This window comes from Sulfurospirillum sp. 1307 (genome assembly GCF_054408545.1).
In genome coordinates, this window is sequence record NZ_CP176011.1 from 172,226 (window position 1) to 402,911 (window position 230,686).

The following is a 230,686-nucleotide window of genomic DNA, read 5'->3' on the forward strand; positions in this document are numbered from 1 at the left end:
AATGTTATTGTATTTACATTTAGTTACAGCTTGGCACGTTTCCACTATCACTAGCAAATGAGCTGAAAAAATGATATAAGTTTTTTTGTTTCTTTTTTGAAGATATGTTTGGTGCTTTTGGACATATTCTTTGAATTTCTTCTGCTAGTTTACCACTTCTATAGATATTTCTCCATTCTCTTTTTGTGTGATATTTACCCATAACGTCACCTTTAAATCCACAAGGTTTTTTTAGAAGCTGGATGTAATATCTTTTTCCTTTAACAACGCTAGCGTTTGCTTGTTGTGTAAATGCAACTAAAGTAAGTAGTACAATTAGAGATGAAAATATCTTTTTCATTTTATTTCTATCCTTATTTTTTTAGGTTTGATATGTAATTTGCGAGTTCTTCTATCTGTTTATCATTTAGTACTTTAATTTTTTTAGCCATTACTTTTGTCACGCCTCTGCCTTCAAATTTTGAATCTTTAAAAAAATTCATACTATCTATCAAATCTTCAACGCTTTGACCTGCTATGGCATCACTCATCCCAAAAGCCTTGTTTTTCCCATCTTTACCATGACATTTTGCACATCCTTTGAAAATTTCTTTGGCTTCTTTAAAATCATTTATTGAGTTTGCTTGCAATAAAGAAAATGAAAATAAAACTGATAAAATTAATCTAAAAAAATTCATAATGACAACCTTCATGGCAAAATTTCAATATTATAGCACTATTTTGTTAAAATGTTAAATAAAATTTACTAAAAAGTTCAAAGTAGAGTTGATTTATATTAAATTATGAAATATTTTCGATATATGGTAGAATACGCGTTTTTATAATAAGGATATAAAATTTGATAAAAAGTAAGATAAAAGAGTTTGGAGCTGATTTTTCACTTTTACTTGTAGCAATTGCTTGGGGAGGAACATTTTTTATTGTTCAAGATGCCATAGAAGATACTCCAGTTTATGTTTTTTTATTTTGGCGTTTTTTTATGGCTGCAATTTTTATGGCTGTTATTTCATATAAAGAGTTTTTACATGTAGATAAAAAAACTATAAAAGCAGGATTCCTTCTTGGTTTATTTATGTTTTTAGGATTTGCTTTTCAAACTTTTGGTTTAACTTATACTTACTCTTCAACAGTTGCGTTTATAACAGGCTTAAATGTTGTAATTGTGCCTTTGTTGGTTTATCTACTTTTTAAGAAAAAAGTTTCTACTTACTCATTGATGGGAGCAATTTTAGCTACAATTGGACTGTATTTTTTAACAAACAATGAGATAGGATTTGCAAGAGGTGAATTTTATACTTTTATTTGTGCAATTATGTTTGCTCTTCATATAGTCTTCACAGGAAATTACTCGAAACAATATAGTCCATTTTTATTAGTTACAATCCAATTTAGTGTTGTGGCTTTGTTTAGTTTAATAGGAGCTATGGTTTTAGATGGTAAGATTATGCCTAAGAGTTTTGATGGAATATTTTTACAAGCATTAATAATAACGGTACTTTTCGCAACAGTTTTTGCTTTTTTTGTTCAAACTGTTATGCAAAAATTTACAACTCCGGCAAAGACTGCTATTATATTTACAATGGAACCAGTGAGTGCAGGATTTTTTGGATACTATTTTGCAAATGAGAGTTTGTTAGCTACTCAGCTTTTTGGAGCAGGATTGATTTTGGTAGGAACATTAAGTGCAGAGCTTGGAACTTACTATAAAAACAAAAGAAGCTCTAGTGATTAGATTTTTTGTAGTTGTATCACTCGTTTTCTTACTAGGCGGATGTTCTTTTAAAAATCCTTATATGTCATCTAAATCTTATCATGTTGTGATTAAAAATAAGCAGATTGCTTTGAGTGATACTGGTTTTATAAAAAAAGATAGTAAAAGATTTAATTTGCAACTTTTTTCAGCAGGGACTCCTGTTTTGGATTTGCTTATAAAAGATGATGTATGTTTAGATTATGTGTGTGTGAGTAAAGAAAAGTTCAATAGCGATTTTTTTGGATACTCTCATTACAAAACTTTTGTGGATGATTTGTTTAATTTTAAGCCAATCTACAACGGAAAGAGTTTAAAAAAGTTAAAAAATGGATTTAATCAAAGTTTAAAAACAAAACACTATGATGTATTTTACGAAATTAAAGAAGATAGTTTATATTTTAAAGATAAACAAAATAGAGTTTTAATAAAACTTAAGGAAATAAGATGAAGTATATTGGTGCTCATGTAAGTGCTAGTGGAGGAGTATTTAATGCTCCTATTAATGCAAAAAAGATAAATGCAAAAGCCTTTGCACTTTTTGTGAAAAATCAAAGACAGTGGAATGCAAAACCACTTGATGATAAAATTATAAAAAAATTCAAAGATGAATTAGAAAAAAGTGAGATATTACCTAAACATGTTTTACCTCATGATAGCTATCTTATAAATCTAGGACATCCTGAGCTTGAAAAAAGAGAAAAATCTTTAAATGCTTTTATTGATGAGCTTCAAAGGTGTGAACTTTTAGGACTTGATAGATTAAATTTTCACCCAGGAAGTTATTTAAAACTTATTAGTGAAGAAGAGTGTTTAGAAAATATAAGCAAATCTATGAATAAAGCTTTAGAGGTAACAAAAGATGTAAAGCTTGTGATAGAAAATACAGCAGGTCAAGGTAGTAATCTTGGCTATAAGTTTGAACATCTTGCATATTTGATTGAAAATAGTATAGATAAGAGTAGAGTAGGTGTTTGTATCGATACTTGTCACATGTTTGTAGCAGGTTATGATATACGAACTAAAGAGGCATATGAAAAAACTATGCAAAATTTTGATACAATTGTCGGTTTTGAATATCTTATGGGAATGCACATAAATGATTCAAAACCTGAGCTTGGCAGCAAAAAAGATAGGCACGAGTCTATTGGTAAGGGCAAAATCGGTCTTGATGCATTTAGATTTATTATGAATGATGAAAGGATTGATGATATACCAATGGTGCTTGAGACCATAGATGAGACTATATGGGATCAAGAAATCGAACTTTTATATAGTCTTATTGAAAATTAATTATTTAGGAGAACATATGAATACATATACAAAGGCATTAGTACTACTAGGGGTTGGTGCATTGAGCTTAAATGCATCAGGATATAGAATCCCTGAGCAATCATCAAACAGTGTGGCTTTAGGAGCTGCTTATGTAGCAAATGCAAATGGTGCAGATGCTAGTTATTATAACCCTGCAAATATGGTTTGGAATGATAATGCTAGTGAGATGGAATTAGCATTTACTTATATAAATCTTCCAAAAGTTAAATATACAGATAATAGAACGTCAACTTACAATGGTGATTCTAAACAAGAGAACTTTTATGTACCTACATTTCACTATGTATCACCTGAAGTAAACAACTGGAGATTTGGTCTTTCTTTTGTAGCTCCTGGTGGACTTTCAAAAAGATGGGATGAGGCTTTTTCTAAAACTTTTTCTGAAGAATTTACACTAAAAATATTAGAATTAAACCCAACTGCAGCATATAAAGTAAATGATAAATTTTCTATAGGTTTTGGTTTAAGAGGTGTTTATACAGATGGTATAGTTAAGAGTGATGGAGCAGCACCAGCTGATTTAAATTTAGATGGTACCAATGAGTCTTATGTTAATGTAAAAAGAGATATGACAGGAGATTCAATTGATTTTGGTTATAACTTAGCGCTAAGTTACAAACCAATAGAAAATTTAACTCTATCGACAACTTATCGCTCAAAAGTGGACTTGACTGTAACAGGAGATGCGAAATTGTCAAATATTGTTCTTTCAGGCTTAGCACCATATGGTACAGTTTTAGGAACATATAATGGTGGGGCAAGTGTTACTATCCCTCTTCCAGCTACATTGGCAATTGCTGCTGCTTATACATTTAATAAAACAACAGTTGAATTAGTTTTAGATAGAACATATTGGTCAGATTATAAAAATTTAGATTTTAATTATGATAGTGATTTAACAACCGGAGCGTTGGCTACTTTTGATAATGTTAAACCAAAAAATTGGAAAGATGTAAATGCATATCGTATCGGTATAACACATCAGTACAATGATAAATTAAAATTAATGGCAGGCTTTTCTATCGATAAAACTCCAGCACCAGATGCTACTTTAGGATTTGAGCTTCCAGATAGTGATGCTTACCTTTACTCAGCTGGTTTAGAGTATAAAGTAAATGACAAAATGAAACTTGGTTTTTCTTATCTCTTTAGTGATAAAGATACAAGAAGTGTAAATAATGGTACATTAGATGGAACTTTTACAGATTCAGCAGCACACTTAGTAACAGCTTCACTAAAATATAGGTTCTAATATGCAGCTAGAGTATAATTATCAAAATTTTTACGAGGCAATTGAGCATAATGCCAAAGTAAGTCCTAAAAAACCAGTTATATTTATAGATGATAGAAAGGTTGATAATTTAAGATTTAAGCAAAAGATAGATACTTTTGCTAGGTTTTTAGAGTTTAGTGGTGTAAAATCAAAAGATAGAGTTGCTATGATAGTTGGCAACTCTGAAGAGTTTATGGTTTCACTATTTGCTATTACAAAGATAGGTGCTATTGTAGTACCTATCAATAACTTTTTAAAAAGAGAAGAGTTTGAGTACATAGTAGGTGATTGTGGAGCAAAGATGCTCATAACATCTTCTAAATTTGCAAAAGAAACAAAAAATCTGCTTTTTTCTACAAATGTTGAAAAGATTGTTTGGACTGATGCTTATGATGGTCTTGATGAAAGAAATTATAGTTTTACAGAGATTGTTGGAAGTATGGAAACTCATGAGCAAATTGCAAACCCTCCAAAACTAGATGATTTAGCTTGTATTGTATATACTTCAGGCACAACTGGCAAACCAAAAGGTGCAATGCTTAGTTATCGCAATATCTTATCAAATGTAGTAAGTGGAACAAGAGCTTTTAGAATAGATGAAAAAGATAGATTTTTAGTTTTTTTACCTATGTTTCACTCTTTTACACTCTCAATCATGGTAATTTTACCTGTCATGGTAAATAGCTCAGTCATCATCGTAAAATCAGTTTTCCCATTTGCAAATGTACTAAAACAAGCACTTTTAAAAAGAGCTACTATATTCTTAGGAGTTCCAACTCTTTATAATTCACTCATAAAAGCAAAAATTCCATGGTATTTTATGTGGTTTAATAAAATAAGAATCTTTATAAGTGGTTCAGCTCCTCTTAGCGAAGCAGTTTTAAATGATTTTTCTAAAAAATTTAAAAATGCAGTTTTAACTGAAGGATATGGTTTGAGTGAATGCTCGCCAGCAGTTGCTGTAAATAGATTAGATAGACAAAAACCACTCTCTGTTGGTTTGCCTTTAGATGGATATGAAGTAAAAATTGTCAATGATGAGATGGTAGAGCTTCCAGTTGGCGAAGTAGGAGAAATCATAGTTAAGGGTGATTGTGTCATGCAAGGTTATTTAAATCGTCCTGATGCTACTGATGAAACTATCGTTAATGGTTGGCTTTTAACTGGAGATTTAGGAAAAGTTGATGAAGATGGTTTTTTATATATAGTCGATAGAAAAAAAGATTTGATTATCTCAAAAGGAATCAATATATATCCAAGAGAGATTGAAGAAATTATCGCTAAATATGAAGGTGTTGATAGTGTAGCTGTTATTGGTATGCCAACAGAAACTAAAGATGAAGAAGTTATGGCATTTATCCAGGCTAAAGATGAGGTTACATTAGATGAAATGAAACTAAAAAAATATCTAAAATCACACCTAGCCAATTTTAAATTACCTAAACATATCTACTTTGTTGAAGAACTTCCTAAGAATGCAACAGGAAAAGTTTTAAAAAGAGTTTTAAAAGATGAAGTAAAAAAAGGAAAATTTACTAAATCTTGATTTACATGTATAGTTTGAGGCAGTAATTTACTGTCTTAAACTATATCATCTGTTTGTTATGTTATGATACTAGAATAACAAATTAAGTATTTAATTTGTATAGAAAATGTTGAATTGAAAAATTTCATTAGATATCATAAGGAATATGCTTGCATTACTTGATTGACTTTTTAGAAAGTTCAAATATTAAAGATAGTAAAATTTTTGAACACTTAAAATGTACAGAAATAGAAGCTAAAATTCTTCAAGAAATTACAAAAAGCTACATAAAAGGCAGTGTTGAAGTTGTTGTATTAGATACATTGATTTCAATTTTTGGCGATAAAAACTATGCTCACATAAAAGAATTACATCACATAAAAAACTTACTTGAACAAGGATGGATTACTCATGGGGCATTTGTAAACCTAAAGCTTTCTGAGGTATCTAATCTAGAGTTATTAAATTCATCCATATCTTTGAGTAATGCATTTTTAAAATTATTAGAAGATGGCTCGCTTGACATTGAGTTGCCTGAAATTACTCCATATAATGATCATTTAGAATATTTAAAAGATCAATTTTTAAGAATTGAAATGTATCAAAAACTAAATTCAAATAAGCAAAATTTAGCAGAAAATTCTGTAAATAGTTCTAGATTAAAAACAAAGTTAGAACTATTAGAATCACGTATTCAAGCAAGACTTGAAGTAAGTGAAATCCAAATTGTAGTTGAAGAAATTTTTAATGAACACAGCTTAAATCAAAAAGAACAAATTATTTTTTTAGCACTTTTAAAAGAGGAATATGCAGGAGAGTTTGAAAGCTTAAGAGATATGAATACTCTTATTAGTCTTATTAGTTTTGATGAGTATGAAAAGATACAAAACAGAGCTTTGTTAGAAGAGGGTTCAAAACTTATTGAAGAAGATATTATAGATTATGATGAAATGCTTAATGGCTTTGGAGGAGTTAGTAGAAGCTTTTTCATAAGTGAAGAGTTACTTCAAAAGATTATGCATCCTAATAAAGATAAAAAAGTAAAAAAGATAAAATTAGATATGCTTGTTAGAGAACAAGAACTTTTTGAGTTGATTGAGCCAAAAAATACTTTAGAAGATGTTGTGCTAGATTCTCAAACAAGAGAGCTTTTAAATAATTTATTAAAACAAGTAGATAGAAAAGTTATAAGATTATTAAGAGAGTGGGGGATTAAAGAAAGAAGAAGCGGGATTGATGCAAAAGTTATATTTTATGGACCTCCAGGAACAGGAAAAACAATGAGCGCACTTTCTCTTGCTAAAAGTATGAAAAAAAGAGTACTTAGTTTTGATTGTTCTAAAATTTTATCAAAATATGTAGGTGAGAGTGAACAAAATGTAAGAAAAATTTTTGATACTTACAGAGATTTGAGCCAAAAAACAAAGAGTGAACCAGTGTTACTTTTAAATGAAGCTGACCAATTTTTAAGCACAAGAGTTAGTGAAGGAGCTTCAAGTAGTGATAAAATGCATAATCAAATGCAAAATATATTTTTAGAACAAATTGAAAATTTTAGTGGAGTTTTAATAGCTACTACAAATATGTTAGATTCTATCGATCCAGCATTTTCAAGAAGATTTGATTATAAGATAGAGTTTAAGAATCCTAATTTTAAACAAAGAGTAGAACTTTGGCAAAAACTTTTGCCAGAGAGTGCAGTTTATGAGGAAAATTTCTCTATTGAGGAGTTGGCTAAATATAAATTAAGTGGTGGACAGATTAAGCTAGTGCTTAAAAACTGTGCTTTAAGGGTAGCGCTTAAAGATGAGCCAATATTTTATATGGAAGATTTCATATTAGAAATAAATAGAGAAAAAGGTGGAATGTTTGGCGAAGAAAAGTCTATGGGTTTTGTAAATACTTGATTTATATCGTTTAAATTAAGATAAATTTATTATATCATATGGCGAAGAAATTACAAACAAAAAGTAAAAATATAAATTAAAATTAAAATTATATGAATTCAGATAAAATTTAGAGTTTATTTGACTTGATAAAAATTTTATGGCATTTAATCTAAATTATTAGCAAGACTTTTATAGTTATATTGTATAATTTGAATTAAAAGTTCATACATGTAAGGATTTCATATGACTCAAATATCGCATATGGATTTTGCTCATCCCTATTTTGGAGCATTTTTCCTATTGGTTTTTGGTGTTGGTGTATTTTATGGCATTACCATCTTGGCTAGAATAGTTTCAAGAAGAATGGCAAGGCTCGATAATGAAAAGCTAAAGCTTACTATATATGAGTGTGGGCCAGAAGTTTCCAAACAACCAAATAAAATTTCTGCACATTTCTATCTATTTGCTCTTTTATTTATTTTATTTGATGTGGAGATTATATTTATGTTTCCATGGGCAGTAAATTTCAAAATTCTTGGCTGGTTTGGATTTGCTGAAATGGTTTTATTTATTTTACTTTTAGCATTAGGTTTTGTATATGCATGGAAAAAAGGAGCGCTTGAATGGCACAGCATAAAATAAATTATTTAAGTGAAGGTGGCTTACCAGTTGCCCTTACTACTGTTGATAAACTTATACAATGGGGTAGAAGTAACTCACTATGGCCTATGACATATGGACTTGCTTGTTGTGCTATTGAAATGATGGCAACTGGTGCTAGTAGATATGATTTTGATAGGTTTGGAACAATTTTTAGAGCTAGCCCTAGACAATCTGATGTATTGATCATAGCTGGAACTCTTACAAAAAAACACTCACCTTTTATGAGAAGATTATATGATCAGATGAGTGAACCAAAATGGGTTATTAGTATGGGAAGTTGTGCAAATACAGGAGGAATGTTTAACACTTATGCAACTGTACAAGGAGCTGATAGAATAATCCCTGTTGATATTTATCTACCTGGCTGTGCACCTCGTCCTGAAACTCTTCAATATGCACTTATGCTTTTACAAAAGAAAATTAGAAAAGAGAGTGCATCTAGAAAATTGAAGCCAAAAAGGTTGATATAATGAAAAATTACAGAAGTTTACTTCGCGCAAAAGTGCGAGGAATTTTTAATGGGCTTTGCTTATTAAAAAGGAGACAGTAAGATGAAAAATTACAGAAGTTTACTTCGTGCTTTAGTGCGAGGAATTTTTAATGGGCTTTGCTCATTAAAAAGGAGACAGTAAGATGAAAAATTACAGAAGTTTACTTCGTGCTTTAGTGCGAGGAATTTTTAATGGGCTTTGCTCATTAAAAAGGAGACAGTAAGATGAGAAGATATGTAGATAAAAAAAATGTACAAAAAAAACCATATTTTACAGATAGGTTTCATAAAGTTCCACACATCCCAAAAGAAGATGTAAGTGGTGATGAAATTTTTGCAAAAGATGTAGAAAGCTTAAAAGCTAATTTCAATATAAAAGAAGCTTACATTCAAAGAGGACAACTGGTTGTTTATATTGAGCCAAAAGATATAGTTGAAGTTATGACTTATCTTAGAGATAATTTAGAATATGATTTTTTAAGCGAATTAAGTGCTCTTGATTGGTTAGCTAAAAGTGGTGAGTTTGAAATCTTTTATCAAATGCTTTCAACTAGTAAACGAAAAAGAATGAGAGTTAAATACTTTATAAAAGAAAAAGATGTAATTCCTACAGTTTCTAAAGTTTATAAGAGTGCTGATTGGGCTGAGAGAGAAATGTACGATATGTTTGGCGTAAGAATTAGCGGTCACCATTACATGAAAAGAATTATAATGCCTGATGATTGGCATGACCATCCATTAAGAAAAACTTATCCTCTAACAGGTGATGAAGAAGCGCAGTGGTATGAAGTAGATAAAATCTTTGGAAAAGAGTACAGAGATATAATCGGACCAGAAGAGAGAGATCCTGCAAGAATTGTAAAAGAAAATACACATAGATTTTCAAGAATTAGACATGAAGTTCCATTTGGCCAGAAGTATAGTGAAGAAAAAGTAGAAACTGACTACCAAGAAGAGGGTGGAATTCCAATTGTGAAAAAAATGTCTAAAAAAGATAGCAAAATACTAAAAGAGAGACCATAATCATGCAAAAAGTTAATAGACTTCAACCATTTTTTGAAAATTTAGTATTTGAAAGAGACGATAATCATATGATTATCAACTTTGGTCCTCAGCATCCAAGTTCTCACGGCCAGTTGCGTCTGATTTTAGAACTTGATGGTGAACTTGTAGCAAAAGCAACTCCAGATATCGGTTATCTTCATAGAGGTTTAGAGAAGATGGCTGAAAATATGATTTACAATGAATTTATCAGTGCTACTGATAGGATGGATTATATAGCGTCAACTTCAAATAACTATGGATTTGCATTGGCAGTAGAAGAACTACTTGATTTAGATGTGCCAAGACGCGCAAAAGTTATAAGAATGATGCTTTTAGAACTATCTCGTTTAACTTCTCACCTATTTTGGCTAGCAACCCATGCTCTTGATGTTGGTGCTATGACGATTTTCTTATATGCATTTCGTGAGCGTGAGTATGCTATGGATTTGTTTGAAGATTACTGCGGTGCAAGACTTACTCACAGTGCTATAAGGATAGGTGGAGTTCCTCTTGATTTGCCTAAAGGTTGGTTAGAGAGTTTAACAAAATTCATAGAAGAAATGCCTAAAAATATAGCTGATTATGAAGGATTGCTAGATCAAAACAGAATTTGGAAAATGAGACTTGAAGAAGTCGGAGTTATTTCTCCTGAAATGGCTAAGACTTGGGCGTGTAGTGGACCTATGCTAAGAGGAAGTGGAATTGCTTGGGATATAAGAAAAGAAGAGCCTTATGAGCTTTATGATGAAGTTGAGTTTGATGTTCCAGTTAGTGATAGATGTGATAGTTACGGAAGATATAAACTTCATATGAAAGAGATGAGAGAGTCACTTAAGATTTTAAAACAATTAATCCCAATGTACAAAGAGACAAGTCCTGAGATCATGGCTCATGCTCCAAAATATATTTCAGCTCCAAAAGAGCAAATCATGACTCAAAACTATTCACTAATGCAACACTTTGTATTAGTAACTCAAGGTATGAGACCTCCAATTGGAGAAGTTTATGTGGCAACTGAATCACCAAAGGGAGAACTTGGTTTTTATATCAATTCTCAAGGAGACCCATATCCTTATAGAGTAAAGCTAAGAGCTCCAAGTTTTTGGCATACAAGTATACTTCAAGAGTTGCTAGTTGGAACTTATCTAGCTGATGTTGTAACGATAATTGGTAATGCAAATATCGTATTTGGCGAAATAGACCGTTAAGGATATATAATGCAAAGATATGATTTAAGACATTTAAAAGATGATTTTTATGACAGAATGCTAGAGATTATAGATAGTACAAGTGAAAATGAAGTATCTATTTTTATGTTTGAGATTGGTGATTTTTCACATGTACAAAGAGTCGCAGATGTTATAAGAGATGCAGGTCATGAACTAATGAATTCTTTAAAATTTAATGAAGTTGATTGGACTATTGTTGTCAAAAAAGGCTCTAAATGATTAAAAATGATTTAGTAGTCATCATAGGTTCAAGCTTAAGTTTTGATGCACCTGAACTTTTAGAAAAGATACAAAATTCTAAAATAGCTTTAATTAGTATTTTAGAAGATTTAAATTTGATGGAAAGATTAGATTTCTTTTGTAGATATGAAGCTGGAAGCGAAGAAGGAGTAATGGCTTTAATTGCAAAAGAAATTTTAAAAGATAAAAATCTTGATGGCAAAACTAAAAGTTATTTTGACGAACTAGATTATGGGTATTTGAGTGCTGAAACAAATGTAGGAGAGGAAGAGTTAGAAGATTTACATGTAATGATTAAAGAAGCTAAAAATCCACTTTTTATATTTGGGAAAGACTTATTAACCCATAAAAGAGCTTCTAATATATCAAAATTTATAAGTCTAATTCAAAAATATACTAATTTTGATATTAAATTATTAGGGGCACTTAGTAATAGTGATGATGGATTAGAAGATGTTGAAGAGTTAGAAAGCTTTGATGGCACTATTGTTTTTGAATATTTTTCAAAAGAAGATGATGTACTTTATGGCTCAACTCAATTTAGCATAGCAGCAAAACTTAAAGATAATGACAAAATTAGTTTGTGCAACAGTGATAGAAAATTTGTGCTTGATAAAAAGTTAAAAGGAACAATTGCTTTGATGCCTAGCAAAAATAAGTGCGATGCTTATAGATACAAAGCAGTAAAAATCACAAAGAGAGATACATTATGAAACTACAGAATTTTACTTCGTGCGCTTTTAAACAGAACGATTGTTTATCAATCACTTCAATTCATAAAAGTACGAGTAATTTTTGCTGGGCTTTGCTTGGTAAAAAGGAGACAATAAAATGAGCGATGTTTTGGTAACGATAGATGGTGTTCAGTGTAAGGCAAAAGAGGGTGAGTTTATCCTGAATATTGCTAGACGCAATGATATATTTATACCTGCTCTATGTTATGTTTCTAACTGTTCTCCAACACTTGCTTGTAGATTGTGTTTGGTGGAAGTTGATGGAAAAAGAGCATACTCTTGCAATGCAAAAGCAAAAGATGGTATGAATGTTATAACTAAAAGTGAAGAGATCGAAAAAGAGCGTAGAGCTATCATGGAGATTTATGATGTAAATCATCCATTGGAGTGTGGTGTATGTGATCAAAGTGGAGAGTGTGAATTACAAAACTATACATTAGAGATGGAAGTTGACTCTCAGCACTATTGCATACCTGATACTCACAGACCTACAAAAAATTGGAACTTCATTCACTATGATGCATCTTTATGTATAGTTTGTGAAAGATGTGTGACTGTTTGTAAAGATATGATTGGAGAGAGTGCTCTAAAAACTGTCAAAAGAGGTGGAGCAGCACTTGATAAAGAGTGGAAAGAAAAAACTCCAAAAGATGCATATGCAATGTGGAACAAACTACAAAAATCTATCATAGGTACAGCAAGTGGAAAAGAAGAGTTAGATTGTACAATGTGTGGTGAATGTACGGCAGTTTGTCCTGTTGGAGCATTGGTTGGAAGCGATTTTCAATATAGTGCAAATGCTTGGGAGCTTAGAAGAATACCAGCAGCAAACCCTCATACAAGTGATTGTTCTTTAATTTATTATGAAGTTAAGCACAATAGTATTGATGATACTAATGAAAAAATTTATAGAGTAACAAATGATTATCATTTTTCTCCAATACATGCTGGTATTAGATATGGATATGATTTTGAAAATAGAGTTGAATCAAAAGATGAAGAAGCATTTGAAAAAATAGTAGATGCTATGAAAAACAAGGTAGATACTATTGAATTTAAAAGTTATATAACAAACGAAGAAGCTTTGATATTGCAAAAATTAAAAGAAAAGTTTGGTTATAAACTTTATAATCCAGATGCTTTGGCTTTTCAAAAGTTCTTATATAACTTTAGTAAAACAAGTGGACAATCTTTGTATAGTGGGGATTTGAAAAAAATTCAAGAAAGCAATTTTATAGTTTGTTTAGGAACTGCCCTTAAGAGTGATAGCCCAGTTACTGGCTATATGGTAAATAATGCCCTTACTATGAATAAAGGAGCGGGACTTTATTTTCATCCAATTGGCGATAAAGTAGTACAAGGATATTCAAAAAACTTTCTTACTTTTGAACATAAAGTTGGTTATGAAGAGGATATCTTATACTTTTTACTTGATCTTTTTGGAAAAGATTTGCCACCTGAAATTGCATATTGTCAAGAGACTTTTCATAGTGTTGAAAGAAGAGTTGTAACTAAAAAAATTCAAGAGATAAAAGATGTAATTGTAAATGAAGATGGTGAAGAAAAAGCAGTTGCTAAAGTAGTCAAAAATAAAGTTAAAGAAGTCATAGAAATAGAAAAAAATATACTTGAAGATATAATTGGTCTTGGAGATGATTTTGATGAGAAGTTAGAAAAGTTACTTGAGAAGAAAGATAAATTCACTCTAATTGCAGGTCCAGATTTGTATTTTAATACTAAAAGCGAAAACATAGCAAGGATATTGGGTCTTATACAAAAATATACAGATTTTGATGTTGTTATAATTCCTAGTAAAACAAATACATTGGGTGTATCTTTGATATGTGATTTGGATGAAGAAAAGGGTGAATATAGTATTGGTTATAACAAAAAAGCAGATATTACTTTAAGTTCTTTAGGGAAAGGCGATTTAGATATGCCAGCTCTTAATCAACAAGAAGGAACATTTACATCTATGAATAAAAGAGTGGTTCCAACAAATGCTGCACTTCCTTATAATGGATATACCTTAAATGATATTGCAAATGCTTTAGGACTAGAAGCAGAATATACGATAGATTATACACCAAAGCTTCCTTTAGATAAAGGTTTCAAGGCAATTGATTTTGATGATTTACCAAATGAATTTGCCAATGATGGTACAGAAAATAGAGGATATCTGATTGAACCAAAAGAGGTAGAATGTGATAATGAGGTAAAAAGAGCAAGTGATGTAGAAGAAATGTTATCTCCAATGTACCTTGCAAATCCTGTCCATCAGTGTAATGTTTTTACCAATGTTGCACATCAGCTAAATGAAGCTGGAGCTTTATATGCATCAAGTGATTTTTTAGAAAAGAGAAATTTAAAAGATGGTGATATGGTCAAAATAGAAAATGAGGCTGGAGCTAACTTAGTAGTCAGAGTTAAGTTAGACAACACAATAAGTGGTGATATTCCTTATCTTCCAACATTTGATACTAAAATTAATGCAGCACAATTCTTCCCTAGTGGATATAGATTCTCTAGTGTTAGCATAAAAGGTGTGTAATTATGGATGTAGCAATTATTATTGAAACAGTTATAAAGGCTATTATAGTTCTTGCAGTTGTTGCTGGTATGGCAGCATTTGCAACTTTTATAGAGCGTAAAGTTTTAGCTTTTATGCAAAGAAGACTTGGGCCTATGCATGTAGGACCTCATGGTATTTTACAGTTAGCAGCAGATGGTATAAAGCTTTTTACAAAAGAAGATATCGTACCTCAAAATGCTGTACAGCCAATATTTAAAATAGCGCCTGTAATTGCACCAGCTTGTGCATTTACAGCAATGGCAGCAGTTCCATTTTTCCCAGAATTTACTGTTTTTGGATATACAGTTACTCCAATAATTTCAGATATCAATATAGGTATTCTTTTTGTAATGGGAGTTGCAAGTGCTGGTATGTACGCACCACTATTAGCTGGTATGAGTAGTACTAATAAATGGGCATTATTAGGAGCTGCTAGAACTGTTATACAAATGCTTTCATTTGAAGTAGTATCAGGATTATCTTTATTAGCACCGATTATGATGATAGGTTCGCTTTCACTTATAGATATAAATGATTATCAAATTGGGGGAATTGGCTCATGGCTAATTTGGTCTCAACCACTTGCATTTTTACTTTTTGTGATTGCTGGATTTGCTGAGACTAATAGAACTCCATTTGATTTGATAGAATATGAAGCTGAAATTGTTTCAGGATATGCAACTGATTATAGTGGTATGAGATGGGGATTGTTTTTTGTTGGTGAGTATGCAAATATGATTACAGTGTCATTTTTAGTAAGTATTGTTTTTCTTGGCGGATATAATCCTCTTTGGATAATTCCAGGAGGAATTATGATACTTCTTAAGATATCTGCTTTTATATTTTTATTTTTATGGGTAAGAGCAGCTTGGCCTCATGTGAGACCTGATCAAATGATGTGGTTATGTTGGAAAGTTTTAATGCCTTTAGCATTACTAAACATCCTAATCACTGGCATAGCATTAATTTAGGGAGAGAGATATGGGTTTAGAAGAATTTTCAAGAAGAGATGCATTGCCTGGATATATCTTTTACAATAGTGAAGAAAAACCAAAAAATGGTTGGGAAAGTTTTAAAAGGGTAGTTAAGCGAGCTATCAAAGGGGAATTGTTTGTTGGTCTTTGGATTGTTTTTAGAGAGATGATTAAAAAGGGCAATACTCATACAGTTCAGTACCCTATGGAAAAATTAGCAATGGGTCCGAGATACAGAGCTATTCATAAGCTTTTACGTTTGATGGAAAGTGGACATGAAAGATGTATTGGATGTGGGTTATGTGAAAAGATATGTATTGCTAATTGTATTAGAATGGATACTAGAATTGATGAAAACTCTAGAAAAGAAGTAACAGAATATACAATAAACTTTGGTAGATGTATATTTTGCGGGTATTGTGCTGAAGTTTGTCCAGAACTTGCAATTGTTCATAGTGCAGATTATGAGCATGCGAGTGAGCAAAGAGCACATTTTGGATTAAAAGAGGATATGCTCACACCTTTAGATGAGTTCAAGGCAAATAAACAAAAAGAGTTTAAAGGTTTTGGTGCATTAAGCGATAATGCTGACTCTTTTGTTAAAAAAACACCATTAGCGTATTGAGGTCACTATGTTTGAATTAATAGCATTTTACACATTTGCAATACTTACAATTACTATGTTTAGTATTGTAGTATTAAGTAAAAATGCACTCTATTCGATGAGTGCATTAGCAGGAGGGATGATTTTTATATCAGGTTTCTTTTTCCTTCTCGGGGCAGAATTTTTAGGAGTTGTACAAATCATAGTTTATTCAGGTGCGGTTATGGCAATTTATGCATTTGGTATGATGTTTTTTGATACAACAAGAGATGTAAAAGAAGAGGTAAGTAACAAAAAGATTTTATATACACTATCTACTCTCTCAGCCATATTAATTGTAATAATCTTTAGTGCTCCAGTTGTATCTTCTAATATTGAAGCTCTTTATCCTTCAAATATGCAAGGAGTTGGAAATATACAAATGGTAGGGCTTGTACTGTTTACTAAATATCTGATTCCATTTGAATTAGCAGCAGTAATGCTTTTAGTTGCTATGATATCTGGTATTTTACTTGTTAGTAAGAGAATGGATGTAAACCTCACTGAAGAAGAGCATAGCGAAGTTGAAGGAGAGATTGTATGATAACTATAACACACTATTTAGTACTATCAGGAATCCTATTTGCAATCGGATTAGTTGGTGTTATGAAAAGGAAAAACTTGTTAATGCTTTTCTTTTCAACTGAAATTTTGTTAAATGCGGTCAATGTAGGATTTGCTGCAGTTTCTAAATATTATGGAGACTTAAGTGGGCAAATGTTTGCATTTTTTATAATAGCAGTTGCAGCTAGTGAAGTTGCAGTTGGGCTTGGTTTGTTAGTTCTTTGGTATAAAAAGACTGGATATACAAACTTAGATTCTTTAGAAATAATGAAGGGGTAAGTGCATGGAAAAATATTTATATATGGCACTTTTTGCACCACTTGTAGGTTCTCTTGTTGCTTTGCTTTTTGCGCAATCACCAAAAAATTATTTTACGGGAATTTTTACATCTGTTTTTATTTTTATATCATTTGTAAGTTCAATGGTATTGTTAAATTATGTAGGTGAAGATGTTGTTGTACATGTAAAGATGATGGATTGGATTAGTGCTGGAAATTTATCAATTCCATTTGGATTTATTGTTGATCAAGTTTCAGTAATAATGATGGTTACAGTTACTTTAGTTTCTACAGTAGTTCATGTCTATTCAATTGGTTATATGGAACATGACAAAAGTTTTAATAGATTTTTCTCTTGGCTATCAGCATTCGTTTTTTCTATGTTGATTTTGGTTATGAGCGACAATTTTATAGGACTATTTATAGGATGGGAAGGTGTTGGTCTTTGTTCATGGGGATTAATTGGTTTCTGGTATCATAAACATAGTGCATCTTGGGCAGCAAATGAAGCGTTTATTATGAATAGAATTGCAGACCTTGGTATGTTGATGGGTCTATTTTTGATTTATTGGAACATAGGCTCACTCCAATATGATATAGTTTTTGCAAATATTGTAAATCTAAATCCTTCAGTAGTTACTTGGATTGGAATTTTCTTATTTATTGGAGCTATGGGTAAATCAGCTCAATTTCCAATGCATACATGGCTAGCAGATGCGATGGAAGGTCCTACTCCTGTTTCAGCTTTGATTCATGCGGCTACTATGGTTACAGCTGGTGTTTATTTGGTAGTTAGAGCTAGTGAAATTTATACACTAATTCCAGATGTTGGATTTTTTATTGCAAGTCTAGGAGCTTTCGTAGCAGTTTTTGCAGCTTCAATGGCACTAGTAAATAGAGATTTAAAAAGAATTATTGCTTATTCAACTTTATCCCAACTTGGTTATATGTTTGTAGCTGGTGGATTAGGAGCTTATTGGATAGCACTGTTTCATTTAATGACTCATGCATTTTTTAAATCACTTCTTTTCTTGGGTGCTGGAAATGTAATGCATGCTATGGATGATGAATTGGATATTAAAAAAATGGGTGGTTTATATAGTGCGATGAAGCCAACAGCAATACTTATGAGTATAGCTTCGGTTGCTCTTTGTGGTATTTATCCGTTTGCCGGATATTTTAGTAAAGATAAAATTTTAGAAGTAGCGTTTGATCAAGGTGCTTACTTTCTATGGTTTGCACTATTTATTGGTGCAGGACTTACTGCATTTTATAGTTTTAGACTTATAATGCTTGTATTTTTTGGAGAAAAAGTTCATAAAAAACTTGGTTTTCACCCTCATGAAGCAAAACCTTTTGTTATTTATGCTCTAACACCTTTGGCATTACTCTCAATTGTTGCTGGTTTCTTTGAGCATTCATTTCATGAGTTTACTACAGAACTTTTAAGAAATTATGAATTTACTCTAGACCATAGTGTTGGACTTGTACTTATTTTGGCCACATCTGCAATAGCAATAAGTGGTATTTTATTTGCTATTTACAAGTACAAAATAGGGGGATTTAGTGAAAAAATTGAAAATTGGGGTATATATAAATTGTTAAAAAATCAGTATTACATACCTAAGTTTTATGAAGTTGCTATTATGATACCTTTTACAAATTTATCAAAGTTTTTATGGAAAAATTTAGACTTAAAAGTAGTAGATGCTACTGTCGATGCAATAGCAGGTATTATATATGGCACAGGTAAAAAAGCAAGAAAGGTTCACACTGGTAATCTTTCAGTTATGCTAAGATGGATGGTAGCAGGAGTTGTAGTACTTCTTCTTCTAGCAATTTTTTATAGACCAATGGTATAGGGGATTAGACATGGAACATATTTTATCATTAATTATATTTTTTCCTCTACTTGCAGGAATTTTAGGATTTTTTGTTAGCAAAGATAGCATAAGAGTTTATGGTATCACTGTTGCTGCTTTAGAGTTTTCCCTTACTATTGCTTTATGGTTGGCATTTGATCCAAATATCGCTGGATTCCAATTTGTTGAAAACATGACTTTAATATCTCATTTTGGTATGAGTTATCACTTAGGTGTTGATGGTATATCTTTGTTTTTAGTAATTTTAAGTACATTTATGACTTTGGTTGCACTTATTGGACTTAGTATAAAAAAAGATGCTAAAAATTTGATTATATCTGTTTTATATCTTGAAATGACTATGGTAGGAGTATTTTTAAGTCTAGATGTGATCTTGTTTTATCTGTTTTGGGAATTTTCACTTGTACCAATGCTATATATAATTGGTGCATGGGGAAGTGATAGAAGAATTTATGCAGCAATAAAGTTTTTCTTATATACATTTGCTGGTTCAGTTTTGATGTTAGTTGGTATCTTGTATATGGGGTATTTATATCATCAAACAACAGGAGTTTGGAGCTTTTCAATTCCAGACTGGCAGCTTTTAGTTCTTCCATTTAATTTACAGTTGTGGTTGTTTGGAGCATTTTTCCTAGCATTTGCTATTAAAGTTCCTATGTTTCCATTTCATACATGGTTACCTTATGCGCACGGACAAGCACCAACAATTGGTTCAGTTATATTAGCAGCTGTGCTTTTAAAAATGGGTACATATGGTATGATTAGATTTTTGCTACCACTTTTCCCTGATGCTACTATATACTTTTTGATGCCAGTTGCAGTTACAGCTATCATCATGGTTATTTATGCGGCAATGGTTGCTTATGCTCAAGAAGACATGAAGCAAGTCATCGCATACAGTTCAATCTCTCACATGGGTATTATCATACTTGGAACTTTTGCACTAAATGCAGAAGGAATCACTGGTTCAATCTTCTTAATGATAAGCCATGGTATTGTTAGTGGGGCGCTGTTTATGTTAGTTGGTGTGATTTATGATAGACGCCACACTAAAATGATGAGTGAATTTGGTGGATTAGCACACTCTATGCCAACTTTTGCAACAATTTATGGGATTATGTTAATGGCTTCAGTTGGTCTTCCTTTGACTATAGGATTTGTTGGAGAGTTTTTATCATTAATGGGATTTTATAGAGTAAATTGGCTCATGACAGCATTTGCAGGAACTGGTATAATCTTAGGAGCAGTTTATATGCTTACTCTTTTTAAGCGTTCATTTTTTGGAGTTATAACAAAAGAGGAGAATAAAACATTAAAAGATGTAAGAGGAAGAGAATTAGCAGCTCTTATACCATTGGTAGTTTTGGTTGTCTTACTAGGTGTGTATCCAAAACCTTTACTCAATCCAATTGATGCTAGCGTTAAAAAAATGATTGTATTGATGCAGAAAAAAGTTTTAAGCCCTGAGGCTAAAGAATTTATTATAAGAGTAAATAGCATCAAAGGAGGTGAGTAATGTTAGAACCTATTTCAATCAGTTTAGGAAGCTTAAATATAACATCATTACTTCCTATGGCAATTACAGTTTTTGGAGCTCTTAGTATCATAGTAATTGATTTGATGACTAAAAATTTATCAAGAAGTTTTTATACAATTATAACTGTAATTTTTATACTTTTATCAATAGGTGCAGTTTTAGGATTTAGTGGCCCAGATAGAGGATTTTTTGATGTTGTCTTAGTTGATGGAATTTCAATTTTAACTCAAATTATTATTTTATTAACTTCTGCGCTTTTTGTTCCGTTGGCACTTGGTGGAAAACGTTTTCAAGAATTTGCAATGGCAGAGTTTTACGCATTGTTTTTATTTATGGTAACAGGCTTTATGTTTATGGTAGCAAGTGATAATCTAATTCTTATTTTTATAGGATTAGAAACTGCTTCTCTTGCACTTTACACAATGATTGCTATGCATAACCGTGCAAAGGCTCATGAAGCTGCTATTAAGTACTTTACTATGGGAGCACTAGCAGCTGGATTTTTTGTAATGAGCTCTTTAATTTTTTATGCATTAACAGGAAGCGTAGAGATTCACCAAATTGCAACAGCACTTCAAGCAAGAGGATTTGAACCACTTGTTGGTGTATTGGCAGCAACAGTTTTTATGCTAGCAGCACTTGGTTTTAAACTATCAATTGTTCCATTTCACACTTGGACTCCTGATGTTTATGAAGGAAGTAGTGCAGCACTTGCTGGTTACATGTCAGTTGTTCCAAAAATTGCTGGTTTTATAGTAGCTATGAGATTATTTGAAATGCTAATAGATTCAGGCATTATTTGGTTAGAAAATATTTTATATATCGCTGTTATTGTAACAATGACATTTGGTAATGTAGTTGCTTTAGTTCAAGAAGATGTTAAAAGAATGTTGGCTTTTTCTTCAATCGCTCATGCAGGTTTTGTATTAGCTGCTATTCTTATAGGAACTACAGAGTCAAATTCAGCTCTATTTTTATATTGGATGTTATTTATGTTTACAAACCTCGGAGCATTTACAATGCTTTGGGCTACAAGAACTAGAAAAAATTTATGGGATGAGAGATATCAGCACCCATTTACAAAGTTTTCTGGTATGATAAAAGTAAATCCAGTAAATGCTGTAGTTATGGGAATTTTTATGTTTGCACTAGCTGGTATGCCACCTTTTTCAGTTTTTTGGGGAAAACTATATCTTATGAGTACAGCAGTAAATAGCGGATATGTTATTTTAGCTGTTATTATGGCATTAAATAGTGCGATAGCAGTTTATTACTATATGAAATTGATTGTTTATATGTTTTTAAAAGATCCAGTTAGTGATGATGGAAGTATATACTCTTCAAACGCATCACCAACTCTAAAAGTAATTATAGGATTTGCAGTTGCAGCAACTGCATTGTCTTCTATACTAGTAGAGCCACTTTTAGATATCATAACTAAATATGTTAGTATGAGTGGTTTTTAATTGATTTAAGCTATGAGAGATTTAATCTCTTATAGCTTTTCTTTTGTAATATCAAATTTTGATATAATACTCCCATGAAAAAAATATTTATATATATACTCATCATTACATCGCAATTATACTCTTTAAATGTATCTTTAAATAGTGCTTTGGAAGAGGGAACATCTTATTCTCTTTTACATGTAGAAGACAATGAACCAATTTTTTGTGAAGAAATTCCAAAAGAATTAGGAAAGTCAGTTTATCTTTGTAAATTTGATAAGATTGTAAAAACTCCATTAAAACCTAAAGTAATGAAGTTAGTTGATATAGATTTTTTAGAAAAAGAAAAAGAATTTTTTATACGCATTTCTCCTAAAGTAGAATCGAAACTTATTGCAGTCAAAGAGAAGTTATATGAAGAAAAAGAGATTGGTATAAAAAATGAAAAACCAAAATATAAACATTGGATGGTATTGCTTTATGAAAAAAGCCCATTTGTACAAAAAAAGGTAAATGATGGTATAAATTTTCCTATAATGTTTCCAAAAAATGAAAAACCATATGTTGGTGCTCTTGATTTAAATGGTGCTCCAATTTCTTATGTTCAAAGCAAAGATATACGCTTGTATATTGATTTAAAAAAAGCTTATGAAAATAATAAATATGACAATGTTATAGACGATAGTTTAGAAATTACAGAAAAATATCCCAATAGTATATTTAAAAGTGAATTACTTTTATATCGCTTAAGAGCTATTGATAAAGGTTTAGAAGAAAATAATCCTAGAGTTGCAAATAAGTATGATTACAATACAATAACACAAGAAGGAAAAGCTTGGATTAAAGCATTTCCTTCTGATAATAATATTCCAGAAGTTCTAATGCTAATTTCAAAAGCCTATCTTAATATGGGATTTAAGGCTGATGCAAACTATTTTTTAGATATTTTAGTTAGTGAACATAAAGATAGTTCTTTTACTAAAAAAGCTATATTGATTTTTGCTGATTCTTTGTACAATTCAAGACAACAAGATAAAGCGATAAAACTTTATAAAGAGGTTTTATACTCAGCAAGAGATTTAGATGTGGCAGCAAGTGCAGCTATTAGGCTTAGTGAAAAGGAATTAGACAGAAAGAAAAAACAAAGTGCTAGAGAGTATCTCATAAAAGTTTTAGATGCTAATGAAGAATATTTACTCAAAGATAGAACTGCTTCATACGAATTAGCAAAAAAATTAGCTCAAAATAGCTTGTATGATGTAGCGGCAAAAGTTGCAGATGTATTGCTAAAAGGATTAAAAAAACATGATGAAAATGCAGAAGCATTACTAAAAGATAGTGGAATTTGGCATGCAAAAGCAAACGACATTGATACAGCCTATAATCAATTACAAAAATACCTAAAAGAGTATAAAAATGGTGATTTTATTGATGTTGTACAGAGTGCACTTGATGAACTATTTTTTGAGCTAAATGAAACAAATGAGACAAAATTAGCAAAATACTATGATACATTAATCCAAAAATATAAAAATAAAATTGGAGATAGAGCAGTTGTAGAAAAAGCAAAATTACTCTTATCTCAAAAAAGATACAAAGATGTTTTAAAGATGGAAAAATCTTTAAAATATGCTCTTGATGATAAAAACAGTACAAAAACACCAAAGCTTGTACAAGATGCAGTGTATTTTTTAGTAAGAGATAATTTAAAAAATGATGAATGCATCGATGCTGTTGGTTATATAGAAAGATATAAGATAGGCTATAAAGATTTAGATAATAACAAGTTATTTGATTGTTTTATAAGAACATCAAGATATAAAAAAGCACAAGATTTAAGTCTAAGCTTTTTAAAAGAGCAGGATTTGAAAAAAAGATTGGTATGGTTAGAAAACTATGCTTTGAGTCAATTTAAGCTATCAAATTACGAAAAAGTAGTTGAAATTGGACGTGATGTTCAAAAACTAGCAACTACTCTTAAAATGAAGCCTAAAAGAGATACTTACATGTATATGTTTTTATCATTTATGAAATTAAACAAATTTGATAATGCTATAAAAATAGCAAATGAAGTAGATAAAAATTTTAAAGATAGTTTGAAAAATGCTGATATGTTTATGGAAATTGTAAAAAGAGCAAGTGATGATAGAAATGATTTGTTACTTGAGACATATGCAAAAAAAGTTTTAGCTCTACAAAATAAGTACAAAAGTTATGTTTATACTCCAATGGTAGAATTTGCTCTCATAGGATCTTTAGAGAGATTGTTAAAACTTGATGAAGCATATAAGATTGCAAGTCAATTAGTAAAAAAAGAATTAGATCAAAAGGATTTAGTAAGGGCTTTTTATATCGCCGGAGAATTAGCATTGAAAATCAAAAACAATGAAGATGCGAAGAAATTCTTTCAAGAGTGTATAGATATAAAAATTCAAAGCTCTTGGAAAGATATTTGTGAGCAGAATTTAAAACTACTTTAGTATAAAGTAATTTAATCCTGCCATTAGTTTGATTTTTTCTTCTTGTATAAAAATTTGACTTTTTAGAACAGATACTTTGGTTTTAGCGCTAGAAAGATTTGCAATTGAGCGACTTAATTCATCTGCACTTGAGAGTTGGTTATCGAATCTTCCTTGAATTAATTTGTTATATTCTTTTTGAGCTTTAAACTCCATATTTGCACTTTTTAATTTTAATTTTAGTGCTTCAAGAGTTAAAAAACTATTTTCTATTTCAGTTTTTACACGATTTTTATAATCTTCTAGTGTTGTTGTTGCTGAAAGTGTTTTATATCTAGATGCTTCATACTGCTTTTTGTCAGTATAGCCATTAAAAATATTCCAAGATATATTAGTTGTAATATAACTTTGGTCTGCATTACTAAAGCCATTGCCATTTAAAGATAAAGTATCACCTTGTTTTTTTAATTCTCCTACTAATGCTAGCTTTGGATAAAAACGACTTTTTGCTAGATTTTCATCTTCTTTGTTTACTTCTAAGGCATATTTTAATGCTCTAATGTCTTCTCTATTTTTTAAAGCAGTTGAAACTATATCATCTTTATTTAAAGCGCTAGATTTTTCATCTTTAAACTCAATATATGATATTTGTTTATTTAAAAGGTAGCTAAGTTGGTTTAAATAAGCATTTTTTTGATTTTTTGTATCAGTAATGTCAGCTTCAATTTCATACTTTTTAGCCTCTATATTGTACAAATCAGCCAGTGGAATCATGCCATTATCATAAAATCCTTTTGCTTTATTGTAAGCACTAATAATTGCTTTTTTTGCTTCTATTTTAGCATTTAAGGTTTTTTCTAGCGAATAAATTGCTCCAAAAAGTTCTGTTGCTCTTAGATACAAATTCCTTTTCAAATCAAGAACTTTTAGGGAAGTTTGCTTGTACATAAGGTTTGATTTTTTTATTTCACTGCTTATTGCATATCCTGTAAATATTGGATATGTCAGCTTTAGTGAGCCTGTAAAATTTTGTTTTGTGCCAAACGGAAATGTTGAATTCAAAAAGTTTACAGTTGGCTCATCCTTTAGCCAAGCAGCATTTAAACTCAATTCAATATCTGGAAGATTTTCTCCCTTTTTTGATTCAAAGATTAGCTTTGCAGATTTTTCAAGTTCTTTCGCACTTTTTAACTGTAAAGAGTTATCTAAGTCATTTAGAATTTCTTGATATGTTTGAGCGTAAATTAAGATTGGTAATATTAAAAAGAAAAGTTTTTTCATGATAATTCCTTAGATTTTTTTGTTTTTACAAATAATAGCATGACAAAGATTGATCCAAAAACACCCCAATATCCAGCATGCATAAATGTATTATAAAAGCCATAGTTATAACTCATAAAAGTTTCATAATTCATAAATATAGCTTTGATTTGGTCCAAACTAGTACCAAGATAATTTTTCATGCTAAATAGATAGTTTTGTATATAAGAAATATTTTGTAATTCTTCCATTCGTAAAAAATTTAAATTTTTAAAATACTCCATATTATTAGTTGCAAGTGCTGTACCAAAACTTCCACCAACAAATCTAAAGTAATCCATGAGTACAATTGCAAGTTCACTTTTATTTGATGGTGCATTTTGAAGAAGTAAAACAGTAACAGGAGCAAAAAACAATCCCATTCCAATACCAAATGGAATAGTCAAAAGCATAGCCTGATTAAGAGGTGTATAATAATTTAAAGTAGGCAAGAAAATTATGGAAGTTAGTACATAAACGATTGAAGCAATTAGTACAGTTTGTTTTGCGCCTATTTTATCTGCTAGCATTCCTGCAAGCGGTGAAAAGATACCAATAAAAACAGCAAAAGCAAAAACTGCAATTCCTGCATCTAAAGTTGGTAGCATTTTTATATGCTCATAATATATTGGTAAGAGATAAAAGTATTGATACATTGAAAAACCAAGGATAAAAAAGTATATCATTATGCCATTTGTGAATGTAAAATTTTTAAATAAAGAAAAATCAATCAGCATATATTTTGAGTATAATTCGCTTAGTATATAAACCAAAAAAGAGATTATACAAACAAATAGTAATGCACCAATAAATGAGTTATTAAACCATCCCATTTGCTGGCCACGGCTAAGCATAATTAAAAGTGAAACTGTTGCAAGGGATAGTAGAAAAAAGCTTACAAAATTAAATTTTAATTTTTCAAAAAGACTATCTTTTGGAAGATATATGATGCTTGAAATAATCAGCAAAAGACCAACTGGAACATTTATAAAAAATACCATTCTCCAGTTATAATACTCAGTTAGATATCCCCCGATCGTAGGACCTAAAGCTGGTGCAAAACTAACACCAAGACCATATATTCCCATAGCAAGTCCTTTTTTATCAGGAGGGAAATAGCTAAAAATCATAACATGGCTAGTAACCATGATAAGGGCTTCACCAAATCCTTGAATGACACGAAAGATTATAATTTCTTCAAGAGCTGATGATAAACCACAAAAAAGTGAAGCTGCAGTAAATAAGGATATCCCTAAAATAAAGATAGCTTTAGAACCAAATCTTTTGATTAAATATTCTGTGATCAAAAGAGCAATGGCAGCAGCTACCATATAGCTTGTGATTATCCACTGTACACCATACATGTCAGTTGATAGTGGACCAGTTAATTTTGGAACAATTACATCAACAACAGTTGTATCTAAAATTGCCATAAAAGCACCAGTCATTACAATGATGCTAAATATTGCTCTTTCTTTTGATGTAATATCCCAAGGATTAGACATTCTTAGTCCCTTTTAATAGCAACAGTTGCACCCATACCAGCAAGAAGACCTTTTGTGCTATCAAGTTTGATTCTAATAGCAAATCTTTGATCTAGTTTTGTAAACTCTCCACTTGCAATATCTCTTGGAACTAAACTAAAAGTTGATGCTGATGTAGGTGAAATTGATTCTACTGTTCCTTTATAAGTTTTATCTTCTATGGCATCTACTTTTATGCTAACTTCATTTCCCTTTTTTATTCCATGCATTTTCTTTTCTGAAAGCAATACTTCACAATAAAGTGAATTTGGATCAGCTAGTGCATATATAGGTGATCCTTCTTTTACTATTCTAGGAGCTGAAGTAAATTTTTTAGCAATAATTCCATCAAAAGGTGCATAAAGCTTGGTATATTCTATTTTATTGTTTATATCTTCAAGAGATTTTAGTTGTAAATTTAGATTTTCTTTTTGAGCCTGTATGCTTGCTTCTAGTTCTTTTATCTCTTTTTTATTTATCTTTGTTAATTCATATGCTTTTTTTGCTTTTTTTATGTTGTTGTCTAATTCATCTATATTTTTTTCCATAGCTTTTATTTGATTACTAAGTACTTCGTGATTTGTTTTTATATTTTCATATTTTATGGATGCTATTAGGTTTTGGCTTAGCATATTTTTGTATCTTTTAAGATCTAATGTCAATTGTTTTAATTGTACTTTTGAAGCTTTGATTTTTGAGATTAAAGATTCTTTTTTAGTTTGAATTGCATTAATATCAATTTTTGCTATTTCATTTTGCAATTCTAAGCTTTTTTCTAAACGGTCTTTTTTAAGCTCTAATGCCTCGATAGATTTTTTTAAACTGTTTATTGAAAATAGGATTTTTTCTTGTGCAATTTTTAAATCTTTTTCATCAATTTTAGCTAAGAGTTCACCTTTTTTAACTTCTTGATTTTCAAGTTTTTTCACATCGATGACTTTACCAGAAACTTTAAAGCTTAAAATCGAAATATTATCACTCTTTATAAAAGCAGCATCACTAACAGCATTAATGGCGCGGTAACTAAGATAAGAGTATCCCATATAAGAAAAAAGTATTATTAAACCTAAAATTATAAAAGTTCCTATACGCTTAGACATCTGCTTTCCTTATGAATTAAATTCACTAGAATGATATCTTATTCATTATTAAGAAATTCTGATGTAATATGTTAAATCGTTTATTTGATGTGGAGTTTTGGATGAAAGAAATTATGAAGCATAAAGTTCTTGAAACTAAAAAAAATTTAGTTCTTCAAGAAATTTCTAAAATCTTTGAAGAAGAGGGATTTTCAAGTGTAAAGATGCAAGATATTGCAAATAAATTAAGTATGTCAGTTGGAGCACTTTATAAGCTTTTTAGTTCAAAAGAGGAGCTTTATTATGAATATATAGCATATCAAATTAATCTTTTTTATGATTTGTTAGTTCAAAAAAATACAAATATATCAGATGCAAAAGAGTCACTAGAAATTTATACTAAATTAAAATTTGAAATGTTTAAAGCCAAAAGAAAAGCTATTGAAGACCCTGTGATTGCTGATCCGCTCTTTTTCTTTAAAATGAACACCAAACAAAATAATCCTGCAAAACCAATCTTTGAGTATCTTGCAAATCTTTTTGAACTGTTTGATAAAAAAGAGCCATTAAAAGAAAAAAACTATATGAAACTTGCTTATCTTTTTAATGCCTATACCATGGGCTATATTGAGTATTGGGTAAATTTTGATGAAGATTTAGAAGATGCTTCTTTGGCTATACAAAACTTTTTAGAAGGCTTTAAACTGACTTAAAATCTCCTTTAAAGTTCCTTTGAAATGTTCTTTAAATTGTGTTTGGTTGAAAGTCTTTTGTCTTTTTGCTAGTTGAGCTGTATGGATTGAAATTTGCTCTATAAGTTCTTTTTTACTAAGCTTTCCATCTAAAAAATCTAAAGTTTCTTTTATACCTATGGCTTTCATTGGGTTTGGTTGTCTTGTGTATTTTTTCTCTAAAAAAACAATTTCATCAATTAGACCATTTTGTACCATAAGCTCAGTTCTTTTGTATATCTTATCTCTTAAAATTTCTTTTGGGATATCAATTTCAAAAAGCTCTATTTCTTTTATAATAGGTTGTTTTTGATTTTTTTGAAAATAAACAGTGGGAATTTGTTGTGTTTCATAAAAAATTTCAAGCCATTTTTCTATTCTATATGAATCATTTTTATCTATTTTTTCTGCATAAACTTTATCAAATTCTTTTATGATTTCATATCCATTTTTTAAATTTTCTTTTACTTGCATTTTTGTTTTTTTTGAAATACTAGGTTTTGGACTAATACCATCTAGCATAGATTTTAGATAAAAACTAGTTCCTCCTACAATGATGAGGTTTTTGTTTTGATTTAGGCTCTCTTTTTTTGCTTTTTTGTAGAGTTCAAAAAACAAAGTTACATTAAAAGGCTCGTCCACTCTTATTTCATCTATCCCAAAATGAGGAATATTTCCTCTTTCTTCTTTGGTTGGTTTTGCTGATACTATATCGATTTCTTTATAGATACTAAGAGAATCAAGTGAGAGGATATTTGCATTTAATTGATTTGCTAAATTTATGCTAAGAGCAGTCTTACCCGATGCAGTTGGTCCTAAAATAGCAATCTCTCTCAAAATTATCCTTTGGTTTTAAGGGGTCAGGGCTAAACTTTAAACTTTTATTTAAAAAAGTTTAAAGTTTAGCCCTGACCCCTGTTTGTTTTTGCAATTATAACATCTTTAAAGCTATTTTTAGTAAAATAAAACAAAATTTACTTATAGGAATAATTTTGCAAAATTTTTTTAAAGTTTTAAAAGATATAAATGAACTTATTATGTTTAAGCATTCTGTGTTTTCATTGCCTTTTATTTTCATTGCCATGATTGTAGCTTCAGTAGAAGAAAATGGTTCAGTTTGGTTTGGCTCGAAACTTTTGTTATTAGGATTGCTAGCTGCAATTAGTGCTAGAAATTTTGCAATGGCGTTTAATAGATATGCTGATAGAGATATAGATAAATTAAATCCAAGAACAGCTTCAAGACCTAGTGTAGATGGAAGAGTTGGAAAAGATAATCTTATATTATTTATAGCAATAAATGCTTTGGTTTTTGTTATAGTTGCTTATATGATAAACTCTCTTGCTTTTTGGCTAAGTTTTCCAATTTTAGTAATCCTAGGAGGATACTCTATATTTAAAAGATTTTCGTCATATGCTCATTTGGTTCTAGGTCTTTCTTTAGGACTTGCTCCTGTTGCTGGAGTAGTTGCGATAAAAGAAGGTATAACTCTTTGGTCATTGCTACTTTCTTTAGGAGTTATGTTTTGGGTAGCTGGTTTTGATTTGCTCTATTCTTTGCAAGATATGGAGTATGATAAATCAAAAGGTCTTTACTCAATTCCTTCAGTGTATGGTAAAGAAGCAACTTTTTTTATATCTAAACTTTTTCATGCACTAACAGTTATATTTTGGTTTTTGTTTTGTATGGCTTCCAATCTAGGATTTTTTGCTTATCTCGGAGTTTTGATAAGTGCAGTCATACTGTTTTTTGAACATAAAATTGTTTTAAAGGATTTTAGCAAGATTGATAGAGCATTTTTTACATTAAATGGATATTTAGGCATAATGTTCTTTTTTATGATTTTAATCGATAGGATATCTTGATGGAAAATGTTCGCTATGTAAATGCTCCTCTTAGTTTGATTTATGATGAAAATATAAATGAAGATTATAAAAGGGAGTTTGACTCACTCTCAGGAAGTGATGATGATAGCGTAGGAGAATGGCTAAGACTTGCAAAAGCAAGAGGTGAAACAAATGAAAGTGATCAAGTTTTACTTACTTTAGTATTGGAACTTCATAGAAAAATTGATAGTTTAAATGCCTATATAAAAGGTGAAGAAAAGAAGTTGCTAAGCCTTACATGTAAAGCACAGATTGAAGCTATTGGATATGAGCATTTTATGTTAAAAGATGATGATTTAGAAATAGGAAAAAGTTATTATGGAAGGTTAGATATGCCATTTTTTCCTAAAAGAGAAGTGCCTGTTTTTTTTACAGCAATTAGTAACAAAGAAGCAAAAATTGAGCTTTTTCACGAAAGAGATGAAAAAGATTGGAATGCATATGTAGTAGCCAGAGAGAGAGTTATGATAAGAGAGATGAGGGCAAAAAAATGAGTATAGAGCTTATGGGTTTAGTTGGAGTTGTATTTTTAGTTGTTATAGTACTGATTTTTATGAGTTTAAAAGATAGTGAAACTTCTAAAAAACTTTCAAGATATGAGCAAAGTATAGAAAATTTAAGCCAGCAAAATCATAGACTAAGAAAAGAGATAATTGAACTTGGCAAACAAAGAGATAAATTTATCTCCGAGATGGATGAGATTTTAGAAGATAGAATTAAAGAAAAAGTACAGCAAAGTGTTTATCCTCTTATTGAATCTATGCGTGAGATTGAGAATGTAATGCAAAGTTTTCAAGAGGAACAAATTCAAAGGATTAATCGCATAGAAGAAAAATCAAATGAGATAGGCTACATTCCAACTTCAAAAAACTCAATATCAAATGAAAAATTAATTATATCCCAATACGCCTCAGGTAAGAGTGAAGCTGCAATAGCAAAAGATCTGAGGATTGGCATAGGCGAGGTTGATTTGGTTTTAAAATTGGCAAATTTAAAATGATACGAGTTGATGAATCTTGGCAAGATATAATTGAGTATGCCTACGATGGACTTGATAGTGAATACAGAGAATTTTTAGAAAACAATAGAGGGTATTTTCCAACTTATGAAAACTTTTTAAATGCATTTCATACTTTAAAACTAGAAAATACAAAATACATTCTTTTTGGACAAGATCCATATCCAAGAGAAAAAAGTGCTATTGGGTATGCTTTTATCGACGGAAATGTAAAAGAGATTTTTAGTAAAACTGGATTATCAAAAGAGGTAAATAGAGCAACAAGTCTTAGAAATTTTATAAAAATGCTTTTGTTGTGTGAGGGAGTTTTAAAAGAAGACAATCTTCGCCAAGAAGCGATAGCAAAACTTGATAAAACAAATTATATAAATTCTATTGATGAATTAAGGGTTAATTTTGAAAAAAATGGTGTATTATTACTAAACACTGCTTTAATATTTACAGATAAAAAAGATACAAAACTACATGTAAAGAAATTTAGAGTTTTTATCCAAAGAGTTCTTAGTAGATTAGATAGAAACAAGATTGAGCTTATTTTGTTTGGGAATATGGCAAAAGATATAAAAAAGCAGATACCGATTTCTTTGGAATTTAAAAGTTTTGAAACCCTACATCCTTACAATGTAGGGTTTATTTATGAAAGCAAAGTTCAAGAGTTTTTTAAACCTATGAGACTATTACGCACAACTCTCATCTGATTCACTCAAATCATTTAAAAGTTTAAATAGTTTATCACTAGCTTTTTCCATCTCTTTGAAACAATCAACAATTGGTTCTACCTCATGAACTCTAAATCCTCCTCCTTCTTCAACTATGTCCATAGCTTTGTGAACAGCGTTGTGAACTATTCTGTGCGGTTCATCTAGAAGAGGGTAAGATTTATGGCAGCTAAATTTTTCTTTTCCATCACCAGTATTGTACCAAACTCCAAGTCTACATTCATCTGGTGAAGAGAATTGATCAGTTACTCTTTCATTTAGTACGCTTGAATATGCTTTTGTTTTATAAACTAGATGGTCAATCTTAGCTAGAGTTAAAAATGATTTTGTCTCAACTCTAGTAGCTATTTTTGCTGTTTTATTAGCATCATCATTAAATTCTACAAGAGTAGATTCAAAACTATTTACACTCTCTTCAGAGGAATTTGCAATAGAATTAATTCTCTCAGAATTTGATTGAATTCCTGTTGTTTCCTGTTGGAGTGTTTGGATTGTAATTGCAATTTCTTGAGTTGCTTTTCCGGTTCTCTCAGCCAGTTTTTTAACTTCATCTGCAACAACTGCAAATCCTCTTCCGTGTTCCCCCGCTCTTGCAGCTTCTATAGCAGCGTTTAGGGCTAGTAGGTTTGTTTGGTCTGCAATATCTTTAATAAGTGCAACTATTGAAGATATCTCTGCAGTTCTCTCTCCTAGTGAATTAATTGCTTCGTTTGTATTGTTGATAAGCTCTACTAACTCTTTTAAATCATTAGAAACTTTTGTAACATTTTCTAAGCTTTCATTTGATTTTGTTGCAGTTTTAGAAGCAGCTTTAGTTATATCACCCATTGCTTCAATTCCATCTGTTAAATCATGTTGAATATCTGTAATGCCTTCTATACCATTTCCAAGTTCGTCAAATCTTTTAGCTAATTCTCCTTTAGCTCTTCCTTTTTGGCTGTCTATGATACCTTGAACACCTTCAGAGATATATTTTGCATTTGCTGCAAAAATTCCTCTAAATCCTTCATTGAAAATATTTCTATAAGTTTTTCCTTCGCTAGCACTCAAAATAGAAGTTTTAGTTTCTCTTTGGATTGCTTCAACTTGATCCAAAAGATCATTTACATTTTTTGCTACTTTTGATAAAGGCTTATTGTCATCTAGGTTGACAACTCTTGGCTCAAGATTACCATTTGCTGCTTCTTTTGTTACTGCTATAATTTGTTCGAACAAATCAGCATCACAAGGTATTGTTTTTTTACTACCAAAGAAAGATCCAGCAACTGCTCCTGCTAATAGAGTTGAACCACTTGTCATATCTCCTGATATGAACTGATATATACTAACACAAAAAAGAGTAAATCCTAGTAGTATTTGAGGTTTATAATCTTTGAAGATCGTTTGAAAATTGATCATAACTTACTCCTTTTTCTTTTAATAATTCGTTCATATATTTTTCAGAAGCTTCCATGCCTCCACTTTTTTCTAGTGAGAGTAGCTTTTCATAAAGTGGTATTATAACTTCAAGTGCTTTTGGATTTGGTTTTCTTCTTACCGAATAATATCCTATCGAATTTCCTCTACTATCAAGCGAAGCTGTGACATTTGCATATACCCAGTAGTATCCTCCATCAGCACTCATATTTTTAACATAAGCAAAAATTTCTTTTTGTGATTTTATATAATCCCATAAAAACTTAAAAATTATGCGAGGCATATCTGGATGTCTAACAATATTATGAGGTTTTCCTAAAAGCTCTTTTTCTTTGTATCCTGCTATTTCCATAAAAGGTGGATTACAATATGTTATGTGTCCTTTTAAATCTGTTTTTGAAACTAAAAAAGCATCAGATTTGACTGTATACTCTTTATTGTTTGGTGTAGGTTTTGCCATAATTACCTCCTTGATAAAAATCATTTTATCTAAGAGTATTTTACATTTTGTTTAAAATTGCTATAATACCTCACTAAAATAAAATAAGGGATACAAATTGTTAATAGATGGACATGGAAGAAGGGTAAATTACCTTAGAATTTCAGTAACAGAAAGGTGTAATTTTAGATGTCAATACTGTATGCCAGAAAAACCATTTTCTTGGGTTCCAAAAGAGAACCTTTTATCTTTTGAAGAACTATTTTTATTTGTAAAAGTAGGGATAGATGAGGGAATAGATAAGATTAGAATAACTGGAGGAGAACCACTTTTAAGAGCGCATTTAGATAAATTTATAAAAATGATAAATGATTATAAAAGTGGACTAGATTTGGCTCTTACTACAAATGGATTTTTACTCGCTGATGTTGCAAAAGATTTAAAAGATGCTGGTCTTAAAAGATTAAATATTTCACTTGATACTCTAAAGCCCCAAGTTGCTCATAAAATAGCAGGAAAAGATGTTTTAAAAAAAGTTTTAGAAGGTATAGATAAAGCAAGAGAAGTTGGTTTGAAAGTAAAAATCAACAATGTACCACTTAAAGGTATAAATGATAATGAACTTTTAGAAGTTTTAGAGTATTGTAAAAAAAGAGATATGCAAATTAGGTTTATAGAGTATATGGAAAATGTTCATGCAAAAGATAAACTACAAGGCTTGGGCGAAGATGAGGTTAAGGCTATAATTTCTTCAAAATATAGTTTTAAAGAGTTACCAAGAGAGGCTTCTAGTCCTTCTAAACTTTATGAACTAGAAGATGGATATAGATTTGGTATCATTAATCCTCATGCTCACGATTTTTGTGAAGATTGTAACCGCATTAGGCTAACTGCAGAGGGTATGTTGATACCTTGTTTATATTTTGAAGAGGCAATGAGTATCAAAGATGCTGTAAGTAGAGGTGATGTAAAAGGTGCAAGCGAGGTTCTAAGAGAGGTTTTAAAAAATAAGCCTGAGAAAAACAAGTGGAGCAGTGATAGTGAAAATGAAACCTCAACAAGAGCATTTTATGAAACTGGGGGCTAAAAACTAAAAAATTTTATATCATCACCTTGTTTGATTATACTTTGATTTTCAATAAGTGCGTAGCCATTACACTTTGCAAGAGTATTTAGCATTCCTGCTTTGTAAGAGCTTGCACTTTTGAAAATTTTACCATCAAAATATCCAGGTATTGCACTTGCACAATCTTCTTTTACGTCAAAATTAGTTGCATTTTTTACTAAAATCCAATCTCTTTTGTAATTTTCATTTTTTAAATGTTTTAAAAGAGGGGCACCAAGCAGTTCAAATCCTAAGAGAGAGGAAAGAGGAAGCCCAGGAAGATGTAAGATTGGAATATTATTGTACAATGTTAATGCGCTTGGTCTTGCTGGAGCAATTTGAACTTTGTGAAAAAGTACCTCAAATTTATCATTATAAATGAGTTGATTCATAGCATCCTTGTGACTCATAGCACCAGTTGTGATGATTAAATCATTTTCTAAAGATAAAGTATCTAAACACTCAAGAATATCAGCAAAAGAGTTTTTTGCTTGCCAAACTTTATTGATTTGACCTCCAAGTTCAAGTACTCTAGATGCTAGTGAAAATGCATTTGAATTATATACTTCATCATCTTTTTTCTCTTTTTGAACAGGGCAAAGGTTATTACCAATACTAAGTATGCTAACTTTTGGTCTTTTATATACTTTTATTTTTTTAAAGCCTTGAGCTGCAAGTGCTGTTATGGTATATGCATTGATAAAATCACCCTTGTCAATAAGGACTTCATCCTTTTTTATATCTTCAGCTTTTAATTTTATGTTATAAAAAAGAGGTATATTGCTTTGGTTTTGATTTTCTTCAAAAGGAATTACATATTTTACATCATCATTTAAAATATCTCCGGTTGAAACTTCTATTTTGTCTAAATATGCATAGCCATCTTTTAATGCTATGTTAGTAGCTGGTATAGAAGTTTTAGCTCTTAGCCTTTGGGCGCATATATGCTTAGTAGAGTTTAAAAGAGGAGTCATTTTTGTTAGTTTTATTGGTATGATTTTGTTTTTTATTATCTCTAAAGCTTCTTCATAAGATTTCATAGTATATTCCTGTTTTTACTGAACAAAATATAAATGCTGTTAAGCATTAGTTTGATTTAGAATGGGTATAATTATATCCAAAAAAGGAGAATTATATTGGAAGAGTTAGTAAAAAGTGCTATTTTTTATCATACGCTATCAGTTGGGTTTATGCTGATTGTAGCTTTTGTTAATCTGTTTTTTATATTTAGTAGCGATGATTTTTCAAAAAAAGTTAAAATGATAAATCCAATTTATTATATGTTTTTAGCTGCAACTGGTTTTACAGGTGTTGTTATTTTAGGAGTTAATCAACTTCATGTTTCTCATGCAGTTTGGTTAATGATAATTGTTTTTTTGGTTATTTTTATCATGAGTATGAAACTTTTTAAGGTTTATAAACATCAATCAAATAGCCAATACAGAACATTTGCCAAAAAAAAATATTCTATTGATATATTGCTTATCTTAATTACTATGAGTTTAGCTTATATGGTGAGATAGATGCAATTTGTTTATGGAGAATTTGCTGGAGAAAAAAGGGCTGAAGTTGATGTAAGAGAGTATGCTCATATCTTTAAAGTAAGAAGGATAGATAAATCTAAACCTCTTTTTTTTAGAAACTTACAAGATAATTTTATATATACATACAAGATAGATGAAATCGGTAAAAAACGAGCTAGTTTGATTTTGGAAGATAAAAAAGAGGATAAAAAGAGAGGTTCAAAGTTTTTACATGTAGGCTGGTGCGTTGTTGATCCTAAGACTGTAGAAAAAAACATATCTATGTTAAATGAGTTAGGAGTTAGCAAGATAAGTTTTGTATACTCAGAATTTTCTCAAAAAAATTTTAAAATCGATTTTGATAGGTTAAAAAGGATTTTAATTAATTCTTGCGAGCAGTGTGGAAAATCTAGTTTGATTGAGATTGAAGTTATTGATACTTTAAAAGAGTATTTAGATAGATACCAAGATAGTATAATCATCGATTTTGCAGATAAATACTTAGATGATACTTTACATGTAGAGAGCTTCTTAGTTGGGCCAGAAGGTGGATTTAGCGATAAAGAAAGAGAGCTATTTAGTGATAGAGAAGTTTTTGGTTTGAGATGTGAAAATATACTAAGAAGTGAAACAGCGGTTGTGGGAGTTTGCTCAAAACTTCTAGTTTAGCTTGAATTTTAATATAGTTTTTGATATAATCCCAATTCCCCTCCCCCTATATAGCGGTGAGCACGAAGTTGCTCCCCGCATTTTTAAGTGTTTGGGCGAATAAAAATATGAGTTTTAGGAAAGAAAAAAATGAAAAAAGATATACATCCAGAATACGTTGAATGTAAAGTTACATGTGCTTGTGGTAATAGTTTTGAAACTATGTCAAACAAGCCAGAGATTAGAATAGACATATGTAGTGAGTGTCACCCATTTTTCACAGGAAGTGAAAAGATAGTTGATGCTGCAGGTAGAGTTGAGAAATTTAAGAAGAAATATAACTTAAAATAATCTAGTGTAAAACCGTTTTGGTTTATTTTATTCCTACACCGATAGGAAATCTTGAAGATATTTCACAAAGAAGTTTAAAGCTTCTTTGTGAAGTTACTACTGTTTTTTGTGAAGATACAAGAGTTACAAAAAAACTTTTTTCCCTTTTAAAAGAAAAATATAACTTAGAGCTGAATATAAAAAATTATATTTCTATGCACTCTCACAATGAAAAAAAAGTTTTAGAGAGTTGTGATATAGATATATTTAATGAAGATGTTGCGTATGTAAGCGATGCAGGAATGCCTTGCATTAGTGATCCTGGAAGCTATTTTATCCAGTTTTGCCAGGAAAAAGATATACCATATGTCATTATACCTGGTGCAAATGCAGCACTTTTAGCATATGCTAGTAGTGGTTTTAGCAATCACAGATTCATTTTTTATGGATTCTTACCTCATAAAGGTAAAGAAAGAGCTAATGGTTTAGATGAGATAAAAAACTCTAAATATCCTGTAATTATTTATGAATCCCCTCATCGTATTGAAAAATTAATGAGCGAATTAGAAGAATTGATTCCCAATAGGCAAGTTTTTTTTATCAAAGAGGCTACAAAGAAGTTCGAGAAAAAATTTAAATGTTTTGCAAGAGATATCAAAGAATACACAAAAGATATGAATTTAAAAGGTGAATGGGCAATTGTCGTAGATGGAGTTTCCAATCAAGACGGCATTCCGATCAGTAGCGATGATTTATTGGAACTTAACATCCCTCCAAAGCAAAAAGCAAAACTTTTAGCTAAACTAACTGGAGAGAGTGTTAAGAGTTGGTATTCTAAACTAAGCCATCCATGATTTTTAATATATAAGAAGTTTTTTCTTTAATAGCTTGAATATCTTTAGAAATCTTATCTACCTCAGATGCATTTAATTTCATATCATCTGAACTTTTAGTTATATTTTCAACCATAACTTTTATGGTTGTTTGAATTTCATTTAAAGATTCTGTTGTTTTATCTGCTAAATCTCTTACGCTATCTGCAACAACTGCAAATCCTCGCCCATGCTCACCTGCTCTTGCTGCTTCAATGGCAGCATTTAGTGCAAGTAGGTTAGTTTGATCAGCAATCTCTGCAATTGTATCAAGTGCATTTTCAGCTTCTTTTGCATTTTGTGTAAGCATGATAAGATTTTCTGAGAGTGTTTGTTGGTTTGCACCAATTTCTTGCATTGATGAAGTTGTAACATGCACTATATCATCTAGCTCTTTTAAAGGTTCATCTTTTATAGTTGTAATAGACGATGATATAGCATTAGCATTTTGTTGTATGTTTAATTTTTGTATATTGTTTTCTTCAGTCATTTCTTTTAGAGAATTTCCTAAAGAATTTACGCCATCAACTAATTCTTTTAATTGGTTTGAAGTTTCTATCTCTACTTTTGTATCAAAATTACCTTTTTGGAAATTTTTCAAAGTAGTTACAGTTTTCGTTATAACTTCATCTAACTTTTTATTCATAATGTCTATTTCATAAGATAAACGATTTGTCAAATAATGAGAAGATGTGTAAGATGTTCTATCTGTAAAATCACCATTTGACATTTTAGAGCTTATTAAAAGCACTTCTCCAATACTTCTTATGTCATCTGTATGAATTTTTTTGTATTCTTCAAAAGTTTTTGTTATTAGATTTACTGTTGAGCCTATTTCATCGCTTGAATCATCTTTTATATTGTAGTCAAGCTCATTTTTTTTGTTAGTCACATACAAAGAGAAAGTTTCAATATACTTTTTAAGATTATCAAGTCTATTTCCAATAAGTTTTTTGCTTAAATATCTTGAAAGAAGTGAAAATACAATTATTATAATTGATAAAATAATAAAATTATTTATGATTTGGTCTTTTATAAGCTTATCTATAGATTTCTTTTCTTCTTGTACTAGTGCATCAATATCATCTGCATATACTCCAGTTCCTACTATCCACCCCCACTCTTTAAAAGCTTCAATATAAGAAATTTTACTTTGAGCTTCATCAAATCCAGGTTTTGCCCACATATAATTAACTACACCTTTTCCTTTTTTAGAGGCAACTTCAACCATTTCTTTAAATAGATATTTTCCTGTTGGATCTTTTACATTGGATAAATCTTTTCCATTTAAATTTGGTTTGATTGGATGCATAATCATTTTTGGAGTGAAATCATTTATCCAAAAGTAGCCTTTGCCATTGTCGTATCTTAAATTTGCTATTACATTTTTTGCTTTTTCTTGAAATTCTTTAATAATTTCACTTTTATATTTACCTGTTCCAATTACCCAATGAAACGGTTCAAATTCAAATACATAGCTTATTTTATCTTCTACTTTTTTTGTTTTTGGGTTCGCCCATTTGTATTTCACAACTCCTTCTTTTTGTTGTTTTATAACTTTAGTCATATTGACAAAAAGTTGTGTCCCATCTTTGTCTTTTAAATTTGTTAAATCTTTTCCGTCAAGTGTAGGTTTTATAGGGTGCATTATCATAACTTGGTTTAAATCATTAATCCAAAAATATCCTAAACCTTTGTCATATCTAAATGCTTTTACGAATTTTTTAATTTTCTCTTGCATTTCTTCTTGAGTATAATTGTCTTTGTTTTCCTCGTAAAATCTATTTAGTGTGTCTTTGAATTCTTGAGAGATTTTTTTTAGTTCATTTGCTATATTTTTTTCTTTTGAATTGTTATAAAATGCTGCAATTGCATTTTTAGCTATTGAGATGTTTGCTTGTAATGACTTTATTTTATTTTGTGTCATAGCTTCTTTGAATTTTTCTAATCTATCATCAGTTTTACTAATAGTTAAAGTTATAGTAGCAATTAAAGTGATTAATGCTGATAGAATCAAAGCACCAACAATCAAAATAGTTAGTTTTTTTTGAATAGATAAATTTTTCATCATCTCTCAGCCTTTCTCATTTTTTGATATAGTTTTTCATATTTTTCAATTTCTTCTCTTGAAGCCATTTTTCTAACTGAGAGATAGTGGTCTTTGCCAAATGGAAAAACGGTTGCAAATACCCAATAATAATTGCCATTTTTTGTTTTGTTTTTTACAAACCCTTCCCAAACTTTTCCACTTTTTACAGTTTCCCAAAGCTCTTTAAAAGCAGATTTTGGCATATCAGGATGTCTTACAATATTGTGAGGTTTTCCTATAAGCTCTTCTAAAGGAAATTCACTCATATCTAAAAAAAGATCATTTGCATAAATAATTTTTCCACTTTTATCAGTTTCTGAGACGAGTAAAGCTGTATCATCTAGTATTTTTTCACTTCCGGCCATAAGTTTAACCTTTTATGATGAGTTACCTTATTATAGTTGTGAAAAAGTTAGAAAATGGTTAATATTTAAAATAATTTTTAAAAAAATATACTAAGTAACAAATTAACTATTTTTTTAACAAAAAACTCCTTGATATGCTTCAATTTTAAGCCATTTTAGATACAATAATCAGATGATTATATATGGAAAACAATTATTTTTACATGTACTAAAAAACTATCCCAAAAAACTTCAAGAGGTTTATCTCTCTAAGAAGTGTGAACAATCACTTTTTAATGAAATTGCAAGGACGGGTGCAAATATATTAAGGGTAGATAATAAAAAAGCTCAAGCTTTAAGTAAGGGTGGAAATCATCAAGGATTTATTGCGAAAATTGATGATATTGAGTTTAGTGATTTTAGTAGCGTAAAAAATGGATCATTTTTAGTAGTGTTAAATGAGATAACTGATGTAGGTAACATTGGTGCTATTATTAGAAGCGCATATGCTTTTGGTGCAGATGGACTTATCATAAGTGGCATAAAAAACATCAATCTTGAATCAGTTGTGAGATCAAGTAGTGGGGCGATTTTTGAATTGCCTATAGTTTTGTATCCAAATGCACTTGATTTAGTAAATGAATTAAAGCAGGTAGGTTTTAGTACATACGGTGCAGATATGAATGGCTTTAGTGTCCATGAAACAAAGTTTGATACTAAAGTAGCACTTTTTATGGGAAGCGAAGGTAGAGGAATTAATAAAAAAGTTAAAGCAAAATTAGATAAAATAGTATCTATAAGAATGGTGAGAGATTTTGACTCTTTAAATGTGAGCGTAGCAACTGCAATTATATGTGATAGGATTGCTAATGGATGATATAAAAGTATTAAAAGATATTGGCCTTAGAAAAGTTTCAAACGAAACACACATAGAAGAGAAATATCTTAAATATATGGTTGATGGTGATTTTGATAAATTAGATTATGTTAATACTTTAGGATTTATAAAAATTTTATCAAGAGAGTATGGTCTAGATTTAAGTGGATTTCGTGAAACATTTGAAGAGTATTGGAATGAAAACCGTAAGAGTGAACAAAGTGATGGATTGTTTATAGTAGTTGAAGATAGCTCTCGTGGTAGCAAAAAATTCCTGTTTTTCCTTTTAATTATTCTTTTAATTGTCACAGTTGGAATGCTTTTTTCTATTTTTAAAGATAAAGTAGATTTTGCTTCAAATAATACTTCTATAAATAAAGATACTTTAATAGAACAAAGTGTAGTTGTAGAAGAAGCAAAAGAGTCTTTAGAAAATGCGATTAAAAATAACGAAGAAAATTTATCTATACAAGACACTAATGAAGTTTCTGATTTAAATGAAACTGATAATATTGCAATTGATACTAATGAAACTAATGTCAATGAAGAGTTACATGTAGAATCTACTGATGTAAATACTACAGCATTATCTGAAGATACAAATGCGTCAGAAAAAGAGAAAGAAGTTAGTAAAAATATTCAATATGATGCAGTTATTGCACCTAATGCTAAGTTATGGGTTGGAACTATAAATTTAGATGATAAAAAAAGAAGATCTTTCTTAGGTGAAGGTAATTTTTCCATAGATTTATCTCACGACCAAATCATAACAACAGGGCATGGAAATTTTTCTTTACATGTAAAAGATAAAACGATTGATTATAAGAGTCAAGCACCAATAAGATTTTTAGTAAAAGATGGAAATATAACAAAAATTACTTGGGAAAAATTTGTAGAGTTAAACGAGGGTAAACCTTGGTAAGAATATTTGTTTTTTTATCACTGTTTTGTATTTTTTTAAATGCAGTTACTCTTGAAGAAAAGATAGAAAGTTTTGTTGGAAATAAAAATTACAATATCCAAAAAAATTTAATAAATATAATTTTTAAAAATAAAAGTGCTTTTTTAAAAGATGATGGACTTGTTGATGACATTAAAGTCTTATCGGAACTTAAAAAAAATGGACTTTTGAAGCTTTTTTATTCTGAGCCAAGAGATTTATATTTGAGTTTTTTTAGTAAAGAAGACTCTATTATATTTATGAGAGTTATTAATGAGTCTCTTTCTTTGATGGGGTATAACTATTTTTTAACAAAAAAAGCTATTAAAAATCAAGATGGTTTTTTATGGAAGATAGTAGTTTCTACTGAGCATGTAGTTGACCCCTTGATTTTGGCCAAAAGGCTTGAAAATAGAGGCTGTTTTTTTAAAAATATTGAAAAATTAAGCGAGAATGAATGGCGTTATGAGATAGATACGAATAACATACGAGTTGATAGTTTACATGTAGAAGAAGATACAACAGTAACTTTAAAAAAAGCAATAAGACCTTATTGGATTGATGTTTATGGGATGAAAAGTATATCTATTAGAACAAAAATTGCTGATAGATGGCATCCAAGTGTTGTGTTTTTCGATGAAAAATTAAATGTTGTAAAAAGTTATAAAAAAGACAGTGTTGTAAAAAATATAAAATTAAAAGTTCCGGAAAATGCAAAGTATGTTAAAATAAATGATATATATACTTTGGATAATATAAAAAGAGGAATTTTAGTTTATGTTAAAAGTAGATAAAGGATAGTTGATGTTTGATGAGATTAGGTTCAATACGATTGAGAGATTGCCAAATTATGTTTTTGCTGAAATTAATGAGATTAAATTAAATGCAAGAAGAGCTGGTGAAGATATCATAGATTTTTCTATGGGAAATCCTGATGGAAGAACACCACAGCATATTATTGATAAACTAATTGAATCAGCCAATAAGGATAAAACCCATGGGTATAGTGCTAGCAAAGGTATATATAAACTTCGTCTAGCAATTTGTAAGTGGTATAGTAGAAAATATGGAGTTGATATAGACCCTGATCGTGAAGCAGTTGCTACATTGGGAAGTAAAGAGGGTTATGTACATTTAGTACAAGCAATTACAAATCCAGGAGATGTGGCAGTTGTTCCTGATCCTGCTTATCCGATTCATTCTCACGCTTTTATTATTGCAGGTGGTAATGTTCACAAAATCGGTTTGGAGTGGAATGAAAAGTATGAGTTAGATTATGATAACTTTTTTACAAATTTAAAAAAAGCATTTAATGAATCCGTTCCAAAGCCAAAGTTTGTAGTGGTTAATTTTCCTCACAATCCAACAACAGTTACTGTTAAAAAAGACTTTTATGAAAAATTAGTTGCTCTTGCAAAACAAGAAAGATTTTACATCATCAGTGACATTGCATATGCAGATTTGACATTTGATGGTTATAAAACTCCTTCTATACTAGAAGTTGAAGGTGCAAAAGATGTTGCAGTTGAGAGTTATACACTTTCAAAAAGTTATTCAATGGCAGGTTGGAGAGTAGGATTTATAGTTGGAAATCCAAAGCTTGTTGGGGCTTTACAAAAAATAAAATCTTGGTTTGATTATGGTATGTTTACGCCTATTCAAGTAGCTTCTACTGTTGCGCTTGATGGCCCACAAGATTGTGTTGAAGAGATTATAAAAACTTATCAAAAAAGAAGAGATGTGTTACTCGAAAGCTTTGCAAATGCTGGCTGGAAGATTGATAAACCAAGTGCTAGTATGTTTGTATGGGCAAAAATCCCAGAAGTTGCATCTCATTTAGGAAGTATGAGTTTTTCAAAACAGCTTTTAACTGAAGCGAAAATTGCCGTAAGCCCAGGGAACGGTTTTGGTGAAGGTGGTGAAGGGTATGTTAGGATTGCTCTTATAGAAAATGAAAATCGTATAAGACAAGCTGCTAGAAATTTAAAAAAATATTTAAAAAGTTTAGAAAAGAGTAAATAAATGTTAAAAGTAGGGATAATTGGAGTTGGAACTGTTGGAGCGAGTGTGGCTAGAATATTGCAAGAAAATAGCGATATAATTGAAGCTAGATGTGGCAAAAAAATAGTCCCAGTTTTAGGGGTTGTAAGAGATACAAGTAAAGAGAGAGGCATAAATCTACCTCTTAGTTCTAATGTCAATGATGTCTTAGAAAATGATGACATTGATGTTGTAATTGAACTTATGGGTGGAGTAGATGGTGCATTTGAAATAGTAAAAAAAGCTTTGGAAAATAAAAAAGCAGTAGTTACCGCTAATAAAGCTTTACTTGCTTATCACAGATATGCACTTCAAGATATTGCAAAAGATATACCAATAGGATTTGAAGCAAGTGTAGCTGGTGGTATTCCAATCATTAAAGCTTTAAGAGAAGGATTGAGTGCAAATCACATAGAATCCATAAAAGGTATCATGAATGGAACTTGCAATTATATCTTGACTAAAATGATGAATGAAAATGTAGAATTTAGAGAAGTTTTAAAAGAGGCGCAAGAACTTGGATATGCTGAGGCTGATCCAACTTTTGATGTTGGTGGTTTTGACGCGGCTCATAAACTTTTAATACTTGCAAGTATTGCTTATGGGGTTCATGCAAATCCAGAAGATATTTTAATAGAGGGCATTGAAGAGATAAACAGTGATGATATTTTCTTTGCTAAAGAGTTTGGCTATAGCATAAAACATTTGACAATTGCAAAAAAAGCAAAAAATAATAAAGTAGAATTAAGAGCACATCCAGCACTTTTAAAAGATACAAAAATGCTTTCAAAAGTAGATGGCGTAATGAATGGTGTTAGTGTTGTTGGTGATTGTGTTGGTGAGACTATGTATTATGGGGCTGGAGCTGGCGGGGATGCTACTGCTAGTGCTGTTATTGCTGATCTTATTGACATTGCAAGAGTTGGACAAAGCTCTCCAATGTTAGGATTTAAAAGAACTTTAGAATGCAATAGGTTTGAACTTTTAGATATAGATGAGATTGAAACAAAATATTATATGAGAGTCAAGGTAGTTGACAAGCTTGGAGTTTTATCTGACATTACTTCTATTCTGGGAAAAAATGGAGTTTCAATAGACAGCTTTTTGCAAAAACAAGACAAGAAAGACAGTAGTTGTGCAACATTATTGTTTTCTACTCACAAAACGATAGAAAAAGATATAAAAAAAGCAATGAATGAGATAGAAAAACTCTCTACATGTAAAGAAAAACCAATCATGATAAGGATAGAAGATTAGCAAAGAGATTGGTAATAAAGCAGAAGAAAAAGCAGCCAAGTATTTAAAACAACTTGGCTTTATAATCTTAGAGAGAAATTTTTATTCTAAATTTGGAGAAATTGATATCATAGCAGAAAGAAATGGTATTATGCATTTTTTTGAAGTGAAATATTCTAAAAATTATGACCCGATTGAGAGAGTTACTCCTTCAAAATTGAATAAAATTATAAAAACAATAAACTTTTACATGTATAAGAAAAACATGGATTTAGATTACCAAATTGACGTAATATTGGTAAATGAAAAGACGATAGAAATTTTAGAAAATATCAGCTTATAAGAGTAATATTGTCGGCTATGGAAAGTTTAAAGTTTAAAAAAGTATAATTCACCATAAATAAGAATTCAAGGAGAATGAAATGGGAAAATATTTAGAGTTGAGTGCATCTAATTTTGATGAAACAATAAAAGAAGGTATCGTACTAGTTGACTTTTGGGCTCCATGGTGCGGACCATGTAGAATGTTAGCTCCAGTTATCGAAGAGTTAGCTGAAGATTTTGATGGAAAAGCAAAAATTTGTAAAGTAAATACTGATGAAGAGCAAGATATTGCAGTAAAATATGGAATTCGCTCAATACCAACAATGCTTTTCTTTAAAGATGGAGAATTAGTTGACCAAATGGTTGGTGCATCTTCAAAGCAAGTTATCGCAGATAAACTTAATTCACTTTAATAATGAGTACAAGTAGGGGGAGAAGACAATTCTCCCTCGTTTTTGCTTCTTTTTTCGGTGCAGCGATGATTGCTGCTGCTTTTGCGTACTCTAATTGGCGCTTTTCAGAGTACAAATTTGTAGATTTTTCAAAATTAATTTTTTATACTAAAAAAGATATTTTTATTCCAAAACATGATATTTACACTGTTGTTATATATAGTTCTAAAATGCAAAATTTTAGTAATGTTTTGAATAAATTATCAAAAGATAATCCTATAATTGCAATTGATATGTTTCAAGAAAAAAGAGGTGAAGAAGGTGGAGTTATATACGTAACAAGTGGTATGAATACTATCTTGAAAATTATACAAAGGTTTAATGTATATGAACTCCCAACAGCATTTAGAATAAAGCGCTTTAAAGATAATAACTTCAAACAAGATAGCATGATTGAAGTAGTAGAATAGGAGAAATAAAAATGTTAGATTTAGCAATAATTGGTGGTGGACCTGCTGGACTTACAGCTGGGCTTTATGCAACTAGAGGTGGTTTAAAAGAAGTAGTAATGTTTGAAAAAGGAATGCCAGGTGGTCAAATTACAAGTAGTAGCGAAATAGAAAATTATCCTGGGGTTTCAAAAGAAGTTACTGGAATGGAACTTATGGAGCCATGGCCTGAGCAATGTATGAGATTTGGTATGAAACATAGTATGGACGAAGTTACTAGAGTTTCAAAAAAAGATGATGGTACTTTTGAAGTTTTTTTAGCAGGAAAAGATAGTGTAAAAGCAAAGAGTGTAATAATTGCAACAGGCAGTACACCAAGGCGTTCAGGCGTAAAAGGTGAAGATGAATTTTTTGGTAAGGGAGTTAGTACTTGTGCTACATGTGATGGATTCTTTTACAAAGATAAAGAAGTAGCTGTTTTAGGTGGTGGTGATACTGCACTAGAAGAAGCACTTTATTTAGCAAATATTTGTTCAAAAGTATATCTTATTCATAGAAGAGATACTTTTAGAGCATCTCCAGTAACCGTTGATAGAGTTATGAAAAATGACAAAATAGAGCTTATTTTAAATTCTCAAGTAGAAGAAATTCTTGGAGACAACATGGGTGTTACTGGTGTAAAAGTAGTAAATAAAAATGGAGAAAAAAGAGACTTGAATGTTCCAGGAATTTTTGTTTTTGTTGGAATGAATGTAAATAACTCTATCTTGAAACAAGAAGATGGAAGTTATCTTTGTGATATGAATGAAAATGGAAATGTTATTGTAGATTTAAAAATGCATACTTCAGTTCCTGGATTATTTGCAGCTGGAGATATCAGGATAGATGCTATGAAGCAAGTAGTATGTGCAGCAGGTGATGGAGCAGTTGCTGGTATTCAAGCTTTAGAATATGTAAATCATTAAGGAAAGTATATGTTAAATGTAGGGATTCATGGCTCAACAGGAAGAGTTGGAAAACTTTTGATTGAGAATTTGAAAAAAGAGGAAAGTGCAAAAGTACACGTGCTTCATGCAATTGAAGAGTTTGATTTTGCTATACCAAGTGATGCAATAGTAACTAGTGAGCATTCTGTACTTCTTAAAAATAGTGATGTTATAATTGATTTTACTATTGCTATAGGAACACAAACACTTTTAGAAGAGGCGATTGAAAATCCAAAACCTTTAGTTATTGGAACAACTGGATTGTCTACTCATCAGTTAAATCTTTTAAAAGAAGCAAGTACTAAAATGCCTATTCTTTACTCTACAAATATGTCTTTGGGAATTGCAGTTTTAAATAAATTAGTTGCTTTAGCTTCTAAAAGTTTGAGTGATTTTGATATTGAGATAGTAGAGCAACATCACAGATATAAAAAAGATGCACCAAGTGGTACTGCTATTACATTAGGAGAACACGCTGCAAGTGCTCGTGGCCTTGAACTTGATGATGTAAGAGTTAGTGGAAGAAATGGCCTTATTGGAGAGAGAAGTAAAGATGAAATTGCTATAATGGCTTTAAGAGGTGGAGATATAGTTGGTCGTCATACTGTCGGCTTTTATAATGATGGAGAATTTATTGAGTTAAATCATACTGCTACAAGTAGAGATACTTTTGCTAAAGGTGCTATCAAAGCTGCAAAATGGATAGTTAATCAACAAAATGGTTTATACCATATAAGTGATTGTTTAGGATTAAATTAAAATGTGTGCAATAGTCGGTGTAGTTGGAAACTCTGGAGCTTCTAGAATTGCTTATTATTCTTTATTTGCGATGCAACATCGTGGACAAGAAGCAACTGGTATTAGTGTAAGTGATGGTAAACATATAAAAAAAGTTAAAAAAAGAGGTTTGGTTACTGAAGTTTTTGACGAACCGACTCTGAGTTCTTTGGTGGGAGATATGGCAATAGGCCATAATAGGTATTCAACTGCAGGAAGTGAATCAGTTCTTGATGCACAACCTGTTTTTGCTAATTATAAGCTTGGTGAGATATCTATCGTTCACAATGGAAACTTAGTAAATAAAAATGAAGTTAGAAATGCTTTGATTGAAGAGGGTGCTATATTTCAATCATCAATGGATACTGAAAATATTATTCATCTAATAGCAAGAAGTCATAAAGAGCATTTACAAGATAGAATTGTAGAAGCTCTTAATGTTATAAAAGGCGCATATTGTCTTTGTATTCAAAGTAGAACAAAACTATTTGCGATTAGAGATAGATATGGTGTTAGACCTCTTTCTCTTGGTAAATTGCCTGATGGAGGGTATATCGTAGCTAGTGAAACTTGTGCATTTGATTTGGTAGGTGCAGAGTTTATAAGAGATGTTCGTCCTGGAGAAATGATGATTTTTGAAAGAGGAAGTGATGAGTATAAAAGTATTCAACTTTTTGAACCAGATCCTCATATTTGTGCATTTGAATATATTTATTTTGCAAGACCTGATAGTGATATAGAAGGTAAAAACGTTTATGCAATTAGACAAGAGATGGGAAGGGAATTAGCAAGAGAATCAAAAGTTGATGCTGATTTGGTTATCCCAGTTCCTGATAGTGGCGTAAGTGCAGCATTAGGATACTCTAAAGAGAGTGGGATACCTTTTGAGATGGGAATAGTAAGAAATCATTATGTAGGAAGAACTTTTATTGAACCAACTCAAGAAAGAAGAGATATGAAAGTTAAGTTAAAACTTTCTCCTATTCCTTCTTTGCTTAAAGGTAAAAAAATCGTTGTTATTGATGATAGTATAGTAAGAGGAACAACAGCAAAAAGAATCGTTAGAATTCTAAAAGAAGCTGGAGTTAGTGAAGTTCACATGCGTATAGCTTCTCCTACTATAGAACACCCTTGTAAATATGGAATTGATACGCCAAGTTATAAAGAGTTAATTAGTGCAAATAAAAGCGTTGAAGAGATAAGAGAGTATATAGGGGCTGATTCATTGAGCTTTTTGAGTATCGAAGCATTGAAAAAAAGTTTGGGAGATGATACTAACTACTCTTTAGTTAGTTTTGATGGGAATTATTTTATAAAATAAGATGGGTTTTTAACCCATCTTTTCAAATTATCTATTTAGCTGCTTTTGCTTCTTTTAACCACTTATCAAAAGTTGCTCTATTTTGAGAAATCCACATTTTTGCATGTTTTTTCATATCTGAATCTTTGTTTTGACCATTTGCTACTAGCATATTTTCGCCACTTATATCATTTACACTTAATTTCATAATAGAAAAAAGTTTAGCAATGTCTGGGTGTTTTCTCACTACACTTTTGTTTGCAACTATTCTTTGATTGTTTACATTAAATCCAAAATCCATACCATTTGGTAATTTTGTACTTTTTGTATTTGGATTTGCTGAGTGGGTTACTTGTAACCAAGTTGTATCTTTACCTGGTACTAAAACTCCACTTACCCAATAAGGAGTCCAAGTATAGTATAAAATTGGTTCTCCCTTTTTGTATCTTGCTATAGTATCAGCAATAATAGCTGAGTATTCACCTTGATTGTGAGTTACAGTTCCTCTTAGGTTATATTTGTCTAATTGATATTCGATAACTTTTTCACATCCCCAGCCAGGGTTACATCCAGCAAGATCTGCTTTTCCATCTCCATTTGCATCAAATAACTTTGCGATTTTTGGATCTTTTAAATCATTAATATATTTGATATTGTATTTATCTGCAGTTTTTTTATCTATCAAGTATCCTTGAGCACAGTTTTCTACAAATACACCTTTTCTAAAAAGTTTTTTATCTCCACCAACTTTTTGATACATTGACTCATGTAATGGATCCCAGTTAGTTGCTAAAAAATATACATCATCACTATCGCTATTTTGTGCCATAGTTTGATATGCTACTGCATAAGCAACTTCTTTTATGGGTTCTACTTGATAACCTAACTCTTTTAAAGCTTCATTTACTATATAAGTTTGAAAACTTTCTTCAGCTATTGAGCTTTTAAGTGGTATAACTTTTCCACCAGCAAATAAGCTTCCTGCTAATAACATAGGGATTAGCCCTAACATAATCTTTTTCATTTAATTCTCCTTAATTTTAAGATTAATCCAATTGGCCCTTTTTCATACCACTTTGATTTGTCATTTTTATCTTTTTTACCCATCTGTTGGGTTAATCTATCTAGAACTATTGCTAAAATCACAATTCCTAAACCACCAACGGCAGCAAGGCCAATATCTAGTCTTCCTATTCCCCTTAAAACCATTTGTCCAAGTCCTCCAACTGCAATCATAGAAGCAATTACAACCATTGAGAGTGATAACATCAGTGTTTGATTGATTCCAGCCATTATTGTAGGCATTGCTACTGGGAGTTGAACTTTTAAGAGCATTTGTGTACTACTTGCGCCAAATGATCTTGAAGCTTCTATTAAGTCTTCTGGTACTTGTCTTATCCCTAGATTTGTAAGCCTTATAAGAGGAGGAAGTGCAAAGATAATAGTTACTATAACTCCTGGAACATTTCCAATACCAAATAGCATGACAATTGGGATTAGATAAACAAATGCAGGAGTTGTTTGCATTCCATCTAAAATAGGTCGTATAATACTATCAAATTTGTCATATTTTGCACTTAGAATTCCCAAGGGCAGACCAAGCAATGTTGAAAATATAACAGAAGTTAAAACAAGTGCTAAAGTAATCATAGATTCATCCCAAGCACCAATAAAACCTATTACTAGTAGTGATAAACAAGTTCCTATTGCCATTTTTTTTGAAGATATCTGCCATGCTAGAAGAGTAAAAAATAAAATTACTACAATTGGTGAGAGATGTAATAAAAAATTTTGAATTCCTAAAAGTGTAGCTTCAATTGGCGCTTTAGAATATTGGAAAAAATTTCTAAAGTGATCAACCACCCATGAAAGAGATACATCTACCCAGTGCCCAAATGGAACTACATAATTATCAAAAGGATGAGAAAAATCAAAATGCTTAGCAACTTCTACTGTATTTGTATCCCAATTCATTGTTGAATTAGTCTCAGCAGTTACTCCCCATGGATTACTACTCATAATCTACTCCTTCATCAAATGCTTCAAGAAGTATACTTTTTGATATAGAACCCACATATTTACCATTTTCATTTACAACAGCTACAGGATATTTTGATTTTGAGACTAAGGATATGATTTCACTTATAGGAGTCGAATCAAGTATACTTTCTTGTTTAATGATAGCATCAAATATATTTCCACCTATCTTTTCTTGTTTCTTAAGTGATGCAAGAGTAATTAATCCCAAATATCTATTGCTTTTGTCTATAAAATATGCAAAATCTCTATCATAGTCACTTATATATCTTATTGCAGCTTTTAGTCCACTACCATCTTTTTTTACAATTGTTAGGTTGGTTTTTCTTGCGATATGGCAAGCGCTTAGAACATTGGTAATATTTACACCTTTAAAAAAAGATTTTACATAATCATTTGCAGGATTGCTTAAAATTTCTTCAGGGGTTCCTATTTGAGCAATGTTTGCATTTTCCATTATGGCAATTCTATCGCCTATTCTTATTGCTTCATCTAGGTCATGAGAAATAAATACAATAGTTCTTTCATGTTTTTCTTGAAGCTCTAGTAGTTCATCTTGCATTTCTGTTCTTATTAGTGGATCAAGTGCTGAAAAAGCTTCATCCATTAGTAGTATATCAGGGTCATTTGCTAAAGCTCTTGCTAATCCTACTCTTTGTTGCATACCGCCACTTAGTTCATCTGGATACATAAAAGGGTAGTTTTCTAATCCTACTTGTTTTAGTGCTTCCATTGCTTTTTCATGCCTAATTTCTTTTTTTACACCACTTAATTCTAAGCCAAATGCAACATTGTCTATAATGTTTAAATGAGGCATAAGAGCAAATGATTGAAAAACCATTGAAATTTTATTTCTTCTTATGTCTATTAACTCTTTATCGCTAAGATTAGTTACATTAGTATCATCTATATAAATTTCCCCCGAAGTTGGCTCAATCAATCTGTTTAATAATCTAACCATTGTCGATTTACCAGAACCTGAAAGTCCCATAATAACAAAAATTTCACCTTTATAAACTTCAAAACTAGCATCTTGAACTCCTATTGTCATACCAGTTTTTTTGAAAATTGAATCTTTGTTTTCTCCGCTTTTTAGAAGTTTCATTGCCAGCTTAGGATTGTTTCCGAATACTTTATAGATATTTTTGACAGTCAATTTTATCTCTTTTGAATCGATTCTTTTCTCCTTTTATCTTCTTTAGTAGCAAAAAAAATGTTTAATTAATACAATAAAAAAGTTATTTTTTTACATTTATTATGCTAATATTTTCAATTATACTGTATAAAATATAAATTAAACTTAATTTATGTTAAAATATTATAAAAGGATTATAATGGCACTTTTAGATAATGATAAAAATATATTACCATTAAGCAGTATAGCAGAACTTTTAAGAGCAAAAGTTAGAACACTTAAAATGTATGAGGAAAAGGGGCTATTGCCTACTGAGAATGCTCAAGTAAAAAAGCTATATTCTATAAATGATGTAAAACTCATAGCATTTGTACACTATTTAGCAAGTGTTAAAAAAATAAATGCAAACGGTATAAGATATATTTTAGATATGCTTAATAAAAATATGAGTGAAGATAGTAGGCAAGAGTTTATTAATATGGTTGAATTAGAGATGGAAAAAATATCAAGTAGAGATGTTAAAGATATAGAAGTTATGTAGTCTAATGACAATAAAGTTTGTAAAATAAAGATGTTTTTTCAAAATATGCTGGATATCTCATCATAACCGTGAAATTTCTAAGCTCTCCGCTTTTGAAATTTTTTGCTATAACAAACTCTTTAATTACAGTTGATGGCTTTTGATTGGTTTTTCTACCAAATAATTCGCTAAGACCACTAGTTGGTTTAAAAACATTAGAGCCTCCTAGTTGAGAATTTGTAATTGCGTTGTTTACTAATTTTACTTCTAATTTACACTGACCTATATCAAATCTTCCGATATTTCTTATTTGTCCTGTTATAGCAAAAGACTCATTCATAAGTACTCTTTTTTGAGATACATTTTCTAATCTTGCAATTTTTGTATACTTATCAAGTACAAACATTGAAAATACAGCAAGCATACTTATAACTAAAAAATTTGAAAATATCATTGAAACAAGTATTTTTTTATTTGTTTGTTTTAATGCGATTATATTAAAAATGATAAAAATGATAAAAAGAATAAGTAGAGTAATCCAATGTAAAATTGTAAAATATGTCATATTTCAGCCTTTAATAACAACTAGATTCTATAGATACATTAAAATCTTTTTCATTAAAGAAGTTTTCAAAAACGACTCTAAAATCAATAGAATCATTTATATCCAAACTCCTATCAAGTATCATCGTCCTTTTACGGATTGGTTTTAGCTTATTTACGAACTCTTGTAGCGAATTTTTTCCATTTCTCACAACATCTACGTGTAAAGAACAAATTGAAAGTTTTCTTTTGGAAAGATTTATTATGTTCCCTTGGACTATCAAGGTATTTGAAAAATTTAATTTTTTAACCAATGTTGTTTCTACTTTTGTTTGCCTTAGTGCTTTATCTAGATAATTTTTAAGTACAAAAGGACCAGCAAATAAAAGTCCTAAAGAGACAAACAAAAAGAAAAGTGAAATAATTTGAGATTTTTTACTTAGCACAGTTGCTAGTAAAATCATAATAAAAAAAAGAAGGATAAGCCATGCATAAGCAACATAATCATAAATAGTAAAATGACTTACATAATTCATAATTGAAACTTTTAAAGCTTCTATGCTCATTAATTTGCCTTATTTGTCTTTTCTAGAGTTTTTCTCTTCTATCCCACTTAATCCAAATCTTCTTTGCAATTCTTGTTTTATTAAATCAGGGTTTATATCTTTATATGCAAGTGCTACTAAAGTATGAAAAGCTAAGTCAGCAGCTTCGTAAACAATCTCTTTTTTATCATCATCTTTTATAGCAAAGCTAAATTCTCCAGCTTCTTCAACAACTTTTTTTAGGATTGTATTTTCACCTTTTTTAAATAAACTAGCAACATATGAAGTTTTTGGATCTGCTAGTTTCCTATCTTGCAACACATGATATAGTTTATCACTTATTGAATAATCTATATCTTGAAGTATTTTGCTTGGGGCTTCATCTTTATCTACTCTATTAAAAAAGCATGATTTTCGTCCCGTATGACACGCAACCCCACCTACTTGCTCTACTTTTAGCAAAATAGTATCTAAATCACAATCAAGATATATCTCTTTTACTTTTTGTAGATTTCCACTACTCTCACCCTTTTTCCAAAGCTTTTGTCTACTTCTTGAGTAATAATGAGCAAGGTTTGTTTTACAAGTTAACTCTAATGCTTCTTTATTCATATAAGCTAACATCAATACTTCATTAGTAGTTGAATCCTGCACCACCGCAGGAATCAACTCTTGTTTTGACCAGTCAATTTTTTCTATCATTTTGCTACTGAAGTTGCTTTTTGTGTATTTTTGGTATCAACCCAGATATTAGGAACAGCACCACCAGGAGTTAAGAAAATCTTAGCATCTTTATTTGTTTTAAGAGCTTCGTTGAATTTTCCTTGAACTTCGATTTGACGAAGTTTCAATAGGTTTGGAGTTATACTTTTTGCAATTTCCATATTTGCGTACGCATTTGCATCAGCTTCAATCTTAACAGCATCAGCTTGACCTTGAGCTTCAATTTTTCTAGCATTTGCTTTACCTGTTGCTAAAGCTGCCGCTTTTTTAGCTTCTTGGTTAGCACGCTCAACTTCATACTTTGTTCTCTCAGCCTCTTGTTTTGCGATTTGAACTCTTTCGATTTGATCTTTTATCTTTTGAGGTAGTATAATGTTTCTTAGTTGAACTGTAAGAAGCTCAACTGGCTGACCAGGCTGTGCATCTATATTTGTTCTTATACCTTGGTCTATCTTAGCCGCTATTTCATTTCTTTTTACAGGTAATTCTTCAGCTGTGTATTGACCTACAACATTTCTAGCTATATCTCTTACCACTGGATTTATGATTTTATCTTCCCAAGCAAGTCCCCAAGTAGCAATAGTTTGTGGAGCTGTTGAAGGAGATAGTTTGTACTGAACAGTAAGGTCAATTGAAACAGGAAGTCCTCTTGCATCCAAAACTGAAATTGCATTTTTATTTTTTATACCAGTTCCTCTTCTAGAGATTTCAATATCTTCTCCAGAAGTATAATTCATAATTCTAACTTTTGTATCAACTACAAAAATCTTTTGAAGAAAAGGTATAAACAGATGAAATCCAGGATTCATAGGAATTGGCTCAAACTTACCTGCAGTTGCTTTGATACCTACTTCACCAGAATTTATAACTACAAAAGGTTTTGCAATAACAAGCAATACTACTATACCTATTAGTACATATAAAAAACCAGCTTTTTTACTAAAATCTTTTAGGAATTGAGGAGGCTCTATATTTCTATTTGGGCCTCTATTTCCACCATCGTCTCCACCACTATTACCATTTTTTTTATTAAAATAGTCATTTAAATCTGCGGGCATTTCTTTCCTTGTTTTTTGTTTTATTCTATCGTAACTTTATAAACACAATCTAAATATAAGTCAATAAGTGCTTATATTTAGGGTTTCTTCCATAAACAACATCAAAGTATGCAGCTTGTAATTTAGCTGTTATTTCTCCTCGTTTGCCATCACCAATCACATAATTATCAATATCTCTTATTGGAGTAACTTCAGCAGCAGTTCCTGTGAAAAATGCTTCATCAGCAATGTAAACTTCATCTCTAGTTACTCTTCTTCTCTCGATTGGAATTCCAGCTTCACGAGCAAGTTCTAAAACCATTCCTTGAGTGATACTCTCTAGTGATGTATCATTTGGAGGTGAAATTAAAACTCCATTTCTTACGATAAAAAAGCACTCACCACTACCCTCAGCGATAAAACCTTCATCATCTAAAAGTAAAGCTTCTTCATATCCAGCATCCATGGCTTCATATTTTGCCATTTGAGAGTTTAAGTAATTTGCAGCTGCTTTTGCTTTTCCCATGGTTGAGCTTACAGGGTTTCTAGTAAAAGATGAGATTTTAACTCTAATTCCTTTTTCAAGCCCTTCTTCTCCAAGGTAACTTCCCCATTCCCAAGCAGCAATAGAAGTTTTAACAGGTGCATTTACATGGTAAAGTCCCATAATACCATATCCAAGATAGATAAGAGGTCTTAGATATACATTTGATTTAAAATCATTTGCTCTAAGTAGTTCAATTTGAGCATTTTCTAACTCTTCTAATGAAAAAGTTGGTTTAATTCTTGTAATTTTTGCAGAGTTTAAAAGTCTTTTTGTATGCTCTCTTAGCTTAAATATAGCCAAACCATCTTCTGTCATATATGCTCTTGTTCCTTCAAACACTCCATTACCATAATGTAAAGTATGAGTTAAAATATGTATCTTAGCTTCATCCCAAGCTACTAACTCGCCATCCATCCAGATATATTTAGCTTTTTCCATTGTGTATCTACCTTTTTATTTATAAATGAGTATAATATTAGCAAAATTTTATTTAAAATAGCTTTTTTTATAATAACTGGAGGCATATGTGAATATCATAAAGTTAAAAAACATCAATGTGGGATATGATGAAAATATCATTTTAAAAGATGTAAATCTAACTATCAAAGAGGGTGAAAACTGGGCTATATTAGGAGCAAATGGTTCTGGTAAATCTACTTTGATGAAGCTAATACAATCTGAAATACACCCACGATATGATGAAAATTCAACCAAAGAGTTATTTGGACAAAAAAGATATTCACTATTTGAATTAAGGCATAAACTAGGAGTTATAAGCAACGATTTGCACAACTATTTTCAATTTAAGTTACCATTTTTAACAGGATATGAAGTAGTACAAAGTGGTTTTTACTCTACATTTGGAATTTTTAAACATCAAGATTTTACAAGTGAACAACACAAAAAAGTAGAAGAATCTTTAGATTTTTTGGAGATTTCATATCTTAGAGATAAAAGACTTGATACTATGTCAACTGGTGAGCTTAGAAGATGTATCATAGCTAGAGCTCTTATTCATAATCCTAAAGCTTTTATGTTGGATGAGCCTACTGTTGGGCTTGATATAAAAGCACAAATTAAATTTATAAAAATTTTGCAAAAATTATCAAAACAAAGTTCAATCATTTTAGTAACTCATCATATTGAAGAGATTTTTGAAGAGATTTCAAAAGTAGCACTAGTTTATAATGGTACAATATATAAAACAGGTTTAAAAGAAGAGATATTAAATGATGAAGATTTATCTACAATTTTTCAAGCAAATTTGAAGATAAATCAAAATAATCACAGATACTATATACAGGAGGCAAGAGAATGAAAGCAAGTATTTATTTGGGCTCTACATGTAAACAATCAAATGAGTACAAAGATGTACTTAGTCCATATGATAAGAGAGTAGTTTCTAAAGTGGCAGTTTGTTCTAGTAATGATGCTCTTGATGCTCTAAAAATAGCTAGAAAAAGTTTTGAAAACTCTAAAAAAACTCCTTTACATGTAAGAGTAAATTGGCTTTTAGATGTTGCCAAAAAACTAGAGGTTAACAAAGAAGATATGGCTAAGACTATAACTGATGAGGTTGGAAAACCTATTAAGTTTTCAAGAGTGGAAGTAGATAGAGCCATCGAAACTATAAAACTTTCAGCAAATGCTATGATGAATTTGCATGGAGAGACATTTGATACCACTGCAATGCCAAGTGGTAAAGAGACTTTAGCGTTTTATAAAAGAGTACCTGTTGGAGTTGTACTTGCTATAACTCCATTTAATTTTCCTCTAAATCTAGTAGCCCACAAAATCGCTCCAGCCTTGGTAGCTGGAAATAGTGTTGTGTTAAAACCTACAAGCCAAGCTCCATTAACTGCTTTTAAATTTGCGAAACTTTTTATAGAGAGTGAATTTGCAACCCCCGATGCTTTAAGTGTAGTTTATAGTGGAGAGGGTGTAAATGATACTTTAGTAAAAAGTCAAATTCCAAGAGTTATAAGCTTTACAGGAAGTGTGCCAGTTGGAAGAGAGATAACAAGTAAAGCAGGAATTAAAAAAATTGCATTAGAGCTTGGAGGAAATGCAGGAACTTACATAGACAAACAAAGTGATATAAACCTAGCGGCTTCAAAGTGTGCTTTAGGAGCATTTATAAATTCTGGTCAAGTTTGTATTTCACTTCAAAGGATTTATGTTCATGCTGATATTTATGATGAGTTTGCTAAAGCTCTAATGGAAGAAACAAAAAAACTTAAAGTTGGAAGTCCATATGATGAAGAAACATTTATCGGGCCTATGGTAAATCAAAATGCAGTAGATAAAGCAAAAAGCTGGATACAAAATGCAAAAGACGAAGGTGCAACTATGTTTTTTGGTGGTTCATGCAAGGATTTACTTTTTTCTCCAACAATTATGACAAATGTTACTGAAAATATGAATATAGTTTGCCAAGAAGTATTTGCTCCAATAGTATCTTTGGTAAAAGTAAAAGATTATGAAGAAGCAAGAGATAAGATGAATGATTCACCTTACGGGCTTCAGCACTCAATTTTTTCAAATGACTTATCTACATGTAAACGAGCAATTGAAGAGTTAGATGCTGGAGGAGTTGTAGTAAATGACATCCCAACTTTGCGTTTTGACATACAGCCATATGGCGGATTTAAACAAAGTGGAATTGGAAAAGAGGGACCTAAATATGCTCTTGAAGAAGAGTATACTCAAATAAAATCAGTTGTTATTTGTTAAAGAGTTATATAAACTCTTTAACAAATTGTGTAAATTGTTCTTCATTCATAGCTCCACTCATCCTATGAACTTCTTTAGCATCTTTATAAACTGCTAGAGTAGGAATGCTTCTTATCTTAAATCTTGAAGCTAAAAATTGTTCATCTTGAGTATTTACTTTTATAAAAAGTGCTTTTAGTGGAAACTGTGTTGCTACTGCTCCAAAAACAGGTGCAAACATTTTACAAGGACCACACCACGGAGCCCAAAAATCAATGATAACAGGAAGTTCTGAATTATCTATAATCTTATCAATATTTGAAGCATTTGCTGTTATGATTTTATTTTCTAGTAATGAGTTTTTACAGTTACCACAATTTGCTTTTTTGTAGCTATCTTTTTTAGGTACATTATTTACTTGTAAACAATGTGGACAAACTACTTTCATAAAATTTCTCCTTAGTTTTTAGAGGTGCCCTTTAATTATACCACAAATGATATTTTTATTTTTGCTACTAAACTAGCATTGTTATTTTTGAGTTACACGAAAAGTATAAAATTTTATCATATATCTAAAAAAGGAGAAATGATGAAGAAATTACTTAAGGTAATCACAATCGGTTTATTTGGTATTAGTTACCTTTATGCGGGCGCTGCACCAAAAGAGTATCCAGAAGGTCCAGTTGGAGAGATGGTTAAATTAGGTGAGCAAATTGCTTTACATACAGATACTCATCCTCTTACAAAAGATTTTGTAGGTAACAAACTAAACTGTGCAAATTGTCACTTAAAAGGAGAAGATGGAAAACCTGGAACTGCTGATGGTCTTACTTCCTGGCTAGATACAGGTACAGCTTTTCCGGCGTGGTCAAAAAGAGAAAAATCTGTTCAAACTTTACAGGATAGATCAAATAACTGTTTTATGAGAAGTATGAATGGAAAAAGGTTGATTATAGATTCTAAAGCTTCTATTGCGATTGCGGCATATATCACTTGGTTATCAGAAGGTAAGCCTGTGAAGATGGATAGAAAAGGGCCTTGGGGACCAACAAATGCAAAGCTATGGCCAGCAGGAATAAAACATTTTAAACCAATACAAAAAAAAGCAACTCATGCAAATTATGTAAATGGTCAAAAAGTATATGCAACAAAATGTGCTATGTGTCATGGGCAAAAAGGTCAAGGTATGGGCTCATTCCCTCCACTTTGGGGTAGAAATGCAAAAGGTGAATGGTTAGCTTATAACACAGGAGCTGGTATGAGTAAACTTGATAAAGGTGCTGCTTGGGTTAAACTGAAAATGCCTTTAGGACAAGGTGGAAGTCTTAGTGATCAAGAAGCTGCAGATGTTATGCTTTTTGTAAATGCACAAGAAAGAGCTGATTTTGATCTCGCAAAAGGATTACTTCCAAAAGAGCAAATGGGTTACTATAACTCTAATGTTTTAAAAGAGAAACACTCTGTTAGAAGTAACTTTAAAGCGTTGGGATTAGATATAGATGTTATCAGAGGCGATAAAAAAATTAAATAATCTACAAAATCAAAGGGGATTTTACTCCCCTTTGGTATAATGTGTTATGAAAAAAATATATTTTTTAGCCATAGTTGCTTTTAGCACCATACTACTCATACTTTTTGTCTTTTACAATCGCTACAGAGGTGTCTTCGAAGATGAAAAAGTTGATGCTTATATATCCAAAAATATAGATATTTTAAATGACAATCTTAACTTTGAAAAGCAGTATGCACTTTCACTTTCACTTTTTATTTCTAAAAATCAAACAATCAAAAAAGCTTTACATGTAAATAACCAAAAAATGGCACTAGCTGAAATTGATAAGTTTTTAAAAGATATAAAAAATTCAACTGGTATTGACAATATAGACATACAAGTTCACACCAAAGATTTAAGAGCATTTGCAAGAAACTGGGATAAGAGTGATTATCTTGGTTTAGAGCTGAGTGGTTTTAGAAAAGGACTTGTTGAAGTTAAAAAAACAAAAAAATCTTTAGTTTCCATTGAGCTTGGAAAAAGGTTGAATATCAAGGCAATTTCTCCAATTTTAGATGAAAAGCAAAACTTTATAGGCTCAATAGAGATAATTATGGATTTTAAAAATGTAGAAAAGAGGCTTAAAAAGTTTAACTTAAAGATGTTGCCTCTGCTTGATAAAAAGTTTATAAATATAGCTGTTTATTTAAAAAACAATCAAAAGATAGATAGGTATTTTATAACTGAAAAAGAGTATTCAAAAGAGTTGTATCAAAAACTAAAAAACAATATGTACATTTTTAAAAAAGATAAATTTTACTATGAAATCGATGGTAAGATTGTCGTCTTTGTTCCTATGCTTAGCGTGGGGATTCAAGATGTTGGTTTTATAGTTCTTTGTATGGATGCCAAACAAAATGAGGCTTATACTTATCCTAGAGTTGATATAGAACATGAAAACAGTAGTTATGAGTTCAATCAAAAAAGAAGAAAAGTGGTAATAAAATGAAATATGCAGAAGTTTTACTTCGTGCTTTCTCAAAGAGAGTGATTGCTATGCAACCGCTTCACTTCACAAGAGTCGCGAGGAATTTATCAAGAATTATTTCTTGATAAAGGGGATAATTAAATGAAAATCTTACTATTGGAAGATGACTATCTATACAAAGTAACTATTCAAGATTTTTTAGAAGCAAATGGTTATGAAGTAGATGATTATGATGATGGAGCATAGGCACTTGATGCAATTTATTCTAACACTTATGCACTGTTGCTTTTAGATATAAGAGTTCCAAGCATGGATGGATATGAGATTCTCAAAGACATTAGAGCAAACGGTGTGCAAACTCCAGTGATTATGCTAACTTCTTTAACTGACATTCAAAATCTAAGTCTTGGGTATGAGCTTGGTTGTAGTGATTATCTTCGTAAACCTTTTGAGCTCAAAGAGTTAAAATATAGAGTAGATTATATCATCAAAACTCACAATTTTAAAAGTAGTGAAGATTTGATAAAAATTGATGAAGTTTATAGTTATGATATCAAAACAAAAACTCTTTTTAAATCTAATCAAACCATAGAATTAAGCACTACAGAAATAGAGTTAGTTTCGTATCTAGTTCAAAACAATGGATACTATATATCTTTAGATACTTTGCAAAATGTAGTTTGGGAGGGCAAAGACATAAGCTATGCAGATATAAGGATGTGTGTTAAAAGAGTACGTCAAAAGTGTGATAAAGACTTTATAAAAAACAAAAAGCTAGTTGGATACAAAATTGGTTGAAAAAAACTTTATAGGTATCAAGTATATCTTAGCACAAGCAGTTATATTGATTTTGATAGTATCTATTCCTCTACATTTTTATATAGAGAGTGAGCTTGAAAATAGTGCTTTTAAAGATAGTGCTGAGTTGCAACTATATGCACAAAAAGTAGCGTATAAGATTTATAGATTTTCAAATTCAAATGATAAAGAGTTTTATTTTCCTCGCTCAAACACCTTTAAAAGTGCAATTTATGATAAAAATGGAGATGAAATATTTTCGTTACTTGAAGAAAAGATTGAATTGTCAAATAAAAACTCTTTCATATTAAATTCAAAAAGATTTTTAAAGATAAAGCTAAAAGACAATGTGTTTGATGCTAGATATTTAGTAGTCTCAAAAAAAATTACTCATGCAAAAATGATTCAAAATGTATTGGCTATTTTGATAGTCATCGCTTTTTTAGTATTTTTAGCTAGTTTTTTTATCATAAAGCAAAGTTTAGAGCCATATAAAAAGTTTAATCAGTACCTAGAAAACTTTATAAAAGATGCTATGCATGAACTCAAAACCCCAATAGGCGTGATTTTACTCAATCTTGATGGATTAGATAGCATATACGAAAACAACAAGATGATAAAAAGAGCAAAATCAGCTTTGAAAAATATGGTTGTTGTTTATGAAGATTTGGAGTTTTTTGTAAGAAAAAACAGAGTTGAACATCCAAAAGAGTCTATAGATATATCAAAATTTACAAAAGAGAGAGTAGAGTTTTTTATGGATTTGTTAAACTCAAAAGAGATAAAAGTCATACAAAATATAGAAGATGATTTAGAAGTAAACTTCTCAAACCTTGAACTCTCAAGAATCATAGATAACACTATCTCAAACGCTATCAAGTACTCAAAAAACAAAACAAAAATAGAGATAACTCTACAAAAATGTGATGATAAAATCATGTTAAAAATCAAAGATGAGGGTAAAGGTATAGAAGATACAAACAAAATCTTTGATAGATACTACAGAGGAGACAAGATAAGTGGAGGCTTTGGGATTGGTCTTAGCATCGTAAAAAATATATGCGATAAAAATGGTGTACATGTAGATGTGGAATCTAGCTTATCTAAAGGTTCAGTTTTTACATTCAGTTTTATTAGTGTATTATAATAAAAATACGAGGATAAATGATGGATAGATATAATATTTTAGATATATTGTCTGATAAAAAAGTACTTTATGCGGAAGATGAAGAAGGTATTCGTAAAAATGTGGTGGAAATTTTAGAACTTTTTTTTGAAAAAGTTGTTTCTGTTAGTGATGGGAAAGAAGCATTAGAGGAGATGGTCCTGAGCAGTTATGATGTTTTGATGTTTGATATTTGTATGCCTAACATCGATGGATTAGAAGCTATTAAGAATATCAGAGAAAAAGATAAAAAAATACCAATACTTATACTTTCAGCTCATACCGAACAGGAGTATCTGTGGAGAGCGGTTGAACTTAAAATCACAAAATATCTGACAAAGCCATACGATAAAGATACACTTATAAACGCATTGGAAGATACAGCATTAGAGTTAGTGGACAATAATCTTGATATAAAGTTAAAAGATGGATGTACTTATAATCCTTGTACAAAAGTAGCTTGTTGGGGGACTAAAAATATACAACTATCAAAAAGTGAGAGTAGACTTTTGGAATACTTTATAAAAAGAGTAAATCAAACTGTGACTTTTAACGAGATATATGATTATATATGGGAGTTTGAACAACCTAGTAAAGAAGCCATAAAATCTTTAATAAAAGAGCTTAGAAGAAAGATAGGTAAAGAGTGTATTAAAAACACTTATGGCATAGGATATATGTTTGAAATATAAACAAATAAACAAACTTTTTTCTGTTAAAGCTAAGACTATTACTTTGGTTTTAGCGTTATATTTGATACTTTCCATAATCTTTTTCTTTGTTAGATATTTAGATATAAAAGATTTTGCTAAAAGTGCTCAAGATTCTGAGTTTAAAAAAGTGAAACTGGTATATAATGAAACCCTTAAAAAGGTGAAAAAGTTTTACATTGCAAGAGGATATGCTAATATCAATTCTTTTGGTATAAAAGATGGTTTTAAAAACAAAGATGCAAAATCACTTTATGAACTCAGCCGTCCTAGATGGGAAATTATAACTAAAGAAAACAAATATTTAAAATCTTTTAGTTTTTATGATGATAGAGGAAATCTTTTGACATATTTTGGTAAAAAACCAGAAAAAAAACTTCAATATTTTAAAACTTCAAAAAAATCATATGATGGTTTTTGGTTAAATAAAAATTCTTTTGATTACCATGCAATAGCAGAAGCTAGAGATGACAAATCAAACATCATAGGTTATTTAGTTTTTACGATTAATCCAAAATACTTTTTGTCAGAGATAAGAAAGTTGATGGATATATATGCATATATAATTCCTGAAAATAATAAAAAGATACTTTTTATGTTAAAAAAAGATGATTCTATAACAGATTTAGTTAAAAACCAAAATATAATAAGTCACAAAGAAGTGAAGATAAAAGATGGTATCTTTCTTCCATATATCATAAAGGGGATAGGTATAAATGAGCAAAATAATTTTAAAATAGTTTTTTTGCAAGACATCATGCACTGGAAAGCAACGATTAAAAAAGCAATACTACAGAGCTTGATTGCTCTGTTGATTTTAGCACTTGTGACGACAATCATCATAAACTATGGGTTTGATATAATTTTAAAAGAGCTGGATGAATCAAATGAGAAACTAAAATTAAGTCAAAAGAAACTTGAAAATTTAAATAAAAACTTGAAAATAGAAGTAGAAGAGCAGATAAAGTTGAAGCTAAAAAAAGAGAGAGAAGCCAATGAAAAAGAGAGAATTTTAGCACATCAAAGCAAGCTTGCTTCAATGGGCGAGATGATAGGAAACATAGCTCATCAGTGGAGACAACCACTAACTGAGTTATCGTCCATACTTATAAATCTACAACTCTATTTTGAAAGAAACAAGCTTACGAAAGAAAAATTTGAAATTAAAGCAAAAGAGGCAAATAAACAGATTGTATTTATGTCGAAAACTATCGATGACTTTAGAAACTTTTTTTCAACAGGAAAGCAAAAAGAAAAGTACAAAATTTCTGTAATCATAAATCGTGTAGATAATCTAGTAGAAGCATCTTTAAAAAACAATGATATAAAACTAGATATTGAGATAAAAGATGATTTTGAGATATTTGGCTTTCCAAATGAAATAGCTCAGGCATTTTTGAACATAGTAAGCAATGCAAAAGATGTTTTAATAGAGAAAAAAATAGAAGATGCAAAAATAGAGATAAAAACTTTTATTCAAAATGGCAAACATATCACTACTATAAGTGATAATGCAGGAGGTATAAAAGTCTTTCCTATAGATAAAGTATTTGAGCCCTATTTTAGTACTAAGCATGCAAAAAGTGGCACAGGTATCGGACTTTATATGACAAAAACGATAATAGAAAAAAACAATAATGGAAAAATCGAAGTAGTAAATTCTGACATAGGAGCGATATTTACTGTAACCTTTTAAATATTTTACATTCTCCCTAGTTTCCCCCTTTTTCTTGATACAGTTCTTAAAACAATTTACTAAAGGAGTAAATATGTCAAAAGACAATTCAAGAAGAAATTTCTTGCGAAAAGGTCTTGCATCAACAGCATTTGCGATGCTAGCAAGCTCCTGAGTTTCTCACTTCTAAAACCTTAATTTTCAATTTCCCTAAATTAAGGGGTTTATAAATGTTTATCAACCTAAATTAGGGTGTCCCAAGCTAAAAGCTGATACAATTTAACTATGTTTGTTCGTCAGAAAAAAAATAAAAGTGGTAGTATTAGTATTCAGATAATTTCTAAAAGTAAAGGTAAATATAAAGTAGTTGAAACTATAGGTTGTAGTAAAAATAATTATGAGATAGAAAAGTTATTAAAACAAGCCAATGAGAGATTATTAGAACTAGAGCCAAATCTATTTGATTTTGTTAAATATCAAGAGAAAAAACATAAGTTAACAAACAAAGATATTAGAGTTATTGGTGATGAACTTATATTTGGAAAACTTTTTTCAGATATTGGATGTAAAAATATTTCATTTATAAAAACTAAAGACTTAGAACTATTTAAAGCTTTAGTAATATCAAGATTGTTATATCCAGGAAGTAAACTCTATCTAATTGATTACTATCATATTTATAAAAAGCAAAATATAGATAAAAATAAGATCTATAGATTTATGGATACCATTTGCAAAGATGATTTAAAATTTAAAATCCAAAAGTGTATATTTGAACATACTAAGAAAATCATGAATGATACTATCACAGTTACTTTTTATGATGTTACAACACTATACTTTGAGTCTGAGAGTGAAGATGATCTTAGGCGAATAGGATTTAGTAAAGAAGGAAAACTGGCACGTCCTCAGATACAATTAGGATTGTTTACAACACTGCAAGGGTATCCATTATCCTATGAAGTGTATGAGGGTAATAAATATGAGGGGCATACGCTAATAGATATCTTACAAAACTTTCAAAAGAAATTTAATATAAAAACTAAACCAATAGTAGTAGCTGATAGAGGAATGCTAAATAATGATAATATTGCTTATTTAGAAAACAATAACTACAAATATATAATAGCAGCTAAAATTAAAAATATATCTAATGATTTAAAAGAGCAAATATCAAATTTAACTTTTTTAAATGATGGTGTCACTCATACTATTGAAATAAATCAAAAAATAAAATACAAAGATAAGAGTGATAAAAAGACTATAAATACCAAACAAAGACTTATTCTAACATATTCATCAAAAAGAGCTAAAAAGGATAAATATACAAGACAAAAAGCTCTTGAAAAGATTAAAGCCAAACTATCTAAAAATATCAATAAAAGTGATCTTAAATTATCATATTATGCAAAATACCTTGATATAGATGAAAAATGTGATATCAAATATAAACTTAATCAAGCAAAAATATCTGAGGATGAAAAACTAGATGGTGTTAAGGGATTTATTACAAATGATTTTAACCTTAAAGCAAATGAAGTTATTGAACACTATGCTAATCAATATGATGTAGAAAAAGCATTTAGAATATCTAAAACTGATCTTAAAATTAGGCCTATATATCACAGGCTAGAAACAAGAATTAAAGCTCATATCCTAATATCATTTGTTTCTTATGCAATATATAAAGAATTTGAAAGAAAAATCAAACAATCTAATATTGATATAAAATTTAAACTCACATTTGATCATATTAAAACAATGTATGGTTATAAAACTCCATATGGTATCGAACCATTACAAATGGATGAAATTCAACAAAAAATTTATGATGCTATTTATCTCAAATGAAAATTTGGGTGTCCTATGAGAAACTCAGGAAAAAAACAATAATGGAAAAATCGAAGTAGTAAATTCTGACATAGGAGCGATATTTACTGTAACCTTTTAAATATTTTACATTCTCCCTAGTTTCCCCCTTTTTCTTGATACAGTTCTTAAAACAATTTACTAAAGGAGTAAATATGTCAAAAGACAATTCAAGAAGAAATTTCTTGCGAAAAGGTCTTGCATCAACAGCATTTGCGATGCTAGCAAGCTCTCAAGCAAGTGCTTTTTCACTGAAAAATCCTGGAAGAGATGAAGAAGATTCTAGGTATATAGGGCAAAAAGGGAAACACTATGCTATGGTTATCGACTTAAGGCAATGTGTAGGGTGTCAAGCATGTACCGCATCATGTATAGTTGAAAACAATGTTCCTATTGGGCAACATAGAACATTTGTTACTGAAGCAGAACTTGGAGAATTTCCTGATGTAAGAAAAGGTTTTTTACCTCAGTTGTGTAATCATTGTAATGAACCAGCTTGTGTACCAGTGTGTCCTACAGGAGCAACTTTTAAAAGAGAAGATGGGATTGTGGTAGTTGACAATGAAGTTTGTTGGGGCTGCGGATATTGTATAAGCGCATGTCCATACGATAAAAGGTATTTTAACAAAGATACTAAAACTGCCGATAAATGTACTTTTTGTGCTCATAGAGTTGATGATGGTCTTTTACCTGCATGTGTTGAAACTTGTGTTGGTGGAGCTAGAATTTTTGGTGATTTAAATGATAAAAATTCAGATGTATATACACTAATTAATAGTTTATCAACTACTCATTTGAAACCATACGAAGGTACAAAACCACAAGTATTTTATATTGGTTTAGATTCAAGACTAACAGAAATATTAAATTCTACACAAAGTTTAGATGACTTAATTAAAGAACAAATAGGTATAGAAGAAGAGTGGAGAAAAGCAAAGCCGGAGGTAAATAATCATGGATAATATTCAACATTTAATAACAATCGTGTCTTCAGTAACAATAGAAAAGCCATGGGGCATAGACATACCAAATTATTTTTGGTTTACAGGTAGTTCAGCAGCAGCATTTATTATTTCAAGTTTTGCGCATGTTTTTGGATGGGAAAAGTATAAACCTATTGCTGGAATCTCTTTGTTGCTGGCTTTTGTTTTGCTTGTAGCTGCACCATTAAATCTTATAGATGATTTAAAACAACCAGGTAGGATTTTAAACTTTTTTATGTATGGTTGGGAAAACTTTCCAACATCTCCTATGAAATGGGGAGTTTTACTTTTAATGGCTTATCCGATACTTATATTCTTTGAGGCTCAAGCATTATATCGACCGTATTTTGTAAAAAAAGTAAAAAATGGTAGTGGTTTAGGCAAAGCATTTAATAAGCTTTTTACATTTGGAAATATGGATTTGAGCAAAGAAGCACTTGAAAAAGATCATAAAAAAGGTTTTATACTAGGAGCAATTGGTATACCTTTAGCACTTGCTGTTCATGGATATACAGGTTACATTTTAGGAGCAGTTCACGCAAATGTTATGTGGCATACTCCTTTGATGCCTATCATCTTTTTAGCTTCTGCTATGGTTTCTGGTACAGGTTTATTACTGATTTTAATACCACTTTTTCAAAGATTTTTATCACCGATGAAAAAAGTAGATAACAATATGGTAGCTACTTTAGCAAAACTATTATCATGGTTTATTATTGCTGATTTAGTTATGAGATTCTTTTGGTTAACTTTCTCACTAACATTTGCAAATGCTGAAAAATACTATTTGTATGAATTTTTTACTAATCATTTTGCAGAAACATTTTGGATTGATTATGTACTTTGTTTATTTATTCCACTTATCATAGGCTTCACTAAATTAAGATATAAGCCGTTTATTGTCTATACTGGAGCAATATTAACAGCTGTTGGTGTTTGGATATTTAGATGGAATACAGTTATTGGAGGACAAACAATTCCTAGAACTACACCAGGGTTTTTAGACTATACACCTCCTATGTTTGGACAAGATAGCATAATAGCAATATTGTCAAATTGGGGTATTTTATTTGCTCTAATTTGTGCTGTATTGGTTATATTCCCGTGGGATGATGAGATGAAAGATTGTTATGAAGGAGTTGAAAATGGAAAATAATAGAAGAAATTTTCTGATAGGTTCAGGTGCAGTTGTTGCAGCAGCATCAATCGGAGGATACAAAGATACTTTAGGCGCTGTAGCTACACTATCTAATAAAGGTGAGAAGGCAAAAGATTCTATATATGGAAATTCTTTAATTCCAGAAGCAAAAATAGCTAATGATATTTATGATAAAAATAGCTCTTTTTCAATTATGAGTAATATGTGTAATGGCTGTACAACTCATTGTGGAGTTCGCGTAAGAATAGATAATAAAACAAATAAAGTTGTAAAAGTTACAGGAGATCCATACAATCCACTGTCAACAGACCCATGGCTTCCTTATAATACACCATTAAAAGATAGCTATAAGATACTTGGTAAAGACTCAAAAGAGAACATAACTTTTCGTTCAACTGCATGCGCAAGAGGAAATACAGTATTTGATAAGATTGATGATCCTTTAAGAGTGACTAAGCCGCTTAAAAGAGTAGGTAAAAGAGGCGAAAACAGATGGGAAGAGATACCAATCGAGCAACTAATAGATGAGATTGTACAAGGAGGTAATCTTTTTGGTGAAGGTAATGTAGAAGGATTGAAATCTATCAGGGATATTAAAACTCCATTAGATCCAAAAGATCCATCTCTTGGACCAAAAGCCAACCAACTTTGTATGTTAGCAACTGGTGATGATGGTCGTAAAAAGTTTGCAATACATCGTTTTGTAAAATCTTTTGGTACTGTAAATTATCAGGGGCATACTTCAATATGTGGTTTAGCTATGCGTTCAGGAGAGGCAGCATACTTAGGAGATTTCAAGAAATATCCACATCTAAAACCTGATTTTGAAAATTGTGACTACTTATTGACTTTTGGTACAGCTCCAGCACAAGCAGGAAATCCGTTTAAAAGACAAGCTAAATTGTTATCAAAAGCGAGAACAAAAAAGAATTTAAAGTATGTTGTTGTTGCACCTATGTTAACAAATGCTGATTCTATAGCTGTTGGAAATCAAAGTCAATGGATACCAGTTAAACCAGGTGGAGATTTGGCTTTTGTAATGGGTATGCTAAGGGTGATAATTGAAGAGAAGTTATACAACCATGACTATCTATCTTTAGCATCTAAAGAAGCACAAAAAGAGGCAAATGATGCATCTTTTACAAATGCTTCTCATTTGGTAATTCAAGATGATGAAGATTTTGGAAGTATTTTGAAAGATAAAAAAGAAGCTTTAGTAATAGACTCTGAAGATGGTTTACTTAAAGTTGCATCATTGGTAAAAAAAGCTGAACTTTTTGTAGATAAAAGCGTTGAGTTCAATGGAAAATATTATCAAGTAAAAAGCTCTATGACTCTTTTGAAAGAGTCAGCAAATGAGTATAGTTTGGATGTTTATTCTAAAAATAGTGGGATAAGTAAAGAAAAAATCATAGCTACTGCAAGAGAATTTACATCTCATGGCAGAAAAGCTGCGATTGATTGCCACGGTGGAACTATGCACACAACAGGTTTTTATACAACTTATGCAATCATGATGCTAGGAGCAATGGTAGGTAATCTTAATTACCAAGGCGGAATGAGCGTTGGTGGAGGTAGATATAAAGACCTTAAAGGAAAAAAATATAATTTAATAGCTTATAAAGGAAAGGTAAAAACAAAAGGTTATCGAGTAGATAAAACAAGAAAATCCTATGAAGGGACTAAAGAGTTTAAAACAAAAGTTGCAAATGGACAAAATCCATATCCTGCTACAGATACTTGGTATCCATTCACAAATGCACTAGAAAGTGAAATTATCACAAATAGTGCAAAAGGATACCCTTATAATTTAAAAGCAATTATAAGCTGGAATGCAAATATTTTGTATGGTCAAAGCGGAACAAGATTTATAAAAGATTTACTTGCTGATCCAAAAAAATCAATTCCTTTGTTTATCTCTATAGACCCATTTATAAATGAAACATCAAAATATGCTGATTATATTGTTCCTGATTCTGTTATTTATGAGACATGGGGAGCTGCAGGAGCTTGGGCTGGATATCAAACTAAGATAAATATGATGGCTTTCCCTGCTTTTACTCCAAAACAAGCAACTTTTAAAAATGGAGAACCTATCTGTATGGATAGTTTTGTGATTGAATTGGGTAAAAAATTAGGCTTACCTGGTTTTGGAAAAGGTGCTATAAAAGGGGCTGGTGGAAAGAAGTACAATTTAGATAAACCAAGCGACTACTACTTAAGAGCTTTTGAAAATGTTGTTTTAGATGGTAAACCAGTACCTGATATAAGTGATGAAGAATTGAAGTTTGCAAATTTAGAGTCTTATGTAGACAAACTAAAGGAGATATCTGGTGATAATTGGAAAAAAGTAGCATATGCAATGGCTCGTGGAGGACGATATGCCTCAAAAGAGAGTGGATATAAAGACGGAAAACTTACTCACCCTTATACAAAGAACTGTATTCAAATATACAATCCTGTAGTTGGTAAAGAAAAACATGCAATGACCGGTGAAAGATTTAGTGGAGTACCAAGATTTTATCCTGCAAGATTAAATGGTGGAGAACTATTGGAAAAAGAATTTCCACCATCTAAATATCCATTATCTGCATTTAGTTATAAATCAAATGTTTTATCTCAATGTGATGCTTCAAGTAGCGGTATGCAAAATATAAGATTTACTACTTATATAGATATCAATCCAAAAAGTGCTGATAAACAAAACTTAAAACATGGAGATATGGTAAAAATATCTTCAGAAGGAGGAAGTATTGAAGGTATGTTGCGCTTTAGAAATGGTGTGATGCCTGATACTTTAGCCATAGAACATGGACTAGGAAGAGATGCAGAAGGGGCTGAAACTGTAGCTATAGGAGCAAAGACTTTTAAAGGAATTGTTCAGAGAAAAACAGGAGTAAATATCAATAAATTAGGTATTTTAGACCCATCAAGAAAATTGGCTACGCTAAGTGATTTTGTCGTTGGCTCAAATGCAAGGCAAGCAATTCCTGTAAGTATAACAAAAATATAGAAATCGAAATCTCCTTTATAACGGTGAAACTAGATAATGAGCTTAAAATTTAAGCTCATTATCTTTAGTCTGATATGTTTTTCTCACAAGTACTACTTTTTTATATCGTTTCTAGCAATAAAATTCAAAACAGTAGCATTTATACAAAATCTCTGTCTGCCACCTGGTGCATCGTTAAAAACATGACCTAAGTGAACACCACTGTTTTTTGCTATGACTTCTGTTCTTATCATGCCATAACTTGTATCTTTTTTCTCTATGGTTGAGCCATCAACTGCTTTAAAGAAGCTAAGCCAACCTGAGCCTGAGTTAAATCTATCTTTGGTATCAAATAGTATATCACCTGAGAGTTTATCTACAAAAACTCCATCAGGAGTGTTTTTAAAGATTTCGTACTGTTTACAGTATCTTCCATCTGTTCCTTGATTAAATGCAACATTAAAAGCTTCACTATTTGTTCCTAGTTTAAACTCTCCAAGAGCTCTATAAAAATCTTTTTTATCCATGTATCCTACATGTGAGTAGACCTCTTTGCCATCTTCTATAAAGAGTATAGTTGGTGTTGCTGTAAGTTGTGTTTTGATTTTAAAATCTTTTAGCTTATCACTATTAGCAGTTCGCAGCGGTGTATCACCTTTATATGATGAGGTTACATCTTTAGCAAACTTTTCACAATAAGGACAATAAGGTGCATCGATAACTACAACTTCTTTACCACCTAGTGGTGTTATAAAAGCAGGCTTCTTCATCTTCTTTTCAAATTTTACACCAATTCTATGATTTGGACAGTATCCAAAAGGATTTTTTTGAAGGTAATCTTGATGATAATCCTCTGCTTCATAAAACTTTGTTAGTGGTGCAATCTGTGTTGTGATTTTTCCAAAACCTGCTTTTGTAAGTAGTTTTTGGTACTCATCTTTTGTTTTAAGTGCGATGTTTTTTTGAGTTTCATTTGTATAAAATATGGCACTTCTATAATTGTTCCCTATGTCATTGCCTTGTCTGTCGCCTTGTGTAGGGTTGTGTAACTCCCAAAACTCTCTTATAAGCTTCCCAGCACTTGTTTTTTGATTATCAAATATAACTTCTACTGTTTCAGTATAGTTTATTATATTTTTGTCTGTACTATTTCTGTACTTTAAAACAGTTTTGTATGTTGGATTTATATAGTTTCCTCCAGCATATCCTGATTTTGCATCTATGACACCCTCTTGTTGTTCAAAGTATTTTTCAACTCCCCAAAAGCATCCTGCACCAAAAACTATAGTTTCTGTTTTTGCATACATTGATACGGTAAGGGCTAGTAATAGTAGTAATTTTTTCATTCTGTTTCTCCGTTTGGTTTTATGTGAAAGATGGTTCTTTCTTTGTTGCTATCATACAAATAGCATGTGTATTTATTGTTTAGGCATATGTTGTTGACTATAGAAAGCCCTAATCCAAAGCCACTCTTTTTTCTGTTTTTACTTTTTGATATAGTAAAAAATGGTTCAAAAATTTTCTCTTTAAACTCTGCTTCTATCTTTTCGCCACTGTTTTCAAAGCTTACTATTTCATCGCTGTTATCTACTTTTATATAGCCCTTATTTGTAAATTTTAAAGCATTTGTGAGTATGTTTACGCATACTTTTTTTAAGTCCATTTTGTTGAAAACTATGATAAAAGATTTATCTATATTATTGATAAAATCTATATCTTCATTTTTTGGTAAGATTGAAAATACTTCATTATCTATAAAACTATATAGGTTTATATTTTCTGTTTTTTTATGCTCTTGCATCGATGTTATAAATTTTAACATATCAATCGTAAGTTCATCTAAAAACTTTATCTCTTCTCTCATATGCTCTAAAACTAAAGGCAAATCATCTTCACTAACCATACCATCTTCTATCTCTTCAATATAGCCATTTACTATAGTGATAGGCGTTTTCACATCATGTGCCATAGAGATAAGAAGGTTTGAAAGATTTTGATTTTTTTGTTTTAAATCTTTTATGTGCTTTTTTAGTTGTGAAGATAAAAAGTTCATATTGTTGTTTATGTCTTGTATCTCTGTTATCTTGTTTTGACTATGGTCTATCTCATAATTGTGACTTCTGATATTTTCTAAGCGATGATTGATAAAGTTGAATTTTTTTGATAAATATCTTCCAAGAAAAAAGCTAATAACTCCTATGACTGGAGTTAAAAAGGCAATGACAAATATAATTTGTATAACCATAGGCATCCCAATGGGTTTTCCTATGATAATATACGTCAAAAATGAGCTTAAAATCGATATAAAAAAGCCAGCAAGTGTATAAATTATGATTAGAAAAGGTTTAATTTTCATATATTTTGTATCCTATCCCTCTTACTGTTTTAATGATATCTTTCTCATAAAATTGTTTTACTTTTTCTCGTATATGATATATATGGCTATTTATCCCCTGCTCATCAATCTCCCCAAAGTAGTTATCGTATATGATTTGTGCTAAATCAGCTCTTGAGTAGACTCTATTTTTATTATTGATTAGTGTGGTCAAGATTAGATACTCACTAGGAGTAAACTCAATCTTAAAGCCATTTACAATTATCTCTTTTGCTTCTTCATTAAGGAGTATATCAACGATAGATTGCCCATCTAAAGAGCTTAATTCCTCTTTTCTCTTTAAAAGAGATTGGATTTTTATAGCTAACTCTTTTGCAGAAAAAGGTTTAGCTATATAATCATCAATCCCAAAATTATAGCCTTTAGTTTTAAACTCTATAGTATCTAAAGCACTTATCATTATGACAAGTGTTTGTTTTGATTTTTTTCTTATTGCTTGACAAATCTCAAAACCATCTACATGAGGCAGCATGATGTCAAGTGTAACTAAATCATAAGAATTGGCAGCTATTTTTTTAAGAGCAACTTTTCCATCATAAGCGATATCTACATCATAGATATCGCTTTTTAGACGGTTTTTTATAAAGTTTACAATAGTCTCTTCATCTTCAACTATAAGTATCTTTTTTTTCATATAATACTTTCTTTTTTACTATTGTAACAAAAAAATGTTTACATATTTGGCTTAACTAAATGCCAAACACCTTTTACTCCATCACCATGCATGTCGTTTGCTTTTGTATCTTTAAAAAAGTAGTATAGTGGCTGAGACTTGTAAGTTGTTTGCATAGCTCCATTATCTCTTTTTATCATTCCAAAATCTTCTTTTTTAACATCTGCAGGAAGTTTTAAACTACTTGCATCACCTGCAAATACAGGCCATTTTGCTTCACAACCGTTGTAGCAGTTAGACTTGTCTTTTGTGTCTTTGTCAAAAGTATAAAGAGCCATACCTTTGCTATCCATCAAAAATGCTGCTTTTGAATCCATTGACATATTGTCACCGTAGTTTGAAGCACATCCTACAAAAAGTAGAGCTGAAGTTGCTATTGCCATCGCTAATTTTTTCTTCATTTTATTCTCCTCAGAATTTGTTTATGTGACATCTTAGTAACACTTTATGAAGATTCTATGAAGATAGGCAAAAAAAGGATATAATTTCATTAAAAAAAGGAATTTTATGTTAAAAATAGGAGATAAAGCACCAGAAGTCACTCTTCCAAATCAAGATGGAGTTGAGATAAGTTTAAGGGATTTAGAAGGCAAATGGGTAGTTTTATACTTTTATCCAAAAGATAATACCCCAGGATGTACAACAGAAGCTTGTGAGTTCACTGAAGCTCTACCAGATTTTGATGGACTAAATGCAGTTATCTTAGGAGTAAGTCCAGATAGCCCTAAAAAACACTCAAATTTTATAGCAAAAAAAGATTTACTCATAACTCTTTTAGCAGATGAGAGTAAAGAAGTATGTGAAAAATATGGTGTTTGGCAACTAAAGAAAAACTATGGAAAAGAGTACATGGGAGTAGTTCGCTCAACATTTCTTATCTCACCAGAAGGTAAGATAGAAGCTATTTGGGAAAAAGTAAGAGTTAAAGGTCATGTAGAAGCTGTTAAAGAAAAATTAGAAGAAATCGCTAAATAGCGATTTCTAATTCACAGCCTATCCATCTATCTCTTTTCGCTTCTTTTTCTTTTGGAGCTAGGATTTTGATTCTTTCTTTTGAGATTTTGTACTTACTGATTAATGATGACTTAACTGATTTAGCTCTTTTATTTGCAAGGTTTTCCAGCTCTTTTTGGCTTATTTTGATGTTTTTGGTGATTTTTGTTTGTACTTCATTGTTAAATGCAATGATATTGATTTGAGGTTTTTTAGTCTTTTTAGTTTTATTGTCATCTTTTTTAGGTTTTATGATAAACAATTTTTGTAAATCTTCATACTCTTTTTGCGAAAAATCTTTTACATATAAAGTTTTTAAAGCACTTCCATAAACATCATTTGTACTATTCGTATCTTTTGCTAACTCTTTGTTTATTATGATTTTAAACTTTTGTTTTTGTAGTTCATAAGTATCTAAATCTTTATTATATGCTCCTGTTATACTAAGTTTTATACCTGGTTTTTTGGAGAGAATTTTATTTAAGTTATCTAGTTTTTCATATTCGCTTGATATGATTTTGTATGAGCCAATTTCAAAATCAATCGCTTTTAAATCATCTCCTTTAATTCCAAGCATTGAGCCTAAAAATCTAAAAGGAGCTGTAACAATTCCTGTAATCATATTGCCAATAGCTCTCCAAATGATACTTCCATAACTAAATTGTGGATCATTCATATTTCCAGTTACTGGCAAATCAATATCAATTTGTCCATTTGAATCTTTCAAAATCGCAATAGCAAGTTCAAGTGGAAGCGATGGCGCGTCTTTACTTTCCACTTTTTCTCCTAGAGTTAGGGTGTCTATATTTATCTTATTATCGCCTATTAGTTTTGCTTTTTTTATATCATATTTTAAATCCATGGATAATTTTCCATTTTTTATTTTATATCCTAAAAATTTCATTGAATATGGAGTAATGGAACTTAAATCTATGTTTTTAAATAGTACATTTATCTTTGCATTTTCTTTTATGTTAAAAGGTGAGAGAACTCCATTGATATTTGTATATCCATATTTATCAATTTTACCTTTTAATTTTAGAGTTGAAGGAGTGGTTTTTTGAAAATCAAGTGTTGAAAACTCTCCATTTAAATCATGAATATACGTTTTAAAAGGAAATGGTAGTGAAAAATCACTAAAATCAGAACTTCCTTTTGTTAAAACCATCGGGCCAATTTTTAGTTTTAATGGTTCTTTTGATGTTTTTTCTTCTTTAGAGCTACTTGGTTTTGTTAAATTTGAAAAATTTGTGGAGCCATCTTTGTTTACATGAGCTCTTATGTAAGGCTCTTTAAGTTCTAAATTTTTTATGCTAATATCATCATTGTTGTATTTTATGCCATTTATTTTTAATTGATTCCATGATAAAAGTTTTTCGCCATTGTTTTGGTTTATCACAAGTTTATCTATGCTGGTATCAGCTATGAGTTTTATATCTTTTGATTTAGAAAAATCAACATCTAAATCAGCCATAATACTTAAATCTGCATTATTGATATCAAAATTTACAAACTTAGAAAGATAATTTTTATAATCGCTTATATTTAGATTTTTAAGATCAATTTTTGAAGATACTATAAGTGGTTCAGGCTTTATTTGTCCTTTTGCTTTTAGCTTTGCGTTTTTATTAATATCTGTCATCAAATCAAAGTCTATAGGACTTTGTTTATCAAGCGAAATATTCTTTACATGTAAAGTTGTTTTACTTAGTTCACTTTTGATTGGATTATCTAAGGAATTATCTTCAAAAATAACATTTGCTTCGTTTATATTAGCTTCTTTTAAAAGAAAATCCCATGGTTTGGACTCTTTTTTTGATGTTGAATTTGACTCTTTCATTTCAAAAGCTTTTAGTAAATTTAGTTGATATTTTTTATCTAAACTTGCAAATACTTTTGGGCTTTGAAGATTTAAACTATCTATTGATATTTTTTGTTCTGGCCATTTTAGATTTAAACTATTTACATCGATTTTAGCTAAATCAAAAAGAGTATTTGTTTTATCTTTCATAATTATATTTGATAGAGTTATTTTGGCATCATTTATACTAGCTTGTAAATCTTTTGATAAATCTATCTTGTAAGGAAGCTCAAAAGATATATTTCCGCTTGTTAGTTTGGCTTCTAAGTCACTTAATGCATAATCATAAAGCTTTGGTAGTTCTAGATTTGTAAGATTGATTTTGCCGTATATATTAAGAGGCTCAATCCTCATACCACCTTCCCAAAGTATCTCACCATTTTTACCAACTTTGGTTTTAAAAGCATAGCCATTTAAGTCACCTGCTTTTGTGCTTATGTCATGTGCCATAAAATCATAAGGCCCAAAGTTTAGTTCAAACTGCTTTTTATCTCTAAAATCGTTAAATTTTATATTTCCATCTTTTATGTTTAATTTCTCAAGTTTTATTATAGGAAGTTGCTGTGGCTTTTGCTCTGTTTTTACTTCTTTAGTATTGCTAGTTTTTATAATATTTTGCAGGTTGAGTTTCCCGTCTTGTAAAATCGAAGTATAAAGTTTAGGTGAGTTTATATCTAGTGTTTTAAACAAAATTGTTTTTTCAAGAAGTCCTAAAAAACTATAATCTACATGTAAAAATTTTACACCAAGTACAGGCTTTTTGTTTAAATCTTTTAAAACGATATTGTGAAGTTTTAAATCAAATTCATATGGGTTAAAACTAGCATCCGATACTTCTACATGTAGACCTATCTTATCTTTTAAAATAGTTGGAAGTTTACTGGTAACAAACCAAGGAATGAGTAAAAAACCTACTAAATTGTAAGTTAAAAACAAAAAACCAATCCAAAACCAAAAACTTTTTAAATACTTCATATTTACTACCTTAAAAGAAAAATAAGTTATAATCATTATATCATTTTACATAAAAAAAAGGTTTAAATTTGTTAGTTCATATATGCTGTTCAGTCGATAGTCACTTTTTTTTACAAAAATTAAGGTCATTTTACCCAAATGAAGAGTTGATTGGTTTTTTTTATGATCCTAACATACACCCCTTTAGTGAGTACAAACTTCGTTTAATGGATGTAAAAAGAAGTTGTGATAAATTAGGTGTAAAACTCATCGAGGGAGAGTATGATTATGAGGGTTGGATAGAAGCTGTTAGAGGATTTGAATCTGAGCCTGAAAAAGGAAAGAGATGCTCCATTTGTTTTGATAATCGTCTAGAGAGAACTGCCAAAAAAGCAGTTGAATTAGGCATAGATAAAATCACTACAACTTTGCTTACAAGTCCTAAAAAATCAATGGAGCAGTTAAGACAAAATGCTCTACATGTAGAGGAGAAATTTGATATCGAGGTAATAACTCCAGATTTTAGAAGTGGTGGAGGAACTCAGGAGCAATTTGCACTAGCTAAAAAAGATATGCTTTATCATCAAAATTATTGTGGATGTTTGTTTGCTCTTGAAGTTCAAAGAGAGCAACAAGACAGATTAAAAGATGAACTTATGAGTCCTATAACTGCTCAAGTTTTACCAAACTCTATTGAAGATAGAATTTGTTTGTATGAAGAAGTTATAAAGTGTGAAGAAAATAATGCAAAATTTAAATTAAGACGAGAAAAGTTCTTAAATTATAGGCTTTTACAAGGTTTACTTAGGAGAAAAAAAGAACCGATTGATAGTTATATTTTGTTTTACTCAACTCTAAATCGAAGCTTTACAAGAGGAAAAATTGAGTTTATTGAAGATGGAGTTGGCTATTTTAACAGAGAAGAAGTTTTGTTTGTTGAGCTTGAAAAATTTAATAAAATTGCAAAAACTAATTATAAAAACATAAAAGAGATGATGAAAAATCCGCCCTCAATTAAAACTGAACTATATGTAAGAAAAGAGCTTAGTTATAGTGATTTTACCTCGCTAAATCCAATAATCGTTATTGAAAAAGTCGAGCTTTGTAAATATGAATTGCTAATAAAATCTAAAACCTATAATGATGTTAGAGAAAATTTAGTAAAAATTAGATAAAATAGTAAAATTTTTAAAAAAGGCTTAAAATTGATTATAGATGTAGTAGAAATCCAAAAAATTTTACCTCACCGTTTCCCTTTTTTACTCATAGATAGAGTTACTGATTTAAACGAGGGAGAAAGCATAGAAGCTTTTAAAAATGTCACTATTGGTGAACATGTATTTCAAGGACACTTTCCAGACCATCCAATCTACCCTGGAGTTATGATTGTAGAAGGTATGGCTCAAGCTGGTGGTGTTTTGGCGTTTAAAAGTGCTAGTAAAGATGAGCAAGAAGCAGCAAAAGATAAAGTAGTTTATTTTATGAGTATTGATAAGTGTAAGTTTAGAACCCCTGTTAGACCTGGAGATAGATTGGTTTATAAACTAAGCGTGTTAAAACACAAAGGAAGTATTTGGGTTTTAGACGCAAAATCATATGTTGATGATAAGTTAGTTTGTGAAGCTGAATTAAAAGCAATGATTGTGGATAAATAAAAATGGCGCAAATTCATCCAAGTGCTGTTGTAGAAGATGGCGCAGTTTTAGAAGAGAGTGTCATAATCGGTCCAAATGCTTTTGTATCAAAAGACGCTGTTTTAAAAAATGGTGTTGAAATTATGCAAGGAGCTGGAGTTTATGGTGATACTTTTATAGATGAAAATACAAAAGTTTATCCATATGCGATTATTGGCATGCCTCCTCAAGATATTGGATATAAAAGTGAAGATGATGTTAAGGTAATAGTTGGCAAAAACTGCACAATTAGAGAGTTTGTTACGATAAATGCAGGTACTAAACATGGTGGTGGCATAACTAGAATTGGGGATAATTGTTTTATTATGATTTATTCTCACATTGCTCATGATTGTCAGGTTGGAAACAATGTAATTATGGCGAACAATGCTACACTAGCAGGACATGTTGAGATTGGCTCTTATACTGTAATTGGCGGTATGACACCTATTCATCAATTTGTGAAAGTTGGTGAAGGATGTATGATTGGAGGAGCTAGTGCGATTAGTCAAGATATACCTCCTTTTTGTTTAGCTGAAGGAAACCGTGCAGTTGTTAAAGGCTTAAATGCTGTTGGATTAAAAAGAAGATTTGAAAAAGATGATATAAGAGCATTACAGAGTGCTTTTAGAAAACTTTTTAGAAGTTCACTTGCTATTAAAGATGTGGCAAATGAACTTTTAAGAGAAGATACAAATGAAAAGGTACAACAACTTTGTAGTTTTATACTTGAAACTAAAAGAGGTATACCTTATGAGAGGAAAAATAATTAAAATGAATAACAAATTAGCAATACGACCGAGAGGTTGTGCTTTCTCACAGAGAGTGCAAAGCACAAGAGTCGCGAGGAATTCATCTCGGACTTTGTTTGAGTTGAAGGGGACAGTATGAAGGAATGTAGCTTTTGTGGATCAAAAGAGAGTAGTGACACAAGACTAATAGCTGGAGAGAATGTTTTCATATGTGAGCATTGTGTAGTTTCAGCGTATAAAATATTTTTTGGAGATTTAGAAGAGCAAAACCAAGAAGAAAAAGAATCTTTTAGTGGTGAGCTTTTAGCTCCTAAGCAATTAAAAGAGATGTTAGATAACTATGTAATTGGACAAGATAATGCCAAGAAAGTTTTTTCAGTTGGTGTATATAATCATTACAAAAGAATTTTTAAGCAATCAAGTATAGAAGATGATACAGAAATCTCAAAATCAAATATACTTTTAATAGGACCAACAGGAAGTGGAAAAACTTTGATGGCTCAAACAATGGCAAGATTTTTAGATGTTCCAATTGCTATAAGTGATGCTACAAGCCTAACTGAGGCTGGGTATGTTGGAGAAGATGTTGAAAATATCTTAACAAGACTTCTTCAAGCAGCTGATGGCGATGTAAAAAGAGCTGAGCAAGGCATAGTTTTTATTGATGAGGTTGATAAAGTAGCAAGGATGAGTGAAAACCGTTCAATCACAAGAGATGTAAGTGGTGAGGGAGTTCAGCAAGCTCTTTTAAAAATCATAGAAGGAAGTGTTGTAAATATTCCTCCAAAAGGTGGAAGAAAGCATCCAAATCAAGAGTTTTTACAGATTGATACTTCAAATATATTGTTTATTTGTGGTGGAGCTTTTGATGGACTTGAAGAGATTATCAAAAGAAGAAAAGGTAAAAATGTACTTGGATTTGATCAGGAAAAAAGATCAAAAAGTGATGATAGTAAGCTACTAGAAGAAGTTGAGCCAGATGATTTAGTTCATTATGGTTTGATTCCTGAGTTAATTGGTCGTTTACATGTAGTGGCAACTCTTGGTGAAATTGGTGAAGATGAGATGGTTAGAATCTTGACTGAACCAAAAAATGCTATATTAAAACAATACAAAAAACTTTTTGCGATTGATAATGTTGAGCTTAATTTTGAAGATGATGCTTTAAAAGAGATAGCAAAACTTGCAATCAAACGAAAAACTGGAGCTAGGGGTTTGAGATCAATTATGGAAGAAGTGATGGTTGATATCATGTATGAACTTCCTGAGCTCGAGGGATATGAGGTAATGATAACAAAAGATGTAATAATTAGTGGTGAAAAGCCACTTTATATCAAAAAAAATAAAAAAAGTGCTTAATAAGGTAATAAGAAATGATTCTTGATAATATAATAGGTTTTTTCTCAAGTGATATGAGTATAGATTTGGGAACAGCAAATACGCTTGTTCTTTTAAAAGGTAAGGGTATCATCATAAATGAGCCTTCAGTTGTGGCAGTTCAAAGAGATAAGTATGGAAGACAAAACATACTTGCAGTTGGACAAGAAGCTAAGAACATGGTTGGTAAAACTCCTGGAAATATAGAAGCGATTCGTCCAATGAGAGATGGGGTTATAGCTGATTTTGATATGACTGAAAAGATGATTAGATATTTCATTGAAAGAGCTCATAAAAGAAAAAGTTTTTTAAGACCTAGAATTATCATATGTGTTCCTTATGGGCTAACACAAGTTGAAAGAAAAGCAGTAAGAGAATCAGCAATGAGTGCTGGTGCTAGAGAGGTATTTTTGATAGAAGAGCCAATGGCAGCAGCTATTGGTGCAGATTTGCCGATTCGTGATCCAAAAGGAAGCTTAGTTGTTGATATTGGAGGGGGTACAACTGAGATTGGAGTTGTGTCACTTGGAGGATTAGTTATCAGTAAATCAATTAGAACTGCTGGAGATAAGATTGATTTAGCAATTGTAGATTATGTTAAAAGAAAATATAACCTTTTAATCGGTGAGAGAACTGGTGAAGAGATAAAGATAGAAATAGGAACAGCAATTCCAATGGATGAGCCACTTTCAATGATGGTAAAAGGAAGAGACCAAGTAAGTGGACTTTTAAGCAGGATTGAACTTACTAGTGAAGATGTAAGAGATGCTATAAAAGAGCCTTTAAAAGAGATTGCAGATGCTCTAAAAGATGTTTTAGAGGTAATGCCTCCTGATTTAGCTGGAGATATAGTTGAAAATGGAATTGTTTTAACTGGAGGAGGAGCACTTATTAGAGGTTTTGATAAGTATTTATCTGATATTGTTAAATTGCCAGTTTTTGTAGCAGAAGAGCCACTTTTAGCAGTTGCAAAAGGTACAGGACGTGCATTAGAAGAGATAGGATTATTGCAACAATTAGCAAATGAATAAACTTAAACTTCTTATACTCATAGGCTTAATAGCTCTTGTATCATTAAAATATGGTAATGATATTAAGAGCTACTTTGTAAAGTTTTCTGTTGGGAGTGTCTCGACATATCTTGATTATAAGGAGTTTATCCAAAACAAAATAGATGAGCATTTTTCACAAGCCAATGAGATAAAAAAGTTAAGAGAAGAAAATCAAAGGTTAAAAGCTTCAAAAGAGTTATTAGAAGCTTTTGCTTCTCACTTGAATGATGTTTTAAAACAAAAAGGAGTTGATAAGTACACTCCAAAAGTAAAATTAGTTCGTTCAGTTTCGTATGTTAATTTAAATGATTATTTTAAAGTTTGGATAGATTATAAAGATTTTAATAGCTCAAAGATATACGGACTATTGAATAATGGTGCAAGTGCGGGGATAGTTGTTTCAAATAACAATAATCCAATGGCACTTCTTTTAGGAGATCCTAAATCAACATTCTCTGTTTTTGTTGGAAAAGATAAAATTCCAGGTATTGTAATTGGTAAAAAACATGAAGTTATAGTTAAATACATACCGTTGTGGATGTATCCAAAAGTAGGAGACGAAGTTACAACTAGTGGGCTTGATGGTATTTTTTTTCCTGGAGTTAGAGTTGGAGTTGTAAAAGAGGTTATAAAAGAAGAGTTTTCAAAAAGTGCAATTATAGAGCCATACTCAAAAATTAGTGTGCCACTTTATTATCATATTATTGAAAAAAATTGAATTTAAAGCCATATTATTGGATTTGAATTGAATTTTTACATAGGATTACACATATGCCAAAAAGAGAAGACATAAAAACAATTTTACTAATAGGTTCAGGCCCTATTATCATAGGTCAAGCTTGTGAGTTTGATTATAGTGGCACTCAAGCTACAAAAACTTTAAAAGAATTAGGATATAGAGTTGTTTTAGTAAATTCAAATCCAGCAACTATTATGACTGATCCTGAATTTGCAGATAGAACATACATAGAGCCTATTAATGAAGACATTATTGCAAAAATAATAGAAAAAGAAAATGTAGATGCTATTTTGCCAACTATGGGAGGGCAAACTGCACTTAATGTTGCTATGAGCATGTATGAAAAAGGAATGCTTGAAAATGTAAAATTTTTAGGAGCAAATCCTGAAGCTATCAAAAAAGGTGAAGACAGACAAGCTTTTAAAGAAGCCATGATGAAAATTGGCATGGATTTACCAAAGAGTAAATATGCATATAATATGAGCGAAGCCATGAGCGCTGCTGAAGAGATAGGATTTCCTCTTATCATAAGAGCTTCATATACACTAGCAGGTGGAGGAAGTGGAGTTGCATATAATATAGATGAATTCAAAGAGTTAGCTTCAAGCGGCCTAGAAATTTCTCCTATTAGTGAGATTTTGATTGAAGAGTCTTTGTTGGGATGGAAAGAGTATGAGATGGAGGTTATCAGGGATAGGGAAGATAACTGTATCATTGTGTGTTCTATTGAAAACTTTGATCCTATGGGAGTTCACACAGGAGATAGTATAACAATTGCTCCAGCACTTACTTTAACAGATAAAGAGTATCAAAAGATGAGAAATGCATCTTTTGCGATATTAAGAGAAATTGGAGTTGATACTGGAGGAAGTAATGTTCAATTCTCAGTTGATCCAAAAACAGGCAGGATGACTGTAATTGAGATGAATCCTCGTGTTAGTAGAAGCTCGGCTCTTGCTAGTAAAGCAACAGGTTATCCAATCGCAAAAGTTGCGACTCTTTTAGCAGTTGGCTTTACTCTCGATGAAATCACAAATGATATAACAGGAACTGCTGCTTCATTTGAGCCAGTTATTGATTATATTGTTACAAAAATTCCTCGTTTTACATTTGAAAAATTTCCTATGGCAGATAGTACACTTGGAACTAGTATGAAAAGTGTTGGTGAAGTAATGGCAATAGGAAGAACTTTTAAAGAGTCATTTCAAAAAGCTCTTTGTTCTCTTGAGATTGGGCTTAGTGGTTTTGATGAAATAACATATGATGATGAATTGTTAAAAAAAGAGATTAGAAGACCAAATGATAAAAGAATGCTTTGTATCATGGAAGCATTAGGCAGAGGCATGAGTGTTGAAGAGATACATGAGTTAAGTAAAATTGATAAGTGGTATTTAAATCAGTTTAAAGATATTTTAGAGCTAGAAAAAAAGCTTGATATGTTTGCTTTAAATGATGAAAAGCTTTTAAGAAAAGCAAAAACTTTTGGTTTTTCTGATAAAAAGATAGCTTGGCTTATCAATAAGTATGATAATTTAGAATTGACTCAAAATGATATTTATACAGCAAGACAAAAGCTTGGAATTGAACTTGAGTATAATGAAGTAGATACTTGTGCAGCTGAGTTTAAAGCTTTAACTCCTTATCTTTATTCAACAACAAATATAACTAAGCTTCCAAAAACTAAAGCAAAAAAAGAAAATAAGAAAAAAGTTATGATAATAGGTGGTGGACCAAATAGGATTGGTCAAGGAATTGAGTTTGATTACTGTTGTGTTCATGCTTCTTATGCTCTAAAAGATATGGGCATTACAACTATAATGTATAACTGTAATCCTGAAACAGTTTCTACTGATTATGATACTAGTGATATACTTTATTTTGAACCAATTGATTTTGAGCATGTAAGAAGTGTGGTTGAAAGAGAAAATCCAGATGGAATTATCGTTCATTTTGGTGGACAAACTCCACTTAAAATTGCAAAAAGACTTACTGTTATCGGTGGAAAGATTATAGGAACAACTGCAAGAGTTATTGATGAAGCAGAAGATAGAGAAAAATTTTCAGCATTTATCAAAGAAAATGGCTTAAAACAACCACGAAATGCAACTGCAATTAGTGAAGAAGAAGCAATTAAATATGCAAAAGAGATAGGCTATCCAGTACTTGTAAGACCTTCTTATGTACTTGGTGGAAGAGCTATGAGGATAGTTTATAATGAGGATGAGTTAAAACAATATATGCAAGAAGCAGTTAGTGTTTCGCATAATTCTCCAGTATTGTTAGACCAATTTTTAGATAGAGCAATTGAACTTGATGTAGATGCTGTTTGTGATGGAGTTGATGTTTACATTGGTGGAATTATGCAACATATCGAAGAAGCTGGAATCCACAGTGGAGATAGTGCATGTTCACTTCCTACAATTTCACTAAGTGAACATTTAAGAAAAAAAGTAGAAGAACAAACTAAAAAGATTGCGCTAAATCTTGGAGTTGTAGGGCTTATGAACATACAATTTGCAATCTATAAAGATGATGTTTATATGATTGAAGTAAATCCAAGAGCAAGTCGAACTGTTCCATTTGTTAGTAAAGCTACTGGAATTCCTTTGGCAAAAGTAGCAACAAGAGTAATGTGGCAAGGAAATTTAAGAGAAGCACTTAGTTTTTATGATAAGTATAATGTTGTTTGTGAAGAAGATGGCATACTAAAGCCAAAATTAAAAGGACATGTTAGTGTTAAAGAGGCAGTATTTCCATTTAGTAAATTAAGTGGGGCTGATCTTATACTAGGTCCTGAGATGAAAAGTACAGGTGAAGTTATGGGGATTAGCGATAGTTTTGCTACTTCATTTGCAAAATCTCAAATCGCATCATTCAATATGCTTCCAAGCAAAGGAACAGTATTTATCTCTTTAACAGATATTGATAAAGCTTATGCAAAAGAGATAGGAGAAGGCTTTAGTAAACTTGGCTTTAAAATTTTAGCAACAAGTGGTACTCATAAAGCTTTATTAATGGCAGGAGTTGATGCAGAGTTTATCCATAAGATAAGTGAAGGTAGACCAAATGTCGAAGATAAGCTTAAAAATGGTGATATAGATTTAGTTATCAATACAAGTGATGCAAAATCAAGTAAAGATGATGCTAAAAAGATTAGACAATCAGTTCTAAGATTTAATATACCATATTTCACAACAATAGCAGCAGCAAGAGCAGCAGCACTTTCTATAAAAGAAGTAGAAGATGGAAGTGCACTTATCCCAAAAGCTCTGCAAGATTATTTAGAGTAAAAAATGATTCAGCAGTTAGTATATTTAGTTCAAACAGATACAACTGCTGGATTTTTATCTCAAAATCCTTTAAAACTTTCAAGCTCAAAACAAAGAGATCCAAATCAAAAATTTTTGATTTGTGTTGATTCTTTTAAAACTTTAAAAAATTTTACAAGAGTTCCAAAAAATTTAAAAAAAAGTATTAGAAGAGCAAAGAAAACAACTTATATATATCCTAATAAAAAGGCAATAAGAGTAGTAAAGGATGAAGAGCACTTAAAATTCCTAAAAAAGTTTCATTGGATGTACTCATCTTCAGCCAATAAAACAAGACAAAACTTTGATTTTAGATATGCTAATGAAAAAGCTGATATAATAGTTGAAGATGAGCGAGGTTTTTTTGAGAGTTCACCTTCAAAAATAATAAAGATTTCTAAATCGAAACAGCAAAGGATTAGGTAATGCTTTATATTGTTAATTCTTTTTTTATGGGAATTATTTTTGTTAGTATTTTAGATTTCTTATATTTTATTGGACTTAAGATAAACTATTTTGATTTTTATGGAATTAGTGAGTATTTTAATATCATATTTGTTGATAATCAAAATTTTTATATGCTTTTGCCACTATCATTTGTAGTCGGCTATCTTCTCTTGTATAGCGCCTTTTCAAAGTTTTTCTTCAAAATTTACTTAGTTGTGCTAATTGCCTCTCTTTTTACTCTATATGCTCCAGTTGGAAAAGCATTTGGAGATATGATTTTTAAACAAGAGAATCAACAGGTAAAAGTTGGCTCAACTCTTTTTGAGGCTGATGTATTATATATGGGAAGAAGTTTTGTCTACATGTATAGAAAAGATATAGACAAAACCATCAAACTCAAGGTTGATGAAGTAACTTTTTGATAGCTAAACTAGCAAGAGTTAGCCCAAAGCTTCCTGTTACCCCTACAAAGCTACCTAGTTCTTTACACTTTGCTTCTTCAGGAGAAAAAACTACATCAAACTTTTTATTGAATCCTCTTTTTTTAAGTTCATTTCTAAATTTTTTAGCAAGTCCATCGCCATATGTTTTCCATATATTAGTTACTTCAATCTTGGTTGGATCTAATTTTTTTGCTCCTCCCATAGAACTTATAAGTTTTGGATAAACTTTGATTGCTAATGCCACTTTAGCATTCATATCATCAATAGCATCAATTACTAAGTCAAATTTATCAAAATCAAATTCTTCAATCCATTTTGGAGTGATTTTTGTCTCAATTGGAGTTACTTTTGGATATAACTCTTTTAGTCTATGAACTTTAACTTCTCCAACTTTTTCACTCCCAATTTGCCTATTTTGATTGGTAACATCATAAGTATCAAAATCAACTATAGCTATATTTTGTAAACCTGTTCTATAAAGTGCATCTAGACAAAAACTACCAACACCACCTACTCCCAAAAGCAATATTTTTGCATTTTGAAGTTTTTGAAAATCATCTCCAAAAAGAAGTCTACTTCTTGAAAACTTATCTGCTTTCATGCACCCACTCACTAAGTTTATTCATATCTTCATAAGCACTCATATCCAGCTTAATTGGTGTAACTGAGACATAACCATCTTCAATCGCACTTAAATCACAGCTTTTATTTTTGCTAGGTTGCCAATCAAGTACATGTGTTCCTATCCAGTAGTACTCTTCTCCTCTAGGATTTCTATGTAGATGTGCATCATTGTTGTACATCTTATAACCTGCGTGAGTAACTTTTATGCCTTTACATTCGCTTAGTTTTATTGGAGGTATATTAATATTTAAAAATCTTCTCTCCCCTAAGGGAAAACCACCATCAAGAATTTTTTTTGAAATTTCATAGGCATATTTTTGAGCCAAATCATAACCATATTTTTTAATTGACTCTACTCCATTTTCATATACCTGAGAAATCGCAATAGCTGGAACTCCTTGTAGAACTGCTTCCATGGCTGCACTTGCAGTTCCACTATATGTTATGTCTTCTCCCATATTTGAGCCTTTGTTTATCCCACTAACAACCAAATCAGGTAGATTATCTTCTTTAAAAAGAGCGTGCAAAGATAGATAGATACAATCAGTTGGTGTTCCATCATCAAGTTTATAAAAGTCATCATCTAATTTTACAAATCGTAAAGGTCTTGTTAATGTGAGCGAGTGACCACAAGCAGACTTTTCAGTTGTAGGAGCAACAACTGTTACATGTCCTAGTGGTTTTAATGCTTCTACTAAGGCTTTTAATCCATCACTTTCAAACCCATCATCATTAGTTATTAATATTTGTTTCATATATTCTCTTTTTTTTGTTTTTATTATAGCATATAAACATTGACTACACACATATTGTGATAGAATAACAGGGTAATTCAAATTTAAGTTTTACATCAATTTTGATCTCATTCTCAAAAATGCATCCTTGCATTTTTTCCGAGGCTTCGGACTATTTGTGCATCCTTGCACAAATAAACGTCCCAAGAACCGATAAAATTTGATGTAAAACTTAAATTTGAATTACCGTAGTAGATAAGTAAAGAAAGGATATGTTATGTGTGTTATGCATGCTCCAATTAACAGGGAAGCCCCAAGAGTAAGAAAATATAAAAAGCGTGAAAAAACTACAAGAACGCCTTTTAATAAAGCTCTTTTAAAACCAGACCCAGATTTTATTGATGAAAGAAAGGTAGAGAAAAAAGAAGAAAGTAAAGGATTTTTTAGTAAACTACTAGGAATTTAATCTATAGTAGGTAAGTTATGAAATTATTAGTCTCTATTTTGGAGCCTTCAGGCAATCTTCACTTTGAGCCTATATTAAAAAAACTGGACAATTGTGAGCTTCTTGGTATATTTGATGAGAGGTTTGGAAAACCTATAGAGTCAAGTTCATCTTTTTCTATTATGGGTTTTGTAGATGCAATCCCAAAGATAAAACTAGCAAAAAAAACAATTAAAAAAATGGTAGAATTAAGCTTTGATGCTGATTTTGTACTGCTGATTGATTCTCCAGCCTTTAATTTACCACTTGCAAAAGCCATTAAAGAGCAAAATCCAAATATAAAAATAATTTATTATATACTACCTCAAGTTTGGGCATGGAAAGCTAAGAGAGTAAAAAAGGTTGAAAGGTATTGTGATGTATTGGCTTCAATCTTACCGTTTGAGCAAAAATTTTACAATAGAGCAACTTATGTGGGGCATCCACTGCTTGATGAAATTTCTACATGTAAAAAAGAGTATGAAAAAACCGGATATATCTCTTTTTTGCCAGGAAGTAGAAAAAGCGAGATTAAAAAACTTTTTCCAATTTACAAAGATGTAGCAAAACAAATAAATAAAAAAAATATTTTAGTAATTCCAAAACATTTTAGTGATGAAGAAATATCTAACATTTATGGTGATATTAGTGATTTTGAAATTTCAAGAGATGCGCATGATAGTTTTTTAAGAAGTGAGTTTGCATTTGTTTGTTCAGGAACTGCAACACTTGAAGGAGCTCTTATTGGAACGCCTTTAGTTTTAGCATATAAAGCAAAATCCTTTGATGCTTTTATTGCTAAAAGATTTGTAAAATTGAGTCATGTTGGCTTGGCTAATATCATAATGGATTTTGAAGGTTTAGAGCCTTTACATGTAGAACTCTTACAAGAAGATGTAACTAGCCAAAACCTTTTAAAAGAGTATGAATTGATGGATAGAGAAAAGTTTTTTAAAAATTCTTTGAAATTACATCAAATCTTATCTCATGGAAGTTGTGAGAGAATGATAAGCTTAATTAAGATATAATACTACTTTAATAAACAGTTAAATAATTCTAGGCGACAGCCTAAGCTTTCTTGCAAAGAGTGATTTGCAAAAGCAAACCGCTTCGCTTCACAAGAGTGCGAGGAATTTTTTGCTGGACTTCGTTCAGAAAAAAAGGAGACAGTTAAATGGAACCAATGACCCAATACGGTTATAAAAAATTAACAGATGAATTAAATGATTTAAAAAAAGTACAAAGACCAAATATTGTTCAAGAGATTGATATTGCAAGAAGTCATGGAGACTTAAAAGAAAACGCAGAGTATCATGCAGCAAAAGAAAAACAAGCATTTATTGAAAGCAGGATTGCTGAGCTTAGTTCACTAGTAGCTGATATCAAAGTGATTGATCCTTCTACTTATGAACATGATCAAGTCAGGTTTGGCTCAACTGTAAAGCTGGAAAACCTAGATACTGAAGAAGAAATTACATATACTATAGTTGGAAGGTTTGAGAGTGATCCAGATAGAGGTCTTATCTCTTTTAATACTCCTCTTGCAAAAGGGCTCATGGGAAAAGCTGAGGGCGATGAAGTAGAAATCATGCTTCCTGGTGGAAAAAGTGAATTTGAAATATTAGAAGTGAGTTATGAACCTATAGATTTTGAAGGTAAATAAGATGAAAAAAGTTGCGATTATTGGTGCTAGTGGCTACACGGGGCTTGAACTTATAAAAATTTTGATAAATCATCCAGAGTTTGAACTAAGCTATATTGGAACAAGTAAGGGTGGAGAAGATTTTATTTCAATGCATCCAAGTTTAAAAGATGTTTTTACATGTAAAGTCCAAATGAGTGATCCTAAAGAGATTGCAAAAGTTGCTGATTTGGCTTTTTTAGCACTTCCACATAAGACTGCCATGGGATTTGCAAAAGAATTACTAAAATTAGGTGTAAAAGTAGTTGATTTATCAGCTGATTATAGGTTGGAACTTGAAGCTTATGAAGAGTTTTACTGCTCCCATGAAGATAAAGATAATTTAAAAAATGCAGTTTATGGGCTTCCTGAAATCTATAAAGATGATATAAAAAAAGCAAGTCTCATAGCAAATCCAGGATGTTATCCAACAGCATCTATTTTAGGGCTTTTGCCATTTTCTAAGTATATAGATGAAAATTATCCTATTTTTATAGATGCAAAAAGCGGTGTTAGCGGAGCTGGAAAGACTCCAAGTGATGTAAAACATTTTGTAAAAGTAAATGAAAATATTTTTGCATACAATCCACTAAAACACAGACACTCTCCAGAGATAAAAGAAAAATTGAAAAAAGTTACAAATAAAGATTTCGAAGTAAACTTTGTACCTCATTTGATTCCTGTAACAAGAGGTATGTTGGTTAGTATATATCTAAAATTAAATAGCGAGATAGATGCAAAAAAAGTAGTAGAAGATTTTTATAAAGATACTAAATTTGTTAGGGTTAGGCAAACTCCAGTAGAGATTAAATCAACTGCTGGAACAAATTTTTGCGATATTTTTGTAGCTCAAAATGGCTCAAGCCTGTTTGTTTCTTCAAGCATAGATAATTTGCTAAGAGGAGCATCTTCTCAAGCAGTTGTAAATGCAAATTTGATGTGTGGCTATGAAGAAACTCTAGGGATACCAACTATTGCTTATGCACCTTAATATAAAAAATGGAGCTATTTTTATAGCTGATTCACATGAAAATAGCTCTACTTCAAATTTTTACGATTTTTTAAAAAAGATTCATGCTAAAGACATACAAACTAAACAACTCTTTTTGATGGGAGATATGTTTGATTTGTTAGTTGGTAAAGTAGATGCTACAGTTGAAATGTATGAAAAATATATAGATTTACTTGATGAAATTGCTTTACATGTAGAAACCATATATTTTGAAGGCAATCATGACTTTTCACTTTCAAATTTATTTAAAAATGTAAAAGTCATACCAATAGAGTCTCAACCTGTTATTGGTTTGTTAGAAGATGGAACGAAAGTACATTTGTCTCATGGCGATAAGTTTGAAAAGTACATACATGTAATTTATACTAAAATAATCCGCTCAAAAACTATTTTAAAACTTTTAAATATAATAGATATTTTGTGTTTTAACAAAGTTTCTAAAACGATACAATCTAATCAATTAAAAAAGGATATTTGTAGGAAAATTGAAAATTTTGAAGAAATTATTAGCGCAAAGATAGGTTACTATGGGGCCCAAAAAGGTGAATTTATTTTAGAAGGACATTATCATCAAGATTACAAATTTTCCAAAAATAAAATTAATTATATCAATTTACCCTCTTTTGCGTGTAATCAAAGTTATTTTATTGTAGAATGCTCCTTAGAAGAAAAATTTGCTCATAAAAAATAAGGGGCTATAATGTTTGATGATGATGTTTTAAAGGTAGGCTCCAATGAAATGGAGTTGGTTGACTTTCGTATTCTAAAGCAAGAAGAAGATAATGTATACGAAGGGATTTATGGTGTAAATGTAGCAAAGGTTAGAGAAATTATCAAAATTCCTAAACTAACCGAGCTTCCTGGAGTTCCAGAATACATAGAAGGTATTTTTGATTTGCGTGGAGTTGTTATCCCTGTTGTTAATTTAGCAAAGTGGATGCAAATAACCGAGCCTCCTATAGAAAATTTAAAACCTAGAGTAATCATAACAGAGTTTAGTGATATTCTAATTGGTTTTATTGTTCATGAAGCAAAAAGAATTAGAAGAATTAGCTGGAATGATATAGAACCAGCATCTTTTGTCGCGGGAATGGGAGCATTAGATAAATCTCAAATTACTGGTGTTACAAGAATTGAAAATGATGAAGTATTATTGATTCTAGATTTAGAAAGTGTTGTACAAGAGCTAGGAATTTATCAGCCAAAAATGGAAGCTGATAATAGAATTATAGACCAAATTGATGGAACAGCTTTAATTTTAGATGATAGTATAACTGCTAGAAAACTAGTTCATGATGCCTTAGTTAAAATGGGTATGAGAGTAGTTGAAGCAAAAGATGGTTTAGAAGGAATTGAAAAAATCAATGAGCTCTATGATATATATGGAAAAGATTTGAAAAAAGAGCTTAAAATAATCATTTCTGATGTTGAAATGCCAAGAATGGATGGATTCCATTTTGCAGCAAACATAAAAGATGATGATAGATTTAAAGAGATACCAATAGTATTTAATTCTTCAATAAGTGATCATTTTAGTGAGATAAGAGGAAAAGAGGCGGGCGGAGAAGCCTATTTGACAAAATTTGATGCGTCGGTTTTTTATAAAGAAATATCTAATGTTATAAAATCGCATGTAAATAGTGAAGGGTAGGGCTAGAGTGATGGATGATATTCAAGAAATTTTAGAAGATTTTTTGATCGAAGCGTTTGAATTAATTGAACAGCTTGATCAAGACTTGGTAGAGTTAGAAAACAATCCTGAAGATTTAGAACTATTAAACAGTATCTTTAGGGTTGCTCATACAGTAAAAGGCTCATCTTCATTTTTAAGCTTTGATGTCCTTACTAAACTTACTCATCACATGGAAGATGTTTTAAACAAAGCAAGAAAAGGTGAGGTTAAGCTTACTGAAGATGTTATGGATGTTGTTTTAGAATCCATTGATATGATGAAAACACTTCTTTTTTGTATTCGTGATAATGGAAATGATACTGAAATTGGAATGGATTTAACAGATATTATTGCAAGGCTTGATGCTATAAGTAATGGAGATGAGATTCCTGCTAGTTCAGATGAAACTGAAGAAGTAAAAGAAGAGGTTGAGGAAGAAACCAAAGAGCCTGAAGCAGAAGTACAAAGTGATAGTGTTGAGGATTATTCAAATTTAAGTGATGAAGAGGTAGAAGCAGAAATTGAAAGGCTTTTAAACGAAAAGAAAGCTGAGAGTAAAAAGAAAAAAGCATCTAAAAAGCAAAATACTCCAACTCCTCCATCCAATAGTACTAAACCAACAGCTAAAAAAGATACAAAGCCTTCAGGCTCAACTGCTCCTGCTAAAAAACAAGCATCAACATTAGAGCAGACAATAAGGGTTGAAGTTAATAGACTAGATCATTTAATGAATCTTATTGGTGAGCTTGTACTTGGCAAAAATAGACTTTTAAAAATTTATGATGATGTTGAAGAAAGATATGAAGGTGAGAAGTTTTTAGAAGAGTTAAATCAAGTAGTTTCAGCAATTTCTTTAGTTACAACTGATCTTCAAATTGCTGTTATGAAAACAAGAATGCTTCCAATTGCAAAAGTTTTCAATAAGTTTCCAAGAATGGTTCGTGATTTGTCTCGCGAACTTAACAAAAATATTGAGCTTAAAATTTCTGGTGAAGAGACTGAGCTTGATAAGTCTATTGTTGAAGAAATTGGAGATCCATTAGTTCATATTATTAGAAATTCATGTGATCATGGAATTGAAGATCCTGATACTAGAGAGGCTATGGGCAAAAGTAGAACGGGAGTAATTGAACTAAAAGCTTATAATGAAGGTAATTCAATAGTAATAGAAATTACAGATGATGGTAAAGGTCTTGATGCAGATATGCTTCGCTCTAGATGCATCGAAAAAGGTATTATTACTGAGAGAGAAGCAGATATAATGGGTGACAAAGAGGCATTTGCCCTTATATTTAAGCCTGGTTTTTCAACAGCTGAAAAAGTTTCCAATGTAAGTGGACGCGGTGTTGGAATGGATGTTGTAAAAACAAATATAGAAAAATTAAATGGTATTATTGATATTGATAGTGAGATTGGAAAAGGAACAATCATTAAGATGAAAATTCCTTTAACTCTAGCTATTATACAAGCATTACTTGTTGGTGCTCAAGAAGAATACTATGCAATTCCACTAGCGGCAGTATCTGAAACTGTTAGAATTTCTCTTGATGAAATTTATACAGTTGAGGGAAGAAATGTTCTTCGTTTGAGAGATGAAGTTTTATCTTTAGTAAGACTCTCAGATATATTTGGTGTTAAACAAGTTTATGAATCAGCAGAGCATACCTATGTTGTAGTTATTGGATTGGCTGAGCAAAAGCTTGGAATTATAGTAGATACTTTAGTTGGCCAAGAAGAAACAGTTATAAAATCAATGGGAGATTATCTACAAGGAATTGACGGAATTGCAGGAGCTACAATCAGGGGTGATGGTGGAGTAACATTGATTGTTGATGTAGCATCACTAATGGAGATGGCAAAGGGCTTAAAAGTAGATATCAGAGAAAAGATGCAGTCAGAACAAAAGAAAAAGACCGAACCAGGTGATTATACTGTGTTAGTTGTTGATGATAGTAAAATGGATAGAAATATCATGAAAAAAGCACTTGAGCCTATTGGAGTTAAGACAATTGAAGCAACAAATGGTCAAGAAGCTCTAAATATGCTAAAATCAGGTGAACACGATATTGATATCATTTTGATTGATATTGAGATGCCAAGAATGGATGGCTATACTTTAGCTAGTGAAATTAGAAAATATTCTAGGTATAAAAATCTACCTCTAATTGCAGTTACATCAAGAACAAGCAAGGCAGATAGATTACGAGGTGTAGAATCAGGTATGACAGAGTATATAACTAAGCCTTATTCACCAGAGTACCTAGAAAATGTGGTACGCAAAAATACGAATCTTTTAGCGGAGTAATATTATGCCAGATAAATTAAAACAGATACTTCAAAAGCAACAAAAGCAGATTGAAGAGCCACAAAAAACTGATGAAGATATTGTTCAGTTAGTAGGTTTTATAATAGGTGATGAAGAGTATGCAATACCGATTTTAAATATTGTAGAAATTATAAAGCCAATAGAATATACTAGAGTTCCTAGTGTTCCTGATTACGTATTGGGGGTTTTTAATATAAGGGGAAATGTAATACCACTAATTGATCTTAGAAGAAAATTTAATCTTCCTCCTATTAATCCAACTCCAGATACTAGATACATAGTAATGAAGGGTGAAAATAATATTGCAGGGTTTGTAATAGATAGACTTACTGAAGCAATTAGGATAAATCAAAATAGAATCGATCCCCCACCAGAGACTATTTCAACTGATGCTGGTATGATATATGGTATTGGAAAACGAGAAGATAGTATGTTAACAATTCTAAAAGTGGAGTCTCTTTTAAAAAGAGATTTCTAAAACTCTTGAGGGGCTTTGCCCCCTCATTTTCTACATGTTACAATAGGAAAATAATGAAACTTTGTGTATTTGATTTTGATTCTACTTTGATGGATGGAGAAACAATAGATTTTTTTGCATCAAAATTAGGAATAGAAGACAAGGTAGCTAGCATAACAAACAAAGCTATGAATGGAGAATTGGATTTTTTTGAAAGCTTAACAACAAGAGTTAAACTTTTAAAAGGTTTGGATGTTAGCGTTGTAGATGAAGTATGTAAAAATCTTCCATATATGAATGGAGCTAAAGAAGCTATTAGCGAACTTAAGAAAAATGGTTATAAAGTTGTTGTTTTTAGTGGTGGATTTAGAAACGCAACAGGTTATGCAAAAGATATATTAGGTTATGATGCAGATTTTTCAAATGTTTTACATGTAAAAGATGGTAAATTAAGTGGTTTAGTTGGTGGTGATATGATGTTTGATTTTAGTAAAGGCGATATGCTTTTAAGACTTCAATCACTACTAGGAGTTAGCAAAGAAAATACAATTGCTGTTGGCGATGGCGCAAATGACAGATCTATGTTTGCCCATGCTAAAACAAAAGTAGCATTTTGTGCAAAAGATGTATTGAAAAAAGAGGCAAATGCCGTAATTGAAACAAAAGATATGAGAAAATTATTGGAGTTTATTTAGATGTATAAAAATATAAATTTTTCACTTTGGTGTGATTTCGTTGAAAGAGATTTTTTAAAAAGTGAGTTTAAAGTGCTACTAGAAAAAAAGGTGTTCAATGGAGCTACAAGTAATCCTGCCATTTTTAAATCAGCTTTTTTAAATTCGCCTGCTTATAAAAGTGATAGAGAAAAATTAAAAGATTTAGATGCTAAAGAAGTTTATGAAACTCTGGCTATAGAAGATATAAAATTGGCTGCAAAAACTTTGTTGCCTTTATATGAAAAAGGAGATGATGGCTTTATCTCTATTGAGGTTGATCCTTTGTTATGCGATGATGCAGAAGGCACGATTAAAGAGGGGAAAAAGCTTTTTGAAAAGATAGGTTATCCTAATGTTATGATTAAAGTTCCAGCAACTAATGCAGGATATAAAGCAATGCAATCTTTGATGAGTGAAGGGATAAATGTAAATGCTACTTTGATTTTTTCACAAGAGCAAGCACAAAATTGTCTAAGTGCATTTAAAAAAGCAAATGAAAAGTTAGGTGTCAACCTTCCAAAAGCTGTTATTAGTGTATTTGTAAGTAGATTTGATAGTAAGCTTGATGAAAGATTGAAATCTTTAGGACTACCTGAGGCAAAAGTTGGAATTTATAATGCTATTAAGATTTATGATTTGATAGAGAGTTATGGTCTTGAAAATGTAAGAACTCTGTTTGCAAGTACTGGTGTAAAAAGAGATGATTTAAGAGCAGATTATTATATCAAAGAGTTGTTATTTAAAAACTCAATCAACACGGCACCTTTAGCGACTATTAAAGAATTTATAAAAAATGACGATGCCAATGAGATAAAATTAAAAAAAGATTATGTAGAATTTTTTGATAAATTAGAAGAAAATGGTATAGATATGCAAAAAGTATATGATGAATTGCTAGAAGAAGGTTTGCAATCTTTTAAAGATGCATTCAAACAAATTTTAAAAGAGTTATAAAATGTCAGTAGATGTAGAATCATTAACCTTTGAGATGACTAAAAAGTTAAAGTTTTATCTTAGTAAATTAGTACAATATAATGGTAGTGATTTGCATATAAAAAGTGGGACTAACATACGAGGAAGAATTAATGGAGAAATTGTTCCACTATCAAAAGAAATTTTAACTTATCAAGATGGTTTAACTTTGGCAAAAGAGCTTTTAAGAAGTAGATTTGATGATTTAGTTAAAAATAAAAATGTTGATTTTACTTTTAAATTAAATGATGAATATAGATTTCGTGTAAATCTTTTTTTTCAAGTTGATGGCGTTAGTGGTGTTTTTAGAACAATTCCAATGACAATGCCAACAGTTGAATCTTTAGGATTGCCTCCGGTTATAAATAATTTTTGTGATATTGCAAGAGGATTAGTTTTAGTTACTGGTCCTACTGGAAGTGGTAAAACAACCACACTTGCTTCAATAATAAACCGTATCAATTTAACTAAAAAGAAGCATATTATAACTATTGAAGACCCAGTAGAATTTGTCTATAAAGATGCACAAAGCATAGTAAATCAAAGAGCAATTGGACAAGATGCAATAAGTTTTGCAGATTCTCTAAGAGCAGCACTTCGTGAAGACCCAGATGTTATACTAGTAGGTGAGATGAGGGATTTAGAAACCATTGAAACTGCTATGCACGCTGCTGAAACTGGTCACTTGGTTTTATCAACTCTTCATACAGTTGATGCTAAAGAGACTATAGGAAGAATTATAGGTATGTTTCCTGGAAGTGAACAAAATCGTATTAAAATGTCATTGGCTTCAGTTCTTCAAGGCATTATTTCACAAAGACTTGTAAAAACTATAGAGGGTGGAAGATGTGCTGCAGTTGAAATTTTGGTTAAAAATACAAGAATTGAATCTTTAATATTAGATGGAAGAGATGGAGAAATTCCTGATGCTCTAAAAGAGGGCAAAGATGTTTATAAATCTCAAACTTTTGACCAAGCTCTTTTAGATTTGTATGCGATTGGCAAAATATCAAGAGAGGAAGCACTAATCAGTGCTACTAGTAGAAATGATTTATCAATGGCTCTTGATTTTTATGATGCACAAAAAGCAACGGCAAAAAAGGGAGTTGAAAAAACTTTTATAGAAGAAGACAAAGATATATTTAAACTAAAGCAATAATTTAGCATTATTTATGTATAATTTGCAGCTTAAATTTTAAAAAGGATAGAAATGTTAGAAGGTATTGTTAGAGAGAGTATCGACAAAAAGACTACTAAGGCTTTAAGAAGAGATGGTTTTCTAATTGCTAACATTTACGGAAAAGGCATTGAAAATATAAATGCTGCGTTTAAAGCAAACGAATTCGTAAAAGCAGTTAAAAATAAATCATCTTTGGCTTTCCCAGTTAAAGTTGGGGATAATGAATACAAAGTTGTTGTTCAGGAGTATCAAAAAGACCCAGTAACTTCACAGCTTTTACATGTAGATTTAAGAGTTGTTCAAGATGGTGTTGTATCAAAGTATTTGATCCCTGTAAAAACTGTTGGAACTCCAAAAGGTTTAAAAAACAAAGGTGTTTTAATCAACTCTAAAAAAAGAATTTTAGTTAAATGTGCAGGTGAAAACCTTCCTGATAACTTTACTTTAGATGTTAGTGATTTAGATGTAGGAGATACAATTTTGATTAGAGATATTGAAGTTCCTGCAAATGTACAAATCATGGATGAAGATAGAGTTTCAGTTGTTGGAGTTATAAAAGCTAAGTAATGACTCTAGTCGTTGGACTTGGTAATCCAGATTTAAAATACAAAAATAATCGGCACAATGTCGGTTTTATGCTCATCGATAAATTTATCGATGAGCTAAATACTACAGATATTTCAAAACCTCAATTTAGAGGAATTCTTTACAAATCAAAAGATATATTGCTATTAAAACCACACACTTATATGAATTTATCAGGTCAAAGTGTAAGAGCTGTTTGTGATTATTATAAGCCTGAAAAAGTCATAGTTGTTCATGATGATTTAGATTTGCCATTTGGAAATTTGAGATTTAAACTAGGTGGTGGTCATGGTGGCCACAATGGATTAAAATCAATTGATGCGAATATTGGTAAAGATTATTTTAGAGTTAGAATTGGCATAGGAAAACCACAAGATAAATCAAAGATAGCTTCATATGTACTCAGTGATTTTTCAAAAGATGAGCTTTTAAAGTTGGATGAAATTTTAGATGTTGCCATAAAAGCTGTTAAAGAACTTATAAATGAAGAGTTAAGTACAATATGCCAAAGATATACTCTAAAGAAGGCATAGATGAAAATTTTTCAAAAATACATTATTTTTAATTATTTAAAGAATTTTTTTATAATTTTTATTTCATTAGAGTTTTTTTATGTTGGTATTGATATCTTAGCAAATTATACCAAACTCCCAGAATCTGCGAACTTACAACTTTTATATGTTGTTTTTAAAAGCCTAGATGCTATAAACTATTCAGCCCCACTTTCTATAGTATTTGCAATGATTGTAACAAAATTTGCTATGATAAAATCAAACGAGTTAGTTACTTTATATTCTGTAGGAGTTAGCAAGAAAGATGTTATAAAGCCGTTATTTTCTTCTGCACTTTTTTTAGCACTAGTATATATCTTTCTTAATTTTACATCTTTTGTTTATTCACTAGAATACAGTAGAAATCTTTTAAAATATAGCACGATTTCTAAAACTTCAAACGAATTATTTTTAAAAAATAATGACCAATATATTTATTTTAAAAGCTTAGATCCTATAAAAAAATATACAAAAGGGATCAAAATCTTTACAGTAAAAGGCAATGATTTAAGCCAAATTGTAAGTGCAAAAAGTGGTTATTTTTCAAAAGGAAATTGGATATTAAAAGAGGTGATTATCGAAGATAAACCAAAGGTAAACTCTATAAAATCTAAAGGTATAAAAAAAGTTTATAAAAAAAAGTATATTACTTTAAAAGACTTTAGGCCAAAAATTATAGAAAATGTTCATAAAGGTGAATACAAAATGTCTATTATTGATGCAATTGATGCACTAAAGTTTTTTTCATCTCAGAACCTAAACTTAGATAGAGTAAAAACGATTCTTTATTCACAACTTTTATTTCCTTTATTCGCTCCTTTTATGGTAGTAATACTCTTCTATAATCTTCCAGCAAGTAGTAGGTTTTTAAACTCTGCAATTCATAGTTTTATGTTTGTTTTTATTACACTTCTTACTTGGGGAATTTTGTTTATTTTGACTAAATTATCCTCATCCTCAGTTATTATACCTGAATTAGGGGTAATAGTTCCTATTGTATTTTTAGGAGTTTTTACTCTATACAAATATTATAAAGAAAATTAATAAACTTTTAGATAAAATATATACATTTTAAACAAAAAAAGGTTTAATGTATGGATTTTAACAAATTGGCTGAAAATTACGGAACTCCACTTTATGTTTATGATTTTAATTATATTACTGATAGATTTTTAGAATTAAAAGAGGCTTTTAAAGCTAGAAAATCAATAATTTTTTATGCAGTGAAAGCAAATTCAAATCTTTCTGTTTTGAAGCACTTAAAAGATTTAGGAGCAGGTTGTGATTGTGTTTCTATTGGAGAGGTTAAAAGAGCCCTTTATGTTGGTATTGCTAAATACAAAATCATATTCTCAGGAGTTGGTAAAAGAGATGATGAGATAAGAGAAGCACTTTTAAGTGATATTTTGATGATTAATCTTGAAAGTTATGAAGAGATGCAAAGGGTTGAAGAGATTGCAAAAGAGCTTGGATTAACTGCTAGAATTAGCGTGAGAGTAAACCCAAATATAGACCCAAAAACTCATCCATACATTTCAACAGGTCTTCATGAAAATAAATTTGGAGTAGATTTGGATACAGCTAAGAGAATTTATCTTAAAGCAAAAAATTCAGAATACTTAGATCCAATTGGAATTCATTTTCATATTGGTTCTCAAATAACAGAAATTGAGCCATTTAAAGATGCTTCAAAGGTTGTTAGTGATTTAGTTAGAAATTTAAAAGCACTTAATATAGATTTGAAATTTTTTGATGTAGGTGGTGGAATTGGGATTGATTATAATGGTGAAAAGACTATAAAACCTTATGATTATGCTCAAGTGATTTTAGAAAATTTAGCAGGACTTGATGTTACTTTGACTTGTGAGCCTGGAAGATTTTTGGTTGGAAATGCAGGATATTTTTTAACAAAAGTTTTATATGAAAAAAGAAATGGCAACAAAAGATTTGTTATTGTAGATGGTGCTATGAATGATCTTTTAAGACCTGCTCTTTATGGCGCATTTCATGGTGTTGAGCTTTTAAATGCACAAAATAGAGAGGTAGATGAAACTTCTTGTGATGTAGTTGGCCCAGTTTGTGAAAGTGGGGATTTTTTTATAAAAGATATAAAATTACCTAAAACAAAGCATGATGATTTAATAGTAATTAAAAGTGCTGGGGCTTATGGATTTACAATGAGTAGTAATTATAATACAAGACCAAGAGTTGCTGAAATTGCTTATGTTGATGGCAAATACAAACTTATTCGACAAAGAGAAAGCTTTGAAGATATGATTTCAAGAGAGAGCACATTTGTACAATGAAGTATTTTATAGATGTTCAAGGTACACTAATCAGTGATAGTGATAAAAAGCCAATCGATGGAGCAATAGATTTCATTAACAATTTAAATAAAAAAGATATTCCTTACCTTGTTGTAACTAATAACACTAAAAAAAGAAGTGAAGATTTTTATAAATTTTTGATTGATTTAGGCTTTGAAATTCCAAAAGAGAATTATCTTGATCCATTTATGGTTTTACAAAAATTTCTATATGTAAAGAAAATAGCATGCTTTGGAGGAGATGATTTTAAAAGTGTTATAAAATCTTTGGGATATGAAATCGACTTTGAAAATCCTGAAGCCATTCTTGTTACAAGTTCTAAAGATTTTAGAAGTGATGATTTTGCTTTGATGATTGATTTGGTTTTAAATGGCTCAAAGCTTATTGGGATGCATGCTACTAGCATTTATGCAAAGGATGATAAAAGATATCCTGGAGTTGGAGCTATTATGAAAATGCTATCTTATGCAACTGGCAGTGATTATACGATTATAGGTAAACCAAGTAAAGCTTTTTATGAAGAGGGATTAAGTTTACTTGGAGCGAATGGATTTGATGAAATAGAAATGATTAGTGATGATGCTGTTGGGGATTTATGTGGTATAAAAGAGCTTGGAGCTAAAACTACTTTGGTATTAAGTGGAAAATGTAAAAGTGAAAAAGAAGTTCTACATGTAAAAGACAATATTGATAGAATAGTACCAAATATAGGAAAACTAAATGGATAATTTAGATATTTTAAGAAAAAATATAGATGAGATAGATAATAAAATATTAAAGCTTTTAAATGAGAGAATGAAGTTTGTTGATGCCGTTGGAAAGTATAAGCAAACAACAGGAACATCTATATATAGACCTGAGCGTGAAAAAGAGATACTTGATAGATTAAAGTCTTTAAACAATGGAAAGTTAAATGAAAAAGCAATAGATGCTATATTTCTAGAAGTATTTGCAGTAAGTAGAAATCTAGAGATGCCTGAAAAAATTGTCTATTTGGGACCTGAAGGAAGCTATACTCACCAAGTAGCAGAGAGTAGATTTGGGGCTATGGGTAATTATATAGCTTTAAATTCTATTGAAGCTGTTTTTAATGTACTAGAAAACAAAGAAGCAAAATACGGAGTTGTTCCTATAGAAAACAACACAGAAGGTGCAGTAGGAATCACACTTGATTGTCTTGGGAAATTTAACTCTTTAATTGTGGCTGAGATTTATATGGACATTCATCACTCTTTTGCAACTAAGTGTGAAAATTTAAAAGATATAAAAAAGATTTATTCTCACCCTCAAGGCTACAATCAGTGTAGAAAGTTTTTAGAAGAGCATATGCTAATGGATGTTGAGTTTATCCCTACAAAATCAACTGCAGCTTCAGCAAAATTGGCTGCAAATGAGCCAAATAGTGCTTCTATATGTTCTCACATTGCAGCAAAGTTATATAATGTTCCAATCATGTTTGAAAAAATAGAAGACAATATGGCAAACAGAACAAGATTTTTGATTTTAAGTGATTTTAAAAATAAGCCTGGTTTGCAAAACAAAACTTCAATCTTGGCTAAAACCCAAAATAGACCAGGAGGCCTTGTTAAATTTTTGCAAACCTTTGAGAACGAAAAGGTAAATATTACCAAGATTGAATCAAGACCAGTAAAAGATAGTGGATTTGAAGCTGTATTTTATCTTGATTTTGAAGGTCATATAGATGATGAAAATGTTAAAAGAGTTTTAAAGGCAAATGAAGGTGTAAATGATATCAAATGGCTAGGAAGCTATGTAAAGGCAGGAGAATAAATGAAATTTAATAAAAATTTAGATGGTTTAAAGACTTATGAAGCTGGAAAACCAATAGAACTTGTAGTAAGAGAGTTTGGTATAGAAAGTAAAGATGTTATAAAATTAGCAAGTAATGAAAATCCAAGAGGATGCAGTCCTAAAGTTTTAGAAGCTTTGAAAAATGAGGTTAATAAAGTACATTTATATCCTGATGATAGTATGTTTGAATTAAAAGAAGGCTTAGCAAAAAGATTTGAAGTAGCTAGTGAAAATATCATAATTGGAGCAGGAAGTGACCAAGTTATAGATTTTGCAATAAAAGCAAAAGCAAATGAAAATAATGCAATTTTAATGGCAAGAACAACATTTGCAATGTATGAGATATATGGAAGACAAGCAGGTACAAAAATTTTAAAAACACCTTCTCACACTCATAACTTAGATGAATTATTGAAAATGTATAAAGAAAACAGTGATGTAGCTGTTGTTTTTCTTTGTTTGCCAAATAATCCACTAGGAGAGTGTTTAGATACAAAAGATGTATATGATTTTATAAGTAAAATCGATGAAGATACATTAGTTGTAGTTGATGGTGCTTATCAGGAGTATGCAAGATACAAGGATGAAAATAAAAAAATAGATGCAAAAGATTTAATTACTAAGTTTCCAAATGTTCTTTATCTAGGAACTTTTTCTAAAGCTTATGGACTTGGAGGTCTTAGGTGTGGATATGGGATAGCAAACAGTGAAATCATAAAGGCACTTCATAAACTAAGAGCTCCATTTAATATCACAACTCTAAGTTTAAAAGCAGGAATTGAAGCACTAAAAGATGAAGAATTTGTGCAAAATTGCATAGCTGAAAATTTTGAAGAAATGAAACGCTATGAAGAGTTTGTAAAAGATAATGGTTTTGATTTTATACCAAGTTTTACAAATTTTATCACTCTTAAGTATGATGATGATAAAAATTCTTCACAAATTTCACAAAAGCTTATGAAAAAAGGTATAATTGTGAGAGATTTAAGCTCATATGGAATGAATGCCATAAGAGTAACAATTGGTACACCAGAACAAAATAGTAGATTTTTTAATGTATATAAGACTTTATAAGGGCATAAATGGATTTTAAAACTCTTTTAGATCAAATTGCAACTCTTTTTCAAAACTTTACACTTCGCCAAAAAATAGTAGCTTTAGTATCTATATTAGTAGTAGTTGGATTTATAGTATTTTTAGTTTTATTTAGAAGCAATGATTCTATATTGGCTAACGGTTATAGTATTCTTTTTGAAAAAACAAATCCAGGTGATTCAGCACTCATTATACAACAGCTAGAAAAAGATGGAGTTCCTTATAAAGTTATAAATGAAGGTACAATTGCAGTTCCATCAGATATGGTATATAAACAAAGAATCGCAATTGCAGCTCTAGGAATTCCAAAAGATAGTAAAGTTGGATTTGAGATATTTGATAAAAATGAGTTTGGTGCAACTGATTTTGAACAAAAAATAAAATATTTACGAGCATTAGAGGGTGAATTAGCAAGAACTATTGAAGGATTGATGCCAATAGAAAATGCAAGTGTGCATATAGCAATTCCTAAAGAGACTGTTTTTGCTCAAGATAAGCTTCCAGCAACTGCTTCTATAGTTATAAATATTAAACGAGGAATGAAGCTTACATTAAAACAAATTACAGGAATCAAAAACTTAGTAGCATCTTCAGTTACAAATTTATCTAGTGAAAATGTTTCAATAGTTGATCAAGATGGGATTCCATTAGGTGATGATGATACGCTAGCTTATGAAGGTGAACTGGTTAAATCACAAATAAAATATAAAAAAGATTATGAAAGAGATATTGAAGATAAAATAATCAATGTATTAGCACCTGTAATCGGTGGAGTTGATAAAGTTGTTGCAAAAGTTACAATTGATTTTGATTTTTCTAGAGAAGAAAGTACTAGTGAAGTATATGATCCAAACTCAGTGCCAAGAAGTGAACAAACTGTTGATGAAAAAAGAGAGGGTTCAAAGCCAAGTGATGTTGGAGGAGTACCAGGAGCTGTTAGTAACATTGGCCCTGTTCAAGGATTGGGTGATAATAAAACAAGTGAAAAATATGAAAAAAGTACATCAACAACAAATTATGAAATTTCAAAAAAAGTAACAAATGTAAAAGGAACTTTTGCAAAAATCAAAAGATTAACAGCAGCAGTCGTAGTTGATGGTAATTATGAGAGTGAAAAAGATGCAAATGGAAATGAAACAGGTAAGTTAAAATATGTTCCTTTAACTCAAGAACAATTAAATTCTATAAATGAAATTGTAAAAAAGACTGTTGGTTTTAATTTGGATAGAGGTGATGAGGTAACAGTAAGCAATTTTGAGTTCAAACCTTTGCAAAAAGATGGAACAAAGGCTCCAACTCAAACTATTATCGATAAGATTGCATACTATTCGGCTCCACTTATACCAATTATCAAATATTTAATAGCAGCTATTTTATTGTTTGTTTTCTACAAAAAAGTTATTGTTCCATTTAGTGTTAAAATGATTGAACATACAGAAGAAGAACTTAATGTTGATGATATACAAATGGAAGAAGATGACGATGATAGTGCAGAAGATACTTTAGAAAAATTCAAAAAAGCTCGCCAAAAAGTAGAAGAACAACTAGGTATTCATAATGATTTTAATGAAGAAGAATTAAAATATGAGGTCTTATTGGAAAAATTAAAAACAATTGCAGATGAAAAAAGTGAAGAAATGGCTGGGCTTATTCAAACTATGATAAGAAATGAAAGTGAATACGATTTTAGTTCAAAAAATACATCAAATGAAGAATAGATAAAAGGTATAGTATGAAATTAAGTGATGCACAAAAGATACAATTTGATGAATTAACAATGGCAGAAAAAGTTGCTATTCTTCTAATACAATTAGGTGAAGATACTACTACTAACCTTTTTTCACATATGGATATAGATGCAGTAACAGATATTTCAAAACATATAGCAACTGTTAAAAATATAGATAAAGCAGTTGCAAATGCAGTACTAGAAGAGTTTTATGCAATACTCCAATCAAACCAATATATAAGAAGTGGAGGTTTAGAGTATGCTAAAGAGATTTTATATAGAACTTTTGGGCCAGATGCTGCTCAAAAGATACTTGATAAACTAGCTAAAACAATGGAAAATACACAAAGTTTTGGTTATCTATCTCAAATCAAGCCTCAACAATTAGCTGATTTTATTGTAACAGAGCATCCTCAAACTGTAGCTTTGATTTTAGCTCATATGGACCCAAGTAGTGCAGCTGAAACTATATCATTTTTTCCAGATGAATTAAAAAGCGAAGTAACAATTCGTATGGCTAATTTAGGAGATATTTCACCTTCTGTTGTAAAAAGAGTTTCTGCTGTTTTAGAAAATAAATTAGAATCATTAACTTCATATAAAGTTGAAGTAGGAGGGCCAAGAGCTGTTGCAGAAATTTTAAATAGACTAGGGCAAAAAGCTTCTAAAACTACGATTTCTTACATTGAACAAACTGATGAAGAATTAGCTGCTATTATTAAAGATATGATGTTTACTTTTGAAGATATTATGAAACTTGATAATACAGGTATCAGAGAGATACTTAAAGTTGCAGATAAAAAAGATTTGATGGTTGCCCTAAAGGGTGCAGCTGAAGAGTTAAGAAATAAATTTTTGGAAAATATGTCACAGCGTGCAAGCGAAGCATTTTTAGAAGAGATGAGCTTTTTAGGAGCAGTAAGAGTTAAAGATGTTGAAGAAGCACAAAGAAAAATTGTCGAAGAAGTGCAAAAACTAGCTGAGCAAGGTGTACTACAAATCGGTGAAGCTGAAGAGATGATTGAGTAATGAAAAATATAAAAATATGTGATTCATTTCTTTTTCATTGGGAGATAATTAATTGAAAACTATTATTGAGACAAATGAAGTGAAAGAACATATGATTGAACCATATAGATTTAAAGTTCTAGGTGGAGCAAAACTGGTTGAAACATCAGAAGAAGATGTTGTAGACAACAGTAATATAGAACAAGAAGTAGTTCCAATAGAGCAAGAAGTAATCAAACAAGAAAATGATAATAAATTTGTTGAAGAGCTTCTAAAAAAAAGTGATGAGCTTTCATCAAATCTAATAAAACTTCAAATGCAAATAGAAAAACAAGAATCAGAGTTTGAAAGAAGATTGCAAAGTGAATTAGAAAGAGAGAGACAAAGCTCTTATGAAAATGGCTATAATAAAGCAAAAGAAGAATTAGAAGTTAGTATAAAAGAGATTAAAGATAAGTATTTGAACTCATTCAAAAAATTAGAAGAAGAATCAAAAAAACAAGAAAATTTTTTGAAAAAGCTTGAGGAAGAATTATCCTCAGTTGCAATTGAAGTGGCAAAAGAAGTTATAGCAAAAGAGGTAAAAGAATCAAGTGCAAGTATTGCAAAAGAGTTATCAAAAGTTTTAATGGAAGAACTTAAGGATGCTAAAAAAATAAAATTAAAAGTAAATCCAAAAGATTTTGAAGATATAAAATCTGTATACTCAGATATCGAACATATTAGCGTTAATAGTGATAGTGCTATAAGCGAAGGTGGTGTTGTTGTTTTGAGTGATGTTGGAAATTTAGATGGAAATATAAAGACAAGATTAGAAAAAGTAAAAAATTTGATAGATAATGGTTGAGATATGATAGAAGTAAAAGGTAAGTCAATAGAAGAATTAAAAGATATATGTGTAAGTTTAAGAGAGAAAATTTTAAAGACAGTAAGTAAAAATGGTGGACATTTAAGTAGTAATGTAGGTGCAGTTGAGCTTATAGTGGCTATGCATTATGTATTTGATGTAAAAAATGATCCATTTATTTTTGATGTTTCTCACCAGTCATATGCACATAAGTTATTAACTGATAGATGGGACAGATTTGATTCATTAAGAACATTTGGAGGCATTAGTGGATATACAAAACCAAGTGAGTCAAAATATGATTATTTTATAGCAGGACATAGCTCAACTTCAATTTCACTAGCACTAGGTGCAGCAAAAGCTATAAAATTAAAAAAAGAGAGTGAAAAAAGAGTGCCAGTTGCACTAATTGGAGATGGCTCTATGAGTGCGGGAATGGCTTTTGAAGCTCTTAATGAACTAGGAGACATAAAACTTCCAGTTGTTATTATTTTAAATGATAACAAAATGAGTATTGCAAAACCAATTGGTGCAATTAGTAAGTTTTTATCACATAAAATTGCTGGTGATTTGTTTCAAAAAGCTAAAAAAACAACTGAACAAATTTTACAATATTTGCCAGAAAGTGCTACTTATATGGCTAAAAAATTTGAAGAGAGCTTAAAATTAATCACTCCTGGAATGCTCTTTGAAGAGCTTGGAATTGATTATATTGGTCCTGTAGATGGACATGATGTAGAAGATTTGATAAAAGCTTTTGAACTAGCAAAAAAATTAAAAAAACCAGTAATTGTTTATGCGCAAACTATCAAAGGCAAAGGCTATGAAAAAGCTGAGGGATATGAGGAAAATTGGCATGGAGTAGGACCTTTTGATATTGATAGTGGTAAACTTTTAAAAAGTGGTGGAAAAAAGAGTGCAACCTCAGTTTTCAGTGATGCTTTATCAAAGATAGCTCATAAACATAAAAATGTTGTAGGAGTAACAGCTGCAATGCCTAGCGGAACAGGAATTTCTAGGCTTATGAAAGAATTTCCAGATAGATTTTGGGATGTTGCAATCGCTGAACAACATGCAGTAACATCAATGGCAGCTATGGCTAAAGAAGGTTTTAAACCATTTGTTACAATTTATTCTACATTTTTACAAAGAGGTTATGACCAAGTTATTCATGATGTTTGTATATCAAACTTAAATGTAGTATTTGCAATGGATAGAGCAGGAATTGTTGGAGAAGATGGAGAAACTCATCAAGGTGCATTTGATATATCTTATCTAAGTGCAATTCCAAATATGACTATTTTTGCCCCAAGAGATAATGCAAGTATGTACAGAGCCGTCGAATATGCATATGAACATCGAGGACCTTGTGCGATACGCTATCCAAGGGGAGCATTTTATGATTGTGATGGGGCAGAAGATATTCCTTTTGAGTTAGGAAAAGCTCAACTACTAAAAGAAGGAAAAGATAAAATATTAATAATTGGCTATGGTAATGGTGTAGGAAAATCATTAGAAGTTGCAAAGATTTTAGAAGAAAACAGTTTAGATGCTGGAGTTTTGGATCTTAGATTTATAAAGCCAATTGATATTGAGATGTTAAACAAATTGTCTTTAAAATATAATAGTTGGTATATTATTAGTGATAGTGCAAAAATTGGTGGCGTAGGATCAAGTATAACTTGTGTAAAAAATGATTTGAGTTTAGATAACGTTAAAGTTATAAGTTTTGAATACGAAGATAAATTTATTGAACATGGAAATACAAAATTAGTTGAAGAGAGTTTAGGTATACTACCTGAGCAAATAGCAAAAAAAATTATAGAAAGAGAAAAATGATATGAAATACATAGAAGTACTAAAATCAGCTGGATTAAAAGCAACTCCACAAAGAGTAGCAGTTTTAAAAGAGTTAGATAAAAAAACACATCCAACAATGGATGAAATGTATGAAAATATAAAAAAAGACAACCCTTCTATTTCACTAGCAACGGTTTATAAAAATGTAAATGTATTAAGAGATTCTGGTCTTGTTATTGAGATAAATATACCTAGTAAAAAAATGAGGTATGATTATCTTTCAAAGCCCCACATTCATATTGTTTGTTCAGGCTGTGGACATGTAGAAGATTTAGATTATGATAAAAATTTATTTGATTACCAAGTAAAATTAGAAAAAAGCAAGAATATTCAGTTAGATAGGTTAGATGTTATAGCTTCAACTAGTGAGTGTAGGTTTTGTAAGTAAGCCCAATATTAGGGCTTACTTAGTTATATTATAATTCTTCAGCGTGTTTTGCTAAGTATTCAGCAACTCCACTTGAATCAGGTTTCATTGCTTCATCACCTTTTTGCCATCCTGCTGGACATACTTCACCATGCTCATCAGTAAATTGCTGTGCATCGATCATTCTTAACATTTCATCAACATTTCTTCCTAGAGGTAAGTCATTGATAACTGCATGTCTTACGATTCCATTTGCATCAATTAAAAATGATCCACGAAGTGCAACAGCATCATTTAGTAGTACATCATAGTCTCTTGCGATACTTTTTGTTAAATCAGCTACAAGTGGGAAATTGATTCTTCCAATTCCACCTTGCTCTACTGGTGTTTCTCTCCATGCAAAGTGAGAAAATTGAGAGTCTACTGAAACACCTATTACATTTACTCCACGACTTTGAAATTCTTCATATCTATGTGAAAATGCAATAATTTCAGAAGGGCATACAAAAGTAAAGTCTAATGGATAGAAAAATACAACTGTACCTTTTTTTCCAAAGTTTTCACTCAACTTAAAATCTTCAACAATTTGACCGTCTGCTAAAACAGCAGTTGCAGTAAAATCTGGTGCTGGGTTTGTTACTAACATATTCGTTCCTTTTAAACAATAATTTTTATTAATAAGGAATTATAACCAATAAATGATTAGAGTAACTTTAAAGTGACGATAATTTATCACAAGTATATAGTAAGTAGCCAAGGTCATGTTACTTGGCTACATGTAGAAGTAAATCAAGTTCTAAATTGATCTAGTTTATTTTTAAGACTTTCTGTCATTTTATTCATATGCTCAGCAGCACTTGCAATTTCTTCAACACTTCTTGCATTTTGTGTTGAGTATTCATTGATTTTAGAAATTTGCTCAGTAATTTCGCTGATATTTTCTTGAGTTTCTTGATAACCTTTTGTTGTAACTTCAGAAGTTTTAGTTGCAGCAAAATTTATAACCTCTGCCATTGATTCTATATTTTCTTCAACTTCTGTTGTAGAGTTGCTTAGTTCTTCAATTTTTTTAGAATTTCTATTCATTTGATCACTTGCATCCATAATTGATTGTACTATTACATTAATGGTAGCGTTTATTTCAACTAAACTTTTTTGAGTTCTCTCGGCTAGTTTTCTAACTTCATCTGCAACAACTGCAAATCCTCTTCCATGTTCACCCGCCCTTGCTGCTTCAATTGCAGCGTTTAGTGCAAGTAAATTTGTTTGATCAGCAATATCACTAATTACAGTTAATACCTCTTTTACCTGTTCAGCATCACTACTAAGTTGTTGAATCTTACTAGCTAATTCTACTTCTGTTGAAGCACTATTTTGTATTTCATTTGTAAGTTGAATAATCTTAGAGTTTGTTTCTTTCATTTTTTCATTAACTTTTTCAAGCTCTTCTTTTGCTTTTTGAGCTTCTCTTACTGAAATATTTAATTTTTCTTGCATTTCATTTGCTGTTTCTTCTGCATTTTGAGTTGCATTTGAAGATTCTTCTACAAGTTTTCCCACCTCTAGTGATGTGCTTGAAAGCTCATGTGCTATTGAAGAGTTTTCATTTGAAAGATTTTTTGCATCTTCTATAATGGTTCTTACCTTCTCTATAAAATTATTTATTTCACTACTTGCTCTTGCAACTTCATCCTTTCCTATAACAGGTAGTTTTTTTGTTAAATCTCCATTGCCACTAGATAAATCTTTTGCTCTTTCAATCAAACCATCAAGTGGTTTTGCTATGAATTTTACTGAAACAATCCAAGTAATTAGCATAATTATTAGAGTAAATATTGCTGAAGCTATTATGAGGTTTGTTCTTAGCTTTGTATTTGCTTTTTCAAAATCACCAAGATTTGCTTCAGATACAACCAGCCAGTTCCAATCAGGATAAATATCAAATTGATAAGCTTTGTCAACTCCATTTTTTTGAACTTCTAAATAGCCTTTTTTCATCTTAATTATTTGTTTTATAGTTTCATCATCTACAGTTTTTCCAGCTTTAGTTTTGTGGATTGCATATTCTTTAGTTTTTAAATCAATTGTATAGAAAAATCCATTTTCGCCAATTTTCATTTCATATACTTTTTCGGCAAGAGATTTAAGACCTTGCGTGAAATCGTAACCTATAAATAAAATACCAATTACATTTTCATCCATATCTAGTATTGGTGAGTAAACTGTTACATAATCTTTTCCAAAAAGTTTTGCATTTCCAATATATTTTTTCTTTTCCATAATAGGTTTATAAGCAGGTGATTTTTTCCCAAGATATGTTCCCATAGCCCTTGTGCCATCTTCTTTTAGAAGTGATGTAGAAATCCTGACAAAATCATCTCCATCTCTTGCAAAAACAGTAGCCACACTTCCTGTTAAATCTTTAAATTTTTCAACTTCGCCAAATTTATTATTAAGTGGTCTTCCTCCTGTTGCTAAAAGAGGAGTTTTAACTCCATTTACATCAATTCTTTCTTCAGGGTCAATATAAAAGCTTCCAAAGCTTTCTTGGAAAATTTTAAATAGTTTTACAGCACTATCTTCAAGTGCACCGTTGTAAGTTTCTAGAGTATGAATCATACTCATTTCATTTGTTTGAAGTTTTTCTTTTGTGTCTTCTTTTATGTAATTACTTATATAATTACTATTGTATGTAATTAGACCAAGCATTGCAAGAATAACAACTATAACTTGGATATATGTTACTTTTTTTGTTATTGAATTAAACACACTAATCTCCTTTTTAATTCTAGTTATGTATAATACAATATCAATATTAAGTATTAGATAAAATAAAATAAAATTGCTTTTAAAAGAATTATAAAGTTATACCTAATAAAGATTTTTAATATTTATTTAACTAAGTTTTGATATAGTTTCTAACTCGATAACTACTTTTTGTAGTTAAAATTTCATAAGGAGAAGAAAATGGCAGTAAAAATTACTGATATTTGTATTAGCTGTGGTGCTTGTATAGATGAGTGCCCTGTTGAAGCGATTGTTGATGAAGATGATAACCCAACAGGTGAAGATACATACTATGTTTATGCAGATAAATGTGTTGAGTGTGTAGGTCACCATGATGCTCCAGCTTGTGCTGAAGCTTGTCCAACTGAAGGATGTATCGTTTGGGATGCTGTTGTAGATGGACAGCCAAGCCGTGATGAAATTGGTGCAGATATGAGAAAAGGCGACACTCCTGTTGTTGAATAAATATAGTTTATGATGAAAGGCAAGAGCCTTTCATCATCTTTTTAACTTTTTTTAAATAATTTTTTAATTTAATACTTTTTAAATCTTTTTTTTGATATACTCCCACGTCCTGACCTATCAATATAGGTTATTGTAAAATCTAGGAGTAAATTTATGGAACAAACACTATCAATAATAAAACCTGATGCTGTATCTAAAAATGTAATTGGAAAAATAGTTGACAGATTTGAGTCTAACGGACTTAGAATTGCAGCTATGAAAAAAGTACAGTTAAGTAAAGCAGATGCTGGTAACTTTTATGCAGTACATGCCAAGCGTCCGTTTTTTGGTGAATTAGTAGAGTTTATGACAAGTGGACCAGTTGTAGTAATGGTACTTGAAGGTGAAAATGCTGTTGCAAAAAACAGAGAGTTGATGGGTGCTACTAACCCAAAAGAAGCAGCTCCTGGTACAATTAGAGCAGATTTTGCAGAAAGTATTGATGCAAATGCAGTTCATGGAAGTGATTCTTTAGAAAATGCTAAAATAGAAATTGATTTCTTTTTCGCAAGAAGAGAGATTGTATAATATAAATGGTAGTAGCCTTTAATAAAATTTCAACAAGTGGAATTGATTTTAAAGCTACAATAGATGGAGTTGAATTTACTGGATTTGCAAAAAAAGATTCTAATAACTTAGTTCATTGTAATGGAAAATTAGTTGGAACATTGACTCACATTTGTGATAGATGCGGTAATGAATTTGATTTAAAAATTGATGAAAAAGTTGATTTATTTGCAAGTGATGGAGAGTATAACGGTGAAGATTATGCTCTTGATGTAATGGAATTTTTTGAAGGTTTAGTAAATTTTGATACAATATTAGAAAGTGAATTAGGTGTAGTGCTTAGTGATTATCACTATTGTTCTACATGTAAAGAAAATATATAGGAGAATAAAATGGCAGTTCCAAAGAGACGCGTAAGTAAAACAAGATCAGCAAAGAGAAGAACTCACTATAAAGTAAGTTTACCAACACCAGTTAAAGATGCTGATGGAACATGGAGAATGCCTCACCATGTAAATAAAACTACAGGCGAATATAAAAACTAAATGATAAAGATTGCTATAGATGCAATGGGTGGTGATTTTGGAAGTCGTCCAATCTGTCAAGGTACAGTTAAAGCCTTAAGAGAGAGAAAAGATTTTCAAGCTATTTTAGTTGGAAAAACTAAAGAGATAGAGTCACTCATCCCTACTTCGTTAAAAGAAAGAGTTTCGTTTGTTGAAGCAAGTGATGTACTTGCTATGAGTGATGGTGCAACTGAAGCTCTTAAAAGAAAAGAAACATCTATTTACAAAGCGGTTGATTTAGTAAGAGATGGCAAAGCCGATGCAGTAGTTTCAGTTGGTCATAGTGGAGCTACTATGAGTTTGGCAACTCTTAGAATTGGAAGATTAAAGGGTGTATTAAGACCAGCAATTGCTACTTTGATGCCAACACCTTTAAGCAAACCTACATTAGTTTTAGATGTTGGTGCAAATGTTGATTGTAAAAGTGAACACTTAGTTCAGTTTGGAATCATGGGTGAAGCATATGCAAGAGATGTTTTAAAAGTTGATTCTGTTAAAATTGGTTTGTTATCAAATGGTGAAGAAAAAAGCAAAGGGAATGATGTTACAAAAGAAGCTTATGAAAAGCTTATTACATTAGATAGTTTTGTTGGTAATATAGAAGGTAATGATATCTTTAATGGAAAGGTAAATGTAGTAGTTTGTGATGGCTTTGTTGGTAATATTCTTTTAAAAACCAGTGAAGGTGTTGCTGAATCTATTACTAAAATTATAAAAACAAACATTAGAAAATCACCACTTGCTATTGCAGGTGCACTTCTTATGAGACGAGTTTTTAGAAGTTTGAAAAAACAAGTTGATTACGCAGAATATGGTGGAGCACCACTTTTAGGGATTAATGGTTGTGCAATTATAGGACATGGTAAAAGTAATCCTAAAGCTGTAAAAAATGCAATTTTTCAAGCAATTAATTTTTCAAACTCTAATATAAACGAAGATATCCAAGAAGGATTATCTAAAATTCAAAAGTAAAGGACTCTCTTTTGTATGCTGCATTAAAATCTATTGGAAGTTATATTCCTGAAAATGTTTTAACTAATCATGATTTAGAACAAATGGTTGATACTAGTGACGAGTGGATTAGTAAAAGAACAGGTATTAAAGAGAGAAGAATAGCAAATTGCGATCAAGCTTCGAGTGATTTGGGTTATGAAGCAGCAAAAGTTGCTATAAAAAGAGCTGAGATTGATATTGAAGATATCGACATGCTCATATGTGCAACTTTGAGTCCTGATTATTTAACGATGCCTTCAACTGCAGCAATGATAGGTAAAAAACTAGGAATTTCAAATGTAATGGCATTTGATATCAGTGCAGCTTGTACTGGTTTTATATATCTTATTTCTATTGCAAAAGCTTTTATAGAATCTGGTGTTAAAAAAAATATACTAATAGTTGGCGCTGAAAAGATTAGTAGTGTAGTAGATTATACAGATAGAGGTACATGTATACTTTTTGGAGATGGTGCAGGTGCAGCTATCATTAGTGCTACTGAAGATAAAAACGAAGCAATTGTGGATGTTTTAGCCAGTGCAGATGGAACTTTTGGAGATTTACTTATAACTCCTGGTTGTGGTTCAAAAACCCCAATTAGAGAAGATAATGTTGATAAAAAGCACCAATACATGAAAATGGCAGGTAATGAGGTTTTTAAAGTAGCTGTAAAAACTCTTACAAATGATGTTATACAAATACTTGAAAAAAACAACATAAAGCCAAGCCAAGTAGATATGTTTATCCCACATCAAGCAAATTATAGGATAATAGAAGCAGTTAGAACTAAGCTTGATTTTCCACTAGAAAAAACAGCACTTACAGTTAGCAAATACGGCAATACATCATCAGCATCAATTCCAATGGCTATGAACGATATGTATGAAGAAGGTAAAATCAAATATGGAGATTTAATGCTTCTTGATGCTTTTGGCGGTGGATTTACATGGGGTAGCGCTTTGGTTAAATTTGCTGGTAAAAATTTTGGTGAATTAAAATGAATATCTTTAAAAAGTTTTTAATTTTATCTTTACTACTATTTGTATCTTCAAACTTATTGGCTAGAGACATCGGAGAAGTTAATTTACCAGATAGCATTGAAAAACCAGCTTTAGTTTTAAATGGTGCTGGAATTAGAAGCAAATTTATATTTGATCTTTATGTTGCAGGATTATACCTTCAAAAGAAAAACAATGATGCAAAAGATATAATCAATGCAAACAAGCCAATGGCAATAAAACTCCACATAATTTCTTCTTTAATAAGTAGTGAAAAAATGAAAGATGCTACAATGGAAGGCTTTGAAAATTCAACAAACAATAATATTGCACCAATAAAAGAAAAAATAGAAGCTTTTATAGATGTTTTTAAAGAAGAAATAAAAAAAGATGATATTTACACTTTTATTTATGAACCAAGTAATGGTGTAGAAATTTTTAAAAACTCTCAACTAAAAAGTACTATAAAAGGACTAGATTTTAAAAAAGCTCTTTTTGGTATATGGTTAAGTGATAAACCAGCTCAAGAAAGTCTTAAGAAAAATTTACTTAATATTTAAATTTTAATAGTATACTTTTATCCTTAATATAATACTGATAAATAATTCCAAGGATAATGTATGCATAAAAAATTACAAGATGTAAAGAGTGAAATATCAAAACTTGTAGTAGCAGGTGATGAAGTTATAGACTCTCTTTTAATAGCTTTGATTTGTGATGGGCATGTTTTGCTTGAAGGTGTTCCAGGACTTGCAAAAACTACTATAATAAACACTTTAGCAAAAACTCTTGGTTTAGAATTTGGAAGGGTTCAGTTTACTCCAGATCTTCTTCCAAGTGACATCATAGGGGCTCAGATTTATAATCCAAAAGATAGTAAATTTGAAGTTAAAAAAGGCCCTGCATTTGTAAACCTTCTTTTAGCAGATGAAATTAACAGAGCTCCTGCAAAAGTACAATCTGCACTTCTTGAAGCAATGCAAGAAAAACAAATAACAATCGCTGAAACTACTTATAAGCTACCTTATCCATTTTTTGTTTTGGCAACTCAAAACCCACTAGAGAGCGAAGGAACATACTCACTTCCTGAAGCACAACTTGATAGATTTATGATGAAATTAAACCTTGGATATGCTTCAAAAGAAGATGAGATTGAGATTATGAGAAGAGTTGCTTTTAAGAAAAATATACAAATCAATAAAGTATTAGATATCAGTGATTTGGATGAGTTTAAAAAGAAATTAGACTTGATTCACATAGACAAAGAGGTAGAAGAGTATATTGCAGATATTATATTTGCTTCAAGATATCCAAGTAGATACGAACTAGAAGATATTGAGCCACTCATAAGATTTGGTGCAAGTCCTAGAGGAAGTATAGATTTGCACAGAGCAAGTAGGGCAAATGCTCTTTTAAATGAGAGAGATTTTGTTACTCCTGTAGATGTAGTATATGTAGCAAAAGAGGTGCTAAGACATAGGATTATACTTAGCTATGAAGCTGAAGCAGAAAATTTAAATAGTGATAAAATAATAGATAAAATAATAGATAAACTACCTATGCCATGATTGATGTAAAAAAGATTGTAGCAAAGTCAAAAAAGTATATTTATGGGGATTTACTAGGAGAGCATAACTCAAAAATCATAGGTGATGGTTATGATTTTGCAAAAATTCGCCCATATGAGTTTGGTGAACACATAAGAAGAATTGATCCAATTGCAACTGCCAAGATGGGTGAGATTTATCTTAGAACTTTTTATGAAAGTAAAGAGATAAATGTTGAAGTCATTGCACTTATGAGTGGGAGTTTGTATTTTGGTTCTCGCATTTTAAAAAAAGATGCACTTGCTAGTATTGCTCGTGATATTGGCATAAATTGTGTAAAAAATTCTGATAGATTTGGTATCTCTTTGTTTAGCAATAAACTGGAAAATAGGATTGAGCCTACAAAAAAAGAAGCTGGTGTATTAAATGGTATAAAAAAAATCATTGAATTTGATGTTTTAAAAAAAGATATAGACTATGATAAGTTATTAAATTATCTGTTATATGGCATAAAAAAACGATCTTTTATATTTATTTTGGGAGATTTTTATGATATTCCAAATCTAAAAGCAGCCGCAAAAAAACACGAAATTGTAGCTGTTAAAATAAGAGATAGGTTTGAATTAAATCCTAAAGCAATAGGTGAAATTGGAGTAGTTGATCCAACTAGCTTGAAAAAAAGTTCTCTTTATTTTTCAAATACAAATTTAAAACATTACAAAAAAAGTTTATTAAAACATGATTTGAGATTAAAAGAGTATTTAAAAGAGTGTAGTATAAGGTTGATAGAGTGGAAAATATAAGAGATATAAAAGGATTAATTGAGATTAATGAGTACTCTTTGTATGTTTTTATAGCTCTTATAATTATTTTTATTGCTATTATTTGGTATTTATTTAAAGTGTTTAAAAATAGAAAAAAAGGCATAAGTAAAGAAAAAATTGCAAAAAACGAGCTTAAAAAAATAGATTTAAAAAATGCAAAGAAAAGTGCATATAAGCTATCTAAGTATATTCCAGTTTTAAATTCTGATATTGATTTGTCTTTTTTAGATAAGTACAAATATAAAAAAATTGTAGAGGATTTTAGCGAAGAAGATTTGCAAAAAATTGAAGAGATACTAAGGGGGACAAATGTTTGAATTTGAATACCCTTATGTTTTTTTGATTTTAATTTTATTTATAATTTGCAGCTTTACATGTAAACCTCAAAAGCTCTACATGTATATGCCAAAAATTTTTGATTTTAATCATAGATTGAAGATAAATTATGTAAAAGAGATTTTAAAATGGCTTACTATTTTTTTAGCACTAACAGCACTTGCAAGCCCAACTATAAAAAGTGCCATAAGCAATACAAGACCAGCTCATGCAGTAATGCAGTTAATTGATGTGAGTGATTCTATGAGCAATGGCAGAATCCCTATAAACAATGGTACTAGTGTTGCAAATAAACTCAGTGTTGCCAAAGAGATAGCTAGTACTTATGTGAAAGAGAGAAAGAGTGATCATGTAGGGATTATTGTTTTTGGTGATTTTGCATATGTAGCTTCACCTCTTAGTTTTGATTATGAGGCAACTTCATATATCTTGCATGGACTAAACAGAGGAATAGCAGGTAAAAGAACATCTTTATATGATGCTCTTTTTTTAAGTGCTAGACTTTTAAAAAAATCAAAAGCAAAACAAAAAGTTGTAATTTTACTAACTGATGGTTTTGATACGGCGAGTAAAGTGCCTTACAGCGTAGCAAAAAGAGCGATTTTAGATGAAAATATAAAAGTTTTTAGTATAGGTATTGGAAGATATGGTGAGTATGATGAAAATGTTTTAAAAGACATTGCAAAAAGTACAAATGGAGAATTTTTTAGAGCAAATAGTGCAAGTACATTAGAAAAAGTTTATAAGTATATAGATAAATTACAAAAAGATGAATTAAAAGATAGAGTACGATTTAAAAAAGAGTATCTTTACATGTACCCACTATTTTTTGCGTTTTTATCACTACTTGGATTTTTACTAATAAGAGGTGATGAATGATTTTTTTATATCCTTTTGTTCTATTTTTACTGATTATTCCTATTTTACTGGTTTATTTTAGAAAAAAAAGTAGTTTTATTTCTCTTGAAGGAGTTTTTTCAAAAGAGATTTTAGAAAAAATTTTAATCAACAAATCAAGTAGCAAAAGTAGATTTTATTTTGGAATCATTACTCTTGTTTTTATGATTTTAGCACTTGCTAGACCTGTAATGCTAGATAAAAACATAGAGAGTTTTTACAATTACGATAGCTTTAATATGGTGGTTTTACTAGATATTTCAAAATCAATGGAAGCAAATGATATCTTTCCAAATAGATTAGAATTTGCAAAAAAATCCCTTTTTGAGTTAATGGATAAATTAAAAGGGGCAAAAATTGCAAGCATTGCATTTACGCATGATGCATTTTTGGTAAATCCATTTAGTGATGATTTTGATAGTATAAAATTTTTGATAAAAAACTTAAATCCAAATTCGCTTAGCTCTAAAGGAAGTGATATAAGCTCAGCCCTCAAAGCTACAAAAAGAGCTTTTGAATCTTTAAAGGATGAGAAAAAAGTAGTTTTACTCATAAGTGATGGAGCTGATGGAAGAGGGATAAAGAAGATTTCTAAGTTTGTAAACGATGAAGATATAATCTTACATGTACTCAATGTTGGTACCAAAAAAGGCTCAGCCTTAAAAGATGAAGGAGGTGAGCTTATAAAAGATAAAAAAGGCAATATTGTAATTTCAAAAAGAGATGATAATATAGCAAAAGTTGCATCAAATTCAGGTGGGGCATTTTTAGCTCTTAGTGGAAAAATTGAAAAGCTTGATTGGTTGGCTAAAAATATAAAAAATAGTGCAAAAATTAAAAAAATCAAGAAAAAATCAACTGATAATTTTAAAGAACTGTTTTATTATCCTTTATCTTTAGCTTTAATTACTACTTTTTTACTGTTTAATTCTATTAGATTACCTTTTTTAGCTTTAGTAATTATGAGCCTACATGTAACTCCTGCAAAAGCTAGTATATTTGATTTTTGGGATAAGTATGAAGCTCAAAAAAGTTATGAAAAAGGTGATTATAAAAAGGCATATGAGCATTTTTCTAAAATCAATAAAGACGAAGCGATTTATGATAGGGCAAATGCTCTTTATAAGCAAGGAAAGTTCAAGGATGCTCTAAAAGAGTACGAAAAAATAAAAAGTTTTAAAGATGAAAATGAATTTAAAAGACTTTACAATGAGGGAAATTCTTATGCAAAATTGAACCAGATAGACAAAGCCATAAACTCTTATGAAAAAGCTTTAAAAATAAAAGATGATGAGGATGCTAGGTATAATCTGGAACTTTTGAAGAAATTAAAAAAGAAAAAAAATCAGCAAAACAAAAAGCAAAATAACAAAGAAAATAAAAACAAAAAAAAGAATAATCAAAATAAAAAAGATAAAGATAACAAAAAAAACAATCAAAACAAGAGTGATAAAAACAAGAAAAAAGATGAAAAAAAGAAAGAAAACAAAGATAATAAAAATGATAAAAACAAAAGTAAAAAAAATAAGCAAAACAGCAGCAATAAAACAAAGAAAAAAGAGAAAAAAATAAGTGAAGCAGAGGCTAAAAAATGGGAAAAGATTATGAAAAAACAAAATTTTACAACAAGACCTATGCCTCTAGTAAAAGGAGATGATAATGAAATTAGTTGGTAGGATAGCTCTTTTTTTAATTATAACTTTAAATTTATATGCAGCAACTGCGAAACTAAGTTCAAGCAGTATCGTCCAAGGTGATAGAGTTATTTTGATAATAAGTGCAAGTGGAGAAGATATAAAATTTCCTGAGATTAAAAAGATTAGTGGATTTGAAGTTTCAAGTACAGGATTGTCTCAAAGCATTACTAATATAAATGGAAAAGTGACTAAAAAAATAGAAAAACATTATGAGTTTATGCCAACAAAAAGTATAGATATCCCAGCTTTTGAAGTTAAAGTAAATGGAGAAATTGAAAAAACAAATCCTTTACATGTAGAAGTTAGCAAAGCAAATATACAAAATAGTAAATTTTTATTTGAAATGAGAGCAAATAAAAAAAATATAATGCAGTTTGAGCCTGTTAAATTGGAGTTTGTTTTTAAAAGAGATATAAATGAGGAAGTAAATGACTTAAGATTTTTGCCTCCAAAATTTGATAATTTTTGGGTAAAAGAGGGTAAAAAGAAAAAACCTTATCAAGAGGGAAGATTTGTAGTTCATACCATGACATATTTTTTATATCCTCAAAAAAGTGGAGATTTTGAGTTAAATCCAGCTAGAATAGATGTAGGACTTAGAAGTAATAGACGAGATATATTTGGTTTTTTAAATCAACAATTAGATTGGAAAAGTGTTTTTTCAAATCCGATTAGTCTACATGTAAAGCCTCTAATAGGAGCGAATTTATATGGAAAATTTGAGATAAGTGCAAGTGTTGATAAAAATAGTATAAAAGCAAATGAAGCAGTTAATTATACTCTTAAGATAAAAGGCGAAGGCAATTTTGATGATATTGATGAGTTTGATTTAAAGATTGATGGAGCTAATATCTACAAAGATAAACCGAAAATTAAAACATACGCCCTAAGTGATGCAATAACTGGCGAATTTGAGCAAAAATTTTCCATAACATCATCAAGTGATTTTACAATTCCTTCTGTAAAATTGACTTATTATGACGCATCATTAAAAAAAGTAGTAACTAAAAAAACAAACCCAATAAATATAAAAGTTGATGGCTCTAAAGTTGAAAAAACTCTTCAAGTAGCACCACAAAATATTGAAAAAAAAGAAGTTATAAAAGAGATAAAAGTAATTGATTACAAATATATAGCGTTAGCATTTATAGGAGGATTTTTTATAGCTTTTATCATATTTTATATCTTTTCAAAGAAAAAAGATATAAAACTTCCAAAATTTAAAAGTGATAAAGATTATCTAAAAGAGCTTTTAAAATACAGAGGAGAAGATGAAAAAATAAATGAGCAGATAAAACTCCTTGAAGAAAATATTTATGCAAATAAGAAAAATAGGATTGATAAAGAGGTTTTAAAAAAATTTTTAAAGCATGGTGGAGTATAGCGGGCTCGAACCGCTGGCCCCAACGCTGCTAGCGTTGTGCTCTCCCAGCTAAGCTAATACCCCACGAAAATAATATTATAACCTATAAAATCTTATGTAAAGTTGTGGCATCTCCCATCCACTGCTCTAATTTTTCATAATCATCATTTTGTATCATTTCTTTACATTTTGATAACTCTTTTTCAAAAATATCAATAGAAGTTAGTAAGTTCTCTTTGTTTTGTTTAAAAATATCAGACCACATATTTGGGCTACTTTTTGCAAGTCTGCTCATATCTTTAAAACCACCAGCTGCAAGAAGAAGGATGCTTTTAGGATCTTCTTGGCCAATTACACTGTTTGCTAATGCATAACTGATTGCATGAGGCAAATGTGAGATAAAAGATGCATGTCTATCGTGTGAGATAGGATCCATAAAAACGATTTTCATACCTATGTGAGAAAAAATTTGTATGGTTCTGTCTTTATGAAAGTCACCACTATTTTGTGTGTCACATAAAACTACAATTTTATCATGATAAAGAGTACTAAATGCTGCACTTGGTCCAAAACGCTCAGTACCAGTCATCGGGTGAGTTGCTACAAAGTTCTGTCTGATATTTGCTGGAACGCTATCTATAATATCTTTTTTAGTACTTCCTAAATCTATGACAGTTGTATTTTTATCTATATCACCTAATGATTGAAGTGCTTTTTTAATAGCTTCAACAGGAATTGCTAGAAAAACAATATCACACTTTTTTATATCTTCAAAAGAGACAATATCATCAACTAATTCTAGTTTTAAAGCATCTTCGCAATGTGTTAAGTTATGATCAAAACCTAATACTTTTGATACTAATTTTGTGTCTTTCAAAGCAAGCCCGAGTGAACCTCCCATGAGACCTAGTCCTACTATTCCTACTAGCATAAATTTTTCCTTTTAATTTTACTATTGATTAATTCTAAAAATGGTATTATATCTGCTTTAGACTTGTTGCAATATAATTATGCACCATTAATATGCTTTAAAGAGGTAAGATTGTGTAAAACTTTTTTAAGGCATAGCCAAAGCTATGTTGATAAAAAGTTTTGTGCAAGGTTGCCTCTTTAAAATGTACCCTTCGGGCTTAACACATTTGCCCATACTCTTCGTTAACACTTCTTGAAATAGCTACGGCTATTCCTGCAAAGTGTTGCCTTGATTATGAACAAATGTGTTAAGTTAATGGTATATAATTATATCGTAACAAGTCTTTTATTTAAAACTAACAATTAGGATTGCATATTATGAAAAAACTCCTTGTCTTTGTCTTTATGATAACTATGACTCTTCAAGCAGCTACAGTTAAAAACTTAAAATTTGATGGCCTTATTCATATATCTCAAGAAGTTGCTTCTGAAATGATAGGTATAAAATCAGGTGATGATGTTGATATAGAAAAAATTGATAAAGCAATTAAAACTTTGTATAAGCAAGGATATTTTGAGGATGTTTGGGTAGAAGATACAGGAGATGGTGAACTTGTTTTTCATTTCAAAGAGAAGCCTACTATCGCTCAAATTGAGTTAAGCGGAATTGGTGAAAATGATAAAGAAAAAGTAATGGGAATTTTGGGGCTTAAAAAGGGTGAAGTTTATGATTTGGAAAAAGCTACACTTGCTCAACTAAGAATAGCACAGTATTATGAAGCTCAAGGGTATTTTGATACAGTAGTAGAACATAAAAAAGAATTTATAAATAAAACTGCATTAAAATTAAATTTTTTAATAAACAGAGGTGAAGAAGTTTTTATTAAATCTGTAAAAATGTGTGGTGCAAAAGCATTAGAGTATAGTGATGTTGAACCAAGCATTGCAAATAAAGAGGCAGAATGGCTTCCTTGGATGTGGGGCTTTAATGATGGTAAATTAAGACTTTCTGATTTAGAGTATGACCCTGAGAGAATTAAAAATGTATATATGCAAAATGGTTATTTAGACGCGACTGTTAGTACGCCATTTTTAAAAGCTTATTTAGATAGTTATACTGCAACTTTAACTTATAAAATTGATGAGGGGAAACAGTATAAAATTGGTTTAGTTGATATTAAAAAACCTGAAGATTTAAATATATCAGTAGATGAATTAAAAGATGAAATGGTTTTGCAAAGTGGAGATGTTTTTGATGTTGACAGACTAAGAAAAGATGTTAAAAAAGTAGAAACTGCAGTTGCAAATCTAGGTTATGCATACGCAAGAGTAATTCCAGATATTCAAAAAAATAAAGAAAAAGCAGTGGCTGATATATATCTAAGAGTAGTTCCAGGTAACAAAGTTTACATAAATGATGTAAGAATTTCAGGTAACAGTAGAACTATAGATAGAGTTGTAAGAAGAGAAGTTTTCTTAGCAGCTGGAGATTTATATAATAAAACAGATTTGGAAGATTCAAAATCAGCTCTTAAAAGAAGTAGTTATTTTGAAGATGTCAAAATTGAAGAAAAAAGAGTAAGCAAAGATAAGATTGATTTGATTGTCAAAGTAAAAGAGGCTTCAACTGGAAGTATTGGTGGTGGAATTGGTTATGGCTCAAGTGATGGTCTTTTACTAAATGCAAGCGTATCTGATACAAACATATTTGGCTCAGGTATAACAGCAAGTGTTAATGTTGATAGAAGTGATAAAGAGCTTAGTGGAAAGATATCTTTAAATAATCCAAGAATATTTGATTCAATTTATAGTTTGGGTGGAAGTATATATAGACAAGATTATTCAAACTATAATTATAATACATTGACAACAGGATTTAGCTTAAACGTTGGAAGAAGATTTGGAAGACACTTTTCAGGTAGCATTGGTTACATTTTACAAAGCGTTAAATATTCAAACTTTCAAGATACAACAGGACTTGGAATTTACACAGATGCAAATTATCCTGACATATTAAAAAGTTCAATCATTCCAGCACTTTCATTTAATAATACAGATGATTATTATTTACCAAGAAAAGGGATGAGCTTTAAAACTTCACTAGAGTTTGCAGGACTTGGTGGGGATGCAAAATTTGCAAAAAGTATAACGAAGTTTAATTATTATTATGGATTAAGAGATAAAATAAAGTATGATTTGATTTTAAGATATAAAGCACAAGCTAAATACTTAATAGACAATGGTTATGTTCCTTTAGATGATTATTTTAAAATGGGTGGTATTAGTAGTGTTAGAGGTTATTCATCAGGCTCTTTGTACCCGACTCAAGTAGTAGATAGTAGATTGATTTATGGTGGCAATATGATGTTTGCAAATAGTGTAGAAGCTAGTTTCCCACTAATAGAGAGATTAAAAATGAGAGGCGCACTTTTTTTAGATTATGGTATGATAGGATATGATGGACTTGATATAAAAAGAGCTGGAACTGGAATTAGTTTAGAGTGGATATCTCCTATGGGACCAATATCCTTGATTTTTGCTAAACCTTTACTTGAAGAATCCGGTGATAATACATCAAGCTTTGAATTTAGTATGGGAAGACAGTTTTAACTGTTTTCTATGATTATCGCAAAAGAGGCTGGTTTTACTAGCTTCTTTATGCACTCTTTTGCTAGATATAATTTCTTTGAACTTTTTATTACAAGGGTGTGGTTTTCGTATGAAAATTCCATCTTAGTTCTACTTAAATCAGAATTCAAACACTTTGCAAGTGAAATGATAAAACTAAGCCAATTTACGATTTCTATCTCTGGTAAAAGTTTTTTATAAGCCATTACATCTTCATAGCTTGGTAGTTTTCTAGTATGATATTTAACAAGTAAAGCTATCAAAACTTTTTGTTCATGTGTGAAGTTATAATTTAGATTATTTAAAATAAAATAAAAACTATGTAAGTGCTCTTGATAAAAACTTAACTTTCTTCCTATATTGTAAAGTTTACAAGCAATTTTAAGTTCTTCCTTGTATTTTGGATCAATTTTGTGAAGATAATCAAGTGCATCAAACAGTTTAAGTGCTGTATTGCTTATGTATTGATTCTCTTTTGGATCATCAATAAACCTATCACTTAAACTTTTTACACTTACTTTAAAATTAGATGGGAATTTTTGATTTGAAGACCGCAATAAATCTTCTAAATACACTCCCTCTCTAACTCCTGCTCCATTTGTAAGGACTTTGATAGCTCCTGTTTTTTTTATTAATCTTTCAAAGATTAAACAGCCTTCTTGCATAGTATCGAGTCTGTCTTTTTTTACACCTATCTCTTTGAGTTCTGCTTTATGTGTGCAGTTTGAGATTTGGTTTAAAAGATAATTGAATTCTTCAATATTATATTCAAACCCATGCACAGTTTCTAAAGGATATTCCATCTTTTTCATAACCATATCAGAAAATGCTCTAATTGTTCCTCCAATCCCTATAATTGTTTCAGATTGAAAATGTTTAGGCAAGGATGAGAGTTTTTTTTCTATATACTCTTTTGCGCCTTCAATGTCTATCGAGTGATTAAAAAAAAGTTCTTTTAATCTAACAGTGCCTAGATCAATTGAAATAGTATCAACTATTTTTGAGTTTTCAATTTTAGCAATCTCACTTGAGCCTCCACCAATATCAACACTAATGGCATCATCAATTGGTTTTAAAAGATTTACAGCAGATAAGGCACCATAAAATGCCTCTTTTTTACCATCTATTATCTTTATGTTTATATTTAAATCTTTTTTGATTTTCTTTATAAATTCTTTTGAATTCGGAGCATCTCTAAGTGCAGAAGTAGCAACGCAAAATGTTTTTTTGCATTTTAGATTTTTTATTATTAAGGAGAACTCACTAAGTGCATTATATGCCCTGTTAAGTGGCTCAGGCTGTAATACACCACCTTTTTCGTAAGCTCCTTCTCCTATTCTTATCCTACTTTTAATCTCTTTTACAAGATGAAAAGCAAAAGAACTACTTTTTTCATACACAACCATACGGGCTGAGTTTGATCCTATGTCTATGATAGCAGTTCTTTTGGCCATATATCTTATTCTTCGTTTGCTAGTTGTTGATATTTTAGTTTTAACTCCGCAATTGTTTCTACATTGTCAGGATCTGGTATGATACAATCAACTGGACAAACTGCAATACAACTAGGCTCGTCATAATGTCCAACACACTCAGTACAAGCGTCAGGGTCTATTATGTATATTGGATCTGCTTCTTCAATTGCATAATTAGGACACTCTTCTCTACAAGCATCACATGCTATACATTCATCAGTTATCATTAGTGACATTAAATTCTTCCTTAAAAAATTTTTTCAACTTTATACACTAAAAATACTTTGAGTAAATTTAAATATCACATTTAGTAGCGTTTTTTGTGAGTTTTTTCTTTGATATTGCCATATGGAGCATTGCTATCGCTCCTTTTTTATCTTTTCGGTTTTTAATTTGTATACTAGCTCCTATGGCATCAGCAGCACCTTTTGCCAAAAATAATCCTAATCCAGCCCCTTCTTTACCTCCATATCTTTTAAATGGTGCAAAAAGGTCTTTTGTTTCATCAATTCCACTTCCAGAATCTATTACATGTATATTTATACCTTCATTATCAGGGAAGCTTTTTATCTCAATTTCCCCGCCAACAGGAGTGAACTTTATAGCATTTTGAACAAAATTTTGAAGAATATGAACTAGTAGTGTAGGCTGAATTAGTACAGGAAATGATTTTGGAGAAAAATCTGTTTTTATTGTTTTTTCTTTTTGGTGAGCCAAAATTTTGAAATTATTTGCTCTTTCTTTTAAAAAGGAGATAAGATCAATTTCTACTGGTTGTTCAAACTGAGCACTTTCTAGTCTTCCAATCTCTAAAATGTTACTTATCATTTTATTCATTTCATCAATAGTTTGATTATTACTTCGAATAGTTTCTATATATTTTTCAGTTTCTCTTTGTTTTATTAGAGTGACTTCATTTTTTGTTTTCATAACTGCTAGAGGTGTTTTTAATTCATGAGCAGTGCCAGTAAAAAGCTCTTTTTGGTATTTAACAAAAGTATGAATTCTATCTATTAGCTTATTTATTGTTATTGCTAGTGGTTGAAACTCTTCAGGAATATTTTTTGTATTAATTGATTGAAAGTAGTTTTCATCCATCAAAGATAATTTTTTAGTTAAAGATTGAATAGGAATAATAAGCATTCTAGAGAGCAAAAGTGCATAAAATATAACTAAAAAGATAGTTATAAAATTTATTGCAACTATACTTTTTAAAATTTTATCCATCAATTTATCAGTATTTGATATATTTTTAGTTATTGCTATAAAAGTAGATTTCTTTTTGTTGTATGGATAGAATATTGTCAAATAGCTTTGTGAGTTTTTTGTAAATTGTTCAAAACTTATATTATGTTTTTTATCAGGTTTAATTACTATATTGATTTTAGAGTCAATCTCAAGTTTTGGAAGGGTATATTTTATAGTATTGATTCCTGAAAAATTCATTGAATTAGAATAAAGTGCAGCTACTCGAGTTGCTTCTTTAGTTAATTCTTTAGTAAGGTCCTCATATATGGAAATTTTAATATAATTGTATAATATGGCAGAGAAGATAACAATTAGTGTAGCAGATGCTAACACTAATTGTATTGCGAATTTACTTCTTATACTTTTTTTGGAAAACAAAATCTATAACCTCTTCGTCTTACCGTCTCTATTGTAGAGATTTCTAATGGTTTATCCATTTTTTGACGAATTTGGTTAATAGCAACTTCAATTACATTAGGAGTTACAAGTTCTGGCTCTTCCCAGATAGCATCTAATAATTGCTCTTTTGAAACAATTTGATCGCTGTGACGAGCTAAGTGAGTAAGTACTTCAAAAGGTTTCCCTTTTAGCTCTATCTCAACACCTTTGTATATAATTTTTTCTTCATCAGGGTCTATTGTTAAATCATCGATTTTGATTACATTAGTTCCACCAAATCTAAGTCTAGCTTCAATTCTTGCTACTAAGATATCAAAATCAAATGGTTTTTTTATGTAATCATCTGCACCAGCTTTTAAAGCTTTTATTTCACTCTCTTTATCATCTTTTGCAGACAATACAACACAAGCAGTTCTTGGAGATTTTTGTTTTACTATACTGATAAGATCAACACCATCACCATCTGGAAGCATCCAATCAGTGAGTATTAAATCATAGTTTCTAATGCCAACATAATATTCTGCATCTTTAAAATTTTCTGAACTATCAGTTTGATAACCAAACTCTTGTAAGCCTTCTGCTATTGTTTTGTTTAGAGTAACTTCATCTTCTACTATTAAGATTCTCATTTCTTTCCTTCTTGGGTTCGTAATTAAAACGGAAGTATAGCATAATTTTAGCTAGATTTAAAGTTTTTTTAATAAATTTTTAATATTTTTTATATTTTTCTACGCAAACATCGCATTTATCGAGTATTTGAGGCTTTGAAATTTTTAGCTTTATTGAAGTAATATTTTTAAAATTTGATTTGATTTTTTTTAAAATTGACAAAATTGCATCTTCGATAAGAAGAAATTTCTCTTCTTTTATAGTCTCTTCAATCAAATTTGCAATTTCAACATAGTTTATAAATTTATTATTTTTATATTTGTATTTAATCTTACAATTTACGACAACTTTTTGAGGAACTTCTCTTTCTTCAGGTAAAATTCCAATGATTGTATCAAAAGTTAAATTCTCTATGTATATTGTCATATTATTTTTGATTCTTTTCCGCTTATGAGTCTTGTTATATTAGGAATATGTTTGTAAATCACTAAAAATGCAATTATTAAAATTGGTGCGTGAGTTTTAATAACATCAATTTCAGGATGAATGACAAAAGATGAAATAATTAGTGAAAAAAGTGCAACTAAAGATGAAACAGATGAAATTTTTATAGTTTTTCCAGCTACAAACCAAGCAATTAATGCAATAACAGTTTCAATTGGTAGCATAAAAATCATTACCCCAAGACCAGTAGCAACGCCTTTGCCTCCTTCAAATTTCAAATAAGGACTATAGCAATGTCCAACAACAGCAAGTATTGCTATCATCCACTTCGTTTCTTCTGAAAGATTTAACAAAGTTGCAATTACTAAAACAAACATTCCTTTTAGTGCATCTAGTATAAGTGTTGTCGCTGAGAGTTTTTTAGCTAAGCTAGGATTTGTTTCTTTTAAAACTCTTAATACATTTGTAGCGCCTATGCTCCCACTTCCTTGTTCTCTTGGATCTATTGAAGTGAATTTTTTAGTTAATATAAGTCCAAATGGAATACCTCCAACTAAATAAGCTAATATATAAAATTGTATATTTATATTTGAAAAAATTTCTAACATGTATGTCCTCTTGATTTTAATATTATTCAAATTTAATATAAAACTTAAATTTGAATTAGCATTTTTTAATGTAGCTATTATTATACATAATTTGATATAATGCTAAGCTTTATAAACTATAATATGCTAATTCAAGTTTAAGTTTTATATCAATTTTTATCTCATTCTTAAAAATGCATTCTGCATTTTTTGCGAGGCTTCGGACGACTTGTTCCTGATTGCACAAATGAGCGTCCTAAGAGCTGATAAAATTCAATATAAAACTTAAATTTTAATTAGCGTAGAACTATAAGGAATTTAAATTGAGTAATGAAGTACTAAAAGAAGAGATTTTAAAATTAAAAAAAGAATTAGATGTAACTATAGTGGCTCATTTTTACCAAAAAGATGAAGTTTTTGAGATGGCTGATTTTACAGGTGATTCACTTGAGCTTGCAAAGTTTGCAGCTCGTGATGAAAATCCAAATCTCATTTTTTGTGGTGTTGGTTTTATGGGACAAAGTGTAAAAATATTATCACCAAATAAAAGAGTTTTGATGCCAAAAATTGCATGTTGTGCGATGGCAAAAATGATTGATGTTGATTATTATAAACAAAATGTAGATATCTTAGAAGAATCTGGAATAAAAAAAGAAGATATTATGCCTGTGACTTATATCAATTCATCTGCTGAAGTAAAAGCTGAAGTTGGAAAAATGGGAGGCTATGTTTGTACAAGCTCAAATGCTAAAGTTATAATAACAAAAGCACTCGAGAGTGGAAAGAAAATTTTATTTGTTCCAGATAAATGCCTTGGACAAAATATTGCATTAGATATGAATTTGAAATCATGTGTGATTGGTGATGGAAGTGATCCAAAAGATGCTGATATTATTTGTTACAATGGATTTTGTTCTGTTCATCAACTTTTCGAAGTAGAAGATATAGAGTTTTATAGAGAAAAATATCCTGATATTTTAGTAGCTACTCATCCAGAATGTAAACCCGAAGTTTGTCAAGCATCTGATTTTGTTGGTTCTACTTCACAACTTATTAGATATATAAAAGAGCTACCATTAGAGCAAAAAGTAGTTGTAGGAACAGAATATAATATGGTAAATAGATTAAGAGAAAAAAATACGTATGTATTGTCTGCTACAAAACCAGAGTGCCCAACTATGAATGAAACTAGATTGGAAGATTTGAAAAATACACTTTTATCTATAAAAAATGGAAATTTTGATAATGAAATAACAATCAGTGAAGAAACTGGCAAGTATGCTTATTTGGCTTTAAGTAGGATGCTTGAATTATGATAAAAAGATTTGTAAAAAAAGCGCTACAAGAAGATGTTGGAAGAGGTGATCTTTTTTATTTGGTTGGAAGCAATACAAAAGCAACTGCAAAAATTATAGCAAAAGATGATGGGATATTAGCAGGAGTAACTTATGCTAAGGCTTTGTGTAAAGTAGAAAAACTTGATTATAAATTTTATAAAAAAGATGGTGAAGAGTTAAAATATGGAGATGTAATTGCTACTATAAAAGGTAAGTCAAAAAAGTTGTTAATGTGTGAGAGAACACTTCTTAATTTACTTCAGCATGCTTCTGGAATTGCTACTAATGTAAACTCATATGTAAAAGAGATGAATAACGATAAAGTAAAACTTTTAGATACAAGAAAAACCAGACCACTTTTGCGAATTTTTGAGAAGTATGCAATTAGATGTGGTGGTGGATATAATCACAGAATGGGACTTGATGATTGTTTGATGATTAAAGATACTCACTTGCAAACGATAGGAAATTTAAAAGAATTTATTCAAAAAGCTAGAAAAAAACTGCCTTATACTACAAAAATAGAAGTTGAATGTGAAAGTGTAGAGTTTGCTAAAACTGCATTAATAAGTGGAGTTGATATGTTGATGTGTGATAACATGAGTGTAGAAGAGATTAAAGAAGTTGTTACATGTAGAGATGAAATTGCTTCTCATGTGCTTTTAGAAGCTAGTGGAAATATAAACAAAAAAAATATCAAAGATTATGCTAATAGCGGGGTTGATGCTATTAGTAGTGGTAGTTTAATTCATCAGGCAGTTTGGCTTGATTTCTCAATGAAAATAGAGCAAAAGGTATTATAAGTAGGAACCTAAATGGCTGACGATCAAGAAAAAACGGAAGAGCCCACCTCCAAAAAGATTGAAGATGCCAGAAAAGAAGGTAATGTTCCAAAGAGCCAAGATACAAGCAGTTTTGTAACACTTGTTGTTGCAATTGCTGCGTTTTTTGCATTATTTCCATTTATTAGACAAAGAATGTTTTATCTATACAAATATGTCAATTCATTTATGGGTATTGATTTAGATAAAAATGATGTTTATATTCTAATGATTACTATTTTTAGAGAAGTGTTTTTGATGGTTATACCATTGGCTTTGGTTGTTGCAATCGCAGGTGTTTTAGCTTCTGTTTTACAGTTTGGATTTTTATTTACAACTAAGCCTTTGATTCCAGATATAAAAAAAATAGATCCAATTAAGGGTATCAAAAACCTATTTTCTATGAAAAAATTTGTAGAAAGTATAAAAACTATAGTTAAAGTTTTTTTAGTTTTATCTATTGCTTATTTTTATCTTCTTGATTTTACAAATGAATTGCCATCTACTATCTTTTTACCATTAATAAAACAAATGGTTTGGCTAAGAGATAAGGCACTTATACTGATTGCTGTTATGTTGTTGCTTTTTTTGGTATTGGCACTTTTTGATCTTTTTTTTACAAGGTACAACTATACAAAAGATCTAAGAATGAGTAAGCAAGAGATAAAAGATGAATATAAACAAATGGAAGGTGATCCTCAAGTAAAAGCAAGAATTAGAAAAGTGCAAATGGAAATGATTAAAAAAAGAATGATGGCAGATGTTCCTAGTGCAGATGTTGTCATAACTAACCCTACTCATTTTGCTGTTGCTATAAGATATGATCAAGAAAAAGAGCATGCACCAAAAGTTGTTGCAAAAGGAGTTGATCACTTAGCACTTAAGATAAGAGAAATAGCAAGGCAGCATAATGTGCAAATTGTAGAAAACCCTCCACTTGCAAGAGAATTATATAAAAAATGTGAAATAGATGAACTGATTCCAGAGAGTCTTTATAAAGCGGTTGCAGAAGTTCTTGCTTTTGTTTATAAAAGTTCAAGAAAATCTAGAAATTAACCAATTGTTTAGACTAAATTTGTAAAATAACATGAATTTTAGGTATTTTTAAATATAATAATTACTTTTTAAAAAAAGATTGGTAAATGTACAAAATAGTATGGAATAAAATTTTAGAAGCAAAACATATAGTTTTACTATCACATATTCATCCTGATGGTGATACTCTTGGTGCAAATTTAGGTTTGTATTCAGTTTTAAAAAGTATGCAAAAAAAAGTAACTCTGTTTAATGCAACACCAAAAGAGTTACCAAGAGAATTTGCTTTTTTAGATGGATTTTCTAAAATCACTGATAATTTACCAAAATCATTTGACTTACTTGTAAGTTGTGATTGTAGTAGTTTTGATAGATTAGGTATACAAAAAGGTGATTTTGAGATATTAAATATAGATCATCACCAAAGCAATACAAATTTTGCAGATATCAATTTAGTAGAGCCAAATTTTTCAAGTGCAGGATTGGTTGTTTTTAAGTTATTGGAAGAAAATAAAGTTTTGATTCCTAAAAGTGGCGCTAAAGCTCTTTATACTTCAATAGTTGAAGATACAGGCTTTTTTAGGTACGGAGGAATTGGAGCATACACTTTTAAAGCAGTTGCAAAGCTAGTAGAACTTGGGGCTAATCCAGAGGAAATTGCAAAAAATATAAAAAGCAATGAGGCTCTTTGTAAAGTAAGATTAAGAGCTTACATGTTAAATAATTTTGAATTGATAAATGATGCAAGTATTGCTTCTATTATCTTTACTAAAGATGTATTAGAAAAAACTGGTGCAACTAGGGTTCATACTAAAAATATAGTTAATGAACTTTTAGCTATTGCAAATGTAAAAGTTGCATTGATGGTTTTAGAAGTTGATGATTATTGTAAAGTATCATTAAGATCAGATGGTAGCAAAGATGTCTCTAAAATCTCTTCTTTGTATGGTGGAGGAGGGCATAAGGGAGCTGCTGGATTTGAAATTTATGGTAAAGATTGTGAAGAAGTAAAAAAAGAGATTGTAAAAAGGATAAAAGATTTATGAGAAAAAAAAGAAATTCATCAGGTATAATTATATTGTTAATTTTAATTGTAATTTTAGCGGCACTTGGTTACTTGTATAATTCTTCAATGTTTGAAAGAGATAAACCAAAGATTGATTTAGCAAAAGAAATTAATTGGAATTTGAAAAAACCAATTAGAGTAAATATTAGTGATAATAGTGGAGTTAAATTTTATAGAGTGACTTTAAGTGATGGTAAAAACAGTGTATTATTAGAAAAAAAGATATTAGCTCCTAGTCAAAAAGAAGTTGTATTAGATATCAAATTTCCAAGAACAGGATTTGTTACAAATAAAGATGTGTTTAAATTACAAATAGAAGCAACAGATGCTAGCAAGTGGAATTTTTTCTCAGGCAATAGTGCGGTAGCTAATTCGATTATACATGTAGATACAAAAAGGCCAGAACTTTATACTATCAATAACTCATATAAAATTATAAAAGGTGGAGTTGCAACTGTAATCTTTAAAGCAAGTGATAAAAACTTGAAAGATTTGTATATTGAAACGAATTTTGACAAAAAGTTTTATCCTACACCATTTTATAAAGATGGATACTATATTTCACTTTTGGCTTGGCCAAGTAATGAAAAAAAATTTAAAGCTACGATTATAGCGACTGATAAAGCTGGTAATGTTTCAAAAAGTAGAGTACGATTTTTTCTAAAAAACAAAAGATATAAAGTTTCTCACCTAAAATTAAATGATAGATTTTTAAATGGAAAGATTGTAGATTTAGCTGAAGAAAATATACCTGAATCATCATCAATGAATAAATTAGAAAAATTTAAATATGTAAATGAAACATTAAGAAATCAAAATGAAAATATTATTGAAAATATAACATTAAAAGTTCCAAAAGAAAAAATAGATAATTTTTATATAAAACCTTTTTATCCATTAAAAAATGGTGCAGCAGTTGCTAGTTTTGGGGATCATAGATTTTATAGTTATAATGGTGAACCTGTTAGTGAATCATATCATTTAGGTTTAGATTTGGCTAGTACTTCAGAAGCAAATATAGTAAGTTCTAATAATGGAAAAGTTGTATTTGCAAAAAATAATGGAATTTATGGAGAAAACCTAATTATTTCACATGGTTTAGGAGTTTATTCCTTGTATGGTCACTGCTCTTCATTTATGGTGGATGAAGGTGAAAATGTAAAAGCAAATCAAATCATCGCAAAAACTGGTATGACAGGTCTTGCGTTGGGTGATCATTTACATTTTGGAGTATTAGTTCAAGGAGTTGAAGTAAGACCAGAAGAGTGGATGGATAAAAACTGGATGAAAGATAATGTATTTGACATTATAAAATCAGCAAAAAAGATAATAGATAGAAAATAGGGTTGTAAATGTTAGCTAAGCAAAAAAATTTAAGAGTCTTTCACATACAAATTGAAACAAAAGAAAAGTTTATTGAATATTTTGAAAAAAACAAAATTTTGTTAAAGGAATTCTTTTTGCTTATTGAAGGAGACATTGATGAAGAAATACAAAATATTTTAAATGCATCAAATGTTTGTTTTAAAGATATTTCTAGTTGTAATTTAAAATTTTCTAATGTAAAAAAGATTGAACAAACTATTGAAGAAAAAAAAGTTACAACAAAAGAGGAAAAAAGTTTAATACCTGAGCAAAAATTGATTATTTATGACAGACCAATTCGCTCAGGTGAAGAGTTAAGCGAAGAGTTACCAATAGTAGTTTTTGGAAGAATAAATAGTGGGGCAAAGTTATTTTGTTCGCAAAGTGTCACAATTTATGGCATAATAGACGGTTTAGTTCAGTGTGATGGCGACTATGTAGTTTTAAATGGTATAGGAAAGAGTGGTAATTTGATTTTTAATGGTGAAATTATAGAAAAAGATAAACTAAAGATTGATTGTTTGCAAAAAATTGCTATTAAAGATCAAAAAGTAGTTATAAAGGAAATTTAGATAAGTGAAACAAACTACTATAAATAAAAAAGTTGAAAGTGTTGGTATAGGTCTTCATAAGGGTGAACCTATAAAAATTACACTCGAGCCTTTGGAAGCAAATAACGGAATAGTTTTTTATAGAAGTGATGTAGGATTAAGTGTAAAAGCAGAGCCTTCAAATGTTGTAAATACTCAAATGGCAACAGTCATAGGTGATGGAAATAATTATATATCTACGATTGAGCATCTACTTTCAGCTATATACTCTTATGGTATTGATAATATTTTAATAACTCTTGATAATGTAGAAGTTCCAATCATGGATGGAAGTGGAACAAGTTTTTGTATGATGCTTGATGAAGCAGGTATTAGAAAATTAGATGTAAATAAATCAATTTTTATCATAAAAAGAGAAGTAGAAGTAACTGATGGTAATAAATATGCCAAAGTAATGCCTTCTTCAAAGCCTATATATAACTTTACTATCAATTTTCCTCATCCAGCAATCCAAATGCAGCAATATTCATTTGAATTTTCAAAAAGAGCTTATATTGATCAAATTTCAAGGGCAAGAACATTTGGCTTTTTAAAAGATGTTCAATACCTAAGAAGTAAAGGTTTAGCACTTGGCGGAAGCTTAGAAAATGCTATAGTTTTAGATGATAAAAAAATACTTAATCCAGAAGGATTAAGATTTGAAAATGAATTTGTAAAACATAAGATTTTAGATGCAATTGGAGATTTAGCACTATTAGGAGCTCCGATTTTGGGCTCGTATGAGTCTTTCGCAGGAAGTCATAATTTAAACCACATACTTACTAAAGAGATACTAAAAGACCCTAAAAATTATGAAATAAAAGATTTTAGTTTAACTGAAGAAGAGTTAAATTTAAGTGAGGTGTTTGCATAAAAGCTTTAGTTGATATAGTAGTTATCTCCTTGTCTTCTCCTTTGAAAGTTGGAATATACAAAGACAATGAACTCATAAAAGAATATTCTAGTGAAAAACAAACAAGCGAAGTTTTACCACAAATTTTCAAACAAATTTTAGAAGAGTATGAATGTAAAAGATTGTTCTTTGCAAGGGGACCTGGTAGTTTTATGGCAATAAAAGTTTCTTTTATATTTTTAAGAACTATTAGCATAAGCAAAAATATAGAACTTTTTGCAACAGATGGTTTTTATTTTAATAATAATATGCCAATTAAAGCAATGAGAAAATTATTTTTTGTAAAAAATAATGATAAAATTGAAACCCAAGTTTTAAATGATGCAAAAGAGTGTGAATTTCATCTGCCAAAAGTTTTACATATAGAAGATTTTAGTAAAGAAATAGAACCTCTTTACATATTACCTGCAGTTTAGAGGAAAATTAAATGAAATTTGATAATTTTAAAAGCTTCATTTCTTACCTTATAAAAATTATCGAAGTAAGAAATACGACCGAAAGGTTGTGCTTCAGTGAGAGGAATTTAGCTTGGGCTTTGCTTAAGCTAAAGGAGACAGTAAAATGAAATTGAGAGTACCAGCAACAAGTGCAAATTTAGGTCCGGGTTTTGATAGTCTAGGACTTGCTGTTAGTTTATACAATTATGTAACTATAAATCCATATACAACACAATGTGTTTCTATAAAAGGCGAGGGAGAAGAGCATCCAAGGTTAAAAGTCAATAATATCTTTGTATCTATTTTTCATGAAATCTATCAAGAGCTAGTTGGCAAAAAAGACAATTTTAGATTTGAATTTGTTAATCATATCCCATTTTCAAGAGGGCTAGGTAGTAGCTCAGCTGTTATTGTTAGTGCAATTGCAAGTGCGTATCACATGGCTGAGGTAAAGGTATCAAAAGAGATTATTTTAAACAAAGCTTTAGTATATGAAAATCACCCAGATAATATTGCTCCAGCAGTACTAGGAGGTTTTACTAGTTCTATTGTTGAAGATGGTAAAGTATTTAGCTTAAAAAAGAACTTACCAGAACATATAAAAGCAGTAGTTGTAATCCCTAATAGACCTATGAGTACAGCTCAATCAAGAACACAATTACCCAAAATGTTTAGCATGGAAGATTTAGTATATAATAGTTCAAGAGTTGGAGTTTTAAGTAGTGCTTTTTTTAGTGAAAATTGGGATCTTTTAAAAGTTGCAAGTAAAGATAGAGTGCATGAAAAAAGAAGAATGAAAAAATTAAAAGAACTTTTTGAAGTAAGAGAAATTGCACTGAAAAATGGAGCTCTTATGAGTACACTCTCAGGGAGTGGTTCTACTTTTTTTAATTTAGTTTATGAAAAAGATGCAAAAGCAGTATTTGAAGCTCTAAAAAGTAGGTTTGAAAATTTTAGAGTTGAAGTATTGGATTTTGATAATACCGGATTTAAAATCCTTAAAAGTTAAAAAACAGTTTATTTTTGGTATAATCATGAGCGAATTAAAAAAACCTATACGAATGTGCATCATCTGTCGAGGAAGATTTGAGCAAAAAAACCTTACACGCTTTCAAATAGATAATGGAAAGTTAATACAATTTTCAAAACAAGGACGAAGTTTTTATATTTGTTTGAAATGCAAAGAATTGGATGAAATGCAATTGGTAAAGGCGTTAAATAGTAAATTAAAATTAAAATACAAAAAAATAGAAGAGTTTGGGGAGTTTTTCTCAAACGAAGTGCGAAAGCACAATTAAGGAGACAGTACTATATGGATAAGGTGCGAATAAAAGAGATTGCTGAAGAGCTTGGCATAAAAAGTAAGGAAGTTGTTGAAAAAGCAACAGCTATGGGACTAGAAGTAAAGGCTGCTAATAGTTCTGTTACTCCTGAAGAAGCAGAAAAAATAATGAATTTTGTTTTAACTGGAAATGTGGGTGATGAGCCTAAAAAAGCAGAAAAAAAAGCAAAAGAAAAGCCAAAAGCTAAAGCTAAAAAAGAAGAGAAGCCTTCACCTAAAAAAGAGACAGTAACAGCTCCGAAAAAAGAAGAGAAGCCAAAAGCAAAAGTTGAAACAAAAAAAGTAGAAAAAGAAAAAGCTCAAGAAAAGCCAAAAGTTGAAGTAAAAAAAGATTCTAAAAAAGAAGAAGAACCAAAAAAAGAAACTTTAGCTCAAGCTAGTGTCAAAAAAAGAAGAGGGCTTGTTATTGTTAAGAAAAAGCGCCCTGAAAAGCCTAAAGAGAGTGCTAAAGATTTTCCATCGGCTTATGGTAGTACGAAAAAAACAACTGCACCATTAGAATCGGTTTTTGGAAATGAAGGTGCAAAGAAAAAGAAAAAAGTTAAAAAAGCACCAGTAGCTAAGAAAACAAATGCTGAGAAAATTGATATTGCTTTTAGTGAAATGGCTGATATAAAACTAGATTTAGAAGAAAATGTAGTTGTTTTGCCAGATTTTAGTGTAAAAGAAGAACCAAAGGTTGAACAAAAAACTAAAAGAGTATCAGACCCTAGCCAAATAAGAACAACTAAAAAAGTTAGTTTTATGCAACCTCAGGGGATTAAAAGAAAGAGCAAAAAGAAAAAACCTAAAAAAACCAATGACGATAGTAAGTCAGTTGTAACATCAGTTGAAATTCCTGAAGAAATTAGAGTTTATGAGTTTGCAGAAAAGATAGGTAGACCAGCAAGCGATGTTATAAAAGAACTCTTTTTACTTGGTATGATGGTTACTAAAAATGACTTTTTAGATAAAGACTCTATAGAGATTTTAGCTGAAACTTTTGAATTGGAAGTAAACATAGTAAATACTTTAGAAGAGTTAGACTATGTAAAAGCTTATGAAGTAGAATCAAGCGAAGAAGACTTAGTAGAAAGAGCTCCAATCATAACAATTATGGGACATGTTGACCATGGTAAAACATCTCTTTTAGATTATATTAGAAATTCTAAAATTGCTAGTGGCGAAGCAGGTGGAATTACTCAACATGTTGGTGCTTATATGGTTGAAAAAGATGGTAAGAAAATTACATTTATAGACACTCCAGGTCACGAAGCATTTACAGAGATGAGAAGTCGTGGTGCACAAGTAACTGACATCGTAGTAGTAGTTGTTGCAGCAGATGATGGAGTAAAACCTCAAACAAAAGAAGCAATAGAACATGCTAAAGCTGCTAATGTTCCTTTTATAATTGCAATGAATAAGATGGATTTACCTGCTGCTAACCCTGATATGGCAAAAGCTGGATTAGCAGAGCTTGGAGTTACACCAATTGATTGGGGTGGAGAGCATGAGTTTGTCGAAGTTAGTGCAAAAACAGGAATGGGTGTAGATGATTTATTAGAAGTAATTTTACTTCAAGCAGATGTCATGGAGCTTCGTGCAAATCCAAGTATTCCAGCAAAAGCAACAGTAATTGAGAGTTCTCTTGAAAAAGGAAGAGGTCCAGTTGCTACAGTTGTTGTAAATGAAGGAACACTAAAAGTAGGAGATACTATAGTAGCTGGAATTGGACATGGAAAAGTAAGAGCACTGCTTGATGATATGGGAAAAGCTATAAAAAAAGCAGAGCCAGGAGAGCCAGCAGTTGTTTTAGGACTTAGTGAAGTACCAAGTTCGGGAGAGCATTTAGTAGCTGTTAAAAATGATAAAGAAGCAAGAGAGTTTGCTAAAAAAAGAGCTGAATATTTACGCCAAAAAGAGCTTTCAAAATCTACAAAAGTTACATTGGATGAGTTAAGCTCTAAAATTGCAGAAGGCTCTTTAAAAACACTTCCTGTTATATTAAAAGCTGATGTTCAAGGCTCACTCGAAGCAATTAAGGGATCACTAGAGAAAATAAAAAATGATGAAGTAAAAATCAATATCATAAGTGCTGGAATTGGTGGAATTACTGAGAGTGATGTAGCTTTAGCTGAAGCTAGTGAAAATAGTGTAATTTTAGGATTTAATGTAAGACCAACAGGAAGCGTAAAAGAAAAAGCTAAAGCAAGTGGCGTTGAAATTAAAACATATAATATAATTTATGATTTGATAGATGATGTAACTAACTTGGTTGCTGGATTACTTTCGCCAGTTATTAGAGAAGAAAACCTTGGTCAAGCTGAAGTTAGAGAAGTATTTAGTGTACCAAAACTAGGTTCAGTTGCAGGTTGTATTGTAACTGATGGAGTTATTAATAGAGGTGTAAAAGTAAGACTTATTAGAGATGGTGTAATTGTTTATGAAAGTACTATTAGCTCACTCAAGCGTTTTAAAGATGATGTAAATGAAGTCAAAAAAGGTTATGAGTGTGGAATAGGAATTGATGGCTTTAATGATATTAAAGTTGGCGATTACATAGAAAGTTTCAAAGAAGTAGAAGAGAGAGCAACACTATAATATGTCCCCAAAAAGTATCAAATTACAAAGAACAGAAAGTATATTAAGAGAGCTTGTTCCTGAAGCTCTCTCAACTTTAAATGATGAAATGTTAAATGGACTTTGTGTCATAGATGTTGATTGTACTCGGGGTAAATATGACGCAACTGTTTATCTTGATAGAATGATGTTTGATGAAAGCGAACAAAAAGAGATAATCAACAAATTAAAAAAAGTAAATTCTCATATAAAAAATTATTGTATGCAAAGTGAAGGTTGGTTTAGGTGTCCAAACTTTAGGTTTAAGTTTGATGATAAACTTGAAAAACAAAATCAAATGGATGCACTTTTTGAAAAAGTTGCGCAAGAGTTAAAGAAGAGTAAAAATGAGCATTAACGATACAATAAAAAATATAATTAAAGATTGTGGTGTAGAACTTTATGATACTGAAATAGTTAGTGAGAATGATCAAAAAATTTTTAGAATCTACATAACTAGTGCTGATGGAATTAATCTTGATAAATGTGCAGAAGTTACTAGGATTTTATCTCCTATTTTTGATGTTGAACCTCCAGTTAGCGGAGCGTACACTTTAGAAGTCAGTTCTCCTGGAATTGAGCGACCTCTTAAAAAGCTAGAGCACTACAAAAGCTCTATTGGTGAGTTAGTTAAAGTAAAGTTAATAAATACAGATAAAATCATTGGAACATTAAAAAGTGTTGAAGATGGTAAAATCACTTTAGTTGAAGATGATGGTGAGGTAAGTGTAATATCTATTGATGAGATAGATAAAGCTAGAACTTACTATCCATGGTAGAAAACAATTTTTTACAATTTGCACTTGATAAGGCTTGGTCTTATCAAGGCCTCACTTATCCAAACCCTCCTGTTGGCTCAGTAATCACAGATGAAAAAAACAGTCTTATATCTTATGGTGTGCATAAAAAGGCTGGAACTCCTCATGCAGAAGTAAATGCTATTAAAAATGCATATTTGAAGCTAACAAATGATAAAAAAATATTAGATTTTAAAAATTCAGATGAAATTCATGAGTATCTATATAAAAATCACGATGGCATTTTTAAAGATAAATTCATATATGTAACACTAGAGCCTTGTAATCATTATGGAAAGACTCCTCCTTGCTCACGCCTCATAAGTGAATTAGGTTTTAAAAAAGTTATAGTTGGCACTCTTGATACAAATAAAAAAGCAAGTGGTGGGATAGAATTTTTAAAAGAAAAAAATATACATGTAGAGCTTATCAACTCTCTTACATGTAAAGAACTTCTTGAGCCTTTTGAGCTTTGGCAAAAAGATAAGTTTGTTTTTTTTAAACTTGCTATGAGTAACAATGGCGTGATTGATGGTGGAACTATTACATGTAAAGCTTCAAGAGAGTTGGTGCATAAATTAAGGCATAGGTGTGATTTACTTGTGATTGGTGGAAATACAGTTAGAATTGATAGACCAACACTTGATGCTAGAATGATAAATGGAAAAGCTCCTGATGTATTGATATATTCAAAAAGTAAAGAATTTGATAAAACAATACCTCTTTTTAATGTAGAAAATAGAGTTGTTCATATAGAAGATAATTTTGAAAAATTAAAAAATTATAAATTTATAATGATTGAAGGTGGAGAAGGTATGCTTGAGGCCACTAAAGATTTAGTAAGTCATTATATGATTTTTCACTCTCCTTATTTTAAAAAGGGAAAATCCCCGCAAGTTGAGCTAAATTTAAAAGAGCTATTTAGTGATAAAATTGGCAAAGACAGATACACTTGGTATAAAAAGATAAATGCTTGAATATAGTATATTTTTTATTTCTGCTTTGTTTCACGGAGTTTTAGGTTTTGGATTTCCGCTTATTGCTACTCCACTCTTGAGTATATTTTTAAGTGTAAAAGAAGCAGTTTTACTAACACTTTTTCCAACTCTTGCATCAAATGCAAAAACAATACATAGTGGAGAAAATTTTGCACAAATTTTCTTAGAATATAAGTTGCTAATATTTCCTATCATACTAGGTAGTTTTTTAGGAACATTTTTTTTAGTTACTTATGATGTAGTTTATTATAGATATCTTCTTGCATTTGTAATTCTTCTTTATCTAAATAAGCATTTGATAAACTTAGAAATTAACCAAGTCATAAACAAAAATCCTAAAAAAATGATGTTGGTTTTTGGCATAATAAGTGGTATAGTCAGTGGCCTTGTAAATATAATGATTCCAGTTTTGATAATTTATATACTAGAAGCTAAGATAGAAAAAGAAAAATCTGTTGTACTAATGAATTTATGTTTTTTGTCTAGCAAATTAACTCAAATTATATTTTTTGGAAGTAGTGGATTTTTTGATTTTAACTTTTTAATATTTATTTTATTTGGACTAGTTTTCACTTTAGTTGGTTTATTTATAGGACAAAAACTAAGAGATAAAATTGATGAAGTACTTTATAAAAAAATATTGACAATCGTTCTTTGGATATTTGCAGTTTACTTGCTTATTTCATAATGGCTTTTTCTTTTTCAAAGAGTAATTTTTTTGCTTCATTATAAAAATTAGTATGTTTAGAATTAATAGAATCTATAAGAGGAAGGTATTTTAAAAATGTACTCCAAACTCTTTTAGCTCCTTCATCTTTTCCTTTAACTTTTAAAGCTAAGGCGGTTGAGCCATTGATTAAACCTTTTAGTATGTAGCTTTCTTCTTTTAATTCTTCTATTTTTTTATATTCATTCCATCTATCTTCTAAAACTTCGTGTCCTTCTACAAAGTCATTTTCTTTAACTACTTCTAAAAACCTTTTAAAATCTTCCAAATTAATCCTTTTTCGATATAATATATGATATTAAGTATGATACATTATATCTAAAAAACTTTTGTTAAAAGGTAGTAAATTGAAAAAAACTGTATCTTTAGTTTTAGGTAGTGGTGGAGCTAGGGGATATGCTCACATCGGCGTAATTGAAGAAATATTGAAAAATGGATATGAGATAAAATCTATTTCGGGCTCATCAATGGGGGCATTAATTGGTGGGTTTTATGCATGTGGAAAGCTTGATTTGTATAAGGATTGGGTTTTAGGGCTTAGTTTTTTGGATATTGCTGCACTTTTGGATGTTACTTTTACAAAAAGTGGATTAATAGAGGGAGATAAAGTATTTAAAAAAATGGAGGATATGATAGGCGAAGTATTGATAGAAGATTTACCCATCTCTTTTACGGCAGTTGCAACTGATTTGAGTAAAAAAAAGGAGGTATGGTTTCAAAAAGGAAGTTTGATTGAAGCTATAAGAGCATCTTCAGCAATCCCTACTGTATTAACACCAAAAAAAATTGAAAATAGATACTTTATAGATGGAGGAGTTATCAATCCTTTGCCAATAGCACCTACAATTTCTGATAATACTGATTTTACGATTGCAGTTAGCCTAAATGCTAGTAGTCAAAAAGAGTATAAGTTAAAGATTCCTAAAAAACAAGAAGATAGAAAACATAAGCTAAAAAGTATGTTTTTAGATATAAAGAAAAAGTCAAACTTATGGTTTAAAACTCACGAAAAAGATACTTTTGATAAGATGGGTATATTTGAAATTATGGGTAAAAGCATAGATATAATGCAAAATACAATACTTGAATCAAAAATGGCTGGTTATAAACCAGACTTGCTTATTGGAATCCCGACGGACATTTGTGGTTTTTATGAGTTTAATAGAGCATATGAAATGATTGAACTTGGACGAACGATAGCAAATGAAAAACTAAAGAATTTGCAAAAGAGGGTAAATGAGTAAATTTTATCTTTCATATAAGGATTATATGATTAAAAAATATAAAAAACCTCTTTATTCAATTCCTGTTGATTTAGATCTTGGTTGTCCAAATAGAAAGAGTGATGGGAGTGGAGGATGCAGTTTTTGCCCAGAAAATGGAGCAAGAGCAATCCAGAGCTTAAATGCAAAAAGCGTTGAAGAACAGATTAAAGTAGGAATTGCATTTGCAAAAAAGAGATACAATGCAACAAATTTTATGCTATACCTTCAAGCTTATACTTCAACTTTTACAAGCTTAAAAAGGCAAAAAGAGACATATTCAAATCTTTTAAAATTTTATAAATTTGATGCAATAAGTATTGGAACTAGACCAGATTGTTTAAGCGATAGTACTTTGGAGTACTTAAAAGAGTTAAACAAACAAATTGATGTTTATATTGACCTAGGAGTGCAAAGCCTAAATGATAGGACTTTGCTTCAAATAAACAGAGAACATGACGCAAAGTGTTCGATTGATGCTATTGAAAAAATTAAGAAATATGGTTTAAAAATTAATGCTCATGTTATAGTTGGGTTTAAAGGTGAAAGTAGAGATGATTGGTCATATACTGTTAGGGAGCTTATAAAACTAGGAGTAGATGGCCTTAAAATTCATAATCTTCATGTTATTAAAAATACTCCACTTTATGAAGAGTATAAAAAAGAGCCATTCAAAACATTAAATGAGTATGAATATGCAGAAGAATTAATTCATCTTTTAAGACTTATACCAAAAGATATCTATATCTTAAGATTCAACACAGATACTCCAAAAGATGAGTTAATAGCTCCGATTTGGCATATGCAAAAGGGCGAATTTAAAGAGTTTGTAGATGAGAGTTTAGAGTATCTATATGGTAAAAGTGAGCTTGAAAGTTACAATTTACCAGATGGTAGCATAACTTTATGGGATGAAAAATTTAAAGATTATTACCACCCCAAAAGTGGTGCTATCAATCAAGCGCAAAAAGTTTTCATCGACAAATCAGATTTGAAAAATCGATTGGAAAAAGGTGAAGTAAATCTTTTGGATATTGGTTTTGGCATGGGTTATAACTCTCTTGAGGCTTTAAAGCTTGAAAAAGAAAACTCTTTACATGTAAAGGCTTTAGATAAAAACAGAGCGATACTAAAGCAAAGTGCAACTCTTTTAAATAGTGAAATTTTAGAGAGATTATATTTTGATGGATACTATAAAAATGATAAAAATGAGATAAGATTTTTGGCTGGAGATGCTAGGTATACTACTTCAAAAATAAAAGAAAAATTTGATATTATTTTTTTAAATCCATTTTACAGAGATAAAAGCCCATCACTTTTGAGTTATGAGTTTTTTATAGTCCTTTTTAGTTTATTAAAGGATGATGGAGTGTTGATAATTTCGACTTATTTAAATGCAATTAGAGTTGCTCTTAGCAAGGCAGGATTTAAAAGTGAAATTCTACATGTAAATGAACTAAGAGCTATAAGAGCTACAAAAGGAAATGAAAAAATTGAGGGTAATTTTTACAGTGATCCATACCTAGTTTATAGAGATAAAAAAATTTCGGTATAATACAAAAAAATTATTAGAGGATAGATAATGGCAGCATATGTTTTTGGACACATAAATCCAGATAGTGATTCAATTGTAGGAGCAATTTCACTATCTTATTTAAAAAATCAATTAGGTGAGGAGTGCATCCCTACAAAGCAGGGAGAAATTTCCCCTGAGACTAGATTTATACTTGAAAAATTTGATTTAGAAGAGCCTGAGTTAAAAACAAGTGTAGCAGGAGAAGATGTTTATATTGTTGATTATTCTGATTTAGCTCAAGCTCCAAAAGATGTTTTAGAAGCAAATATCAAAGGTATAGTTGATCATCACAAATTAGGAGACATTACTACAAATGCTCCTTTAGAGTGCTGGATAAGACCAGTTGGATGTTCAAATACTATCATCAAAGAAATGTATGATTATCATGGAGTTGAAATTCCAAAAAATATTGCAGGTGCAATGATGTGTGCAATTTTGAGCGATACTGTTATATTTAAATCTCCAACATGCACAAAAGTTGATACAAAAGCAGTTAAAGAGTTAGCAAAAATAGCTGGTATTGAGGATTATAAAGCACTTGGAATGGAAATGTTTTTAGTAAAATCAGCAGTTGAAGGAGCTAGTGCAAGAGAGCTTACAACTAGAGATTATAAAGATTTTAATATGAGTGGTAAAAAAGTTGGAATCGGACAACTTGAGGTTGTTGATTTAAGTGTCTTTGATGATAAAAAAGATATGCTATTTGAAGACTTAAAAGCACTAAAAAAAGAGGGTGATAGACATACTGTGATGCTTCTTTTAACTGATATTATGACTGAGGGTTCACAACTTTTAGTTGTAAGTGATGATGAAAGCTTAGTTGAAAAAGCATTTGATGTTAAACTTGAAAATCATCAAGTTTGGTTACCAAAGGTACTTAGTAGAAAAAAACAAGTTGTGCCTTTTTTAGAAAAAGCTTTTGCATAAGGTTTGAGATGATAAAAAGAGAGTTTTTGGCAAATGATGAAATCATAAAGTATCTGAACAAAAACTCTCTTTATAAAAAACTATACAAATACAAAAACAAAAACTCTTACATGTACAAATTTGACAACTTTGAAGCTATCTTAGAAGAGTATAAACCTCCATTTGAATGGTTAAAAAAAGTTGTAGTTGTATCTGGTGATGAAATCAAAGATAAAAATATATTGGCACTTGAAGATATAAGTAAAGATAAGAGATATAAAAAAGAGTTTTTAAAAGCTTTTGGAAATCCAAAACATTATGAGTTTGATATAAAAAAAGTTTTTAAAAGACTAGATAAAGTTGGCTTAGATAAGATAACTCTAAATCTACATGAAGCTATGATGACTCATATGGCTTTTAAGATAGCTCTTTATAGGTATCATCAGATTTTTTTACTTTCATATCATAAGTACTTAATACAAAAAATAAAATATAACAAATTACAAAAATCTCATAAAAAATTTTTAAAGATATTAAAACTTTCTAAAAAAGTTTTTGATAAACAAATAATAAAAACTCTAGTAAATGATTTTAAAGATTTTTCTTTTTTATTAGATGATAAAAAAGTTTTCGATAGGTTTGAGTTAAACTTTCAAACTTTTATAGATGAAGATAGTTTTTATGTGAAAAGTGAAATTCCACTTTATTATTTCAAGAAAAAAGAAAAATTTTTAAAATTTATACAAACTAATTAAAAGGTATTAATTTGGACGATCAAAACAAACAGAAAAAAATTGTAGAAATGTTTAACAATATTGCTCCAACATATGACAAAGCAAATAGGGTTTTGAGCATGGGAGTGGATATTCAGTGGAGAAAAAAAGCTTGTGATGAAACATTTAAGAGATACAATAATGAAGTAAGCCTTATAGTCGATGTTGCTTGTGGTACAGGTGACATGATGGGATACTGGCAAAAACAAGCTAATAAAAGAGGCAAGCAGATTGGGAAGCTTTTAGGAGTTGATCCAAGTGAAGGAATGGTTGAAGTTGGAAGAAAAAAGTTTCCAAATTTTGAGTTTGTCATAAGTGAAGCTACAAGACTTCCAATTGACACAAATAGTACAGATATATTAAGTATATCTTATGGGATAAGAAATGTTGTTGAGAGACAAAAGGCTTTTGAAGAGTTTGCAAGAGTTGTCAAACGTGGTGGTTATGTAGTCATCTTAGAGTTTACAAAAGATGAAAAAAAGAGTGGTTTGTTGTATAGCATAAAAGATTTTTATATGAATAAAATCTTACCTAAACTTGGTGGATATATATCTAAAAACCAAGAAGCTTACGAGTATCTGCCAAATTCTATAGAGGGTTTTTTAACATCTTCAATGTTAGTAGAAGAGCTTAAAATTGCTGGATTTAAAGCTGAATTTGTCAAAAGTTTTTCAATGGATATTTCAACTTTAATAATTGCAAAGAAATTATGACTCTAAGTGTAAGTGCATTAAACAATCAAATAAAATCGATTTTAGAAACTACTTTTTTATCTATTTGTGTTGAAGGAGAAGTTTCTAGGATTACTTATCACAATTCTGGGCATCTTTATTTTACGCTCAAAGATGAAAATTCATCAATCTCTTGTGTAATGTTTAGAGGAAATAACGCCAAAATGAAATTTCGCTTAGAAGAGGGCATGGCAGTTGTTGTTCATGGTGGAATTTCGCTTTATGTTCCAAGAGGAAGTTATCAGATAAATGTTACAAAGATTGAGCCTGCTGGAGAGGGAGCTTTAGCTTTAGCGTACGAACAGCTAAAGAAAAAATTGCAACAAAAGGGTTACTTTAACAATAAAAAGCCAATTCCTAAAATTATAAATCATATAGCAGTAGTTACTAGTGCAACTGGAGCTGCTCTTCAAGATATGTTAAGGGTTGCAAATAACCGTTGGCCTTTAGTTAAGATAACTGTGATTGATACCATCGTTCAAGGTGAAAATTCTGCTTCAATGATAGCTAAAAATATACAAAAAGCTGATAGTTTAAATGCAGATGTAATTGTTATAGGAAGAGGTGGTGGAAGCTTAGAGGATTTGTGGGGATTTAATGAAGAAATAGTAGCCGATGCTATATATAGAGCAAGAACTCCTTTAGTTAGTGCTGTAGGACATGAGATAGATTTTGTTATAAGTGATTTTGTAGCAGATTTAAGAGCTCCAACTCCAAGTGCAAGCATGGAGATGATACTTCCTGATAAAACTGAAATGCTTATGCGAATTGATGAAATGCAAGAGAGATTAGAAAAATATTTACAAAGATTAATTTATACTAAAGAAGAGAGTTTGAATAATTTAAAAAATATGTTTAAAACTCACTCATATGAAGCTAAAATTGAAATAAATCAAAAAGAGATAGAGCTAGTAAAAAGAAGATTTAATCAAATTATTGAATCAAAATTGCAAAATTATGAATCTATGATCGAAATGATAAAGGGTGATTTGTCTTTTAATATGAAAAAATTTTTACATGTAAAGGAAAATTATATTTTACAAATAATTTCAAACTTTCAAGCACAAGATCCTTCAAAAGGATTAAAAGATGGCTATGCTCAAATAGTTAAAGATGGTTCAATTACACCGCTAGAATCTTTACATGTAGAAGATGTTTTTGAACTTCAAAATCCAAAGAAAATAATAACTGCAAAGGTAGTAAAATAAATTTTAATTTACTTTTTAAATAAATATTTATATTTATCATAGTATAATCCAATAAAGTAAAATATATTTTACAAAGGCTATATTATGAAGTTAGATATTGATATTTTGAATAAAATAAGTATTTTATGTGTTGAAGATGAACCTCAAACACTTGAGCAATTAACTTTGTCATTAGAAAGCTTTTGTAAAGAGTTTTATAGTGCTACAAATGGCGAAGAGGCTATTAAAATTTTAAAAAACAAAAGTATTGATGTAGTAATTACAGATATAAAAATGCCAAAAATTGATGGACTAGAGCTTTTAGAGTTTACTAAAAATAATTTTAAAGAAACTAAAGTAATCCTAGTTAGTGCTTATTCTGAAACAGAGTTTCTTTTAAAAACAATAAAACTAAAAGCAGATGGTTGTATACTAAAACCAATAAATCTACAAGAACTTTTTTCAATAATTACAAAAAATGTTATAGATAAGGTAATAGAAAAAGAGGCTGATAATAAAGATAATTTAGTAAAGTTTTTAAGAATAATTGGCGGTAAAAGAGTTCAAATTTTAGAATATATTTTAGAGCACAAAAATGAAAATGATGAATTTATAGGTACCTATGATGAAATAACCAAAGAGTTAAATTCATCAAAACCTACAGTGGTTAATACTTTTAAATCCCTCATTGAAGAGGGAATATTAGATCGAATTAAAAATGGACACTATAAAATAAAGAATTTATTTTAAGTACCCACTAAAACTCTCAATAATTAATGATTTTGTTGTAGTTTTTATCTCTTTTAAAAGCAAATCTAACTCACTTGGTTTTCTCCAAATAGGTATGTCAACATAGCTTATCTCTTCAAGCTCTTTTTTAGCAATAGCTAAAGAGCCAATTTCATCAATAAGTTTGTGAGCTTTTGCCTTTTTTGCTATAAAAACCCTTGCATTTGCAAAGTCTTTAGCTTTTTCTTTTTGGAGTCCCCTTGCAGTTGATACATCTTCTACAAACATATCATATGCATCATTTATAAGCTCTTTTAAGGCAGATTTTTCCTTTTCATTCCAAGCTCTTGTAAATGTCCCTATTTGCTTGTATTCACCTGCTGTTATAACTTGCTCTTTTATCCCTATCTTATCAGCAAGTGGCTTTATGTTTGGAGCTTGAAAAAGAACACCAATTGAGCCAATAAAAGCGCCTGGATTTGCTATGATTTTTCTAGTCCAAATAGAAGCATAATAACTCCCACTAGCCATAGTTCCAAGAGCATAAGCAATAACTGGTTTTTTTTCATTTAACCTTTTGATAGCCATACTAAGCTCAACTGAAGGAGCAAGTGCGCCACCTGGGGAATTGACTAGCAATAATACCCCTTTTATATTTTCATCATTATTTGCCTCATCAATTTCATTTAATATTTTTTCAATATTTAAAATCTCTCCTTCAAGCCTTATTGTCATAAGATTTGGTTTTGTTATAACTTCTTGGTTAAATGGGCTAAATAAAACAAATAACAAAAGAATAAAAAGCATAGCTTTAAAATGGTTGTTAATATAACTAATAACTTTTCCAATCCATCTAAATATAATCATATCTCATCTCCCGCTATGTAAACTTGTTTAGCAAATTTTGTATAAAGTATAAGATTTAATGCCAAATTTTCTTCACTCGGTACTTCACATACTATAAAATCAGCTAGTTTTCCCTTTTGTATAATTCCAGCATTTAAGCTTAAAGCATTTGCAGCATTACATGTAGACATTTTTAAAAGCAGACTTGCTAGCTTATTTAAATCACCTTTAAAATGCATCATAAGAGCCATTCGCATCTCATCCCATAAACTAAGTGAGTTATTGGAGCTTAAACCATCAGTTCCTAAAGTTAGCATATCTTGTGGTATATCTTCAATCTCTAATCTATCACTTCCTAATAGTCTGTTTGATACAGGACAATGAGTTATATATCCATTAAGCTCTTTTATCTTTTCAATCTCTTCTTTATTTGCAAAGACACAATGAGTAAATAGTGTTTTTATATCTTTAAACTGTTCAATGTACTTTATTGGGTTTATCATAGGCTTTGCATTTTTATCAAAATTGTCAAAAAATTCTCTAAATTCACCATTTGCACTATCTATCCAATCTCTCTCAGCTTTGCTTTCCATAAAATGAGTTGAAACAATATAACCTCTCTTTTTTGCTATATCAAGAGCATTTTTTGCTAAAATTGGATGGGTTGAGTAAGGAGAATGAATTGAAATTGCTGGGATTAATCTATCATCTTCATTATCTTCACAAACTCTGAGCCTATGTTTAAAGTCTTCAAAAAGTATATCTACACTATCTGGTCTGCTTCCTAAAATTTCATTGAAGAAAAAAACTCTTTGAGAGGAGTTTTTACAAGCATTAAAATCTTTACCAAAACTACTAATCGCACCAATCGTAGTTGTACCAGTTTTTAGCATTAATTTTAATTGCTTATTTATAACTTCATCATTACATATAGAGAGTAAATTCTCTCTTTTTTGAATGACAGAATTTAACCAGCCAATAAAACTTCCAAAGTTTAAAATACCTTTGTTTGAGCTAAACTCTAAATGCACATGAGGATTTATGAGTCCTGGCATAATTAGATGATTTTTGGGTAAATTTATAACTTCAGCTTCGGGGTATTTTTCTTCTAAAATTTCTCTTTTATCTATATCCAAGATTATTTCATCAAAACAAATTGCTTTATTTTTTAGTATTTCAAATTTATCATTACATGTAAGAATATAATCTGCACTAATTATCTTCAAAGAAATTCCTTTTATACCAAATCCAATATACCAAGTATACGCTAAACGAGTATATGTCATTATAGTGCAAGGCAAAACTATGCAGGAGCTACTGGTAGCTTCAAATAGTTTTAACGAAGCAATATGATGTCATATACTCGCCCTAAGGGTAATAAATACGCCATCATCTGCCTGCGTTAAATCTTTTTGAATTAACTGGGTTAGTCCTCCAAAGATTTGCCTTGCAGCTAATAGCGTATTTATTATTTATCGTATGCTTGGTCTATTGGATTTGGTATTATTTTTTTATGATTATACTAAAATTATGTTAAGTATTGGTATAATGATAAAAATTTTTAAAGTAAAGGTGATACATGAAAATTGTAGTAATTCAAGGACCAAATCTTAATCTTTTAGGACACCGTGAACAAAATATTTACGGACCAATGAAGCTAGAAGAAATCCATACACAAATGGAAAATATAGCAAAACAAAATGGATTAGAGATAGAGTTTTTTCAATCAAATTTAGAAGGTGAAATTGTAGATAGGATTCAAGAGTGTATTGGTGATGCAGATGGAATTATCATAAATCCAGCAGCATATTCTCATACTTCAATAGCAATAAGAGATGCAATAGCTGCGTCTAATATGCCAGTTGTTGAAGTTCACATTAGCAACATTCACAGAAGAGAAGAGTTTAGACACACTTCAATAACTGCTCCAGTTTGTACAGGACAAATTGTAGGTTTTGGACCATTTGGTTACCATTTAGCTATGATTTCTATGACTCAAATTTTAGGAGAAATTGAAGCTGTAAGAAAAGCTCAAGAACAACAAAAGGATAGCTAATGAACTTCATGCTAAGGGATGAAAATGCTATCTATTATGAGTGTGGATTTTCTTGCGATAATGTAGTTTTTTTAAAATTTGGAAGTGAAGCTTTTTTCATAACTGATAGTAGGTATGAAACTGAAGCTTTAGAGTACATAAAAAATGCAAAAGTAGTTATCGCTGAGCGAAGAAACATGTATCCAACTGTTGTTGAGCATATAAAAAATGCAAAAATTAAAGAGATAGTGTTTAATCCTTTTGAGTGGAGTGTTGCTTCTTTTAATGCAATTGCCAAAGATTTAAGTGATATTGAGTTTAAAGAAGAGCCAAATTTTTCACAAAAAAGACGAATAATTAAGAGTGAAGAAGAGCTTGATATACTAAGAGATGCTTCTAGTTTTGGCTCTCGTGCATTTGATAGATTTGCCAAGTTTTTAAATGAATCTGGATTGGGACTTAGTGAGCAAAGACTTCATTATGAGGCTGAGAGAATTTTAAAAGATGAAGGTAAATTTGGTCTTAGTTTCTCTCCAATTTTAGCTTTTGGTGCAAATGCAGCAAAGTGCCATGCTTTACCACTAGAGAAAACTTTAGAGATAAATGAGTTAGTGTTATTTGATGCAGGGGTAACTTACAAAAGATACTGTTCAGATAGAACAAGAACTGCTGAATTTAGCGGAAACCTAAATTTTAGCAAAACTCAAAGCTTTAGTGATGCTACTCGTCAAAAAGTTTATGATACAGTCTTAAGAGCACAAGAAGCTGGTATAAAAACTGCAAAAGCTGGTATAAAAGCTTGTGAAGTTGATAAAGCTTGTAGAGATGTTATAGAAGAGGCTGGATATGGTGAGTATTTTATACACTCAACTGGACATGGAGTTGGTTTGGATATCCATGAGCTTCCTGTAATCTCAGCTCAAAGTGAAACAATTCTTGAAGAGGGTATGGTTTTTACAATTGAGCCAGGAATTTATCTGCCAGGTGAGCTTGGTGTTAGAATTGAAGATACTGTTATAATAGATTCAAATGGATGTGAGGTTATTGGTAAGTGACATTTTTTTATGATAGGTTTTTTCCTATTTGTAAGTCAAAAACCAATAGATTTAAAAATAAGGTGGTAGTAGGAATTGGTGGAAATGAAGGAGATGTGAAAAAAAGATTTAAGCATCTTTATCTTTATTTTCAAAGAAACTCTTTAGTATATGTTGAAGAGACTTCACCAATTTTAAAAAATCCACCTTTTGGTTACTTGGATCAAGATGATTTTTATAATGCCATTATGGTTATAAAAACTTCTCTTGCTCCAAGAGCATTTTTAAAATTTCTTTTACATGTAGAAAAAATTTTTAAAAGAAAAAGAAGTTTTAAAAATGCTCCTAGGACCTTGGATTTAGATATAATATTTTTTAACAATATTAAGTTAAATACAAGAGAGTTGCAAATACCTCATAAATATTGGTATAAAAGAGACTCAGTGGTTTTACCACTGCTAAAATTAAAAAGGAAGATATAGGTGAAATTTCTAACCTTTAGTGCTGAGACTCCAGCTGCAGCTTTAAAGCAGGCTCAAATTGAATGTGGCGAAGACGCATTGGTGGTAAGTACAAAACAGATTAAGAAAAAAACTCTAAATACTCCTTCGTTATACGAAGTAGTAGTTGCCGTTGAGGATTCAAAAGTACCAGAAAAACCAAAAAAGAAACCAACTAGGCAAAGTAGTGAAGATGTTCTAATCAATATAAGTGAAGCTGCAAAGCAAATTTCAAAAATTGCAAAAGTTACAGAAAACTCTATACCTTCACAAGAAAATAAAGTAAAAAGTAAAATAAAAATAGAAGAAAAAAGGAAAAAACTTGAAGATGTGGATGTTGGGGATATAAAAGAAGAGATAACAAAACTTGCAGATAAGATAAAATTGATTCAAGAAATGTTTTGGGAAGAAAAAGCTCCGGCTAGAAATAATCTTGCAATTCCACCTGAGTTTTCTGAGATTTATAAGCTAGCAAGAACTAGTGGTATGGGACCTGACCATCTTGATAACATAATGAAATTAACACTAGAGCATATGCCTCAAAAAATGAGACATAGTAGTGAGTCTATTAAAAGGTATTTTCAAGTACTTCTTAGAAAAATGGTTCCAGTAAGACATGAAAGTGAAGTCCCAAGAGGAAGCAAAAGACTAATGATGTTTGTAGGGCCTACTGGTGTTGGAAAGACTACAACAATAGCAAAATTAGCTGCTAGGTATTCTTACTTAAAAGAAAAGAGAGATAAAGTAGGAATAATTACTTTAGATACTTATAGAATTGGTGCAGTTGAGCAATTGTTTCAATATGCAAAGATGATGAAACTTCCTATCGAAGATGTTGTTGATCCAAATGATTTTAACAATGCTCTTAGAAGTTTAAATCACTGCAATGTAATTTTAATAGATACTGTTGGAAGTAGTCAGTATGACAAAGAAAAACTATCAAAATTAAATACTTTTATACAAAACAGTGATTATGAGATTGATGTGAATTTGGTTTTATCAGCTGGAAATAAATTGGAAGATTTAAGAGAGATTTATGACAATTTTTCATTTTTAAATATAGATACACTTGTTTTTACAAAATTTGATGAAACAAAGACATTTGGTACAGTTTTTTCTTTGATTTATGATATAGATAGACCAGTTAGTTACTTTTCAGTTGGTCAAGAAGTACCAGATGATATAGTAGTTGCAAATAGCGACTTTTTAGTGGAGTGTATGCTCAATGGTTTTAAAAGGAAGCAAGAAGATGCAAACTCAAGCAAATAAACTTCAAAAAATTGTAAGTACAAGTACAAACAATAAAAAGAAAAAAAATACTAAATTTATAGCAATTACAAGTGGAAAAGGTGGAGTTGGCAAAAGTACATTAAGTGCAAATATGGCTAATATCTTAGCTCTTAATGGATACAAAGTTGGACTTTTTGATGCTGATATTGGGCTTGCTAATTTAGATGTAATTTTAAAAGTATCTATTGATAAAAATATTCTTCATGTTTTAAAAGGAGAAGCTACTTTAGAAGATATAATTGTTCAAGTAAAAAAGAATCTTATTTTAATCCCAGGAGAAAGTGGAGATGAGATTTTAAAATTTAATGATCAATTTTTATATGAGAGGTTTTTTGAGGAAACCACTATGCTTGATGATTTAGATTTTCTAATCATTGATACAGGAGCTGGAATTGGAGGACACACTCAACTATTTTTAGAGGCAGCTGATGAGGTTATAGTTGTGACTGTGCCTGACCCTGCTGCAATTACTGATGCATATGCTACTATAAAAATAACAGCAAAAGTTAAAGATACAATTCATTTAGTTTTAAATATGACAAAAAGCTCGAAAGAAGCAACTTTGATTTACGATAAGATAAGTAAGGTTGCAATGGCAAATATAGCAAATCTAAATTTAAATTTACTTGGTTCATTAAATGATGATAAAATCATAGCAAAGAGCATAAAACAAAGGACACTTTTTACTGATGATGCACCAAATAGTACAGCTACACTTGACATGAAGAGAATAACAAATAACCTTATATATAGGCTGGAACGAAAAGTGCTTGATAATTCTAACCAAAGAGGCTTTGGAAGTTTTATAAAGAGTCTTATTGATAAATTTTAGAAGGTAAAAGTAGTGATAAGTTCAGAGAATTTTATATATTTTTTTACTGTTTGCGGTTTTTTTATTGGACTTGTTTTTAGCATATTGAACTTTACTCAAGCAGAAGATGTTATATTATATACTGCTGAGATAACACTGTTTTTTTATCTTTTTATACATGTAGTAGTTATGAATTTTGTTGATATCAAGAGGTTTAGCAAGGCACTTTTTAATAAAAAAGAGTATGAAGAAATAAGTGATTATTTTGTGAGTGAATTAGACAGTAGAGAAAAAAGAATGGATAGCTTACTTTTAGAAGTAGAAAAAATGAATCAAAAATATGAAGAAGCAATAAAAAATAATGTGCGTAAGAAAAAGATGAAAAAAGATGGCGCAAAAGTTGCAGCATAACCCATATATTGATCATATAAAAAAGGAACAAGATAATTTAGTTTTACAATATATGCCAGCACTAAGAGCAATGGCTTATAAATTAAAAGAGAGATTGCCAAGTTCAGTTGATGTAAATGATTTGATTTCTATCGGAACTGAAGAGATGATAAAACTCTCTAGAAGATATGACAAAGAGCAAAATGACTCTTTTTGGGGGTATGGTAGGCAAAGGGTTTATGGCTCTATGTTAGATTATTTAAGAAGTTTAGATGTTATAAGTAGAAGTGATAGAAGATTAATAAAAGCAGTTGATAGAGAGATAGATAAATACCTAAGTGAGCATGAAGAAGAACCTGATAGTGCATATTTAGCTGAAGTATTAGATGAAAGTATAGAAAAAATAGAAAATGCAAGAAATGGTGTGAAAGTAGTGTCAGTTATGCCAATAAACGAGCAAATGACAATACTTTCAGACAAAGAGGATACTATCTTAAAAGTTGAACAAGATGAACTTATAGAGATAGTACAAAAAATTTTAAGTAAATTTGATGAGAGAGAGGGATTGATTATTCAGTTATACTATTTTGAAGAGTTAAATCTTAAAGAGATTAGTTCTATTTTAAATATAAGTGAATCAAGAATATCTCAAATTCATAAGAAATTACTTAAAAAAATAAGAGAAGAGTTGAGCCATGGCTGATATATTAAGTCAAGAAGAAATTGATGCCCTTTTAGAAGTTGTTGAAGAAGAAGGGGACGCATCTGTTGCTGAAAGTATTTCGGCTAACGATGATAGACAAATAATACTTTATGATTTTAAAAGGCCAAATAGAGTTTCAAAAGAACAGCTTCGTGCAGTTAAAGGGATTCATGATAAGATGGCAAGAAACCTAGCTGCTCAAATTTCTTCAATAATGAGAAGTATTGTAGAAATCCAACTGCACTCAGTAGACCAAATGACTTATGGTGAATTTTTGATGAGTTTGCCTAGTCCTACTAGCTTTAATGTTTTTTCAATTAAACCACTCGATGGAAGTTGTGTAATAGAGATAAACCCTTCTATCGCATTTCCAATGATTGATAGGCTTTTAGGAGGCTTGGGTGAGTCTTTTGAAGCAACAAGAGAGTTAACTGATATTGAACTTAATCTTTTAGATGCGATATTAAGAATAGTTATGCAAAGATTAAAAGAGGCTTGGGGTCCAATCACAGATATGTATCCTGTTGTTGAAACAAAAGAGTCAAGTCCAAATGTAGTTCAAGTAGTTTCACAAAACGAAATTGTAATAATGGTTGTAATGGAAATCATTATTGGTAATTCAAGTGGAATGATTAACTTATGTTATCCGGTTATCTATCTTGAGCCAATTTTATCTCGTTTGGCAAATCGTGATATAATGCTTGGTGAAACTAGCGCTAAAAAAAGTAGAAACAAAGAGTTAAACGCATTGGTTAGTAGAGCTGAAGTGTTTACTGAAGCTATTATTGGAAAAGCTGAGCTTAGTGTCGGAGAATTACTTGATTTGGAACAAGGTGATGTGATTAGACTAGATAGACCAGCTGATGATCATGCAATAATTTCTATAGATAAAAAAGATTTATTTTTCGCAGAAATTGGTTTGCATAGATTTAGGAAATCCATAAAAATAGAAGAATTGATTAGAACAGACAAAGATGAAGTTAAATCGGCATTAGAAAAAATAGAGATGAAGAGAATGGAAAAGATTTATTCATCTAATGATGAAGAAGAAGATGAAAGTGTCTCTTTTTAGTTTATATAGGATAGGTATAACATGGTAGCAGAATTTTTAAAAATTTTACAAAATGAAATAGTTTCAACAATTGAAGGCTTAACAGGTATTGCTCCTAGTGTTGAACTTCAAAGTGATTTGTCTTCTGATAGTAAAGAGGTACTTAGCCCTCCTTTAGCATTAATTGATGTCAGTATTAGTGGAGATGTAAATGCTAAGATGAGAGTATGTGTAGCATCTGTCTTAGCAACAGCTATTGGCGATATGATGTTAGGAGGAGAAGGTGTTGAAAAAGAAGAAATGGATGATGATGATTTAGATGCTACTAAAGAGATAGTATCAAATATATTAGGCTCTTTTTCTACCTCTCTTGGCGGTCAAAAAAATATGCCTAAACTTTCATTTAGTGTTGATGATATTAGATATGTCGAGCCAACCGGTGATGCAGGCTTTAATGGCTTTGAAAAGGTATATATATATAATTTAAGTATACAAAGCACAACTGATAATATTGCTTTTATGATAGACAAAGAACTTTTAAGTATTTTAGACAAAGAAAGTGCTACTAAGAGTGCACCTGATAGTGTTGTTTCTGAAGATAGTGCACAACCACAACCATCATCTTCTACTAGTCTATCAAAAGAAGAAATCAAAAATATTGAGCTTATAAAAGATGTTAAACTTCCAATAAGAGTCAGAATTGGATCTAAAAAAATGCTTTTAAAAGATGTTTTAAGCATGGATATAGGCTCAGTTATAGAATTAGAACAATTAGCAAACGATCCACTTGATATATTAGTTGGAGATAAAGTCATTGCACAAGGTGAAGTTGTAATCATAGATGGAAACTTTGGGGTACAAATTACAGAAATTGGTACAAAAAGAGAGAGATTAGAAAAACTTAGATAGACTCTCATCACAGATTTTAATTTAAAATTTTATATATCTTTAATCAAATATAGTTAGAATTATAAGTCTATCTGTATTTAGGAGGGATGTATGAAATTTGGATTTAAAAATAAAATTTATATAGCAGTGGCTATAATCTTAATATCTAGTTTATTGGCAAGTAATATTTTTAGTTATTTATCTTCAAAAAACATGATTAAAAAGCAAATAAACAATACTCTTAACTCTTTGGTTCTTTCAAATGCTGATGCTATTAATGACTTTTTAGCTTTTAAGCATGATGTATTGATAAATTTATCACATGAATTAAAAAATCCAGCATATTTATCAGATTCAAAAATTTTAAAAAAATTAGAACTTTTTAATAAAGTTATGAAATCAAATGATGTATTTATAGGGTTTGAAGAAGATGGAAGGTTTTTGAGTGCTTCGTCTGAAGGAAGGCTTTTAGGTGACAGTTATGATCCTAGGAAAAAACCTTGGTATAAGATGGTAAAATTAGCAAATAATGATATAGTTACAGATCCCTTTATCGACGAAATTACAAAGAAAAAATCATTTGCATTTGGAGTTAAAATAAAAGGAGAAGATACTGATTTTGGTGGAGTATTGGCTTGTATAAATGATTTTTCTTTAATAGAGCCAGAGATAAATAAAATAAAAGTAGATGGTGGATATGCTATACTGCTAGATTCTAAAAACAAAATATTAGTACACCCTAAAAAAGAACTTATCGGTAAAAAATTATCTGAATTGAGTAATTCTCTAGTTCGGTTAGATAAGATGTTAGAAAAAACTAAAAGTGGAATGTATGAGTACACTTTTAATGACAATGACAGGATATTAGCTTATGCTACTATATCAGAGACAAACTGGAAACTTTTAGTAACTACAAGTAAAAATATTGTTTATAAAGATATAGATGATCAATTTAGTAAAAATATTCTGATTACATTAGCTTTTACTGTTTTTGGCACTGCTTTAATAGTTTTTATTTTAGCAAAACTTTTTGTTCCTATTACAAATCTGAAAAACATGATAAATGCACTTGCAACTAAAGATGCAGATCTTACTTCTAGGATTGAGATAAAAGGCGAAGATATAATTGCTCAGATGGGTAAAGATATCAATATTTTTATTGAAAAATTGCAAAACCTACTAGTAAATACAAAAAATGCAAGTAATGAAAATGCCACAATTTCGGCGCAGCTTAGCTCAACCACTCAAGAAGTTGGTAAAAGAGTAGAAGATGAGAGCAATATAATAACACAAATAAGCAATGAAAGTAAAAACCTTCACGATTTATTACAAGGTTCACTAGTAGATGCTAGAAAATCTGATGAAAATTTGAAAGTATCAAATGATATTCTTTTTGAAGTTCAAGGTGATATAGAAGCTTTACATGTAAAGCTAAATGAAACTTCCATAAAAGATGTTGAATTGGCTCAAAAATTGAATCAAACAAGTCAAAGTACAACAGAAATAAGAGAAGTTTTGAGTGTTATAAATGATATAGCTGATCAAACAAACCTATTAGCATTAAACGCAGCAATAGAAGCAGCTCGTGCTGGTGAACATGGACGTGGTTTTGCTGTTGTTGCTGATGAAGTAAGGCAATTAGCAGAAAAAACACAAAAATCATTGACTGAGATAAACTCAACAATCAATGTTGTGGTACAATCTGTCCAAGAAGTTAGTTCTGATATGGATGACTCTTCTAAAGAGATATTAAAAATTTCTCAAAATGGAGAGGAGTTAAATAAAAAAGTTGATAATGCAGTTTCTACGATGATTGAAACTACGAAAATCACTAAAAAAACAATTGAGAGTTACATACAAACAGTAGATAACTTAGAAAATATTGTTAAAGAGTTGGATAATGTAGATAGGCTATCAAACAGCAATTTTAAAAGTATTGAAGAGATTTCAGATGCAAGTGAGCATTTAAATAGTTTGACTGAAGAGTTAAACAATGAATTAAAGCGATATAATACATAAAAAATAGAAAGAGAAAAATGTCAAAAATATTAGTAGCGATGAGTGGAGGAGTAGATTCAACTGTAACGGCTTACAAATTAAAAGAAGCTGGACATGAAATACAAGGAGTTTATTTAAAACTTCATAATGATGAAGAGTACCATAAAGAAAATATTAGAAAAGTAAAAAAAGTAAGTGACTTTTTAGGTATAAAACACCATGTTTTAGATCTACAAGACAAGTTTAATGACTTTGTTTATGAGCCATTTATAAATAACTATAAAGTAGGACTTACTCCAAACCCTTGTATATTGTGTAATCGAAATATAAAATTAGGAGCTCTTATTGATTTTGCAAAAGAGCTTGGTATGGATAAGCTTGCAACTGGTCACTATGTAAGAATTATTGATGGTTTTATAACTGAAGCTGTTGATATGAGTAAAGACCAAAGTTATTTTCTAGCAAATGTGAAAAAAGAAAATCTATCTTTTGTAGAGTTTCCATTGGGTGAAATGTATAAAGAAGATGTTAAAAAATTTGCTTCTACAATAGAAGTTTTAAAAGAGTTTTCAAAACAAAAAGAGAGTAGCGAAATCTGTTTTGTACCCGATAGCTATACTGAAGTTTTAAAAAAACATATGGATATAGATAAACCAGGAAATGTTTTAAATACAAAAGGTGAAATAGTGGGTGAACATAAGGGGTATATGCACTATACTATTGGAAAACGAAGAGGATTTAGTGTAAAAGGCGCACATGAGCCTCACTATGTAGTATCGATAAATGCACAAAAAAATGAGATTGTTGTTGGCCTAAAAGAAGATTTAAATGTTAAGGAATTTAAAGTTAAAGACATCAATATGTTTGTTGATGACAAAGATTTTGAGTGTTCTGTTAAAATAAGATATAGAAGTCCTAAGACAAGTTGTAGTGTACATGTAGATGGTTTGAATGCAACTGTAAAGTTGTATGAGGATGTTCAGGGTTTAGCTGCTGGACAAATGGCAGTTTTTTATAGAGAAAATCAAGTTATTGGTGGTGGTTGGATAGAATGATTGAAAATATCCTAAAAGAGATTCAAGAAGAGATAAAACCTTATTTGACTAAGGGTAAAGTTGCTGATTATATTCCAGCTCTTGCTAGAGTAAATGCTGATGAATTTGCAATGAGCATTCATACAATAGATGGAAAAACTTATAGTATAGGCGCAAGTGATAAAAAGTTTTCGATTCAAAGTATTTCAAAAGTTTTTACATTTGTTCAAGTTATTGACCTATATGGAAAACATTTGTTAGAAAGGCTTGGATTAGAGCCATCTGGCAATCCTTTTAACTCTCTAGTTCAGCTAGAATATGAAAATGGAATTCCTAGGAACCCCTTTATAAACGCTGGTGCTATAGTTTTAGCCGATATGTTACTTAGCAAATATAAAGAAAAAACCTTTGAACATATATTGGAATTTGTACAAGAGGTTAGCAATAACAAAAATATATCTTACAGTGATGAAGTTTATAAATCTGAAAAATTAAATGGTTATAGAAATTATGCACTAGTTAGTTTAATGAAAAGCTTTGGAAATATAAAAAATCACAGTGGTGATGTTATGAGTACTTATTTTAAGCATTGCTCAATCGAAATGAGTACAAATGAGTTAAGCAGAGCGATGCTATTTTTAGCAAATCACGGAGTTGATCCTGTAACAAAAAAAAGATTTTTAACTATTTCTCAATCTAAAAGGGTAAGTGCAGTAATGCTTACTTGTGGCCATTACGACGCATCTGGTGATTTTGCTTTTAGAGTTGGATTGCCTGGAAAAAGTGGTGTTGGTGGCGGAATTGTAGCTGTAATTCCAGATAAAATGGCCATATCTGTTTACTCTCCTAGATTAAACAAAAATGGAAATTCATTAGCTGGGACCAAGGCTTTAGAGCTTTTTACTACAAAAAGTGGATTATCTATTTTTTAGATAATCCACCTTATTGTAATTTATAAACTAAGTATACAAATTAGAATTTATTGTTTTTACCTTTATTGCCTCTGTTTTTATTTTGATTTTGTTTCATTTGTCTCATATGATTTTGCTTAGCAATCAAAAATTCTCCTTTGTCAAATTTTCCATCATGATTTGCATCGATATCTTCAAAAGTTAAAGAGTTTCCAGCATTTTTCATCATTTTGCCTTCATTTGCATTTTTAATCATACGATTAGTTTTTGCTGTATCAAATTCTTTTGCATCTACTATACCATCGCTATTTAAATCAAAATCGTTAAAAGTTGCCATATTACCTTGTTGAGCACTTAATAATTGTGCAAACATTAAAGCCACCAATGAGCTAAAAATATACTTTTTCATTATATCCTCCTGTAAATTTATACTTTAATTGTATAGCAGTTGTGTTAATGGTATATTAATGTTAAAATTTCATTAAAAAAAGAGATAATCTATGCAAGAAGTTAAAAGAGTTCCATTTGGACAAATTAGTAAAACTAAAAAAAATGCAGTATTTTTAGTCATATATACAAAAGAAATTTCTCCTTGGAAATATTTTAAAGATAGTATTAAACATATAAAATGTCCGGCTATAATTATGATTGATAGGTGGGATGGGCGCATGGGTTTTCCTGGTGGTGGAATAAAAAATGACGAAGACTTACTTGAAGCACTAAGAAGAGAGATAAAAGAAGAAATTGGAATAAGAGTACGAAAAGACAAAGTCCATCCAATTGCTTCTCATGAATTTAAAATCGTTACTCATTTTTATGGTTTAGAAGTAAATGAGTTAGAGTTTTTACACATCTACTATCATATTTTAAATAATTTTTCTCGCTCCATTTTACTTCATGCTTATGAAGAAGGAGATGAATCAAGGTTCATGAGTGAAACAACCGGCATAAAAATAGTCCCAATAATAGAGCATGCAAAAAAAGGAATCAATAAATTTTTAGAAAATTCTTTTGCAGGAGCTACAAAAGAGGACTTAGAAGTGTTTTTAGAGGAAGTACTAGAGTATAAAAAGTAGCTATAATAGCTACTTTTTAAATTAATTCAATCTTACCATCTAAAGAGTTTTGATAAGTGGTATTCAAATAATCCTTGTAAAATTCATCAAAGTGGCTTTTTGCTCCGCTTTTACAGATTTCAAAATATTCTGGAATTGGTAAAATTTCACTACTTTGTTTGCCTTTTTTACCTTTATAGACTATGCAGTTTTTTATGATTTTCCCTTCATAGTTTTTTACATCGCCATCAGGCAAATGGACTCTATCATATCCTCTTTCTCTATGGTCTAAATCATCTATATATTCTTGATCTAGATTTTGTATGACAATAGCGTTAAACCAAGCATTTTCATCAGCTTCTATGTTTAAAACTGCTTTTTTATTTCCTTCAACTTTTCTCCAAGAAGGAAGTTGGTTAAAGACTCTTTTAAAGCCTTTAACCTTTACAAAATCTATCCTATCTAAATCAATATTATGTTTTTTTAGCTCTTCTACATGTAGAAGGCTTCCATAAACTATTAGATTGTACATTTTAATCCTTATATTTTTCAAATGAAAATGGTTTTGAGTATTCTTCCATAGAAGCATCAGGGTATTTTACTTCTTCACCACTCCATGGTTTTTTCAAAATCAAATCATTTTGTTCTTTACCAACTACATTATCTCTGTGTAAAGGAATTTTTCCTCCAGCAGTTGCTAAATATCTAGGAATTGCATCTCCACTTATATTTCCATACATACTCTCTACAATATCTCTTCCAATATCAACAGGTACTCTCATATGAGCAAATTCAGGATTTCTAAAACTACAATTAAATAGATAATAAGGTCTTATATAAGAGTTTTGAAGCTCTTCGCAAAGTCTCCACATCTTATATTTATTATCATTGATTCCTCTTAAAAATACTGCTTGATTTAGTATGGCACTTGTTACCTTATTTAATTTTCTAAATGCCTCTTTACTAACAGGAGTTAATTCTTGAACTGAGTTTATTTGAGTTACAAATCTAAGAGGTTTCTTTTCATTACTTGCTTCACAAATATCTAAAAACTCTTGGTTTATTCTTTGAGGAGTCATAATAGGGATTCTACTTCCAAGTCTTTTAATCTCTATGTGATCTATTTTATCTAGTTCATCTAAAAGATATTTGATTTTTTTATTTGAAAGTGCAAGAGCATCACCACCAGTTATAAGCACATCTCTAATGTTTGTATCTTTTCTTATGTAATCAAGTGCTTCTTCGTAAGTATTATTTGAGCTAACCCAGTCTTTATCACTAATATGAGCAATTCTAAGACAATGAGTACAAAACATTGCGCACATATTTGTAGCTTTGATAGTCAATACTCTTGGATAAAATTGATCTATAAGTCTAGCAGGTGAGTGGTCACTTGCCACTGGTTCAAGTTCAATCCCTTTATTATCAACCATATCCCCAGTTGGAACAGATTGGAGTAAAATAGGGTCATTTACAACATCAGGCATTATCAAACTAGCATAGTATGGAGAAATTCTCATTCTGAATACATGTGAAACTCTTTGTATATCTTCAATTAGCTTTTGTGGAATATCAAGTATTGAAGCTAATTGCTCAGGTGAAGTAATAGCATGTTTGATTTGACCACCATAACTATTCCACTCATCTTCACTCATATTTAATTTTTTCATTATTTTAGCTTTGTTCTCAAGCATTCTATCCCATAGTTCATATCCAGTTGGAGCTACTTCTTTTCTAACTTTTAGATACTCTTCAACTCTAGCATTTGCATTATCAACAATTTTTGATGAAATCATAACTCTTCCACCAATGCTAACTTTGTGTTCATCCACAGATTTATGCTTGATTGCCATTAACTTAAGCTCATCTCTGTCAAATCCCAAATCTTCTGGTGTTGCTCCATATTTTTCTTTAATATCTTGAAGTTTTTTAAATAGTTGAATCATTGGATTAGTAAGTTTAACAGAAGTCTTACTAAGCTCTAACCACTCTTTTGCTTCATCTATTTCGCTACTAGGAACCTCTTTTGGTTCAACATCTTTTTTATATAAAAAATCGAAAAACTTTACATCAAGTTTGTCAAATTCATTTAAATCTAAATTTCCTACATCACATTGCATTTTATTTCCTTTAAGCTTGTTTTAAATAATATGGACACTCATAACACTTTTCATCTAGCGAAAAGTTTTCATCCACAACAGTTTTTATAGTATAGTTCAATATTCTTCTTCCCATATCTATACCATCATCAACATCTTTATGTGTTTTACCTACAGCTATTACCCTTCCCAAAAAGGAACCCTCATTTACAAAAAAATCCTGTCCTATGTGTTCTACTACCATAAACTCCTTATTTATTTTGTTTTTTGCGATATTATCAAACATAGCGATTTCACCATTTTGTTGTGGTAAATAACTATGTGTAGTTAGTTTTTGTTCTATCTTATAATTATAAGTTCCCCAGCATATCAAAGGCTCACCAAAAAAATCAGGTTCAACCATTTTAGGAGCCTTTTTGTTTTTTGTTACTGCATAAAGCTCAATTTCTGGAAGATTTGGCGCACCTTTTGGTAAAATATTTCTAAGTGTGCAACAAAACTCCATCGTTGTACCTTGTTTTCTAGGATTTGTTTCTATAAAATAAACTTTACTATCATCAGTTACAATAAAATCACATCCAAATATTCCTCTATAGCCCATTTTAGCCATCTCTTTGCCAACCAATCTTGCTTGAGATATGACTTCTTCTTGTTCAGATTTTGATAATTTAGATGGATAAGTTGATCCTTTAAACTTTGTACCATCTATTCTTTGATCAGCAATCCCAGCTATGTAAATCTCTTCTTCATTTATAACTACACCTAAAGTTGTAGGATCAGCCTTATGTGGAATAAACTCTGTTATTAAAAAGTTTTCATCTTTACATGTAGAAAATTTTTTCTCTATATCTTCTATATTATTTGCAATTATGCTGTTTGCTCCAGCGGCACTTCTAGGCAGTGAAATAAAAAGAGGATTTTTAGTTTTAGCAAAGAGTTCATCAGCATTCATAATCAACTCTTCATAATCACTAGCTACACTATAATTTGCCATTGGAACAATAGTAGAAAATATCTCATAAAGATTTATTTTATCACTCAGTGTTGAAACTATCTCTTTGTTTGGTCCAATTAGTCTTACTCCCTCTTTTTCATCCAAAGTCATGTAAGGGTTTGTTTCAAACATATAAATAAAAAGTTCATTTTGATTTTCAAGTATAGTATCAATCATTGAATCTATGTACTTACTGTTTGAAATCTCTTTGATAAAATTGTTAAGGTTTTGCCTTTTATTTTCTCTATTAATCTCTTCATTGATGATAATTACATTATCGTAATTATATTGTTCAAATACATCTGGAGAAATTGATATGAATTCAATTTTATTTATATCTATTTTATATGATTTAGATAGCGCTTCTCTAAAGAAATGACCAATGCCATAAGCCTTTAACTCAGCTATAAATATAAAATAATATTTTTCCTCATCATATATAAAATTTGTAAATCTTACATTTGATTTTTCATTTTTTGAAATGCGTGTTTGCATTATCTTACCTCTCTTAAAAGTACAATTTTTGTTCCTGTTTCAAAATAATGCTCTCTAATAACCTCTTCGATTATTTTTTTATCTTGAGTTTTAAGAGCATCAACTATTTTTTGATGTCTATTTTTAACTTCATTTGCCGAATAAAGTTTTGTCCAGTTTTTATAAAAAAGTATTTGTGATTTTTTGTTTATCTTTTCCAATGAATCTAATAAAGTTTGATTTTTTGAGTATTTTAAAGTCATTTTATGAAATAGTTCACCAATTTTTACAACTTTTTTTCTATCATTGTTAGGATTACTCATTTCATCAACATATAGTTGTAATTTTTCAAAATCATCACTATTTGCATTTCTTACAAACTCTGTTGCTAAAAATCCTTCTAAAATACCTTTTGCCTCATATGTATCAAAAATATCTTTTGAAGTAATTTCTTTTACAAATACACCCTTTCTAGCAATTTGCTCTAATATACCTAAACTTACTAATTCGCTAAGGGCTTCTCTAATAGGAGCTCTACTAACTTCGAGTTTTGAGGATAAATATAACTCTTTTATTTGATCTCCGCCTTTAAATTCTTCATTTACAATTGCGTTGTATATATATTCAATAATTTTATCTTTAAGTGGTTCTTTTGATAAATTTTTCATTTTTATCCTTAATTGTCGACAATCTTTAAAATATTGTCGACAATTTATCACAGTATAGATTAACTATAGCTTAATATTTTGAACAAAAATAGATAAAAAAAATAATTTTTAGTTTACATGATTTTCGTTTCGATTGGTAACATTTTACAGTATAAATGACTTTTTTTTGAAACTGTTTTGACACTAATTAAGGTTAATTCTGCTATTGTTAAAATATATTTTATATGAAGGAGTTTTCATGACTAAGAAATTAGCAGCTGTTGCATTAGCAGGAGCACTAAGTATACCAGCGATGGCTACAGAGTTTGTTACTATCGGTACTGGTGGGGTTACAGGAGTTTACTATCCAACAGGTGGTGCAATTTGTCGTTTGATGAACAAGAACAAGAAAGAAACAGGTATCAGATGTTCTGTTGAGTCAACTGGTGGTTCAGTTTACAATATCAATACAATTAGAGCTGGAGAATTAGAAGTTGGTGTTGCTCAGTCAGACTGGCAATATCATGCATATAATGGAACTGCAAAATTTAAAGACAAAGGTCCTTTTAAAGACTTAAGAGCAGTTTTTTCAATCCATGCAGAGCCTATGACAATTGTTGCAAGAGCTGATGCTGGTATCAAGAATATTGGTGATTTAGTAGGTAAAAGAGTAAATATAGGAAATCCAGGTTCAGGTAACCGTGGTACTATGGAAACATTAATGAAAGCTGAAGGTTGGACTAAAAAAACTTTCAAATTAGCAGGTGAATTAAAAGCAAGTGAGCAAAGTAAAGCACTTTGTGATAACAAAATCGATGCTATGGTATATGTAGTTGGACATCCAAGTGGTGCTATTAAAGAAGCAACTACAACTTGTGATAGTGTACTAGTAAATGTAGATGACGCTGCAGTTAAAAAATTGATTGCTGATAATCCTTACTACAGTATGGCTACAATTCCTGGCGGAATGTATAGAGGAAATCCTGATGATGTTAAAACTTTTGGTGTTAGAGCAACTTTAGTTACTTCAGCAAAAGTTCCAGAAAAAGTTATTTATAACTTAGTAAAATCTGTTTTCGAAAACTTTGATGCGTTCAAAAAACTTCACCCAGCATTTGCTCATTTAACAAAAGAGGGAATGATTAAAAATGGTATTTCTGCTCCACTTCATCCAGGTGCAGTAAAATATTACAAAGAAGCAGGACTTCTTAAGTAATTATTACTTTAATATTCAGGGGAAGAGTAAAATCTTCTCCTGAAAATAAATTTATAAGCTTTTTAAATAAAGGTTTATAAATTTATTTCAACCCAAATTTTACATTAGAATTTTTACCAAGTAGAGTTAGTGCTTTTATTTTTTATTGAAAGCTTTTTGTATTCTAATGTACAATTTGGGTTTTAAGGAGGGCTTGTGAGCACAGAGAAAGAACTGTCTACGGAAGAAGTACTAGAAGCCGAAACTGGTGGACGTAATCCATCGAACAAGTATCTAGCTAATTTTATACTTTATTTAGCTTTAACTTGGTCACTGTTTCAGCTTTATGTTTCTTCTCCGCTAGTATTAGAATTCACCCCATGGATAAACGAAGATGTTGTAAAAAGAATACATCTTATGTTTGCTGGTTTTTTGGCATATTTAAGTTATTTGCCATTTAAAAAATCTCCGAGAGATTATGTACCTATTACTGATTGGATTATGGGTATATTACTATTGATTTCGGTTGGTTATGTTATATATTCTCAAGTTTGGGATTCATTAGCATTTGAGATGAGACTTGGTTCGCCAAATAGTCTTGATTTATATACAGGTATTATTGGACTTGTACTTTTATTAGAAGCTACTAGAAGAACTCTAGGACCTCCACTAACTGTGGTTGCATCACTGGCTTTAACATATGCATATTTTGGTATGGGAGATTATGGTGGATCTTCTATCGGAAAGATTATTTCTCATATGTGGATTACAACTGAAGGTGCTTTTGGTGTTGCAATTGGTGTTAGTGCTAGTATGGTTTTCTTATTTGTTCTTTTTGGAGCATTACTAGAACAAGCTGGTGCTGGTAATTACTTCATCAGAGTTGCATTTGCTCTTATGGGACACTTTAGAGGTGGTCCTGCAAAAGCAGCAGTTGTAAGTTCAGCGATGACAGGAATGATTTCAGGTAGTTCGATTGCAAATGTTGTAACAACAGGAACTTTTACAATTCCACTTATGAAAAAAGTTGGATTTACAAAAGAAAAAGCAGGAGCTATTGAGTGTGCATCATCAGTTAATGGTCAATTAACTCCTCCAATCATGGGTGCAGCAGCATTTTTGATGGTTGAGTATGTTGGTATCCCTTTTGTTGAAATTATTAAGCATGCATTTTTACCAGCTATAATTGCATATATTGCACTTGTTTATATGGTCCATTTAGAAGCAATGAAAGCAGGCATGAAAGGTCTTCCTAGAAAACATAAAATGACTGCAAAAGGTAAAATGATAGGTGTAGTTAGTGTTGTTTTAATAGTCAGCTTTTTAACATGGGTTTTACCACCACTAATTAATTTTATAAAAATGAGTGCAGGTGATAACACTTTTGGTGTAATACTAGCAATATTAGCAGTATCTTATGTTGGTTTGTTATATATGTCTTCAAAGGTACCTGATTTAGATACTGATGACATTGAAGAACTTCCAGAAGTTGGACCAACTGTAAAAGCAGGATTACACTACATTTTACCAGTTGTTGTACTAGTTTGGCTTTTAACTGTTGAGAGATTTTCGCCAGAACTTTCAGCATATTGGGCATCAATTTTTATGATTATTATCGTTTTAACTCAAAAGCCTTTAATGGACTTTTTTAGAAAGAAAGATGATGTATTTGCTAGAGTCAAAGAAGGTTTTCATGATTTAAGAATTGGACTTATAAATGGTGCTAAAAACATGATTGGTATTGGTGTTGCTACTGCAGTTGCTGGTATCATTGTTGGAACTGTAACATTAACAGGAATCGGACAAGTTATCATCAGTGTAGTTGAAGATATTTCAGGTGGAAACATACTTATTATATTGATTTTAACCGCGCTTATTAGTCTGATTTTGGGTATGGGACTTCCTACAACTGCAAACTATATCGTTGTATCAAGTTTGATGGCACCAGTTATTGTAAGTCTTGGTGCTGCTAATGGTATAGCAATTCCATTGATTGCTGCTCATATGTTTGTATTTTACTTTGGAATCTTAGCCGATGATACACCTCCTGTGGGGCTTGCAGCCTTTGCAGCAGCCGCTATTAGTAAGGGTGATCCTATAAGAACAGGTATTCAAGGTTTTATATATGACATTAGAACTGGATTACTACCTTTTATGTTTATTTTCAATACGCAACTTTTAATGATTGGTGTTGATAATACATTTGAATTTATCATGGTTGTAGTTGCAGCAATTTCAGGTATGCTACTTTTTGCAGGAGCAACTCAAGGCTTTTGGTTTGATAGAAATAAATGGTGGGAGACAATTTTATTGCTAGCTTTAACATTTATACTATTTAGACCAGGATTTATTTGGGATAGGATTGAGCCTCCTTATCAAGATCTACCTGGAAAAGAGATTTTTAAAGTAGCAGATAAAATGAAAAAAGGTGACAGACTTACTTTTGTTGTAAGTGGTGAAACGATAGAAGGTAAACAAAGAACATATACTTTTTCACTGCCTTTAGAAGAGGGTAAAGATGGAAAAGAAAGAATTAACAATACAGGTTTTCAACTAGATAATATGTTTGGCCCAATGGAAGTTGCTATGGTAAATCCAGGACATAATAAACAAGTTGAAGCTATGAAAAAGGCTGGTGTTGATAGTGGATGGGTGATTGAAAGTGTTGAGGTAGAACGAGATAGACTACCAAAACAAATAGTTTTAATCCCTGCTTACTTATTAGTATTCTTGCTTGGTTGGAATCAAATAAGAAGAAGAAAAAAAGCTTTACTAGCTAAATAATACTCCATAAATTGCCTCCCAAAAAGGGAGGCAATCTTTCTAATATATCTTTTTAAGTACTTTTTTTGTAAAATAGCAACTATATCTATTACTTATAAGGGTTTAATATGAGAGGCTATAAAGTCTTTACGGGTACAGCTAACCCAGAGTTTTCAAAAAAAGTAGCTAAATATCTATCTCTACCACTTTCTGAAGCTTCTATAAAGCGATTTAGTGATGGAGAAATAAGCGTTCAGGTGAGTGAGAGCGTAAGAGGAAAAGATGTGTTCATCATCCAACCTACATGTGCTCCAGCAAATGTTAATCTTATGGAATTATTGATTTTAACAGATGCACTCAAAAGAAGTTCAGCTAGTTCAATTACTGCAATTATGCCTTATTTTGGATACGCTAGACAAGATAGAAAAGCAGCTCCAAGAGTTCCAATCACTGCTAAATTAGTTGCAAATATGATCCAAACTGCAGGAATTGATAGAGTTGTTACAATCGATCTTCATGCAGGTCAGATTCAAGGATTTTTTGATATTCCAGTTGATAACTTGTATGGAAATATTGTTTTTCATGAATATGTAAAAAACAAAAACCTCAAAAATCCAATCATAGCATCTCCTGATATTGGTGGTGTTGCTCGTGCTAGAAGTTTTGCTAAAAAGCTTGGTGTTGAAATGGTTATAGTTGATAAACGCCGCGAAAAAGCAAACGAAAGCGAAGTTATGAATATCATCGGTGATGTTGAAGGAAAAGATGTTATTTTAGTAGATGATATGATTGATACTGCAGGAACAATCGTAAAGGCTGCAAAAGTTTTAAAAGATAAAGGTGCTACAAGTGTTATGGCTTGCTGTACTCATCCGGTTTTAAGTGGCCCAGCATTTGAAAGAATCAATGATGGAGATTTGGATGAATTAGTAGTATCTGATACTATTCCTTTAGCTCAAGAGAGTGAAAAGATTAAGGTATTGAGTGTTGCTCCAGTTTTTGCTGAAGTAATAAGAAGAGTTTATCATAATGAAAGTGTAAATGGGTTATTTATTTAATGGCACAAAATAGGATTAGAAACTTTTCGATAATTGCTCATATAGACCATGGTAAAAGTACATTAGCAGACAGACTTATCCAAGAGTGTGGTGCTGTTAGTGAAAGAGAGTTAGGCTCTCAAATGATGGATACTATGGATATTGAAAAAGAACGAGGAATTACTATAAAAGCTCAAAGTGTAAGGCTTACATATGTTAAGGATAATGAGCCTTATATCTTAAATCTTATAGACACTCCAGGCCATGTTGATTTTTCTTATGAAGTTAGCAGATCCTTAGCTTCAAGCGATGGAGCTTTGTTAGTTGTTGATGCTTCTCAAGGAGTAGAAGCTCAAACAATAGCAAATGTTTACATTGCACTTGAGCATGATTTAGAATTGATTCCAGTTATCAATAAGATTGATTTACCTGCGGCCGATCCAAACAGGGTAAAAGATGAGATTGAACATACTATTGGAATTGATTGTAGTGATGCTATAGAAGTTAGTGCAAAAACTGGTGTTGGGATTAGAGAACTTTTAGATAAAATAGTTGAAACTATTCCGGCTCCAAATGGAGATGAAGATGCTCCAACAAAAGCAATTATTTATGATAGCTGGTTTGATAATTATCTTGGTGCACTAGCTCTTGTAAGAGTTTATGATGGCAGTATAAAAAAAGGCCAAGAAGTCTTTGTTATGGGTACAGGAAAAAAACATGAAGTATTAAATCTTATGTATCCTCATCCTCTAAATCTAGAAAAAACAAATGAAATTAAAACAGGCGAAGTTGGCATTGTTGTTTTAGGACTTAAGAGTATTGGTGATGTTCAAGTTGGAGATACAATTACTGATGCAAAAAATAAAACACCACATCCAATAGAAGGTTTTGAAGAGATAAAGTCTTTTGTTTTTGCAGGAATTTATCCAATAGAAACTGATAAATTTGAAGATTTAAGAGATGCTCTTGATAAGCTAAGACTTAATGATGCTAGCATTTCTTATGAGCCTGAAACTTCAGTAGCTCTTGGTTTTGGTTTTCGTGTAGGATTTTTGGGACTTTTACATATGGAAGTTGTAAAAGAAAGATTAGAGCGTGAATTTGGACTTGATTTAATTGCAACTGCTCCAACAGTTACATACAAGGTTGAAAAAACTGATGGAAGTATCATAGAGATACAAAATCCAAGCGAATTGCCTCCTGTTAATGAGATAGAAAATATACTTGAACCATATGTAAAAGCAACTATCTTAACACCAACAGAATTTTTAGGAAATGTTATAACTCTAGTAAATTCAAAAAGAGGTGTTCAAGAAAAGATGGATTATTTGAGTGAAGAGAGAGTTTTACTTGAATATTCAATTCCTATGAATGAAATAGTAATGGATTTTTACGATAAATTAAAATCTGCAACAAAGGGATATGCAAGTTTTGATTATGAGCCTATTGAGTACAGAGCTGGAGATTTGGTAAAACTAGATGTCAGAGTAGCTGGAGAAGTTGTAGATGCACTATCTATAATTGTTCCAAGAGAAAATGCCCAAAGTAGAGGACGAGAGTTTGTAAAAGCTATGAAAGAGATAGTTCCAAGACAACTTTTTGAAGTAGCAATTCAAGCTAGTATTGGCAATAAAATCATAGCTAGAGAAACTGTAAAATCAATGGGGAAAAATGTTACTGCTAAATGTTATGGTGGTGATATTACTAGAAAAAGAAAATTATTAGAAAAACAAAAAGCAGGTAAAAAAAGAATGAAAGCTATAGGAAAGGTACAACTTCCTCAAGAAGCCTTTTTAACTGTTTTAAAACTGGATTGATTTATGAGATGCCAACTATGTATGAATTTTAGTTGGCATCTCATTTGTAAAAATTGCCTAAATACATTTTTAACTCCAACTCCTCAAAAAAGAGTTTTAGAAAATGGACTTATTGTTTACTCATTTTATTCATATGATGAGATAAAAGAGTTGCTACACACAAAACATACAATTATAGGTTCAAACATATATTCACTTATCACAAAGCATGCAATTTTACCTTTTATCAAAGATTTAAAATTAGAAGATGTTTATATATTACCTATAGATGATCATGTAAGAAGTGGATACTCACATACAGCAGTTATGGCAAAAGCTTTAAGTAAAACTTTAAAACCAATCTACAAAAGCATACGAGCAAAAAATCAAGTCAGATATAGTGGACAAAAATTATATATTAGAGAAAAATTTAAAAGAGATTTTTCCCTTACATGTAAAAAAGAAATCAATGTAATTTTACTAGATGATATCATCACTTCAGGCAATACACTAAAGGAAGCATACTCTACATGTAGAAAAAACAATCTACATGTAATATGTGCCATCACCCTAGCCGATGCTAAAAGGGGTCAGGGCTAAACTTTAAACTTTTTTGGTATAATAACTCAAAAAAGAGTTATTATGCCAAGAAGATGCAGAATAGAAAATTGTGGGTATCATCATGTCTACAACAGAGGAGTTGCAAAAAACAAAATCTTTCTAGATTTTATAGATAAAGAAAAATTTTTAAAAATAGTTGCAAGTGTTTGCAAAGATTATAAGTTAAATATACACTCATTTTGTCTTATGGACAATCACTACCATCTACTTGTAGAAAATTTACGAGAAAATTTATCTGATGCAATGAGGCAGATTAATTCTCAGTATGCGATATATTTTAACAAACGACATAAAAGAGTTGGTCATCTTTGGCAAGATAGGTACAAGTCTTGGTTTGTACTAGATACTAATCATCTTTTTATATTATTTAGATATATAGAACAAAATCCTATAAAAGCTGGGATGAGTGAGAGAATTGGTGAGTATAAATATGCTTCTAGTTACTCATTTTTAAATGATGCTGTTCCAAAGTTTTTAGAAAATAGTTTTGTACTAAGGGAGTATAATATTGATGAATTATTTAAAGTTTTAGATACAAGCATAAGTGAAGAAGAGCTAAAGATTTTAGAAGGAATAAAAAGAAAAAAATACAAAGCTCAAAATGAAAAAATTGTTGAAGATATAAAAGTTCCGCTTGATGAAATATTTTCTTCGATAGACTCAAGAGAAAAACGAGATAAATTAGTTTTAAGTGCGTTTGAACAAGGTTACAAAAAGAGTGAAATTGCTAGAAAAATTGAAATGACAAGCGCTGGAGTTGCAAAAATACTAAAAAAGTTTAAAGTTTAGCCCTGACCCCTTTTAGGGGGATTAAGGGTTTATTGGGTAAAATAAAACAAATAAAATATAGAGGTTGGTAAATGGATAATATTTTTGATTCTAACCAAGATGTACAAAGCATAAAGATTGAGGACTCAATCAAAGCTAGTTATCTTGATTATTCTATGAGCGTTATTATAGGTCGTGCTCTTCCTGATGCAAGAGATGGCTTAAAGCCAGTTCATAGAAGAATTTTGTACGCTATGAACGATCTAAGTATCAGTTCTCGTAGCCCTTATAAAAAATCAGCTAGAATTGTTGGTGATGTTATAGGTAAGTACCATCCACATGGTGATACTGCGGTTTATGATGCGTTAGTAAGAATGGCTCAACCATTTGCGATGAGAATTCCAACAGTTGATGGACAAGGAAACTTTGGATCAATCGATGGTGATAATGCAGCTGCCATGAGATATACAGAAGCTCGTATGACAGCACTTTCTGAAGAGCTTTTAAAAGATATTGATAAAGATACAGTAGATTTCATACCAAACTATGATGATAGTTTAAGTGAGCCTGATGTTCTTCCAAGTCGCGTTCCAAATCTTTTGTTAAATGGTTCAAGTGGTATTGCAGTAGGTATGGCAACAAATATCCCACCTCACTGTTTAGATGAGTTGATTGATGGCTTACTTGCTATGATTGATAATCCTGAAATTAGCCTTGAAGAAATGATGGGATATATAAAAGGGCCAGATTTTCCAACAAAAGGTATCATTTTTGGTAAAAAAGGGATAATCGATGCTTATAAGACTGGAAGAGGTCGTATAAAAATAAGAGCAAAAGTTCATATCGAAAAAAAGGGTAACAAAGATGTTATTATCATCGATGAGCTTCCTTATCAAGTAAATAAAGCAAGATTGATTGAACAAATTGCAACTTTAGTAAAAGATAAACAAGTTGATGGTGTAAGTGATCTTAGAGATGAGAGTGATAGAGAAGGTATTAGAGTAGTAATTGAGCTTAAAAAAGATGCGATGAGTGAGATTGTATTAAACAATCTTTATAAATCTACAAACCTTGAAATAACTTTTGGTGTTATTTTACTTGCTATTGAAAATAAAGAGCCAAAGGTATTTACTCTATTAGAACTTCTTCAACTATTTTTAAATCATAGAAAAACAGTAATCATTAGAAGAACGATTTTTGAACTTGAAAAAGCAAAAGCAAAAGCTCATATTTTAGAAGGCTTAAAAATTGCACTTGATAATATAGATGCGATAATTGAACTTATAAAATCTAGTGCTGATACTGCTAGTGCAAAAGCTGGTCTTGTTGAAAAATTTGGATTGAGTGAGATTCAAGCTGGCGCAATCTTGGATATGAAACTTAACCGTTTAACAGGCCTTGAGAGAGAAAAAATTGAAAATGAATTAAAAGCACTTCTTGAAGAGATTGAAAGATTAAGTAGCATTTTAAAAAGCGAAACACTACTAAGCAATATCATCAAAGAAGAACTATTAGAGATTAAAAACAAATTTAAATCTCCAAGAGTTACTGAGATTGAAGATGATTATGATGATATAGATATGGAAGATTTAATTCCAAATGAGCCTATGGTAGTTACTATTACTCATAGGGGTTATATAAAAAGAGTTCCACTAAAAGCTTATGAAAAGCAAAGAAGAGGTGGAAAAGGGAAAACAGCAGTTACAACATATGATGATGACTTTATAGAGAGTTTCTTTACATGTAATACTCATGATACTCTTTTATTTATAACTGATCGTGGACAACTTCACTGGTTAAAGGTTTACAGAATTCCTGAAGGAAGTAGAACTGCAAAAGGAAAAGCAGTTGTTAATCTTTTAAAACTAGAAGCTGATGAAAAGATTCGCTCAATCATACCAACAACAGATTTTAGTAAAGATAAATCTCTAGTTTTCTTTACAAAAAATGGAGTTGTTAAAAGAACAAATCTAAGTGAGTTTAGCAATGTAAGAACAAGTGGTGTTAGAGCTATCGTTTTAGATGAAGATGACACACTAATAACTGCTAAAATTGCTGATAGAGATGTTAAGTATCTGTTTATTGTAACAAAACTTGCTCAATGTATTAAATTTGAGATTGAAAAAACAAGAGAGCAAGGAAGAAGCACAAGAGGTGTAAGAGGAATCAAATTTAAACATGAGAGTGATGAGGTAGTAGATGGAAATGTCATAAAAAGTGATGAAGAAGAAATCTTAGTAGTTAGTGAAAAGGGAATTGGTAAAAGAACTGAAGCTAGCGAGTACAGACTTACAAACCGCGGTGGAAGTGGTGTTATTGCTATGAAGATGACTAGTAAGACTGGTAAACATGTTGTTGGTTGTTTGATGGTAGATGAATCTATGGATATGATGGCTCTTACTAAAAGTGGAAAAATGATTAGAGTTGATATGCAAAGTATCTCTAAATCAGGAAGAAATACTAGTGGAGTTTATATCGTAAAAGGTGATGATGTTAAGAGTATCTCAAGATGTCCTAAAAAAGAAGAAGATATGCAAGAGGATGAAAATACTACTCTCATAGAAGAATAAAACAAAAGCTTAGTAGAGAAATATTTTCTCTACTAAGTTTCCCGCATTTAAATACAAAATTGGAACAAAACTTGCTTCAATACTGAAAATTAACAAAAAGGTATGCTATGAACAAATGGATTATTACATTATTTGTAGGTATGGGTATGCTGATGCTATTTTCTGGTTGTAATGGAATGTATCCAGAAGCGAATGCACAAGCAAAAATGAAGCAAGAACCAAAGGTTATTGTTCAAAAAGTTGATAAAGAAGACATAAAGAAAATCTTGGAAGAAGAAAAATTTCTTTATATCAATAACAACCCAGATAGAGTTTTTGCTGTATATGGTGAAGGTATTGCTCCTCAAAATACAGTTTCACCTGCTCAAGCTATGGCTTTAGCAAAAAGAGCAGCTGTTGCTGACGCGTATCGTCAAATGGCTGAAAAACTTTATGGTGTTCAAATCAACGCAAAAGATACTATAAAAAATGCTGCTTTGTATGATTCTAGAATTGTAGCTCAAGTAAATGGTGTTGTAAAAGATGCAACAATTACTGAGCATACTTTTAAAGATGGATTATATAAAGTCAGAATGGAACTAAAAATGAATGGCACTAGGTGGAAAGAAATTTTTGCTTACTAATTTTATTTTCACTTTCTCTTTTGGGAAGTGAATCATTTTGGTTTTCCTATAGAGTAGCGACTGATAATAAAATGATGGTATATGAGGAGAAAAACATATCTCCTCTTATGCTAAAAACTGATGCTAAGATTGCTTCTACATGTAGAGTAAAAATAAAAAAGAAATCGAACCAAGCAACATTTGAGTTTTTAAATAAAAATTTCAATAAAATTCTGCCTTGCTTCTACCCTTATAGCTCTAAAATACAAAATAAAACATTAGTAGAGTTAAAAGGAGTGAAGGATAAAAGTGTACTTACTATACTTCCTATACAATTTACAGTAGATTTTAAAGACCAATTTGCTAATATATTCATCTTAAAGAATACCAACTAATAATCCTAATGTTTTTAGTATTATTAAAAGAGTAAAAAAGTAAATCTAATAAGGTTAGTTGTAGATGAATATCGTTATAGTTGAAGATGATATCAATATGAGAAAGTCTTTAGAGTTTGCACTAAATGAGTACAAAGAATTCAATCTTAAAACTTATAAAAGCGCAGTTGAAGCTCTAAAGAAAATTGATGATAATGTTGATTTGATTGTAACAGATATCAATATGCCAGGAATGGATGGCATTGAATTTATAAAAAAACTCGATGGAAGATACGATATCATAGTCATTACTGGTAATGCTACTCTTAATCGTGCAATAGAGTCAGTTAGACTTGGAGTTAAAGATTTTTTGACTAAGCCATTTGAGATTGATACTTTAGTAGACGCTATAAAAAGACAAGTAAAAATTTCAAAAAAAATAAAAAAAACAGTACAAGAAGAAGAAAAAAGAGATGATTTTTTAGCAAACTCACCAGCTTTACAAAAAGCATTAAATTTAGCCCTGAGGGCTGCTAGAACTGATGCAACTGTTTTACTATCAGGTGAAAGTGGCGTAGGAAAAGAGCTTTTTGCCAATTATATTCATAAGAACTCTAAACGAAAGGATGGTAATTTTGTAGCTATAAATATGGCGGCGATTCCTGAAAATCTTTTAGAAAGTGAGCTTTTTGGATATGAAAAAGGTGCATTTACAGATGCTGTTAGTTCTAAAAAAGGGCATTTTGAAATGGCTCATGGAGGAACTCTTTTTTTAGATGAAATTGCAGAGATGCCAATCGCTCTTCAAGCCAAACTTTTAAGAGTACTTCAAGAAAGAAAGATTACCAGAGTTGGTGGAGTAAAAGAGATTCCAATTGATGTTAGAATTATCTCAGCTACTAATGCAAATATATTAAAAAATATAAAAGAGGGTAACTTTAGGGAGGATTTGTACTATAGATTAAATACAATTCCAGTTAAAATTCCTCCACTTAGAGAGAGAAAAGAAGAGATTTTAGATATTGCAAATGAAGTTTTAAAAAGAGTAAAAAAACAGTATGATTTGGAAGTTGAAGAGTTTTGTGAAGATGCAAAAATCGAACTTTTAAACTATAATTGGCCTGGAAATATTAGAGAATTGATTTCAGTGGTTGAAAGAGCAGCAATTTTATGCGATAATAATGAAATAAAAGTTGAAGATCTATTTTTAGAGAGTAGAAGTACGAAAGATAGTATTCAAAATTTGGAAGAAGAGCTTATAAAAGAGGTGCTTGCTAGTGTTGATGAGGATTTACAAGAGGCTTCAAAGATACTTGGTATGAGCAAAACTATACTAGATAAAAAAATAAAAAAATACAACATAAAGGTTGGAGAATGAGAAAATATAATGTTGCAGTAGTTGGTGCAACTGGAGCAGTTGGCGAAGAGCTTTTTAGAATTTTAGAAGAGGTTGATTTTCCTGTAAATCAATTAGTTCCACTTGCTTCAAGTAGAAGCGCTGGAGTTGATATCGAGTTTAAAGGTAAAAATTATAAAGTATTAGAATTAACTGAGAGTGTTTTTGAAGAAAAAGAGGTAGATATTGCATTTTTTAGTGCTGGTGGTTCAATCTCTGCTCATTTTGCTAAGTATGCAGCTGAGGCTGGTGCAGTTGTGATTGATAATACTAGCCATTTTAGAATGGAATCTAACGTTCCTTTGGTTGTTCCTGAGTGTAATCCTGATGCAATTTTAGATTGGAAAAACACTGGAATCATAGCAAATCCAAATTGTTCTACTATCCAAATGGTACAAGTGTTAAAGCCATTAGATGATGTTTTTGGTATCAAAAGAGTTGATGTAAGTACTTATCAAGCTGTTAGTGGAGCTGGAAAAGCTGGAATGGAAGAATTGGTAAAACAAATGCAAGATTTCTTTGCATTTAGACTTGATGAGAGTGAATCAAAAGTTTTTCAACATCAAATCGCTTTAAATGTTATCCCTCATATTGATGTTTTCATGGAAAATGATTACACAAAAGAAGAGATGAAAATGGTTAACGAAACTCAAAAAATACTTGGAAGAAATATTGAAGTAAGTGCAACTTGTGTAAGAGTTCCAGTTTTAAGAAGTCATAGCGAATCAATTACAATTCATTTTGAAAATGATGTAAATGTTGAAAAAGCTACTCAAGCACTAAGAGATGCTAAAAATGTTGTGGTTGTAGATGAACCAGCAAAAAATTTATACCCAATGCCAGTAATTTCTACTGATACTGATGAGACTTATGTAGGAAGAATTAGAAAAGATTTATATAAAGATAATGTTCTTCACCTTTGGTGTGTAGCTGATCAACTTAGAGTTGGAGCTGCAACTAACTCTGTTAGGATTGCACAAAAGTGGATTGAGATGGAAGGATAGGAATGAGCAAAATTTTTATTGATGCTTGTTTGGGTAAAAAAACACCATACACTCCAGTTTGGATGATGCGCCAAGCTGGCAGATATCTTCCTGAGTATATGGAAGTAAGAGCTAGTGCAGGGGATTTTTTATCGCTTTGTAAAGATCCACAAAAAGCTTGTGAAGTAACACTTCAGCCTGTTGATATTTTAGGTGTTGATGCTGCTATTTTATTTAGTGATATTTTAGTAGTTCCTATGGAAATGGGGATGGAGTTGAAGTTTGTAAAAGGTGAGGGCCCACTGTTTCCTAATCCTATAGAAACAGAAGAAGACTTAGATAAACTTTGTGTGGAAGCGGCTGCTAAAAAGTTAGAGTATGTTTATGAAGCTATAAAGCTTATCAGGGGAAAACTAGCAGCTGATAAAGCATTGATTGGTTTTTGTGGAGCACCTTGGACATTAGCAACATATATGATAGAAGGTAAAGGAACAAAAACTTATGCGATTGTTAAAAAACTTATCTATACAAATCCAAGTTTAATGCATAAGCTTCTTGATAAAGTAACACAAGTTATTAAGCTTTATATGGAAAATCAAATAAAAAGTGGTGTAGATGCAGTTATGATATTTGATTCTTGGGCAGCAGCTCTAGAAGAAGATTCATATTTTGAGTTTAGTTGGAATTATATGAAAGAAATTTCATCATTTTTAAAAGAAAAATACCCTCATATTCCAGTGATTATGTTTCCAAAAGGTATAAGTGGATATTTAGATAGAATTGATGGAAATTTTGATGTTTTTGGTGTAGATTGGTCAACCCCGATAGAATTGGCAAAAGAAAAATTGGGCGATAAATATGTCCTTCAAGGCAATATGGAACCAACTAGATTATACTCAAAAGAAGCTATCAAAGATGGCATTGATAAGATAGTAAAAGTTATGAAAAATGAAAGACATATTTTCAACTTAGGACATGGAATACTGCCAGACATTCCTGTTGAAAATGCAAAGTACTTTATAAAAGAAGTACAATCAAGAACAAAAATATAATGTTAGTATTTGGACCAATCACTTCAAGAAGATTTGGACAATCTTTAGGGATTGATTTGAGTCCAGATACTAAACAATGCAATTTTGATTGTGTTTACTGCGAATTAAAAGGTGCAAAACCGACTGATAGCATTAAAAATCCCCCCAAAGTAAGTGATATAATCAAAGAGGTCAAAGAGGCTTTAGAAAAGTACAATGATTTAGATGTCATAACACTGACAGCAAATGGCGAGCCTACTTTGTATCCTTACTTAAAAGATTTGATAAAAGAACTACATGCAATCAAAAAAAATAGTAAACTTCTTATTTTATCAAATGGTGCAACTTCTACATGTAAAGATACAAGAGAGATTTTAAAAGATATAGATATCGTTAAATTATCCCTTGATTGTGCTACACAAAAGTGCTTTAAGAAGATAGATAGACCTTTAAAAGGTTTACATGTAGAAAGAATTATTGAGGGCATAAGAGAGTTTAGAAAAATTTATGATAAAGAGCTTGTTTTAGAGATTTTAGTTGTTGCTGGGATAAATGACAAAGAAGAAGAGTTTTTAGCATTGAAAGAGGCATGCAAGACAATAAAACCAGATAGGATTGACATTGGCTCAATAGATAGGCCACCAGCTTATGATGTAAAAGGTGTTAGTACACAAAAATTAAAAGAATTAGCTTCTATACTAGAAGGTTTACCTGTAAGTATTGCATATAAAAGAGATTATTCAGAAGAAAAAAGAGATTTTAGCAAAGTTGAAATTTTAAATATGATAGACAAACGCCCACAAAGTTTTGATGATGTACATGTAAGCTTTTCAGTCAATAGCAAAAAGCTTTTAAATGAACTCATAGATGAAGGTTTACTGCAAATTGTCAATGTCGCAGGAGTAAATTTTTATAAACTTCAAAAAAATTATAAAAAAGCCTTGACAAGAGAGTAAAATTTTACTATAATTTCGACCTCATTAAACGTGTTCCGGATTAGCTCAGCGGTAGAGTAGGTGACTGTTAATCACTTGGTCACTGGTTCGAATCCAGTATCCGGAGCCACTTCTTTTTAAACCCCTAAGATAAACCATCTAAATAAAGTTTCTTAACTACTGTGACTAAATTGTTCCCTAACTAATTGGATAGTTTCTAAAATTTAACTTTGAAACTTTGTAGTTATTTTTTAATAAATTCGTTTGTTGCTACATCAATGATATTGTAAATTTATATGATTAGTATTATAATGATTTATAAGTACTTAAAAGAAAAGGGGGAGAGGAAATGTTAAGTGTTAGATTTGATAAAAAACATGCTATTGCTATACTAGAGCCTGGTGGGGTACTTAGTGAAAGTGATTTTGTATCTGCTTCTCATAAAATTGATACATTTTTAAATGAGCATTCTGTACTAGATGGATTGATTATTTATACAAAAGATTTTCCAGGTTGGGATTCTTTTTCTGCTTTATGTTCACACTTAAAATTTGTTAATAATCATCATGAAAAAATTTCATTTTTGGCATTTGTTACAGATTCGATAGTTGTAGATTTTGTAAAAATTATAGCAGAACATTTTGTCCACCCAGAGATAAAGGTATTTTCTTTCAATGAACTTGAAAATGCAAAAGAATGGATAATCAAAAGTAGAAAAGGATAAAAGTTTTATAGTAGTTAAATTTTAAGATATAAAAAATTTTAAGTTAGAGGGAAAAATGAATAAAAAAATTATAGGAAGTGTTGAATCTATTGATTTATTGGATTTGGATTTGTTTGATTTGGATGCAAAGATTGATACTGGAGCTGATTCAAGTGCACTACATTGTGATGATATACATGTAGATGAAGCAAATAATATAGTTTCATTTAGGTTATTAGATAAAGTTCATCCCTCATATCACAATAAAAAGATGAGTTTTAATATATATAAAATGAAAAAAGTAAAAAGTTCAAATGGAAAGTCAGAGTTAAGACCATCGATAAAAGTAAATGCTAATTTTTTTGATAAAAAATACCCAATAATTCTATCTTTAACAGATAGATCAGATATGAAGTATCCTATGTTAATAGGTAGAAAATTTTTAGCAAAGAGATTTTTAGTAGATGTATCTTTGAAGTATATGTCAAAAAAGGAAAAATAAATGAGAGTATATATATTATCAAGAAATGAAGAACTTTATTCAACAAAGAGCTTATTGACAGCTGGTTTGAAAAAAGGATGGGATGTTAGAGTTATAGACTACTTAGCTTGTAGTATTGAAATTATGAAAGATGAATTAAAAATAAATTATCAAGGACAAACATTGCCTGTACCTGATGCAATCATACCTAGAATTGGGGCTAGTAGAACTTTTTTTGGTACAGCTATGGTTAGGCACTTTGAAATGTTAGGTGCTTTTAGTACAGCAGGCAACTTAGCAATTGCTAGAAGTAGAGATAAGTTAAGAAGTTTACAAATTTTATCAAAACATGGTGTTGATATGCCTAGGACAGTTTTTGCGTCAAATAAATCTGATGCAAAGGATATCGTTAAATTAAGCGGTGGTACACCACTTGTTTTAAAAATCTTAGAAGGAACTCAAGGTGTAGGAGTAGTTTTAGCTGAAACTCAAAAAGCTGCAAAATCTGTTTTAGATGCATTTTATGGTATGAATGTAAATATGTTAGTTCAAGAATTCATCGAAGAGGCTGATGGTACTGATGTACGAGCTTTTGTAGTTGATGGAAAAGTTGTAGGGGCGATGAAAAGAAAAGGCAAAGAAGGAGATTTTAGATCAAATCTTCATCAAGGAGGAAGTGCAACTATTCATAAGCTAACTAGACAAGAAAAAGCGATGGCATTAGCAGCTGCAAAGTGCATGGGGCTTGGTGTTTGTGGTGTTGACATGATTCCTTCAAATAGAGGTCCTCTTGTTATGGAAGTAAATTCTTCTCCTGGATTAGAAGGTATTGAAACTACAACTAAAATAGACATAGCAGGAAAAATTATGGATTATATAGAGAGAAATGTAATCGAAGATAGAACAAAAAAAAGAAGAGGACCAAGAGATAAGATTGGAGCATAATAATGAATAAAATAACCATTTCTGGTGTTGATATTTTCAGAGGAGAAAGAAAAGATATAAATCTAGAACTTCCAAAACTATACAATACACCAACTTTTTTACCTATAACTGTATATAAAGGTAAAAAAGCAGGACCCGTAATATTTATTAGTGCGGCGATACATGGAGACGAGTTAAATGGTATAGAAATAATTAGAAGATTTAAAAAATTAAAAATTTTAAAAAGTCTAAGAGGTACAGTTATATTATTGCCTATTGTAAATGTATATGGAACAATGACGCTATCTAGATATTTACCAGATAGAAGAGATTTAAATAGGTCTTTTCCAGGTAGTAAAAGAGGATCACTTGCTGGAAGAGTTGCAAATATATTGTTTACAGAAGTAATAAGTAAGTGCGACTTTGGTATAGATTTGCATACTGGTGCAATTCATAGGTCTAATTTTCCACAAATAAGAGTAGATATGGAAAATAAAAAGGCATTGATTTTAGCAAAAGCATTTAAAGCTCCAGTGCTATTAAATTCTGAGCTTAGAGAAGGTTCATTAAGATCTTGTGCGCAAGCCAATGATATTCCTATAATAGTATATGAAGCTGGCGAAGCCTTGAGATTTGATGAAGCAAGTATCAGAATTGGTGTAAATGGGATTGTAAATGTTTTAAGAGAAAAAGGAATGTTGCCTAAAAAAACAAACAAATCATCTCTTAAAACACCACTAATTGCAACAGCAAGTCAGTGGACAAGGTCTATTGAGAGTGGTATACTAAGAACAGTGAAAGCATTGGGAGATACAGTTGAAAAAGATGAAATTATTGCATATATTGATGATCCTTTAGGGGATAACTCGTATACAATGAAATCTCCAATAGATGGAATAATTATAGGAAAATCAGAAATACCATTGGTTCAAGAGGGTGATGCAGTTTTCAATATCGCAAAATTCAGTAATTTAGAAATTGCTGAAACTAAAATCGAATATTTTCAAGAAAATACTATGAATGATAGCGAGTTTGTTGAACTCAATAATGAAAAGATTATTGAGTAAATTTAAATTATAAGTGCTACTAAAAGTAGCACTTATAAATATTTTTTTGAGTATGTAAAAATTTAGTACTTCTAGTGCAATATAAAAACTTATAAAAATTAATGATATTTTTAGAATTATCTTTAAATATATTCTATTTTTTTTGTTACATAAAGTAACTTGTCGAAAAAAAATATTTTTATTACGAATATTAAAAATTATTTAAAAGCCCCTGATATAGCCTACTTTTCAAAAAGATTTAATTATCTTCTTTTTATTAATTTTTTTTCTTAAGTTTCAAATAAAAAAACTATACTATATTTTTATTATATAAAAAGTAGTACTTTTAGTATTACCTTTTATAAAACTTTAAGGAAATGTTGTGGCTAAGCAAAAATTTGATAGAGAAATTATTCAAAATGTTATTGAAAAAAGTAAAAATCAAAAACGCTCTATTGCTCAGTTGACCATAAAAATAGACTCTAAGTTAGACGATGCTCTTAGTAAATTATCAAATGCACTTAATATTTCTAAAAATAGACTAATAGAAGATATTTTATATGAAAGTGGAATAGTAGAAGAGGTTGAGGAAAATTATCATGACTAGATTTCCCTCACAAGACATCATAGTGCAATCCACTCTCAATGGTATAGTAAGTGCTGCAAAAAACTTTCTTTTTTGGACAAATGGAAGATTATCGCTATCTAGTGGTCCACAAAAGATTATAACTATTCAAGTTGCAAATGCAATAGCTTCACTTCATAATGCTCCAGAAATTTTTATAGATGCAACAGTAGCAGATATTTTAAGATGTTCTTTAGAACAAAGAGATTCATATCCAGAGTTTATGCGACAATCTAATCTAAAACAAGGAACATTTAACATAACCTTAGATGAGAGATTTGAGCATGAAAATGATGATGATTCTATTTCAAGAGTGATTATATCATTGCATAATGGTGTTATTAATGTGAAAAAAGAGTATTCTCTTGAGATTGAGAGAATTTGTAAGATGATAGATAGAAAATATGCAAAAAACTCATCTTTGGATTATGGTATGTTTGCATTTTATGCTGATATTTCTAGTAATGCAAGAAAAAAACTTGATAAAAGAGTTGTTGAAATTGTAAAAAGCTTTGAATCAGTAGTACATAAGTTTTCATCTCTAAAGTCAAAATTTACAGATAGTGGTATTATGCGTGAAAAAGATGGAAGTCAATGGCTTGTAGGTTGTTTTGTTATTGAGCCTTGCTAAGTTTTATTTAGATGATTAAGAGTATCTTAAGTCATTTAACTAAAGCTTGGAAGCACTTTTTATGCTTTTAAAGTCAAAATCAAAAGGAGAAAACATGAAAAAAATGTTACCAAAAATAGCTGCATCAATCGCAGTTTGTGCAGCATTAGTTACATCAGCTAGTGCTAGTGATGTCATCAAGATAGGTGTACAAGCACCAATAACAGGTAAGTACGCAAATGAAGGACAAAGTATTGATAATGGTGTAAAATTAATCATTGATCAATTAAATGCAAAAGGTGGCTTATTAGGTAAAAAAGTTGAAGTAGTTAGCTGTGATGACGAAGGTCAAGCTCAAAAAGCTGCAATTTGTGCTAGAAAATTAGTAAATGAAGGCGTAATGGCAGTAATTGGATCTTACACTTCAGGAGCTACTGAAGCTGCTCAAACGACTTATTATAGAAACAAAGTTCTTCAAACTAGTGATGGAACAAGTGATAGTTTAACAAAACATAAGTATTGGACATTTTTTAGAAATTCATTTCAAAACAGTGCACAAGCAACATTTACTGCAAAATATTTAGTAAAAGAAAAAGCTTATAAAAATATAGTTGTACTTTCAGATTATTCTTCTTATTCAACAGGACTTGCTGATTCTGTTGCAAAAGCAATAAAAGCAGAGGGTGGAAATTTAATTTATCAAGGAAAAATTAAATCAGGAACTCAAAACTTTACAGCAATTTTAACAAAAATCAAATCAATGAATCCAGATGCAATATACTTTAGTGGATATTATACAGATGGTGGTTTACTTCGCGCTCAACAAATCCAATTAGGCATAAAAGCTGACTTCATCGGTGGTGATTCAAATGATAATCCAGATTTTATGAAACTTGCTGGAAAAACAGCTGTTGGAACACTTTTAGTAAACTTCCCAACTCCAGAATTTTTACCATATGATATTGCTAAAAAATTCTTAAAAGATTACAAAGCTAAGTATCAAAAAGATCCAGCATCAGTTTGGGCTTTAATGAATGTTGATGGTTTAAGAGCAATTCTTCATGCTTCAGAGACTTTAAAAACAACTGATACTAAAAAGATTAGTGATTTCTTACATAAGTTAAAAGATTTCCCAGGAATTACAGGTCCAGTTTCTTTTGATGAAAGAGGAGAAAGAATTAATACTAAATTTAACGTTTATGAGGTTCAAGAAGACTTTAGTTACAAAATCATAAATAAATAAAAAGAGAGAAGCAAAACAATGGATATATTTCTTCAACAATTAGTCAATGGACTGACTATAGGAAGTTTATATGCTTTGGTTGCTTTAGGTTATACGATGGTCTATGGGGTTATGAAGTTGATCAACTTCGCCCACGGGGACCTCGTGGCCTTATCAGCCTTTGCAGGACTTACAATTTATACAAATATATTTGCTGAGGGAACAACATCGGTATTGACTGTTATTACTGTGTTTGTGTTAACTGCGGCAATTATTGCAGTGGTTGGTGTTCTTCTTGAACGCCTTGCTTATAGGCCTTTACGAACGGCACCAAGACTTAGTGCTGTTGTTTCTGCATTAGGAGCTGGATTAGTTATTCAAAATGCCATTATGTTGATTTGGGGGCCAAATATGAAAATATTTCCTTCAAATATATTTCCTTCAATTATTTGGGATTTAAATGGTGTTGTTATTACTTTTACACAAGTAATGATTTTAGGATTATCTGCAATTTTGATGATTGCTTTATATCTATTTATAAATAAAACAAAAATGGGAACAGCGATTCGTGCAGTTGCAATAGACCAAGATGCCGCAAAACTAATGGGTATCAATGTAAATCAAATTATTATGCTGATTTTCATCATTGGTTCATCCCTTGGTGCAGTTGCTGGATTGTTTATTGGTACATATTATCGTGGAATTACATTTGATATGGGTTGGATGTATGGTCTTAGCGCATTTGTTGCAGCAATCATTGGAGGAATCGGAAATATTCCTGGAGCAATGTTTGGTGGATTGATGTTAGGACTTTTTAATGCACTAATAAGTGGTTATATATCAAGTTCTTGGGCTGAAACATTTACATTTATGCTTTTGATTATTGTTCTAATTTTTAGACCAACAGGCATACTTGGTGAAACTGTAGCGGAGAAAGTATAATGAATAGAACAACATTGATTTCAGTTGGTTTGTTAGTAGTAATGGGTATTTATCCTTTTTTTGTTGATTCCGCTTGGTTAGCTATTGGGACTACTTTTTTAGTTTATTCAGTTGTTGCATTTTCACAAGATATAATTCTTGGTCGTGCTGGAGCCTTTCACATGGGACATGCAGCATTTTTTGGTATAGGAGCTTATACAACAGCAATCTTAAATACCCATTTTGGATGGCCAATTTTGGCTACTTGGGCACCTGCAGTTTTAATTCCTATGGCTATTGCTCTTATCACAACAGCTCCAATTATTCACTTAAGAGGTGATTATTTACTTGTTACAACGATTGGACTAAATATTATATTTATTCAAGTTTTAGAAAATGATTTATTTGGATTAACTGGTGGCCCTAATGGTATATTTGGTATAGATGTTATAAGAGTTTTTGGATATGAGCTCTATACACAAACTCATATGTATTATTTGGCATTTATTTTACTTGGTATTACTTTGTTTATCATGAAACAGCTTGATGGTAGTAAGTTTGGAAGAGCAATGTTTTATATCAACAAAGATGACATTGCAGCACAAAGTATGGGAATTGATTTAAGATATTATAAATTGTATGCATTTGCAATTGGAGCTGGTTTAGCTGGGGCTGCTGGTAGTATGTTTTCAGTTCAATACAGTGCTGTTAGTCCTGAAGCATTTAATGTTATTCAGTCAATCATGTTTTTTACAATTGTTCTAGTTGGTGGTTCTGCTTCACTTCCTGGAGTTTTGCTTGGTACATTTGTTATGTTTGTTGTTCCAGAAATATTTAGAGAGTTTGAAACAGCTCGTTATTTGGTATTTGGAATTGCTATGATTTTAACAATGATACTAAGACCTCGTGGAATTTGGCCAGTTAAATTTGGCAATATCCCTTCATTTTTGAAAAAGGGGAGCAAATGAGCAAGTATTTATTGGAAATTAAAAATGTATCAAAGTTCTTCTCAGGATTAGTTGCAATTGATTCTTTAAATTTAAAGGTTAAAAAAGGCCAAATTTATGGAATAATTGGTCCAAATGGTGCAGGAAAAACTACATTATTTAACTGTATCACAGGGATTTATACTCCTGAAGAGGGAGAAATTCTTTGGAATGGAAAAGATATCAAAGGCACACCACCTCACAAAATAGCAGAGCTTGGAATTTTAAGAACATTTCAAACAATCAGGCTTTTTAGTGAAATGAGTGTTGCTGAAAATATTATGTCAGGTCGTCATATCAAATCAAAACAGAAGTGGTACAACGGCATTATTCCAACTCCAGCTTATTATAAAGATGAAAGACATAATTGGGAAAAAGTTGGAGAGTATATGGAACTTTTTGGTCTTACAAAGTTTGCAACAACTCCAGCTGGAGATCTATCATATGGTATTCAAAGAAAGATAGAGATGGCAAGAGCCCTAGCAGCTGAGCCAGAACTCTTGATACTAGATGAGCCAGCAGCTGGTCTTAACGAAAAAGAAACAAAAGAGTTAGCTGATATCATAAGAAAAATTCAAGCAATGGGTGTTACGATTATGATGATTGAACACGATATGGATATGGTTATGAGTCTTTGTGAATATATGACAGTGATTAACTTTGGAGCTTGGATTTGTGAGGGAGTTGCTAGTGAAGTTCAAAATAATCCAGCAGTAATAGAAGCATATATTGGTGCTGAAGATGATGAGGATGAGTAATGGCTAAAGATGATTTATTATTAGAAGTAAAAAATCTACATGTAAGCTATGGAGTTATTAAAGCTATCAAAGGAATTGACTTATATGTAAAAAAAGGTGAAGTTGTTACAATCTTAGGTGCAAATGGTGCTGGAAAGACTACGACTCTTAGAACGATTAGTGGACTTTTAAAATCAAGTGAGGGAAGTATAATTTTTGATGGTAAAGATATAACAAAAATTTCAGCTCACAATATTGTTTCATTGGGTATGAGTCATTCCCCTGAGGGAAGAAAAGTTTTTGGAACACTAAGTGTTGCTGAAAATTTATTGATGGGTGCTTATACTTTGAAAAAACCAGATCAAAAAACACTTGATTGGATTTATGAAATTTTACCAAGGCTAAAAGAGAGAGAACATCAACTAGCTGGAACACTAAGTGGCGGAGAGCAACAAATGCTAGCTATTGGTAGGGCTATTATGAGTAAGCCAAAATTGCTTATACTAGATGAACCAAGTCTTGGTTTAGCTCCTGTTTTAGTAAAAGGTATATTTAAAGCTATAAAAGATATCAGTGAAAGCGGGGTTACAGTCCTTATAGTTGAGCAAAATGCAAAAGCAGCTTTAAAATTGGCAGATAGAGGGTATGTTTTAGAATTGGGCAAAATTACTCATGAAGGTAGTAGTGAAGAATTGTTAAATTCAGAAGCAATTCAAGAGGCTTATTTGGGTAAGAAAAAGTAATAGTTGATTTGCTTATCAATTTAGGTAAGCAAATTTTTTTGCAAAAAAATTATAATTCATTTTTGGTACTACTTTTAGTAATACTAAATTGAAATAATAGAAAAGGAAGAACATGGAAAGTAATAAAGTAGTTATAGACAGAGCTATTGCTTTAGCTGAGAAGTGGCAAAGAAGGGCGACTGAATTAGTTAGTAATTTTGATAGAAAGTTCAACGCTAGAATGCACAAGATGTTAAGTAATCCTATGGATAAAGTTTTACTAATTGAACTTATGGATCAAAGCTTTAGAAGTAAGGATAACAAAAGAGTTGCTGATCAAATTGAGTATTTGTTCAATAAGTATGGAATGGCATCTTTTTTTACAACTAGTGAAAGATTTTTGATTTTCTTATTTAGAAATTTTGGTAAATATCTTCCAGATGTTTCAGTTCCTCTTTTTATTAAAAATGTAAGAGATGATACTGATACAGTTGTTATAAAAGGTGAAGATGAAACTCTAAATCAACACTTAATCAAAAGGCATGAAGAAGGAACTAGAGTTAATATTAACCTAATTGGTGAAGTTGTACTTGGTGAAGAAGAGGCTGAGAGTAGAATTCAAAAGTATGAAAATGCTTTGTCAAATCCTAATATAGATTATATTTCAATCAAGATTTCAACAATTTTTTCTCAGATAAATCCTGTTTCTTATGAAAACACAGTAGATGAATTAGTTGAGAGATTAACTAGAATATATCGCCAAGCTGCAAAGCACACTTATACAAATGCAAAAGGCGAACAAGAAAACAAATTTATAAATCTTGATATGGAAGAGTACAGAGACTTGGCTCTAACAGTTACTGCATTTAAAAAGACTCTTGAAAATCCAGAATTCAAAAATTTTAAAGCTGGAATTGTTCTTCAAGCATATCTTCCTGATTCACATTTATGGCAAAAAGATTTGAGAGATTGGGCTAAAAAAAGAGTTGAAGATGGCGGAGCTCCTATTAAGATGCGTTTAGTAAAAGGTGCAAATATGGAGATGGAAGAGACTGAAGCTGGTCTTAGACATTGGGAGGTAACTCCTTATACTAAAAAAATAGATACTGATAGTAACTATAAAATTATGGCTGAATATGCACTTGATCCTCAAAATGCTCCTTATATGAACGTAGGAATTGCTTCTCACAATCTTTTTGAACAAGCATATTGTTATGAACTTGCAAAAGAAAATGGAGTTTTAGAGTATTATTCTATGGAAATGCTTGAGGGTATGAGTGAATCAGCTAGACTTGCTATTAAAGAGATTTCAACTGATATCATTCTTTACGCTCCAACTGCAAAAAAAGAGCAATTTACCAATGCAATTGCATATCTTGTTAGAAGACTTGATGAAAACACAGGTAAAGAAAACTTCATAAGATATTCTTTTGGATTAGAGGTTGGAACTCCAGATTGGGAGATGTTGAAGAAAAAATTCCTAGAATCATTTGATAACAAGAAAAATCTATTTATTGGTGCTAAAAGAAAACAAAATAGACTTGAAGAAAATTGGGATGATTATAAAGGCGGAAGTTTTTATACCAATGAGTTTAAGGGTGAGCCTGATACTGATTTTATACTTTTCCCAAATAAACAATGGGCAAAACAAATTCGCGAAAAGTGGATGAAAAAACCAGGAGATGAGGTAAGTGTTACTCCTATTGTTGTTGGTGGAGAGGAAATTAGTCAAAGAGAAGTTAAAGAAGTAATCGATAAGTCTCAATTAAAAGATAAAGTTATTTGTGGAAAATACGCAATTGCAACAGCAGAAGATTTGAAAAAAGCAGCTGATATTGCGGCATCTGATCCTGATGGCTGGAGGGATTTAACTCATGTCCAGAGGAATGAAATACTTTGTAAAGTTGCAAATGAAGTAAGAAAGAAAAGAGGCGATTTAATTGGTGTTGCTGCAGCTGAAGTTGGAAAAGTATTTACAGAAACTGATGTAGAAGTTAGTGAAGCAATAGATTTTCTTGAGTTTTATGGATACAGCGCAAGATATTTTGAGAAATTTACAAATTTAAAATTTAAAGGTAAAGGCGTTGGAGTTGTAACTCCTCCTTGGAACTTTCCAATAGCAATACCTCTAGGTGGAATTGCAGCAGCTCTAGCGGCTGGAAATACAGTAATTATAAAACCAGCTTCTGCAGCAGCAATAAGTGCATATGAGCTTTGTAAATGTTTTTGGGATGCTGGAGTTAGTAAAAATGTACTTCAATATGTTCCATGTTCAGGAAGCGTAGCAGGTGAAAATTTAATTAAGAATCCAAAAGTTGATTTTGTTATTTTAACTGGTGGTGAAGATACAGCATATAGAATGTTAAAAGATAGACCAAATCTATTTTTAACTGCTGAGACTGGCGGTAAAGACGCTACAATTGTAACTGCTATGAGTGACAGAGAACAGGCTATCAAAAATGTTGTTGCTAGCGCATTTAATAATAGTGGTCAAAAGTGTTCAGCTACATCTTTATTGATTTTAGAAGAAGAAGTTTACAATGACCCTGATTTTAAAGCAGCTCTAATTGATGCAGCAAAAAGTGTAAAAGTAGGTTCAGTTTGGAATTTTGTAAATCGTATAGGAACATTAGCAAATCCAATCGGTGGAAATTTACAAAAAGCTCTTGATTCACTTGAGCCTGGTGAAGAATGGGCTTTAGCTCCAGAGTTTGCAGAAGATAATGAGTATATGTTAAAACCTGCAATTAGATGGGGAGTAAAAGATGGTAATTTCTGCCATATGAATGAGCTTTTTGGGCCAGTACTTTCTGTTATGTGTGCAAAAGATTTAAAACATGCAGTTGAAATTGTAAATAAAACTGGTTATGGATTGACTTCAGGATTAGAATCTCTTGATGCAAGAGAGATAGAGTATTGGAGAGAAAATTTAAAAGCTGGTAACCTTTATATCAATCGTGGTACAACAGGAGCTATTGTCCTTCGTCAACCTTTTGGTGGTATGGGTAAATCTGCAATTGGAGCAGGAAGAAAAGTTGGGGTATTTAATTATATAACTCAATTTATGACTTTTGAAGAGGTTGATACTCCAAAAGTTGATAAAACATATTTCCATCCATTAGTAGATGTTGTGAAAGCTTGGAATAAAGAAATAGAAGAATCAAAACACACTAAATTTAAAGATGAGTTTAAAAAGCTCTCATCAGCTCTTCAAAGCTATCTAAAACATTTTAAAGAGGAATTTGATGTTGAACATGATTATTTCAAATTAAGAGGGGAAGATAATCACTTTAGATACTTACCACTTAATCGTGTAGCTTTAAGAGTTACTGAAGAGGATAGCGTATTTGATGTGATGTCTAGAATTTTAGCTGCTAAAGTTAGTGGAGTATCACTACATATAAGTGTAGATGCAAAAGTTGAAAATAGCGTAGTTCTATTCTTGTACGAAAATAAAGATAGATTGCTTAACTCTAATGATAGAATTGTTAGAGAAAATGAAAAAGAGTTTGTTAAGTGTTTCCCTGATGTAGATAGAGTAATTTATGCAGATGAATCAAGAATAAGCGATTTTGTTTTTGAAGAAGCCGCAAAAATTGCAAGATTTATCATAAGGGCTAAACCTATGATGGAAGGAAGATTAGAGCTTCTAAATTACTTCCAAGAGCAAAGTATATCTCATAGTTACCATAGATATGGAAATATAGGTATAAGAGGGATAGAAAAAAACCAATAATAAAGTAAGGGGTTTCCCCTTACTTTAATTTTTCTAACATTCCTTGAGTAAGCTCTAGAGTTTTTTTGTTTCTAGTGATATTACTCTTGTTTGTAGTAATTCCTTTTTTATTGTCTTCTATCTTAGATTTGTTTTCTTCAATCTTAGATTTATTTGCTTCAATTTCTTCTCTATTTAATTCAATAAGCTTATTTAGTGTTTCAATCCTTTTTTCATATTTATTGATTAGATAAAACACAGCATATGCAAGAATAGCTATTATAATCCATTGTAACATTGTAGACTCCTTAAATAAATTTTTTGTAATTATACAGTAATTTCGTATATGTATTCATTCTTTAATTTACTTTGAATGATTTCTACTATTTTCAAATCAGGAAAATCAATATTCTGAAATTCACTTATGCTATTTATAGTATGAAAAGATAAATGTTTTAAAATGATTCCTCTATATGCTTTTGCCCAGTGAGAAACAACTTTTCCGTTTTTTATAAATTTTAAAGTAATATAAGGTTTTTTTATCTTATAAAACTTTTCGTAAAATCCAGCTCTTAAATCTAGTATTAATTCATCTTTGAGATAAGTATCTAAAATATCAGAGAAAAATTCTTTGTAAAACTTTTCTGGTTTAAAATCACCTATGGAAGAACCCTGCTTTAATTTATAGTATGGGATAGTATCAAAAGGTTTTATTGGTCCAAATAAATTAGAAAATATAATCACACTTTCATTAATCCACTCCTGTGATTTTAAGTCTAGGTTATTAAAATCCAAATATTTATAAGCAACGCCAGTATATCTCTCAATCGCTTTACATGTAGAAGAGTCTAATAAATTTATATTTTTTAGAGTTAAACACTCTTTTTCATCTTTGATTCCAAATATTTTTTCAAGCTCTTTAATGCTACATGTAGCTTTATATTCTTCAAATTTATTGATAACTTCAAGTCTTTTATCAAATAGCTCAGGGAAACAAAAAGAGTCTACATGTAGAGGCTTTTCCCCTGTTTTTAGGGATTTTGCTTCACTAGGAGAAAATAAAATTTTCATAACACAACCTTTATAAATAATCATTTTTTTACATTGTAGCAAAAAAAGTGAAAAAAAATACAAAAAACCATTGACATTACAAAAGTTTTGAGATATAATTTCACCTCACAAACAAGGTGCTGGTGTAGCTCAGTTGGTAGAGCAGCTGTCTTGTAAACAGCAGGTCGGCGGTTCAAGTCCGTTCACCAGCTCCACTTTTTGTGAATTAAAATGACAGTGTTTGACCAGGAATTAAATTGGTATAATGCATAAAGGGTGAGATACTCAAGCGGCCAACGAGGGCAGACTGTAAATCTGCTGGTTTTTACCTTCGGAGGTTCGAATCCTCCTCTCACCACCATTAATTTATGCGGGAGTAACTCAGTGGCTAGAGTTCCTGCCTTCCAAGCAGGGTGTCGCGAGTTCGAATCTCGTCTCCCGCTCCAAGATTTTATTTAGCTGGGAGCTGTTGAATTTTTTCTGCTTTAAACTACTACAGATAAAGTTCAGTAGACTCTTCTCTAAGCCTGTGAAATCATTTTGTTATATTATGTTGCTATAATGAAGCATTGCATTTGTTGCAATACGCTCATATGGCTCAGAGGTAGAGCACTTCCTTGGTAAGGAAGAGGTCGAGGGTTCAAGTCCCTCTATGAGCTCCAGAATATGGTCTAAATAAAAGACTTTAAAGATAAAAATAGTAAGGCTTTCGCTTAAAGCGAACTAATTAATCAAAAATAAAAACTTAAAACTCATACGGAGGAAGATATGGCTAAGGAAAAATTCACGAGAACCAAGCCTCATGTTAACATAGGTACAATTGGTCACGTAGATCACGGTAAAACTACATTAACAGCAGCAATTTCAGCAGTACTTGCTGAAAAAGGTCTAGCTGAAAAAAGAGATTTTGATCAAATTGATAATGCACCAGAAGAGAGAGAAAGAGGTATTACAATTGCAACTTCTCACATAGAGTACGAAACAGACACTCGTCACTATGCTCACGTTGACTGTCCAGGTCACGCTGACTACGTTAAAAATATGATTACAGGTGCTGCTCAAATGGACGGTGCTATCTTAGTTGTTTCTGCAGCTGATGGTCCTATGCCACAAACTAGAGAGCACATTTTGCTATCTCGCCAAGTTGGTGTTCCATATATCGTTGTTTTCATGAACAAAGCAGATATGGTTGATGATGAAGAATTACTAGAATTAGTAGAAATGGAAATCAGAGAGTTACTTTCTGAGTATGACTTCCCAGGAGATGATATACCAATCGTTGCTGGTTCAGCTCTTAAAGCTTTAGAAGAGGTAAAAGCTGGTACACTAGGTGAGTGGTCAGAAAAAATTATTGAACTTATGAATGAGGTTGATGCTTATATTCCTGAGCCACAAAGAGAAACTGATAAAGATTTCTTGATGCCAGTTGAAGATGTATTCTCAATTTCAGGTCGTGGTACAGTTGTTACTGGTAGAATCGAAAGAGGTACAATCAGAGTTGGTGAAGAAGTTGAAATCGTAGGTATTAAAGATACTCAAAAAACTACAGTAACTGGTGTTGAAATGTTCCGTAAAGAAATGGAGCAAGGTGAAGCTGGTGACAACTGTGGTATCTTACTTAGAGGTACTAAAAAAGAAGAAGTTGAAAGAGGTATGGTACTTTGTAAGCCAGGCTCAATCACTCCTCATACAAAATTTACAGCTGAGATCTATGTACTAAGTAAAGATGAAGGTGGAAGACACACTCCATTCTTTAATAACTATAGACCACAGTTTTATGTAAGAACAACAGACGTTACAGGTGCTATTACACTTCCTGAAGGAACTGAAATGGTAATGCCTGGTGATAATGTTAAAATTACAGTTGAATTAATCGCACCAATCGCTATGGAAGAAGGTACTAGATTTGCTATCCGTGAAGGTGGTAGAACTGTTGGTGCTGGTGTTGTTTCTTCAATTATCGAGTAAATAAAAATATAAAAAGGGAAGAGAAATCTTCCCTATTTAAAGGCAATTTAAAATGACTGTAAAAATAGGATTAAAGTGTACTGAGTGTGGTGATATCAACTACACTACAACAAAAAACTCTAAGACATATACTGAAAAGTTTGAAGCTAAAAGATATTGTCCAAGAGAAAAAAAACATACAGTTCACAAAGAAACAAAATTAAAAAGTTAATTATCTCCCTCGAAAGAGGGAAATAATACATGTAGGGTAGTAGCTCCAATTGGTAGAGCAACGGTCTCCAAAACCGTAGGTTGTGGGTTCGAATCCCCCCTGCCCTGCCACTAATCAAGGTGATAAATATGGAAAAATTGGTAACTTATTATAATCATTCAAAGGCAGAACTGTTAAAAGTTATCTTCCCGATAAAAGAGCAAATTAGAAATGCTTTTATATCAGTATTTGTTGTTGTAACTGTAGTTTCTTTATTTCTTGCATTAATTGATGTCATTATGTCATTTTCATTATCTTCATTAATATAAGGTAATAAAAATGGAACATAAATGGTATGCAATCCAGACATATGCTGGAAGTGAACAAGCAGTTAAAAGAGCAATCGAAGAGATTGTTAAAAACAATGCTATGGAAGATAGGTTAAAAGAAATTATTGTTCCAACTGAGGATGTAATTGAAGTTAAAAATGGTAAGAAAAAAATTACTGAAAGAAGTTTGTATCCAGGATATGCTTTTGCACATCTTGATTTAGATACAAAGCTTTGGCATATGATTCAGTCTTTGCCAAAAGTTGGAAGATTTATTGGAGAGTCAAAAAAACCTACTCCTCTAAGTGAAAAAGATATTCAGTTAATTTTAGAAAAAGCAGAGAAAAAAGGTGCACCTAAACCAAAAATATTTTTCGAAACAGGTGAGAGTGTTAGGATCACAGAAGGTCCTTTTGCAAACTTTACTGGTAGTGTAGAAGAATATGATATGGAACATGGCAAGTTAAAACTAAATGTTTCAATTTTTGGAAGAAGTACACCAGTTGAGATTTTGTATTCTCAAGTAGAAAAAATAGTTTAAGAGTTAAAATCTTATTTGATTGTATCAAATAATAAGAAATAAAAAAGAAGGATAATAAATGGCTAAAAAAGTAATTGGCGAAATTAAATTACAAATAGCTGCGGGTAAAGCAAATCCATCACCTCCAGTTGGTCCAGCACTTGGACAAAAGGGTGTTAATATTATGGAATTTTGTAAAGCTTTCAATGAGAAAACAAAAGATATGATGGGATTTAATATTCCTGTAGTTATCACAGTGTATGCTGATAGAAGTTTTACTTTTATTACTAAGCAACCACCTGCAACTGACTTGATTAAAAAAGCAGCTGGTATTAGTAAAGGAACAGATAACCCACTTCAAAATAAAGTAGGAAAATTAACAAAAGCTCAAGTTATGGAAATTGTTGAGAAAAAAATTGTTGATTTAAATACTGCTGATAAAGAAGCTGCTGCTAGAATAATAGCAGGAAGTGCTAGAAGTATGGGTGTAGAAATAGTAGATTAATTTTTCCCTTAACCACTTGGGGTAATTAAGTGGAAGCAAAATGTGCGGAGATAAAAATGGCAAAAAAAGTAACAAAAAGATTTCAGGAATTACTGAAAAAAATAGATAATAATAAAGACTATTCTGTAGAAGAAGCTATTAGTACAGTTAAAACTCTAGCTTCTGCAAAATTTGATGAAACAGTCGAGATTGCATTAAAACTAAATGTTGATCCAAGACATGCTGACCAAATGGTAAGAGGTTCTGTTATACTACCAGCTGGAACTGGAAAAAGTGTTAGAGTTGCAGTTGTAGCAAAAGATGCTAAAGCTGATGAAGCAAAAGCAGCAGGCGCTGATATAGTTGGAGCTGAAGATTTAATTGAAGATATTCAAGCTGGTAAAATTGATTTTGACGTATTGATAGCAACACCAAATATGATGGGACTTGTTGGTAAAGTGGGAAGAATTCTTGGACCAAAAGGTATCATGCCAAACCCTAAAACTGGAACAGTTACTATGGACGTAGCAAAAGCAGTTGAAAATAACAAGGGTGGTCAGGTTAACTTTAGAGTTGATAAACAAGGTAACATCCATGCAGGTATTGGTAAAGTAAGTTTTGATGAAGCAAGTCTAAGCGAAAACTTTAAAGCTTTTGTTAAAGCTATCAATAAACAAAAACCTGCGGCTGCTAAAGGTAAATACATAAGAAAAGCAGCTTTATCATTAACAATGAGTCCATCTATTTATTTAGATGCTCAAGAGTTACTTGATTTAAAATAATAATTAAATAATAATTAAACTTTGATTGGAGATAGCCGAGGCATTTGCTTAATTCAAGAGCTTAGCTCTTGGCTCTGCTTGAAATCACCAGTCGGAAAGGAGAAAAAATGACAAGAAGCGAAAAAGTTGAAATTGTTAATGTTTTAACTGATGAATTTAAAACTTCCGGCGCATTAGTTGTATGTGACTACAAAGGCTTGAATGTTCCTTCTTTAGAAGCTTTAAGAATTAAAGCAAAAGAAGTTGGCGTTAAAGTTAGAGTAATCAAAAATACTCTTGCAGGAATTGCTATGAGTAATGCTAATATCGAAGGAATTGAGCTTAAAGATACAAATATATTTGTATGGGGCGAAGATCAGTTAGATGTAACAAAAGTTGTAGCAAAATTTGCTGAAACATCAAAAGTATTTAAAATTAAAACTGCTTATATTGATGGTGAAGTTTGCGACGCAGCTAAAGTTGAAGCTCTTTCTAAAATGCCATCTCGTGATGAGCTTATTGGAATGTTACTTCAAACTTGGATGGCACCAATTACAAACTTTACAATTGGTCTTGATGCTCTTAGAGCTAAAAAAGAAGAAGAATCTGCATAATTTGTAGAATAATAAAATAAAAAGATAATGATAAAATAGGAGATTGAAAATGGCAATCACAAAAGAAGATGTATTAGAGTATATTTCAGGTTTAAGCGTTTTAGAGCTTAGTGAATTAGTTAAAGAATTTGAAGAAAAATTTGGTGTTTCTGCTGCTCCAGTTGTAATGGCTGGTGGTGCTGCTGGTGGTGATGCTGGCGCTGCAGCTGAAGAAAAAACTGAGTTTGATGTAGTACTAGTTGATGCTGGTGCTAAGAAAATCAATGCAATTAAAGCAGTTAGAGCAATTACTGGACTTGGTCTTAAAGAAGCAAAAGAAGCAGTTGAAGGTGTTCCTACAACTCTTAAAGAAGGCGTATCTAAAGAAGATGCTGCTGAAATCGTTAAGCAAATTGAAGAAGCTGGTGCAAAAGCTGAAATCAAGTAGTATTTATACTTGTAATTACGGGGAGTTTACTCTCCCCATTCAAATAAACAAAGATAATTTAGTCGTCGAAATTACTGCAAGATGTAGTAATAATACTTTCCTTTTAAACAACCTCGTGAGGTAGACTTATGTTAAATAACCTTAAATCTGGAAATCGCTTAAGAGTGGATTTTTCCAAAGTACCAAGAAAAATAGATGTCCCAAATTTACTTCAGTTACAACAAAAAAGTTATGAATACTTTTTAAATGTATCTGATTCAAATTCAGAAAGTGGCATTGAAAAAGTTTTTAAATCAATATTCCCAATTCATGACCCTCAAAATAGATTGTCGCTAGAGTATATAAGCTCTGAGATTGGAAAACCAAAATATAATGTTAGAGAGTGTATGGATAGAGGATTAACATATAGTGTTAATCTAAAAATGAATATTCGTTTGATTTTATGGGATAAAAATGAAAAAACTGGCGAAAAAGCTGGTGTAAAAGATATAAAAGAACAAGCAATATTTATACGTGAAATTCCATTGATGACAGATAGAACATCTTTTATCATTAATGGTGTAGAAAGAGTTGTAGTAAATCAGCTACATAGAAGTCCTGGTGTTATTTTCAAAGAAGAAGATAGCTCAACAGTTGTAAATAAACTAATATATACTGCTCAAATAATTCCAGATCGTGGAAGTTGGTTATATTTTGAGTATGATGCAAAAGATACATTATTTGTAAGAATCAATAAAAGAAGAAAAGTACCAATTACAATACTTTTTAGAGCACTTGGATATAGTAAACAAGATATTTTAAAACTATTTTACCCTGTTTTAAATATAAAAATTAAAGATAATAAATTCTTAATGAATTTTGAGCCAGAAAATTTTGTAGGTAGGGTAGAATTTGATCTAAAAGATGAAGATGGTAATCTAATAATTGCTGCTGGTAAAAGACTTACTAAAAAGAAAGCTGAAAAACTTGTTGAAGATGGCCTAAAGTATGTTGAATATCCAGTAGAAATTCTAGTAAATAGATTTCTATCATCTCCGATAATTGATCAAGAAAGTGGAGAAGTGTTATATGACACATTGTCTCAACTTGATGAATCAAAACTTACTAAGATAATAGAACAAGGCTGTGAAGAGATTGAAATAGCAAATGATTTAGCTAGTGGTGTTGATGATTCTATTATAAACTCTTTTATTGCAGATAATGAAACTCTTAAATTACTTCGCCAAACTGAAGGAATTGAAGATGAAAATGACTTAGCAACTATTAGAATTTATAAAGTAATGAGACCAGGTGAGCCTGTAACAAAAGAGGCAGCAAAAGCATTTTTTAATGATTTATTCTTTAATTCTGAAAGATATGACTTAACAAAAGTTGGTCGTATGAAAATGAATCATAAACTTGGCCTAAATGTTCCAGAATATGTAACTATAATGACAAGTGAAGATATCATAAAAACAGTAAAATATTTAATTAATGTTAAAAATGGTCAAGGTCATATAGATGATAGAGATCACTTAGGAAATAGAAGAATTAGAGCAATAGGAGAATTGCTATCTAATGAATTACATACTGGTTTAATCAAAATGCAAAAGGCAATCAGAGATAAATTTACTGGTCTTAGTGGTGCAGTAGAAGATCTAATGCCTCACGATTTGATTAACTCAAAAATGATTACTAGTACAATCATGGAATTCTTCTCAAGTGGACAGCTTTCACAGTTTATGGATCAAACAAATCCACTTAGTGAAATCACTCACAAAAGAAGACTTTCAGCACTTGGTGAAGGTGGACTTGTAAAAGAAAGAGCTGGTTTTGAAGTTCGTGACGTTCACCCAACTCATTATGGAAGAATTTGTCCAGTAGAAACTCCTGAAGGTCAAAATATTGGTCTTATTAATACATTAGCAATGTATTCCAAAGTTAATGAGCTAGGATTTGTTGAAGCTCCATATAGAAAAGTAAAAGATGGAAAAGTAACAGATGAAATAGTTTATATTACAGCAACCCAAGAAGAGGGACTTGTAATTGCTCCTGCTTCTACTTTAGTAGAAAACAATGAAATAGTAGAAGATTTGATTGAGGCAAGACAAGATGGTGAGATAATACTAGTTGAAAAAGAAAAAGTCGACTTAATCGATTTAAGCTCTGGCATAGTAACTGGTGTTGCTGCATCATTGATTCCATTTTTGGAGCATGATGATGCTAACCGTGCTCTAATGGGATCAAACATGCAACGTCAGGCAGTTCCTTTAGTATGGACAGAAGCTCCAATGGTAGGAACTGGAGTAGAAGCTGTAAGTGCAAGAGATACTTGGACATCAATTAAAGCTAAAAGAGCTGGTGTTGTTGAAAAAGTAGATAATAAAAATATTTATATTCTTGGTGAAGATGATAATGGTGTATTTATTGACCATTACTCTTTACAAAAGAATTTAAGAACAAACCAAAATACAACTTTTACTCAAAGGGTAATTGTAAGAGTTGGAGATAAAATCGAAGCTGGACAAATCATAGCTGATGGTGCTAGTATGGACAATGGTGAACTTGCTATTGGTAAAAATGTACTAGTAGCATTTATGCCATGGAATGGTTATAACTATGAGGATGCGATTGTTCTAAGTAAAAAGATGATTAGAAACGATGCATTTACATCAGTTCATACTTATGAAAAAGAAATTGAAGCTCGTGAACTAAAAGATGGTGTAGAAGAGATAACAAAAGATATACCAAATGTTAAAGAAGAAGACTTGGCCCATCTTGATGATAGTGGTATTGTAAAAATAGGAACTTATATCAAACCAGGCATGATTCTAGTTGGAAAAGTAAGTCCTAAAGGAGAGGTGAAACCAACTCCTGAAGAAAGATTACTTCGTGCAATTTTTGGTGAAAAAGCTGGTCATGTTGTAAATAAATCTATGTATGCTAGCCCTTCAATGGAAGGTGTTGTAGTAGATGTTAAGATATTTACAAAAAAAGGTTACGATAAAGACCCAAGAGCAATTCAAGCATATGAAGAAGAAAAAGAGATACTAGATCGTGAGCATCATGACAAGTTATTAATGTTAGATAGAGAAGAAATGTTACAAATAAATTCTCTACTTTCAAAAAATGTGTTAAACGAAGATTGTGAAGTAAATAAAGTATCTTATAAAAAAGGCGATAAGATTGATCCAAAAGATTTGGAAAATGTAAATCGTTTTTCACTAAATACTATCGTAAAATCATTTGATGATGAAGTTCAAGATAAATATAAAAATTTAAAAGCTTATTTCCAAGCTGAAAAGAAAAAACTTAAAGAAGAGCATGACGAAAAACTTAGTATCATTGAAAAAGATGATATATTGCCAAGTGGTGTAGTAAAACTTGTAAAAGTTTATATTGCTACTAAGCGTAAGCTAAAAGTTGGTGATAAGATGGCTGGTCGTCATGGTAACAAAGGTATTGTTTCAAACATAGTTGAAGAAGTTGATATGCCATATCTTAAAAATGGTGAGAGTGTAGAAATTGTTCTTAACCCTCTTGGTGTTCCAAGTCGTATGAATATTGGACAGATTTTAGAAGTTCATTTAGGACTTGTTGGAAAAAGATTAGGTAATCAAATTGAAGAAATTTTTGAACAGAAAAAGGGTGATTGGCTAAAAGAACTTAGAGGAACTATGATAAGAATTGCAGATGTTGCTAAGTTCATGGATGCTAAAGCATTCTTAGAAAAAATGGATGATGAAACTCTCTTAAAATATGCTAGAGATTGGTCAAAAGGTGTAAAATTTGCTGTTCCAGTTTTTGAAAGTACAAATCAAGAAGAGTTCAAAAAATTATTTGAATTAGCTAAATTAGATATGGATGGTAAGTCTGAGCTTTATGATGGAAGAACTGGTGAAAAGATGAAAGAGCGTGTAAATGTAGGTTACATGTATATGTTAAAACTTCACCATCTTGTAGATGAAAAAGTTCATGCAAGAAGTACTGGACCATACTCACTAGTAACACAACAACCAGTTGGTGGTAAGGCACTATTTGGTGGTCAAAGATTTGGAGAAATGGAAGTATGGGCACTTGAAGCTTATGGTGCAGCTCATACACTAAGAGAAATGTTAACAATTAAATCAGATGATGTTGAAGGAAGAATTGCTGCTTATAAAGCATTAACTAGAGGAGAAAATATTCCTCAAACTGGTATTCCTGAGACATTCTATGTATTGACAAATGAGTTGAAGTCTTTGGCTTTAGACGTAGAGATATATGACGAGGTGGAAAATAATGAAGAATCTAGTACCAATTGAAATTCATGAAGAAAGTAGACCAAGAGACTTTAAAGCATTTCAATTAAGACTTGCAAGCCCTGAGAAGATTCGTTCATGGAGTTATGGTGAAGTAAAAAAGCCAGAAACTATCAACTATAGAACTCTAAAACCTGAAAGAGACGGACTTTTTTGTGCGAAAATATTTGGACCAGTAAGAGAGTATGAATGTCTTTGTGGTAAATATAAAAAAATGCGCTACAAAGGTGTAAAATGCGAAAAATGTGGTGTTGAAGTAACTAGTACAAAAGTAAGACGTTCACGTATGGGACATATTGAGCTTGTAGCTCCTGTTGCTCATATTTGGTATGTTAATTCTTTACCAAGTAGAATAGGAACTTTACTTGGTGTTAAGATGAAAGATTTAGAAAGAGTACTTTACTATGAAGCATATATTGTAAAAAACCCAGGTGAAGCATTTTATGATACAGAAAATACTAAAAAAGTAGAAAAGTATGATGTTTTAAATGAAGAGCAATATCAATCTTTATTTCAAAGATTTGAGCATACTGGATTTGAAGCTGCTATGGGTGGAGCAATAGTTAGGGATTTACTTGCTGAATTAGATTTGATTGAAATTTTATCAAATCTAAAAGAAGAGATAAATGCTACTAACTCAGAAGCAAAGAAAAAAACTATTATTAAAAGATTAAAAGTAGTTGAAGCATTCTTAAATAGTGGAAACCGTCCTGAGTGGATGATGATTACTATATTGCCAGTTTTACCGCCTGATTTAAGGCCACTTGTTGCACTTGATGGTGGAAAATTTGCTGTCAGCGATGTAAATGATTTATATAGAAGAGTTATTAATAGAAACTCAAGATTAAAAAGATTAATGGAACTTGATGCTCCTGAGATTATTATCAGAAATGAAATGAGAATGCTTCAAGAGAGTGTTGATGCTTTATTTGACAATGGAAGAAGAGCAAACGCAGTAAAAGGTGCAAATAAGCGTCCTTTGAAATCATTATCTGAAATAATTAAAGGTAAACAAGGACGTTTCCGTCAAAACCTACTTGGAAAAAGGGTTGACTTCTCAGGTCGTTCAGTAATCGTTGTTGGACCAAACTTGAGGATGGATCAATGTGGTTTACCAAAGCAAATGGCACTTGAATTATTTAAGCCACATTTATTGGCTCGTTTGGAAGAAAAAGGTTATGCAACTACAATCAAACAAGCTAAAAAAATGATTGAAGATAAGACAAATGAAGTTTGGGAGTGTTTAGCAGAAGTTGTAAAAGACCATCCTGTTATGCTTAACCGTGCTCCAACGCTTCATAAACTATCAATTCAAGCATTTCACCCTGTTTTAATTGAAGGAAAAGCAATTAGACTACATCCTTTAGTATGTTCTGCATTTAATGCTGACTTCGATGGTGACCAGATGGCAGTTCATGTACCATTAAGTCAAGAAGCAATTGCAGAGTGTAAGGTATTGATGCTAAGTTCGATGAATATTCTTTTACCAGCAAGTGGTAAAGCGATAACAGTTCCTACTCAAGATATGGTACTTGGTTTATATTATCTTTCTTTAGAAAAAGAGGGAGCAAAAGGCTCAAATAAAATTTTTGCAAATGTAGATGAAGTAAAAATTGCAATGGATGCAGGTAAACTTGAAGCTCATGCGAAAATTAAAACATTGATTGATGGAAGAATTGTATTTACAACTGCTGGAAGATTGATAATAAAATCAATATTGCCTGATTTTGTTCCAGAAGAGTACTGGAATATTGTCATGAAAAAGAAAAATATAGGTGCTTTGGTTGATTATGTATTTAAAGAAGGTGGACTTAGTGTAACTGCAGAATTCTTAGATAATCTTAAAAATCTAGGTTTTAAATATGCAACTGATGCTGGTATTTCTGTTTCAATTGATGATATAAAAGTTCCTGAAACAAAAATAGCAAAAATTGCAGAAGCTAAGAAAAAAGTTCGTGAAATTCAAAAGCAATATAGCTCTGGTTTATTAACGGAACAAGAAAGATATAATAAAATTATTGATATTTGGACAGATACAAATAATGATGTTGCTTCTGAAATGATGAAATTAACTGAAACTGATAAGGGTGGTTTTAACTCAATCTACATGATGGCTGACTCTGGAGCAAGAGGTAGTGCAGCTCAGATTAGACAGCTTGCTGGTATGAGGGGTCTTATGGCAAAACCAGACGGTAGTATTATTGAAACTCCAATTATTTCTAACTTCCGTGAAGGTTTGAACGTACTTGAATACTTTATTTCAACTCACGGTGCTAGAAAAGGTCTTGCTGATACTGCTTTAAAAACAGCAAATGCTGGTTATTTAACTAGAAAACTAATTGATGTTGCTCAAAATGTTAAAGTTACTATGGATGATTGTGGAACTCATGAAGGTGTAGAAATAACAGAAATTGTCCACAGTGGTGATTTAATTGAATCTCTTGATGAAAGAGCATTAGGAAGAGTTTTAGCAGAAGATGTAATTGATTCAATTACAAATGAAGTTCTTTTTACAGAGGGTACACTAATAACAGAAGAAAAAGCAAAAGCTCTAAGAGAAGCTGAAGTTAAATCAGTTGTTATTAGAACGCCTATTACATGTAAAGCACCAAAAGGCATTTGTGCAAAATGTTATGGTATTAACCTTGGGGAAGGAAAACTTGTACGCCCAGGAGAAGCTGTTGGAATTATATCAGCACAATCAATTGGTGAACCAGGTACTCAGCTTACTCTTAGAACATTCCATATTGGTGGTACTGCTTCAACTGAAGCACAAGATAGACAAGTAATAGCACAAAAAGAAGGTTTTATTAGATATTACAATGTTAAAACTTATCAAACAAAAGATAGTAAAACGATAGTATCAAATAGAAGAAATGCAGCTATTTTACTAGTAGAACCTAAAATTAAAGCACCTTTTGAGGGTACTATAGAGATTGATCATGCTCACGAAGAAACAACGATTTCTATTAAAGGTGAAAATGATAGTGTAAAATATACTTTTAGAAAAAATAATTTAGCAAAAGCAAATGAATTAGCTGGTGTTAGTGGAAAAGTTGAAGGAAAATTTTATATACCTTACAATAGTGGAGACATTGTTCATGAAAATGAAAGTATAGTTGAAGTTATCAAAGATGGTTGGAATGTTCCTAATCGTATTCCATATGCTAGTGAATTAAGAGTTAAAGATGGAGATCCTGTTGTTCAAAAAATTAAATCTGATGCAAATGGTGTTGTTAAATTCTATAAATTAAAGGGTGATTATTTAGATAGATATAAAAATATCGAAAAAGGTCATTTAGTTAATGAAAAAGGATTGTTTGCCGTAATTGCAGATAGTGAAGGACGTGAAGCAGTTCGTCACTATATACCAAGGAACTCTATTATTGAAGTTGAAGATAATAGTGAAGTTAAATCTGATAGTGTTATTTCTAAACCAAATTCAAATGAACAGACAGTTGTTGCTGAATGGGACCCATACTCAACTCCAATAATTTCTGAAGTTTCTGGTGTAGTAACTTTCGAAGATATAGAACCAGGATTTACTGCTTCAGAACAATTTGATGAAATTACAGGTGAGAGTAAGTTAGTTATTAACGAATATTTACCAAGTGGTACAAAACCAACCATCATAGTTGCAACTTCAAATGGTGAAATTATCAAATATCAGCTAGAGCCAAAAACTGCAATATTTGTAAAAGATGGACAAGAAGTAAGTCTTGCTGACATTATTGGTAGAACACCAAAAGCTGCTACAAGATCAAGCGATATTACTGGTGGTCTTCCAAGAGTTAGTGAGTTATTTGAAGCTAGACGTCCTAAAAATGCAACTGTAATTGCTGAGATTGATGGAACTGTAAGATTTGGAAAACCTTTAAGAAGTAAAGAAAGAATTATCATCGAAGCAGAAGATGGAACAAGTGTAGAGTATTTAGTAAATAAAAATATTCCTATACATGTAAACAATGGTGAATTTGTTCATGCTGGTGAGCACTTGACCGATGGTGTTGTTTCAAGCCATGATATTTTAAGAATTATGGGTGAAAAAGAATTGCACCGTTATATCATTGGTGAAATTCAACAAGTATATAGAAGTCAGGGTGTTGCTATTAGTGACAAGCATATTGAGATTATTGTTTCGCAAATGCTAAGACAAGTTAAAATAGTAGATAGTGGAGATACAAAATTTATCGAAGGTGACTTAATAAGCCGACGTAGATTTAAAGAGGAAAATGAAAAAATTATGAAGATGGGTGGAGAACCAGCGATTGCAGAACCAACATTACTTGGTGTTACAAGAGCTGCTATAGGAAGTGATAGTATAATTTCTGCTGCATCTTTCCAAGAAACTACTAAAGTTTTAACTGAAGCTAGTATAGCAGCTAAAGTAGATATGTTAGAAGATTTAAAAGAAAATGTTATTTTAGGTCGTATGATTCCAGTTGGAACTGGTTTATATAAAAATAAAGAAATGAAAATCAAGGTAAACGATTCAGAGTAACGCATATTGATTAAGTTAAGAAGTCATTTCTTAACTTAATCTTTTTTTAAGTGCTTTTTAAGTAAAATGTCGTTTCTCTGAAGAGAGAGGGTTAAGTGTGACTGAAAAGTTGTACTTTAGATTTAGAAGTCTGAAAATTTTCAGATAAAATTTAAACATTAAGGAAAGAATGTGCCAACTATCAACCAATTGGTAAGAAATGAGAGAAAAAAGGTGATTAAAAAATCAAAATCACCAGCACTTGACAAATGCCCTCAAAGAAGAGGTGTTTGTACAAGAGTTTATACTACAACTCCAAAAAAACCTAACTCAGCTTTGAGAAAAGTTGCAAAAGTTAGATTGACTAGTGGATTTGAAGTAATTAGTTATATCGGTGGTGAAGGTCATAACCTGCAAGAGCACTCTATTGTATTAGTTAGAGGCGGTAGGGTAAAAGACTTACCAGGTGTTAAGTATCATATCGTTCGTGGTGCACTTGATACTGCTGGTGTTGCAAATAGAACAGTTGCAAGAAGTAAATACGGTACTAAGAGACCTAAGTAATTTTTTGCCAAACAGGTGTTATCCGAAGTATTTTGATAACATTTGAGTAAAATTTTAAAATTTGAAGGATTTTAATAGATGAGAAGAAGAAGAGCACAGGTTAGAGACGTTCTACCTGATCCAATTTATAATAATAAAGTTGTAACAAAGTTTATAAACTATCTAATGTTAGATGGTAAAAAAAGTACTGCAGCTAAGGTTTTTTATGGTGCTATTGAATTAGCAGAGCAAAGAGCTGAAGGACAAAAAGGTATCGAAGTTTTTGAAACTGCAGTTGAAAATGTAAAACCAGTTATGGAAGTTAAAAGTAGACGTGTTGGTGGTGCTACTTATCAAGTGCCAATTGAAGTTAGACCAGCTAGACAACAAGCATTAGCACTTCGTTGGTTAGTATCATTTGCTAGAAAAAGAAGCGAAAGAACTATGGTTGAAAGATTAGCAAATGAGTTATTAGATGCTGCAAACAGTAGAGGTGCTACATTTAAGAAAAAAGAAGATACTTATAAAATGGCTGAAGCTAACAAAGCTTTTGCACACTATCGTTGGTAATAAGGATATATTATGGCAAGAAGTCACCCTATTAATAAAGTAAGAAACATTGGTATTGCTGCTCATATTGATGCTGGTAAAACAACAACAACAGAAAGAATTTTATTCTATACTGGTATATCTCATAAAATTGGTGAAGTACATGATGGTGCTGCAACAATGGACTGGATGGAGCAAGAAAAAGAAAGAGGAATCACAATTACAAGTGCTGCAACAACTTGTGAATGGAGAGGAAATCAAATAAATATCATTGACACTCCGGGCCACGTTGACTTTACTATTGAAGTTGAAAGATCTATGCGTGTACTTGATGGTGCAGTTGCAGTTTTCTGTGCAGTTGGTGGAGTACAGCCTCAAAGTGAAACTGTTTGGAGACAAGCAAACAGATATAGAGTTCCAAGAATGGTTTTTGTAAATAAGATGGACAGAACTGGGGCTGATTTTTATGAAGTTGAGAGACAAATAAAAAATAGACTAAAAGCTACTCCAGTACCAATTCAAATTCCAATAGGTGCAGAAGATAATTTTAAAGGTGTAATTGATTTAGTTCAAATGAAAGCACTTGTATGGGAAGATGAAGCTGCAATGGGCTCTAACTATGAGGTTAAGGATATTCCAGCTGAACTTGAAGAAAAAGCTCAAGAATATAGAGAAAAAATGATTGAAGCAGTTTCTGAAACTACTGATGAGTTGATGGAAAAGTATCTTGGTGGTGAAGAACTTACTAATGAAGAGATTAAAGCTGGTATAAAAGCTGGTTGTTTAGATATGACTTTTATCCCTATGCTTTGTGGAACTGCTTTTAAAAATAAAGGTGTTCAACCACTACTTGATGCTGTTGTTGATTATATGCCTGCTCCAACAGAAGTTGATGCGATAAAAGGTGAGTATGAAGATGGTACTGAAACTCATGTACAATCAACTGATGATGGTGAATTTGCTGCACTTGCATTTAAAATCATGACAGACCCTTTTGTTGGTCAATTAGCATTTGTTAGAGTTTATAGAGGAAGTCTTGAGAGTGGAAGTTATGTTTACAATACTTCTAAAGGCAAAAAAGAAAGAGTCGGAAGACTTCTTAAGATGCATGCAAATAAAAGAGAAGAGATTAAAGAACTACATGCTGGTGAAATTGGAGCTGTAGTTGGTCTTAAAGATACACTAACAGGTGATACATTAGCAAGTGAAAAAGATAAAGTAATTTTAGAGAGAATGGACTTCCCAGATCCTGTTATCTCTGTTGCAGTTGAGCCTAAAACTAAAGCTGACCAAGAAAAAATGGGTGTTGCACTTCAAAAGCTAGCTCAAGAAGATCCATCATTTAGAGTTGAAACTGACGAAGAAAGTGGACAAACTATTATCTCAGGTATGGGTGAATTACACCTTGAAATTCTTGTTGATAGAATGATGAGAGAATTTAAAGTAGATGCTGAAGTTGGACAACCTCAAGTTAGTTATAGAGAAACTATCAAAAGAAGTGTTGAGCAAGAGTACAAATATGCTAAACAATCTGGTGGTCGTGGACAATATGGACATGTATTCCTTAGACTTGAACCACTAGAGCCTGGAACTGGTTTTGAATTTGTAAATGAAATCAAAGGTGGTGCAATTCCTAGAGAATATATCCCTGCAGTTGAAAAGGGATGTATTGAAGCAATGGCTGGTGGTGTACTTGCTGGATATCCTGTAGAAGATGTTAAAGTTACAGTTTATGATGGTAGTTACCATGATGTTGACTCATCTGAAATGGCATTTAAATTGGCTGCTTCAATGGGCTTCAAAGAAGGTGCAAAAAAAGCTGATGCTGTAATTCTTGAGCCAATGATGAAAGTTGAAGTTGAAACTCCTGAAGAATTTATGGGAGATGTTATTGGAGATCTTAATAGAAGAAGAGGTCAAATTAACTCAATGGAAGAAAGAAGTGGTAATAAGATTGTAAATGCATTCTGTCCACTTTCTGAAATGTTTGGATATTCAACTGATTTAAGAAGTCAAACTCAAGGTAGAGCTTCTTACTCAATGGAATTTGATCATTACGAAGAAGTTCCAAAGAATGTTGCTGAAGAAATTATTAAAAAGAGAAATGGTTAATTAATCATTTTTAAAAAATTTTAAGCCAAGTATACGAAAGTATGCTTGGCTTTTTTTTACTTCAATTTTTGTCCCCATAGCTCAGCAGGATAGAGCACTTGATTCCTAATCAAGAGGCCGTGCGTTCGAATCGCGCTGGGGACACCACCATAAAAAACTATCAAAAATCTAGAAACCTTTTTTTATCTTGAAAATTTTAAATATGATATTTATATGACAGCTACATTAAAGAAATATAGGGGTAAAATTACGTAATTTCCTAAGCTAAGGATACTAAGACATGGCAACTATAACAGTTGATGATAAACAAATTGAAGCTAAAGAAGGTGCTCTGCTTATTGAAGAGCTACTTGCCAATGGAATAGAAATACCTCATTTTTGCTATCACCCAGCTCTTGGGAAAGATGGCAATTGTAGAATGTGCATGGTAGAAATTGAGGGTAAAAAAAGACCTCAAATTGCGTGTGATACACCTGTTAAAGATGGAATGGTAATAAGAACAAAAGGTGATGGAATAGATAGGGTAAAAAGACAGATATTAGAGATGGAATTGATAAACCATCCTGTTGATTGCCCTATATGTGATCAAGCAGGAGAGTGTTCATTACAAAACTACTATATGGATGTAGGTCTTTATGAGAGTAGACTAAATACTCCCAAAACTAGAGGAATGAAGCACGTTGATATTGGAGCAAATGTTGTTCTTGACCAAGAAAGATGTGTTTTATGTACAAGGTGTGTAAGATTTACTTCTAAAATTACGAAAACTAAAGAATTAGGAGTTGAGCACAGAGCAGATCATTCTGTTATAACAACATTCCCAGGTAAGCCTCTTAGCAACCCATATGCTATGAATGTGGTGGATTTATGTCCAGTTGGAGCATTAACCAATAAGGATTTCAGATTTAAAAAAAGAGTTTGGTTTTTAGAGCCTGAAGAAGGAATTTGCAATAGATGTTCTAAAGGATGTAATATTTACATAGATCATCATAAAGCAAAATATGAAGATGACAATATTTTTAGATATAGACCAAGACATAATGATATGATAAATGGATATTTTATATGCGATGAAGGCAGACTTAGTTACAAAAAAGAAAATGAAAATAGAAAATCATATGCATTGATTCGAGGTAAAGAGAGTGAATATGAATACGCAACTTCAAAGTTTGTAAGACTTTTAAAAAGATATCATGGAAAAATCCTCTTTTTGATTTCCCCATCTTTAAGTTTAGAAGAAATGATGAGATTGAAGAAGTTATCAGAAAAATTCAATGGAATTTTATGTGGATATGATACAAAAGAGTATGACAAAGAGTTTGGAGATGAGTTTTTAAAATGTAACGATTTATCTACAAATAGAAGAGGCTTTAGGATTTTAAAAATAGATGAAAATAAAGAGACTATAGATAACTTTTCAAACAATGGCTCACTATTAGTTTGTGTAGGAAGAGAGGATTTAGAGAGTATTGAAAATATTGATAGATTTGAAGCAAAAATACTTTTAAATGCTTCAATGCCTAGCAACTTTGAAGATTGGGACCTATTTGTGCCTTATAAAACTCACACAAGTAGATCAGGGAGTTTTATAAATATTGATGGATATTTACAATATCATAAGTCAAATGTTGAATATCCAAATGAAACAAAAGAGTTAAATCAAATAATAGCTGAAAGTGTAGAAGATGGAGTTTCTACATGTAAAGAAATCTGGGAAAGTGGGCTGAGTGAAGCTTTAGGTAATATAAGCTTAGAAGATTTTCAAAAACAATCTTTTAAAATGAGTATATAATGGATACAGTATTAATAACAGTAGTAGTTGTAAACATAATAGTTGCTCTATTGTTTTCTTTAGGATCAGCACCAATTTTGGTTTGGATGGAAAGAAGAATTGCTGGTTTTATTCAAGATAGATTAGGGCCAAATAGATGTAATATTGGTGGAGTTAGACTTGGAGGATTAATTCAATCATTTGCAGATATGCTCAAACTTGTATTTAAAGAGGATTACAGACCTGAGTCAATAAAAGAAAAAAGCTTCTTTACTTTTGCACCAGTTATTGTATTTGCAAGTGCTTTTTTAACATACATGGTTATTCCACTAGCAGATGATTTAACTATAGGAAATAAAACATTTTTAATGCAAGGTTTACCTATACATTTAGGTGTTTTATGGTTTTTAGCATTTGCAGGACTTAGTGTGTATGGTATCATTATAGGAGGATGGGCAAGTAATAATAAATACTCTTTATTAGGTGGCCTAAGAGCTGCAGCACAAGTTATAAGCTATGAAGCGGCAATGGGCTTGTCTCTTATTTCTATGCTTATAGTATATGGCTCAATTCACTTAGGTGATATGGTTAGATTTCAAGGTGAATTACTATTTGGATTTATACCCGCTTGGGGGATAGTAATTCAGCCAGTTGCAGCAATTGTATTTATAATCACATCATTTGCCGAAACAAATAGAGCACCATTTGATATAGCTGAAGGTGAAAGTGAAATTGTTGGTGGTTTTCATACCGAATATAGTGCTATGAGATTTGGTTTGTTTTTTGTTGGTGAATATGTTGCTATGAGTGCAGCTAGTGCATTGATAATTACACTATTTTTTGGTGGTTACCAAATACCTTGGTTAAATACTGAAACTTTAAAAAACAATTTAGATTATGTCCTATCTGCAATAATTATAATTTTACCAATAATAAGTATATTTTTTGCAAGATGGATTAAAAAAAATAATCAATGGCCAGATCCAAATGATGCAAGAAATAAAGAAGCTAAATGGTTAATTAATGCTTTAGTAGTAATTAATGTGTTGGTTATTTTAATTTTAGGTGGATTAATATTTAGCGACTTGGATACTACAGGTACTAATATAACAGTAACAATTTTACAAATAGCAACTTTTGCAATAAAACTATTATTTATGAATTTTGTTTTTATTTGGGTTAGGTGGACACTACCAAGATTTAGGTATGATCAACTTCAAAATTTAGGATGGAAGATACTTCTTCCAATAGCAATTGCCAATATATTTTTTACTGGTATTTTTGTAGTAGTTATGGGAGCATAATATGGGTATAAAGGTAGTTCCAAGACATGGTAAAAGTTTTAAAGAAAAACTGTATTTGCCAGCAATACTAGGCGGTATGAAAGTTACGTTTACTCATTTTATTGATAACTTAAAAGACACATCAAATATTAAAACTCTTCAATACCCTGAAGTAAGACCAAAAGATATTACCCCAAGATATAGAGGTATTCACAGACTTACAAAAAGAGAAGATGGTAGTGTTAGGTGTGTAGCTTGTTTTATGTGCGCTACTGCATGTCCTGCTGAGTGTATATTTATTGAAGCAACAGAGAGAGAAGATGGTATAGATGAAAAAATGCCGGCAAAGTTTAGCATAGATTTGCTTGAATGTGTTTATTGTGGAGGATGCGTTGAGGCATGTCCTTGTGATGCTATACGAATGGATACAGGAATTTTTAGTTTTGTAAAATCGAAAAGAGAAGATTTTGTGGTAGATAGAGATACATTGCTTTCTCATGAGCCAATGAAGGATGATAAATGATAGATTTTATTTTTATAGTTTTATCTTTGATGGCAATTTCAGGAGGAATTGGTATGATATATTTTGCTCAACCGATTCATTCAGCACTCAGTTTAATTGTAACAATTATAGCATTAGCGGGAATTTTTGCTCTTTTAAGTGCTCCATTTTTATTTATGGTTCAAATTATAATTTATGCAGGAGCAATTATCACTCTACTTTTATTTATCATTATGTTTTTAAATTTAAGAGATGATGCTCTTCCTGATGAATCAAATAAAAATACAGTTATATTAATTGGATCAATTCTTTTAATCCCATTTAATTTTTTGATTATAAAAGCTTTTTATGCTTTTCCTTCTAAATCAATGGGTATTTTAAATACAGATTTTGGTTCAATTGCCCCTTTTGGAAAAGAATTATTCCAAAATTGGTTAATTCCATTTGAATTAATATCAGTTTTACTTTTAGCAGCACTTGTTGGTGCAGTTGTTTATGCAAGGAAGGAGAAGAATAATGGCTGATATGCTTATATCGTATATAACCCTAGCCATGATACTTTTTTCATTGGGTTTTTTAGGGGTAATAAGCAGAAAAAATATTTTTGTAGTATATATGTCGATAGAACTTATGTTAAATTCAATAAACCTCATTTTTATTGCGCTTGGAAGGTACTATGAAAGTATGGCTCCTCAAGTAATGTCGATGATAATTATAGCTATTGCAGCCGCTGAAGCTGCAGTATTTTTATCAATGATTGTAGTTCTTTATAGAAAGAAAAAGAGTTTAAACTCTGATTTATTTACAATTCTTTCTCAAAAGGATGCATTATGACAAATTCTTTACTCCCTTGGATAGTTTTAGCCCCATTGTTTGGTGCATTAATATTGGGGATAATGTATCTATATTCAATAAAAATTTCAAGAATCAGTAATAGTATATTTAACATTATAGCATTAAGTACACCACTAATAAGTTTTTTAATTGCAATTAATTTTTTCATTAAAATGCTTGCTGGAGAAGAAAAATTTATTTTTACTGCATATAGATGGCTAGGTGTGGATGGATATGATATTGATATGGGATTTATGTTAGACAAATTATCAATATTTATGGTTTTATTTATAACTTTTGTTGGATGGTTAATCCATATCTATGCATCTGGTTATATGAAAGATGATGAAGGATATGGAAAATTTTTCTTTTACTTTAATCTTTTTATAGCTTCAATGTTGCTTTTAGTTACAGGTAATAGTCCAATAATTATGTTTATAGGATGGGAAGGCGTTGGAGTTTGTTCCTATCTTTTAATTAGTTATTACTATAGTGATGGAGAAAATGTAAAAGCTGGAAATAAAGCATTTATTGCAAATAGAGTAGGTGATTTAGGGTTTGTTATTGGAATGGTTATGCTTTTTTATTATGCAGGTTTCAATGGATTTGATTATGATAATTTAGCATGTGGAGTTCAAAGTTTAACTCCAACTATGCTTACATGTATAGGCCTTGCTTTATTTGTAGGTGCTGTTGGTAAATCAGCTCAAATCCCTCTTTATGTTTGGTTACCTGATGCGATGGCTGGACCAACCCCAGTTTCAGCTTTGATTCATGCTGCTACTATGGTAACAGCTGGTGTTTATATGGTGGCTAGATTTCATTTTTTATATGATCTGATTCCACATGTTGGTCTGTTTATCGCTTATATCGGGGCTATATCAGCGCTATTTGCAGCAATTATTGCTACTAAACAAACAGATATAAAAAAGATATTGGCTTATTCAACTATGAGTCAATTAGGTTATATGTTTATAGCTGTTGGCCTTGGAGGATATAGTGCTGGAATATTTCATGTTTTCACTCACGCATTTTTTAAAGCACTTTTATTTATGGGTGCTGGAGCTGTTATAGTTGCACTTCATCATGAGCAAAATATTTTTAAAATGGGTGGTATGAAAAAAAAGTTACCAACAGTATATCTTACTATGCTAATAGCAACTTTAGCTATATCAGGACTACCTCCATTTTCAGGCTTTTTTAGTAAAGATGAGATTTTATTGACAGCATTTGCTAGTGGCAACTACACTATTTGGGCGATTGGAGTTTTTACAGCTCTTTTAACAGCTTATTATATGTTTAGGTTGTTTTTTGTTGTTTTTTATGCAAAAAATTATGAATCTAATAGAACTATTCATAATGTACCACAAAGTATGCAATTGCCACTGATTGTCTTATCAATTGGCGCATTATGTGCTGGATTTATTGGAGTTCCTCATGCGCTTGGAGGTTCAAACTTAGTTGCTATTTGGTTAGAAGATTGGAGTAAGGAACTATTACATATAGAACATTCTTTAGAATACATGCTTATGGGATTAAATATACTTGTTGCTCTTATTGGTATAGGTATAGCATATATAAAATTTTATAATTACGATATGAACAAAGAATTAAAACTTAGTGGAATTATTTGGAATAAATTTTATATTGATGAAATATATGAAAAAGTATTTGTTGAGGGGATACAAAAATTAAGCGTTATTTTTTCATTAAAAATAGATATAAACTTGATTGACGCTATTGTAATGGGAAGTTCTAGAGGTTTTGTTAAATTAGGTCAAGTTGTTTCAAGAATGCAAAGTGCAAATACTAGATACTATGCTTTAATTATGTTGGCTGGAGTTAGTATAGCCTCAACTTATTTATTAATTGTTTTAGGGTAGAGAATTATGAATTTCGGAATTTTATCAGTTATTATATTTTTACCAATGTTTGTTGCATTTGCTCTTATGCTTTTGCCTGTAGGCTCAAAAGGTACTAGAAATACTGCTTTTGTTACATCTATAGTAATTTTTATTTTAGCTTACATAGTATCAGAGAAATTTCAGTTATCAGGGTTTATGCAATTTAGAGAGCATTATGAGTGGATTACTAGCTATGGTATAAATTATAGTTTGGGAATAGATGGTTTTTCTTTGATTATTCTTATGTTAATTGCAACTTTGATCCCTTGTGCATATTTATGGCTTTGGGATGGGAGAACAAAGGGGTATTGGATTAGTATGTTACTAATTCAAACAGGTATTTCAGGAACTCTTTTTTCTCAAGATTTAATTTTATTTTATTTCTTCTGGGAAGCAATGCTTTTACCTGTTTTTATAATTATAGGAATGTTTGGAACAGGAAATAGAGTATTTTCAACTTTGAAAATAACAGTTTACACGATTATGGGATCACTATTTATGTTGATTTCTATCTTATATATTGGAGTTGCTTTTTATAATGAATTTGGATCATGGAGTTTTGCATTAAATGACATAGTCCAGATTACTACTTTATCAAGAGTAGAGCAAATTTGGTTATTTTTTGGATTTATGCTCGCATTTGCAATAAAAATACCACTTTTTCCTTTTCACACTTGGCTTTTAGATACATACTCAAACTCACCAACTGGAGGTGTGTTTTTACTTTCTTCCATTATGGCAAAGTTAGGAGTGTATGGAATTGTAAGGTTTGTAATGCCAATTTTCCCTGAACTTTACAAAGAATTTGCACCATATTTTGTTTGGCTTGGAATTTTTGGACTT

The 230,686-nt window shown here is 30.9% G+C and carries 228 protein-coding genes and 8 tRNA genes (1 of these 236 only partly in view); 189 read left to right on the plus strand and 47 right to left on the minus strand.

Annotation, left to right across the window (positions count from 1 at the left end):
• Positions 1–19: 19 nt before the first annotated feature.
• Positions 20–340: a cytochrome C gene (locus ACKGJI_RS00945; protein ID WP_458700687.1), complete on the minus strand. Its 321-nt coding sequence runs from the start codon at positions 338–340 to the stop codon at positions 20–22.
• A 13-nt stretch (positions 341–353) separates the two neighbouring features.
• Positions 354–677, minus strand: a complete 324-nt coding sequence (locus tag ACKGJI_RS00950) for a c-type cytochrome (protein ID WP_458700688.1) — start codon at positions 675–677, stop codon at positions 354–356.
• Between the two features lie 161 nt (positions 678–838).
• On the opposite strand from ACKGJI_RS00950, the gene ACKGJI_RS00955 reads away from it, so the two are divergent.
• The 21 genes from ACKGJI_RS00955 (at position 839) to ACKGJI_RS01055 (ending at position 24,551) form a co-directional block, all read left to right on the plus strand.
• Positions 839–1,732: a DMT family transporter gene (locus ACKGJI_RS00955; RefSeq protein ID WP_458700689.1), complete on the plus strand. Its 894-nt coding sequence runs from the start codon at positions 839–841 to the stop codon at positions 1,730–1,732.
• Complete coding sequence (locus tag ACKGJI_RS00960; RefSeq protein WP_458700690.1) at positions 1,725–2,201, plus strand: hypothetical protein; 477 nt, start codon at positions 1,725–1,727, stop codon at positions 2,199–2,201. Before ACKGJI_RS00955 ends, ACKGJI_RS00960 begins: the two co-directional genes overlap by 8 nt.
• Positions 2,198–3,043, plus strand: a complete 846-nt coding sequence (gene nfo, locus ACKGJI_RS00965; RefSeq protein ID WP_458700691.1) for a deoxyribonuclease IV — start codon at positions 2,198–2,200, stop codon at positions 3,041–3,043. Before ACKGJI_RS00960 ends, nfo begins: the two co-directional genes overlap by 4 nt.
• Positions 3,044–3,059: 16 nt before the next feature.
• The gene (locus ACKGJI_RS00970) at positions 3,060–4,337 is read left to right on the plus strand and encodes an OmpP1/FadL family transporter (RefSeq protein ID WP_458700692.1); all 1,278 of its coding nucleotides are present in this window, start codon (positions 3,060–3,062) and stop codon (positions 4,335–4,337) included.
• Position 4,338: 1 nt separating this feature from the next.
• The gene (locus ACKGJI_RS00975) at positions 4,339–5,904 is read left to right on the plus strand and encodes a fatty acid--CoA ligase (protein WP_458700693.1); all 1,566 of its coding nucleotides are present in this window, start codon (positions 4,339–4,341) and stop codon (positions 5,902–5,904) included.
• A gap of 149 nt (positions 5,905–6,053) precedes the next feature.
• Positions 6,054–7,790, plus strand: coding sequence for an ATP-binding protein (locus ACKGJI_RS00980; RefSeq protein WP_458700694.1), 1,737 nt, complete (start codon positions 6,054–6,056; stop codon positions 7,788–7,790).
• Between the two features lie 225 nt (positions 7,791–8,015).
• A complete protein-coding gene (locus ACKGJI_RS00985; RefSeq protein WP_458700696.1) occupies positions 8,016–8,414 on the plus strand; it encodes an NAD(P)H-quinone oxidoreductase subunit 3 in 399 nt (132 codons plus the stop codon).
• Positions 8,396–8,905, plus strand: a complete 510-nt coding sequence (locus ACKGJI_RS00990) for a NuoB/complex I 20 kDa subunit family protein (protein ID WP_458700697.1) — start codon at positions 8,396–8,398, stop codon at positions 8,903–8,905. The genes ACKGJI_RS00985 and ACKGJI_RS00990 overlap by 19 nt, the downstream gene beginning before the upstream one ends.
• A 245-nt stretch (positions 8,906–9,150) precedes the next feature.
• Positions 9,151–9,948, plus strand: coding sequence for an NADH-quinone oxidoreductase subunit C (locus tag ACKGJI_RS00995; RefSeq protein WP_458700698.1), 798 nt, complete (start codon positions 9,151–9,153; stop codon positions 9,946–9,948).
• A 2-nt stretch (positions 9,949–9,950) separates the two neighbouring features.
• Positions 9,951–11,177 carry an NADH dehydrogenase (quinone) subunit D gene (gene nuoD / locus ACKGJI_RS01000; RefSeq protein ID WP_458700699.1) on the plus strand — a complete coding sequence of 409 codons (1,227 nt, stop codon included), beginning with the start codon at positions 9,951–9,953 and terminating at the stop codon, positions 11,175–11,177.
• Positions 11,178–11,186: 9 nt separating this feature from the next.
• The gene (locus ACKGJI_RS01005; protein WP_458700700.1) at positions 11,187–11,417 is read left to right on the plus strand and encodes an NADH-ubiquinone oxidoreductase subunit E family protein; all 231 of its coding nucleotides are present in this window, start codon (positions 11,187–11,189) and stop codon (positions 11,415–11,417) included.
• Complete coding sequence (locus tag ACKGJI_RS01010) at positions 11,414–12,151, plus strand: hypothetical protein (protein ID WP_458700701.1); 738 nt, start codon at positions 11,414–11,416, stop codon at positions 12,149–12,151. Before ACKGJI_RS01005 ends, ACKGJI_RS01010 begins: the two co-directional genes overlap by 4 nt.
• A 118-nt stretch (positions 12,152–12,269) precedes the next feature.
• The gene (locus ACKGJI_RS01015; RefSeq protein WP_458700702.1) at positions 12,270–14,723 is read left to right on the plus strand and encodes an NADH-quinone oxidoreductase subunit G; all 2,454 of its coding nucleotides are present in this window, start codon (positions 12,270–12,272) and stop codon (positions 14,721–14,723) included.
• A 2-nt stretch (positions 14,724–14,725) separates the two neighbouring features.
• Positions 14,726–15,715: an NADH-quinone oxidoreductase subunit NuoH gene (gene nuoH, locus ACKGJI_RS01020; protein ID WP_458700703.1), complete on the plus strand. Its 990-nt coding sequence runs from the start codon at positions 14,726–14,728 to the stop codon at positions 15,713–15,715.
• Positions 15,716–15,725: 10 nt separating this feature from the next.
• Positions 15,726–16,343: an NADH-quinone oxidoreductase subunit NuoI gene (gene nuoI, locus ACKGJI_RS01025; RefSeq protein WP_458700704.1), complete on the plus strand. Its 618-nt coding sequence runs from the start codon at positions 15,726–15,728 to the stop codon at positions 16,341–16,343.
• A gap of 7 nt (positions 16,344–16,350) precedes the next feature.
• Positions 16,351–16,905 (plus strand): NADH-quinone oxidoreductase subunit J, encoded by a 555-nt coding sequence (locus ACKGJI_RS01030; RefSeq protein ID WP_458700705.1) that lies wholly within the window; start codon positions 16,351–16,353, stop codon positions 16,903–16,905.
• On the plus strand, positions 16,902–17,204 hold the full coding sequence (nuoK, locus tag ACKGJI_RS01035; protein ID WP_458700706.1) for an NADH-quinone oxidoreductase subunit NuoK: 303 nt from the start codon (positions 16,902–16,904) through the stop codon (positions 17,202–17,204). The genes ACKGJI_RS01030 and nuoK (ACKGJI_RS01035) overlap by 4 nt, the downstream gene beginning before the upstream one ends.
• A gap of 4 nt (positions 17,205–17,208) precedes the next feature.
• The gene (gene nuoL, locus ACKGJI_RS01040) at positions 17,209–19,065 is read left to right on the plus strand and encodes an NADH-quinone oxidoreductase subunit L (protein ID WP_458700707.1); all 1,857 of its coding nucleotides are present in this window, start codon (positions 17,209–17,211) and stop codon (positions 19,063–19,065) included.
• Between the two features lie 10 nt (positions 19,066–19,075).
• Positions 19,076–20,602, plus strand: a complete 1,527-nt coding sequence (locus tag ACKGJI_RS01045) for an NADH-quinone oxidoreductase subunit M (RefSeq protein WP_458700708.1) — start codon at positions 19,076–19,078, stop codon at positions 20,600–20,602.
• The gene (gene nuoN / locus ACKGJI_RS01050; protein WP_458700709.1) at positions 20,602–22,089 is read left to right on the plus strand and encodes an NADH-quinone oxidoreductase subunit NuoN; all 1,488 of its coding nucleotides are present in this window, start codon (positions 20,602–20,604) and stop codon (positions 22,087–22,089) included. The genes ACKGJI_RS01045 and nuoN overlap by 1 nt, the downstream gene beginning before the upstream one ends.
• A 74-nt stretch (positions 22,090–22,163) precedes the next feature.
• Entirely contained in the window at positions 22,164–24,551 is a 2,388-nt protein-coding gene (locus ACKGJI_RS01055; RefSeq protein ID WP_458700710.1) for a tetratricopeptide repeat protein, read from the plus strand.
• Here ACKGJI_RS01055 and ACKGJI_RS01060 read toward each other — a convergent pair.
• Genes ACKGJI_RS01060 through ACKGJI_RS01070 form a run of 3 tightly spaced genes read right to left on the minus strand, consistent with a single transcriptional unit; the run spans position 24,543 to position 28,452 of the window.
• Positions 24,543–25,811 carry a TolC family protein gene (locus ACKGJI_RS01060; protein WP_458700711.1) on the minus strand — a complete coding sequence of 423 codons (1,269 nt, stop codon included), beginning with the start codon at positions 25,809–25,811 and terminating at the stop codon, positions 24,543–24,545. The two genes, ACKGJI_RS01055 and ACKGJI_RS01060, sit on opposite strands and share 9 nt — an antisense overlap.
• A complete protein-coding gene (locus ACKGJI_RS01065; RefSeq protein ID WP_458700712.1) occupies positions 25,808–27,334 on the minus strand; it encodes a DHA2 family efflux MFS transporter permease subunit in 1,527 nt (508 codons plus the stop codon). Before ACKGJI_RS01065 ends, ACKGJI_RS01060 begins: the two co-directional genes overlap by 4 nt.
• Before the next feature lie 2 nt (positions 27,335–27,336).
• The gene (locus ACKGJI_RS01070) at positions 27,337–28,452 is read right to left on the minus strand and encodes an HlyD family secretion protein (RefSeq protein ID WP_458700713.1); all 1,116 of its coding nucleotides are present in this window, start codon (positions 28,450–28,452) and stop codon (positions 27,337–27,339) included.
• Between the two features lie 101 nt (positions 28,453–28,553).
• On the opposite strand from ACKGJI_RS01070, the gene ACKGJI_RS01075 reads away from it, so the two are divergent.
• Complete coding sequence (locus ACKGJI_RS01075) at positions 28,554–29,144, plus strand: TetR/AcrR family transcriptional regulator (RefSeq protein WP_458700714.1); 591 nt, start codon at positions 28,554–28,556, stop codon at positions 29,142–29,144.
• On the opposite strand, the gene miaA is transcribed toward ACKGJI_RS01075, so the two are convergent.
• Positions 29,121–29,999 carry a tRNA (adenosine(37)-N6)-dimethylallyltransferase MiaA gene (gene miaA / locus ACKGJI_RS01080; RefSeq protein ID WP_458700715.1) on the minus strand — a complete coding sequence of 293 codons (879 nt, stop codon included), beginning with the start codon at positions 29,997–29,999 and terminating at the stop codon, positions 29,121–29,123. The genes ACKGJI_RS01075 and miaA overlap by 24 nt on opposite strands.
• 155 nt (positions 30,000–30,154) lie before the next feature.
• Here miaA and mqnP point away from each other — a divergent pair, with 155 nt between their 5' ends.
• Genes mqnP through ACKGJI_RS01100 form a run of 4 tightly spaced genes read left to right on the plus strand, consistent with a single transcriptional unit; the run spans position 30,155 to position 32,764 of the window.
• Positions 30,155–31,027, plus strand: coding sequence for a menaquinone biosynthesis prenyltransferase MqnP (mqnP, locus tag ACKGJI_RS01085; RefSeq protein ID WP_458700716.1), 873 nt, complete (start codon positions 30,155–30,157; stop codon positions 31,025–31,027).
• Positions 31,027–31,542: a hypothetical protein gene (locus ACKGJI_RS01090; RefSeq protein WP_458700717.1), complete on the plus strand. Its 516-nt coding sequence runs from the start codon at positions 31,027–31,029 to the stop codon at positions 31,540–31,542. Before mqnP ends, ACKGJI_RS01090 begins: the two co-directional genes overlap by 1 nt.
• Positions 31,539–32,048 (plus strand): DUF6115 domain-containing protein, encoded by a 510-nt coding sequence (locus ACKGJI_RS01095; protein ID WP_458700718.1) that lies wholly within the window; start codon positions 31,539–31,541, stop codon positions 32,046–32,048. The genes ACKGJI_RS01090 and ACKGJI_RS01095 overlap by 4 nt, the downstream gene beginning before the upstream one ends.
• The gene (locus tag ACKGJI_RS01100) at positions 32,045–32,764 is read left to right on the plus strand and encodes a uracil-DNA glycosylase family protein (RefSeq protein WP_458700719.1); all 720 of its coding nucleotides are present in this window, start codon (positions 32,045–32,047) and stop codon (positions 32,762–32,764) included. Before ACKGJI_RS01095 ends, ACKGJI_RS01100 begins: the two co-directional genes overlap by 4 nt.
• Here the strand turns inward: ACKGJI_RS01100 and ACKGJI_RS01105 are convergent.
• Both ACKGJI_RS01105 and ACKGJI_RS01110 read right to left on the minus strand, forming a co-directional pair.
• On the minus strand, positions 32,744–34,183 hold the full coding sequence (locus ACKGJI_RS01105; protein WP_458700720.1) for a methyl-accepting chemotaxis protein: 1,440 nt from the start codon (positions 34,181–34,183) through the stop codon (positions 32,744–32,746). The two genes, ACKGJI_RS01100 and ACKGJI_RS01105, sit on opposite strands and share 21 nt — an antisense overlap.
• Positions 34,149–34,661, minus strand: coding sequence for a PAS domain-containing protein (locus ACKGJI_RS01110; protein ID WP_458700721.1), 513 nt, complete (start codon positions 34,659–34,661; stop codon positions 34,149–34,151). The genes ACKGJI_RS01105 and ACKGJI_RS01110 overlap by 35 nt, the downstream gene beginning before the upstream one ends.
• A 97-nt stretch (positions 34,662–34,758) precedes the next feature.
• Here ACKGJI_RS01110 and moaA point away from each other — a divergent pair, with 97 nt between their 5' ends.
• Positions 34,759–35,727 carry a GTP 3',8-cyclase MoaA gene (gene moaA, locus ACKGJI_RS01115; protein WP_458700722.1) on the plus strand — a complete coding sequence of 323 codons (969 nt, stop codon included), beginning with the start codon at positions 34,759–34,761 and terminating at the stop codon, positions 35,725–35,727.
• Here the strand turns inward: moaA and ACKGJI_RS01120 are convergent.
• The gene (locus tag ACKGJI_RS01120; protein WP_458700723.1) at positions 35,724–36,785 is read right to left on the minus strand and encodes a molybdopterin-binding protein; all 1,062 of its coding nucleotides are present in this window, start codon (positions 36,783–36,785) and stop codon (positions 35,724–35,726) included. The genes moaA and ACKGJI_RS01120 overlap by 4 nt on opposite strands.
• A 96-nt stretch (positions 36,786–36,881) precedes the next feature.
• Between ACKGJI_RS01120 and ACKGJI_RS01125 the strand changes: the two genes are divergently transcribed.
• The 4 genes from ACKGJI_RS01125 to rsmI all read left to right on the plus strand — a co-directional run bounded on the left by ACKGJI_RS01125 (position 36,882) and on the right by rsmI (position 39,100).
• A complete protein-coding gene (locus tag ACKGJI_RS01125; RefSeq protein WP_458700724.1) occupies positions 36,882–37,268 on the plus strand; it encodes a hypothetical protein in 387 nt (128 codons plus the stop codon).
• Positions 37,269–37,937, plus strand: a complete 669-nt coding sequence (locus ACKGJI_RS01130; RefSeq protein ID WP_458700725.1) for a 16S rRNA (uracil(1498)-N(3))-methyltransferase — start codon at positions 37,269–37,271, stop codon at positions 37,935–37,937. It abuts the gene before it with no gap.
• Between the two features lie 129 nt (positions 37,938–38,066).
• Positions 38,067–38,267, plus strand: coding sequence for a 50S ribosomal protein L31 (rpmE, locus tag ACKGJI_RS01135; protein ID WP_458700726.1), 201 nt, complete (start codon positions 38,067–38,069; stop codon positions 38,265–38,267).
• Between the two features lie 17 nt (positions 38,268–38,284).
• On the plus strand, positions 38,285–39,100 hold the full coding sequence (rsmI, locus tag ACKGJI_RS01140) for a 16S rRNA (cytidine(1402)-2'-O)-methyltransferase (RefSeq protein ID WP_458700727.1): 816 nt from the start codon (positions 38,285–38,287) through the stop codon (positions 39,098–39,100).
• Here the strand turns inward: rsmI and ACKGJI_RS01145 are convergent.
• Positions 39,081–41,189 carry a cache domain-containing protein gene (locus ACKGJI_RS01145; RefSeq protein ID WP_458700728.1) on the minus strand — a complete coding sequence of 703 codons (2,109 nt, stop codon included), beginning with the start codon at positions 41,187–41,189 and terminating at the stop codon, positions 39,081–39,083. The genes rsmI and ACKGJI_RS01145 overlap by 20 nt on opposite strands.
• Positions 41,186–41,572, minus strand: a complete 387-nt coding sequence (locus ACKGJI_RS01150) for a PAS domain-containing protein (protein WP_458700729.1) — start codon at positions 41,570–41,572, stop codon at positions 41,186–41,188. The genes ACKGJI_RS01145 and ACKGJI_RS01150 overlap by 4 nt, the downstream gene beginning before the upstream one ends.
• 172 nt (positions 41,573–41,744) lie before the next feature.
• Here ACKGJI_RS01150 and rlmB point away from each other — a divergent pair, with 172 nt between their 5' ends.
• The 11 genes from rlmB to purF all read left to right on the plus strand — a co-directional run bounded on the left by rlmB (position 41,745) and on the right by purF (position 50,893).
• Positions 41,745–42,428 carry a 23S rRNA (guanosine(2251)-2'-O)-methyltransferase RlmB gene (gene rlmB, locus ACKGJI_RS01155; RefSeq protein WP_458700730.1) on the plus strand — a complete coding sequence of 228 codons (684 nt, stop codon included), beginning with the start codon at positions 41,745–41,747 and terminating at the stop codon, positions 42,426–42,428.
• Positions 42,421–43,350, plus strand: coding sequence for a helix-turn-helix domain-containing protein (locus ACKGJI_RS01160; RefSeq protein WP_458700731.1), 930 nt, complete (start codon positions 42,421–42,423; stop codon positions 43,348–43,350). The genes rlmB and ACKGJI_RS01160 overlap by 8 nt, the downstream gene beginning before the upstream one ends.
• Positions 43,344–44,162, plus strand: a complete 819-nt coding sequence (locus ACKGJI_RS01165) for a hypothetical protein (RefSeq protein WP_458700732.1) — start codon at positions 43,344–43,346, stop codon at positions 44,160–44,162. The genes ACKGJI_RS01160 and ACKGJI_RS01165 overlap by 7 nt, the downstream gene beginning before the upstream one ends.
• A 10-nt stretch (positions 44,163–44,172) precedes the next feature.
• On the plus strand, positions 44,173–45,390 hold the full coding sequence (locus ACKGJI_RS01170) for an LL-diaminopimelate aminotransferase (protein ID WP_458700733.1): 1,218 nt from the start codon (positions 44,173–44,175) through the stop codon (positions 45,388–45,390).
• Positions 45,391–46,665 (plus strand): homoserine dehydrogenase, encoded by a 1,275-nt coding sequence (locus ACKGJI_RS01175; protein ID WP_458700734.1) that lies wholly within the window; start codon positions 45,391–45,393, stop codon positions 46,663–46,665.
• Positions 46,661–46,987 (plus strand): YraN family protein, encoded by a 327-nt coding sequence (locus ACKGJI_RS01180; RefSeq protein ID WP_458701674.1) that lies wholly within the window; start codon positions 46,661–46,663, stop codon positions 46,985–46,987. Before ACKGJI_RS01175 ends, ACKGJI_RS01180 begins: the two co-directional genes overlap by 5 nt.
• 79 nt (positions 46,988–47,066) lie before the next feature.
• Positions 47,067–47,381, plus strand: a complete 315-nt coding sequence (trxA, locus tag ACKGJI_RS01185) for a thioredoxin (RefSeq protein ID WP_458700735.1) — start codon at positions 47,067–47,069, stop codon at positions 47,379–47,381.
• A 209-nt stretch (positions 47,382–47,590) separates the two neighbouring features.
• Positions 47,591–47,830 (plus strand): hypothetical protein, encoded by a 240-nt coding sequence (locus ACKGJI_RS01190; RefSeq protein WP_458700736.1) that lies wholly within the window; start codon positions 47,591–47,593, stop codon positions 47,828–47,830.
• An 11-nt stretch (positions 47,831–47,841) separates the two neighbouring features.
• On the plus strand, positions 47,842–48,774 hold the full coding sequence (trxB, locus tag ACKGJI_RS01195; RefSeq protein WP_458700737.1) for a thioredoxin-disulfide reductase: 933 nt from the start codon (positions 47,842–47,844) through the stop codon (positions 48,772–48,774).
• 9 nt (positions 48,775–48,783) lie between these two features.
• Positions 48,784–49,554 carry a 4-hydroxy-tetrahydrodipicolinate reductase gene (dapB, locus tag ACKGJI_RS01200; protein ID WP_458700738.1) on the plus strand — a complete coding sequence of 257 codons (771 nt, stop codon included), beginning with the start codon at positions 48,784–48,786 and terminating at the stop codon, positions 49,552–49,554.
• 1 nt (position 49,555) lies between these two features.
• Complete coding sequence (purF, locus tag ACKGJI_RS01205; protein WP_458700739.1) at positions 49,556–50,893, plus strand: amidophosphoribosyltransferase; 1,338 nt, start codon at positions 49,556–49,558, stop codon at positions 50,891–50,893.
• A 31-nt stretch (positions 50,894–50,924) separates the two neighbouring features.
• On the opposite strand, the gene proX is transcribed toward purF, so the two are convergent.
• The 3 genes from proX to proV are packed head-to-tail and all read right to left on the minus strand — an operon-like array spanning position 50,925 to position 54,065.
• Complete coding sequence (gene proX, locus ACKGJI_RS01210) at positions 50,925–51,896, minus strand: glycine betaine/L-proline ABC transporter substrate-binding protein ProX (protein ID WP_458700740.1); 972 nt, start codon at positions 51,894–51,896, stop codon at positions 50,925–50,927.
• The gene (gene proW, locus ACKGJI_RS01215; RefSeq protein ID WP_458700741.1) at positions 51,893–52,891 is read right to left on the minus strand and encodes a glycine betaine/L-proline ABC transporter permease ProW; all 999 of its coding nucleotides are present in this window, start codon (positions 52,889–52,891) and stop codon (positions 51,893–51,895) included. Before proW ends, proX begins: the two co-directional genes overlap by 4 nt.
• Positions 52,884–54,065, minus strand: coding sequence for a glycine betaine/L-proline ABC transporter ATP-binding protein ProV (proV, locus tag ACKGJI_RS01220; protein WP_458700742.1), 1,182 nt, complete (start codon positions 54,063–54,065; stop codon positions 52,884–52,886). Before proV ends, proW begins: the two co-directional genes overlap by 8 nt.
• A 178-nt stretch (positions 54,066–54,243) precedes the next feature.
• Between proV and ACKGJI_RS01225 the strand changes: the two genes are divergently transcribed.
• A complete protein-coding gene (locus ACKGJI_RS01225; protein ID WP_458700743.1) occupies positions 54,244–54,585 on the plus strand; it encodes a MerR family transcriptional regulator in 342 nt (113 codons plus the stop codon).
• 1 nt (position 54,586) lies between these two features.
• Here the strand turns inward: ACKGJI_RS01225 and ACKGJI_RS01230 are convergent, their stop codons facing one another.
• Genes ACKGJI_RS01230 through ACKGJI_RS01250 form a run of 5 tightly spaced genes read right to left on the minus strand, consistent with a single transcriptional unit; the run spans position 54,587 to position 58,397 of the window.
• Positions 54,587–55,129 carry a DUF2393 family protein gene (locus ACKGJI_RS01230; protein WP_458700744.1) on the minus strand — a complete coding sequence of 181 codons (543 nt, stop codon included), beginning with the start codon at positions 55,127–55,129 and terminating at the stop codon, positions 54,587–54,589.
• Between the two features lie 10 nt (positions 55,130–55,139).
• Positions 55,140–55,673, minus strand: a complete 534-nt coding sequence (locus tag ACKGJI_RS01235) for a DUF2393 family protein (protein WP_458700745.1) — start codon at positions 55,671–55,673, stop codon at positions 55,140–55,142.
• A 9-nt stretch (positions 55,674–55,682) separates the two neighbouring features.
• The gene (hisIE, locus tag ACKGJI_RS01240) at positions 55,683–56,354 is read right to left on the minus strand and encodes a bifunctional phosphoribosyl-AMP cyclohydrolase/phosphoribosyl-ATP diphosphatase HisIE (protein ID WP_458700746.1); all 672 of its coding nucleotides are present in this window, start codon (positions 56,352–56,354) and stop codon (positions 55,683–55,685) included.
• Entirely contained in the window at positions 56,351–57,433 is a 1,083-nt protein-coding gene (locus tag ACKGJI_RS01245) for a prohibitin family protein (RefSeq protein ID WP_458700747.1), read from the minus strand. The genes hisIE and ACKGJI_RS01245 overlap by 4 nt, the downstream gene beginning before the upstream one ends.
• Positions 57,434–57,482: 49 nt before the next feature.
• The gene (locus tag ACKGJI_RS01250; protein ID WP_458700748.1) at positions 57,483–58,397 is read right to left on the minus strand and encodes a branched-chain amino acid transaminase; all 915 of its coding nucleotides are present in this window, start codon (positions 58,395–58,397) and stop codon (positions 57,483–57,485) included.
• 88 nt (positions 58,398–58,485) lie between these two features.
• On the opposite strand from ACKGJI_RS01250, the gene ACKGJI_RS01255 reads away from it, so the two are divergent.
• Positions 58,486–59,277, plus strand: coding sequence for an ABC transporter ATP-binding protein (locus tag ACKGJI_RS01255; RefSeq protein WP_458700749.1), 792 nt, complete (start codon positions 58,486–58,488; stop codon positions 59,275–59,277).
• On the plus strand, positions 59,274–60,692 hold the full coding sequence (locus tag ACKGJI_RS01260; RefSeq protein ID WP_458700750.1) for an aldehyde dehydrogenase family protein: 1,419 nt from the start codon (positions 59,274–59,276) through the stop codon (positions 60,690–60,692). The genes ACKGJI_RS01255 and ACKGJI_RS01260 overlap by 4 nt, the downstream gene beginning before the upstream one ends.
• Positions 60,693–60,696: 4 nt before the next feature.
• Here ACKGJI_RS01260 and trxC read toward each other — a convergent pair whose 3' ends face one another.
• Positions 60,697–61,119: a thioredoxin TrxC gene (trxC, locus tag ACKGJI_RS01265; RefSeq protein WP_458700751.1), complete on the minus strand. Its 423-nt coding sequence runs from the start codon at positions 61,117–61,119 to the stop codon at positions 60,697–60,699.
• Positions 61,120–61,260: 141 nt separating this feature from the next.
• On the opposite strand from trxC, the gene ACKGJI_RS01270 reads away from it, so the two are divergent.
• The 10 genes from ACKGJI_RS01270 (at position 61,261) to ACKGJI_RS01315 (ending at position 74,523) form a co-directional block, all read left to right on the plus strand.
• Complete coding sequence (locus ACKGJI_RS01270; protein WP_458700752.1) at positions 61,261–62,202, plus strand: c-type cytochrome; 942 nt, start codon at positions 61,261–61,263, stop codon at positions 62,200–62,202.
• Between the two features lie 46 nt (positions 62,203–62,248).
• Positions 62,249–63,172: a cache domain-containing protein gene (locus ACKGJI_RS01275; protein ID WP_458700753.1), complete on the plus strand. Its 924-nt coding sequence runs from the start codon at positions 62,249–62,251 to the stop codon at positions 63,170–63,172.
• A 237-nt stretch (positions 63,173–63,409) separates the two neighbouring features.
• Entirely contained in the window at positions 63,410–63,949 is a 540-nt protein-coding gene (locus tag ACKGJI_RS01280) for a response regulator transcription factor (protein WP_458701675.1), read from the plus strand.
• Positions 63,942–65,096, plus strand: a complete 1,155-nt coding sequence (locus ACKGJI_RS01285; RefSeq protein ID WP_458700754.1) for a sensor histidine kinase — start codon at positions 63,942–63,944, stop codon at positions 65,094–65,096. Before ACKGJI_RS01280 ends, ACKGJI_RS01285 begins: the two co-directional genes overlap by 8 nt.
• Before the next feature lie 20 nt (positions 65,097–65,116).
• Complete coding sequence (locus tag ACKGJI_RS01290; RefSeq protein ID WP_458700755.1) at positions 65,117–65,806, plus strand: response regulator transcription factor; 690 nt, start codon at positions 65,117–65,119, stop codon at positions 65,804–65,806.
• On the plus strand, positions 65,796–67,520 hold the full coding sequence (locus ACKGJI_RS01295) for a sensor histidine kinase (protein ID WP_458700756.1): 1,725 nt from the start codon (positions 65,796–65,798) through the stop codon (positions 67,518–67,520). Before ACKGJI_RS01290 ends, ACKGJI_RS01295 begins: the two co-directional genes overlap by 11 nt.
• A 264-nt stretch (positions 67,521–67,784) precedes the next feature.
• Positions 67,785–69,350 (plus strand): IS1634 family transposase, encoded by a 1,566-nt coding sequence (locus ACKGJI_RS01300; RefSeq protein WP_458699983.1) that lies wholly within the window; start codon positions 67,785–67,787, stop codon positions 69,348–69,350.
• A gap of 173 nt (positions 69,351–69,523) precedes the next feature.
• Positions 69,524–70,330: a sulfate reduction electron transfer complex DsrMKJOP subunit DsrO gene (dsrO, locus tag ACKGJI_RS01305; RefSeq protein ID WP_458700757.1), complete on the plus strand. Its 807-nt coding sequence runs from the start codon at positions 69,524–69,526 to the stop codon at positions 70,328–70,330.
• On the plus strand, positions 70,323–71,507 hold the full coding sequence (nrfD, locus tag ACKGJI_RS01310; RefSeq protein ID WP_458700758.1) for an NrfD/PsrC family molybdoenzyme membrane anchor subunit: 1,185 nt from the start codon (positions 70,323–70,325) through the stop codon (positions 71,505–71,507). The genes dsrO and nrfD overlap by 8 nt, the downstream gene beginning before the upstream one ends.
• The gene (locus ACKGJI_RS01315) at positions 71,497–74,523 is read left to right on the plus strand and encodes a molybdopterin-dependent oxidoreductase (RefSeq protein WP_458700759.1); all 3,027 of its coding nucleotides are present in this window, start codon (positions 71,497–71,499) and stop codon (positions 74,521–74,523) included. The genes nrfD and ACKGJI_RS01315 overlap by 11 nt, the downstream gene beginning before the upstream one ends.
• Positions 74,524–74,615: 92 nt before the next feature.
• On the opposite strand, the gene msrA is transcribed toward ACKGJI_RS01315, so the two are convergent.
• From msrA to ACKGJI_RS01335, 4 genes are read right to left on the minus strand one after another with little or no spacing between them, the layout of a single operon-like run.
• Positions 74,616–75,848, minus strand: coding sequence for a peptide-methionine (S)-S-oxide reductase MsrA (gene msrA, locus ACKGJI_RS01320; protein WP_458700760.1), 1,233 nt, complete (start codon positions 75,846–75,848; stop codon positions 74,616–74,618).
• Positions 75,845–76,858 (minus strand): sensor histidine kinase, encoded by a 1,014-nt coding sequence (locus ACKGJI_RS01325; protein ID WP_458700761.1) that lies wholly within the window; start codon positions 76,856–76,858, stop codon positions 75,845–75,847. The genes msrA and ACKGJI_RS01325 overlap by 4 nt, the downstream gene beginning before the upstream one ends.
• On the minus strand, positions 76,848–77,531 hold the full coding sequence (locus ACKGJI_RS01330) for a response regulator transcription factor (RefSeq protein WP_458700762.1): 684 nt from the start codon (positions 77,529–77,531) through the stop codon (positions 76,848–76,850). Before ACKGJI_RS01330 ends, ACKGJI_RS01325 begins: the two co-directional genes overlap by 11 nt.
• A 38-nt stretch (positions 77,532–77,569) precedes the next feature.
• A complete protein-coding gene (locus ACKGJI_RS01335) occupies positions 77,570–77,971 on the minus strand; it encodes a COG4315 family predicted lipoprotein (RefSeq protein ID WP_458700763.1) in 402 nt (133 codons plus the stop codon).
• A gap of 106 nt (positions 77,972–78,077) precedes the next feature.
• Between ACKGJI_RS01335 and bcp the strand changes: the two genes are divergently transcribed.
• Complete coding sequence (gene bcp / locus ACKGJI_RS01340) at positions 78,078–78,545, plus strand: thioredoxin-dependent thiol peroxidase (protein ID WP_458700764.1); 468 nt, start codon at positions 78,078–78,080, stop codon at positions 78,543–78,545.
• Here bcp and ACKGJI_RS01345 read toward each other — a convergent pair.
• On the minus strand, positions 78,538–81,399 hold the full coding sequence (locus ACKGJI_RS01345) for a DUF748 domain-containing protein (RefSeq protein ID WP_458700765.1): 2,862 nt from the start codon (positions 81,397–81,399) through the stop codon (positions 78,538–78,540). The genes bcp and ACKGJI_RS01345 overlap by 8 nt on opposite strands.
• A gap of 68 nt (positions 81,400–81,467) precedes the next feature.
• Here ACKGJI_RS01345 and ACKGJI_RS01350 point away from each other — a divergent pair, with 68 nt between their 5' ends.
• The 9 genes from ACKGJI_RS01350 to ACKGJI_RS01390 all read left to right on the plus strand — a co-directional run bounded on the left by ACKGJI_RS01350 (position 81,468) and on the right by ACKGJI_RS01390 (position 91,148).
• The gene (locus tag ACKGJI_RS01350; RefSeq protein WP_458700766.1) at positions 81,468–82,553 is read left to right on the plus strand and encodes an epoxyqueuosine reductase QueH; all 1,086 of its coding nucleotides are present in this window, start codon (positions 81,468–81,470) and stop codon (positions 82,551–82,553) included.
• 33 nt (positions 82,554–82,586) lie between these two features.
• On the plus strand, positions 82,587–83,033 hold the full coding sequence (fabZ, locus tag ACKGJI_RS01355) for a 3-hydroxyacyl-ACP dehydratase FabZ (RefSeq protein ID WP_458701676.1): 447 nt from the start codon (positions 82,587–82,589) through the stop codon (positions 83,031–83,033).
• Between the two features lie 2 nt (positions 83,034–83,035).
• Positions 83,036–83,824: an acyl-ACP--UDP-N-acetylglucosamine O-acyltransferase gene (gene lpxA / locus ACKGJI_RS01360; RefSeq protein ID WP_458700767.1), complete on the plus strand. Its 789-nt coding sequence runs from the start codon at positions 83,036–83,038 to the stop codon at positions 83,822–83,824.
• 114 nt (positions 83,825–83,938) lie between these two features.
• Positions 83,939–85,162 (plus strand): ATP-dependent Clp protease ATP-binding subunit ClpX, encoded by a 1,224-nt coding sequence (gene clpX / locus ACKGJI_RS01365; RefSeq protein WP_458700768.1) that lies wholly within the window; start codon positions 83,939–83,941, stop codon positions 85,160–85,162.
• 14 nt (positions 85,163–85,176) lie between these two features.
• Complete coding sequence (locus tag ACKGJI_RS01370; protein ID WP_458700769.1) at positions 85,177–86,211, plus strand: rod shape-determining protein; 1,035 nt, start codon at positions 85,177–85,179, stop codon at positions 86,209–86,211.
• Complete coding sequence (mreC, locus tag ACKGJI_RS01375; protein WP_458700770.1) at positions 86,204–86,950, plus strand: rod shape-determining protein MreC; 747 nt, start codon at positions 86,204–86,206, stop codon at positions 86,948–86,950. The genes ACKGJI_RS01370 and mreC overlap by 8 nt, the downstream gene beginning before the upstream one ends.
• A gap of 53 nt (positions 86,951–87,003) precedes the next feature.
• Positions 87,004–90,261, plus strand: coding sequence for a carbamoyl-phosphate synthase large subunit (carB, locus tag ACKGJI_RS01380; protein WP_458700771.1), 3,258 nt, complete (start codon positions 87,004–87,006; stop codon positions 90,259–90,261).
• Between the two features lie 3 nt (positions 90,262–90,264).
• Complete coding sequence (locus ACKGJI_RS01385) at positions 90,265–90,705, plus strand: Sua5/YciO/YrdC/YwlC family protein (protein WP_458700772.1); 441 nt, start codon at positions 90,265–90,267, stop codon at positions 90,703–90,705.
• Positions 90,705–91,148, plus strand: a complete 444-nt coding sequence (locus ACKGJI_RS01390; protein ID WP_458700773.1) for an isoleucyl-tRNA synthetase — start codon at positions 90,705–90,707, stop codon at positions 91,146–91,148. The genes ACKGJI_RS01385 and ACKGJI_RS01390 overlap by 1 nt, the downstream gene beginning before the upstream one ends.
• On the opposite strand, the gene ACKGJI_RS01395 is transcribed toward ACKGJI_RS01390, so the two are convergent.
• Positions 91,123–91,770 carry a tRNA threonylcarbamoyladenosine dehydratase gene (locus tag ACKGJI_RS01395; protein ID WP_458700774.1) on the minus strand — a complete coding sequence of 216 codons (648 nt, stop codon included), beginning with the start codon at positions 91,768–91,770 and terminating at the stop codon, positions 91,123–91,125. The genes ACKGJI_RS01390 and ACKGJI_RS01395 overlap by 26 nt on opposite strands.
• The gene (surE, locus tag ACKGJI_RS01400; RefSeq protein WP_458700775.1) at positions 91,757–92,548 is read right to left on the minus strand and encodes a 5'/3'-nucleotidase SurE; all 792 of its coding nucleotides are present in this window, start codon (positions 92,546–92,548) and stop codon (positions 91,757–91,759) included. The genes ACKGJI_RS01395 and surE overlap by 14 nt, the downstream gene beginning before the upstream one ends.
• 256 nt (positions 92,549–92,804) lie before the next feature.
• Here surE and ACKGJI_RS01405 point away from each other — a divergent pair, with 256 nt between their 5' ends.
• The 23 genes from ACKGJI_RS01405 (at position 92,805) to ACKGJI_RS01515 (ending at position 115,229) form a co-directional block, all read left to right on the plus strand.
• The gene (locus ACKGJI_RS01405) at positions 92,805–92,993 is read left to right on the plus strand and encodes a hypothetical protein (protein ID WP_458700776.1); all 189 of its coding nucleotides are present in this window, start codon (positions 92,805–92,807) and stop codon (positions 92,991–92,993) included.
• Positions 92,994–93,010: 17 nt separating this feature from the next.
• Positions 93,011–94,039, plus strand: a complete 1,029-nt coding sequence (lpxB, locus tag ACKGJI_RS01410; protein ID WP_458700777.1) for a lipid-A-disaccharide synthase — start codon at positions 93,011–93,013, stop codon at positions 94,037–94,039.
• A 146-nt stretch (positions 94,040–94,185) separates the two neighbouring features.
• Entirely contained in the window at positions 94,186–94,674 is a 489-nt protein-coding gene (gene greA, locus ACKGJI_RS01415; protein WP_458700778.1) for a transcription elongation factor GreA, read from the plus strand.
• Between the two features lies 1 nt (position 94,675).
• Positions 94,676–95,683: an N-acetyl-gamma-glutamyl-phosphate reductase gene (gene argC, locus ACKGJI_RS01420; protein ID WP_458700779.1), complete on the plus strand. Its 1,008-nt coding sequence runs from the start codon at positions 94,676–94,678 to the stop codon at positions 95,681–95,683.
• Positions 95,673–96,395, plus strand: a complete 723-nt coding sequence (locus ACKGJI_RS01425; protein ID WP_458701677.1) for a UDP-2,3-diacylglucosamine diphosphatase — start codon at positions 95,673–95,675, stop codon at positions 96,393–96,395. The genes argC and ACKGJI_RS01425 overlap by 11 nt, the downstream gene beginning before the upstream one ends.
• A gap of 9 nt (positions 96,396–96,404) precedes the next feature.
• Positions 96,405–97,355, plus strand: coding sequence for a chemotaxis protein (locus ACKGJI_RS01430; RefSeq protein ID WP_458700780.1), 951 nt, complete (start codon positions 96,405–96,407; stop codon positions 97,353–97,355).
• 10 nt (positions 97,356–97,365) lie between these two features.
• The gene (locus ACKGJI_RS01435) at positions 97,366–99,681 is read left to right on the plus strand and encodes a hybrid sensor histidine kinase/response regulator (RefSeq protein ID WP_458700781.1); all 2,316 of its coding nucleotides are present in this window, start codon (positions 97,366–97,368) and stop codon (positions 99,679–99,681) included.
• Between the two features lie 4 nt (positions 99,682–99,685).
• Positions 99,686–100,180, plus strand: a complete 495-nt coding sequence (locus tag ACKGJI_RS01440) for a chemotaxis protein CheW (RefSeq protein WP_458700782.1) — start codon at positions 99,686–99,688, stop codon at positions 100,178–100,180.
• 53 nt (positions 100,181–100,233) lie between these two features.
• Positions 100,234–100,854 carry a phosphoserine phosphatase SerB gene (serB, locus tag ACKGJI_RS01445; RefSeq protein ID WP_458700783.1) on the plus strand — a complete coding sequence of 207 codons (621 nt, stop codon included), beginning with the start codon at positions 100,234–100,236 and terminating at the stop codon, positions 100,852–100,854.
• The gene (locus ACKGJI_RS01450; RefSeq protein WP_458700784.1) at positions 100,855–101,829 is read left to right on the plus strand and encodes a transaldolase; all 975 of its coding nucleotides are present in this window, start codon (positions 100,855–100,857) and stop codon (positions 101,827–101,829) included. It abuts the gene before it with no gap.
• A 1-nt stretch (position 101,830) separates the two neighbouring features.
• Positions 101,831–103,006 carry a type IV pilus twitching motility protein PilT gene (locus ACKGJI_RS01455; RefSeq protein ID WP_458700785.1) on the plus strand — a complete coding sequence of 392 codons (1,176 nt, stop codon included), beginning with the start codon at positions 101,831–101,833 and terminating at the stop codon, positions 103,004–103,006.
• A 51-nt stretch (positions 103,007–103,057) separates the two neighbouring features.
• Positions 103,058–103,594 carry a 50S ribosomal protein L25/general stress protein Ctc gene (locus tag ACKGJI_RS01460; protein WP_458700786.1) on the plus strand — a complete coding sequence of 179 codons (537 nt, stop codon included), beginning with the start codon at positions 103,058–103,060 and terminating at the stop codon, positions 103,592–103,594.
• Positions 103,594–104,145 (plus strand): aminoacyl-tRNA hydrolase, encoded by a 552-nt coding sequence (pth, locus tag ACKGJI_RS01465; RefSeq protein WP_458700787.1) that lies wholly within the window; start codon positions 103,594–103,596, stop codon positions 104,143–104,145. Before ACKGJI_RS01460 ends, pth begins: the two co-directional genes overlap by 1 nt.
• Complete coding sequence (locus ACKGJI_RS01470) at positions 104,146–105,207, plus strand: LptF/LptG family permease (RefSeq protein ID WP_458700788.1); 1,062 nt, start codon at positions 104,146–104,148, stop codon at positions 105,205–105,207. It abuts the gene before it with no gap.
• 50 nt (positions 105,208–105,257) lie between these two features.
• On the plus strand, positions 105,258–106,469 hold the full coding sequence (lysA, locus tag ACKGJI_RS01475) for a diaminopimelate decarboxylase (protein ID WP_458700789.1): 1,212 nt from the start codon (positions 105,258–105,260) through the stop codon (positions 106,467–106,469).
• Positions 106,466–107,218, plus strand: a complete 753-nt coding sequence (locus ACKGJI_RS01480; RefSeq protein ID WP_458700790.1) for an HAD-IIA family hydrolase — start codon at positions 106,466–106,468, stop codon at positions 107,216–107,218. The genes lysA and ACKGJI_RS01480 overlap by 4 nt, the downstream gene beginning before the upstream one ends.
• Positions 107,211–108,281: a prephenate dehydratase gene (pheA, locus tag ACKGJI_RS01485; protein ID WP_458700791.1), complete on the plus strand. Its 1,071-nt coding sequence runs from the start codon at positions 107,211–107,213 to the stop codon at positions 108,279–108,281. Before ACKGJI_RS01480 ends, pheA begins: the two co-directional genes overlap by 8 nt.
• Positions 108,282–109,376: a histidinol-phosphate transaminase gene (gene hisC / locus ACKGJI_RS01490; RefSeq protein WP_458700792.1), complete on the plus strand. Its 1,095-nt coding sequence runs from the start codon at positions 108,282–108,284 to the stop codon at positions 109,374–109,376.
• A gap of 8 nt (positions 109,377–109,384) precedes the next feature.
• On the plus strand, positions 109,385–111,115 hold the full coding sequence (fliF, locus tag ACKGJI_RS01495) for a flagellar basal-body MS-ring/collar protein FliF (protein WP_458700793.1): 1,731 nt from the start codon (positions 109,385–109,387) through the stop codon (positions 111,113–111,115).
• Positions 111,116–111,129: 14 nt separating this feature from the next.
• On the plus strand, positions 111,130–112,155 hold the full coding sequence (gene fliG, locus ACKGJI_RS01500; RefSeq protein ID WP_458700794.1) for a flagellar motor switch protein FliG: 1,026 nt from the start codon (positions 111,130–111,132) through the stop codon (positions 112,153–112,155).
• 52 nt (positions 112,156–112,207) lie between these two features.
• Complete coding sequence (fliH, locus tag ACKGJI_RS01505; protein WP_458700795.1) at positions 112,208–112,981, plus strand: flagellar assembly protein FliH; 774 nt, start codon at positions 112,208–112,210, stop codon at positions 112,979–112,981.
• A gap of 3 nt (positions 112,982–112,984) precedes the next feature.
• Positions 112,985–114,820, plus strand: a complete 1,836-nt coding sequence (dxs, locus tag ACKGJI_RS01510; RefSeq protein ID WP_458700796.1) for a 1-deoxy-D-xylulose-5-phosphate synthase — start codon at positions 112,985–112,987, stop codon at positions 114,818–114,820.
• A gap of 1 nt (position 114,821) precedes the next feature.
• Positions 114,822–115,229: a Fur family transcriptional regulator gene (locus ACKGJI_RS01515; RefSeq protein ID WP_458700797.1), complete on the plus strand. Its 408-nt coding sequence runs from the start codon at positions 114,822–114,824 to the stop codon at positions 115,227–115,229.
• A 28-nt stretch (positions 115,230–115,257) separates the two neighbouring features.
• Here the strand turns inward: ACKGJI_RS01515 and ACKGJI_RS01520 are convergent, their stop codons facing one another.
• Positions 115,258–115,854 (minus strand): redoxin domain-containing protein, encoded by a 597-nt coding sequence (locus tag ACKGJI_RS01520; RefSeq protein WP_458700798.1) that lies wholly within the window; start codon positions 115,852–115,854, stop codon positions 115,258–115,260.
• A gap of 143 nt (positions 115,855–115,997) precedes the next feature.
• Entirely contained in the window at positions 115,998–117,977 is a 1,980-nt protein-coding gene (locus ACKGJI_RS01525) for a methyl-accepting chemotaxis protein (RefSeq protein WP_458700799.1), read from the minus strand.
• 198 nt (positions 117,978–118,175) lie between these two features.
• Here ACKGJI_RS01525 and ACKGJI_RS01530 point away from each other — a divergent pair, with 198 nt between their 5' ends.
• The 13 genes from ACKGJI_RS01530 (at position 118,176) to ACKGJI_RS01590 (ending at position 128,248) form a co-directional block, all read left to right on the plus strand.
• Positions 118,176–118,460 carry an NADH-quinone oxidoreductase subunit I gene (locus tag ACKGJI_RS01530; RefSeq protein WP_458700800.1) on the plus strand — a complete coding sequence of 95 codons (285 nt, stop codon included), beginning with the start codon at positions 118,176–118,178 and terminating at the stop codon, positions 118,458–118,460.
• A gap of 153 nt (positions 118,461–118,613) precedes the next feature.
• Positions 118,614–119,027: a nucleoside-diphosphate kinase gene (gene ndk, locus ACKGJI_RS01535; protein ID WP_458700801.1), complete on the plus strand. Its 414-nt coding sequence runs from the start codon at positions 118,614–118,616 to the stop codon at positions 119,025–119,027.
• A 5-nt stretch (positions 119,028–119,032) separates the two neighbouring features.
• Entirely contained in the window at positions 119,033–119,389 is a 357-nt protein-coding gene (locus ACKGJI_RS01540) for a YceD family protein (RefSeq protein ID WP_458700802.1), read from the plus strand.
• Between the two features lie 9 nt (positions 119,390–119,398).
• Positions 119,399–119,551 carry a 50S ribosomal protein L32 gene (gene rpmF, locus ACKGJI_RS01545; protein ID WP_458700803.1) on the plus strand — a complete coding sequence of 51 codons (153 nt, stop codon included), beginning with the start codon at positions 119,399–119,401 and terminating at the stop codon, positions 119,549–119,551.
• Positions 119,552–120,544, plus strand: coding sequence for a phosphate acyltransferase PlsX (plsX, locus tag ACKGJI_RS01550; RefSeq protein ID WP_458700804.1), 993 nt, complete (start codon positions 119,552–119,554; stop codon positions 120,542–120,544).
• An 11-nt stretch (positions 120,545–120,555) separates the two neighbouring features.
• Positions 120,556–121,566 (plus strand): beta-ketoacyl-ACP synthase III, encoded by a 1,011-nt coding sequence (locus tag ACKGJI_RS01555; RefSeq protein ID WP_458700805.1) that lies wholly within the window; start codon positions 120,556–120,558, stop codon positions 121,564–121,566.
• Entirely contained in the window at positions 121,563–122,123 is a 561-nt protein-coding gene (locus ACKGJI_RS01560) for a chalcone isomerase family protein (RefSeq protein WP_458700806.1), read from the plus strand. The genes ACKGJI_RS01555 and ACKGJI_RS01560 overlap by 4 nt, the downstream gene beginning before the upstream one ends.
• Before the next feature lie 60 nt (positions 122,124–122,183).
• Positions 122,184–123,131 carry an AAA family ATPase gene (locus ACKGJI_RS01565; protein ID WP_458700807.1) on the plus strand — a complete coding sequence of 316 codons (948 nt, stop codon included), beginning with the start codon at positions 122,184–122,186 and terminating at the stop codon, positions 123,129–123,131.
• The gene (locus tag ACKGJI_RS01570; protein ID WP_458700809.1) at positions 123,128–123,913 is read left to right on the plus strand and encodes a DUF58 domain-containing protein; all 786 of its coding nucleotides are present in this window, start codon (positions 123,128–123,130) and stop codon (positions 123,911–123,913) included. The genes ACKGJI_RS01565 and ACKGJI_RS01570 overlap by 4 nt, the downstream gene beginning before the upstream one ends.
• Entirely contained in the window at positions 123,901–124,251 is a 351-nt protein-coding gene (locus tag ACKGJI_RS01575) for a hypothetical protein (protein ID WP_458700810.1), read from the plus strand. The genes ACKGJI_RS01570 and ACKGJI_RS01575 overlap by 13 nt, the downstream gene beginning before the upstream one ends.
• Positions 124,244–125,149 carry a vWA domain-containing protein gene (locus tag ACKGJI_RS01580; RefSeq protein ID WP_458700811.1) on the plus strand — a complete coding sequence of 302 codons (906 nt, stop codon included), beginning with the start codon at positions 124,244–124,246 and terminating at the stop codon, positions 125,147–125,149. The genes ACKGJI_RS01575 and ACKGJI_RS01580 overlap by 8 nt, the downstream gene beginning before the upstream one ends.
• Entirely contained in the window at positions 125,146–126,843 is a 1,698-nt protein-coding gene (locus ACKGJI_RS01585; RefSeq protein ID WP_458700812.1) for a vWA domain-containing protein, read from the plus strand. The genes ACKGJI_RS01580 and ACKGJI_RS01585 overlap by 4 nt, the downstream gene beginning before the upstream one ends.
• Positions 126,827–128,248 (plus strand): BatD family protein, encoded by a 1,422-nt coding sequence (locus ACKGJI_RS01590; RefSeq protein ID WP_458700813.1) that lies wholly within the window; start codon positions 126,827–126,829, stop codon positions 128,246–128,248. Before ACKGJI_RS01585 ends, ACKGJI_RS01590 begins: the two co-directional genes overlap by 17 nt.
• Here the strand turns inward: ACKGJI_RS01590 and ACKGJI_RS01595 are convergent.
• Together ACKGJI_RS01595 and ACKGJI_RS01600 are read right to left on the minus strand one after the other, a co-directional pair.
• Positions 128,236–128,311 (minus strand) — tRNA-Ala (locus ACKGJI_RS01595). The two genes, ACKGJI_RS01590 and ACKGJI_RS01595, sit on opposite strands and share 13 nt — an antisense overlap.
• A gap of 19 nt (positions 128,312–128,330) precedes the next feature.
• Positions 128,331–129,158: a prephenate dehydrogenase gene (locus ACKGJI_RS01600; protein ID WP_458700814.1), complete on the minus strand. Its 828-nt coding sequence runs from the start codon at positions 129,156–129,158 to the stop codon at positions 128,331–128,333.
• Positions 129,159–129,517: 359 nt separating this feature from the next.
• Here ACKGJI_RS01600 and bamA point away from each other — a divergent pair, with 359 nt between their 5' ends.
• Positions 129,518–131,749: an outer membrane protein assembly factor BamA gene (bamA, locus tag ACKGJI_RS01605; RefSeq protein WP_458700815.1), complete on the plus strand. Its 2,232-nt coding sequence runs from the start codon at positions 129,518–129,520 to the stop codon at positions 131,747–131,749.
• Here bamA and ACKGJI_RS01610 read toward each other — a convergent pair.
• The 6 genes from ACKGJI_RS01610 to plsY form a co-directional block, all read right to left on the minus strand.
• On the minus strand, positions 131,746–133,221 hold the full coding sequence (locus tag ACKGJI_RS01610; protein WP_458700816.1) for a Ppx/GppA phosphatase family protein: 1,476 nt from the start codon (positions 133,219–133,221) through the stop codon (positions 131,746–131,748). The two genes, bamA and ACKGJI_RS01610, sit on opposite strands and share 4 nt — an antisense overlap.
• A 5-nt stretch (positions 133,222–133,226) precedes the next feature.
• A complete protein-coding gene (locus ACKGJI_RS01615) occupies positions 133,227–133,478 on the minus strand; it encodes a YfhL family 4Fe-4S dicluster ferredoxin (protein WP_458700817.1) in 252 nt (83 codons plus the stop codon).
• Positions 133,479–133,536: 58 nt separating this feature from the next.
• The gene (locus tag ACKGJI_RS01620; RefSeq protein ID WP_458700818.1) at positions 133,537–134,868 is read right to left on the minus strand and encodes a sensor histidine kinase; all 1,332 of its coding nucleotides are present in this window, start codon (positions 134,866–134,868) and stop codon (positions 133,537–133,539) included.
• The gene (hsrA, locus tag ACKGJI_RS01625; protein ID WP_458700819.1) at positions 134,847–135,518 is read right to left on the minus strand and encodes a homeostatic response regulator transcription factor HsrA; all 672 of its coding nucleotides are present in this window, start codon (positions 135,516–135,518) and stop codon (positions 134,847–134,849) included. Before hsrA ends, ACKGJI_RS01620 begins: the two co-directional genes overlap by 22 nt.
• A gap of 79 nt (positions 135,519–135,597) precedes the next feature.
• Positions 135,598–135,924 (minus strand): dihydroneopterin aldolase, encoded by a 327-nt coding sequence (locus ACKGJI_RS01630; protein ID WP_458700820.1) that lies wholly within the window; start codon positions 135,922–135,924, stop codon positions 135,598–135,600.
• Entirely contained in the window at positions 135,921–136,550 is a 630-nt protein-coding gene (gene plsY / locus ACKGJI_RS01635; protein WP_458700821.1) for a glycerol-3-phosphate 1-O-acyltransferase PlsY, read from the minus strand. The genes ACKGJI_RS01630 and plsY overlap by 4 nt, the downstream gene beginning before the upstream one ends.
• Positions 136,551–136,852: 302 nt before the next feature.
• Here plsY and nadA point away from each other — a divergent pair, with 302 nt between their 5' ends.
• The 15 genes from nadA (at position 136,853) to ACKGJI_RS01710 (ending at position 150,516) form a co-directional block, all read left to right on the plus strand.
• On the plus strand, positions 136,853–137,845 hold the full coding sequence (gene nadA / locus ACKGJI_RS01640; protein WP_458700822.1) for a quinolinate synthase NadA: 993 nt from the start codon (positions 136,853–136,855) through the stop codon (positions 137,843–137,845).
• Entirely contained in the window at positions 137,842–138,669 is an 828-nt protein-coding gene (gene nadC, locus ACKGJI_RS01645; protein WP_458700823.1) for a carboxylating nicotinate-nucleotide diphosphorylase, read from the plus strand. Before nadA ends, nadC begins: the two co-directional genes overlap by 4 nt.
• Before the next feature lie 12 nt (positions 138,670–138,681).
• Positions 138,682–139,743 carry a flagellar biosynthesis protein FlhB gene (flhB, locus tag ACKGJI_RS01650; protein WP_458700824.1) on the plus strand — a complete coding sequence of 354 codons (1,062 nt, stop codon included), beginning with the start codon at positions 138,682–138,684 and terminating at the stop codon, positions 139,741–139,743.
• 86 nt (positions 139,744–139,829) lie between these two features.
• Positions 139,830–140,768: a DHH family phosphoesterase gene (locus ACKGJI_RS01655; RefSeq protein WP_458700825.1), complete on the plus strand. Its 939-nt coding sequence runs from the start codon at positions 139,830–139,832 to the stop codon at positions 140,766–140,768.
• The gene (gene pgp6, locus ACKGJI_RS01660; RefSeq protein ID WP_458700826.1) at positions 140,765–142,132 is read left to right on the plus strand and encodes a peptidoglycan metallopeptidase Pgp6; all 1,368 of its coding nucleotides are present in this window, start codon (positions 140,765–140,767) and stop codon (positions 142,130–142,132) included. Before ACKGJI_RS01655 ends, pgp6 begins: the two co-directional genes overlap by 4 nt.
• Positions 142,133–142,140: 8 nt before the next feature.
• On the plus strand, positions 142,141–142,725 hold the full coding sequence (locus ACKGJI_RS01665; protein WP_458700827.1) for a septum site-determining protein MinC: 585 nt from the start codon (positions 142,141–142,143) through the stop codon (positions 142,723–142,725).
• Positions 142,726–142,729: 4 nt separating this feature from the next.
• Entirely contained in the window at positions 142,730–143,617 is an 888-nt protein-coding gene (lpxC, locus tag ACKGJI_RS01670) for a UDP-3-O-acyl-N-acetylglucosamine deacetylase (protein ID WP_458700828.1), read from the plus strand.
• Between the two features lie 29 nt (positions 143,618–143,646).
• Positions 143,647–144,072: a hypothetical protein gene (locus tag ACKGJI_RS01675; protein ID WP_458700829.1), complete on the plus strand. Its 426-nt coding sequence runs from the start codon at positions 143,647–143,649 to the stop codon at positions 144,070–144,072.
• A 145-nt stretch (positions 144,073–144,217) separates the two neighbouring features.
• Positions 144,218–145,102: a homoserine kinase gene (thrB, locus tag ACKGJI_RS01680; protein ID WP_458700830.1), complete on the plus strand. Its 885-nt coding sequence runs from the start codon at positions 144,218–144,220 to the stop codon at positions 145,100–145,102.
• 52 nt (positions 145,103–145,154) lie between these two features.
• Complete coding sequence (locus ACKGJI_RS01685) at positions 145,155–145,391, plus strand: DUF448 domain-containing protein (RefSeq protein ID WP_458701678.1); 237 nt, start codon at positions 145,155–145,157, stop codon at positions 145,389–145,391.
• 14 nt (positions 145,392–145,405) lie between these two features.
• Positions 145,406–148,015 (plus strand): translation initiation factor IF-2, encoded by a 2,610-nt coding sequence (gene infB, locus ACKGJI_RS01690; protein WP_458700831.1) that lies wholly within the window; start codon positions 145,406–145,408, stop codon positions 148,013–148,015.
• A 1-nt stretch (position 148,016) separates the two neighbouring features.
• Positions 148,017–148,391 carry a 30S ribosome-binding factor RbfA gene (gene rbfA / locus ACKGJI_RS01695; protein WP_458700832.1) on the plus strand — a complete coding sequence of 125 codons (375 nt, stop codon included), beginning with the start codon at positions 148,017–148,019 and terminating at the stop codon, positions 148,389–148,391.
• Positions 148,381–148,812, plus strand: a complete 432-nt coding sequence (locus ACKGJI_RS01700; protein WP_458700833.1) for an LSm family protein — start codon at positions 148,381–148,383, stop codon at positions 148,810–148,812. The genes rbfA and ACKGJI_RS01700 overlap by 11 nt, the downstream gene beginning before the upstream one ends.
• Complete coding sequence (gene ribD / locus ACKGJI_RS01705; RefSeq protein ID WP_458700834.1) at positions 148,806–149,807, plus strand: bifunctional diaminohydroxyphosphoribosylaminopyrimidine deaminase/5-amino-6-(5-phosphoribosylamino)uracil reductase RibD; 1,002 nt, start codon at positions 148,806–148,808, stop codon at positions 149,805–149,807. Before ACKGJI_RS01700 ends, ribD begins: the two co-directional genes overlap by 7 nt.
• A complete protein-coding gene (locus ACKGJI_RS01710) occupies positions 149,800–150,516 on the plus strand; it encodes a sulfite exporter TauE/SafE family protein (protein WP_458700835.1) in 717 nt (238 codons plus the stop codon). Before ribD ends, ACKGJI_RS01710 begins: the two co-directional genes overlap by 8 nt.
• Here the strand turns inward: ACKGJI_RS01710 and ACKGJI_RS01715 are convergent.
• Entirely contained in the window at positions 150,506–150,823 is a 318-nt protein-coding gene (locus ACKGJI_RS01715; protein WP_458700836.1) for a DUF309 domain-containing protein, read from the minus strand. The two genes, ACKGJI_RS01710 and ACKGJI_RS01715, sit on opposite strands and share 11 nt — an antisense overlap.
• Positions 150,824–150,902: 79 nt before the next feature.
• Between ACKGJI_RS01715 and ACKGJI_RS01720 the strand changes: the two genes are divergently transcribed.
• The 7 genes from ACKGJI_RS01720 (at position 150,903) to ACKGJI_RS01750 (ending at position 157,740) form a co-directional block, all read left to right on the plus strand.
• Entirely contained in the window at positions 150,903–151,799 is an 897-nt protein-coding gene (locus tag ACKGJI_RS01720) for a patatin-like phospholipase family protein (protein ID WP_458700837.1), read from the plus strand.
• Entirely contained in the window at positions 151,792–153,372 is a 1,581-nt protein-coding gene (locus ACKGJI_RS01725) for a TIGR01212 family radical SAM protein (protein ID WP_458700838.1), read from the plus strand. Before ACKGJI_RS01720 ends, ACKGJI_RS01725 begins: the two co-directional genes overlap by 8 nt.
• Before the next feature lie 27 nt (positions 153,373–153,399).
• Positions 153,400–154,320 carry a manganese-dependent inorganic pyrophosphatase gene (locus ACKGJI_RS01730; RefSeq protein WP_458700839.1) on the plus strand — a complete coding sequence of 307 codons (921 nt, stop codon included), beginning with the start codon at positions 153,400–153,402 and terminating at the stop codon, positions 154,318–154,320.
• 8 nt (positions 154,321–154,328) lie between these two features.
• Entirely contained in the window at positions 154,329–155,054 is a 726-nt protein-coding gene (locus ACKGJI_RS01735; protein ID WP_458700840.1) for a hypothetical protein, read from the plus strand.
• A 5-nt stretch (positions 155,055–155,059) separates the two neighbouring features.
• On the plus strand, positions 155,060–155,785 hold the full coding sequence (gene ubiE, locus ACKGJI_RS01740; RefSeq protein ID WP_458701679.1) for a bifunctional demethylmenaquinone methyltransferase/2-methoxy-6-polyprenyl-1,4-benzoquinol methylase UbiE: 726 nt from the start codon (positions 155,060–155,062) through the stop codon (positions 155,783–155,785).
• Positions 155,782–157,011 (plus strand): exodeoxyribonuclease VII large subunit, encoded by a 1,230-nt coding sequence (gene xseA / locus ACKGJI_RS01745; RefSeq protein WP_458700841.1) that lies wholly within the window; start codon positions 155,782–155,784, stop codon positions 157,009–157,011. The genes ubiE and xseA overlap by 4 nt, the downstream gene beginning before the upstream one ends.
• A gap of 84 nt (positions 157,012–157,095) precedes the next feature.
• A complete protein-coding gene (locus ACKGJI_RS01750; protein WP_458700842.1) occupies positions 157,096–157,740 on the plus strand; it encodes a response regulator in 645 nt (214 codons plus the stop codon).
• On the opposite strand, the gene sppA is transcribed toward ACKGJI_RS01750, so the two are convergent.
• The gene (gene sppA / locus ACKGJI_RS01755; protein WP_458700843.1) at positions 157,732–158,586 is read right to left on the minus strand and encodes a signal peptide peptidase SppA; all 855 of its coding nucleotides are present in this window, start codon (positions 158,584–158,586) and stop codon (positions 157,732–157,734) included. The genes ACKGJI_RS01750 and sppA overlap by 9 nt on opposite strands.
• Entirely contained in the window at positions 158,583–159,791 is a 1,209-nt protein-coding gene (gene mqnF / locus ACKGJI_RS01760; protein ID WP_458700844.1) for an aminofutalosine deaminase family hydrolase, read from the minus strand. Before mqnF ends, sppA begins: the two co-directional genes overlap by 4 nt.
• Before the next feature lie 353 nt (positions 159,792–160,144).
• On the opposite strand from mqnF, the gene aroQ reads away from it, so the two are divergent.
• The 12 genes from aroQ to ACKGJI_RS01820 all read left to right on the plus strand — a co-directional run bounded on the left by aroQ (position 160,145) and on the right by ACKGJI_RS01820 (position 171,231).
• Positions 160,145–160,621 carry a type II 3-dehydroquinate dehydratase gene (gene aroQ, locus ACKGJI_RS01765; RefSeq protein ID WP_458700845.1) on the plus strand — a complete coding sequence of 159 codons (477 nt, stop codon included), beginning with the start codon at positions 160,145–160,147 and terminating at the stop codon, positions 160,619–160,621.
• Positions 160,621–161,655 carry a M24 family metallopeptidase gene (locus tag ACKGJI_RS01770; RefSeq protein WP_458700846.1) on the plus strand — a complete coding sequence of 345 codons (1,035 nt, stop codon included), beginning with the start codon at positions 160,621–160,623 and terminating at the stop codon, positions 161,653–161,655. Before aroQ ends, ACKGJI_RS01770 begins: the two co-directional genes overlap by 1 nt.
• Positions 161,652–162,116 (plus strand): 2-amino-4-hydroxy-6-hydroxymethyldihydropteridine diphosphokinase, encoded by a 465-nt coding sequence (folK, locus tag ACKGJI_RS01775; RefSeq protein WP_458700847.1) that lies wholly within the window; start codon positions 161,652–161,654, stop codon positions 162,114–162,116. The genes ACKGJI_RS01770 and folK overlap by 4 nt, the downstream gene beginning before the upstream one ends.
• The gene (gene flhF, locus ACKGJI_RS01780) at positions 162,117–163,403 is read left to right on the plus strand and encodes a flagellar biosynthesis protein FlhF (RefSeq protein WP_458700848.1); all 1,287 of its coding nucleotides are present in this window, start codon (positions 162,117–162,119) and stop codon (positions 163,401–163,403) included. It abuts the gene before it with no gap.
• Positions 163,384–164,256 carry a P-loop NTPase gene (locus ACKGJI_RS01785; RefSeq protein WP_458700849.1) on the plus strand — a complete coding sequence of 291 codons (873 nt, stop codon included), beginning with the start codon at positions 163,384–163,386 and terminating at the stop codon, positions 164,254–164,256. Before flhF ends, ACKGJI_RS01785 begins: the two co-directional genes overlap by 20 nt.
• Positions 164,257–164,268: 12 nt before the next feature.
• Positions 164,269–164,646 (plus strand): hypothetical protein, encoded by a 378-nt coding sequence (locus ACKGJI_RS01790; protein WP_458700850.1) that lies wholly within the window; start codon positions 164,269–164,271, stop codon positions 164,644–164,646.
• Positions 164,624–165,328 (plus strand): RNA polymerase sigma factor FliA, encoded by a 705-nt coding sequence (locus tag ACKGJI_RS01795; RefSeq protein WP_458700851.1) that lies wholly within the window; start codon positions 164,624–164,626, stop codon positions 165,326–165,328. Before ACKGJI_RS01790 ends, ACKGJI_RS01795 begins: the two co-directional genes overlap by 23 nt.
• The gene (gene fliM, locus ACKGJI_RS01800; RefSeq protein ID WP_458700852.1) at positions 165,321–166,400 is read left to right on the plus strand and encodes a flagellar motor switch protein FliM; all 1,080 of its coding nucleotides are present in this window, start codon (positions 165,321–165,323) and stop codon (positions 166,398–166,400) included. Before ACKGJI_RS01795 ends, fliM begins: the two co-directional genes overlap by 8 nt.
• A gap of 21 nt (positions 166,401–166,421) precedes the next feature.
• A complete protein-coding gene (fliY, locus tag ACKGJI_RS01805; RefSeq protein ID WP_458700853.1) occupies positions 166,422–167,288 on the plus strand; it encodes a flagellar motor switch protein FliY in 867 nt (288 codons plus the stop codon).
• Between the two features lie 90 nt (positions 167,289–167,378).
• Positions 167,379–169,286, plus strand: coding sequence for a methyl-accepting chemotaxis protein (locus ACKGJI_RS01810; RefSeq protein WP_458700854.1), 1,908 nt, complete (start codon positions 167,379–167,381; stop codon positions 169,284–169,286).
• Between the two features lie 17 nt (positions 169,287–169,303).
• Entirely contained in the window at positions 169,304–170,320 is a 1,017-nt protein-coding gene (gene mnmA, locus ACKGJI_RS01815) for a tRNA 2-thiouridine(34) synthase MnmA (protein ID WP_458700855.1), read from the plus strand.
• Positions 170,317–171,231: a glutaminase gene (locus tag ACKGJI_RS01820; protein WP_458701680.1), complete on the plus strand. Its 915-nt coding sequence runs from the start codon at positions 170,317–170,319 to the stop codon at positions 171,229–171,231. The genes mnmA and ACKGJI_RS01820 overlap by 4 nt, the downstream gene beginning before the upstream one ends.
• A gap of 40 nt (positions 171,232–171,271) precedes the next feature.
• Here ACKGJI_RS01820 and ACKGJI_RS01825 read toward each other — a convergent pair whose 3' ends face one another.
• Entirely contained in the window at positions 171,272–171,619 is a 348-nt protein-coding gene (locus ACKGJI_RS01825) for an EF-hand domain-containing protein (RefSeq protein WP_458700856.1), read from the minus strand.
• A 91-nt stretch (positions 171,620–171,710) separates the two neighbouring features.
• Here ACKGJI_RS01825 and ACKGJI_RS01830 point away from each other — a divergent pair, with 91 nt between their 5' ends.
• Positions 171,711–172,286 (plus strand): NUDIX domain-containing protein, encoded by a 576-nt coding sequence (locus ACKGJI_RS01830; RefSeq protein ID WP_458700857.1) that lies wholly within the window; start codon positions 171,711–171,713, stop codon positions 172,284–172,286.
• Positions 172,287–172,302: 16 nt separating this feature from the next.
• On the opposite strand, the gene ACKGJI_RS01835 is transcribed toward ACKGJI_RS01830, so the two are convergent.
• The 4 genes from ACKGJI_RS01835 to ACKGJI_RS01850 are packed head-to-tail and all read right to left on the minus strand — an operon-like array spanning position 172,303 to position 176,500.
• Complete coding sequence (locus ACKGJI_RS01835) at positions 172,303–172,797, minus strand: gamma-glutamylcyclotransferase family protein (RefSeq protein WP_458700858.1); 495 nt, start codon at positions 172,795–172,797, stop codon at positions 172,303–172,305.
• A gap of 1 nt (position 172,798) precedes the next feature.
• Positions 172,799–174,385 carry a KamA family radical SAM protein gene (locus tag ACKGJI_RS01840; RefSeq protein WP_458700860.1) on the minus strand — a complete coding sequence of 529 codons (1,587 nt, stop codon included), beginning with the start codon at positions 174,383–174,385 and terminating at the stop codon, positions 172,799–172,801.
• 10 nt (positions 174,386–174,395) lie between these two features.
• On the minus strand, positions 174,396–175,853 hold the full coding sequence (locus ACKGJI_RS01845) for an ATP-grasp domain-containing protein (protein WP_458700861.1): 1,458 nt from the start codon (positions 175,851–175,853) through the stop codon (positions 174,396–174,398).
• On the minus strand, positions 175,853–176,500 hold the full coding sequence (locus ACKGJI_RS01850) for a GntR family transcriptional regulator (protein WP_458700862.1): 648 nt from the start codon (positions 176,498–176,500) through the stop codon (positions 175,853–175,855). The genes ACKGJI_RS01845 and ACKGJI_RS01850 overlap by 1 nt, the downstream gene beginning before the upstream one ends.
• Positions 176,501–176,738: 238 nt before the next feature.
• Here ACKGJI_RS01850 and ACKGJI_RS01855 point away from each other — a divergent pair, with 238 nt between their 5' ends.
• The 26 genes from ACKGJI_RS01855 (at position 176,739) to ACKGJI_RS01980 (ending at position 205,263) form a co-directional block, all read left to right on the plus strand.
• Positions 176,739–177,695: a TAXI family TRAP transporter solute-binding subunit gene (locus ACKGJI_RS01855; protein WP_458700863.1), complete on the plus strand. Its 957-nt coding sequence runs from the start codon at positions 176,739–176,741 to the stop codon at positions 177,693–177,695.
• A 195-nt stretch (positions 177,696–177,890) separates the two neighbouring features.
• Complete coding sequence (locus ACKGJI_RS01860; protein WP_458700864.1) at positions 177,891–180,458, plus strand: TRAP transporter permease; 2,568 nt, start codon at positions 177,891–177,893, stop codon at positions 180,456–180,458.
• Positions 180,459–180,565: 107 nt separating this feature from the next.
• On the plus strand, positions 180,566–181,495 hold the full coding sequence (locus tag ACKGJI_RS01865; protein ID WP_458700865.1) for a ribose-phosphate pyrophosphokinase: 930 nt from the start codon (positions 180,566–180,568) through the stop codon (positions 181,493–181,495).
• A complete protein-coding gene (gene lepA / locus ACKGJI_RS01870) occupies positions 181,495–183,291 on the plus strand; it encodes a translation elongation factor 4 (protein WP_458700866.1) in 1,797 nt (598 codons plus the stop codon). Before ACKGJI_RS01865 ends, lepA begins: the two co-directional genes overlap by 1 nt.
• Before the next feature lie 3 nt (positions 183,292–183,294).
• The gene (locus tag ACKGJI_RS01875) at positions 183,295–183,870 is read left to right on the plus strand and encodes a phosphoribosyltransferase (RefSeq protein WP_458700867.1); all 576 of its coding nucleotides are present in this window, start codon (positions 183,295–183,297) and stop codon (positions 183,868–183,870) included.
• 42 nt (positions 183,871–183,912) lie between these two features.
• Positions 183,913–184,680: a transposase gene (locus ACKGJI_RS01880; RefSeq protein ID WP_458700868.1), complete on the plus strand. Its 768-nt coding sequence runs from the start codon at positions 183,913–183,915 to the stop codon at positions 184,678–184,680.
• Positions 184,681–184,751: 71 nt separating this feature from the next.
• Positions 184,752–187,229, plus strand: a complete 2,478-nt coding sequence (gyrA, locus tag ACKGJI_RS01885) for a DNA gyrase subunit A (protein WP_458700869.1) — start codon at positions 184,752–184,754, stop codon at positions 187,227–187,229.
• Between the two features lie 107 nt (positions 187,230–187,336).
• Positions 187,337–187,852, plus strand: a complete 516-nt coding sequence (locus ACKGJI_RS01890; RefSeq protein ID WP_458700870.1) for an LPP20 family lipoprotein — start codon at positions 187,337–187,339, stop codon at positions 187,850–187,852.
• Positions 187,828–188,226: a hypothetical protein gene (locus ACKGJI_RS01895; protein WP_458700871.1), complete on the plus strand. Its 399-nt coding sequence runs from the start codon at positions 187,828–187,830 to the stop codon at positions 188,224–188,226. Before ACKGJI_RS01890 ends, ACKGJI_RS01895 begins: the two co-directional genes overlap by 25 nt.
• A 64-nt stretch (positions 188,227–188,290) precedes the next feature.
• Complete coding sequence (locus ACKGJI_RS01900; protein ID WP_458700872.1) at positions 188,291–189,583, plus strand: sigma-54-dependent transcriptional regulator; 1,293 nt, start codon at positions 188,291–188,293, stop codon at positions 189,581–189,583.
• Entirely contained in the window at positions 189,580–190,605 is a 1,026-nt protein-coding gene (locus ACKGJI_RS01905; RefSeq protein ID WP_458700873.1) for an aspartate-semialdehyde dehydrogenase, read from the plus strand. Before ACKGJI_RS01900 ends, ACKGJI_RS01905 begins: the two co-directional genes overlap by 4 nt.
• Positions 190,606–190,607: 2 nt before the next feature.
• Positions 190,608–191,636 (plus strand): uroporphyrinogen decarboxylase, encoded by a 1,029-nt coding sequence (gene hemE, locus ACKGJI_RS01910; RefSeq protein WP_458700874.1) that lies wholly within the window; start codon positions 190,608–190,610, stop codon positions 191,634–191,636.
• The gene (locus ACKGJI_RS01915; protein WP_458701681.1) at positions 191,633–192,571 is read left to right on the plus strand and encodes a radical SAM protein; all 939 of its coding nucleotides are present in this window, start codon (positions 191,633–191,635) and stop codon (positions 192,569–192,571) included. Before hemE ends, ACKGJI_RS01915 begins: the two co-directional genes overlap by 4 nt.
• A gap of 34 nt (positions 192,572–192,605) precedes the next feature.
• Positions 192,606–192,680 (plus strand) — tRNA-Asn (locus ACKGJI_RS01920).
• A 219-nt stretch (positions 192,681–192,899) separates the two neighbouring features.
• Positions 192,900–193,274 (plus strand): SpoIIAA family protein, encoded by a 375-nt coding sequence (locus tag ACKGJI_RS01925; protein WP_458700875.1) that lies wholly within the window; start codon positions 192,900–192,902, stop codon positions 193,272–193,274.
• Positions 193,275–193,329: 55 nt separating this feature from the next.
• A complete protein-coding gene (locus ACKGJI_RS01930) occupies positions 193,330–193,755 on the plus strand; it encodes an ATP-dependent zinc protease family protein (protein WP_458700876.1) in 426 nt (141 codons plus the stop codon).
• Positions 193,756–194,679: a 30S ribosomal protein S6--L-glutamate ligase gene (rimK, locus tag ACKGJI_RS01935; RefSeq protein ID WP_458700877.1), complete on the plus strand. Its 924-nt coding sequence runs from the start codon at positions 193,756–193,758 to the stop codon at positions 194,677–194,679. It begins immediately after the preceding gene.
• Positions 194,680–194,681: 2 nt separating this feature from the next.
• Positions 194,682–195,725 (plus strand): succinylglutamate desuccinylase/aspartoacylase family protein, encoded by a 1,044-nt coding sequence (locus ACKGJI_RS01940; protein ID WP_458700878.1) that lies wholly within the window; start codon positions 194,682–194,684, stop codon positions 195,723–195,725.
• Between the two features lie 361 nt (positions 195,726–196,086).
• The gene (locus ACKGJI_RS01945; protein ID WP_458700879.1) at positions 196,087–196,311 is read left to right on the plus strand and encodes a ribbon-helix-helix protein, CopG family; all 225 of its coding nucleotides are present in this window, start codon (positions 196,087–196,089) and stop codon (positions 196,309–196,311) included.
• Positions 196,304–196,960 (plus strand): hypothetical protein, encoded by a 657-nt coding sequence (locus ACKGJI_RS01950; RefSeq protein WP_458700880.1) that lies wholly within the window; start codon positions 196,304–196,306, stop codon positions 196,958–196,960. Before ACKGJI_RS01945 ends, ACKGJI_RS01950 begins: the two co-directional genes overlap by 8 nt.
• A gap of 94 nt (positions 196,961–197,054) precedes the next feature.
• Entirely contained in the window at positions 197,055–198,182 is a 1,128-nt protein-coding gene (locus ACKGJI_RS01955; RefSeq protein ID WP_458700881.1) for a branched-chain amino acid ABC transporter substrate-binding protein, read from the plus strand.
• Between the two features lie 18 nt (positions 198,183–198,200).
• Entirely contained in the window at positions 198,201–199,103 is a 903-nt protein-coding gene (locus ACKGJI_RS01960) for a branched-chain amino acid ABC transporter permease (RefSeq protein ID WP_458700882.1), read from the plus strand.
• Positions 199,103–200,050: a branched-chain amino acid ABC transporter permease gene (locus ACKGJI_RS01965; protein ID WP_458700883.1), complete on the plus strand. Its 948-nt coding sequence runs from the start codon at positions 199,103–199,105 to the stop codon at positions 200,048–200,050. The genes ACKGJI_RS01960 and ACKGJI_RS01965 overlap by 1 nt, the downstream gene beginning before the upstream one ends.
• A complete protein-coding gene (locus tag ACKGJI_RS01970) occupies positions 200,047–200,826 on the plus strand; it encodes an ABC transporter ATP-binding protein (RefSeq protein WP_458700884.1) in 780 nt (259 codons plus the stop codon). Before ACKGJI_RS01965 ends, ACKGJI_RS01970 begins: the two co-directional genes overlap by 4 nt.
• Positions 200,826–201,548, plus strand: coding sequence for an ABC transporter ATP-binding protein (locus tag ACKGJI_RS01975; protein ID WP_458700885.1), 723 nt, complete (start codon positions 200,826–200,828; stop codon positions 201,546–201,548). The genes ACKGJI_RS01970 and ACKGJI_RS01975 overlap by 1 nt, the downstream gene beginning before the upstream one ends.
• Positions 201,549–201,660: 112 nt before the next feature.
• Positions 201,661–205,263, plus strand: coding sequence for a proline dehydrogenase family protein (locus ACKGJI_RS01980; RefSeq protein WP_458700886.1), 3,603 nt, complete (start codon positions 201,661–201,663; stop codon positions 205,261–205,263).
• A gap of 19 nt (positions 205,264–205,282) precedes the next feature.
• On the opposite strand, the gene ACKGJI_RS01985 is transcribed toward ACKGJI_RS01980, so the two are convergent.
• Positions 205,283–205,540, minus strand: a complete 258-nt coding sequence (locus ACKGJI_RS01985; protein WP_458700887.1) for a hypothetical protein — start codon at positions 205,538–205,540, stop codon at positions 205,283–205,285.
• Positions 205,541–205,569: 29 nt separating this feature from the next.
• Positions 205,570–206,313 carry a YaaA family protein gene (locus ACKGJI_RS01990; RefSeq protein ID WP_458700888.1) on the minus strand — a complete coding sequence of 248 codons (744 nt, stop codon included), beginning with the start codon at positions 206,311–206,313 and terminating at the stop codon, positions 205,570–205,572.
• 118 nt (positions 206,314–206,431) lie between these two features.
• Here ACKGJI_RS01990 and ACKGJI_RS01995 point away from each other — a divergent pair.
• The 26 genes from ACKGJI_RS01995 to ACKGJI_RS02120 form a co-directional block, all read left to right on the plus strand.
• Positions 206,432–206,507: transfer RNA gene (locus ACKGJI_RS01995), tRNA-Thr, on the plus strand.
• A 60-nt stretch (positions 206,508–206,567) separates the two neighbouring features.
• Positions 206,568–206,653: transfer RNA gene (locus ACKGJI_RS02000), tRNA-Tyr, on the plus strand.
• A 9-nt stretch (positions 206,654–206,662) separates the two neighbouring features.
• Positions 206,663–206,738 (plus strand) — tRNA-Gly (locus ACKGJI_RS02005).
• A gap of 141 nt (positions 206,739–206,879) precedes the next feature.
• Positions 206,880–206,954 (plus strand) — tRNA-Thr (locus tag ACKGJI_RS02010).
• 106 nt (positions 206,955–207,060) lie between these two features.
• Positions 207,061–208,260: an elongation factor Tu gene (gene tuf / locus ACKGJI_RS02015; RefSeq protein ID WP_458700889.1), complete on the plus strand. Its 1,200-nt coding sequence runs from the start codon at positions 207,061–207,063 to the stop codon at positions 208,258–208,260.
• A gap of 52 nt (positions 208,261–208,312) precedes the next feature.
• Positions 208,313–208,471 (plus strand): 50S ribosomal protein L33, encoded by a 159-nt coding sequence (rpmG, locus tag ACKGJI_RS02020; RefSeq protein ID WP_458700890.1) that lies wholly within the window; start codon positions 208,313–208,315, stop codon positions 208,469–208,471.
• 33 nt (positions 208,472–208,504) lie between these two features.
• Positions 208,505–208,581: transfer RNA gene (locus ACKGJI_RS02025), tRNA-Trp, on the plus strand.
• A gap of 18 nt (positions 208,582–208,599) precedes the next feature.
• Positions 208,600–208,779 carry a preprotein translocase subunit SecE gene (secE, locus tag ACKGJI_RS02030; protein ID WP_458700891.1) on the plus strand — a complete coding sequence of 60 codons (180 nt, stop codon included), beginning with the start codon at positions 208,600–208,602 and terminating at the stop codon, positions 208,777–208,779.
• Positions 208,780–208,789: 10 nt separating this feature from the next.
• On the plus strand, positions 208,790–209,320 hold the full coding sequence (nusG, locus tag ACKGJI_RS02035; RefSeq protein ID WP_458700892.1) for a transcription termination/antitermination protein NusG: 531 nt from the start codon (positions 208,790–208,792) through the stop codon (positions 209,318–209,320).
• 58 nt (positions 209,321–209,378) lie between these two features.
• Positions 209,379–209,804, plus strand: a complete 426-nt coding sequence (rplK, locus tag ACKGJI_RS02040) for a 50S ribosomal protein L11 (RefSeq protein WP_458700893.1) — start codon at positions 209,379–209,381, stop codon at positions 209,802–209,804.
• A gap of 56 nt (positions 209,805–209,860) precedes the next feature.
• Positions 209,861–210,565, plus strand: coding sequence for a 50S ribosomal protein L1 (rplA, locus tag ACKGJI_RS02045; RefSeq protein ID WP_458700895.1), 705 nt, complete (start codon positions 209,861–209,863; stop codon positions 210,563–210,565).
• A gap of 107 nt (positions 210,566–210,672) precedes the next feature.
• Complete coding sequence (gene rplJ / locus ACKGJI_RS02050) at positions 210,673–211,158, plus strand: 50S ribosomal protein L10 (protein ID WP_458700897.1); 486 nt, start codon at positions 210,673–210,675, stop codon at positions 211,156–211,158.
• 49 nt (positions 211,159–211,207) lie between these two features.
• Positions 211,208–211,585: a 50S ribosomal protein L7/L12 gene (gene rplL / locus ACKGJI_RS02055; protein WP_458700898.1), complete on the plus strand. Its 378-nt coding sequence runs from the start codon at positions 211,208–211,210 to the stop codon at positions 211,583–211,585.
• Between the two features lie 128 nt (positions 211,586–211,713).
• A complete protein-coding gene (gene rpoB / locus ACKGJI_RS02060; RefSeq protein ID WP_458700899.1) occupies positions 211,714–215,868 on the plus strand; it encodes a DNA-directed RNA polymerase subunit beta in 4,155 nt (1,384 codons plus the stop codon).
• Positions 215,846–220,366: a DNA-directed RNA polymerase subunit beta' gene (gene rpoC, locus ACKGJI_RS02065; protein WP_458700900.1), complete on the plus strand. Its 4,521-nt coding sequence runs from the start codon at positions 215,846–215,848 to the stop codon at positions 220,364–220,366. Before rpoB ends, rpoC begins: the two co-directional genes overlap by 23 nt.
• 171 nt (positions 220,367–220,537) lie before the next feature.
• Entirely contained in the window at positions 220,538–220,909 is a 372-nt protein-coding gene (rpsL, locus tag ACKGJI_RS02070; protein ID WP_458700901.1) for a 30S ribosomal protein S12, read from the plus strand.
• A 78-nt stretch (positions 220,910–220,987) separates the two neighbouring features.
• On the plus strand, positions 220,988–221,458 hold the full coding sequence (gene rpsG, locus ACKGJI_RS02075) for a 30S ribosomal protein S7 (protein WP_458700902.1): 471 nt from the start codon (positions 220,988–220,990) through the stop codon (positions 221,456–221,458).
• Between the two features lie 12 nt (positions 221,459–221,470).
• Entirely contained in the window at positions 221,471–223,549 is a 2,079-nt protein-coding gene (gene fusA, locus ACKGJI_RS02080; protein ID WP_458700903.1) for an elongation factor G, read from the plus strand.
• A gap of 70 nt (positions 223,550–223,619) precedes the next feature.
• Positions 223,620–223,696 (plus strand) — tRNA-Arg (locus ACKGJI_RS02085).
• A 133-nt stretch (positions 223,697–223,829) separates the two neighbouring features.
• On the plus strand, positions 223,830–225,341 hold the full coding sequence (locus ACKGJI_RS02090) for a 2Fe-2S iron-sulfur cluster-binding protein (RefSeq protein WP_458700904.1): 1,512 nt from the start codon (positions 223,830–223,832) through the stop codon (positions 225,339–225,341).
• The gene (locus tag ACKGJI_RS02095; RefSeq protein WP_458700905.1) at positions 225,341–226,624 is read left to right on the plus strand and encodes a complex I subunit 1/NuoH family protein; all 1,284 of its coding nucleotides are present in this window, start codon (positions 225,341–225,343) and stop codon (positions 226,622–226,624) included. Before ACKGJI_RS02090 ends, ACKGJI_RS02095 begins: the two co-directional genes overlap by 1 nt.
• Position 226,625: 1 nt before the next feature.
• Positions 226,626–227,126 carry a NuoI/complex I 23 kDa subunit family protein gene (locus ACKGJI_RS02100; RefSeq protein WP_458700906.1) on the plus strand — a complete coding sequence of 167 codons (501 nt, stop codon included), beginning with the start codon at positions 226,626–226,628 and terminating at the stop codon, positions 227,124–227,126.
• Positions 227,123–227,629, plus strand: coding sequence for an NADH-quinone oxidoreductase subunit J family protein (locus ACKGJI_RS02105; protein ID WP_458700907.1), 507 nt, complete (start codon positions 227,123–227,125; stop codon positions 227,627–227,629). The genes ACKGJI_RS02100 and ACKGJI_RS02105 overlap by 4 nt, the downstream gene beginning before the upstream one ends.
• A 1-nt stretch (position 227,630) precedes the next feature.
• On the plus strand, positions 227,631–227,939 hold the full coding sequence (gene nuoK / locus ACKGJI_RS02110; protein WP_458701682.1) for an NADH-quinone oxidoreductase subunit NuoK: 309 nt from the start codon (positions 227,631–227,633) through the stop codon (positions 227,937–227,939).
• Positions 227,936–229,822, plus strand: coding sequence for an NADH-quinone oxidoreductase subunit L (gene nuoL, locus ACKGJI_RS02115; protein WP_458700908.1), 1,887 nt, complete (start codon positions 227,936–227,938; stop codon positions 229,820–229,822). Before nuoK (ACKGJI_RS02110) ends, nuoL (ACKGJI_RS02115) begins: the two co-directional genes overlap by 4 nt.
• 6 nt (positions 229,823–229,828) lie before the next feature.
• Positions 229,829–230,686, plus strand: the 5' portion of a protein-coding gene (locus tag ACKGJI_RS02120; protein WP_458700909.1) for a complex I subunit 4 family protein. 624 nt of this gene lie beyond the right edge of the window; only the first 858 of its 1,482 coding nucleotides appear in the window; its start codon is at positions 229,829–229,831; its stop codon lies beyond the right edge, outside the window.

What these genes read in the sequence shown, in the direction of transcription:
- ACKGJI_RS00945 (WP_458700687.1), bottom strand. Translation starts at nt 340, where the DNA reads ATGAAAAAGATATTTTCATCTCTAATTGTACTACTTACTTTAGTTGCA.
- ACKGJI_RS00950 (WP_458700688.1), bottom strand. Translation starts at nt 677, where the DNA reads ATGAATTTTTTTAGATTAATTTTATCAGTTTTATTTTCATTTTCTTTA.
- nfo (WP_458700691.1), top strand. Translation starts at nt 2,198, where the DNA reads ATGAAGTATATTGGTGCTCATGTAAGTGCTAGTGGAGGAGTATTTAAT.
- ACKGJI_RS00970 (WP_458700692.1), top strand. Translation starts at nt 3,060, where the DNA reads ATGAATACATATACAAAGGCATTAGTACTACTAGGGGTTGGTGCATTG.
- ACKGJI_RS00975 (WP_458700693.1), top strand. Translation starts at nt 4,339, where the DNA reads ATGCAGCTAGAGTATAATTATCAAAATTTTTACGAGGCAATTGAGCAT.
- ACKGJI_RS00985 (WP_458700696.1), top strand. Translation starts at nt 8,016, where the DNA reads ATGACTCAAATATCGCATATGGATTTTGCTCATCCCTATTTTGGAGCA.
- ACKGJI_RS00990 (WP_458700697.1), top strand. Translation starts at nt 8,396, where the DNA reads ATGGCACAGCATAAAATAAATTATTTAAGTGAAGGTGGCTTACCAGTT.
- ACKGJI_RS00995 (WP_458700698.1), top strand. Translation starts at nt 9,151, where the DNA reads ATGAGAAGATATGTAGATAAAAAAAATGTACAAAAAAAACCATATTTT.
- nuoD (WP_458700699.1), top strand. Translation starts at nt 9,951, where the DNA reads ATGCAAAAAGTTAATAGACTTCAACCATTTTTTGAAAATTTAGTATTT.
- ACKGJI_RS01005 (WP_458700700.1), top strand. Translation starts at nt 11,187, where the DNA reads ATGCAAAGATATGATTTAAGACATTTAAAAGATGATTTTTATGACAGA.
- ACKGJI_RS01010 (WP_458700701.1), top strand. Translation starts at nt 11,414, where the DNA reads ATGATTAAAAATGATTTAGTAGTCATCATAGGTTCAAGCTTAAGTTTT.
- ACKGJI_RS01015 (WP_458700702.1), top strand. Translation starts at nt 12,270, where the DNA reads ATGAGCGATGTTTTGGTAACGATAGATGGTGTTCAGTGTAAGGCAAAA.
- nuoH (WP_458700703.1), top strand. Translation starts at nt 14,726, where the DNA reads ATGGATGTAGCAATTATTATTGAAACAGTTATAAAGGCTATTATAGTT.
- nuoI (WP_458700704.1), top strand. Translation starts at nt 15,726, where the DNA reads ATGGGTTTAGAAGAATTTTCAAGAAGAGATGCATTGCCTGGATATATC.
- ACKGJI_RS01030 (WP_458700705.1), top strand. Translation starts at nt 16,351, where the DNA reads ATGTTTGAATTAATAGCATTTTACACATTTGCAATACTTACAATTACT.
- nuoK (WP_458700706.1), top strand. Translation starts at nt 16,902, where the DNA reads ATGATAACTATAACACACTATTTAGTACTATCAGGAATCCTATTTGCA.
- nuoL (WP_458700707.1), top strand. Translation starts at nt 17,209, where the DNA reads ATGGAAAAATATTTATATATGGCACTTTTTGCACCACTTGTAGGTTCT.
- ACKGJI_RS01045 (WP_458700708.1), top strand. Translation starts at nt 19,076, where the DNA reads ATGGAACATATTTTATCATTAATTATATTTTTTCCTCTACTTGCAGGA.
- nuoN (WP_458700709.1), top strand. Translation starts at nt 20,602, where the DNA reads ATGTTAGAACCTATTTCAATCAGTTTAGGAAGCTTAAATATAACATCA.
- ACKGJI_RS01055 (WP_458700710.1), top strand. Translation starts at nt 22,164, where the DNA reads ATGAAAAAAATATTTATATATATACTCATCATTACATCGCAATTATAC.
- ACKGJI_RS01060 (WP_458700711.1), bottom strand. Translation starts at nt 25,811, where the DNA reads ATGAAAAAACTTTTCTTTTTAATATTACCAATCTTAATTTACGCTCAA.
- ACKGJI_RS01065 (WP_458700712.1), bottom strand. Translation starts at nt 27,334, where the DNA reads ATGTCTAATCCTTGGGATATTACATCAAAAGAAAGAGCAATATTTAGC.
- ACKGJI_RS01070 (WP_458700713.1), bottom strand. Translation starts at nt 28,452, where the DNA reads ATGTCTAAGCGTATAGGAACTTTTATAATTTTAGGTTTAATAATACTT.
- ACKGJI_RS01075 (WP_458700714.1), top strand. Translation starts at nt 28,554, where the DNA reads ATGAAAGAAATTATGAAGCATAAAGTTCTTGAAACTAAAAAAAATTTA.
- ACKGJI_RS01090 (WP_458700717.1), top strand. Translation starts at nt 31,027, where the DNA reads ATGGAAAATGTTCGCTATGTAAATGCTCCTCTTAGTTTGATTTATGAT.
- ACKGJI_RS01095 (WP_458700718.1), top strand. Translation starts at nt 31,539, where the DNA reads ATGAGTATAGAGCTTATGGGTTTAGTTGGAGTTGTATTTTTAGTTGTT.
- ACKGJI_RS01100 (WP_458700719.1), top strand. Translation starts at nt 32,045, where the DNA reads ATGATACGAGTTGATGAATCTTGGCAAGATATAATTGAGTATGCCTAC.
- ACKGJI_RS01105 (WP_458700720.1), bottom strand. Translation starts at nt 34,183, where the DNA reads ATGATCAATTTTCAAACGATCTTCAAAGATTATAAACCTCAAATACTA.
- ACKGJI_RS01110 (WP_458700721.1), bottom strand. Translation starts at nt 34,661, where the DNA reads ATGGCAAAACCTACACCAAACAATAAAGAGTATACAGTCAAATCTGAT.
- ACKGJI_RS01120 (WP_458700723.1), bottom strand. Translation starts at nt 36,785, where the DNA reads ATGAAATCTTATGAAGAAGCTTTAGAGATAATAAAAAACAAAATCATA.
- ACKGJI_RS01130 (WP_458700725.1), top strand. Translation starts at nt 37,269, where the DNA reads ATGCAATTTGTTTATGGAGAATTTGCTGGAGAAAAAAGGGCTGAAGTT.
- rpmE (WP_458700726.1), top strand. Translation starts at nt 38,067, where the DNA reads ATGAAAAAAGATATACATCCAGAATACGTTGAATGTAAAGTTACATGT.
- ACKGJI_RS01145 (WP_458700728.1), bottom strand. Translation starts at nt 41,189, where the DNA reads ATGATGAAAAATTTATCTATTCAAAAAAAACTAACTATTTTGATTGTT.
- ACKGJI_RS01150 (WP_458700729.1), bottom strand. Translation starts at nt 41,572, where the DNA reads ATGGCCGGAAGTGAAAAAATACTAGATGATACAGCTTTACTCGTCTCA.
- rlmB (WP_458700730.1), top strand. Translation starts at nt 41,745, where the DNA reads ATGATTATATATGGAAAACAATTATTTTTACATGTACTAAAAAACTAT.
- ACKGJI_RS01160 (WP_458700731.1), top strand. Translation starts at nt 42,421, where the DNA reads ATGGATGATATAAAAGTATTAAAAGATATTGGCCTTAGAAAAGTTTCA.
- ACKGJI_RS01170 (WP_458700733.1), top strand. Translation starts at nt 44,173, where the DNA reads ATGTTTGATGAGATTAGGTTCAATACGATTGAGAGATTGCCAAATTAT.
- ACKGJI_RS01175 (WP_458700734.1), top strand. Translation starts at nt 45,391, where the DNA reads ATGTTAAAAGTAGGGATAATTGGAGTTGGAACTGTTGGAGCGAGTGTG.
- trxA (WP_458700735.1), top strand. Translation starts at nt 47,067, where the DNA reads ATGGGAAAATATTTAGAGTTGAGTGCATCTAATTTTGATGAAACAATA.
- ACKGJI_RS01190 (WP_458700736.1), top strand. Translation starts at nt 47,591, where the DNA reads ATGCAAAATTTTAGTAATGTTTTGAATAAATTATCAAAAGATAATCCT.
- trxB (WP_458700737.1), top strand. Translation starts at nt 47,842, where the DNA reads ATGTTAGATTTAGCAATAATTGGTGGTGGACCTGCTGGACTTACAGCT.
- dapB (WP_458700738.1), top strand. Translation starts at nt 48,784, where the DNA reads ATGTTAAATGTAGGGATTCATGGCTCAACAGGAAGAGTTGGAAAACTT.
- purF (WP_458700739.1), top strand. Translation starts at nt 49,556, where the DNA reads ATGTGTGCAATAGTCGGTGTAGTTGGAAACTCTGGAGCTTCTAGAATT.
- proX (WP_458700740.1), bottom strand. Translation starts at nt 51,896, where the DNA reads ATGAAAAAGATTATGTTAGGGCTAATCCCTATGTTATTAGCAGGAAGC.
- proW (WP_458700741.1), bottom strand. Translation starts at nt 52,891, where the DNA reads ATGAGTAGTAATCCATGGGGAGTAACTGCTGAGACTAATTCAACAATG.
- ACKGJI_RS01225 (WP_458700743.1), top strand. Translation starts at nt 54,244, where the DNA reads ATGGCACTTTTAGATAATGATAAAAATATATTACCATTAAGCAGTATA.
- ACKGJI_RS01230 (WP_458700744.1), bottom strand. Translation starts at nt 55,129, where the DNA reads ATGACATATTTTACAATTTTACATTGGATTACTCTACTTATTCTTTTT.
- ACKGJI_RS01235 (WP_458700745.1), bottom strand. Translation starts at nt 55,673, where the DNA reads ATGAGCATAGAAGCTTTAAAAGTTTCAATTATGAATTATGTAAGTCAT.
- hisIE (WP_458700746.1), bottom strand. Translation starts at nt 56,354, where the DNA reads ATGATAGAAAAAATTGACTGGTCAAAACAAGAGTTGATTCCTGCGGTG.
- ACKGJI_RS01245 (WP_458700747.1), bottom strand. Translation starts at nt 57,433, where the DNA reads ATGCCCGCAGATTTAAATGACTATTTTAATAAAAAAAATGGTAATAGT.
- ACKGJI_RS01250 (WP_458700748.1), bottom strand. Translation starts at nt 58,397, where the DNA reads ATGGAAAAAGCTAAATATATCTGGATGGATGGCGAGTTAGTAGCTTGG.
- ACKGJI_RS01260 (WP_458700750.1), top strand. Translation starts at nt 59,274, where the DNA reads ATGAAAGCAAGTATTTATTTGGGCTCTACATGTAAACAATCAAATGAG.
- trxC (WP_458700751.1), bottom strand. Translation starts at nt 61,119, where the DNA reads ATGAAAGTAGTTTGTCCACATTGTTTACAAGTAAATAATGTACCTAAA.
- ACKGJI_RS01270 (WP_458700752.1), top strand. Translation starts at nt 61,261, where the DNA reads ATGAAGAAATTACTTAAGGTAATCACAATCGGTTTATTTGGTATTAGT.
- ACKGJI_RS01275 (WP_458700753.1), top strand. Translation starts at nt 62,249, where the DNA reads ATGAAAAAAATATATTTTTTAGCCATAGTTGCTTTTAGCACCATACTA.
- ACKGJI_RS01290 (WP_458700755.1), top strand. Translation starts at nt 65,117, where the DNA reads ATGGATAGATATAATATTTTAGATATATTGTCTGATAAAAAAGTACTT.
- ACKGJI_RS01300 (WP_458699983.1), top strand. Translation starts at nt 67,785, where the DNA reads ATGTTTGTTCGTCAGAAAAAAAATAAAAGTGGTAGTATTAGTATTCAG.
- dsrO (WP_458700757.1), top strand. Translation starts at nt 69,524, where the DNA reads ATGTCAAAAGACAATTCAAGAAGAAATTTCTTGCGAAAAGGTCTTGCA.
- nrfD (WP_458700758.1), top strand. Translation starts at nt 70,323, where the DNA reads ATGGATAATATTCAACATTTAATAACAATCGTGTCTTCAGTAACAATA.
- ACKGJI_RS01315 (WP_458700759.1), top strand. Translation starts at nt 71,497, where the DNA reads ATGGAAAATAATAGAAGAAATTTTCTGATAGGTTCAGGTGCAGTTGTT.
- msrA (WP_458700760.1), bottom strand. Translation starts at nt 75,848, where the DNA reads ATGAAAAAATTACTACTATTACTAGCCCTTACCGTATCAATGTATGCA.
- ACKGJI_RS01325 (WP_458700761.1), bottom strand. Translation starts at nt 76,858, where the DNA reads ATGAAAATTAAACCTTTTCTAATCATAATTTATACACTTGCTGGCTTT.
- ACKGJI_RS01330 (WP_458700762.1), bottom strand. Translation starts at nt 77,531, where the DNA reads ATGAAAAAAAAGATACTTATAGTTGAAGATGAAGAGACTATTGTAAAC.
- ACKGJI_RS01335 (WP_458700763.1), bottom strand. Translation starts at nt 77,971, where the DNA reads ATGAAGAAAAAATTAGCGATGGCAATAGCAACTTCAGCTCTACTTTTT.
- bcp (WP_458700764.1), top strand. Translation starts at nt 78,078, where the DNA reads ATGTTAAAAATAGGAGATAAAGCACCAGAAGTCACTCTTCCAAATCAA.
- ACKGJI_RS01345 (WP_458700765.1), bottom strand. Translation starts at nt 81,399, where the DNA reads ATGAAGTATTTAAAAAGTTTTTGGTTTTGGATTGGTTTTTTGTTTTTA.
- lpxA (WP_458700767.1), top strand. Translation starts at nt 83,036, where the DNA reads ATGGCGCAAATTCATCCAAGTGCTGTTGTAGAAGATGGCGCAGTTTTA.
- clpX (WP_458700768.1), top strand. Translation starts at nt 83,939, where the DNA reads ATGAAGGAATGTAGCTTTTGTGGATCAAAAGAGAGTAGTGACACAAGA.
- ACKGJI_RS01370 (WP_458700769.1), top strand. Translation starts at nt 85,177, where the DNA reads ATGATTCTTGATAATATAATAGGTTTTTTCTCAAGTGATATGAGTATA.
- mreC (WP_458700770.1), top strand. Translation starts at nt 86,204, where the DNA reads ATGAATAAACTTAAACTTCTTATACTCATAGGCTTAATAGCTCTTGTA.
- carB (WP_458700771.1), top strand. Translation starts at nt 87,004, where the DNA reads ATGCCAAAAAGAGAAGACATAAAAACAATTTTACTAATAGGTTCAGGC.
- ACKGJI_RS01385 (WP_458700772.1), top strand. Translation starts at nt 90,265, where the DNA reads ATGATTCAGCAGTTAGTATATTTAGTTCAAACAGATACAACTGCTGGA.
- ACKGJI_RS01390 (WP_458700773.1), top strand. Translation starts at nt 90,705, where the DNA reads ATGCTTTATATTGTTAATTCTTTTTTTATGGGAATTATTTTTGTTAGT.
- ACKGJI_RS01395 (WP_458700774.1), bottom strand. Translation starts at nt 91,770, where the DNA reads ATGAAAGCAGATAAGTTTTCAAGAAGTAGACTTCTTTTTGGAGATGAT.
- surE (WP_458700775.1), bottom strand. Translation starts at nt 92,548, where the DNA reads ATGAAACAAATATTAATAACTAATGATGATGGGTTTGAAAGTGATGGA.
- ACKGJI_RS01405 (WP_458700776.1), top strand. Translation starts at nt 92,805, where the DNA reads ATGTGTGTTATGCATGCTCCAATTAACAGGGAAGCCCCAAGAGTAAGA.
- lpxB (WP_458700777.1), top strand. Translation starts at nt 93,011, where the DNA reads ATGAAATTATTAGTCTCTATTTTGGAGCCTTCAGGCAATCTTCACTTT.
- greA (WP_458700778.1), top strand. Translation starts at nt 94,186, where the DNA reads ATGGAACCAATGACCCAATACGGTTATAAAAAATTAACAGATGAATTA.
- argC (WP_458700779.1), top strand. Translation starts at nt 94,676, where the DNA reads ATGAAAAAAGTTGCGATTATTGGTGCTAGTGGCTACACGGGGCTTGAA.
- ACKGJI_RS01425 (WP_458701677.1), top strand. Translation starts at nt 95,673, where the DNA reads ATGCACCTTAATATAAAAAATGGAGCTATTTTTATAGCTGATTCACAT.
- ACKGJI_RS01430 (WP_458700780.1), top strand. Translation starts at nt 96,405, where the DNA reads ATGTTTGATGATGATGTTTTAAAGGTAGGCTCCAATGAAATGGAGTTG.
- ACKGJI_RS01435 (WP_458700781.1), top strand. Translation starts at nt 97,366, where the DNA reads ATGGATGATATTCAAGAAATTTTAGAAGATTTTTTGATCGAAGCGTTT.
- ACKGJI_RS01440 (WP_458700782.1), top strand. Translation starts at nt 99,686, where the DNA reads ATGCCAGATAAATTAAAACAGATACTTCAAAAGCAACAAAAGCAGATT.
- serB (WP_458700783.1), top strand. Translation starts at nt 100,234, where the DNA reads ATGAAACTTTGTGTATTTGATTTTGATTCTACTTTGATGGATGGAGAA.
- ACKGJI_RS01450 (WP_458700784.1), top strand. Translation starts at nt 100,855, where the DNA reads ATGTATAAAAATATAAATTTTTCACTTTGGTGTGATTTCGTTGAAAGA.
- ACKGJI_RS01455 (WP_458700785.1), top strand. Translation starts at nt 101,831, where the DNA reads ATGTCAGTAGATGTAGAATCATTAACCTTTGAGATGACTAAAAAGTTA.
- ACKGJI_RS01460 (WP_458700786.1), top strand. Translation starts at nt 103,058, where the DNA reads ATGTTAGAAGGTATTGTTAGAGAGAGTATCGACAAAAAGACTACTAAG.
- pth (WP_458700787.1), top strand. Translation starts at nt 103,594, where the DNA reads ATGACTCTAGTCGTTGGACTTGGTAATCCAGATTTAAAATACAAAAAT.
- ACKGJI_RS01470 (WP_458700788.1), top strand. Translation starts at nt 104,146, where the DNA reads ATGAAAATTTTTCAAAAATACATTATTTTTAATTATTTAAAGAATTTT.
- lysA (WP_458700789.1), top strand. Translation starts at nt 105,258, where the DNA reads ATGGATTTTAACAAATTGGCTGAAAATTACGGAACTCCACTTTATGTT.
- ACKGJI_RS01480 (WP_458700790.1), top strand. Translation starts at nt 106,466, where the DNA reads ATGAAGTATTTTATAGATGTTCAAGGTACACTAATCAGTGATAGTGAT.
- pheA (WP_458700791.1), top strand. Translation starts at nt 107,211, where the DNA reads ATGGATAATTTAGATATTTTAAGAAAAAATATAGATGAGATAGATAAT.
- hisC (WP_458700792.1), top strand. Translation starts at nt 108,282, where the DNA reads ATGAAATTTAATAAAAATTTAGATGGTTTAAAGACTTATGAAGCTGGA.
- fliF (WP_458700793.1), top strand. Translation starts at nt 109,385, where the DNA reads ATGGATTTTAAAACTCTTTTAGATCAAATTGCAACTCTTTTTCAAAAC.
- fliG (WP_458700794.1), top strand. Translation starts at nt 111,130, where the DNA reads ATGAAATTAAGTGATGCACAAAAGATACAATTTGATGAATTAACAATG.
- dxs (WP_458700796.1), top strand. Translation starts at nt 112,985, where the DNA reads ATGATAGAAGTAAAAGGTAAGTCAATAGAAGAATTAAAAGATATATGT.
- ACKGJI_RS01515 (WP_458700797.1), top strand. Translation starts at nt 114,822, where the DNA reads ATGAAATACATAGAAGTACTAAAATCAGCTGGATTAAAAGCAACTCCA.
- ACKGJI_RS01520 (WP_458700798.1), bottom strand. Translation starts at nt 115,854, where the DNA reads ATGTTAGTAACAAACCCAGCACCAGATTTTACTGCAACTGCTGTTTTA.
- ACKGJI_RS01530 (WP_458700800.1), top strand. Translation starts at nt 118,176, where the DNA reads ATGGCAGTAAAAATTACTGATATTTGTATTAGCTGTGGTGCTTGTATA.
- ndk (WP_458700801.1), top strand. Translation starts at nt 118,614, where the DNA reads ATGGAACAAACACTATCAATAATAAAACCTGATGCTGTATCTAAAAAT.
- ACKGJI_RS01540 (WP_458700802.1), top strand. Translation starts at nt 119,033, where the DNA reads ATGGTAGTAGCCTTTAATAAAATTTCAACAAGTGGAATTGATTTTAAA.
- rpmF (WP_458700803.1), top strand. Translation starts at nt 119,399, where the DNA reads ATGGCAGTTCCAAAGAGACGCGTAAGTAAAACAAGATCAGCAAAGAGA.
- plsX (WP_458700804.1), top strand. Translation starts at nt 119,552, where the DNA reads ATGATAAAGATTGCTATAGATGCAATGGGTGGTGATTTTGGAAGTCGT.
- ACKGJI_RS01560 (WP_458700806.1), top strand. Translation starts at nt 121,563, where the DNA reads ATGAATATCTTTAAAAAGTTTTTAATTTTATCTTTACTACTATTTGTA.
- ACKGJI_RS01565 (WP_458700807.1), top strand. Translation starts at nt 122,184, where the DNA reads ATGCATAAAAAATTACAAGATGTAAAGAGTGAAATATCAAAACTTGTA.
- ACKGJI_RS01570 (WP_458700809.1), top strand. Translation starts at nt 123,128, where the DNA reads ATGATTGATGTAAAAAAGATTGTAGCAAAGTCAAAAAAGTATATTTAT.
- ACKGJI_RS01580 (WP_458700811.1), top strand. Translation starts at nt 124,244, where the DNA reads ATGTTTGAATTTGAATACCCTTATGTTTTTTTGATTTTAATTTTATTT.
- ACKGJI_RS01585 (WP_458700812.1), top strand. Translation starts at nt 125,146, where the DNA reads ATGATTTTTTTATATCCTTTTGTTCTATTTTTACTGATTATTCCTATT.
- ACKGJI_RS01590 (WP_458700813.1), top strand. Translation starts at nt 126,827, where the DNA reads ATGAAATTAGTTGGTAGGATAGCTCTTTTTTTAATTATAACTTTAAAT.
- ACKGJI_RS01600 (WP_458700814.1), bottom strand. Translation starts at nt 129,158, where the DNA reads ATGCTAGTAGGAATAGTAGGACTAGGTCTCATGGGAGGTTCACTCGGG.
- bamA (WP_458700815.1), top strand. Translation starts at nt 129,518, where the DNA reads ATGAAAAAACTCCTTGTCTTTGTCTTTATGATAACTATGACTCTTCAA.
- ACKGJI_RS01610 (WP_458700816.1), bottom strand. Translation starts at nt 133,221, where the DNA reads ATGGCCAAAAGAACTGCTATCATAGACATAGGATCAAACTCAGCCCGT.
- ACKGJI_RS01615 (WP_458700817.1), bottom strand. Translation starts at nt 133,478, where the DNA reads ATGTCACTAATGATAACTGATGAATGTATAGCATGTGATGCTTGTAGA.
- hsrA (WP_458700819.1), bottom strand. Translation starts at nt 135,518, where the DNA reads ATGAGAATCTTAATAGTAGAAGATGAAGTTACTCTAAACAAAACAATA.
- ACKGJI_RS01630 (WP_458700820.1), bottom strand. Translation starts at nt 135,924, where the DNA reads ATGACAATATACATAGAGAATTTAACTTTTGATACAATCATTGGAATT.
- plsY (WP_458700821.1), bottom strand. Translation starts at nt 136,550, where the DNA reads ATGTTAGAAATTTTTTCAAATATAAATATACAATTTTATATATTAGCT.
- nadC (WP_458700823.1), top strand. Translation starts at nt 137,842, where the DNA reads ATGATAAAAAGATTTGTAAAAAAAGCGCTACAAGAAGATGTTGGAAGA.
- flhB (WP_458700824.1), top strand. Translation starts at nt 138,682, where the DNA reads ATGGCTGACGATCAAGAAAAAACGGAAGAGCCCACCTCCAAAAAGATT.
- ACKGJI_RS01655 (WP_458700825.1), top strand. Translation starts at nt 139,830, where the DNA reads ATGTACAAAATAGTATGGAATAAAATTTTAGAAGCAAAACATATAGTT.
- pgp6 (WP_458700826.1), top strand. Translation starts at nt 140,765, where the DNA reads ATGAGAAAAAAAAGAAATTCATCAGGTATAATTATATTGTTAATTTTA.
- ACKGJI_RS01665 (WP_458700827.1), top strand. Translation starts at nt 142,141, where the DNA reads ATGTTAGCTAAGCAAAAAAATTTAAGAGTCTTTCACATACAAATTGAA.
- thrB (WP_458700830.1), top strand. Translation starts at nt 144,218, where the DNA reads ATGAAATTGAGAGTACCAGCAACAAGTGCAAATTTAGGTCCGGGTTTT.
- ACKGJI_RS01685 (WP_458701678.1), top strand. Translation starts at nt 145,155, where the DNA reads ATGTGCATCATCTGTCGAGGAAGATTTGAGCAAAAAAACCTTACACGC.
- infB (WP_458700831.1), top strand. Translation starts at nt 145,406, where the DNA reads ATGGATAAGGTGCGAATAAAAGAGATTGCTGAAGAGCTTGGCATAAAA.
- rbfA (WP_458700832.1), top strand. Translation starts at nt 148,017, where the DNA reads ATGTCCCCAAAAAGTATCAAATTACAAAGAACAGAAAGTATATTAAGA.
- ACKGJI_RS01700 (WP_458700833.1), top strand. Translation starts at nt 148,381, where the DNA reads ATGAGCATTAACGATACAATAAAAAATATAATTAAAGATTGTGGTGTA.
- ribD (WP_458700834.1), top strand. Translation starts at nt 148,806, where the DNA reads ATGGTAGAAAACAATTTTTTACAATTTGCACTTGATAAGGCTTGGTCT.
- ACKGJI_RS01710 (WP_458700835.1), top strand. Translation starts at nt 149,800, where the DNA reads ATGCTTGAATATAGTATATTTTTTATTTCTGCTTTGTTTCACGGAGTT.
- ACKGJI_RS01725 (WP_458700838.1), top strand. Translation starts at nt 151,792, where the DNA reads ATGAGTAAATTTTATCTTTCATATAAGGATTATATGATTAAAAAATAT.
- ACKGJI_RS01730 (WP_458700839.1), top strand. Translation starts at nt 153,400, where the DNA reads ATGGCAGCATATGTTTTTGGACACATAAATCCAGATAGTGATTCAATT.
- ACKGJI_RS01735 (WP_458700840.1), top strand. Translation starts at nt 154,329, where the DNA reads ATGATAAAAAGAGAGTTTTTGGCAAATGATGAAATCATAAAGTATCTG.
- xseA (WP_458700841.1), top strand. Translation starts at nt 155,782, where the DNA reads ATGACTCTAAGTGTAAGTGCATTAAACAATCAAATAAAATCGATTTTA.
- ACKGJI_RS01750 (WP_458700842.1), top strand. Translation starts at nt 157,096, where the DNA reads ATGAAGTTAGATATTGATATTTTGAATAAAATAAGTATTTTATGTGTT.
- sppA (WP_458700843.1), bottom strand. Translation starts at nt 158,586, where the DNA reads ATGATTATATTTAGATGGATTGGAAAAGTTATTAGTTATATTAACAAC.
- aroQ (WP_458700845.1), top strand. Translation starts at nt 160,145, where the DNA reads ATGAAAATTGTAGTAATTCAAGGACCAAATCTTAATCTTTTAGGACAC.
- ACKGJI_RS01770 (WP_458700846.1), top strand. Translation starts at nt 160,621, where the DNA reads ATGAACTTCATGCTAAGGGATGAAAATGCTATCTATTATGAGTGTGGA.
- ACKGJI_RS01785 (WP_458700849.1), top strand. Translation starts at nt 163,384, where the DNA reads ATGCAAACTCAAGCAAATAAACTTCAAAAAATTGTAAGTACAAGTACA.
- ACKGJI_RS01795 (WP_458700851.1), top strand. Translation starts at nt 164,624, where the DNA reads ATGGCGCAAAAGTTGCAGCATAACCCATATATTGATCATATAAAAAAG.
- fliM (WP_458700852.1), top strand. Translation starts at nt 165,321, where the DNA reads ATGGCTGATATATTAAGTCAAGAAGAAATTGATGCCCTTTTAGAAGTT.
- fliY (WP_458700853.1), top strand. Translation starts at nt 166,422, where the DNA reads ATGGTAGCAGAATTTTTAAAAATTTTACAAAATGAAATAGTTTCAACA.
- ACKGJI_RS01810 (WP_458700854.1), top strand. Translation starts at nt 167,379, where the DNA reads ATGAAATTTGGATTTAAAAATAAAATTTATATAGCAGTGGCTATAATC.
- mnmA (WP_458700855.1), top strand. Translation starts at nt 169,304, where the DNA reads ATGTCAAAAATATTAGTAGCGATGAGTGGAGGAGTAGATTCAACTGTA.
- ACKGJI_RS01820 (WP_458701680.1), top strand. Translation starts at nt 170,317, where the DNA reads ATGATTGAAAATATCCTAAAAGAGATTCAAGAAGAGATAAAACCTTAT.
- ACKGJI_RS01825 (WP_458700856.1), bottom strand. Translation starts at nt 171,619, where the DNA reads ATGAAAAAGTATATTTTTAGCTCATTGGTGGCTTTAATGTTTGCACAA.
- ACKGJI_RS01830 (WP_458700857.1), top strand. Translation starts at nt 171,711, where the DNA reads ATGCAAGAAGTTAAAAGAGTTCCATTTGGACAAATTAGTAAAACTAAA.
- ACKGJI_RS01835 (WP_458700858.1), bottom strand. Translation starts at nt 172,797, where the DNA reads ATGTACAATCTAATAGTTTATGGAAGCCTTCTACATGTAGAAGAGCTA.
- ACKGJI_RS01840 (WP_458700860.1), bottom strand. Translation starts at nt 174,385, where the DNA reads ATGCAATGTGATGTAGGAAATTTAGATTTAAATGAATTTGACAAACTT.
- ACKGJI_RS01845 (WP_458700861.1), bottom strand. Translation starts at nt 175,853, where the DNA reads ATGCAAACACGCATTTCAAAAAATGAAAAATCAAATGTAAGATTTACA.
- ACKGJI_RS01850 (WP_458700862.1), bottom strand. Translation starts at nt 176,500, where the DNA reads ATGAAAAATTTATCAAAAGAACCACTTAAAGATAAAATTATTGAATAT.
- ACKGJI_RS01855 (WP_458700863.1), top strand. Translation starts at nt 176,739, where the DNA reads ATGACTAAGAAATTAGCAGCTGTTGCATTAGCAGGAGCACTAAGTATA.
- ACKGJI_RS01865 (WP_458700865.1), top strand. Translation starts at nt 180,566, where the DNA reads ATGAGAGGCTATAAAGTCTTTACGGGTACAGCTAACCCAGAGTTTTCA.
- lepA (WP_458700866.1), top strand. Translation starts at nt 181,495, where the DNA reads ATGGCACAAAATAGGATTAGAAACTTTTCGATAATTGCTCATATAGAC.
- ACKGJI_RS01875 (WP_458700867.1), top strand. Translation starts at nt 183,295, where the DNA reads ATGAGATGCCAACTATGTATGAATTTTAGTTGGCATCTCATTTGTAAA.
- ACKGJI_RS01880 (WP_458700868.1), top strand. Translation starts at nt 183,913, where the DNA reads ATGCCAAGAAGATGCAGAATAGAAAATTGTGGGTATCATCATGTCTAC.
- gyrA (WP_458700869.1), top strand. Translation starts at nt 184,752, where the DNA reads ATGGATAATATTTTTGATTCTAACCAAGATGTACAAAGCATAAAGATT.
- ACKGJI_RS01890 (WP_458700870.1), top strand. Translation starts at nt 187,337, where the DNA reads ATGAACAAATGGATTATTACATTATTTGTAGGTATGGGTATGCTGATG.
- ACKGJI_RS01900 (WP_458700872.1), top strand. Translation starts at nt 188,291, where the DNA reads ATGAATATCGTTATAGTTGAAGATGATATCAATATGAGAAAGTCTTTA.
- ACKGJI_RS01905 (WP_458700873.1), top strand. Translation starts at nt 189,580, where the DNA reads ATGAGAAAATATAATGTTGCAGTAGTTGGTGCAACTGGAGCAGTTGGC.
- hemE (WP_458700874.1), top strand. Translation starts at nt 190,608, where the DNA reads ATGAGCAAAATTTTTATTGATGCTTGTTTGGGTAAAAAAACACCATAC.
- ACKGJI_RS01925 (WP_458700875.1), top strand. Translation starts at nt 192,900, where the DNA reads ATGTTAAGTGTTAGATTTGATAAAAAACATGCTATTGCTATACTAGAG.
- ACKGJI_RS01930 (WP_458700876.1), top strand. Translation starts at nt 193,330, where the DNA reads ATGAATAAAAAAATTATAGGAAGTGTTGAATCTATTGATTTATTGGAT.
- rimK (WP_458700877.1), top strand. Translation starts at nt 193,756, where the DNA reads ATGAGAGTATATATATTATCAAGAAATGAAGAACTTTATTCAACAAAG.
- ACKGJI_RS01940 (WP_458700878.1), top strand. Translation starts at nt 194,682, where the DNA reads ATGAATAAAATAACCATTTCTGGTGTTGATATTTTCAGAGGAGAAAGA.
- ACKGJI_RS01950 (WP_458700880.1), top strand. Translation starts at nt 196,304, where the DNA reads ATGACTAGATTTCCCTCACAAGACATCATAGTGCAATCCACTCTCAAT.
- ACKGJI_RS01955 (WP_458700881.1), top strand. Translation starts at nt 197,055, where the DNA reads ATGAAAAAAATGTTACCAAAAATAGCTGCATCAATCGCAGTTTGTGCA.
- ACKGJI_RS01960 (WP_458700882.1), top strand. Translation starts at nt 198,201, where the DNA reads ATGGATATATTTCTTCAACAATTAGTCAATGGACTGACTATAGGAAGT.
- ACKGJI_RS01965 (WP_458700883.1), top strand. Translation starts at nt 199,103, where the DNA reads ATGAATAGAACAACATTGATTTCAGTTGGTTTGTTAGTAGTAATGGGT.
- ACKGJI_RS01970 (WP_458700884.1), top strand. Translation starts at nt 200,047, where the DNA reads ATGAGCAAGTATTTATTGGAAATTAAAAATGTATCAAAGTTCTTCTCA.
- ACKGJI_RS01975 (WP_458700885.1), top strand. Translation starts at nt 200,826, where the DNA reads ATGGCTAAAGATGATTTATTATTAGAAGTAAAAAATCTACATGTAAGC.
- ACKGJI_RS01980 (WP_458700886.1), top strand. Translation starts at nt 201,661, where the DNA reads ATGGAAAGTAATAAAGTAGTTATAGACAGAGCTATTGCTTTAGCTGAG.
- ACKGJI_RS01985 (WP_458700887.1), bottom strand. Translation starts at nt 205,540, where the DNA reads ATGTTACAATGGATTATAATAGCTATTCTTGCATATGCTGTGTTTTAT.
- ACKGJI_RS01990 (WP_458700888.1), bottom strand. Translation starts at nt 206,313, where the DNA reads ATGAAAATTTTATTTTCTCCTAGTGAAGCAAAATCCCTAAAAACAGGG.
- tuf (WP_458700889.1), top strand. Translation starts at nt 207,061, where the DNA reads ATGGCTAAGGAAAAATTCACGAGAACCAAGCCTCATGTTAACATAGGT.
- rpmG (WP_458700890.1), top strand. Translation starts at nt 208,313, where the DNA reads ATGACTGTAAAAATAGGATTAAAGTGTACTGAGTGTGGTGATATCAAC.
- secE (WP_458700891.1), top strand. Translation starts at nt 208,600, where the DNA reads ATGGAAAAATTGGTAACTTATTATAATCATTCAAAGGCAGAACTGTTA.
- nusG (WP_458700892.1), top strand. Translation starts at nt 208,790, where the DNA reads ATGGAACATAAATGGTATGCAATCCAGACATATGCTGGAAGTGAACAA.
- rplK (WP_458700893.1), top strand. Translation starts at nt 209,379, where the DNA reads ATGGCTAAAAAAGTAATTGGCGAAATTAAATTACAAATAGCTGCGGGT.
- rplA (WP_458700895.1), top strand. Translation starts at nt 209,861, where the DNA reads ATGGCAAAAAAAGTAACAAAAAGATTTCAGGAATTACTGAAAAAAATA.
- rplJ (WP_458700897.1), top strand. Translation starts at nt 210,673, where the DNA reads ATGACAAGAAGCGAAAAAGTTGAAATTGTTAATGTTTTAACTGATGAA.
- rplL (WP_458700898.1), top strand. Translation starts at nt 211,208, where the DNA reads ATGGCAATCACAAAAGAAGATGTATTAGAGTATATTTCAGGTTTAAGC.
- rpoB (WP_458700899.1), top strand. Translation starts at nt 211,714, where the DNA reads ATGTTAAATAACCTTAAATCTGGAAATCGCTTAAGAGTGGATTTTTCC.
- rpoC (WP_458700900.1), top strand. Translation starts at nt 215,846, where the DNA reads ATGAAGAATCTAGTACCAATTGAAATTCATGAAGAAAGTAGACCAAGA.
- rpsG (WP_458700902.1), top strand. Translation starts at nt 220,988, where the DNA reads ATGAGAAGAAGAAGAGCACAGGTTAGAGACGTTCTACCTGATCCAATT.
- fusA (WP_458700903.1), top strand. Translation starts at nt 221,471, where the DNA reads ATGGCAAGAAGTCACCCTATTAATAAAGTAAGAAACATTGGTATTGCT.
- ACKGJI_RS02090 (WP_458700904.1), top strand. Translation starts at nt 223,830, where the DNA reads ATGGCAACTATAACAGTTGATGATAAACAAATTGAAGCTAAAGAAGGT.
- ACKGJI_RS02095 (WP_458700905.1), top strand. Translation starts at nt 225,341, where the DNA reads ATGGATACAGTATTAATAACAGTAGTAGTTGTAAACATAATAGTTGCT.
- ACKGJI_RS02100 (WP_458700906.1), top strand. Translation starts at nt 226,626, where the DNA reads ATGGGTATAAAGGTAGTTCCAAGACATGGTAAAAGTTTTAAAGAAAAA.
- ACKGJI_RS02105 (WP_458700907.1), top strand. Translation starts at nt 227,123, where the DNA reads ATGATAGATTTTATTTTTATAGTTTTATCTTTGATGGCAATTTCAGGA.
- nuoK (WP_458701682.1), top strand. Translation starts at nt 227,631, where the DNA reads ATGCTTATATCGTATATAACCCTAGCCATGATACTTTTTTCATTGGGT.
- nuoL (WP_458700908.1), top strand. Translation starts at nt 227,936, where the DNA reads ATGACAAATTCTTTACTCCCTTGGATAGTTTTAGCCCCATTGTTTGGT.